Below are 222299 nucleotides of genomic sequence, written 5' to 3'. Positions count from 1 at the left end.
GAGGATCCCGCGCGGCCGCCCGGAGCGGCCGGTCAGCGCTCCCCGCGCACCCGCCGGATGGTGTCGCGGTACCAGTGCGCGCTGCGCTTCGGCGTGCGCCGCTGGGTGTCGTAGTCCACCCGGACGATGCCGAACCGCTTGTCGTAGCCGTACGCCCACTCGAAGTTGTCCAGCAGCGACCAGGCGAAGTAGCCGCGCACGTCCGCGCCGGCCTGCCGGGCCCGGGCCACCGCCCGCAGGTGCTCGGTCAGGTACGCCACCCGGTCGTCGTCGGCCACGAACCCGTCGGCGTCCGGCTTGTCGTCGAAGGCCGCCCCGTTCTCGGTGATCACCATGGGCACGCCCGGGTAGTCCCGGTGCAGCCGGACCAGCAGCTCGGTGAAGGACTCCGGCACGATCTCCCAGTCCATCGCGGTACGCGGCAGGTCCCGGCGGACGACCCGGCGCACCGGCCGGCCGTCGTCCTCCCGCTCCCGGCCCTGCTCGTCCACTCCCGAGTGCGCCTGCCCGAAGTAGTAGTTCACCCCGAGCACGTCGATCGGGGACGAGATGACCGCCAGGTCGCCGTCCTCGACCGGGATGCGCACCCCCTCGGCGGCCAGGTCTGCCACCACGTCCTCCGGGTAGCGGCCGTGGAAGAGCGGGTCCAGGTAGATCCGGTTGCCCAGGCCGTCCGCCGCCCGAGCGGCGTCCCGGTCGGCGGGGCTGTCGGTGGCCGGGTCGGCGGTGGCCATGTTGAGGGTGATGCCCAGCTCGATCGGGCTGCCCGCCGCGCGCAGCCGCTGCGTCGCCAACCCGTGCCCGAGCAGCAGGTGGTGCGCGGCCGCGATCCCGGCGCCGAGGTCTCGCCGGCCCGGGGCGTGCAGGCCGTACGCGTACCCGAGCATCGCCGAGCACCACGGCTCGTTCAGCGTGGTCCAGGTCTTCACCCGGTCGCCGAGGGCGCCGAAGACCAGCTCCGCGTAGTCGGCGAAGCGGTGGGCGGTGTCCCGGTTCGGCCAGCCGCCCGCGTCCTCCAGCTCCTGCGGCAGGTCCCAGTGGTAGAGCGTCACCCACGGGTCGATCCCGCGGCCCAGCAGCTCGTCCACCAGGCGGTCGTAGAAGGCCAGCCCGGCCGGGTTGGCCGGCCCGCGCCCGCCCGGCTGCACCCGCGGCCAGGCCACCGAGAACCGGTAGGTGTCCAGGCCCAGGTCGGCGATGAGTGCCACGTCCTGCGGCATCCGGTGGTAGTGGTCGCAGGCCACGTCGCCGTGGTCCCCGTTGGCCACCGCGCCCGGGACGTGGCAGAAGGTGTCCCAGATCGACGGCGTCCGGCCGTCCTCGGCCACCGCGCCCTCGATCTGGTACGACGAGGTCGCCACCCCCCACCGGAAGGCCGGCGGGAGGGTGTCGATCGGGTCGGCCTGCCCTTGCGACGACTCCAGCTCAGCGCGTCTGACGCCACGCGGCGACCTGGAGCCGTCGGTGGTCGGGCTGGTGAGGTGGGTGTCCATGGTTCTCCTCGCGGTAGCGGGTCGTTCTGTCGGACGGAGAGCGGGGGTCAGCGGGGTACCGGCGCGGCGACCGGGTGCAGCCAGCAGGCGACGTGCCGGCCCGGGTGGTCGTCGACGGGCGGGCCCAGCGCCGGCACCTTCTTGTCGCACGGGTCGAAGGCTTTCGGACAGCGCGGGTGGAACGCGCAACCCTCCGGCATGGCCCGCAGGTCCGGCGGCGAGCCGGGGATGCCGGTCAGCTCGCGGCGCGGGCCGCGCAGCGCCGGGAAGGACTGCAGCAACCCCTCGGTGTACGGGTGCAGGGCCCGCCGGTAGAGCTGCGCGGCGGGCGCCTCCTCCACGATCCGGCCGCCGTACATGATGGCGATCCGGTCGGAGAACTCGACCAGCAGCGACAGGTCGTGGGTGATGAACAGCACCGCGAAGCCCAGCCGCTCCCGCAGCTCGGCGAGCTGGCCGAGGATCTGCCTCTGCATCACCACGTCCAGCGCGGTGGTCGGCTCGTCCATGATGACCACCTGCGGTTCCAGCGCCAGCGCCATGGCGATCATCACGCGTTGCCGCATGCCGCCGGAGAGCTGGTGCGGGTAGCTGTCCAGCCGGTCGGCGGCGATGCCGACCAGGCGGAGCAGGTCCCGGGCCCGGGCCAGCCGGCCCGCCGCCGTGCTCGTCGGCTCGTGCGCCTTGATCACGTCGAGCAGCTGGGTGGAGACCTTGTGCACCGGGTTGAGCGAGTTCATCGCGCCCTGGAACACGATCGAGGTCTCCGCCCAGCGGAACTTCCGCAGCTGCGCCGGGCTGAGGGTCAGCACGTCCACCGGCGGGCCGTCGACCGGGTGGTAGACCACCTGGCCGCCGCTGACGACCCCGGGCGGCGGTAGCAGCCGGGTCAGCCCGTACGCCAGGGTGGACTTGCCGCTGCCGCTCTCCCCGGCCAGCCCCAGCACCTCGCCCCGGTGCAGGGTCAGGTCGACGTCGCGGACGGCGTGCACCGCCGCGTCGCCGAGCCCGTAGTCGACGCGCAGCCCGCGGATCTCCAGCACCGGATCGCTCATCGCACAACGTCCTCTCGGGTGGTGGCAGCCCGTGGCGTCGGGACGGACGGGGTAGGGGCCAGGACGGGGGTGAAGCCGACCCGCATCCGCACGGTGCGGCCGTCGGCGGTGCGGATCCGGGTCTTGCCGGCGCTGCGCAGCCGGGGGCTGACGAACTCGTCGATGCCGAAGTTGATCAGGGCGAGGGCGGTGCCGAGCAGCGCGATGGCCAGCCCGGCCGGGACGAACCACCACCAGGCGCCCTGCGCGAGGGCCTGCTGGCCCTGGGCCCAGAACAGGATGGTGCCCCAGTTCCAGGATGAGATCGACGAGATGCCGATGAAGGCCAGGGTGATCTCCGACATGACGGCGAAGATGACGGTGCCGACGAAGCCGGACGCGATGATGGCGGTGAGGTTGGGCAGGATCTCGAACAGGATGATGCGCCAGGTCCGCTCGCCGGTGGCCCGGGCCGCCTCGACGTAGTCGCGGCGCCGCAGGGACAATGTCTGGGCGCGTAGCACCCGGGCGCCCCACGCCCACGAGGTGCAGCCGATGATGAGCGCGACCAGCGTGTCGCTGGCCTGCTCGACGATCGACGTCACGATGATGATCAGCGGCAGCGCGGGGATGACCAGGAACACGTTGGACAGGGCCGACAGGCCCTCGTCGGCCGCGCCGCCGATGTAGCCGGCGGTCACGCCGATGAGGATGGACAGGATCGTCGCCAGCACACCGGCGACCAGTCCCACCAGCATGACGCTGCGCGCGCCGACCAGGATCTGGCTGAAGATGTCCTGCCCGAGGTGGGTCGTGCCGAACCAGTGCGTGGCCGACGGCGCCTGGAGCACGTCGCTGCTGCGCGCGTCCGGGTCGTACGGCGCCACCCACGGCCCGATCACCGCGAAGAGGCAGTAGATGCCCAGGATTACCAGCCCGGTGGCGGCCTTGGCGTTGGCGACGAACCGGAACCGGCGCCGCTTCGCTCGGCCCGGCGCGGCCGACGGCTGGGCCATCGCCCCCTGACCGGGGATGACCTGCTCGATGCTCGACGGTGAGATGGTCATCGCTCAGCTCTTTCGGGTCCGCGGGTCGAGAAGCAGGTACGCGACGTCGGCGAGCAGGTTCGCCACCAGCACGGAGATCGTGATGATCAGGAAGATGCCCTGCATCAGCGGGTAGTCCTTGGCGCCGACGGCCTGGAAGAGCTGGTAGCCGAGCCCGGGGTAGGAGAAGACGATCTCCACCAGCAGCGTGCCGCCGACGATGAACCCGAGCGACAGGGCGAAGCCCGACACGTTCGGCAGCAGCGCGTTGCGGGCCGCGTAGCTGAGGGCGACCCGGCGCTCGGACAGCCCCTTCGCGTGGGCGACCGTGATGTAGTCCTCTGAGGAGACGGTGACCATCATGTTGCGCATGCTGAGGATCCACCCGCTCATCGAGGAGACCAGGATGGTGGCGGCGGGCAGGATGCTGTGCTGGATCGCGCTCGGGATGAAGTACTGGTCGAACGCCGGCACGAGGCCCGGCTCGTAGCCGCCGGAGGACGGGAAGAAGCTTCCCGGGCCGGCGAACAGGGCGATGGCGACGAGGCCCAGCCAGAAGTACGGAATCGAGGACAGGAACGTGGTGGCCGGCAGGAGGCCGTCGACCCAGGAGCCGCGCCGCCAGCCGGCGCCGACGCCGAGCGCGGTGCCGAGGAGGAAGCTGATGATCGTGGTGATGCCGACCAGGCCGATCGTCCACGGCAGGCTGTCGCCGATCACCGTCGACACCGGCGCCGGGAAGAAGGTGAACGACAGCCCCAGGTCGCCGTGGAGGAGCTGTCCCCAGTAGTGCAGGTACTGCTCCCAGACGTTCTCGTTCGCGTCCAGCCCGAACAGCACGCGCAGCGACTCGATGGCGTCGGCGCTGATCCGGCCCTGGTTGCGCGAGATGAGGGACTGCACCGGGTCGCCCGGGACCAACCGCGGGATGAAGAAGTTGAGCGTGATGGCCGCCCATGCGGTGAACAGGTAGAAGGCCGTGCGCTGCAGGAGGAATCTCATCGGGTCTCCTCCAAGGTGGCGTTGTCGTCCCGCTCGACCGCTGCCGGGGGCGGTGGCACGGCCGGGTCGGCGTCCGGCGCGGCGGAGCCGGGAGTGTCGGCGGCGACGGTGGCCGGGTCGTAGAGCCAGCAGGCCGCCCAGTGGCCGGGCCGGTCGCCGATGGTCAGCCGTGGCGGCAGGTCCGCCGTGCAGCGCCGCATGGCGTGCGGGCACCGGGGGTGGAACCGGCAGCCGGCGGGCGGGGTAATCAGGCTCGGCGGCTCGCCCTGACCGCGGTCCTCCCCGGCGGCCGCGTCGACGCCGGCGCCGTCGCCGGTGATGCGCTCGGGGTCTGGCGCCGAATCGGTGAGCAGCCGGGTGTACGGGTGGGCCGGGTTCTGGGTGACGGTCTCGCTGTCGCCGCCCTCGACCATCCGGCCGGCGTACATCACGATCGTCTCGTCGGCGAAGTAGCGGGCCGAGGCGATGTCGTGCGTGATGTAGAGGATGGCGATGTTGAGCCGCTGCTTGAGGTCTTGGAGCAGGTTGAGCACGCCGAGGCGGATCGAGACGTCGAGCATGGAGACCGGCTCGTCGGCGAGGAGCACCTCCGGGTCGGCGCCGAGCGCCCGGGCGATGGCGACCCGCTGCCGCTGGCCGCCGGAGAGCTCGTGCGGGAAGGCGTCCAGGTAGCGCTCGGGCGGGGTGAGGCTGACCCGGGTGAGCAGCTTGCCGAGGGCCGCCTCCAGGTCCTCGGCGCTGCGCCCGGCGTTGCCGTGGATCCGCAGCGATCGGGTGAGGTGGTAGCGGACGGTGTGCACCGGATTCAACGACGCGAACGGGTCCTGCAGGATCAGCTGGACCCGTCGCACGTACGACCGGAACGGACGACCGCCGCGCACCCTGGTCGACGTGCCGTGCAGGCGGAGGTCGCCGGCGGTGCGGGGGTAGATCTGGGCCAGCAGCCGGGCCACCGTGGACTTGCCGGAGCCGGACTCCCCGACCAGCGCGGTCACCCGGCCGCGACGCAGCGCGAACGATACGTCGTCGACGGCGTGCACGACTGCCGGCGTCCGGGAGAAGAGGTCACGCAGCCGTCTGCGGACGGGGAAGTGCTTGGTCAGGCCGACGGCCTCCAGCACCACCTCGTCGGCGGGTGCCGCCGCGCTCTCGCTCAACGTCATGCCGAGTTCCTGTCTGGGATCGCGATGTCACGAATATCTGGTGCCGCCTCCCCGGTCGGCCGGGGCCGACCGGGGAGGCGGTGTCGGGGGTCAGCTACCGGCGGGCTTCAGGTGCAGGACCACGTCCAGCGCGTTGGGCTGGGTGGGCTGCATGGCGCCGTACGGGTTCGAGTCGTCGGGCCAGCCGGTCCAGTTCTTCGTGCTGTACGCGCCGCCGATGTTGTCCGCGCCGACCGGGATCATCGGCATCTGGTCGACGAAGATCTTCTGCAGCGTGCTCATCGCGGCGGTACGGGCCGCCTCGTCGGTGGCGTTCGCGTAGGCGACCAGGGCGTCGGTCGCCTGCTTGTTGTTGAAGCGGCCGAAGTTGCCCGCCGGGGAGGCGGTGCCGATCGGCTTGAGCTGCCGGCCGTCCATGATCGTCCGGTAGATGTCGTACGGCGTGGCACCGCCCTCGGTCCACCGGAAGGTCGCCTCGAAGTTGCCCTGCTCGACGTTGCGGAACCAGGCGTCCTGGTTGGCCTTGTCGACCGTCGCGGCGATGCCGATCTTCGACAGGTTGTCCTTCACGATCTCGAGGCTGGTCTGGTAGTCGGACCACCCGGCCGGGTCGGTCAGCTTGATCGTGACGGCCTTGCCGGTCTTGTCCTTGAGGGTGTTGCCGTCGAGCTTGTAGCCGGCGCCGGTGAGCAGCGCCTTGGCGCCCTCGACGTCGACCTTGTGCTCCTGGCCCTTGAACTCCGACGCGATGAACGCGTCACCGGCCGGGCTGGGCAGGCCGGTCACGCTCTTCACCAGCGGGTGGAAGTACCCGGCCTCGGCCGTGGTGAAGATGTCCTGGCGGTCGATGACCATGTTCATGGCCCGGCGCAGCGTCGGGTCGTCGAACGGCTTCTTCGTGGTGTTGAGGTAGAGGCCGTGGATGCCCAGGATCGCGGGCGCCCACATCTTGTGGTGCTCCTGGTCCTTGGCCACAAAGACGGTCTGGTAGTTGGGGATGAAGACGAAGCTCCACTCCGACTCGCCGTTGGCCAGCGCGGTGGTCTGCGCGCTGTTGTCGGTGTAGGAGGTGTAGCGCAGCTCCTTGACCTTCGGCAGGTCCTGCCAGTAGCCACTGTCGCGTACCGCCAGGGTCATGCTGGCCGGGGTGAACGACTTCAGGGTGTACGGGCCGCTGCCGACCGGCTGCTTGACGGTGTCGGTCGTCGGGTCGCTGATCTTCTCCCAGATGTGCTTGGGCACGATCGGCACCCGCCACAGCACCTTCTGCTGGTTCACGAACTGCGGGCTGGCCATCTTGATGGTGACCTCGTTGCCGCTGGCGGTCGCGTCCGTGTAGGGCACGCCCTGGTCGTTGAGCGCCGGGTACTTCTTGACCAGGTTGTAGGTGAAGGCGACGTCCTCGGCGGTGACCTTCTGCCCGTCTGACCAGGTGGCGTTGTCTCGGATAGTGACCTTGACCGAGGCGTAGTCTGACGACCACTCGGCCTTGGTCGCCAGCCACGGCTTGAACGGGTCGGCCGGCTTCACCGGGTTCCACATCATCAGCGGCTCGAAGATCTGCCAGCGGTAGCCCAGCGAGGCTGCGGCGGACGTGGTGAGGAACGGGTTGTTGTTCTCGGCCTGCGGGCCGTTCGGCATGCCGACGTTCAGCACCGTGGCCGCCTGGCCGTTCTTCTTGTTCGCGTTCGGGCTGTCGCCGCACGCGGCGACGCCGGTGGCCATCGCGCCGGCCAGCGCGACGGCGAGGAACTGCCTTCTTCTCATGGAGGTCTCCCTCGGTGCTCCCGCAATCCTCGAGCGGGATGTGGTGGATGGAGGGTGTGCGGTGTTGCCACCGGTGGGCGCGGTGCTCCCGCCGGTGTGGGTGGTGGATACAGCGGTGGAGAGGTCAGGTGGTGCCGGTCGAGGCGCGGACGGTGAAGCTGGTGGGAATGACGGTCGGGGTGTCGGGCAGCGGCGTGCCGGCAAGGTGGGCGATGAGGGTGCGGGCGGCGGCCGCCCCCATCTCCCGCAACGGCTGGCGGACCGAGCTCAGCGGGGGGTGGGTGTGCCCGGCCAGGGGCAGGTCGTCGAAGCCGACCACCGCCACGTCGTCCGGGACCCGCCGGCCGGCGTCGCGCAGCGCCTGGAGCGCCCCGGCGGCGGAGAGGTCGTTGTGCGCGAAGACGGCGTCGAACGGCACGCCGTCGGCGAGCAGGCGTTCCACCGCGACCCGCCCGCACTCGAAGGTGAAGTCACCCTCCACGACGAGGGCGGGGTCGATGGGCAGGCCGGCGTCGGCGTAGCCATCCGCGAAGCCGGCCAGCCGCTCCCGGGTGCAGCCGAAGCGGCTCAGGCCGGTGACGACCAGCGGCCGCTTCCGCCCGTGCGCCAGCAGGTGCACCGCTGCGGCTCGCGCGCCGGACTCGTTGGTGGTGCGCACCGACGGGAAGCCGGGCTGGTGGCCGCGGTCGTCGATGAGGATGACCGGCAGTCCGCGTTCGTGCAGCTCGGTGATGTAGTCGAGGGTGCCCTCCGGCTCGACCACGAGCAGGCCGTCGAAGGACTTCGCGGAGACCTGGGAGGCGAACCGCCGCATCGACTCGTCGCCGTGGGTGCAGGTGAACAGCAGCATGCCATACCCCTCGGCCTCGACCACGTCGGCCGCGCCCTGGAGCACCTCGCCCATCCAGGGCCAGGTCAGGGCGGGCACCAGCATGCCGACCACCCGGGTACGCCCGCGGGCCAGGCCGACCGCGCGGGCGCTCGGCACGTACCCAAGGGCGTTGATGACCGCGCGGACCCGGTCGGCGGTGCGGACGTGCACCTCGCCCTTGCCGTTGAGCACCCGGGAGACCGTCGTCTTGCTCACCCCCGCGCGGGTGGCGACGTCGGCGATGGTGATCGGCACGTGACGCTCCCGGGTCGAAGGGGTGAGGCCTTGTTTCGGAACCGGTTGCGGAAGCGGTTCCGTCGCAGTCAACCGAAGTGGCGGAGGTCACGTCAATAACGGGCGGGTAACGAAACATGGCTAAGTTCGAAACCTGAAAAAACTGCCTCTGGGCAGCGCGGCCGATCCAGGGTGTCACCAGCGTCGATGCGAGGAAACGGGGTCGTCCGCGGGGCGTGCCGGCGCCTACCGTGATCCGATGACCGAACCGGCCGGCCTGGACCGGCTCACCGCCTTCGCCGCTGCCTGACGTCCACCAGGCGGGTCAGGCGGGCCGGGCGCGGGCGTAGACGTCGCCCGAGTTGGCCTCGTGGGGCAGCGCCCGCACGTACGCCGCCACCTCGCCCGCCGGCCGCCAGCCATCAAGGGCGAACGCCATCTCGTCGCCGAGCGCCACGGTGGACCTGGTGAAGCCCAGCCGGGTGAGCCGGTCCAGGCAGTGCGCGGGCAGCGCGGGTCGAGCCGATCTTCTCCAGTCTCAAGCGCTACGACTGGCGACCCGATTCACGAACGACGAAGCGGCACATCCCCCGCGATGTCCGAGATGTTCAAAGCACTCAGTAGCGGCGAGCCGAACGGGCACGATTGACGGATGAAGGCCCGGACCACCCTCGGCCGAGGTCATGCCAGAACGAGGAGCCCCATGACCAGCAATCCGATGGACGAGGTGCTCGGCCGGTGGAAGGCAGCATTTGACGACCATGATGTCGAGGCCATGGCCGACCTGTTCCACCCGGATGCCCTCTTCCTCGGCTTCGGCCCCGAGGTGCTCGTCGGCCGGCAGATGGTACGTGCCTACTACGGCGCCGTACCCGACGATCGCAGCGCGGACGTGACCGTGTTGCACACCTACTCGATCGGCCAGGGGGCGGCTGGTGGTTTCGCCCACGTCGTTTTCCGCGATCCCACCGGCTGGGAAGCCCCGGTGTACCTGTCCCTGGCCCTCCAGTTCAGCGCGGGTTCCTGGCGGATCCGTCAATACCACGTGTGCAGGATCGGCCCACAACGCTGAAAACCGGAGGCGGGGCTTCAACGCCGGCGGCGTGCGTTCAGGAAAGCGCCTCGATGATGCGCAGGTCGCGTTCGGCTCCGTCGTCGAGCACCCGGAGCGCCTGCTGGTAGGCGGGGCTGTTGTAGGCCGCGACGGCGGCGTCGACACTGTCGAACTCGATCAGCGTGGTGCGCTCCATGATTCCGGACTCGAACGCTCGAGCCGGAAGTCCGCGCGCCAGGAACCTGCCACCCGCGGCGCGCATCGCCGGCCCGGCCAGCTCAACGTAGGCGACCAGCTTCTTCTCGTCTTTGATCGACCGGAAGGTGTTGATCCAGTATGCCTTCGCCATCTTCTCTGTCTCCTGCTCGAGTACGGGGCGGCCTTACTTGGCATGTAACACCAGGTCGGATCTGCTGCCTTCCCGGTTGCAGGTAACCGAACCGTAGGTTCGGCTGTGGGGACTGCGATTCGCCCGGCCGATCATGTCGCGGGCACCGGTGCTTCGGGCATGGGGCGAGGCGGCGCGTCACCCCGACGTCGGAGCACCGCCGTCAACTGGGAAGTCGCGTGTTCCAGCCACAGCGTCGCAAGCGCCTGGTGACCGCGATGACTCGGGTGTACGCCGTCGGGCGCGAGGCCGGCTGCGTCGCCGAGGGCGTTGAGGGCCGTGTCCGCCGGCACGAGCGCGGCGTCGTACTCCCGCGCGAGGCTCCGTACGATCGCGATCTTCGGTTCGAGGTCGTCGCGCCAGGCGATCTGCTCCGCCCGAACCGGGAGCAGGAATGGCTCGATGAGCACGAGTTCGACCCGGTCGGCGGCGAGTGGCTCGAGCAGCGCCCGACAGTTCGTCTCGAAGTCCGCCGCCGGGGTGGGGTCGTCGCTGTCGTAGCGTCGCCAGGTGTCGTTGACGCCGACGAGAATGCTCACGAGCGTCGGCCGCGCCGCCAGCACATCTCGGTCCCACCTTTCGCGGAGATCGCGGCTCCGATCGCCGCTGATGCCGCGGTTGAGCCAGTGCGCCTCGCTGCCCAGCGTCTCGGCGATCCGGCGCACGTATCCGTCGCCGAGCCCGGTGGGGTCTTCACGCCGCCCGCAGTCGGTGACGCTGTCGCCGGCGAAGAGGATGGTCGGCTTGTTCATGGGATCCTTTCGATGTCGATGAGCATCGCCTGCTGCGGGTTGAGCGTCGGCATGGGAACGCCGGCGCCCGCGAGCACGGCGCCGGAGAGTTCGATCGGGTGTTCGGCGGCGCGGGCCACCCACTCGGGGTCTCGCCCCTGGTGCCGGCTCGCCGCGCCGAGTTCCTCCCGGATGGCGACCCGGTAGCGGACGGTGCGGTCGAGTCCGGGGAAGCGGACCCGGCCGGATTGACCGGCCGCGGAGGTCTGGAACCGCACCCAGGTGAACAAGGCTCTCGAGCCGTCGCGGGCGACGGTGCCGTAGAGCGCGGTCGCGTCGTCAGCGAGGTCGGCGTTGACCACCCGTCCCGTCTGGAGGAGCGGCCGGATCTCCCGATACAGCCGCGACCACGCGGCGATCGTCGCGAGTTCGCTGTCGCTCGCGACGGTGAGGTCCTGCTCGATACCCGGGTGCGCCGTGAGCGACGCGATGAGCCGGAACGACAGGTCGGTCGTGCGGGAGGTGGTGTGGGCCCGGGCCGATCCGAGGTGCGAGCCGATCAGTTCCGGCGGCACGAGTGCCCGCGTCCACCGCTCGATCTGCACGCGTTCCACCGGGTCGTTGCAGTCCGAGGCCCACACCCGGTCGGTGCGGTCGAGGATGCCGAGATCGACCCGCCCGCCGCCGCCGGAACACGTCTCGATCTCCAGGCCCGGATGCCGTTCGCGCAGTTCGTCGAGGAGCCGGTAGAGCGCGAGCGTCTGCCGGCGGACGCTGGGCCGGTCGCCGCTCGCCTCGCGGCTGACCGCCTCGATCAGGTCGCGGTTGTGGTCCCACTTGAGGTAGTCGATCGAGTGCTCACGGACGAGAGCGTCGATGCGGGTGAGAAGGTGTTCGTACGCCTCGGGGCGGGCGATGTCGAGCACGTACTGCTGCCTGGAGCTCGGCCCGAGACCGGCGCTCGGCCCGAGGATCCAGTCCGGATGCCGTTCGGCGAGCTCCGAGTCCAGGTTGACCATCTCGGGCTCGAACCAGAGCCCGAACTGCATGCCGTGGGAACGCACGACCTCGACGAACGGGCCGAGGCCGTCCGGCCACACGTCGCGGTCGACGAACCAGTCGCCGAGGCCGGCGTCGGCCTGGCGGCGGCGGTGGAACCAGCCGTCGTCGAGCACGATCCGCTCGACGCCCACCTCGGCGGCTCGTTTCACGAGCTGGGTGAGCCGGTCGAGATCGTGGTCGAAGTAGACGGCCTCCCAGGTGTTCAGCACCAGCGGCCGGGGCGTCGAGGGGTGGTTCGGCCGGCTGCGCAGTCGGCGGTGCAAGCGGTCCGCGAGGCCGTCGGTGCCGGCATCGGACCAGATGAACAGCACCGTCGGCGCCTCGTAGCGGTCGCCGTCGGCGAGCAGGACCTCACCCGAGCGCAGGGACTCGCCCGCGCCGATGACGGCGGAGAACGCACCGGCTCCCTCGGGGAGGCGTTCGGCGAGGTAGCGCTGCTCGCCGCTCCACGCCAGGTGCATCGCCCAGACCTCGCCGTGGCCGAAGCCGAACGACGGCGTGCCGGCGACGAGGAGATAGGGCGAGTCGTGTCCGGGCTTGCCGCGACGGGTGGCGCGGGCGTGCGTACCGAACCCGAAAGGCGTGCGCTGCGGGGCGCGCTCACGGCACCACTTCCCGGTGAAGTCGAGCAGCTCGGTGGCCCGTTCGGGCACGGGCATGAGGGCGAGGAGGCCGTCGAGTGTGTACGGGGCGCCGCCGGTCGACGGGTGGAGAGCGGCGTCGCGTTCGATGCTCATCCGCACGGCGAGCACGCCGAAGCGGTCCAGTTCGTAGACGAGCGAGGACCGCAAGGCCGTCACCCGGTCGACGAATCCGAACTCGATCCTGCCGCCGACTCCGTCGTCGGGGACGTCGATGCGATGCGATTCGAGCCGGGGCCGCGGGGTCGTCGCGTACCCCGCCGCGTTCCCCGACTGCGCGGTCGTGCCCGACCAGCCGTCGTACTCGCTCGGCCACACGGACAGGACCCGGGGTTCGTCGGGTGAGTTGTTGAGGACCGCGGGTTCCGCGGTGAGCCGAAGATCGTCGCCGTGGACATCCGTCGGGTCTCCGAGATCCGCCCCCCAGTGCAGGACCCGGGGGGTGGGATGGCGCACCTCGACGACGAGAGCGGTGCCTCCGGCACGGAGGGCGAGTACCGCTTCAGCGCCGGAAAGCATGGGTCACGGCCTCCGTGGACGGTTACAAGAGAGTTACTTGACGCCGTAAATTAATCATGTTTAGTCTGGCCCGGCAAGCGCAGGACGAGATCGGGCACCTCGCCGCCGAGCCGGCACGACAGGTCGAACATGCGGGAGCAGGAAGACCAATGGCGCTCTTGGAATCAGCGGCTCGCGACACGCGGCCACCGCAACAGGCGGCGCGGCGCCGTAGGGCGCTCCGCCGCCCGATCAACGCGAACTCCCCGGCCCACCGGGGCGACGCACGGCTCGCGTGGGTGCTCATCGCGCCCTCGTTCATCGGATTCGCCGTCTTCGCGGTCTACCCGACGCTCCGCGGCCTCTACCTGAGCTTCACCGACTTCCAGGTCCTCACCCCGCCCACCTGGGTCGGCTTGGACAACTACGTGAAGCTCGCGGACGACGAGGTCTTCTGGTCCTCGCTCGGCGTCACCGTCTACTTCGTCCTGCTCTCGGTGACTCTCAGCATTGCCGTGTCGGTCGTCACCGCGGCGGTGCTGCACCGCCTCACGTCCTCGACCGTGGTCCGCGGCCTCATCATCCTGCCCTTCCTCATCTCCGGGGTCGTCGCCGCGACCGTGTGGTCGTGGCTGCTCGACACCCAGCTCGGGATCGTCAACATCCTCATCGAGGCGCTCGGCGGCGACGGCGTACAGTTCCTGACCTCCCGCGGATGGGCGATCCCGTCGATCGCGCTCATCAACGTGTGGAAGCAGATGGGCTACACCTCGATCATCATCTTCGCCGGCCTGCAGACCATTCCGGCCACGGTCTACGAGGCCGGACGCATCGACGGGGCGAGCGAGCTGCAGATGTTCCGCCGACTCACGCTCCCCCTGCTGCGTCCGATCCTCGCCCTCGTGCTCGTGCTCAACGTCATCGGTGCGTTCCAGGTCTTCGACATCGTCCAGGTCACGACGAAGGGCGGCCCGGCCAACGCCTCGAACGTCCTGCAGATGTACATCTACAGCAAGGCGTTCGGCCAGTTCGACTTCGGCTACGCCTCCGCGATGTCCTTCGCCCTCTTCGCGATCCTCATCGTCATCACCTTCCTGCAGATGCGCCTGCTGCGCGCGAGCGAATCGGACACCAGCGAATGAGCACCTCCGCCACCCGTCGACGCCGCTTCACCACCGGTCGCGCCCTCGCCTGGGCGTACCTCATCGGCATCCTCTTCGTGACGATCTTCCCGTTCTACTGGATCCTGCGCACCGCGCTCTCCGACAACTACGCGCTGATGGCCAACCCGGCCTCGATCCTGCCCGTCGGCTTCACCCTCGGACCCTTCAAGCGGGTGCTCGGGCTCGCGACGACCGAGGAGTCCATTGCCGAGGGCGGCTCGGGCGCATCGGTCGAGATCGGCCACTTCCTCGTCAACTCCCTCATCTACGCCACGGTCTCGACGGCGCTCATCGTGTTCTTCTCCACGATCGCCGCGTACGCCTTCGCGCGCCTGCAATGGCGGGGCCGCGACGTCATGTTCAGCCTCTTCCTCACCGCGCTCATGGTTCCCGGCATCCTCACCCTGCTGCCGAACTTCGTGCTCGTGAAGGAGCTCGGCCTGCTCAACACCTTCGCCGGGATGATCCTGCCCGGGGCGCTCTTCTCGGCCTTCAACATCTTCTTCCTCCGGCAGTTCATGCTCGGCCTGCCGATCGAGACCGAGGAGGCGGCCCTGCTCGACGGCGCCGGCCGCATCAGGATCCTCTTCGGCATCACCCTCCCGATGACGAGCGGGCCCATGATCACGCTGTCGATCCTCGGGTTCATCGGGATGTGGAACGACTACTTCTGGCCGCTGCTCGTGACGAGTGACGAGTCCGTGCAACCGCTCACCCTCGCGCTGGCCGTGTTCAAGCAGTCGTCGCCGCAGGCCCAACCCGACTGGGCGGGACTGATGGCGGCGACGCTCGTCGCGGCCCTGCCGATGCTCGGGCTGTTCATGGTCTTCGGCAGGCGCATCGTCAACTCCATCGGCTTCTCGGGGATCAAGTGACGGCCGGGACCCTCCGCGTCGCCTGGCGGCAACCCGCACGCGACTGGGTCGAGGCCACGCCGCTGGGCAACGGCCGCCTCGGCGCGATGGTCTTCGGCGGCGCCCGAACCCGCATCCAGGTCAACGACGCGACCATCTGGTCGGGTCACCCCGACGGGCCGGCCGACGCGCTCGCCGACCTCGTCGCGCGTGGAGCCGGACCCGAACGCCTCGCCGAGATCCGGTCGGCGATCGACGCCGGGGACCTCCGACGCGCCGAAGCGCTCCTGATGACTTTCGAGGGCCCGTACTCCCAGGAGTTCCTGCCCTTCGTCGACCTGGAACTCGCCACGCGCGGCGCGGCCGTCGCGGAAGGCCGGCCCGCCCGCGTCCTCGACCTCGACGAGGCGTACGTGACCGAACCGCTCGTGGTCGACGGCGCCGCCGTCACGCGCCGCACCTTCGCCTCCGCGCCCGCCGGCTGCCTCTTCGTCGAGTACCTCGCCGACCGGCCGGTGCTCGACGTCGACCTCCGCCTGTCGACGCGCCTGCGCGAGGCGGGCCGCGACACCGCCGCGACCGGCATCACCCTCGACGTGGTCGCGCCGATCGACGGTGCGCCCCTGCACGAGCCCGCGGTGGAGCCGGCTCATCGCTACCTGTCCCCGGACGCCGACGGCTTCGACCACTTCGCGGCCGCGGCGCTCGCGCTGCGAAGCGACGGAACCGTGGGTTCCGCCGGCGACACCCTGCGGATCCGCGGGGCGAGCCGGCTGCTGATCGCACTGTCGACGTCGAGCAGGGCCGGACTGTGGTGGGCCGACCCTGACGGCGCCGGCTGGCGGAGCTCCTCCCCGGAGGAGATCCGGGAGCGCGCCCGCTCGAACGTCACGGCCGCCCTGCGGCAGACGGCGCACGAGCGGTTCGCCGAGCATCTCGCCGACGTGCGGGAGCATGCCTCGGGGGCGCGCTTCGCGATCGGCGGTCGGCGCGCCGGCACCTGGGACGTCGAGCGCGACATCCTGCACGGCGACGACGAAGGCCTCCGGGCGACCGTGCTCGCCGAGTACGGCCGCTACCTGCTCGGCGCGTCGTCGCGCTCGGGCAGCCCCGCCGCGAACCTGCAGGGGATCTGGAACGACGAGCTCCGACCGCCGTGGTCGGCCAACTACACGATCAACATCAACACCCAGATGAACTACTGGGCCGCACCGATCGTGGGACTCGACGATTCGACCGAGCCGCTGGCCGCACTCGTACGGCGAATCGCGAACACCGGCTCCGACGTCGCGGCCCGCCTCTACGGCGCCCGTGGCTGGGTCGCCCACCACAACAGCGACCTCTGGGGCTGGAGCCTGCCGGTCGGGATGGGTCACGGCGCCCCGAGCTGGGCGATCTGGATGATGGGCGGCGTCTGGCTCACCCACAACCTCTGGGACCGCTACGAGTTCGCCGGCGACCGCGAGCTGCTGGAGCACACCGTGTGGCCGCTCATGCGCGGGGCGGCGCTGTTCTGCCTCGACTGGCTCGTCGACGACCCCGCGAGCGGCCGGCTGCGCACCATCCCCTCGACCTCGCCGGAGAACCTGTTCGTCGGCTCCGATGGACGGCCCGAAGCGCTCAGCGTCTCGACGACGACGGACATCGCCCTCATCCGAGCGCTGTTCGAGCGCGCCCGCTCGGCGATCGCCGTACTCGGCCTCGACGACCCGCTCGACCGCGACCTCACCGCCGCCCTCGAACGTCTTCCGGAGCTCAGGGTCGGCCCCGACGGCCGGCTGTGCGAATGGTCGACCGATGTCGCGGACGCGGATCCGCACCACCGGCACCTGTCTCCGCTCGTCGCGCTCTACCCGCTCGATCTCATCGACCCCGTCCGCACGCCTGAACTGGCCGAGGCGGCGCGCCGCTTCCTCGACGCCCGCGGACCCGGGGCGATGGGCTGGTCGTGGGCGTGGAAGATCGCGCTCCGAGCCCGGCTCGGCGACGCCGCCGAAGCCCGAGCGCTACTGCTCGAGGCCAGCACCGCGTTCGACCGCGACCACCGCCGGCTCGCCCCCGTCGACGGATCCGAATGGGGCGGGCTCCTGCCGAACCTGTTCAGCACGCACCCGCCCTTCCAGATCGACGGCAACTACGGGTTCACGGCGGCCATCGCCGAGCTGCTCGTGCAGAGCCACCACGGCCGCATCCGGCTGCTGCCCGCGCTGCCCGCGCAATGGCCGAGCGGCCGGGTAGCCGGGTTGCGGGCCCGCGACGGGCTCGAGGTCGACCTCGCCTGGACCGACGGCGCCGTCGACAGCGCCGTGATCCGCGACCTTCGCGGCGCCCCCCACCGGGTCGTCGTCGAGCACGACGACCGGCTGCTCGAACTCGAGGTCCCGGCACACGGCGAGGTCTCGCTACGGCCCGTCGACCTCCCGCGCCGACCTGACACCGCATCGAGGCCGGCGGCAGCAGCGCAGCCGCCGGCCTTCGCCGCCAGGCGCACGAACGCGCCGGCGCCGCAGACCCACCACACCCACACCCACCCAACCGGGCGTCAGTGACGGCGCCCCGCCACCCATAGTGAGGAACTCGTGAAACCGAAGCGGATCGCGGCGGTGCTGGCGCTCGTCGCCATGACCGTCACACTCACCGCCTGCTCGACCGGCGAAGACTCCGGCAGCAGCAGCGGCGGCACGGTCAACTGGTGGACCTGGGACGAGCGGCAGGCGGCCTCGTACCAGAAGTGCCTGCCCGGCTTCCAGCAGGCCAACCCCGGCATCACCGTCAAGATCTCCCAGTACGGCGTGGAGGACTACTTCACGAAGCTCACCGCCGGCTTCGTCTCGGGCGCGGCGCCCGACGCGTTCCAGAACAGCGTCCCCCTGCTGGGCGCCTACGCCGGGCAGAAGCAGATCCTGGCCCTCGACGACCAGATCAAGAAGACCGGGTACGACCTGTCGGTCTTCGACATCGGCGTCGACTCGTGGAAGTACACCGACGGCAAGCAGTACGGCATCCCGCTGGACTGGGCGGCCGCCGCGATCTACTTCAACAAGGACAAGGTCGCTGCGGCGGGCCTCACCGACGCCGACATCATGGGCATGACGTGGAACCCCGACGACGGCGGCACCTTCGACGACGTCGTCGCGCGCCTCACCGTCGACAAGAACGGCGTCCGCGGCGACCAGCCCGGATTCGACAAGACCAAGGTGGCCACGTACGGCATCGGCAGCCTCGCCGCCGCTGACTTCAACGGGCAGACCTCGTGGAACCCGTTCGTGTCGACCCTCGGCTGGCGGCTCGGTGACAAGCCGGCCTGGCCGACCCGGTTCCCGTACGACAACCCCGACTTCGTCAAGACCCTGGAGTACGTGCGCGGTCTCGGCGAGCGCGGCCTGATGCCCAAGTTCGGGCAGCTGACGGTCGCGGGCAGCCAGCAGATCGGCTCGGGGTCGGTCGCGATGGTGCAGGGCGGCACGTGGGACGCCACCTCGATCACGAAGATCCCGGGCGCCAAGGTGGGCATCGCGCCGACGGTCAAGGGCCCCAAGGGCCGCTCGATGATCAGCAACTCGAACGCCAACAACATCTACGCCGGCACGAAGAACCTCGACGCGACCTGGAAGTGGGTCACGTACATGGGCTCGGAGGCCTGCCAGTCGGCCGCCGGCGCGGACGCGACGTTCCTGCCGTCGATCGCCAAGTCGCTCCAGGTCGCGGTCGACGCCCAGAAGGCGCAGGGGCTCGACCTGTCGGGCTTCGTCGCCGCACTGAACAACGGCGAGCTGTACCCGGCGCCGCCGACGGCCAACGGCCAGGAGCTCTCCGACACGATCCAGCCGATGTTCGAGGCGTACTTCAGCGGCGAACGTGACAAGGATGTGTTCCCGGAGATGGCCACGAAGACGGAGAAGATCCTCGCCGAGTGACACCGGTGCCGGGGCGGAGTCGGCGCATGCCGGCTCCGCCCCGCTCGCTGACTACGATGGTGCCCGGACGACGCGCTACCACGCCCTGACCGGCGTCCAACCAAGAGGAATCCCGGAATGAACGACGCAGACGCCGCAGTCTCGCTGCTCCAAGGGGCGTCGGCGGCGGCGGCCGAGGTCTTCAGGAGCATCCTCACCCGGGGCCCGATCAGCCGCATCGACATCGCCCGGCTCACCGGACTCTCGCAGGCGGCGGTCACGAAGGCGGTCGCACCACTCATCGGGGCCGGGCTCGTCTCCGACCAGCTCGAGTCGCAACGCGACGGGCAGCCGGGGCGGCCGGCGAACCCCCTCATGGTCGTTGCCGACGCGCTGGTCTTCGTCGGGATCAAGGTCAATGCCGACGAGATCGTCGGCGTCGCGACCGATCTGACGACGAGCATCCTCGCCAGCGACCGGCGCCCGCTGCACTCCACCAAGCTCGACCTCGTCGTCGACGCCATCGAGGCGACCACGACCACACTCGTGGACACGCTCGGCGGGCGAGCCGAACGCATCTGCGCCGTCGCGGTCACCGTCTCCGGCGACGTCGACGCGCACAGCGGCGTCGTCCGCGAGTCCGCGATCATGGGCTGGACCGATGTGCCCCTCGCGAAGATCCTGACCGGCCGCCTCGACCGCGACGTCCTGGTCGAGAACGACGTCCGGGCCCTCACGATCGGCGAGCACTGGTTCGGCGTGGGCGTCGGCACCGCCTCGTTCGCGATCGTCACGATCGGCCGCGGCATCGGCAGCGGACTGCACGTCAACGGCGAGGTCGTCGAAGGCGCCTACGGCGTCGCGGGCGAGATCGGACACCTTCCGCTGACCTCACCTGACCGGATCTGCCCCTGCGGCCGCCGCGGCTGCGTCGAGGCTGTCGCCGGCACCCCCGCCATCGTCGCCGAGGTCTCGCGCGGACACGGCAGGGAACTGTCGATCGACGAGGTCCTCGACCTGGCGCACCGCGGTGACTCCGTCGCCGTGCGGACGTTCGAGCAGGCAGCGACCGTGATCGGCACCGCGATCGCGACACTGGTCAACCTCGCCGGGCCCGAACTCGTCATCATCGGTGGCGAGGCGGTGAGCGACTTCGACCTCTTCGAGGCGCACCTGCGTGCCGCCTTCGCCGAGCACGCCTTCGGCGCGGCGGGCCGCTGCCGGATCGTCACGCGCCCGCACACCTTCGAGGACTGGGCACGCGGCGCCGCAGCCTCGGCTGTCCGTCGGCTGGTGGAGAACCGGATCTGAAGCGCGGCCGGGTCCCGGTCGGTCGGTCCGGCGCCGCCGCCGGCGTCAGCGGCCGGTTGCGGTGGCGGCGTCGTCGGGGACCAGGACGACATCCAGTCGGCGGGGCCCGTGCACCCCCTCCACCCGGTTCAGCTCGATGTCGCTGGTCGCCGACGGGCCGGAGATCCAGGTCTGCGGTGCGCGTGGGTCGAGCCGGGCGATGGCCTCGGGCACCAGGCCCACGATCTGGCCGGTTCGGACCACACAGATGTGCCGGTCGGGGACGAGCGTCAGCATCCGGCGCCCCTGGGTGGATCCGGCGTCCAGCACGATGGTGCCGGTGTCGGCCACCGCCACCGCGCAGCCGGTCAGCACGGCCTCCATACCGTCGAGCTCGGCCGGCGACAGCGGGGGTGTGTCCCGGCGGACCTGCCCGGCGAAGCCGGTCAGCCAGTGCCCGGGGATGTCGTCGGGCACCGCGAGCCGGTCGACGCCGGCCAGCAGACGCGGAAGGGCATCGAGACCGTGGTGGACCACCGCGCGATAGTCCACCAGCCGGTCGACGAACAGCTCGATCAGATCGACGGACTCGGCGACGCGGCGATAGTGACGCGGCACGTCGACCGGCGCCGGGGCGTCGACCAGCGCCGCCCGCAGGCGGGCGAGGATCTCGTCTCGGGCGTTCACTGTTTCTCCCACCATTCCCGGAAGGTCTGCGGCGCGGGCAGCGGTGCGTCCCGCGACCGCGTCCACGCCGACGCCGGCCACGGCAGCCTGCGCAGGGTGCGGGCCCCGGCTCGCCGCTGCCGCCAGGTGCCCAGGGGGCCGGCGGCGCGGCGGGCAACCCGCAACGCGAGGGCCCACCGTCGTGGGCTGCGCATGAGCCACGAGAGGGTACGCATGGCCGTCCGCTCCGCCGCCGCGTGTGGCGCCTGTTGGCGCAGGTGGACGAGGATCTCCGGTATGTCGATCTTGACTGGGCAGACGTCGGCGCAGGCGCCGCAGAGCGTGGACGCGTACGGCAGCGAGGCGTTGTCGGCGACCCCGGTCAACTGCGGCGAGAGGATCGCCCCGATCGGCCCCGGATACACCGACCCGTACGCGTGCCCACCGGCCCGCTCGTAGACCGGGCAGACGTTGAGGCAGGCGGAGCAGCGGATGCAGGACAGCGCCGACCGGCCGACCGGATCCGCCAGCACCGCCGAACGTCCGTTGTCGACGAGCACCACGTGCACCTCCCGCGGGCCGTCGCCCGGCGTGACCCCCGTCCACATCGACGTGTAGGGGTTCATCCGCTCCCCGGTCGAGGAGCGCGGCAGCAGTTGCAGGAAGACCTCCAGGTCGGCGAAGCTCGGCACCAGCTTCTCGACCCCGAGGACGCTGATCAGGGTCTGCGGCAGGGTGAGGCACATCCGCCCGTTGCCTTCGGACTCCACCACCACCAGCGTGCCCGTGTCGGCGACCGCGAAGTTCGCCCCGGACACCGCGACCTTCGCCTCCAGGAACCGGCGCCGCAGGTGCTGGCGGGCCGCTTCGGCCAGCTCCCGCGGCTCCGCGCCGAGGTCGGCAGGGGCGTCGGCCATCCGGCGGCGGAAGATGTCCCGGATCTGCTCCCGGTTGTAGTGGATCGCGGGCACCAGGATGTGCGAGGGGGTGTCGTCGCCGAGCTGCACGATCAGCTCGGCGAGGTCGGTCTCGTGGGCGGCGATGCCGGCCGCCGCCAGGGCCTCGTTGAGCTCGATCTCCTGGGTGGCCATGGACTTGACCTTCACCACCTCGTCGGTGCCCGCCGCGCGGGTCAACTCGACCACGATCCGGCATGCCTCGGCCGCGTCCCGGGCCCAGTGCACCCGGGCGCCGGCGGCCGTGGCCGCCGCCTCGAACCGTTCCAGCAGCTCGGGCAGGCGCCGCTGGACATCCGCCTTGATCGCCGCCCCGGCGTCGCGCAACGCCGCCCAGTCCGGGACCTCGTCGACGACGCGGGCCCGTTTGCCGCGGATCGTGCGGGTGGCCAGGTGCAGGTTGGCGCGCAGCTGGTCGTCGGCGACCGCGCTTCGGGCGGCCGTCGGGAACGGCAGCGGGGTGCGGATGCGGCCACCGCCGGTGGCCGGAACTCCGGCGGGGGCGGCGTGCTGGCTCACGCGTCGTCTCCCGTCATGGCGAGGATCTCGGCGTAGTGCATCGCCCGTACGCCGGAGCGGGCCCGGTCCAGGCCGCCGCCGATGTGGGCCAGGCACGAGTTGTCCGCCGCCGCGAGCACCGCCGCGCCCGTCTCGCGTACGCGGGCGCACTTGTCGGCCAGCATCGCGGTGGACACCGCAGCGTTCTTCAGCGCGAAGGTGCCGCCGAAGCCGCAGCATTCGGTGGCGTCGTCGAGCTCGACGAGGCGGATCTGCCGGACGTGGCGCAACAGGGTGAGCGGCTTGTCGCCCAGCCGCAGCATCCGCAGGCCGTGGCAGGTCGGATGGTAGGTGACCGGCTGTGCGAACGCGGCGCCGACGTCGGTGAGGCCGAGGACGTCCACCAGCAGCTCGGACAGTTCGTAGGTGCGGCCGGCGACGGAGGCCGCGGCCGGGTGCAGGCGCGGGTACTGCTCGCGGATCATGGCGGTGCACGAGGCGGACGGCGCGACGACGGCGTCGTAGCCGTCGAAGGTGTCGGCGAAGCCGCGGACCAGCGGCACCGCCTCGTCCCGGTACCCGGTGTTGGCGTGCAGCTGACCGCAGCAGGTCTGCGTGACGGGGAACTCGACGGTGTGACCGAGCCGCCGCAGGATGCGGGTGACCGCGATGCCGGTCTGCGGATAGGCGAGGTCGTTGACGCAGGTGATGAAGAGGGCGATGCGCACGGCGGGTCCTCGGATGTTCGGGGGGGTCAGGGCGCGCTGCCCGCGCCCGACGCCGGCAGCCGGTGGAACGCGGGCAGGTGGCGGCGGCGGGCTGCGGTCAGGTGGGCCCGCATCGCCTCGGTGGCGCCCTCGGGGTTGCCAGCGGCGATGGCGGCGGCGATGTGCTGGTGCTCGGCGGCCGTCTCCGACGCGGTCGCGGCGGGGAAGTAGAGGCGGTGCAGATGCAGGTGCGCGTGCAGGCGGGTGATCGCGTCGCGCAGCAGGGGACTGCCGGCAGCCTCCGCGACGAGGTCGTGGAACCGTGCGTCGAGGGCGGTGAAGGCGGCGTGGCGGCGGTAGTCCTCGCCCGCCTCCACGCCGACCGTCGCCCCGGCCTCCGTGCCGATCCGCTCGCGGTCCGCGGTGCCCGCGTGCACCGCCGCCCGGGCGGCGGCCGCACCCTCGAGCAGGATGCGCATGTCGAACAGATCGTCGAACTCGGCCCTGCTCAACAGCGGGGTCGTGGTGTATCCGGACAGCGGCCGCTTGCGGACCAGCCCGTCGGACTCGAGGCGGGCCAGGGCCTCCCGGACGGGGGTGGGGGAGACGTCGAGCTGCCGGGCGAGCACGTCGATGGTCACCCGCGCGCCCGGAGGCAGCGTGTGGTCCATGATCAGCCCCTTGACGGCCTCGTAGACGTCCTCGGAGAGGGTGAGCCGCCGGGCGGGGCGGATGCGGCCTGCGGTCTGGTGCGTCATCGCTTCCTCGTGCCCCCTTGACTGGCTCGGTTCGGACAGAGTAGACACTCTATCCGGGCAATATCCTATAGGAAATAGCATCGCGGGAGGTCGGCGCGTGAAGGCCACCGAGAAGGTGCCCCTGGGGCGTACCGGCCTGACGGTGACCCGGTTGGGGCTCGGGCTGGCGCCGATCGGCGGGCTGTTCACCGCCGTCGGCGACGAGGTCGCCCGGGCCACCGTGGAGGCGGCCTGGGATCTCGGACTGCGCTACTTCGACACCGCCCCGCTGTACGGGTGCGGGCTGTCGGAGCGCCGGGCCGGGGCGGTGCTCGCCGGCCGACCGCGCGACGAGTTCACCCTCTCCACCAAGGTCGGTCGCCTGCTCGTGCCCGACGGCCGCGAGCGGCAGGAGTTCTGGGCGGAGTCGACCGACCTCGCCCCGGTCTTCGACTTCTCCGCCGCCGGGGTCCGCCGCTGTCATGCCGGGAGCCTGGAACGGCTGGGACTCGACCGGATCGACATCGCGCACCTCCACGACCCGGACGACCACCTCGCCGAGGCGATGACCGGCGCCTACCCGGCCCTCGCCGAGCTGCGCGCCGCCGGCGAGATCGGTGCGGTCAGCGCCGGCATGAATCACGCTCCTGGCCTCGTCACGCTGGTCCGGGAGGGCGACTTCGACTGCGTCATGCTCGCCGGTCGGTACACGCTTCTCGACCAGTCCGGCCTGGCCGAGCTGCTGCCGCTGTGCGCGCGGCGGGGCGTCGCCGTCCTCGCCGCGGGCGTCTACAACTCCGGTCTCCTGGCCGACCCACGCCCGGGCGCTCACTACGACTACGCCCCGGCCGACCGCACCGTCCTGGGCCGGGCCGCCGCCATCCGGGCGGTGTGCGACCGGCACGGGGTGCCGCTGCGGGCCGCGGCCATCCAGTTCCCGCTCGGACACCCGGCCGTCGCCAGCGTGGTGATCGGCGCCCGCGACCCGGGGCAGATCGCCGACAACGTCGCGATGTTCCAGTGGGACGTCCCGGGTGCGCTGTGGGCCGACCTGAAGGCCGAGGGACTGCTGGCAGAGGAGGTGCCGACGCCGTGATCGTCGATGCCCACCACCACGTGTGGACCGCCGACTACCCCTGGCTCGCGGCACCCGGGCTGGAGCCGCTGCGCCGCGACTACACCCTCGGCGACCTGACGCCCAGCCTGGCCGAGGCGGGCGTGACGGCGACGGTCCTGGTCGAGGCGGGCCGTTGCGACAGCGCCGAGACCGCCGAGTTCCTGGCCCTCGCCGCCGGCACGCCGCGGATCGCCGGCGTCGTCGGTTGGGCGTCCCTGACCGACCCCGACCTCGCCACCACCCTGGCCGGCTACCGCGCCCTGCCGGGCGGCGCAAAGCTGGTCGGCATCCGCGACCAGGTGCAGGCGGTCACCGACCCGGACCATCTGGCCCGCCCCGACGTCCGGGCCGCCCTCGCCGCCGCCGGCGCCGCCGGACTGACCGTCGACCTCATCGTCCACACCGGACAACTGCCCGCCTGCGCCGAGGCGGCCAGGGCCACCCCGGGCACCACGTTCGTCCTGGACCACCTCGGCAAGCCACCGATCGCCGCGGGCGCCCACGCCCGCTGGCGGGCGGCCATCGCCCGGCTGGCCGCCTGCCACAACGTCACCGCCAAGGTGTCCGGCCTGCTCACCGAGACCGGGCCCGGGTCCGGCCCGGACACCATCCGGCCCTACGTCGACACCGCGCTGGAGCTCTTCGGCCCCGAGCGGCTGATGCTCGGCTCCGACTGGCCGGTGTGCGAGCTGGTCACCACGTACGCGGGTGCCCTGGCGGCGCTCGACGCCTGCCTGGCGGAGCTGTCGCCGCACGAGCGATCGGCGGTCAGGGCCGGCACCGCGATTCGCACCTACGCACTGGAGGTTGGTTCGTGAGACTCATGCGCGTCGGGCCGGTGGGTCAGGAACGGCCCGTACGGTACGACGACGGGCACTACCTCGACCTGTCGGGGCTGACGGCCGACATCGACGCGACCTTTCTCGCCGGCGACGGACTGCGGCGAGCCCGCGAGGCCACTGACCTTCCAGAGATCGACGTCACCGGCCAGCGGATCGGCCCCCCGATCGCCCGCCCCGGCGCGATCCTCTGCGTCGGACAGAACTACGCGGCCCACGCCGCGGAATCCGGCTCGGTGCCGCCCGAGCTGCCGATCGTGTTCTACAAGGCCCCCAACACGGTGGTCGGCCCGTACGACGACGTGCTGATTCCACGCGGGTCGACGAAGACCGACTGGGAGGTCGAACTGGCCGTGGTGATCGGCCGTCAGGCCCGCTATCTGTCCTCGCCCGACGAGGCGCTGGCCCACGTCGCCGGGTACGTGCTCTCCAACGACGTCTCCGAACGCGACTTCCAGCTCACCGTCTCCGGCGGGCAGTGGTCCAAGGGCAAGTCGTGCGAGACGTTCCAGCCGCTCGGACCCTGGCTGGTCACCACCGACGAGGTGGCCGACCCGCAGGCGTTGCGCCTGCGCTCCTGGGTCAACGGCGAGCCCCGCCAGGACTCCACCACCAAAGACATGATCTTCGACGTCGCGTACCTGGTCTGGCACCTGTCCCAGTACACCGTGCTCGACCCGGGGGACGTGATCAACACCGGAACGCCGCAGGGGGTGGCGCTGTCCGGACGGTTCCCGTATCTGTCACCCGGGGACGTCATGGAGGTCGAGATCGACGGTCTCGGCCGGCAGCGCAGCACGATGAGGAGCGCCTGATGGCCCGGATCACCCGCGTCGACACGTACGACGTCCGGTTCCCCACCTCACGGGAGCTCGACGGATCCGACGCGATGAACCCCGATCCCGACTACTCGGCGGCGTACCTGGTGCTGCGCACCGACGACGGCCCGGACGGCCACGGCTTCACCTTCACCATCGGCCGCGGCAACGACATCTGCCGGACGGCGATCGACGCCCTCGTCCCGTTCGTGGTGGGCCTGGACCCGGACACCGTCGACCTGGGCGCGTTCGCCCGATCCCTCACCCACGACTCGCAGCTGCGCTGGCTGGGCCCCGAGAAGGGAGTGGTGCACCTCGCCGCCGGCGCGGTCATCAACGCCATGTGGGACCTGGTCGCCAAACGGGCCGGCAAGCCCGTCTGGCGGTACCTGGCCGAGCTCAGCCCCGAGCAGATCGTCGACCTGGTCGACTGGCGGTACCTCACCGACGCCCTGACCCCGGCGGAGGCCCTGCGGATGCTGCGCGCCGCCGAACCGGGCCGAGCCGGCCGCGCGGCGATCCTGACCGAGCGCGGCTACCCCGCGTACACCACCTCGCCGGGCTGGCTCGGCTACGACGACGACAAGGTGGTACGGCTGGCCAAGCAGGCCGTCGCCGACGGGTTCACCCAGATCAAGCTCAAGGTGGGCGCCGACCGGGCCGACGACCTCCGACGGCTCCGGGCGGCCCGGGCGGCGGTCGGGCCGGACATCCGCATCGCCGTGGACGCCAACCAGCGATGGGACGTGCCCGACGCGATCGCGTGGATGCGCGACCTGGCGCCCTACGACCCCTGGTGGATCGAGGAGCCCACGAGCCCCGACGACGTGCTCGGGCACGCCGCGATCCGGGCCGCGCTCGCCACCGCCGCGCCGTCGGGCGGGGCCATCCGGGTGGCCACCGGCGAGCACGTGCAGAACCGGGTGGTGTTCAAGCAACTGCTCCAGGCCGGGGCGGTGGACGTGGTGCAGATCGACGCCGCCCGGGTGGGCGGGGTGAACGAGAACGTGGCGATCCTGCTGCTGGCCGCGAAGTACGGCGTACCGGTCTGCCCGCACGCCGGGGGAGTCGGCCTGTGTGAACTGGTGCAGCACCTCTCGATGTTCGACTTCGTGGCCGTCTCCGGCAGCACCGACGACCGGGTCATCGAGCACGTCGGTCACCTGCACGAGCACTTCCGCACCCCGGTGGTGGTGCGCGACGGCCACTACCACGCGCCGACCGCACCCGGCTTCTCCGCCGAGATGCACGCCGACAGCCTCGCCCGGTACGCCTACCCGGACGGACCCGCGTGGGCCTGATCGACCTCGACCTCGCCACCGGCCGGCCGGCGGTGCAGCGGCTCCGACGACTGCCGGGATGAGAAGGAGACGTTCATGACCTGTGACGGACTGGTCGCCGTGGTGACCGGGGGTGGTTCGGGGATCGGCCGCGCCTGCACCGATGCGCTGCTCGCCGCGGGGGCCCGGGTGGTCGTGCTGGACCTGGACCCGTCAGGTGCGCCGTCCGGACCGGCGGTCCGCGCCGTGCGGGCCGACGTAGCGGACCGCGCCTCCCTGGCGGCCGGCATCGCCGCCGCCGTGGACGCCTTCGGCCGCCTGGACATCCTCGTCAACAACGCCGGCATCTCGGCGGTCGGCGCCGTCGAGGACAACGACGACGCCCAGTGGGCCCGCGTGCTGGACGTGAACGTCGCCGGTGTGGCCCGCACCAGCGCGGTCGCGCTGCCCCACCTCCGCCGGTCACCGGCGGCGGCCATCGTCAACGTGTCCTCCATCGCGGCGACCGCCGGCCTGCCCCGCCGGGCGCTGTACTCCGCGTCCAAGGGCGCCGTGCACGCCCTCACCCTGGCCATGGCCGCGGATCTGGTCGGCGACGGCGTACGGGTGAACTGCGTGGCGCCCGGCACGGTGGACACCCCCTGGGTCACCCGGCTGCTCGCCGGCGCCGACGACCCGGCCGCGGAGCGGCGGCTGCTCGCCGCGCGTCAGCCGACCGGCCGCCTGGTCAGCGCCACGGAGGTCGCCGCGGCAGTGGTGTACCTCGCCTCACCCGCCGCGGGAGCTGTCACCGGGACTTCACTCGCCGTCGACGGCGGCATTGCCGGTCTGCGGCTCCCGGCACGGCGCAGCTGAGCGGCCGGCGCCGCCGATCGGGGGCTCAGGCCGCCAACAGGTCGCGCAGCCAGCGCAGTTGGATCGGTGGCTGGAACGTCGCCCCGCCCTCGTGCCCGTTGTACGGCCAGATCTGCAGCTCCTTCGGGCCGGCGTAGTGGTTGTACGCGGCGAACACCGTGGACGGTGGACATACGTCGTCCATCAGCGCGACCGAGTAGAGCGCCGGTGCGGTGGCCCGCGCCGCGAAGTGCACGCCGTCGAAGTAGCTCAGCGTATGGAAGACCTGCTCGATCCGGTCGCGGTTCGTCGCGCAGAAGTCGGCCAGTTCCTGGTACGGGTGCGTGTCGGTGATCTCGGTGGCCCGCCGGAAGTGGGTCAGGAACGGCAGGTCGATGAGCGCGCCTCGTACCTGGGAGTGCAGGCCGGCCACCGCCTGCGCGATCCCGCCGCCCTGGCTGGCACCGGCGACGAGGATCCGGCTGTCGTCCACCTCGGGATGGCTGGCCGCCGCGTCCACCGCCCGCACCGCGTCGGTGAACAACCGGCGGTAGTAGTACTGCTCGGGGTCCAGCACGCCGCGGGTCAGGACGCCGCCGTGCTGCGGCGAGTCGCTGCCCGGCAGATCCACGGTGTCGCCGTCGCCCTGGCCGCGGGAGTCCATGACGAACACCGCGTACCCGGCCGCCGGCCACAGCAGCCACTCGTGGGGCCGGCCCCGGCCGCCGCCGTAGCCGATGAACTGCACGACGCACGGCAGTGGCCCGGCCGTGTCCGCCGGGGTGAGGAACCAGCCGGCCACCCGCTGCCCGCCGGAGCCGCTGAACCGTACGTCGTGGACGTGCACCCGGGGTAGCAGGGCGTCGTACGGGGTGAACTCCGTCGCCAGGTCGTGCTCGGCCGCGGCGGACAGCGTGGCATGCCAGAACGCCTCGAAGTCGTCCGGCTCGGCGCGTTGCGGGCGGTAGGCGCGCAGCTCGGCGAGGGGCAGATCGAACAGGGCCACGGCGACTGCCTTTCTTGCTGCTCGCTGCCGGGTACGTACGCTCGGCAACCGGCACCGCCCTGGTCAGCGCCGGCGCGACTCCCCAATGGACGTGCCGCAGGTGTCTCCGTGGGCGTGCGTGACGGGCTGGCTGAGCGTAGGACTCCCGGTCAGCCGGAATCAATACTTGACGAAGTTAATTATTGAACCTAGGTTTCGGCTATGTTTCCCGAGACCGGCTTGGGCTCGCTCGCCGTCGCCCCGGCGGCAACGGCGGTGTTCACCGCCGTACTGACCGAAGGTCCATTGAGCCGGGTCAGTCTCGCGCGCCGGCTCGGGCTGTCCTCCGCCGCCGTCACCAAGGCCGCGCGCCCGCTCATCGACACGGGTTACCTGCATGAGCTGGCCGCGACCGAACGCACCGGTCCGGGCGCCGGACGCCCGGCCAGTCCACTGGCCGTACGCGCGGACCGCGAGTTCTTCGTCGGGGTGAAGATCACCGCCGATGAACTCATCGGCGTCGTCTGCGACCTCCGTGCGGCGGTACGGGCCACGGCCCGCCGGCCGCTGACCGCCCCCGACGTCGAGGCCGTCCTCACCGACCTCGGCCAGCTCGTCGACGGGCTGCTCGACGGCCCCGGCGACTACCGGGTCCGCACCCGCCGGCTGGGGCTCGCCATCTCCGGCGACGTGGATCGCACCACCGGGCTGGTCCGGTACTCGCCGTTCCTGCGGTGGCGCAACGTCCCGCTCGGCCAGCGCGCGGCCCGGATCACCGGGCTCGCCGCCACGGTGGAGAACGACGTGAAGGCGCTCACCGCCGCTGAGCACTGGTTCGGCGAGGGGGTGGGCGCCGAGTCCTTCGCCCTCGTCACCGTGGGCACCGGCATCGGCTGCGGCCTGGTCGTCCACGGCCGGCTGGTCTCCGGCTCGCACGGCGTCGCCGGCGAGATCGGTCACCTCGCCGTCGACGCCGATGGCCCCAGTTGCCACTGCGGTGGTCGCGGCTGCGTGGAGGCCATCGCCGGCACCCAGGCCATCGTCCGGCAGGCCCGGGAACGCACCGGTCGGCCCGAACTCACCATTGACGCCGCGGTGGCCCTGGCCCGCGCCGGTGACGAGCAGGTCGGTGCCGTCTTCGCCCGTGCCGGCAACGCGATCGGCTCCGGCATCGCGGCCGTGGCGAACCTGGTCGGCCCCGCCCGGATCGTCGTGTCCGGCGAGGGGCTGGCCGCCTACGACCTGTTCGAGGCGCACATCCGCACCGGCTTCGAGCGCCAGGCGTTCGGTGCCGCCGCCCAGTGCCCGCTCTCCATCCGCCCGCTGCCCTTCGAGGAGTGGGCGCGCGGAGCGGCTGCCGTGAGCATCCAGTCGCTCGTCGTTCCCTGAACCATCGGCGTCAATCCGGCCCCCGGCCGGCCATATCGCAACAGGCACCACCCTCGGCCCCCCAAACCAGGAGGTGTGACTGTGAGGTCACCGTTACGCACCACCGCGCAGCGAGTCGAACCACCCACCCGGCGCGAGAGCCGGGTCCGCACCGGCGTGGCCCTCGCCGCCACCCTCGCGGTGGCCATCGGCGCGGGCGCGATCCCGGCGCAGGCTGCCGCACCCGGCGCGAAGACGCAGGCTGCCGCACCCGGTCCGAAACCGAGCCCAGCGCCGAACAGCGCGGGGGCCGGCGCCACCACGAAGGACCCGTCGCCCGCCGACCGGGCGGCCGCGCAGAAGGCGGCCGCCGGGGCGGCGGCGCAGGGCGTCGCGGCCCGCCCCTACCTGGGGTGGAGCAGTTGGAGCCTGCAGGCCACCAAGTACCCGGGGGTCAACCCGAACGGTCCCGCGAGCTGGCTGAACGAGGCCAACGTCCTCCAGCAGGCCGACGTGCTCGCCACGAAGCTCAAGCCCTACGGCTACGAGTACGTCAACATCGACGCGGGCTGGTCCACCAACTACCAATGGGAGATCAACTCCGACGGGTACGGGCGCGAGATCGCCTCGCCCGAACGGTTCCCGCGCGGCATGAAGTACGTCGCCGACGCCGTCCACGCCAAGGGCCTCAAGGCCGGCATCTACCTCACCGTCGGGCTGAACAAGCCCCTGTACGGCGGCGGCACGGTGTCGATCTGGAACGCCCCCGGCTGCACCACCGCCGACATCGTCTATCCGGACCTGCGTACGACGAACGGCTGGGACGGGGCGTACAAGATCGACTTCTCGAAGCCCTGCGCGCAGAAGTATGTCGACTCGCAGGCACAGCTGATCGCCGACTGGGGCTATGACTTCCTCAAGTTCGACGGCGTCGGCCCGGGCTCGTTCCGCAGCGGCGACAACTACAACAACGTCGCGGACGTCGCCGCCTGGCACGCGGCCATCGCCAGGACCGGACGCCCGATCGAGTTTCTCCTGTCCTGGTCGCTCGACCGTAACCACGCCGCCGACTGGAAGCGGTACTCCAACGGCTGGCGGATCGACACCGACGTGGAGTGCTACTGCGACACGCTGGTGACCTGGAACAACTCCGTGAAGGTCCGGTGGGACAACGTACCCGGCTGGACGCCCTGGGCCGGCCCCGGCGGCTGGAACAACCTCGACTCCCTCAACGTCGGCAACGGTGAGATGGACGGCATCACCGAGGATGAGCGGCAGAGCTACATGACGCTGTGGGCGATCTCGGCGGCCCCGCTCTACATCGGTGACGACCTCACCAAGCTCGACGCGTACGGCCTCTCCCTGCTCACCAACCGCGAGGTGATCGCGATCGACCAGCAGGGCATCCCGGCCCGGCCGGTTACCCCGACCGGCCCCACGCAGGTCTGGGGAATGAAGAACGCTGACAACTCGTACACCGTCGCGCTGTTCAACATGGGCAGCCTCCCCGCCCAGGTCACCGCCAACTGGAGCAGCTTCGGCTTCGGTGGCACCGCCACCGTCCGTGACGTGTGGCGGAGCGAAGAACTGGGCGTGCACAACGGCGCGATCTCGGCGACCCTGCCGTCGCACGGTTCCCGGCTGTTCAAGGTCACCCCGACGGGTGTTGCCCCCAAGGTGGCCAGCTACGAGGCGGAGGCCAGCACGAACACCCTCGTGCGGGGCGCCTCGGTCGGCGGCTGTGCCAACTGCTCCGGCGGCGCGAAGGTTGGCAACCTCTACAACGGCGGCGCCCTGCGCATCAACGGCGTCACCGTGCCGAAGACGGGCACCTACCAGGTGAACATCCGCTACACCACGAACGACCCGCGCTCGGCGACCGTCTCGGCCAACGGCCAGAATGCCGTCACCCTGGCCTTCCCGCCCAGCGGTGGTTGGGACATCCCGGCCACCGTGACCGTAGCGATGCAGCTGCGTGCCGGCGCCAACACGATCGAGATCGACAGCACGACGCCGGTCTACTCACCGGACGTCGACAAGGTCGAGGTGCCGCTGACCGTACGGTAGGCACGGCTCGTCGGGGGGCCGGAGCGGCACTGCCGCCCCGGCCCCCACGCCATCCGGACGCTACGCTCTGTGACCGCGGCCATACGGGTAATGCTTGCTCGATCAGGCAACCGAGGACTAATTTTGCTTCGTCAAGCAAGCAAAACTTGCTCACCGTTCCGCACATCCAGATGCCTACCGCGCCCCGTGTCGTTCAGGAGTCGGACATGATTTTTGGGCCAGTTCGTCGCAGCTACCGCGACGAGCAACATTGTCGATCGGCCCGGCGGCGGATCCGGGAGACGCTCGCGGTCCGCCGGGCCGCCGCAGCGGTCGGGCAGCAGAGCGTCGAACTACCTGACGAGGCGAAGTCGGCCGCATGACACGGCGCGACCGCCGGCGGAGGCGATGAGCCACGTCGTGTCGGGGTGCCGTCGGTGAGCGCGCACGACCAGGCGTGGCGGTATCTCATCGGATATGCCAGTTACGCGGCCGGTACCCGACTCGCACCGTCCGTCCGCTCCGCGTGACCCCGCGAGTTCCCGGGCCGGTCCCGGGGGCGTCATGCTGCCGGCGCCGGACCGGTCGAGCGGGCCGGCGGGCCGAACAGCGGCAGCAGCCGGTCCGCGTCGAGGTAGGTGGTGATGCCCCGCACCCGGTCGCCGGCGAGGTCCAGGATGACCAGCCCGAAGGGCCGGTGGACGCCGTCGGGCCCCGGCCGGGTCTGCCAGTACGCCGGTGCGCCGTTCGCCGCGGTGGGCACCAGCCGCGAGCCCGCGCACGAGGCCGCCGGGTCGGACAGCGCCTGCGCGATCCGGTCCCGGCCGCGCAGCCACCAGCGCAACGGCGGCATCGACATGGTGGCGTCGGCGTGCAGCAGAGCCACCAGGGCCGGTACGTCGTGGCGTTCGAACGCGGTGCAGTACCGGGTCAGCAGCTCGCGCTGGGCCGCGTCGGCGGGCCGGACCGGCTCCCCGGGGTCGGGGGCGACCGTGCGCAGGGTGGACCGGGCCCGCTGGAGCGCGCTGTTCACCGACGCGACGCTGGCCTCCAGCAGGTGTGCGACCTCGTCGGCCCGCCAGCAGAGCACGTCGCGCAGGATCAGCACGGCCCGCTGTCGGGGCGGCAGGTGTTGCAGGGCGGCCACGAACGCCAGCCGGATGCTCTCCCGCCGCAGCGCCTGCTCCGCCGGGTCGCCGTACCCGGGCAGCACCCGGTCGTCCGGGACCGGCTGGACCCACACGTGCTCCGGCGCCGGCGCCCCGAGCGCCGCACCGGCCTCGGCGGCGGGGCCGAGGTCCATCGCCCGGGCCCGGCGTTGCGCGCCGCGCAGCATGTCCAGGCAGACGTTCGTCGCGATCCGGTAGGCCCAGGTCCGCAGCGACCCGCGGGCCGGGTCGTAGCGGTCGGACGCCCGCCAGATGCGGGTCAACGTCTCCTGCACGGCGTCCTCGGCCTCGAACCCGGAGCCGAGCATCCGGTAGCAGAAGCCGGTCAGTTCGGTGCGCAGCAGCTCGACCGGGACGTCCTCGGCGACCGCTCTCTCCCGCACCCGGCGACCATACGCCCACCGACCGATGAGTTTCGCGGGTCCGGCCCGTATCAGTTGCGAGGGCCCCGCGAAGGGTGCCCCGCACTGGACGAAAGGAATCCGGATGACCGACGACGATGTCCGCGCCGCGGTGGTGGCGGAACGGGCGGAACTGGTCGACCTGCTGGCGGCGCTGCCCGCCGATCGGTGGGACGCGCCGACGCTGTGCGACGGGTGGCGGGTGCGGGAGGTCGTCGCGCACACCACGATGCCGTTCCGGACCTCGGTCGGGCGGGCCCTGATGGAGTTGGCCAGGGCGCGCGGGAACGTCAACCGGATGGCCGACCGGACCGCCCGCCGCGACGCCGCCGCGCTGTCGCCCGCGCAGTTGCTCGCGGCGCTGCGGGACAACGTCGAGCACCGGTGGACGCCGCCGGGCGGGGGCGTGCGCGGGGCGCTCTCCCATGACGTCATCCACGGCCTGGACGTCACCGTCGGCCTCGGGCTGGACCGCCGCGTCCCACCGGAGCGGGTCGCCATGGTGCTGACCGGGATGTCGCCGCGCAACGTGGCGTTCTTCGGCACCGACCTGAGCGGCGTCCAGCTCCGGGCGACCGACCTCGACTGGTGCCACGGCGAGGGCACACCCGTGCGCGGGCTCGCCCAGGATCTGCTGCTGGTGGTCTGCGGGCGCCGGCTCCCGTCCGGCCGGCTCGACGGCCCGGCGGCGACCCGGTTCAGTCGGCGGGACCCGTAGCGGGCGCGCGCCTCGCCCCGGGCCCGGGCGCGTCCGGGGCGAGGCGGTATCCCGTCGCCACCGCGTCCGGCCATGGTCGACAATGGTGCGATGGACGATCGGGCGCTGGTGCGGCTGAGCAAGCGGATGTCACTGGCACTGCGCCACCAGCCCGGGAAGTTCGGCCTGGCGCCGGACCGGGGCGGCTGGGTCACCGTGGACGACCTGCTCGCCGCCCTGCGGATCGACCGCGCCGACGTCGACGCCGTCGTGGCCGGTAACGACAAGCAGCGCTTCGCCGTCGAGCGGGGCGCCGACGGGGTGGAGCGGATCCGGGCCAGCCAGGGGCACTCCATCCCCGTCGACCTCCAGCTGGAGCCCACCGCGCCGCCGGAGCACCTGTACCACGGCACCGGCGCGGCCGCGCTCGACTCGATCCGGGCCACCGGCCTGCACCGGGGCGGGCGGCACCACGTACACCTGTCGCCGGACGTGGCGACGGCCCGGCGGGTCGGCGCCCGCCGCAGCGGGACGGTGGTGGTGCTCACCGTCGACGCGGCGGCGATGGCCCGCGACGGGCACGTCTTCTACCGCAGCGCGAACGGGGTGTGGCTGACCGACGCGGTGCCGCCGGCCTACCTCGTCGCCTGACGGCGCGTTCCGCGCCCGATCGGCCGCGACGCCGACCACGCCGGATTACCCTCGGACCACGACCCGGAGGGAGCGGCATGAGCGGTCAGACCAGCCCCGGCACGATGCCCGCCGCCTTCTTCGGCCACGGCAACCCGATGAACGCCCTGGCGGTCAACCGGTACACCTCGGCCTGGCGGGCGTTCGGGCGGGCGGTGCCACGGCCCCGGGCGATCCTGGTGATCTCGGCGCACTGGTACATCGGCGCGACCGCCGTCACCGCGATGCCCCGGCCGCGCACGATCCACGACTTCTACGGCTTCCCCCCGCAGCTCTTCGACGTCGAGTACCCGGCGCCGGGCCTGCCCGAGCTGGCCGAGGAGGTCAGCGACCTGGTGCATCCCACCTGGGTGGGCGCCGACGTGGACTCGTGGGGCATCGACCACGGCACCTGGTCGGTGCTGACCCACGCCTTCCCGGCGGCGGACATCCCGGTGGTGCAGCTGAGCATCAACGCCTTCAAGGGGCTGGACTACCACCTGGGGCTGGGCGCCCAGCTCGCGCCGCTGCGCGAGCGCGGGGTGCTCATCGTGGCCAGCGGCAACGTGGTGCACAACCTGGGCGGGGTGGATCCGCAGCTCGTCGACCAGGGCTTCGACTGGGCGCGGCGCTTCGACGACGCGGCCCGCGAGGTGATGCGGACCGAGCCCTCCGAGGCGGCCCGGCTGGACGCCCACCGCGACTTCGGGTCGGCGGTGCCGACGCCGGACCACTTCATCCCGCTGCTCTATCTCGCCGGCATCGCCGGTGCGACCAGGACCCGGCCCGAGGTGCTGGTGAACGGGTACGCGTACGGGTCGTTGTCGATGACGGCGTACACCCTGGGGTTGGCCTGCCCGGGTGGCGACCAGCCGGCGGGCGCGCCGTCGCTGCCGGCCGACGTGCCGGCCGACTCGGCGAACATCTGACCCCGGCCGGCGTCAGCCCCGCGCCGGGTCCCCGCTCGGCGCGGACTCGGCCGGGGCGCGCACGCCGTCGACGAACAGCGCGACGAGCTGGTGGCCGACCTCGGTGAAGGTCAGCGGCCCGTCCGGGTGGAACCAGGTGTGGATGTTGCCCAGGGCGCTGAGGAACGTGTGGGTGACCACGGTGGCGGAGACGTCGGCGCGGACCACGCCGGCCAACTGGGCCTCGTGCACCAGGTCGCGGAACAGGTCGTGGTAGCGCCGGCGCTCCCGGCGGGTGGCCTCGGCGTGCTCGTCGTCGAGCAGGTGCGCCGAGCGGGCCCAGACGGTCAGCTCGGCCAGGTGTTCGGCGGTGTGTTCGACCACGTCGAGGGCCGCGGCGCGCAGCCGCTCCCCGACCGGCCCGTCGCCGGCCGCGATCTCGGCCAGCCGCCGGGTCTGCTCCGCGAGCAGTTCCCGGTAGATGCTGGTCAGCAGCTCGGACTTCGACCCGAACCAGTGGTACAGCGCCCCCTTGGTCACCTCCGCCGCCGCCACGATCTCCTGGACGCTCGTCGCCTCGTAGCCGCGCCGGGCGAACAGCTCGGTGGCGGCCGCGACGATGCTCTGCCGGGCCGATCCGCGGGGTGCCCGCCGTCGCTCGGTGGTGACGGCGGCCTCGGTCACCACGGTCACCGCGACTCCAGCTGGCGGCGGATCTCCCGGCGGGCGACGTCGCGCACGTGCACCTCGTCGGGGCCGTCGGCGATGCGCAGGGTACGGACGCCCGCGTACATCGCCGCGAGCGGGAAGTCGTCGGACACGCCGGCCCCGCCGTGCACCTGGATGGCCCGGTCGAGCACCTCCAGCGCGACGCGGGGCGCGATCACCTTGATCGCGGCGATCTCGGTGCGGGCGGCCTTGGCACCGTACCGGTCGATCATCCAGGCCGCCTTGAGGGTGAGCAGCCGCGCCTGCTCGATCGCCATCCGCGACTCGGCGATCTGCTGCTGCACCACGCCCTGGCGGGCCAGCTCCTGACCGAAGGCGACCCGGGTGGTGGCGCGGCGCACCATCAGGCTCAGCGCCCGCTCGGCCAGGCCGATGGCGCGCATGCAGTGGTGGATGCGGCCGGGGCCGAGCCGGGCCTGGGCGAGGGCGAAGCCGCCGCCCTCCTCGCCGAGCAGGTGCGAGGCCGGGACCCGGACGTCGGTGAAGACGACCTCGCCGTGGCCGTGCTGGTCGTGGTAGCCGAAGACGGGCAGCGAGCGCACCACCTCGACGCCGGGGGTGTCCACCGGGACCAGGATCATCGACTGCTGGCGGTGGGTGTCCGCCGACGGGTCGGTCTTGCCCATCACGATCATGACAGCGCAGCGCGGGTCGGCGATGCCGGTGGTCCACCACTTGCGGCCGTTGATGACGTACGAGTCGCCGTCGCGCTCGATGCGGGTGCGGACGTTGGTGGCGTCGCTGGAGGCCACGTCCGGCTCGGTCATCGCGAAGGCCGACCGGATCTTGCCGTCGAGCAGCGGGCGCAGCCAGCGCTCCTTCTGCTCGTCCGTGCCGAACATGTGCAGGATCTCCATGTTGCCGGTGTCCGGGGCGGCGCAGTTGACGGCCTCCGGGGCCAGCTCGATGGAGCGGCCGGTCAGCTCCGCGAGGGGGGCGTACTCCAGGTTGGTCAGCCCGGAGACGTCGGGCAGGAACAGGTTCCACAGCCCCCGGCGGCGCGCCTCGGCCTTGAGTTCCTCGACGACCGCGGGCAGGTGGTGGCGGCGGCCGGCCTCGGTGAGTTCGGCGCGCTGGGCCGCGTAGACCGGTTCGGCGGGGTAGACGTGGTCGTCCATGAACTCCTGGAGCCGCTTGAGGTACTCGGCGGACCGTGCGCTCGGTTCGAAATCCATGGCTGGCTCCCCATTGACGGGTGTGTCGGCGGCTCGCTACCGTCGCCGGACGCCGAACATACCGGCTGGTCGGTATGGCGTCCAGAGCACCGTGACCGTGAGGAGCCCCAGGGTGAGCGTGATGGACCGGTTCCGCCTCGACGGGAAGGTCGCCGTCGTCACCGGCGCCTCCTCCGGCCTGGGGGTGTCGTTCGCCCGCGCGCTCGCCGAGGCCGGTGCCGACGTGGTGCTCGGCGCCCGCCGCGTCGAGCGCCTGGCGGAGACGGGCAAGCTGGTCGAGGCGGCCGGCCGGCGGTACGCGGCCCGCGCCACCGACGTCAGCCGGCCCGAGGACTGCCAGGCGCTGGTCGCCACCGCCATCGAGCAGTTCGGTCGGGTGGACGTGCTGGTCAACAACGCCGGGGTCGGCACCGCCGTGCCCGCCTCCCGGGAGACCCCGGAGCAGTTCCGCTCGGTCGTTGACGTCAACCTGATGGGCAGCTACTGGATGGCCCAGGCGTTCGCCCGGGCGGCGACCGGCGGCGGCGCCATCGTCAACATCTCCAGCGTCATCGGCCTGCGCCCGGGCGGCATTCCGCAGGCCGCGTACGCCGCCAGCAAGGCCGGTGTCATCGGCCTGACCCGCGACCTGGCGGCACAGTGGACCGGCCGCAAGGGCATCCGGGTCAACTGCCTCGCCCCCGGCTTCTTCGCCTCGGAGATGAGCGACCAGCTCGAGCCGGGCACCTTCGAGATGGTCAAGGCGCTCGCCCCGGCCGGGCGGCTCGGCGAGCACGAGGAGCTCGCCGCCACGCTGATCTGGCTGGCCAGCGACGCCTCGTCGTACGTGACCGGGGTGACCGTGCCGGTCGACGGCGGCCTCGTCATGCCTTGACGCCCGAGGGCGGAGGGCGTAGACCGGCTGTCACGTTGCTCGATGTCCCGCGACTCGCCGTACAGGAGGAGCACCGATGAGCTTCAACCTCGCGACCATCCTCCGGGAGCCCCGCCGGGCGCATCCCGACAAGCCGCTCTGCCACCTCGACCACCTGACCTTCAGCTATCGCCAGGTGGACGAGATCTCCGGGCGGGTCGCCGCCGGCCTGCTCGGGCTGGGCCTGCGCCGGGGCGACAAGGTGGCGGTGCAGCTGCCGAACGTGCCGCAGTTCCTCTTCGCCTACTTCGCCGTCCTCAAGGCGGGCCTGGTCATGGTGCCGCTCAACCCGCTGCTGCGCGCCGGTGAGGTCGCGTACCACCTGGCGGACTCCGACACCAAGGTCCTCATCACCTTCGAGCTGTTCGCGCAGGAGGCGGCCAAGGGGGCCGCCGAGGTCGACGGCGTGACGACGTACGTGGTCAACCTGCCGGGCAGCGACCGGCGGCCCGACGGCACCCGGCACTTCGACGAGCTGTACGCGGCCGAGGACACCGGCGAGATCGCGCCGACGGCCGCCGACGACACGGCCGTGCTGCTCTACACCAGCGGCACCACCGGTCGGCCCAAGGGCGCCGAGCTGACCCACTTCCAGCTCTACATGAACTGCACCGTGGGCGGCGAGCTGTTCGGCTTCCGCGACGACGACATCGGCCTGGCCGTCCTGCCGCTGTTCCACGTCTTCGGCCTCTCCAGCGTGCTCAACGTGGCGGTGCGCTACGGCGGCACCATCGTGCTCGTGCCGCGCTTCGAGGTGGGGCCGGTGGTCGACGCCATCGAGCGGCACCGGTGCACGATCTTCTCCGGCGTACCCACCATGTACTTCGCCCTGTTGCAGGCCGACCTCACCGGTCGGGACCTCTCCTCGCTGCGGGTCGGCGTCTCCGGTGGGGCGGCGATCCCCGGCGAGGTGATCCGGTCCTTCGAGGAGCGGTTCCCGGGCGTGGTGATCCTGGAGGGGTACGGGCTGTCGGAGACGGCCAGCACGACGACGTTCAACATCAGCGCCGAGCAGCGCAAGGTGCTCTCCATCGGCAAGCCGATCTGGGGCGTGGAGACGCGCATCGTCGACGACGCGGACCGGCCGCTACCGCCCGGGCCCGAGCACGTCGGCGAGATCGTCGTCCGCGGCCACAACGTGATGAAGGGCTACTACAAGAATCCCGAGGCGACCGCCGAGGCGTTCCGTGGCGGCTGGTTCCACACCGGAGACCTGGCGTACGCCGACTCAGACGGCTACCTGTTCATCGTCGACCGCAAGAAGGACATGATCATCCGGGGTGGCTACAACGTCTACCCCCGGGAGGTCGAGGAGGTCCTGTACGCCCACCCGGCGGTCGTCGAGGCGGCGGTGCTCGGCCGCCCCGACGCCAAGCTGGGGGAGGAGGTGGTGGCGGTGCTCAGCGTCACGCCGGACGCGGAGGTGACGCCCGACGACCTGGTGGCGTACTGCCGGGAGCGGCTCGCCGCGTACAAGTACCCGCGGCAGGTCCGCATCGTGGCCGAACTGCCGAAGGGCCCGACCGGCAAGCTGCTCAAGCGCGAGTTGAAGAAAGACCTGCTGGAAACGCCTGCACAGGAAGTGCAATAGCTCTCACGAATCCGGTCGATGGCGGCCCGGGTCGCCCTCATTGTCCTGGTAAGACCCGTCCACATCACAGCGTCGTAACAAGTCATTGACGGTCTCCGCTCGAAAAGTACACTCCCGGTGTAATAACCACCCCCTGATGCTTCGCCCGAGTCGCACCGCGTTTTCCCCCGTCGCCGCGTCCCGTAGAAGGTGAAGATGAGCCCACCACCCACCGACACTCCCGCCGACGGCACCGACCTGGTCCTGCGCGAGGTCGGCGTCCGGTTCGGCGGACTGGTCGCGCTGGACGGCGTCTCCCTGCGGGTGCCGCCCGGCCGGATCGTCGGCGTCATCGGCCCGAACGGCGCCGGGAAGACCACCCTGTTCAACGTGGTCTGCGGCTTCGTCCCGCCGACCAGCGGCTCGCTGACCCTCGACGGCCGGCCGTTCCGGCCGCGTCCGCACCGCCTCACCCGCCTGGGCATCGCCCGCACGTTGCAGGGCGTCGGACTCTTCCCCGGCCTCACCGTCGTCGAGAACGTCATGGCCGGCGCCAGCCACGCCGCCCGGGCCGGCTTCACCACCGCCCTGTTCGGCCTGCCCCGCAGCGACCGTGACGAACGGCGGCTGCGCGAACAGGCCCTCGACCTGCTCACCGAGCTGGGCGTCGGGCGGCACGCCGCCGCCGCGCCCGGCACCCTGCCGTACGCGGTGCGCAAGCGGGTCGCCCTCGCCCGCGCCCTGATCGCCCGACCCCGCCTGCTGCTGCTCGACGAGCCGGCCGGCGGGCTCGGCGCCGAGGACATCGGCGAGCTGGCCGAGCTGATCACCGGGCTGCCCGGCCGGGCCGACGCCGCCTGCTCGATCATGCTCGTCGAGCACCACATGGACCTGGTCATGTCCGTCTGCCACGAGATCGTGGTGCTGGACTTCGGCAAGGTCATCGCCGCCGGCACCCCGGAGCAGGTCCGCGACGACCCGCTGGTGACCGAGGCGTACCTCGGCGCCGACGTCCCGGCCGGCGCCACCGGCACCGCCGCCGGTCCGGTGGTCGCGCCGTGAGCGCCATCCTGGCGGTCGACGGGCTCAGCTCCGGCTACGGCCCGGTGCCGGTGCTGCGCGATGTCACCTTCGAGGTGCCGACCGGGACCATCGCCGCCGTCCTGGGCGCCAACGGCGCCGGCAAGACCACCCTGCTGCGTACCCTGTCCGGCCTGCTGCGTCCCACCACCGGCCAGGTCCGGTTCGACGGCGCGGACCTGCGCGGCGTCCGCGTCGAGGCGCTGGTGCACCGCGGCCTGGCGCACGTGCCCGAGGGCCGCGGCATCGTCGCCGAGCTGACCGTCGAGGAGAACCTGCGCCTCGGCGGGCTGTGGCGCCGCGACCGCGCCGACGCCCGGCGCGCCCAGGACGAGGTGTACGAGCTGTTCGAGCCGCTGGCCCGGCGGCGACGGCACGCCGGGCACCAGCTCTCCGGCGGGGAGCGGCAGATGCTCGCCCTCGGTCGGGCGCTGATCGCCCGGCCCCGGCTGCTGCTGCTCGACGAGCCGTCGCTCGGCCTCGCACCCCGGGTCACCGCGCAGATCATGGCGCTGCTGCGCCGGCTCTGCGACGACACCGGGTTGACCGTCCTGCTCGTTGAGCAGAACGTGCGCAGTGCCCTCTCCGTCGCCGACCAGGGCGTCGTCATGTCCCTGGGCCGCGTCGTCATGGCCACCCCGGCGGCGCAGCTTCGCGACGACGAGACGCTACGTCACGCGTACCTCGGGTTCTGACCACCCCACCCGTAGGAAGGATCCGTTCTTGGACCGGTTCTTGTTCCTCACCTTCGACGGACTGTCCACCGGCGCCGTCTACGCGGCGTTCGCCCTCGCCCTGGTGCTCATCTGGCGGGCGGCCCGTCTGGTCAACTTCGCGCAGGGCGCGATGGCGGTGGCGACGGCCTACGTCGGCTACGCCGTCGCCTCCGCCACCGGTTCGTACTGGCTGGGCCTGGGCGCGGCCGTCCTCGCCGGGCTGGCGATGGGTGCGCTCGTCGAGCGGGTGCTGATGCGCTTCGTCGGTCACGCCAACCCGCTCAACGACGTCATCGTCGCCCTCGGCCTGGTGCTGCTGATCCAGGCGGTGCTCGGCATGGTCTTCGGCAACGAGTACCGGCCGGCGGCCGCGCCGTTCGACACCGACGCCCTGTCGATCGGCGGGATCGCCGCACTGTCCCCGTACGACCTGTGGGTCCTCGGCGCCGTCCTGGTGGTCGTGGTGCTGCTCGCGCTGCTGTTCACCCGTACGCCGATCGGCCTGCGGATGCGGGCCTCCGCCTTCGCTCCCGAGGTGTCCCGGCTGCTCGGGGTGAACGTCAACCGGATGCTCACGGTCGGCTGGGCGCTGGCCGCCGCGGTCGGCGCCCTCGCCGGCATGCTGGTCATCCCCACCGGGCTGGGGCTGCACCCGCACGCGATGGACCTGGTCTTCGTCGTCGCGTTCACCGCCGCCGTCGTCGGCGGCCTGGACAGCCCCGCCGGGGCGGTGGTCGGCGGCCTGCTGGTCGGCCTGATCCTGTCCTACGTCACCGGCTACCTCGGCCCGGACACCACGCCGCTGGCCGTCCTCGTCCTGCTGCTGGCGGTCCTGCTGGTCCGCCCCGGCGGGCTCTTCTCCAGCGCGAGAGCGAGGCACGTGTGACCACCACCCAGCCCGACGTGTCCACGGCCGAACCGCCACCCGGCCGGCCGTCACCGCTGCGCCGGCTGCTGCCCGGCGCGCCGGACGCCGCCCCGGCGGGCGGCTCCACGCTGCTGCGCCACCTGGTCCCGGCCGTGCTCGCCGGCACCCTGGTCGTGCTGCTGACCAACCAGTTGCCGCCGTACCAGAACCTCCAGGTCGCCCGGGTCTGCGCGTTCCTCTGCGTCACCGCCGGCTACACCGTCCTGGTCGGGCTCAACGGCCAGCTCTCGCTCGGGCACGGGGCGCTGATGGCGACCGGCGCGTACACCGTCGCGCTGGTCCAGCGGGCCTTCGAGGCGCGCGCGGTGCAGGGCCGGTGGATCCTGCCGCTGTCCCTGCTGGCCGCCGTCGCGGTGACCGCGGCGGCCGGGCTGGTCATCGGGCTGGCCGCCGCCCGGCTGCGCGGGCCGTACCTGGCCGGCGTGACCCTGACCGTCGCCACCCTGGTCCCGGCGATCGCCACGATCTTCACCGGCGTCTTCAACGGCGAGCAGGGGCTGCGCTTCCCGGCGGAGACGCCGCCGGCGTTCCTGGGGTCGTACTTCCAGCCGGAACGGTGGCTGGCCTGGGTCGCGCTGCTCGCCGCGCTGCTGACCATGCTGCTCATGGCGAACCTGGTGCGCAGCCGGTTCGGCCGGTCCCTGCGCGCCGTCCGCGACGACGAGGTGGCCGCCCGGCTCGCCGGCATCCACGTCGCCCGCAACCAGGTGCTCGCCTTCGTGGTGAGCGCCGCCTGCGCCGGCCTGGGCGGTGGCGTGTACGCGATGTTGACCGCCACCGTGGCCCCCGGCAAGTTCGCCCTCGACCTGTCGCTGTTCCTGCTGATGGCCATCGTGATCGGTGGGCTGGGCAGCCTCGCCGGGGCGGTCTGGGGAGCGGTCCTGCTGGTGGCCCTGCAGGACCTGCCGAGCCTCGTCACCGACACCTTCACCCTGCCCGCGGGCCTCGCCCAGCGACTGGAGGGCAACCTGGCCCTCGCCGTGTTCGGTCTGATCCTCATCGTCGTCATGCTCGCGGCCCCGGGCGGCCTCCAGGGCGCCGCCCGCAGGCTCACCGCACGCCTCCGGCCGGGCCGCCGGACCCCGCACCCCTGACTCTCCCGGTTCCACCCCACCCCGTTTCGCACCTGCACTGGAATGGAGAACCATGCATCCCACCACACGCCGCGTACTCGCGGCCACAGCCGGCCTCGCGCTGTTGGTCGGCGCGTCGGCCTGCGCCAACGACGAGCAGCAGGCGGCCGAGAACGTCCCGGGCGTCACCGACACCGAGGTCGTGATCGGCACCCACCAGCCACTCACCGGCCCCGCCGCGGCCGGCTACTCGAAGATCTCCGCCGCCACCAAGGCGTACTTCGAGCACGTCAACAGCAAGGGCGGCGTCAACGGCCGGAAGATCGTCTACAAGGTGATGGACGACGGCTACAACCCGGCGAACACCGACAACGTCGTCCGCAAGCTCGTCCTCGACGACAAGGTCTTCGCGCTCCTCGGCGGCCTCGGCACCCCCACCCACACCAACGTGCTGGAGTTCGTCAAGACGCAGAAGGTGCCCGACCTCTTCGTCTCCTCCGGCAGCCGCAACTGGAACCAGCCCGAGAAGTACCCGACCACCTTCGGCTGGCAGCCCGACTACACCGTCGAGGGCAAGATCCTCGCCACCTTCGTCAAGCAGCAGTTCCCCGGCCAGAAGGTGTGCCACTTCGGGCAGAACGACGACTTCGGCCGCGACTCCCTCGCCGGGGTGGAGAAGATCCTCGGGCCGGTGGTCGCCAAGCAGACCTACACCCCCACCAACCCGCAGGTCGGCCCGGCGATCGGCGCGCTGAAGGCCGCCGGCTGCCAGGTGGTGATCTCGGCGAGCATCCCGGGCTTCACCGCGCTGGCCATGGGCCAGGCCGCCGGGCAGGGGTTCCGGGCGCAGTGGGTGGTGTCCAATGTCGGCGCCGACTACACCACGCTCTCCGGCCAGCTCGGCGACAAGAAGGTGATCCTTGAGGGGATGATCGCCGACAACTACCTGCCGATGGCGAACGACCCGAGCGACCCGTGGATCAAGGAGTACACCAAGATCCACCAGCAGTACAACGCTGCCAACCCGATCGACGGCAACGCCGTCTACGGCTACTCGATGGCGTACACCTTCGTGCAGGCGCTGCTCGCGGCCGGCAAGGACCTGACCCGCGAGAAGCTGGTCGAGGCGGTGCGCAAGGGCGGCTTCACCGGGCCGGGCCTGACCCCGTTCCGCTACAGCAAGGACGTCCACGCCGGCTACAGCGGCGTGCGGATGAACAAGGTGCAGAACGGCGTCCAGGCGTACTTCGGCCCGACCTACACCACCGACGACGGTGACGGCGCCGTCACCGAGCTGACCGGTGCGCCGGCCGCGCCGCCGGCGGAGGCGATCCCGACGAGCTGATCCGCGACCGCCGCCGGCCACCGCGCTGCGGCGCTCGGTCCCGGGCCGCCACCCGACGGGTGGCGGCCCGGTCTCGTTGTTGGCCAACGCGGCCAGCCGGGCCTGGCCGACCACGCGCCGGTCACGGTGGCCAACAGGTCGCACGTAGGGTGCGCATTGTCGAGCCAACTGGTCGCGGATCGGCGGAGCGGAAGCCCTCCGAACCCCGCTTGCCCTATGTCGATACACTGCCGGTGCAGATTTCTCGGTAGCCGCCGACGACAGGGGACCATCACATGATCGACGTGGACGCCGACGGGCCGGCACGGGTGGACGGGCGCTCGGCGCGCGCCGAGCGTACCCGCACCGCCATCGTCGACGCGCACCTCGCGCTGATCGACGAGGGGGACCTGCGGCCCACCGGGGAGCGCATCGCCGAACGCGCGGGGGTGTCGCTGCGTACCTTGTGGACCAACTTCAAGGACATGGAGACCCTGTTCGCCGCGACCGGCCGGCGGGTCAGCGAGCGGCAGGAGTCGATGGTCCGACCGATTTCGCCGGACTTGCCGCTCACCCGGCGGGTCGGGGAGTTCAGCGTCCAGCGCGCCCGGATGCTGGAGGTGCTGGCGCCCTCGGCCCGCGCCTCCGCGCTGCGCGAGCCCTTCTCGCCGCAGCTGCGCCGCAACCGCGAGGGCAACATCGCCCGGGTACGCGGCGAGATCGAGACCGTCTTCGGCCCGGAGCTGGCGCACGCCGGGCCGGGACGTGAGCAGCTGCTCGACGCGCTGACCGTGGCGAGCACCTGGTCGACCTGGTCGATGCTGCGCGACGCGATGGGCCTGGACGTCGAGGCGGCGCGGGCCACCCTGACGCGGATCCTGGGCGCGCTGCTCGTCGACGCCATCGCCGCCGGGCTGCGCTGACGGCCCGGCCGCCCGCCGGGTGACCCGGCGGGCGGCCGGGGCCGGTCAGCCGCTGACCGGGACCGCCTCGGTCGATCCGGCCAGCCGCTGGTGGGCGCGGATCAGCTCGGCGTAGCGCAGCCCGCTGGCCTTGACCGTGCGCCGCTGGGTGGCGTAGTCGACGTGCACCAGGCCGAAGCGCTTGTCGTAGCCGTAGGCCCACTCGAAGTTGTCCAGCAGGGACCAGACGAAGTAGCCGTCCAGCGGCACGCCACGCTCGCGCACCGCCGCGCAGGCCGCCAGGTGTCCCTCCAGGTACGCGGTCCGCTCCAGGTCATCGACCGTCCCCTCGGGGTGACCCGGGCGGTGGGGCGGGGAGCGAACGGAGACCGTCGATCCCGACGGGTTACATCACGCCTAATTAATGTCGTCATTGAAGTGGTTGTCCGAAGGGCCGCCAAGCATGGGGACGTACAGTCGCCCGGGCGGCCGAGGAGGATGCGAGGTGGCAAGTGGAGCTGGTGCGAGCGACGAACCGGGGGCTCCGGCTGCGCAACCGGTCCACCCTGCTGACGAAGGTCTTCCTCGACGGCCCGCTGACCCGGCAGGACCTGGTGCGCAGCAGCGGGCTGAGCCAGCCCGCGGTGAGCAACGTCGTCGGTGACCTGATCGACGAGGGGCTGGTGGTGGAGGCGGGCGCGGCCTCGTCCGACGGGGGGCGGCCGAGCATGATGCTCCGGGTCGCGCCGGGGTTCGCCGCCGTGATCGGCGTCGACGTGGGGGAGACCCGGGTCCGGGTCGAGCTGTTCGACCTGGCGATGACGCTGCTGGCCAGCGGCGAGTACCCGCTGGACCCGGCCCGCACCGAGCCCGCCGAGGTGGCCGGCCACGTGCTGGCCGGCATCGACGCGGTGACCGCCCGCGCGGGCGTCGCGGCGGCCGACGTGCTCGGCGTCGGCATCGGCGTCTCCGGGGTGGTCGAGCAGGGCGCCCAGGCGGTGGTGCACGCCCAGGCCCTCGGTTGGGACCGCGTTCCGCTGCAACGGCTGATCGCCGACGGGACCGACCTGCCGCTGCACCTCGACAACGGGGCCAAGACCCTCGGCCAGGCGGAGATGTGGTTCGGCGCCGGCCGGGGCGCCCGGCACGCCGTGTTCGCGCTGGTCGGCTCCGGCGTCGGCGCGGCCGTGGTGACCAACGGGATCACCTACCGGGGGGCGTCCAGCAGCGCCGGCGAGTGGGGGCACACCACCCTCATGTACGGCGGCCGGGCCTGTCGCTGCGGCGCCCGGGGCTGCCTGGAGGCGTACGTCGGGGCTGAGGCGATCATCGACCGCTACCGGGAGGCCCGCCGGGGCCGGCCGGTGCCCGGCGACGACGAGGAGTCCCAGCTCGCCGCGCTGGTCGACGCGGCGGCCACCTCGGCCACCGCCCGGCGGGTGCTCGACGAGACCGCCGGCTACCTCGGCGCCGGGGTGGCCAACCTGATCAACCTGTTCAATCCGGAGCGGGTGGTGCTCGGCGGCTGGGCCGCCATGGCCCTCGGCGACCTGCTGCCGGCCATCCGGGCGGCCACCGGCCGGCAGGCGCTGCGCCAGCCGTACGAGCAGGCGTCGATCCAGCTCGGCCGGCTGGGGGTGGACGCGGTGGCGTTGGGCGCGGCGACCCTGCCCATCGCTCGGCTGCTCGCCTCGGGCGGCGTACGCGACTGACCGTCACCGGGCCCGCTGGAAGGCGCGGCCGAGCTCAGGTGTGGCACCAGCCCGCGCCGGACTCGTTGCGGGCCATGGTGGACGGGCGGTCGGGCAGCGCCGGGTGCCCGGTCCGCCCAACGCCGTGGTCGCCGGGGCGCCCAGGTCACGACAGTGGGGCCTATGTCGCGACGGCGCTCGCGGAGCGACATCGCCGGCTCAATGAACGCCCCTGGACGAGGGTCACCGCGGGTCCGCCGAACGACGACGGGGGGCCGGGGCGGCCTCGGGGCCGCCCCGGTTCATCGATGCGCCCGGGACGGTGCGGTGGCGCCCGGTCACCTCGGGACCCACTCCCGCGCCCGGTTCTGCTCGGGTCGGGGTGGTCGCCCGGTCGGCCAGTGGGCGACGTTGGCGGCCCGTCGCCCCGGCCGCGGCGCCGGACGCCACATCGGGTGCACCAGCATCCCGTTCAGCAGGGGGAAGCTGTCGCGCTCCAGGTACCCGTGCCGACCGTGCAGGGCGCGGTGGCCGTCGCTGAAGGTCTCCGCGTACGTCGGCAGGCCGAGCGTGTCCATCCACCGCTGGCTGCCGGCGAGGACGGCGTCGGCCCGCGCGGCACGGTCCGGGCCGGACGGCACCGCCAGGATCGCCAGGTGGTGGTGCGCCTCGGTGGGGCGGTGCGCGGCCAGGGCCTGTTCGAGGAGGAGGAAGCGTTCGTGGTCCTCGCCGCAGGCCAGCGCGAGCCGTTCCTCGTAACGGGCGGGCGACGGGATGGGGCGGTAGCGGTGGAACCAGACGGTGGCGGCCGTGCCGGCGGGCAGCAGGAACACGTCGCCGACCAGCAGCGCGTGTTCGGTCCAGATCCGGGCCACCTCGGCCAGCACGAGCGGCCTGCGCTGCTCGTCGGGAACCAGCCAGGCACCGACCACGGTGGGGGCGAGGCTCGCGGTGACAAGGTCGACGATCCGGCCGACGTCGCACCAGCGGGCGCGGGCGACGGGCATGGGGTAGCTCATGGTGTGACTCCTGATCAAGATCATGATCGGGTACGGCAGGCGTGGTCGACCGGCCGGTGGCCCGGTGACACCAGGCGCCGGTGTGGTCGACGAAGCGGGGCCCGCGCAGGGCCGTCAGTCCGGCGGACGCCGGAGCGGTGGGCGACAGGGACGCGCGGCCGAGGGCGAGGCGGGAACTCCGGTGGCGACGGCCGTCGGGGTCGGACCCGATCCGACGCGACGGCGGCGCCGCCACGACGAGGTGGACCCCCACGTCGCGTCGGCGGACCGCCGTCAGGCGGGTCTGCTCCCCGGCCGGGGACAGCGGGACGGCAGCGGACTGGGAGCGTCCGGCCGGCAGAGCCGCAGCCCGGTGGCGGGCGGCGTCCAGGTGACCGTCGAGGCGTCGCCGGCGGGCTGGTGGACACCGCCGGCCGACGCCACGCCGCCGGTGTCGGTGGCGGGCCCACCGCGGTGCGGGATGACGTCGGGTCGGAGCGGGTGGCGGACCGGATCGGCGCCGGCTCCCGCCGGCGACCACGCGACCGCGCTCGTCTGTGCCGGGCCGGCCAGGGCCGCGCCGGTCCAGGGTTGCCCGGTGGGCGGCATCGCGGCGGATGGTGTCGGCGGGGCGGCCGCGGCGGATGGTAGCCCGGCCGCGCCGGTCACCCCGGGTGCCTGCTCGGCCGTGCCACCCGTCCCGGGTGCCCGCTCGGCGGGCGGGGCGGCCTCGGCCGGACGCAGCGCCCCCAGCACCGGCTCCAGCGGCCGAAGCACGGGCTCCAGCGGTTGGAGCGCGGGCTCCAGCGACTGGAGCACCGGCTCCAGCGGCCTGAGGACCGGGTGGAGGCTGCGCAGCAGCGGGTCGACCACGGGGGTCAGAGCGCCGACGATGGGACCGGCGACCGGGTCGACCACCGGGGGCAGGGCGCCGAGGACGGGACCGGCGACCGGGTCGAGCACGGGGGGCAGGGCGCCGAGGACGGGGCCGGCCACCGGGTCGAGTACGGCGGGCAGAGCGCCCACGACGGGGGTGGCCACCCGGTCGACGGCGTTGGCCGGCGGTGTCGCCACCCGGTCCCGCGGCGGCCGGCTCGCGCGCGCGGCCACGGTCTCCGGCGTCTCCAGGCGGGGCGGGACGGTTCGGGTCGGTCGGCCGGCGGGCGGGGTCGTCCGGCGTTTCGGTGCCGGCGTCGCCTCGCGGGTGTCAGTTGTCGGGGACGACCCGGCCCGGGACGGCGTCGTGCCGCCCGTGCCGCCGCCCACGTCGACGGACCCGGGCGGGCGCGGGGGATCCGGGGTGTCGGCCCCGACCGAGGGCAGGATCGCCACCGGGGAGAGGGTGGACTGGAGCAGGTCGGTCACGCCTCCGACGACCGTATCCACCGTGACGACGGGTAGCGCATCGGCGGCGCGCGCCGACTGGGCCTCGCCCGCCTCGTAACCGATCCAGGCGCAGGCGGCGGCGCCGAGCACGAGCCCGAGGCGCAGCGCGAGAGGCCCCAACGGCCCGCTCCGCACGCCCATCGCCGCACCCCCGACCTCAGCCGCCCCCGAGGGCCGGCACCGGGGACTCTACCGAAAGCGCCGGTGCGGTGACAGAGAGCGCGCGGCGCGGCGCTCAGGTTTCTGTGCCGCTGGTCAGGCCGGCACCTCCCGGCCGCGGGGCAGGGGCGGTCGACCGGCGCCCATCCCAGGGTGGGGCGTCGACAGGGCGCCGATGGCTCGCCTCGGCGGGCCGTGGTCGCCGGTGGCGGCCGGCCCGGCCGACGGCGCGTCGCCCGGGACCGGACCTTCGTCCACTCCGAACAGGTGTGCCGTCGCGGTGAGGTGCAGCAGGCGGGAGACGCAGCGGGACGGTCGTCGCAGCGCCAGGCCGCCCGCCGCCTCGCGCAGCAGGCGGTCCGCCTCGACGAGGGCGCGTACCGCGTGCAGGTCGACGAAGCGGACCCCGGAGAGGTCCAGGACGACCCGGGGGGCGGGGCGGCGGGCGAGCTCCGCCACGAGGTCGACGAGCAGGTGCGCGTTGCTCATGTCCACCTCACCGTGGACCGAGACCACCCTCAGCGGTCCCTCGTGCTCCCAGTCGAGTGACATCACCGGCGCGTCCGGCGCGGGGACGTCGCCGCCCGCGCGCCGGCTCGGACCGTACGGCAGTTCCGTGGACATCGCGCCCCCTTGCGGGATTGATCGGACTTCACGGCACCGCGGTGCGGTGCCGGTCCTGGGCGCGTGTCTCGACCCGGGCCCGACGCTACCCCTGTCGGCCGATTTCCACACGTCACGGTGGCGACCGCCTCCCGGTGCCTCCGGCTCGGGCGACGCGACCTCGGCGCGGCGGGTAGGGTGCGAGGTGCCACGCCGCCCCGGTGCGAGGCCGCCACCGCGGCCCCGGGCACGCGGCCGCCGCGCGCGGTCCGGGGACGGTCCGACCGAAGACCGACGCGGCACACGCCCGCCGCACCCGTGGGGTACGCCCCGTCGTGAAGGGCCCGTTCCATGGCACAGACTCCGCTGTCCCCGCAGGACGCCCTGGCCGAGCTCGGTCGGATCCGGCTCGACGAGGCCGGCGTCGACGAGGTGCTGCGCTCCGTCGCCGGGCTGGCCCGGCGCAGCATCCCCGGCGCCGCCGAGGTCTCCGTGACGCTGTTGCGGGACGCCACCGCGCAGAGTGTGGCCACCACGGGCGAACTCGCCCTCGAACTCGACGAGTTCCAGTACGAGCAGGGCCGGGGCCCGTGCCTGGACGCCTCGGTCAGCGGCGACGCGATCTCCGTGCCGGACACCGCCGACGAGGACCGGTGGCCGGTCTGGGCCGGCCGGGCCCGGGATGCCGGCGTCGGCAGCTCCCTGTCGATCGGGCTGCCCATCCAGGAGGCGGTGGTGGGCACCCTCAACGTCTACGGGCTGGCGACGCGCGCCTTCGACCGGGACGCGCAGGAGCTGGCGAAGACCTTCGCCGCGTACGCCGCCGTGGCCGTGGCCAACGCCCACCTGTACGAGAACGCCGCGACGCTGGCCGAGCAGATGCGCGCGGCGATGGAGAGCCGGGCGGTCATCGAGCAGGCCAAGGGCATCATCATGGGCGAACGGCGGTGCTCGGCCGACGAGGCGTTCGCGATCCTGTCAAAGCTGTCCCAGGACACCAACCGCAAGGTACGCGACGTCGCCGCGGCGCTCGTGGCGCGGGCCGAGGGGACGCCCGGCTGAGCGGTGACTCAGCCCTCCGGGCGGGTCGACTGCCGGGGCGCCGCGCCACCCGCGGTGACCTGACGCACCAGCGCCTCGGCCACGTCCCGCACCTTGCGGTTGGAGTTCTGCGACACCTTGGCCAGGATCGCGAACGCCTCGTCCGCCGAGCACCGCCGCTGCCCCATGATGATGCCCTTGGCCTGCTCGATGACCGCGCGGCTGTGCATCGCCGACTGCATCTGCTGGGCGAGGTTCGCGGTGCTGTCGTAGAGGTGGGCGTTGGCCAGGGCGACGGCGGCGTGGTCGGCGAAGGTCTGCGCGGCCTCGGCCACCTCGTCGAACGCGCCCGGCCGGGTGCCGTAGACGTTCAACGCCCCGACCACCGCCTCCTGGATGGGCAGGCCGATCGACATCGAGCTGCCCGCGCCGGCCTCGCGCGCCCGCCGCGCCCACTCCGGCCACCGGCTCTCCGTCGCCATGTCTGCCACGATCATCACGGTGCCGGTCGTCGCCGCGTCGAGGCACGGGCCCCGACCCTGCTCGTACTGCCACTCGTCGAGGCGCAGCGCCAGGTCGCCGGTGTAGGCGGCGGTGGTGGCCTCGGTGCCGTGCACCAGCGTCACCGACACCTCGGCGGCCCCCGGGATGCCGTCCCGGGCGACCTGGGCGATCCGGGTCAGGATGGCGTCCAGGCCGGTCTCGTCGTGGCGGATCGTGCCCAGCTGGATGAAGGCCTCGGTCAGGTCGAGGGGGGACTGCGGCATGGCGTCTGACGTCCTTGCGAACCGGCGCAATCGTTCCGGCGGAGCCGGGGCAGCGCATGATGGGAACGGCCCATTCCCGTCGGCCGCGGGTGCGGCTCCACGGGGCAGACCGGGGACCAGCGCCGCTGCTTGACGCTCGCTCGCGACGCCTGGCGGGGCGTCGGCTGCGGTGGTCCACTCTACCGTCCCCTCCGGTCGCGGCGGTCCCCGGACCGTCCGTGCGTCGCCAGCCGGGCCGGCCGCCCGGACGGGCCCGCCGGGCCCTACCGTGCGGGCGGTGGGACGACGTGATCCCGTTCGCCACGCGGTGCTGGCCCGGCACCGGCCGCGGGCGGTCACCCCCGGCACCCGAGCGCGCGGCCCCGGTCAGGCCAGCCGGATGCTGTTCCCCTCGACCGAGACGGCCGCCTCCGGCAGCGGCTGACCGGCCGGTCCGCCGCGCACCGAGCCGTCGGCGATGTCGAAGACGCTGTTGTGGCACGCGCAGACGATGGTGCGGTCGCGGACGGCGGTGACGGTGCAGCCCTGGTGGGTGCACTTCGCCGAGAACGCCTTGATGGTGCCCTCGGCGGGCTGGGTGACCACCACCCCCTGGGCGGCGAAGATCCGCCCGCCGCCGACGGGGATGTCCGCCACCGTGGCCAGCGGCTTCGCCGCTCCGCCCGCCGCGCCGGTCGCCTGGGGGGCCGGGGCCCCGGCCTCGCCGTACGTCTGGCAGCCGGTCAGCAGGGCGGTGAGGCCCGCCGCGCCGGCACCGGCCAGCATCGCCCGCCGGGACGGGCAGCCGGGATCGCGGTCGTCGACCATGTCCTCGCCTTCCTCTCGTACCTCAGATGCCGACGCCGACCGTGGTGAAGTACCACAGCGACGAGGTCAGCCAGATGCCCATCAGGACGGTGAAGACCACCCCGCCGATCACCGGCAGCACCCAGCCGGCCAGGCCCGGCCGGGGCAGGGCGAGCATCTTGGTGGTGAAGGCGCCGAAGAACAGGCAGCCGAGCAGCGAGTGCAGCAGGGTGCGCGGGTCGTGGTCGGCGAAGCCGAGCGCGTAGAGACAGTGCACCGCCACCGGCACGGTCAGCAGGAACGCGATCCGGCCCGACCAGCGGTGCGCGGTGCCCGCCCAGGACGGGGAGAAGCCGCCCAGCCGGCCCCACATGGCCAGCGCGGAGAGCAACTGGAGGACGGCGAAGAACGCCGCGCCGCTGCCCAGCCACACCTTCACCGCCTGCGGGCCGGAGAAGCCGGCCAGGTTGACGGCGATGCCGGTCGGGGTGTGGAGCCGACCGTAGACGCCCGTGGCCACCGCGACGGCCGCGCCGACGAGCAACGGAACGAGCAGCGACGCCCGGGGCGCGCCGAACGTGGCGGGCCGGTCCGGCGCGGGAGCCGGGTCGAACCGGACGTGCACGACCGGCGTGGTGTCGTCGACGGAGTCCGCGTCGACGCCGTGCCGGGGACCGAGCCTCACTCCGCCGTACCCGGTTCGGCGGCCACCGGCTCGGCGGCGACGGTGCTGCCGTCGACGATCGTCGTGCCGAACGCCGGGTCGAGCGGCGGGGCCGGCGCCGGGGAGCCGTCGCGGGTGAGCACGCCGATCTGGGAGCCGTCCGGCAGCATGATCCAGCCGCCGTCGACGCCGGCCCGGCGCGTCTGCGCGGTGGCCCGGTAGAGCACGGGCGCGGGCGTGGCGGCGGCCTTGGCGGTGAACCTCCACCGCTGGTCGCCGACGACCAGTTCGCCGGTGACGTCGCCGTCGCCGATCGTGGCGGTGAGGGTGGCGCCCTTCTTGCCGGTCAGCTTCAGCCGGCCGTCCGCGGCGGTGCCCCGCAGCCAGATCTCCAGGCGGCGGCCGTCGCAGACGTAGGCCACGGCCGTGCCCTTGGTGGCGGTGACGGCGATGGTGGCGCCGCTGTCGAGCCGGCCGGTCCAGTTCCCGGTGACCGGCGCGGCCGGGGCGGCCGGGGCGGTGGTGGGAGCGCCGGGGCGGCCGCGCTGCTCGGACGGCTGCGCGGGCGGTTGCCCGGTCGGGTCGACCGGTGGTGACGAGGGCGCGTCGGGTGGCGCCGTGGCGCTGGCCGAGGGGGTGACGGCGGCCGTCGGCTGGACCGTACGCGGCGCCGCCTGGGCGCTCATCGCGAACAGCACGGCGGCCGTCCCGGCCCCGGTCAGCAGGGTCAGCAACGGGGTGATGCGCTTCATGAGCAGCTCCCTTCACCCGGTCGTACGGTGCCGGGGCGCCGGTCGTTCAATCCGCGCGCCGATCCGTCCCGGCAATTTCGCGGGCACGGCCGGGAGCAGCCGCGGCGGCGCCGGGCCCACGGACCCGGGAGGGTGGGGCTCCGCTCAGGCCGGCCGGCGGGTGCTCTGCCGGACGATCAGCGGGGTGGCCAGCTCGATGCGGTGGCTGTCCAGTTCCTCGCCGGCGACCAGCGCGAGCAGCATCCGGGTCGCCATCCCGGCCATCTCGGTCAGCGGCTGGCGGACGGTGGTCAGCGGCGGGGCCGACCAGCGGGCGGCGTCCAGGTCGTCGAAGCCGACGATGCTCACGTCGTCGGGGACCCGCGCGCCGCGCTCGTAGAGCGCCTCGTAGGCGCCGAGGGCCATCTGGTCGGCGCAGGCGAAGACGGCGGTGGGCGGGCGGGAGAGGTCGAGCAGGGCGTTCATCTCCCGGTATCCGGACGGCGCGTTGAAGTCGCCGTGCCGGACGTACCCGGCGGGGATCTTGCGGCCCGCCGCGTTCATCGCGGCCCGGTAGCCGTCGACGCGGGCCCGGCTGCACGGCACGGTGGGCTGGCCGCCGATCACGGCGATCCGGTCGTGGCCGAGGGCGAGCAGGTGCTCGGTTGCGGCGACGCCACCGGCCCAGTTCGTCGCGCCGACGGACGGGATGCCCGCGCCGGGCTGCCCGGCCGGGTCGATGATGACCACCGGGATGCCCAGTTCGTCGAGTTGGCTCTGCTGGCTGGGGGAGAGGTCGGAGAGTACCAGCAGCACCCCGTCGCAGCGGCGGGCGGAGAGCTGCTCGATCCAGCGCCGGTCGGGGCGGGTGCGGTGCCGGCCGTGCACGGCGGAGACCACGACGCCCATGCCGGCCCGGTAGGCCAGCTCCTCGACGCCGTCGAGGATCTGCATCGCCCAGGGGCTGCCGAGGTCGCGGAAGACCAGGTCGATGAGGCCGGCGCCGCCGGAGGAGGTGGCCCGCCGGGCCGTGTAGCCGCGCCGGTCGAGCAGGTCCTGCACCTTCTGCCGGGTGGTGGGCGCGACGTCCGGCCGGCCGTTGAGCACCTTCGAGACGGTGGGCACGGACACGCCGGCGGCGGCCGCGATCTCCGACAGGGTCGCCCGCGTCTCCGGCATGCCACTCTCCTCGGCGATCGATGTGCCCTGCCCTCGATCGTATCCCGAAAGTTTCGAAAACTGCGCACCGGCGTGTCCGATCCGTTAGATTTCGCTGCCAATCCATCGACAGCGACCCCTTGACCCGATCTCGCGACGCTGCCTAGTCTGCCTCGAAATCGAAACTTTCCCGAAACTTATCGAGGCATCCGGTCGGCGCGGCCGGGTCGTGGAGAGGACGGTGATCGGCCATGCGTCGGCGCGATTTCCTGGGTGGTACGGCCGCAGCCCTGCTCAGCACCGGCGTGCTGGGCTCGCTCGCCGCGTGCGGCAACTCCGGACCGGGCGGGGGTGAGCAGCTTCAGCTCTGGGCTCTGCAGGACGCCGAATACCAGAAGGTCCTCAAGCCCGCCATCGACGCCTACAACTCCGGCGCCGAGAACAAGATCCAGTTCACCACGTACGTCAACGACGCCTACAAGCAGAAGCTCCAGGTGGCGATGGGGTCGCCGCAGGCGCCGGACGTCTTCTTCAACTGGGGTGGCGGCAACCTCGCCCAGTTCGTCAAGGCCGGCCAGGTGGTCGACCTGACCGACCGGACGGCCGACCTGTCCGCCGCGTTCCTGCCGAGCGTGCTGTCGGTGGGGCAGGTCGACGGCCGGCAGTACGCCCTGCCGATGAACGGGATCCAGCCGGTGATCCTCTATTACCACAAGGGCGTCTTCGCCGCCGCCGGGCTCCAGCCGCCGAAGACGTACGACCAGCTGCTCGCGGTGGTCGACGCGCTGAAGGCCAAGGGGGTCACCCCGATCGCGCTGCCCGGCTCGCAGGGCTGGACCGAACTGATGTACCTGGAGTACCTGCTGGACCGGGTCGGTGGCCCCGACAAGTTCGCCGCGATCGCCGCCGGCGGGGCCGGCGCCTGGTCGGACCCGGCGGTGGTGCGGGCCGCCACGATGTGCCAGGAGCTGGCGAAGCGGGGTGCGTTCGGCGGGAACTTCTCCTCGATCAACTACGACAACTCCGGCGCCTCCAAGCTCTTCGCCACCGGCAAGGCGGCCATGTTCCTCATGGGCAGCTGGGAGTACTCCACCCAGCTGACCAACAACCCGGCCTTCGTCAAGGACGGCAAGCTGGGCTGGCTGCCCTTCCCGACGGTCGCCGACGGCGCCGGCGACCCGACGGCGGTGGTCGGCAACCCGAGCAACTACTACTCGGTGTCGGCCAGCTCCAAGCACGCCGACACGGCGGTCGACTTCCTGAAGCGGACCCTGACCTCCGAGTCGTACGTCCAGGGGCTGATCGCCGCCGGGCAGGTGCCGGCGGTCAAGGGCGTGGAGACCAAGCTGGCCGGCACCCCGGGCGCCGAGTTCACCACCTTCACCTACCAGCTGGTGTCCGGCGCGTCCTCGTTCACCCAGTCCTGGGACCAGGCGCTGCCGCCCTCGGTCGGCAGCGAGCTGCTGACCAACCTGCAGAAGCTCTTCCTCTCCCAGCTCACCCCGGCCGAGTTCGTCGCCGCGATGGGCAAGGCGCGGTGACCGCGGCCGTGCCGGCCCTCGGCCGGGCCTCGGCGGACCGGCGCCGGCACGGCCGGCCGGGCGCGCTCTGGGCGGTCCCCGCCGGGCTGTTCTTCACCGTCTTCGGGCTGGCGCCGATCCTGGTCGTGGCCTACCTCAGCCTGACCCGCTGGAACGGGCTCGGCGATCCGGTGTGGACCGGCCTGGACAACTGGCGGGCACTGCGCGACGACGCCGACCTGACCCACGGCATCTGGACCACGCTGCTGCTGACCGCGCTGTGCTGGGTGGTGCAGACGCCGCTGGCGCTGCTGCTGGGCGTCTGGGCGGCGGCGCCGCAGCGCAACCGGGCGATCCTCTCGGCGGCCTTCTTCCTGCCCCTGCTGCTCTCCACCGCCGCGATCGCGCTGGCCTGGCTGTCCCTGCTGGACCCCAACTTCGGCGCCGCGGCGACGCTGGGGCCCTGGCTGGGCGCACCCGACGGCAACCTGATCGGCGACCCGGACCGCGCGCTGTACGTGGTCGCCCTCGTCATCGCCTGGCAGTTCGTCCCGTTCCACACGCTGATCTACCAGGCCGCCGTCCGGCAGATCCCGGCGAGCCTCTACGAGGCCGCGGCCATCGACGGCGCCGACCGGGTACGCCAGTTCCGGTCGATCACCCTGCCGCTGCTGCGCCACACGATCGTCGCCTCCTCGGTGCTGATGATCGTCGGATCGCTCACCTACTTCGAGACGATCCTGCTGCTCACCGGTGGCGGGCCGGGCACCGAGACCCGGGTGCTGCCGCTGCACATGTACATCAAGGGCTTCGTCGGCTTCGACATGGGCTACGCCAGCACGCTGTCGGTGCTGCTGGTGGCCGTCGGCACCGTGCTGTCGGTGCTGATCGTCCGGGCCACCGGCTACCACCGGATGGCCAGCGACCGGGAGGGCCTGTGAGACAACCGCAGTCCGTGCGGCCGGCGCCGCCGCCGACGCCCGGCACGCCCACGCCGGCCACCACGGGGGTACCCGCCGACGAGCCGCCCGCCGCGGGCCGGGCGCGGGCCCGCGGGCCGGTGAACCTGCCGGCCGGGGTCGGGGCGACACTCTGGCTGCTCGTGGTGGTGCTGCCGCTCTACTACATCCTGGTCAGCAGCCTGCGCACCCCCGACGGCTACCTCAACGACGGCGCGCTGGCCCTGCCCGGGACACTGACTCTCGACAACTACGGTCGGGTGCTCGGGCAGGGCTTCGCCCGGCTGCTGCTCAACAGCGCGGTGGTGACCGCCGCGACGATGGTGCTGGTGCTCGCGCTCGCGCTGCCCGCGGCGTACGCGATCGTGCGCGGCACGAGTCGGGCCGTGCGGGTCGGGTTCTCGCTCTTCCTGCTCGGCCTGGCCATCCCCGCCCAGGCCGTGGCCGTCCCGATCTACCTGATCATCACCCGGCTCCAGCTCTACGACTCGCTGCTGGCGATCATCCTGCCCACCGTGGCGTTCTCCCTGCCCATGTCGGTCGTCGTGCTCACCAGCACGCTGCGCGACATCCCCGACGAGCTGTACGAGGCGATGACGGTCGACGGGGCGGGCCCGGCGCGGACCTTCACCCGGCTCGTCGTGCCGCTGGCCCGGCCCGGCCTGGTCAGCATCGGCATCTTCAGCGGGCTGGGCGCCTGGAACGGCTTCCTCTTCCCGCTCGTGCTCACCCAGAGCCCCGAGCAGCGGGTGCTGCCGCTCGGGCTGTGGAACTTCCAGAACCAGTTCGGCACCGACGTGCCCGGCCTGATGGCGCTGGTGGTGTTCTCCGCCCTGCCGGTGCTCACCCTCTACCTGTTCGGCCGGCGTCACCTGCTCGGCGGCCTCACCGCCGGCTTCGGCAAGTGACCCGCCCCCCCACGAGGAGACCTCCCCATGACCAGCGGGGTAACCACGCCCACCACCACCCGTGTGATCCACAACCCGGTGCTGCCGGGCTTCCACCCCGACCCGTCGATCCTGCGGGTGGGGGAGGACTACTACCTGGCCACCTCGACGTTCGAGTGGTACCCGGGGGTGCGGCTGCACCACTCCCGGGACCTGGTCCACTGGCGACCGCTCGGCGGCATCCTCACCGAGCGCCGCCTGCTCGACCTCACCGGCGTCGGCGACTCGTGCGGCGTCTGGGCGCCCTGCCTGTCGTACGCGCACGGGCGGTTCCACCTCGTCTACACCGACGTGGCCAGCTTCGCCAGCGGCTACTGGGACCCGCAGAACTACGTGGTCACCGCGCCCGACGTCACCGGCCCCTGGTCGGACCCGGTGCCCGTGCACGCGCACGGCTTCGACCCGTCGCTCTTCCACGACGACGACGGCAGCACCTGGCTGCTGGCGATGCGCGCGGACTGGCGCCCCGGACGGGACTCGTTCGGCGGCATCGAGATCCAGCGGTACGACTCGGTGGCGGGGCGGCTCGTCGGCCCGCCCCGGCTGATCTTCGAGGGCACCACCGCCGGGGTCACCGAGGGGCCGCACCTCTACCGCCGCGACGGCTGGTACTACCTGCTCACCGCCGAGGGCGGCACCAGCTGGGAGCACCAGGCGACGGTGGCCCGCTCCCGGTCGCTGTTCGGCCCGTACCGGCCGGACCCGGCGGGCCCGCTGATCAGCTCGTACGGCCGGCCCGAGCTGCGGTTGCAGAAGGCCGGCCACGGCAGCCTGGTCGAGACCGGTGACGGCCGGTGGTACCTGGCCCACCTCACCGGCCGCCCCTACACCCCGCTGGGCAACTGCGTGCTGGGCCGGGAGACCGCCCTGCAGCCGGTCGAGTGGACCGCCGACGGGTGGCCCCGGGTACGCGGGGGCGTACCGGCCGACGTGGTGGCCGCCCCCGACCTGCCGCCCGCGCCGTGGCCGGCGGAGCCGGCGACCGACCACTTCGACGCCCCCACCCTCGGGCCGGCCTGGTCGACCCTGCGCCGCCCGGCCACCCCGGACTGGGTCGACCTCGCCGCCCGCCCCTCCCACCTGCGGATCGTCGGCGGCCAGTCACCGGTCGGGCGGCACCGGCCCAGCCTGGTCGCCCGCCGGGTCACCGACCCGCGCTGCGCCCTGTCCACCGTGCTGGAGTTCCGGCCGGAGACCTTCCGCCAGCTGGCCGGGATCACCGGCTACTACAACAGCCGGAACTGGCACTACGCCTACGTCAGCCTCGACGACGCGGGGGAGCCGGTGCTCGAGGTGCTCAGCTGCGACTCCGGCCGGCGCACGGCGTACCCGGAGGCGACCGTGCGGCTGGGGCGGCGCGCGCGGATCGGGCTGCGGGTGGTCTTCGACGGGCCGGCCCTGCGGTTCTCCTACGACCTCGGCGACGGGTGGCGGCCCCTGTCACCGGTGCTCGACGCCACCATCCTCTCCGACGAGCACGCCGCCCGCGCGGTGGACGGCGAGCCGACGGGCTGGGGCTTCACCGGGGCGTTCGCCGGCCTCTGGGTGCAGGACATCGGCGCCGACGGCGGGTACGCCGACTTCGACTCGGCGACCTGGCACACCGGCGCGGCCGTCGACTGAACGGCGGGCTCGGCGGATCGGTGGCTCAGCCGACGGGCACGGTGGCGGTGACGGTGGCCTGGTCGACGTCGCTGGTCCGGGCGGTGAACCGCAGCGTCCACTCGCCCCGGACCGGGAAGGTGACCTCCGCGCTGGCGTGGTGCGGTTCCGGCGTGTCGACCGGCACCCGGACCGGCTCCACGCCGGCCGCCGGCAGCGCCAGACTGACCGTCCACTCGACGACCGGCAGCGCCTGGCCCTGCGGGGTGTAGACGTAGGCGTGCAGCGAGTTCGGCGTCCCGACCCGCACCGGGTAGACGTCGAACTGCAAGGTGTACAGGCCGCTGGTCAGCGTCTGGGCGACCCCCTCCCGGCTGGCCCGGGCGGCCTCGGTGCCGGCCGTGCGGCCCGGCGGCGTCTGCACCAGCACGGCGCTGAAGGTCAGCACCAGCGCGGTGGCGACCAGTTCGACCCCCGCCGCCCGGCTGACCCGGCCCGGCCGCCCCGCCGCCAACCCCCGGCGCACCAGGCGTCGCTGGCCGGCGGCGACCGCCAGCACCACGGCGAGCAGGGCGGCCTTGCCGCAGAGCAGCCGCCCGTACGTGGTGTCGAGCAGCGCGGCGGGCCGGCCGAGCTCGACCGCGGCCTGGGCGACGCCGCTGGCGACCAGCCAGCACACCGCGAGGGTGGCCAGCCGGGACCAGGCGGGCAGGACGCGGGCGCGCAGCCGCTCGTGCAGGCCGGGCAGCAGGAACGCCACCAGGGTGAGCAGCCCGCCCGCCCAGACCGACATCGCGGCCAGGTGCACCACGCCGACGGCGACACTGACCGGCGGCAGCGGCCCGGCCACCGGGTGCCCGGCCAACGGCCAGGTGGTCAGCGCGGCAACGCCGACCACCGCCAGCGCGGCCCGCCGCCCCCGACCCGACCGGCCGGCCACGACGGCGGGCAGCAGCGCCGCGGCCACGCCGACCAGGGCCAGCCGGGCGCCCAGCACCGGGCCGACGGCGCTGGCGCCCACCGCCCGCAGGTCGGCCGGGGACAGCTCACCGACCGGCGCTCCCACCATGTCCGCGGCCTGTGCCACCCACTGCCCGGCGGTGGCCACCACGACCAGGCCGAGCCCCGCCCAGGCGGCGACCACGACCGGGCGGCGGGAGCGCCGGCGCGGCCACATCCCGACGGCCAGCAGCACCGGACCGACGGCCAGGACCAGCCCCAGGTAGCCGACGTACCGGGCGGCCGGCGCCAGCGCGCCGCTGGTCCGGGTCCGACCGTCGGGCGGCGGGGGAGTCGCCGACGGGGCGCCGGCGGAGTAGGTGAAGCTGCCCGCCACCGGATGGCTGTCGGCCGAGATCACCCGGTAGCTGACCAGGTAGGTGCCGAGCGGCCGGTCGGGCACCCGGACCGGGATGCGCAGGGTGCCGCCACGCACCACCGGCTCACCCGTGTGGACCTTCCGCCCGTCCGGGCCGAGGACCTGCACCCGCCCCGCGACGGGGGACACCGGCTCGCTGAAGGTCACCACCACCTCCCGTGGCGGGGAACCGATTACCGCGTCGCGTACCGGGCTGGTGGCGATCAGCAGGGCGTGGGCGGCGGCGGGAACGGGTGGCGTCAGCGGAACGGACAGCAGGGCGAGCAGCAGCCCCAGCAGCGCGGCGGTTCGGGTACGCACGACCAGTGGTTCGGATCGGACGGCCGTACGGTTCAACGCGGATGGGTTCCGGATCACCCCTGGCCACCGGCCGGCCGGCTCAGCCGGTGCCGGAGGGCGAGTTGCAGGGCGAGCCGGGCGTCGGGATCGTCCAGCGCCGGGCCGAACAGCTCACGTAGTCGGCGCATCCGGTACCGCACGGTCTGCGTGTGGGTGTGCAGCTCCTCGGCCACGGCGACCACCTGCCCCTGCCGGCGCAGCCAGCTGTGCAGCGTCTCGGCCAGCGCCTGCCGGGCGGCGGGCCGGACGCCGTCCAGCGCGGCGAGCCTGACGGCGGACAGCCGGTCGGCGAGGCCCGGCTCCCACGCCATCAGCAGGGTCAGCAGGTGCTCGTCGCAGCCGAGCGGCCCCGGTGGGAGCACGCCGTCGTGTTGCAGCGCCAGCGCGCGTCGGGAGAGCCGGTACGACAGCCGGGCCCGGCCCAGCTCGACGGTCGGCCCGAGCGCCGCCCGCCGGCCGGACAGCGCCTGCCGGGCGCGGGCCAGGCGTCCGGGCGTGCCCGGGTCGGGCAGGACGAGCCGTACGGCGTCGTCGATGACGGTGGCGATCGCGCCCCCGCCGATGGACCGCGCCAGGTGCTCGGCGTCGGTGCCGTCGACGCTGACCACGGCGACGCTGCGGGGCAGCGGCCAGCGGGCCGCGTCGGCCGCGGCGTGCAGCGCGCTCTCGGCCGGGGCTTCGGGCTGCACCAGCAGGGTGATCAGCCGGCGTCGGGTGGTCGCCCAGTCCTGCGCGACGTCGCGCTGCTCGTCGAGGAACCCCTCCGCCGCCGCGCCGGCGAGGGCGTCGGCGAAGCCGAAGAGCGCGCCGGCGATGACGTACAGGTCGCCCGGCGCCGGGCCGGCCGGGCCGGCGTTCTCCACGAGGAAGGCCCAGATGTCCCGGGCGCCGAGGGTGAGGACGATGCGCAGCGCGTCCACCCGGTGGCCCTCCCGGTACTCGGTGCGGCCGAGAGCGTGGAACACCGCCCGGGTGGCGGCGAGGTCGCGGCCCGGATCGGCGACCGCCTCGACGAACGCGTCGACGGCGGTTTCGACGCCGAGGGTGAGGCCCTGCCCCTGCCCACCGGTCAGCGACCGGCCCTGCGCCCGCATGGCCGCGCGGACGGTCGCGAGGATCCGCCCGTGCAGGGGTGCCCGCAGCCCGCGGAGGTGCTCGCCGACCGTCGGTGGGAGGGCGGCGAGCCCCGGCTCGATGTCGATGAGCGCGTCGGACACCCTTCCGCCCCTCACTTTGTCATCCGGGTTACAAAACCTACCTTGGATCTTGCGCGTGGACCGCCACCACCTTGGCAACCCCGTACGTAACGTCGGTGGCATGGATACGGATGTCATCGTGATCGGCGCCGGGCTGGCCGGGCTGGTCGCCGCCGCCGAGGCCGCCGACGCGGGTCGGCGGGTGCTGCTGCTCGACCAGGAGCCCGCGCAGAACCTCGGCGGGCAGGCGTTCTGGTCGTTCGGCGGCCTCTTCCTGGTGGACTCGCCCGAGCAGCGGCGGATGGGCGTCCGCGACTCGGTCGAGCTGGCCTGGCAGGACTGGACGGGCAGCGCGGCCTTCGACCGGCCCGAGGACCACTGGCCGCGCCGCTGGGCCGAGGCGTACGTGCACTTCGCGGCCGGGGAGAAGCGGGCCTGGCTGCGGGGGATGGGCCACCGGCTCTTCCCGGTGGCCAGCTGGGCCGAGCGGGGCGGGGGAGCGGCCGACGGCCACGGCAACTCCGTACCCCGGTTCCACGTCACCTGGGGCACCGGCCCGGGGCTGGTCGAGCCGTTCGCCCGGCGGGTCCAGAAGGCCGTCGACGAAGGCCGGGTGCGACTGCTGTTCCGGCACCGGGTCGACGAACTGGTCACCACCGGCGGCGTGGTCACCGGGGTACGCGGGACGGTCCTCGAACCCGACGACGCCCCGCGCGGCCGCAGCACCTCCCGGGTGGCCGTCGGTGACTTCACGTACGGCGCGCAGGCCGTGATCATCACCTCGGGCGGCATCGGCGGCAACCACGACCTCGTCCGGCGGGCCTGGCCGGCGCGGCTCGGCACGCCGCCGACCCGGATGGTCGCCGGGGTGCCCGCCCACGTCGACGGCCGGATGCTGGCCATCACCGAGGCCGCCGGCGGGCAGGTGATCAACCCGGACCGGATGTGGCACTACACCGAGGGGCTGCGCAACTGGGACCCGGTCTGGCCGGACCACGGCATCCGGATCCTGCCCGGCCCGTCGTCGCTGTGGCTCGACGCGACCGGCCGGCGCCTGCCCGCGCCGCTGTTCCCCGGCTTCGACACCCTCGCCACCCTGCGGCACCTGCGCGGCACGGGCCACGACTACAGCTGGTTCCTGCTCACTCAGAAGATCATCGAGAAGGAGTTCGCGCTGTCGGGCTCCGAGCAGAACCCGGACCTGACCAACCGCAGCGTCCGGCAGGTCCTGCAACGGGTCCGTCCCGGCGCGCCCGGCCCGGTCGAGGCGTTCAAGCGCCACGGCGCGGACTTCGTGGTCGCCGACACCCTGGAGGAGCTGGTCGACGGGATGAACGCGTTGGCCGCCGAGACGGGCGGCCCGCAGCTGGACGTCACGCCGCTGCGCCGGCTGGTCGAGGCGCGCGACCGCGACATCGCGCACCCGTTCGGCAAGGACGCCCAGCTGCACGCCGTCCGGGGCGCCCGCCGGTACCGGGGCGACCGGCTGATCCGGGTCGCCACGCCGCACCGCCTGCTCGACCCGGCGGCGGGCCCGCTGATCGCCGTCCAGCTGCACGTGCTGACCCGCAAGACCCTCGGCGGGCTGCACACCGACCTCTCCGGCCGGGTGCTGCGCCCCGACGGCGAGCCGCTCGGCGGGGTGTACGCCGCCGGCGAGGTCGCCGGGTTCGGTGGCGGCGGCATGCACGGCTACAACGCTCTGGAGGGCACCTTCCTCGGTGGCTGCCTCTTCTCCGGGCGCACGGCCGGGCGGGCCGCCGCGGCGGCCGTCGCCTGAGGGCCACGCCGGTCGCGGGGCGGCCCGCCCCGCGACCGGCCGGCCGGCCCGCCGCCGGGCGGGAACGGGCGGCGCCCGCCCCGACCGGGACGGGCGCCGTGCGGTGTCGCTCGGGTCAGCTGGTGGGGAAGTTGTCCGGGGTACGGATCCGGTTGCGCATGAAGACGCCGGACTCGGTGAGCACGCCGGTGCCGGCGTACGTGCCGCCGTAGCAGGTGCCCGGCTTGAAGGCGGCGCTGCCCTCGTCGGCGTCGGAGTAGGTCCAGTTGGCGTAGCTGATCTTCAGCCGGTCCAGCAGGTCCAGCCAGGCGGTGCTGCTGCCCGCGTCGACGGCACCGCCGCCGGTGTAGGTGACCGTGCCGAACTCGGTGACGAACAGCGGCAGCCGGGTGGCGGCCCGCTCGACCTCGGCCCGGTAGTTGTCCTTGTGCGACGCGGCGTAGAAGTGGAACGCGTACATGACGTTGCTGGCGTTCACCGGGTTGTTGATCACCTCGGTGGAGTTGCCGCCCTCCGACACGCCCAGCGAGGACCAGCCCCGGGTGCCGACGACGACGATCGCGTCCGGGTCGTTGGCCCGGATCACCGGGATGACCTGTTCGGCATAGTTCTTGATGGTCTGCCAGCTGACCCCGTTGGGCTCGTTGGCGATCTCGTAGACGACGTTGTTGCGGTTGGCGTTGCGAGCCGAGACGGCGGCGAAGAAGGTCTTGGCCCGGTCCAGGTTGTACATCGGGTCGCCGGGGGTCAGCGTGTGGAAGTCGATCAGCGCGTACAGGCCCCGCTCACCCGCCTCGTCGACCAGCGTGTTGACCCGGTCGGTGAAGCCGCTGGGGCTGGTCTCGTAGCCGCCCTCCTGCACGTACATCGAGATCCGCAGCAGGTCGGCGCGCCAGTCGGTGGCGAGCGCGTCGAGGGACGCGTCGTTGTAGCACCGGGCGAACCACTGCAGGCCGTGGGTGCTCATGCCGCGTAGCTGGATCGGCCGGCCGTACTGGTTGCACAGGTTCACCCCGCAGACCCGGAGCTGACCGTTGATCGCCACCGGCGTCTGGCCGGCGGGCGGCGGCGTCGTGGGCGGGGGCGTGGTGGGCGGCGGCGTGGTCGGGGGCGGGGTGGTCGGCGGCGGGGTGGTGGGGGTCGTCGCGCCGGTGCAGACCGTGCCGTTGAGGGTGAACGACGTGGGCGCCGGGTTGCTGCCGGCCCAGCTGCCGTTGAAGCCGATGGTGGTGGACGCGCCGCTGGCCAGGGAGCCGTTCCAGCTCAGGCTCTGCGCGGTGACGGACTGGCCGCTCTGCTGGTACGTCGCCGACCAGCCCTGTCCCACCCGCTGCCCGGCGTCCGGGAAGCTGAAGCCGAGGGTCCAGCCGTTGACCGCGTCCCCGAGGTTCTTGATCGTGATGTTGGCGGTGAACCCGCCGGTCCAGGAGCTGGTGGTGTAGGTGACGGCGCAGCCGGGTGCCGCCATCGCGTTGGCGACCGGCAGGAACGCCGACGCGCCGATGGTCAGGGCGGCCGCGGCACCGGCGGCGAGCAGGTGCCGCCGCGTCGGGCGGGGGATCTTCTGCATGGGACCGTCTCAATCTGTGCGGGGGGTCGGGTGCGAGGTGGTGCTCGGGCCGGCCGTGGACCGGATGGATGTGGTGCCCACACATCACCCACGGGTCGCAGGCGGTGCCCGGTGTCGCCTCGATGCCCGGACGAGGCCCGGGAGCGCTCCCATGGCAGCCTAGAGGCGTCCGCGACATCCTCGCAACATGTCGATGCGTCGAAGTGTCCGGCGCGGGGGGTCCGGCTGCCCGACCGCCGGGTGCGGGCGCGCGCCGGCCCCGCGCCCCGGTGAGCGGGGAGCGGGGCCGGGGGAGCCGATCTCAGCGGCCCTGCAGGGAGCGGACGTTGTCGCCGAAGGTCCAGCCCTTCGCGCCGTCCCAGTTCAGCGACCAGGTCATCAGCCCCTTCAGGCCGCCGCGGTAGGTGTTCCACGCCTGCGCCACCGACGCCGGCGGCAGGTGTCCGCCGCCGGCGCCGGGCTGCGCCGGCAGGCCGGGGACCTGCTTGTCGTACGGGACGCGGATGGTGGTGCCCTGGACGACCAGTCCGGTGTGGAGGCAGTCGGTCTGCGCGGTGAAGCCCTGCACGGTGCCCGCCGGGTAGGAGTCGCCGGAGCAGCCGTACATGCTGCCGTTGTAGTACTGCATGTTCAGCCACCAGAGCCGGCCGTTGTCGGCGTACCGCTTCACGATCGGCAGGTACGCGCCCCAGATGGAGCCGTAGGTGACGCTGCCGCCGGTGACGTACGCCGTCTCCGGGGCCATGGTGAGGCCGAAGCCGGCCGGCATCTGGGCCAGCACCCCGTCGATGATCCGGATCAGGTTCGCCTGGGAGGGGGAGAGCCGGTTGATGTCGCCGCTGCCGGTGAGACCGGTCTCGATGTCGATGTCGATGCCGTCGAAGTTGTGCTTCTTGAGGATCGGCACCACCGTGGCGACGAACCGGTCGGCGACCGCCGCCGAGCTGAGGTCGATGCCGGCGGTGGCGCCGCCGATCGACAGCAGGATGGTTAGGCCGGCCGCCTTCGCCTGGCACATCTCGGCCGGGGTGGGCACCTTGACGGTGGTGTCCATGCCGTCCTCCCAGAGCACCGTGCCGTCGGCGCGGATGACCGGGAAGGCGGCATTGACCACGTTGTAGCCGTGTCCGATGATCCGCGGGTCGGTGATCGGGATCCAGCCCAGCGGCGGGTGGACGCCGTTGGCGGCGCCGTCCCAGTTCTCCCAGTAGCCCTGCAGCACCTTGCCCGCCGGCCGGGGCTTGACCGCGCAGGTCGTCGTGCCGGGCGGCGGGGTGGCGGTCGGCGTTGCGGTCGGCGTCGGCGTCGGTGTGGGTGACGAGGTGCGGGTGGGCGACGGCGTCGGCGTGCCGCCGCCGTCACAGGCCCCGAGGTCCCGCCACAGCGCCGGCGTGGCGGCCGGGTTCCAGCCGGCGCCCGGCGGTGGCGTGTGGGTCACCAGGGCCTCGTAGCGCCGGCCCGCGTAGCTGACCTGGCTGCCCGCCGGATACGTGGTGCCCTCGGCCCAGGCGGGCGCGGTGCAGGCGACGGCCGCGACGTCGGTGATCGCCGCGGCGAGCCCCTGCGTGGTCGGCAGGGCGGCGGCGGCCGTGGCCAACGCCACGCCGGCGGCCAGGGCGGTGAGTGCGGGTCGGAGTCGCATGACATACCTCCTCGTCGATGCGCCGGAGGTTATCAGTTAACTTTGTTAAATGTAAATGTCGCGATGTCTCGGCCCGTCAGGCGCGGCTGCGGACGAAGGTCTCCTCGCCCCACGACCCGTCGTCGGCCGCGAGCCGGATCACCAGCCGGTCACCGGCGCAGCGGTACGAGCCCTCCGAGTCCGCCATCACCGAGCTGATGTCCAGCTCCCGGCCGTCGACCCGCAGCAGGTTCACGTCGCCCGCGGTCACCCCGTTACGCTGCCGGTACCGCCCGGCCCCGGCGCTCCACCGGTACGTCTGCGTGCCCCGCCGGACGTTGCGCACGGTGTGCCCGTTGAGGGAGCCCTCGGCCACGGTCAGGTCGAACAGGTCCGTCGCGGTGCCATCCACCCGGTACGCGCTGGCGAAGCCGGTCTCCGGGCCGCTGGCGAGATCCACGCTCGCGTCCTGTCGCAGCCCGGCCAGCGTGCCCAGCGGCGAGTCGGCGGCGACCTTGACGTGGTAGCGGCCGGCGGTGAGCCGCCACACCCCGACCAGGCAGCCGTCCTGTCCGGTCACCGCCGCACGCCCCGACCCTCGCTGCACGCCGGCGACCGCCCCGGACGCGCCGAGCAGCACCACGACGGCGGCACCGGCCAGCAGCCAGCGCCGGTGCCGGGCGCGTGCCGCCACGGCGAGTGCCGCCGTCACCGCGGCGCCGAGCGCCGCGGCGAGCGTCGCGAAGACCGGTGCGACGAGGAGGGCGTGACTGACCGCCCGGACGACGAGAACCTGCTCGGGAGGTCGGACACAGCCGAGGTCGGCGCCGGTGCCGAGGCAGGGCAGCGCCGCCGTCACGGCCACCAGCACCGGCGCCAGCAGCAGCCCCGCCGTGCCGGCGGCGAGCAGGGCGTGCCAGACCGACAGCCGCCGGCCGGCCACGGCCGCGACCGCCACGGTCATCTCCACCAGCGTCACCGGCAGCAGCGTGTGACCGTCGACCAGCCCCCGCAGCGCCGCCGGCCCGAGGCCCGGGTCCCGGACCGCGACCGCGACGCCGGCCACCACCAGCGGCAGCGCCGCCGCGCCGACGACCCCCGCCACCAGGCCGAGCCGGATCGCCCGCCGGGTGGCGTGCCGGTTCGCCAGGACCGGGTACAGCGCGGCGGCGAGCGGCAGCGCGAGCAGGTACGGCGCCTGGTCGGCCAGCACGCGGACGTACCAGCCGAGGGTGTCCAGCAGGGTGAGCGCGGTGACCTGGTCGGTGTGGCCCTCCCGCGCCGCGAGCACCCGCGGCATGCTCATCTCGGAGTCCGCCGACCACGCGTCCAGGACCAGGAACGACGCCACGAAGGCGGCGGTCAGCACGGTCGTGGCCACGGCGGCGCCGGCCCACGCCAGGCGGGTGCGGGTCGCGTCGTCCGCGGCGACCCGGCGCAGGTGCGCGCGAGCGCCGAGGGCGACCCAGCGGCCGAGCAGGACGCCACCGGCGATCCCGAGCACGGCCCAGGCCAGCTCGACCCACCAGGCCGGCCGGTCGCTGGCGTACCCGGTCGACCAGGCCAGCCGGCGGCCGACGAGCAGCCCGACGGCGAGCGCCGCGCCGAACAGGCCACCCCGGGACGCCGTGCCGCCGCCGTGCCGCGCCCACCAGGCCGACCGCCACAGGGCGCCGGTGGTGACCAGGGCCAGCGGCGCGCCGAGCAGCAGGCCGACGAGGAACGCGCCGCCGGTGAGCGGATCGGGGCCGCCCAGGGTGCGCGGCAGTTGCGACATCAGGTCCAGCAGCGGCGGTGCGGCGATCCCGGCCGCCAGCCCGGCGCCCAGCGCCTCGACCGGGCGGGCGGCGACCCGGCGCGCCGGCCGGGCCAGCTCGTCGGCGCGGGCCCCGGCCAGCGGCTGGAACCGGAACACCGCGGCGAGGCGGGACCAGCGTCCGGCGCGGGTGCGGTCGGCCGCGAGCATCGCCCGGGCGGTCGCCGCGTCCACCTTGCTCAGTCGGGCGTCAGCGGCGAACTCCCGGGCCCGCAGCACCGACCAGGCCGACACCTGCACCACCAGCGCGAACACCGCCAACCGCCAGGCGTCGCCGAGCAGGTGCGCGGCCGGTACGGCGCCGGCGTAGTTGACCGCGACGGGAGCGAGCACGCCCAGCGGGAAGGCCCACGCCAACGCGATCGTCAGCCGGGTCAGGTCCACGTCCGCGTTGCGCAGGTGAGCGAGTTCGTGCAGCACGACCGCCCGGAACACGCCGGGCGCCGTCCGGTGGGCGTGCACGAGCCCCAGGTCGAGCCGGACGTACCGGACGCCGAACGTGCCGAAGGTGTTGCCGCTGACCCGTGCCGACCTCGACACCACGAACGTCGGCGGCCGACGCAACCCCGCCTCGCGGACCAGGGCGGCCAGGTCCGCCCGCAACGCCTCGGTGCCCGGCATCCGGTCCAGCCGGCGCAGGTCACGCAACCGGCGTTCGCACCACGGCGCGGCCAGGTAGATCGCCGCCGTCACGGCCGCCAGCACCGCCAGCCCGACGAGCATCTGACGCACCACGTCGGCGTGCAGGGTGCCGAGGCACCGTTGCACCGCCGCGGCCGACTCCTCGTTGACCGTGCCGGCCCGCACGTCGATCGGCGGCGGAAACCGGCGCAGCCCGCTGACGCACTCGGCCCGTTCCCGGGTGAGCGCCGCGTCGATGAGCACCGTCTGCCAGCCGAACATGCTCGTCCCGACGACCGCGGTCACCACGGCGACGAAGCGGCCCAGGGCCGGCGAGGGCAGCGGCGGGGTCACCGCGGCGTGGCCGGCGCGGTGCGCCGTCGCCTCACTCACCGTCGGCGTTCCCGCCGTCCACTCCGAACCGCGCCACGAACGCGTCCCGCACCGCGGCGCGCAGCAGTGCCACCTGGTCCTCGGTGAGCGCCCAGCGCGGGTCGCGGGCGGCGGCGGTGACCGCCTCCTCGATGCGCAGCACCTGCCCGGGCCGCAGCCGCACCGCCGGCAGCGTCGGCGCCTCGGCACCCGAGCGGCGGGCCCGCCACCGCCGGCCGAGCCGGCGCAGGCCGCCGCGCACCGCCTCGGTGGCGTGGCCCTGCGCCGCGTCGCGCAGCGCGGTGAGCGCGACGCCGGTCAGCACCATGACGTACGGCAGCAGCGGCTCGACGGTCTCGTGGAACCCGCCGCCCCCGGCCTCACCGCCGCCGACCCGCACCAAGTCGCGCGGGTCGTCGCGCCAGCGGTCGGGGCGACGCCGGTACGCCGGTTGCAGGAACACCAGCAGCGGCTCCTCCTCGGGGGCCACCGCCCGGATCGCCAGCCGGACGAGGTCCTCCTCCGTCCCGCCGCCCGAGACCTGCCTGGTCGGGTTCATGGTGATCGTGCCTCCCGGCCTGTCGGGTCGCCGCGCGCTCCGGCGGTCACGTTAGGAGCCGTCCTCGACGAGCGCGATCAGCAATCAGACAGCCACCACCCGTCACCCCCCTCGGCCCGCCCGCCGTCCCCGCCGGTGATCAAGAGGTTTGCGTCGAAATCAGCCCCGGACCTGACGCAAACCTCTTGATCACCGAGGCGGGCAGGCGCCTCGGACCGCGCCGGCGCTGCGGCGGGGCCGGGCGGGGCCGCGGCGGGGCCGGGGGTGAGGCCGGCCACCCCGGCCCCGCGCCGCGTGGGGCGCGCACCCGGTGCCGGTACGGTCGTCCGGGCCTGTCGCCCGCCCGCTCCGGCGGCGGCGGTGCCGCCGATCACTGTCGATCCCCCGAAGGACGGTCACATGCGCGCCACCGTGATCCACGGCCCGAACGACATCCGCGTCGAGGAGGTCCCCGACGCCGCCGTACGCCACCGGACCGACGCGGTCGTCCGGGTGGTCACCGCCTGCATCTGCGGCAGCGACCTGTGGGCGTACCGGGGGGTGGCCAGCCGCCAGCCGGGGCAGCGCATCGGCCACGAGTTCCTGGGCGTGGTGGAGGCAGCCGGTGCCGAGGTGACCTCGGTGCGCGTCGGTGACCTGGTGGTGGCCCCGTTCGTCTGGTCCGACGGGGTCTGCGACTTCTGCCGCGAGGGGCTGCCCACCTCCTGCCCGCACGGCGGGTTCTGGGGCGAGCCCGGCTCCGACGGCGGGCAGGGCGAGGCCGTCCGCGTCCCGTACGCCGACGGCACGCTGGTGCGGCTCCCCGCCGAGGCCGCCGGTGACGAGCGGCTGCTCACCGCGCTGCTGGCGCTGTCGGACGTGATGTCCACCGGCCACCACGCGGCGCTCGCCGCCCGGGTCCGCCCCGGCGCCACCGTCGCGGTCGTCGGCGACGGCGCGGTGGGGCTCTGCGGGGTGCTGGCCGCCCGGCGGCTCGGTGCCGAGCAGATCATCGCGCTGGGCCGGCACACCGCCCGCACCGACATCGCCCGGGCGTTCGGCGCCACCGACGTGGTCGCCGAGCGCGGCGACGCGGCGGTCGCCGCCGTCCGGGAGCTGACCAAGGGCCAGGGCGCGCACGCCGTGCTGGAGGCCGTCGGCACCGAGGAGTCCATGCGTACGGCGATCTCGATCGCCCGCGACGGTGGCGCGGTCGGCTACGTCGGGGTGCCGCACGGGGGCAGCGCCGGCGTGGACATCCGCCAGCTGTTCGGCCGCAACGTCGCCCTCGGCGGCGGGGTCGCCCCGGCCCGCACCTACCTCCCGGAGCTGCTCGCCGACGTGCTCGACGGCACCATCGACCCGTCGCCGGTCTTCGACCGGACCGTCACCCTCGACGGGGTGCCCGACGGCTACCGGGCGATGGACGAGCGCACCGCGCTGAAGGTCCGCATCACCTTCTGACCGCCACTACCGCCGGTGACGACGCCGCCCCTGGTGGGCGGCGTCCGCCGTACCGTACGGTGCTCGCCGTGACCGCAGACGATCACTCCTCGACCGGCCCCGTGGCCGTGCTCGCCAACCCCACCGCGGGCCGGGGCCGGCACCGCGGCCTGCTGCCCGCACTGCTGGAGCAACTGGCCACCGCCGGCCGCCCGGTCGAGCTCCTGACCGCGGGTACCCCGGCCGAGGCGGAGGCGGCGTGCCACGCCGCGGTCGCCGACGGCGCGGGCGCGCTGATCGCTGTCGGTGGCGACGGCACGGTCCACCGGGCGGTGCAGGCGGTCGCCGGTACGGCGGTGCCGTTCGGCCCGGTCCCGGCCGGCACCGGCAACGACTTCGCGGCCGACAGCGGCTTCCCGGCCGACCCGCTGGGTGCCGTCGAGGTGATCGCCGCCGCGCTGCGCGAGGGGCGCACCCGGCCGGTCGACCTGGCCCGGATGACCGGGGCGGACGGCGGCGACCGCTGGTACGGGGCGGTGCTCGCGGCGGGCTTCGACGCGATCGTCAACGAGCGGGCCAACCGGATGCGCTGGCCGCGCGGTCCCCGCCGCTACGACCTGGCGATCCTGATCGAGCTGGCCCGGCTGCGCCCGCGCCGCTACACGCTGCGCCTGGACGGCGAGGTGCACGAGCTGGACGCGGTGCTGGTGGCGGTCGGCAACGGCGCCAGCTACGGCGGCGGGATGCGGATCTGCCCGGACGCCGATCCCACCGATGGGCTGCTGGACGTGGTGGTCGGCGGGCGGTTCGACCGGCGCACCCTGATGCGGGTCAAGCCGCGCATCTACCAGGGCACCCATGTGACGCACCCGCTGGTGCGCAGCTACCGGGCCCGCACGGTGGAGCTGGCCGCCGAGGGCATCACCACGTACGCCGACGGGGAACGCTCCCTCGACCTGCCGGTGCGGATCACCGCCGTACCGGGGGCGCTGCGGTTGCTGCGCTGAGCTGTTCGTCCGTGCCGGTGTCCACCGGGCCGGCCGGCGCGGCGTCGGGGTGCTCCGGTCGGTCGGCGGTGCGCGGCGTGCCGGCCCGCACGGCTCCGATGCTGGCGGCGACCACCAGGGCGATGGCCAGCACCTCCGTCAGGTGCAGGTCCTGCCCGAGGACCAGCCAGCCGGCGAGCGCGGCGAGCGCCGGGCCGAGGCTCATCAGCACCGCGAAGGTCGAGGTGGCCAGCCGGCGCAGCGCCAGCAGTTCGAGGGTGTAGGGCAGTACCGAGGCGAGCAGCGCCAGCCCGGCGCCGAGCGCCAGCACGGCCGGGTGCCACAGCCGCGTCCCGGCGTCGGCCAGCCCGAACGGCAGGGTGAGCAGGGCCGCCACCGTCATGGCCAGGGCCAGCCCGTCGGCCCGGGGGAACCGGCCGCCGACCCGGGCCGAGCAGACGATGTACGCCGCCCAGAGCGCCCCCGCGCCCAGCGCCAGGCCGGCGCCGACCGGGTTCAGCCGGTCGAACCCGCCCTGGCCGAGCAGCGCCACCCCGGCCAGCGCCAGACCGGCCCAGCACCACGCGGTCCACCGGTGGGCGGTCAGCACCGACAGGGTGAGCGGCCCGAGCACCTCCAGGGTCACCGCCGGCCCCAGCGGGATCCGCTCGATGGCCTGGTAGAACACCGAGTTCATGCCGGCCAGGGCGAGCCCGAACAGGACCACCGACGCCCAGTCGCCCCGGCTGTAGCCCCGCAGCCGGGGACGGCACACCAGCAGCATGAGCAGCGCGCCGATGGCCAGCCGCAGCGTGACCGTGCCGGCCACCCCGGCCCGGGGGAAGAGCAGCGCGGCGACCGCCGAGCCGAAGTGCACCGACAGCGCGCCGCCGAGCACCAGCCCGACCGCCCCCACCTGGCCGGTTCCCCAGCGGCGCAGGATGCGGGCGGGCGTCGACGGGCGGGCGTGGGAGTCCATTCCCGCGACGCTAGTGCGCCCACCGGGCCGGCCCGCAGCCGGTGGCCCGCCACGTGCAGGCCCACACACCAGCGGAGTGGGTCACGCTTGCCGGTCGGCGCCGGCGAGTCGGTCCAGCCACTCCGCGAGCAGCGCCCGCTCGGCCGGGGTGAGGTCGCCGGCCAGCCGCGGCAGCGCCGCGCGCAGGGCGACGGCGTGGCGGACCGGCCGGTCGGGTGGGCGGACGGCGCGGGCGGCGGGGCTGTCGGCGCAGATCGCGGTGACGACCGCCTCGCGGGTGGCGACCGACAGGCCCGGGTCGCCGCCCTGGATCAGGGTGAGGGTGACGCCGCAGCTGGCCGCGTGGACCATCTCGGCCGCCCGGTCCACGTCGACGCGCAGCCGCCCCGCCTCGGCCACCCGCACGACGAGCTGGCGGAAGATGTCGGCGGCCACCCGGGCGGCGGTGGGGCGCGCGCCGGGGCGCGGGTCGCCGTACATCAGGGTGTGAAATGCCGGGTTGGCGACGCCGAACCCGACGTGCATGTCCCAGCCCCGGCGCAGGTCGTCCACCGGGTCGTCGGCGGGCTCGCGGGCGGCCTGCGCGTGCAGGTGCGCGGCGAAGCCGTAGCTGGCGGCGGCGTCGAGCAGGCCGCGCAGGTCGCCGAACTGGCGGTAGATGGTCGGGGCCTGCACGCCGGCGGCGCGGCTCACCGCGCGGGTGGAGACCGCCTCCCGGCCGCCCTCGGCGAGCAGCGCGGCGGCGGCCCGCACGATCCGGTCCCGGGCCGGCGTCTCGGTCACGATAGCGACGATAACCCCTCGGTGTTAGCGGCCGGTCCTAACGCGATTATCAAGATCCTGTTAGCGCTGATGTATCGCCGCAGGTCAGTCGCGCAGCGCCAGGTCGAGCACGGCACCGAGGCCGTTCTCCCGGCCCGGATCGGCGCAGGGCAGCACCAGGACGGCACAGCCGGCGTTGACCGCGCCGGCGTCGGCCGGGGTGTCGCCCACCATCAGCGTCCGCTCCGGGTCCACGCCCAGCATCCCGCAGGCGCGCAGGAAGATCCCCGGGTCCGGCTTGCAGCGCCCCACCTCGTACGACAGGGCGTACGCGTCGACCAGCCCGTCGAGGCCCCAGGCGGCGAAGAGCGGCCGGATGTCGAAGCCGATGTTGCTCACCACCGCCACCTTCACTCCCGCCTTGTGCAGAGCGCCCAGGGTGGCCTCGACGCCCGGATAGGGCACCCAGCCCTCCGGGACCAGCAGCCGCTCGTAGAGCGCCTCGGCGAAGCCCTCGATGCCGGCGTCCACCGTCTCGGCCAGCCCGGTGTAGGCCCCCCGGTGCGCGTACGGGTAGAGGTCCCGGTCGGCCCAGAGCTCGGCCAGCCGCGGCGGCACCCGCGCCGGCAGCGGTCCGCCCGCCCGACCCGCGGTGAGCAGCCGGTCGGCCAGCGCGGTGGCCCGCATCCGCTCCAGCGTCACCCCGCAGGCGGCAGCCGCCTGGAGTACCCACTCGTGGGGCTCCTCCACCTGGGCCAGGGTGCCGTGGAAGTCGAACAGGACCGCCTCCACGGCGCGGCGGGGCGGACCCGGGCGGACGGCGTCGTCGGCGCCGCTCGGGACATGGGGCGGTTGGGCATGATCCGGCACGTCGTGCACCCTACCGACCCCCACCGATCACCCCGGCGAACGGCCTTGGCGGGTAGCCGTGCGGAGTACGCACTAATCTTGAGGACATGTCGAGCCCCGCCGAGCGGTACGCCGCGGCGCGCCGCCGGGCCGCGCAGGCCTCTCAGTTCCCGGCGCTGGACGAGTTCGCCCTCGATCTGGGGTTCGATCTCGACGACTTCCAGCGCGAGGCGTGCCAGGCCCTGGAACGGGGAAGCGGCGTCCTCGTCTGCGCTCCCACCGGCGCCGGCAAGACCGTGGTCGGCGAGTTCGCCGTACACCTGGCCCTGCGGGGGACGCCCGCGCGGCCGGCGGCGGCCGACGGCGGCGAGCCGCCGCCCGCCCGGCGCAAGTGCTTCTACACCACGCCGATCAAGGCGCTGTCCAATCAGAAGTACCACGACCTCGTCGACCGGTACGGCGCCGAGCAGGTCGGCCTGCTCACCGGCGACAACGCGATCAACGGCGACGCCCCCGTGGTGGTGATGACCACCGAGGTGCTGCGCAACATGCTCTACGCCGGCTCGGCCACCCTGGAAGGCCTGGCCTACGTGGTGATGGACGAGGTGCACTACCTCGCCGACCGGTTCCGCGGCGGGGTCTGGGAAGAGGTGATCATCCACCTGCCCGCCTCGGTCACCCTGGTCTCGCTGTCGGCCACCGTCTCCAACGCCGAGGAATTCGCCGACTGGCTGGTCACCGTGCGCGGCGAGACCGCGGTGGTGGTCAGCGAGCACCGGCCGGTGCCGCTGTGGCAGCACATGCTGGTCGGCAAGCGGATGTTCGACCTGTTCCACGACGCGGACGCGGCCCGCAAGCACGACGTGCACCCGGAGCTGCTGCGCTACACCCGCGACACGGTGCGCCGCCTGGAGCTGGGCGAGGGGCGCAGCGCCGGCCCCGGCGCCGGGCGGCGCGGTCCCCGCTGGCGCGGTCCGATGCGTCCGGACATCGTCGACCGGCTCGACCGCGAGGGGCTGCTCCCGGCGATCCTGTTCATCTTCAGCCGGGCCGGCTGCGCCGCCGCCGTGCAGCAGTGCCTCGCCGCCGGGCTGCGCCTCACCTCGCCCGAGGAGCGCGCCGAGATCCGCCGGGTGGTCGAGTCCCGGGTCACCGCCATCCCCGGCGAGGACCTGACGGTGCTGGGCTACTGGGAGTGGCTCGACGGGCTGGAGCGCGGCCTGGCCGCGCACCACGCCGGCATGCTGCCGGTGTTCAAGGAGGTCGTCGAGGAGCTGTTCGTCCGCGGCCTGGTCAAGGCGGTCTTCGCCACCGAGACCCTCGCGCTGGGCATCAACATGCCGGCCCGCTGCGTGGTGCTGGAACGGCTGGTCAAGTTCAACGGCGAGGCGCACGTCGACCTGACGCCGGGGGAGTACACGCAGCTCACCGGCCGGGCCGGCCGGCGCGGCATCGACGTCGAGGGGCACGCCGTCGTGGTGTGGTCCCCGGAGACCGACCCGCGGCACGTCGCCGGGCTCGCCTCCACCCGGACCTATCCGCTGCGCTCCAGCTTCCGGCCGTCGTACAACATGGCGGTCAACCTGGTCGGCACGGTGGGCGCGGAGCCCGCCCGGGCGCTGCTGGAGTCGTCGTTCGCGCAGTTCCAGGCGGACCGGTCGGTGGTCGGCCTGGCCCGGCAGGTGCAGCGCAACACCGAGACCATCGAGGCGTACGGCGTGGAGGCCGCCTGCCACCACGGTGACTTCGACGAGTACTTCGCGCTGCGGGTGGCGATCGCCGACCGCGAGCGGGCCATCGCCCGGCAGGGGCAGACCCAGCGCAAGGCGGCGGCGGTCGCCTCCCTGGAGCGGCTGCGGGTCGGCGACGTGATCCGGGTGCCGGCGGGCCGGCGGGCCGGGCTCGCCGTCGTCCTCGACCCGGCCACCGGCGGCTTCGGCGAGCCGCGCCCGCTGGTGCTCACCCAGGACCGCTGGGCCGGCCGGGTCAGCCCCGGCGACTTCACCACCCCGGCGGAGGTGCTCGCCCGCATCCGGGTGCCCAAGCACTTCAACCACCGCTCCCCGGCCGCCCGGCGTGACCTCGCCGCCGAGGTCAGCGGCACCGGCCTGGACCGGCACGGCGGTCGCCGCGGCGGCCGGTCCCGGCAGGCCGCCGGCGAGGACCACCGGCTCAGCCAGCTCCGCACCGAGCTGCGTAACCATCCCTGCCACGGCTGCCCGGACCGGGAGGAGCACGCCCGCTGGGCGGAGCGGAGCCGCCGGCTGGAGAAGGACACCGAGGAGCTGCGCCAGCGGGTGGCCGGCCGGACCGGCTCGCTGGCCCGGACGTTCGACCGGATCGTCGCGCTGCTCACCGCCCGGGGCTACCTCTCCGCCGACGGCGGGGTCACCGACGCCGGCCGGATGCTCGGCCGGATCTGGACCGAGGCCGACCTGCTGGTCGCCGAGTGCCTGCGCCGGGGCGTCTGGGACGGGCTCTCCCCGGCCGAGCTGGCCGCCGCCGTCTCGGTGGTGGTCTTCGAGGCCCGCCGCGACGTCGACGAGCGGGCCGGACTGCCCCGCGGTCCGGTCGCCGACGCGGTCGACGAGACGCTCAAGCTGTGGGGGGAGATCGAGGCCGACGAGGCCGGCCGAGGTCTCACCGTCACCCGCGAGCCGGACCTCGGCTTCGCCTGGCCGATCTACCGCTGGGCCCGGGGTGAGGCCCTGGCCAAGGTGCTGGCCAGTGGGCACGAGATCGACGGGGAGATGCCAGCCGGCGACTTCGTGCGCTGGTCCCGGCAGGTCGTCGACCTGCTCGGTCAGCTCGCCGACTCCGGTGGCGCCTCGGCCGACCTGCGGTCCACCGCGCGGCAGGCGATCGCCGCGGTCAACCGGGGCGTGCTGGCGTACCACTTCTCCACCTGAGACCCGCGGCGGTCGTTGCCCGTCCCGGCCCGCCCCGCCGGCCGCCCGGGCCGGTGGTCAGGGCCGGTCGGCGAGGGCGTCGACCAGTCGCCGGCAGGAGCCGGCCAGGTTCCACCGCTGCGCCAGCTCCAGCAGCCGCTCCGGCTGCGCGGGCGCCGTCGGCAACGCGGTGGGCAGCGCCGGCAGCGGTACGTCCCGCGCCACCTCCACCACCTTCGGCGCGACGGCCAGGTAGCCCCGGGCCGCGTCCAGCTTGGTGCGCAGCCCCGGCGCGAAGCCGGAACCGGGCTCGTCCAGCGCGGCGAGGATGCCGGCGAGACTGCCGTACCGGTCGATCAGCCGGGCGGCCGTCTTCTCACCCACCCCGGGCACGCCGGGCAGCCCGTCGCTCGGGTCGCCGCGCAGCGCGGCGAAGTCGGCGTACCGGTCGGCGGGCACCCCGTAGCGGCCGCGGACCGCCGCGTCGTCGCAGTCCTCCAGCTTGGCCACGCCCCGCCCGATGTAGAGCAGCCGCACCCCGCGCCCGTCGTCGACGAGCTGGAACAGGTCGCGGTCGCCGGAGACCACCTCCACCGGCGCGTCCTGGGTCACCGACAGCGTGCCCAGCACGTCGTCGGCCTCGTAGCCGGTCGCGCCGACCGCGGTGATGCCGATCGCCTCCAGCACATCCAGGATCATCGGCACCTGCGGGGAGAGGGTGTCCGGCACCACCTCGCCGCCCTGGGGCGCCACCCGGTGCGCCTTGTACGACGGCAGCAGCTCCACCCGCCAGGCCGGCCGCCAGTCGTGGTCCAGCGCGCAGACCATCCGGTCGGGGCGGCGGGTGCGCACCAGTTGGGCGAGCATGTCGAGGAAGCCGCGGACGGCGTTGACCGGCTGGCCGTCCTCGGTCTTCGCGACCGACTCGGGAATGCCGAAGTAGGCCCGGAAGTAGAGACTCGGCGCGTCGATCAGCAGGATCGGGGGTCGCTGTGCCACGCCCGACAGCCTGTCACAGCCCTACGACGGGATGGGAACGTGGCGTGCCGCGCCGGCCTGGTCGGCTCCGGTCCGGGCCCGCGCCGTCCCGCCGCGGCTCACCGCTCGTCGTGGCGGTAGAGCGTCTTGCGACGGGCCACGTACTGCAGGGCGTAGCTGGCCAGCAGCAGCACGATCGCCAGCACCACCTCGACGCCGGCGAGGACGCCGTCGGCGACGGTGAGGCCGAGCGCCAGCAGCGCCAGCCCGAGCACGGCGAGGATGGCGGCCGCGAACATCCGGCGACGCCGTCCCGCTGCGCGCTCCTGCGTCACCGTCCCCACCTTCCCGTCGGTCACCTCCGGTCCAGGTTATCGGCGGTGACCGGCAGGCGGGCTGGTATTCCGGTGGCGGCCCGCGCCCGCACCGGCAGACTGCCGGCATGGCGTTCGTACCCGGCCTGACGCTCTGCCGCAGATTCCACGACGAAGTCCTCGCGCCGCTGCTGGCGCGGCGCTGTCCCGGGTTGGCCTATGCCGCCGGCCTGCTCGACGGCGGCTCGGAACTGCTCGGGCTGGACACGCCCCGCTCCACCGACCACGACTGGGGTCCGCGGGCCCAGCTCTTCGTCGCCGACGCCGCAGACGTCGCGCCGGTCCGCGCCGCTCTGGACGTCGGCCTGCCGGCGCAGTTCCTGGGCTGGCCAACCCGGTTCGCCGGTGGCCCCGGCACCCGCCTCGGGGTGGTGGACGCGGCCGGTGACCGACACGGGGTCGGCGTGGACGAACTCGGCGGCTGGCTACGCGGCCGGCTCGGTCTCGACCCGGCCGCCGGGGTCACCAAGGAGGACTGGCTGTCGCTGCCGACCCAGCGACTGGCCGAGCTGACCGGCGGGGCGGTCTTCCATGACGGGCTCGGCGGGGCGCTGCGCGCTGCCCGGGACCGGCTGGCCTGGTACCCGGACGACGTGTGGCGCTACATTCTGAGCGCCGCCTGGACCCGGATCGGCCAGTGCGAGCACCTGGCCGGGCGGTGCGCCGAGGTCGGCGACGAGCTGGGCAGCCGGGTGGTCACCGCCGGGTTGGCCCGCGACCTGATGCGCCTCGGGCTGCTGCTGCACCGCCGCTGGCCCCCGTACGACAAGTGGCTCGGCACCGTCTTCGCCCGGCTGCCGCAGGCGCCGCCGGTGGTGGCCGCGTTGACCGACGCCCTAGGGTCGGGCGGCTGGACGGCGCGGGAGGCCGGGCTCGGCCGGGCCCTGGAGACCCTCGCGGACTGGACGAACGGCACGGGCCTCGCCGCGCCGGTCGACCCCCGGGTGCGGCCCTTCCACGGCCGGCCGTTCCTGGTGCTGGACGCCGGCCGGTTCGCCGCCGCGTTGCGCGCCGCGATCGGTGACCCGGCGCTGCGCGGGCGTCCGCCGATCGGCGCCGTCGACCAGTACGTCGACAACGTGGACGTGCTCACCCACCCGGAGCGGGTCCGCCGGCTCGCGGCGGCCCTGCCGCCGCGCTGACCCCCCGTCACCGGGCGCCGAGGACCTCCCGGCGATCGACGCCGTCCACCCGCAGGTCGGTGAAGTCCCGCAGCCGACGCACGGGCGACAGGAGCAGGGCCAGCGGCGCGCACACCGCGGCGGCGGCGAAGACGAACAGGGTGCCCCGCGCGCCGACGACACCGGCGAGGGCGCCGGCGACCAGCCCGCCGATGGGGATCGCGCCCCAGGAGACGAAGCGGACGGTGGCCATCACCCGGGAGAGCAGCTCGGGCGGGCTGGCCGTCTGCCGGTAGGTGCGGGTGGTCACGCTGAGCACCACCACGCTGCCGGCGAAGACCACGTTGCCGACGGCGAACGCCAGGTACGCCGCCCAGCCCACCCCGACCGGGACGACGAACGCGCCGGCGACGGAGACCAGGCAGGCGACCAGGACCGACCGGGCGGTGCCCCACCGGCCGGTGATCCACGGGGTCAGCGCGGCACCCACCAGCGACCCGACGCCCTCCACGGCGAGCAGCACGCCGACCAGCACGGCCGGGGCGTGCAGTTCGCGGACGAGGTAGAGCGGGTAGACCGCGAGCTGCGCCCCGCAGACGAAGTTCACCGCGGTGGCGGTCCACATGGTCGGGCCCATGACCGGGTGGCGGGTCACGTACCGCCAGCCCTCGCCGATCATCTGGCGGATCGGGGGCCACCGGTCGGGGGCGTCGGTGCGGCGGGCCGGCAGCGAGCGCAGCAGCGCCGCGGAGACGAGGTAACTGGCCGCGTCGACCAGCACCGTCGGCACCGCGCCGAGGGCCTGCACCGCGAGCCCGCCCAGCGCGGGACCGCTGAGCTGGGTGGCGGCGTGGGTGGCCGAGGTCAGGCTGTTGCGGGAGTGCAGCTGCTCGCGGCCGACGATGGCCGGCAGGAAGGTGGAGTTGGCGACGTCGAAGAGCACGTTGGCGAAGCTGACCACCAGCGCCACCACGACCAGTTGGGCGACGGTCAGCCACCCCCACCACCAGGCCAGCGGGATGGACGCCACCGCTACGGCGCGGGCCAGGTCGGCGCCGACCTGCGCGCCACGCAGCGGCAACCGCTGCACGATGACCCCGGCGGGCAGCCCGATCACCAGCCAGGCCACGTAGCCGGCGGCGGCGACCAGGCCCATCTCGAAGGCGGTCGCGTCCAGCACGGTCAGCGCGGTCAGCGGCAGCGCCACCCCGCCGACCGCCGACCCGACCAGGCTGGTCGTGCCGGCGGCCCACCAGCGCCAGAACACCCCGGCTCCCTGCTCGACGGTCATGACCGTCAACCCCCGTCCCCGAGCCAGTGAGTTCCAATCTGGAACGGACTATAGTCGACGGCGGACCGAGCGAGGGGGTGGGTGGATGAGGCGGGTGGACCTCGCCGACGCCGACTGCGGCATCGCCCAGGCGCTCGGCGTGCTGGGCGACTGGTGGACCTTCCTGATCGTGCGCGACGTCGCCGGCGGCACCACCCGCTTCGACGCGCTCCAGCGCGAGCTGGGGGTCAGCCGCCGGGCGCTGACCGAACGACTCGCCGCGCTGGTCGAGCACGGGGTGCTGCGCCGGGAGGCGTACTCGCACCACCCGCTCCGCTACGACTACCTGCTCACACCGAAGGGGGAGGCACTGCTGCCGGTGCTGGTCGCCCTGCAGGACTGGGGCAGCCGGCACGTGCTGGGCGACGGGGCCCTCACCGCGACCGCGCGCGCCGACTCCGCCGAGGCCCGCCGGGTACGCCAGCTCGTCGGCCGCCGGCTGCCGGCGGTCACGCTGCCCCGGCACGACGGCGGCGACGAGTCGCCGGCCGTGCCGGGCCGCTGGACGGTGCTCTACCTCTTCCCCGGCGCGTTCGCCCCCGGCGACCAGGGACTTCCGCCGGGCTGGGGGGACATCCCCGGCGCCGTCGGGTGCACGCTGGAGGCCCGCACGTACGCCGACCGGCACGAGCTCATCCGGGCCGCCGGCGCCGAGGTGCGGGGCGTGAGCACACAGCGCCCCGACCAGTTGCGGGCCTTCGCCGAGCACGCCCGGCTGCCGTACCCGCTCCTGTCCGACCAGGACGGGCGGCTCGCGGCGGGGCTGCTGCTGCCGACGTTCCGGGCCGGCGGGGTGGACCGGTTCAAGCGCCTCACCCTGCTGGTCGACCCCGACGCCGTGGTCCGCGCGGTGCAGTTCCCGGTGACCGACCCGGCCGGCTCGGTGGCGGAGATGGTGGAGCTGGTCCGTCAGTCGTGCGGGCGCCCGGCGACGCGCTGATCCGGGTTACGCCCGAGCGTCACCCGCCCACCTCCGTCCCCGCCACCCCGGCGCAGCTCACCCCGGTTCGCTCTCCCATGCGGGCCGCTCGCCCCATCGGCATACTTGCGCGGTTGATGTTGTCGCCGGGACGGCTCCAGCCGTTCCCGGCGGCTCGGCGATGGGGGCGAGTGGTGGTCGAACAGACGGTGCCGCGGCGACGCGAGACGGCGGGCAGCGCCGGCGGGCCGATGGCCGATCCGGGCCTGCGGCAGCTGCTGGCGGGCCTGACGGCGGTGCGGGACGGCGACTTCGGCACCCGACTGCCCGAGGACGCCGACGGGCTGCTCGGCGAGATCGCCACCGTCTTCAACGGCATGGTGGACCAGTTGTCGCTGTTCACCTCCGAGGTGACCCGGGTGGCCCGGGAGGTCGGCACCGAGGGCCAGCTCGGCGGCCAGGCCGAGGTGCCCGGCGTCTCCGGCACCTGGAAGGACCTCACCGACTCCGTCAACGCGATGGCCGGCAACCTCACCGACCAGGTCCGCGACATCGCCGAGGTCGCCACCGCGGTTGCCCGGGGCGACCTGTCGCAGAAGATCACGGTCGACGTGCGCGGCGAGATCCTGGAGCTGAAGATCACCATCAACACGATGGTGGACCAGTTGTCGTCGTTCGCCGACGAGGTCACCCGGGTCGCCCGGGAGGTGGGCAGCGAGGGCCGCCTCGGCGGCCAGGCCGAGGTGCCCGGCGTCGCCGGCACCTGGCGCGACCTCACCGACTCGGTGAACTTCATGGCCGGCAATCTGACCAGCCAGGTCCGCAACATCGCCCAGGTCACCACCGCCGTGGCCCGCGGCGACCTGTCGCAGAAGATCACCGTCGACGCCCGCGGCGAGATCCTGGAGCTCAAGAGCACCATCAACACGATGGTGGATCAGTTGTCGTCGTTCGCCGACGAGGTCACCCGGGTCGCCCGGGAGGTCGGCACCGACGGGCGCCTCGGCGGCCAGGCCCAGGTCAGCGGCGTCGCCGGCACCTGGCGCGACCTCACCGACTCGGTCAACTCGATGGCCGGCAACCTCACCGACCAGGTGCGCAGCATCGCCCAGGTGGCCACGGCGGTGGCCCGGGGCGACCTGTCGCAGAAGATCACCGTCACCGCGCACGGCGAGATCCTGGAGCTCAAGAGCACCATCAACACGATGGTGGATCAGTTGTCGTCGTTCGCCGACGAGGTCACCCGGGTCGCCCGCGAGGTGGGCACCGAGGGCCGCCTCGGCGGCCAGGCCGACGTGAAGGGCGTCTCCGGCACCTGGAAGGACCTCACCGAGTCGGTCAACGTCATGGCCGACAACCTCACCGCGCAGGTACGCAGCATCGCGGAGGTCACCACCGCGGTCGCCAAGGGCGACCTGACGCAGAAGATCCGGGTCGACGCGCGGGGGGAGATCCTGGCGCTGAAGGAGACCATCAACACGATGGTCGACCAGCTCTCCGCGTTCGCCGACGAGGTGACCCGGGTGGCGCGGGAGGTCGGCACCGAGGGGCGCCTCGGCGGTCAGGCCCGGGTCTCCAACGTGGGCGGCACCTGGAAGGACCTGACCGACAACGTCAACGAGATGGCCAACAACCTCACCAACCAGGTGCGCTCGATCGCGCTGGTCGCCACCGCCGTCGCCCAAGGCGACCTGAGCCGGCAGATCACCGTCGAGGCCAAGGGTGAGGTCGCGGTCCTGGCCCAGACCATCAACACGATGGTCGGCACGCTGAGCGCCTTCGCCGACGAGGTGACCCGGGTGGCGCGCGAGGTGGGCACCGAGGGACGCCTCGGCGGTCAGGCCCGGGTGCCCAACGTCGCGGGCACCTGGAAGGACCTCACCGACAACGTCAACTCGATGGCGAACAACCTCACCGGCCAGGTCCGCAACATCGCCCAGGTCACCACGGCGGTGGCGCAGGGCGACCTGACCAAGAAGATCGACGTCGACGCCCGCGGCGAGATCCTGGAACTGAAGACCACCATCAACACGATGGTCGACCAGCTCTCCAGCTTCGCCGCCGAGGTCACCCGGGTGGCCCGGGAGGTGGGCAGCGAGGGCCGCCTCGGCGGTCAGGCCGAGGTCGAGGGCGTCTCCGGCACCTGGAAGCGGCTCACCGAGAACGTCAACGAGCTGGCCGGCAACCTGACCCGCCAGGTGCGGGCGATCGCCGAGGTGACCAGCGCCGTCGCCACCGGCGACCTGACCCGGTCCATCACGGTGGACGCCCCGGGCGAGGTCGGCGAGCTGAAGGACAACATCAACTCGATGGTGGAGTCGCTGCGCGAGACCACCCGCACCAACCAGGAACAGGACTGGCTCAAGACCAACCTGGCCCGCATCTCCGGGCTCATGCAGGGCCACCGCGACCTCGAGGTGGTCGCCGGTCTGGTGATGAACGAGCTGGCACCCCTGGTCTCCGCGCAGCTCGGCACGTTCCTGCTGGTCGACGATCTCGCCGAGGGCAAGGCGCTGCGGGTCGTCGGCGGCTACGGGCACGACGCCACCCGGCGCCGCTACGCCCTCGGCGACTCCCTCGTCGGCCAGGCGGCGGTGAGCAAGCGGGCCATCGTGGTCGACGCGGTGCCGGCCGACTACGTGACCGTCTCGTCCAGCCTGGGGGCCGCCGCCCCGCTGCACCTCGTGGTGTTGCCGGTGCTCTTCGAGGACCAGGTGCTCGGCGTCATCGAGCTGGCCAGCATGAGCCGGTTCACCGACATCCAGCGCGACTTCCTCGACCAGCTCACCGAGACCATCGGGGTGAACGTCAACACCATCGTCGCCAACGCCCGTACCGACATCCTGCTCACCGAGTCCCAGCGCCTCGCGGCCGAGCTGCGGACCCGGTCGGAGGAACTGCAGGCCCGCTCCGAGGAGCTGCAGCGCTCCAACGCCGAGCTGGAGGACAAGGCGGCGCTGCTGGCCCGGCAGAACCACGACATCGAGACGAAGAACTCCGAGATCGAGCAGGCCCGCCAGGAGCTGGAGGCGCGCGCCCAGCAGCTCGCGCTCGCCTCGAAGTACAAGTCCGAGTTTCTGGCCAACATGAGCCACGAGCTGCGCACCCCGCTGAACTCGCTGCTCATCCTGGCCCAACTGCTCGCGCAGAACCCCAACCGCAACCTGACCAGCAAGCAGGTCGAGTACGCGACGGTCATCCACTCCGCCGGCACCGACCTGTTGCAGCTCATCAACGACATCCTCGACCTGTCGAAGGTCGAGGCCGGCAAGATGGACATCAACCCGGAGACCTTCGACCTGTCGGTCCTGCGCGACTACGTCGACGCCACCTTCCGCCCGCTGACCACGCCGCGTGGGCTGGAGCTGGACATCGTCACCGGCCCGGACGTGCCCACCACCCTGCACACCGACGAGCAGCGGCTGCGTCAGGTGCTGCGCAACCTGGTCTCCAACGCGGTCAAGTTCACCGAGCAGGGCAGGGTGCAGCTGCGCATCGAGCGGGCCCGGCCGGACGAGCTGCCCGGCGGCGTCGAGCCGGCGGAGACCGTCATCGCGTTCCGCGTGATCGACACCGGCATCGGCATCGCCGAGCAGCACCTGACCGCCATCTTCGACGCCTTCCAACAGGCCGACGGCACCACCAGCCGCCGGTACGGGGGCACCGGCCTCGGGCTCTCCATCAGCCGCGAGATCGCCCACCTGCTGGGCGGTCGGATCACCGCGCAGAGCGTCCTGGGTCAGGGCAGCACCTTCACCCTCTACCTGCCCGCCACCGTCGTCGGACCGTACGGCGCCGACTCCGCCGGCCCGCTCAGCGGTCACCTGGTCGGGACGGCGGAGCCGGACACCTACCGGCGTACCGAGCAGCGGCGCCTGCTGGTGCTCGAGGGACACGACAAGGGCCTGCTCACCATGCTGGCCCAGGGCGTCGCGGCGGGGCCGGCAGAGCACGCGGTCGACGTGTCCACGGCGGTGGACACGGCCTCGGCGATCGAGGCGCTCACCGCGCACCGGCACCACCTGCTGGTGCTGCACCTCGACATGTCCGTCGAGGGCGGGACGGCCCTGCTCAAGGCGCTCGACGACCACCCGGACCTGCACCGCCTGCCGGTGCTGGCCTACCACGGGCAGCCGTTGACCGCCGGCCAGGAGACGCTGCTCCAGGCCATCGCCAAGGACCGGCCGCTGGAGGTGCTGCGCAGCCTGGACGACCTGCGCGAGCGCATCGCCCTGCACCTGTCGGCGGAGAGCCCCGAGCGGGTCGTGCCGCTCACGCCCGCCACCGCCGACGCCGCGCCGGCCGGGGACGCGTTCGCCGCGGCGCTGACCGGGCGCAAGGTCCTGGTCGTCGACGACGACGCCCGCAACGTCTTCGCGCTGACCAACATCCTGGAACTGCACGGCATCGACGTCGTCTACGCCGAGAACGGCCGCACGGGCGTCGAGACGCTGATGCGCCACGACGACATCGACCTGGTGCTGATGGACGTGATGATGCCGGAGATGGACGGATACGCCGCCACGGCGGCGATTCGGGCCATGCCCCGCTACGCCGAGCTGCCGATCATCGCCGTCACCGCCAAGGCGATGCACGGCGACCGGGAGAAGAGCATCTCCTCGGGCGCCAGCGACTACGTCACCAAGCCGGTCGACGCCGACGACCTGCTGCACTGCATCCACCGCTGGCTGAGCAACTGAGTCCGGGCCGCAGGTGCGCCAGCCCGGCTGCCGGTGGCGTACCTGCGGCGGGGCCGGCGCGGCCGCCTCCGCCCGCCGGCGAACGGGTCGGCACGGCGGGGAACGCCGCCGGTCGGCGGATCGTCGGCGGATCGTCGCGGGGGTGTCAGCGGACGGCCACCCTCTGGTGAGGACGACCTGCGGGAATCATCCGATGCGATGGACCCGCCTTCCGGCCCTTGCCCTCGTCTCCACGATCGTCGCCGCGCTGCCGGCCGCATCGGCCACCGCCGCGCCCGACCACGGCGCCGCCGCCAACCCGGTCACCTTCGCCCTGCTCGGCGACACGCCGTACTCCGACGCCCAACGGGCCCAGTTCCCCGCCCTGGTCGACGACGTCAACGCCGACCCGCGGGTGAGCTTCGTGCTGCACGCCGGTGACGTGAAGAGCGGCTCGTCGACCTGCGACGACGCCCGCTTCGCCGACCTGCGCCGGCTCTACGACACCTTCGCCGACCCGTTCGTGCTGACACCCGGCGACAACGAGTGGACCGACTGCCACCGCACGGCCGCCGGCGGCTACCTGCCGACCGAACGCCTCGACGCGGTCCGCCGGGTCTTCTACCCGCAGGCCGGCAGCACCATCGGCGGCCGGCCGACGCCGGTGCTGTCGCAGGCCGCCGACCCCCGCCACCGCGACTACCGGGAGAACGTGCTCTTCGTCCGCAGCCGGATCGTCTTCGCCACCGTCCACGTGGTGGGCAGCGAGAACGACCTCGCGCCGTGGTCGCAGCTGCCCGGCGGCGACCGCCCCGACCTGCGGCTGGCCGAGTTCGAGGCCCGCAAGGCCGCCGCACTGGACTGGATCGACGCCACGTTCGCCGCGGCCCGGCTGACCGCCGCGCCCGGCGTGCTGCTGATGATGCAGGCCGAGCCGCTGGCCACGCCGGGCTACGCCGACATCCGGGCCCGCATCGCCGAGCGGGCCGCGGCGTACGGCAGGCCGGTGCTGCTCGTGCACGGCGACGAGCACGTCTACGAGGTCGAGCCGGCCTACGCCGGCGTGGCCAACCTGACCCGGCTCGAGACGTACGGCGACACCGCCTCGAACTGGCTGCGGGTCACCGCCGACCCGCGGGCGGCGGCGGTGTTCTCCTGGCAGTCGGAGACCGTCACGGGCTGACCCGCGACCGGGCGGGGCGCGTCAGGGAGCGCCCCGCCCGGCGGGTCACGCCGGCAGGTCGCGGGCGCGCTGCCGGACGCCCGGCCCGCCGTACGGGTAGTCGGCCACCGCCGGGGCGCTCGCCTCGTCCAGCAACCGGGTCTGCTCCTCGTCCAGGCTCAGGTCGGCGGCGGTGAGGTTGTCGTCGAGCTGGTCGGTGGTCCGGGCACCGAGGATCACCGAGGTGACCGCGGGCCGGTCGGCCAGCCAGGCCAGCGCCACCGCCGACATGGAGACCCCGCGCTGCCCGGCGACCTTCCGCACCGCGTCGATCACCCGCCAGGTCCGCTCCTGGGCGTTGCGCCCCGCGTACGCCTCGACCCCCCGCTCCGGGTCCTCGCCCAGGCGGGTGGCGCCGGTCGGCGCGGTGTCCCGCCGGTACTTGCCGGTCAGCCAGCCCCCGCCCAGCGGGGACCACGGGAGGATGCCGATGCCCTCGTTTCGCAGACCGGCACCAGTTCGAACTCGATCTCCCGGACCAGCAGGTTGTACTGCGGCTGCAGGGTGACGATTGGGGCCAGCTGGAGGTGCTGGGTCAGCAGGGCGGCCTTCTGCAGTTGCCAGCCGGTGAAGTTGCTGACCCCGGCGTAGCGGATCTTCCCCGCGCGCACAGCGTCGTCGAAGAACCGCAGCGTCTCCGGCAGCGGCGTCAGCGGATCCCAGGCGTGCGCCTGGTAGAGGTCGACCGCCTCCACGCCGAGTCGCCGCAGGCTGGCGTCCAGGGCGCGGGTGAGGTGCACCCGGGACAGGCCGGCGTCGTTCGGCCCGGCTCCCGTCGGGAACCGCCCCTTGGTGGCGATCACCACCCGGTCCCGCATTCCCGGCCGATCGCGCAGCCAGCGCCCGACCATCTCCTCCGAGGCCCCCGGCGGAGTAGACGTCGGCGGTGTCGATGAAGGTGCCGCCGGCCTCGACGAACCGGTCCAGTTGGGCGAAGCTGCCCGCCTCGTCGGTCTCCGCGCCGAAGGTCATGGTGCCCAGGCAGAGGTTCGACACCACCGTTCCGGTGGAGCCGAGGGTGCGGTATCGCATGGTGTCCTTCCGGTCGTCGACTCCGGCGATCCTCGCACCGCGTCGCGCCGTCCGCCCGCGGCCCCCGAGCCCGCGCTGCAGGTCATGCCGGCATGAGGCAGAGTGGCATCCGCGTCGGGACGGTCCGGCGCCACCGACGGAAGGGGCAGCGGCCGTGGCGGGACCGACCGGGGTGGTGTTCCCCCGTACCGGCGAGGGGCGCAGCACGAGCGCGCTCGGGCGGGCTGTCGTCGCCGACGCGCTGCGCGCTGTCGATCCGGTCGGTGGGCGCTCGGCGGAGCACGAGACCAACTGGCGGCACGGCTACCTGGGGCACTTCCGCCGGCTGGTCGAGGCGGGGCTGCTCTCCCGCGAGGCGGCCCTGAGCATCGCCCGGGACGGGCTCGCCTCGCTGCACGCCCGGATGACCGTGATCGGTGCCGACGGCCGGGAGACCGGGCTCGACGAGGCCTTCACGACAGCCGCCGACGAGCCCCTGGAGACGGCGACGGTCACCGGCGGTGGGCCGGTCGAGCGGGACCTGTCGCTGCCCTACCGGGGCCAGCGGCTGCGCGGCGACGAGCTGCGCCGCCGACTCGACGCCTGGGTCACCGCCGGGGTCATCGAGCCGTCCTGCGCCGAGGCGGTCGGCGCGGTCCTCGCCAACCCGGACTGGCTCGACCTGCGCGACCAGCGGGTCGTCGTGCTCGGCGCGGGCGCCGAGATGGGCCCGCTGCCGTCCCTGCTCCGCTGGGGCGGCGACGTGGTGGCGGTCGACCTGCCGCGACCGGAGCTCTGGCGGCGGGTGCTGCAGACCGCCCGTCGGCACGGCGGTCGCCTCCGGCTGCCGGTACGCCCCGGCGACGCCGCCGACGACCAGGCGCTGGCCGCCCGGGCCGGCGCCGACCTGCTGCACCGCCTGCCGCAGGTCGCCGACTGGCTGCGCGGCATCGACGGCCGGCTGGTGCTCGGCAACTACGTGTACGCCGACGGGGCCACCAACGTGCGTGTCGCCATGGCGGTCGATGCGCTAACCGGCCACCTCCAGCAGCACCGCGACGACGTCGCACTCGCCTTCCTCGCCACCCCCACCGACGTCTTCGCCGTCCCGGCCGAGGCGGTGCGGCACGCCGAGCGGGGCTACGCGGCCCGCGGCTGGGCGCGCCGATCGCTGCGCGTCGTCTCCGGGGGGCGGCTGCTGCACCGCAACTATCCGCCGGGCGCCGATCCCGGCATCAACGACAGCCTGGTCCCGCAGCAGGGCCCGAACTACGCCCTCGCGAAGCGGCTCCAGCGGTGGCGGGCCACGGTGGCGCGGGACGCCGGCTCGACGGTGTCGTTCACCGTCGCCCCGCCCACCCGCACCCGTTCGGTGCTGCGCAACCGGGCGCTCGCCGCCGCGTACGCCGGCGCCCACCGGTTCGGCATCGAGGTGTTCGAGCCGGCGACCAGCAACACCCTGATGGCCGCGCTCCTGGTGCACGACCTGCGCACCGGCGGCGGTCCGGCGCTGGCCCACCCCTGGCAGGACGAGGCGTACGGCGCGGCACACGGCGGGCTCTGGCGGGTGCCGTACGCGCCGCGCAGCGCGCTGGGGCTGGCCGTCCTGCTCGGCCTCGGCGGCGCCCGGGCCTGACCGGGGGCGCGCGAGCCGGAGTAGGTTGCCGCCCAAACGAGCGTTAAGCTGGCCGGGTGGGAACCGAGGAGCTGTACCCCGCCGACCGGCTGGCCGCCGCGCGCCGCGCCACCGCCGCCGCCGGCCTGGACGCGCTGCTGCTCACGCCCGGTTCCGACCTGCGCTACCTGACCGGCTACGACGCGCACGCGGGGGAGCGGCTGACCTGCCTGGTGCTGCCGGCCGAGGGCGAGCCGACCCTGATCGTCCCCACCCTGGAACGTCCGGCCGCCGAGGCGTCCCCGGCGCCGGCCACCGGCGTGCGCATCGTCGACCACGCCGACGGCACCGACCCGTACCCGCTGGTCACCGCCGCCCTCGGCGGACCGGTCGCGGCGGTCGGGCTGGCCGACCGGATGTGGGCCGAGCAGGTCCTCGCGCTGCGCGCCGCGCTGCCCGGGGCGACCCAGCGGCTGGCCGGCGAGGTGCTGAGCGAGTTGCGGGTGCGCAAGTCGCCCGCCGAGGTCGCCGCCCTGGCGGAGGCGGGCGCCGCGATCGACGCGGTGCACGCCCGGATGGGTGAGTGGCTGCGGCCGGGGCGGACCGAGACCGAGGTCGCCACCGACATCGCCGCGGCGGTCCGCGCCGCCGGCCACGCGACCGTGGACTTCGTCATCGTCGCCGCCGGCCCGAACGGCGCCAGCCCGCACCACGGCACCTCGGACCGCCCGATCCAGGCCGGCGAACCGGTCGTCGTCGACATCGGCGGCACCATGCCCTCGGGTTACTGCTCCGACTCCACCCGCACCTACCTCGCCGGCGGGCGCGCCCCGGCCGAGTTCACCGACTACTACCAGGTGCTGCACGCGGCGCAGCGCGCCGCCGTGGCCGCGGTCCGGCCCGGCGTGACCGCCGAGGCGGTCGACGCGGCCGCCCGCGAGCCGATCACCGCCGCCGGGTACGGCGACGCCTTCCTGCACCGCACCGGCCACGGCATCGGCCTGGACGGGCACGAGGAGCCGTACGTCGTCGCCGGCAACTCCCGGCCGTTGGAGCCCGGCATGGCGTTCTCCATCGAACCCGGCATCTACCTCGCGGGCCGACACGGCGCCCGCATCGAGGACATCGTCGTCTGCACGACGGACGGCGTACACCGGCTCAACACCACCCCCACGGAGCTCATCGCGCTATGACTGTCGACCGGATCCTCCCCACCGACGAGGCCCACGACCTGCTCGACCTCGCCACCGAACTCGCCGACCGCGAGCTGGCCCCCCGGGCCGCCGGGTTCGAGGAGCGCGCCGAGTTCCCCCGGGAGGTGCTGCGCACCCTGGGCCGGGCCGGCCTGCTCGGCCTGCCCTACGCCGAGGAGTACGGCGGCGCCGCTCAGCCGTACGAGGTCTATCTCCAGGTGCTGGAGATCCTGGCCAGCCGCTGGCTCGCCGTGGCCGAGGCGGTCAGCGTGCACACCCTGTCCTGTTACCCGGTGGCCCAGTTCGGCAACGACGCCCAGCGCAAGCTGCTGCCCGACATGATCGGCGGGGAGCTGCTCGGGGCGTACTGCCTCTCCGAGCCGCAGGGTGGCTCGGACGCGGCGGCGATGACCACGAAGGCCGTCCGCGACCGTGACTCGTACGTCGTCTCCGGCACCAAGGCGTGGATCACGCACGCCCGGGTCGCGGACTTCTACAACATCTTCTGCCGCACCGGCGGCTCCGGCCCGAAGGGCATCTCCTGCCTGTTGGCCGACCGGAACACCGCGGGCCTGCACCCGCAGGCCGCCGAACGGACCATGGGCCTGCACGCCTCCCCGGTCGCGCAGATCGCCTTCGACGACGCCCGGGTGCCCGCCGACCGGCTGATCGGCGGCGAGGGCATGGGCTTCACCATCGCCATGTCGGCCCTGGACTCCGGCCGGCTCGGCATCGCCGCCTGTGCGGTCGGGCTGGCCCAGGCCGCCCTCGACTACGCGGTCGGGTACGCGAAGGAACGGCGGCAGTTCGGCCAGGCGATCATCGACTTCCAGGGGCTCGGCTTCAACCTCGCCGACCTGGCCACGCAGATCTCCGCCGCCCGGGCCCTGACGCTCGCCGCGGCCCGGCTGCGCGACGCCGGCCGGCCGTACTCGATCGAGGCGGCGAAGGCGAAGCTCTTCGCCACCGACGTGGCGATGCGGGTGACCACCGACGCGGTGCAGGTGCTCGGCGGCGCCGGATACGTCGCCGACCACCCGGTGGAGCGGTACATGCGGGAGGCGAAGGTGCTCCAGATCGTCGAGGGCACCAACCAGATCCAGCGGCTGGTGATCTCCCGGGCGCTGGCGAAGGGCTAACCTGTGCCGGTGACCTTCCCCCGGATCACCGTCGACCCCGAGGTGATGGGCGGCGCGCCCTGCGTGCGGCAGTCCCGGATCCCGGTGGCCACCCTGCTGGCGATGATGGCGGAGGGGATGTCCGTCACCGACATCCTCACCGACCTGCCCTTCCTCGACGAGGAGGACATGGCCGAGGTGCTGAACTACGCGGCCGATGCGGTGCGCGACCGGACGGCCCGCCCAGCGTGACCGCGGCCGGCCGGTCGTCGCACCCCGGGCTTCCACCCGGTAGGTTGCACGCCGTGGAGGAGATCGACCGCGCCATCGTCGCCGCGCTGACCGTTGACGGTCGGCTGTCGTACACGGATCTGGCGGAGAAGGTGGGGCTGTCGGTCTCCGCGGTGCACCAGCGGGTCCGCCGGCTGGAGCAGCGCGGGGTGATCAACGGCTACGTCGCCCGGGTCTCGTTCGAGGCGCTGGACCTGCCGCTGACCGCCTTCGTGGCGATCCGCCCGTTCGACCCGTCGCAGCCGGACGACGCGCCGGAGCGGCTGGCCCACCTGCCCGAGATCGACTCCTGCTACTCGGTGGCGGGGGAGGACTTCTACCTGCTGCTGGTGCGGGTGGCCGGCCCGGCCGACCTGGAGCGGGTGCTCCAGGAGATCCGCACCGCGGCCAACGTCACCACCCGCACCACGGTGGTGCTCTCGACCCCGTACGAGGGGCGGCCGCCGAAGATCGACCTCGATCCGCGGACCCGGGTGCGGCCCCGCGCCAACGGCGAGGCCGGCTGAGCGGGCTGGTCAGCCGCCGTTCCAGCGGAGGATGACGCGGCGCCCGTGCTCGTGTCCGAGCACGCTGACCGTGGCGGTGTCCAGCCGGAGCTTTCCGCCGCCGGACGGGGGCAGCCCGATCCAGCGCGCGCCCACGACGCGCAGGTTGTGCGCGTGCCCGACGAGGGCGACGCTGCCCTGGTCGAGCAGGGGAGTGACCCGGTCGAGCAACCGGTCGACCCGCTCGCCGATCTGTTCGGGCGTCTCGCCGCCGGGACAGCCGTCGGTCCAGATGTTCCACCGCGGATCGTCCTTGTGGATGTCCACCGTGGTCCGGCCCTCGTACTCGCCGTAGTTCCACTCGGTCAGGTCGTCGTCCACCTCGTCCACGGTGAGGCCGGCCAGCTGCGCGGTGGCCCGGGCGCGCTGGCGGGGACTGGACAGCACCCGGGCGAACCGCCGGCCGACCAGCACCGCGCCGAGGGCGCGGGCCTGCCGCTCGCCGTCGGGAGTCAGTGCCAGATCGGTGTACGAAGTGTGTTGGCGGCTGGCGCTCCAGGTGGTCTCGCCGTGCCGGACCAGGAGGATCTCGCTCATGCCTCCAGTCAACCAGTACCGGACGCCGTCGGCCGGACAGTGACGAACCACCTATTGTCCTAGGACGGCGCAGCGGGTGTGACGTGACTGCCCCGGGGCCGCCCTGACGCCGGCTCTGGCGCCCATGCCTTGTCGTCGGGCCGCTGCCGGCGGTCGAGTCGGTAGGGCAGGAGGCGGCCGAACCAGTACGGCACGGTGCCGCCTCCTGGCCGACGCTGCGCGGCTCGCCCCCGTTCTCCTGGGGGGACCGCCGTTCCCGGTGTTCCTTCCCTGGCCGGGCTGACCCGGCATGCCGTGCACGCCACGTTCATCGCGCCCTTCACGTCGCAGGCCAGGGATGGCGCTTCCCGGTATGACTCACAGACCAGCATCCTAGGACGGACTACGCGGCGCGAGCCAAGTCACGCCGGAGGAAGACCGCAACAGCGCGGGCACCGTTTCGGGCCATGGTGACCGGGGACGCACCGGGGGAGGCGGGGCGGAGCGCCTCGCACACCGCCGGAGCAGCAGGAGGCGACATGAGCTTCACGGAGAAGGCGAAGAACAAGGCCCAGCAGCTCACCGGCGTCGCAAAGGAGCGGATCGGCGACGTCACCGACAACGAGCGGATGCGGGGCGAGGGCGCCACCGAGCAGAGCACCGCCCGGGCCAGGCAGGGTGTCGAGGACGCAGGTCGCCGGGCGCGGGACGCGTTCCGCTGATCCAGACGAGTGCCGAGCGGTCCCCGGGGCGTCCCCGGGGACCGCTCGGTTAGCGTGGCGGGCGTGACGGTCGCCCGGTCCCTGCTGCTGTTCGGTCTGGCCGCGCTCGCCGAGATCGGCGGGGCGTGGCTGGTCTGGCAGGGCTGGCGGGAGCACCGCGGCCTGTGGTGGATCGCGGCCGGGGTGATCGCGCTGGGCTGCTACGGCTTCGTGGCCACCTTCCAGCCGGACCCGCACTTCGGTCGGATCCTGGCCGCGTACGGCGGTGTGTTCGTGGCGGGGTCGCTGGCCTGGGGGGTGCTCGTGGACGGCTTCCGGCCGGACCGGTGGGACCTGGCCGGCGCGGCCATCTGCCTGGTCGGCGTCGCGGTCATCATGTACGCGCCGCGCGGCTGACCGGTCGCCCCTGGCCGCCGGCGTGGTGGCCGTCGACGACCAGCATCGCGGTCACCGAGGCGATCACGATGACCAGGTGCAGGGTGGCGTTGACGTAGGCGCCGATCGGGACGGTGACCAGGACCAGGGCCGCGGTGACCAGGCGGCTGGCCGGGCGGCCGTGGTGGACGACGCGGCGGATGTCGGCGATGCCGACCAGGAAGAGGGCCACTCCACCGGAGAGGGCGAGCGCGGCCGGCCAACCGGTCGGGGCGTCGGGATGGGCGACGGTGGCGTGCAGGCCGGTGGCGGTGGCGATGATGCCGAGCAGCAGGACGAAGTGGCTGAGGATGTAGACGCGGGCGGACAGTCGGCTCCGGGCGCCGGGTTCGGCGCGGTCGAGGATTGCCTCGCCGGCGCCGGCCTCGGTGAAGTAGGTCCACCAGAGGGCGGCGGGGAGCGCGAGGGCCAGCACGATGGCGCCCGCGGTGCTGGGAGTGAGGTGGTTCAGGGGCGCGCCCATGCCGATGGTGACCACGGTTTCGCCGAGGGCGACGATGACGAGCAGGCCGTGCCGTTCGACGAAGTGGGTCGGGACGATGCGGAAACTGGCGGCGACGCCGAGCCACGAGTGGCCGGGAAGCAGGTAGGGCAGCGCGGTCTGGACGAAGACGGCGGCGGCCCAGAGGGCATACACGGCGGGTCCGGAGAGCAGGCCGGCGGCGAGGACAAGCAGGGCGGCGCCGAGGTTGTAGGGGGCAAGCCGGCGTACGCCGGCGCGGGCGGTGCTCTGGCTGAACAGCGTCAGGTGGACGGTGACCACGACGAGGTAGCCGATGCCGAAGAGCAGGCCGCTGCCGGTGAAGGCGTCGGGGATGGCGACGGCGGTGAGCAGGAAGCCGGCCATCCCGCCGAAGAGGAGGAGTTTGCGGGCGGGCCGGCGCGGTGGCACGTGGTTGGTGAGCCAGGCGTAGCCGCTGTAGAGGTACCAGAGCAGGCCGAGGATCAGGACGGTGCTGCCGAGGCCGGTCCAGTCGAGGTGGTCCTCGAGCAGGTGGGCGAGTTGGGTGATGGTGAGGACGAAGACGACGTCGAAGAAGACCTCGACGGGGGTGGCCCGGTCGGCGGTGTCGGCGTCGTCTCGCGCGGGTCCCATGGGTGCAGGGTAGTCAGCGCGTCGTGCCGGGGTTTCCCGGATCGGCTACGCCGCACCCTCGGTCGCCGGCGGGGCGGCGACCGAGGGTGGTGCGGGTGCCGTTCAGTCGTCGCGGTGCGCGACCCACCACTGCTGCCCGCCCTCGGGCAGCGTGTCGATCGGGTCGTAGTAGGCGTAGCGCTTGTTGAGCGCCTCCAGGTCGGCGGACTCGATGGAGGTGCGGTAGTTCTTGGTCCAGTACGAGATGCCGCGTTCGCGGTCGTACTCGGTGAGCATGTGCACCCAGCGCTTGCCGACGAACGGGACGTCGCAGACGATCCGCGGGGTGGCGTAGCCGGGCAGGTAGCCCATGATGTCGTGCTGGAGTTGCTGGGCGTGCCAGACGGGGACCCGCCAGTGCTCGGCGTTGGGGATCATGTCGCACATGTAGAAGTAGTACGGCAGGATGCCCGCCTCACCCTGCAGGGCGAAGCAGAGGTCGAGCAGGTCGGGGGTGGTGGCGTTGACGCCGCGCATGAGCACGCCCTGGTTGCGTACGTCGCGGACGCCGACGTCGAGGGCGGTCTGGGCGGCCTTGGCGACCAGTGGGGTCAGCGACTGGGCGTGGTTGACGTGGGTGTGGATGGCCAGGTTGACGCCGCGTCGGGCGGCGGTGCGGGCGACCCGCTCCAGGCCCTCGACGACGTCGTGCTGGAGCCAGTGCTGCGGCAGGCCCATGAGGGCCTTGGTGGCGAGCCGGATGTCGCGGACGGTCTCCAGTTCCAGCAGCCGCATCAGGTACGACTCGAGGTTGCGCCACGGCACGTTGGCCACGTCGCCGCCGGAGACGACGACGTCGCGGACGCCGGGGTGGGCCTTGAGGTAGGCGATGTGGGCGTCGTAGCGGTCGACGGGCTTGAGGGTGAGCTTGAGCTTGTCGACGGCGGGGGTGGAGTTGCCGACCAGGTCCATCCGGGTGCAGTGCCCGCAGTACTGCGGGCAGGTGGAGAGCAGTTCGGCGAGGACCTTGGTGGGGTAGCGGTGGGTGAGGCCCTCGGCGACCCACATGTCGTGCTCGTGCAGGGAGTCGCGGCTGGCGTAGGGGTGTGAGGGCCAGTCGGTGCGCCGGTCGGAGGCGACGGGGATCATGTAGCGCCGCACGGGGTCGGCGAGGAACGCCTCGGTGGTCATCGGGGCGAACGGGACCATGGTGTTGAGCATCTGCGGCGGCACCAGCATGGACATGGTGGCCAGGGCCTTCTGGTCGGCCTCCAGGTCGGCGTAGAAGGTCTCGTCGACGAGGTCGCCGAGCACGGTGCGCAGCTGCTTGATGTTCTTGACGCAGTTGACGCGCTGCCACTGGGCGTTCTCCCACTGCTCGCGGGTGACGTGGCGCCAGCCGGGGAAGCGGGTCCAGTCGGGCTCGACCAGGGGGCTGCGGCGGTATTCGTACGGCTGCCCGGCGGTCGGCGTCGCGACCGGGGCGTGACGGGGTTGAGGGATGGTCTCAACCGGTTGGGTCTGGGTCACGGCCCCTCCTCGGTGCGTAGTGGTGCAGATGATCGGCGGCCCGTAGGCTACTGGAAAATATCCGGTGAAGAAATTAGTCTGCCGGAAGTTTTCCCGCGATGCGAGCCCAAGCCGGGGCTTCACGCGGCTGACAGGGGAGGTCGGCGTGACGTCACCGGTGGGTCTGCACCGCGTTGTGGAACCGGCGGGGGTGCTGCCGCAGGCGGCGTGGCGGCTGGACGCCGACCCGCGGATCGCACCGAACGAGGTGCGGATCCGGGTCGAGCGGCTGAACCTGGACGCGGCGAGCTTCCGGCAGTTGTCGGAGAAGCACGGCGGCGACGGGGCGAAGGTCCGCGCCGAGGTGCTGGAGATCATCGCCAGCCGGGGCAAGATGCAGAACCCGGTGACCGGGTCGGGCGGCATGCTGATCGGCACCGTGGAGGAGGTCGGCCGGCGCTCGCCGCTGGAGCTGACGGCCGGTGACCGGGTGGCGACGCTGGTGTCGCTGACCCTGACCCCGCTGACCATCCTCGACGGGCTGGCCCGCTGGGACGGGCGCAGCGAGCAGGTGCCGTGCGACGGGTACGCGATCCTGTTCGCCCGGTCGATCGCGGCGGTCCTCCCGGCCGACCTGCACCCGGAGCTGTCCCTGGCGGTGCTGGACGTGTGCGGGGCGCCGGCGCTGACCGGCCGGGTCGTCGCGGAGCACGTGGCGCGCAGGCAGCGCGAGAACGACCCGACGCCGGTGACCGTGGCGGTGATCGGTGGGGCCGGCAAGAGCGGGTCGCTGTCCCTTGCTGCGGCGCGGCGGGCGGGCGCGGGTCGTACCGTCGGGGTGGTGCCGGTGGCGGCGGAGCGCGACGCGCTGACCGAGGCCGGGCTGGCCTCGATGGTCGCGTTGGCCGACGCCCGGGATCCGGTGGCGTTGTCGACGGCGGTGACGTCGGCGCTGGGGGTGCCGGCGGACGTGACGGTGGTCTGCGTGGACGTGCCGGGTTGCGAGCACGGGGCGGTGCTGGCCACGGCGGACGGCGGCACGGTGATCTTCTTCTCGATGGCGACGAGCTTCGCGGCGGCGGCGTTGGGCGCGGAGGGTCTGGCGGCGGACGTGACGATGCTGGTGGGCAACGGCTACGTGCCGGGTCACGCGGAGCTGGCGCTGGGTCTGCTGCGGTCGGAGCCGGGGGTCCGCGCTCTGTTCGAGTCCCGGCTGGCGGCAGACTGAGTGTCATGACGAACCCCTCGACTCTGTACCGCGGCGGCGTGCTGCACTGTCCGGCCGATCCGCGCGCGACGGCCCTGCTGGTGACCGACGGCCGGATCGCCTGGTTGGGTGCGGACCGGGACGCGCCGGTCGCCGACCGGGTGGTGGAGCTGGACGGTGCGCTGGTGACGCCGGCGTTCGTGGACGCGCACGTGCACGCCACGGACACGGGGTTGGCGTTGTCGGGGTTGGACCTGTCCGGGGTGCCGTCGGCGGCGGGGCTGCTGGAGGCGGTGGCGGCGTTCGCGGCGGGGTTGCCGTCGGACGCGGTGGTGCTGGGGCACGGTTGGGACGAGTCGAACTGGCCGGTGCCGCAGTTGCCGGACGCGGCGGCGCTGGACCGGGCGGCCGGGGGTCGGCGGGTGTACCTGTCGCAGGCGTCGATCCATTCGGCGCTGGTGTCGGCGGCGCTGCTGGCGGCGTGTCCGCAGGCGGCGCAGGCGGCCGGGTACGACGCGTCGGGCTGGTTGCGTCGGGACGCGCACCACGTGGTGCGGGCGGCGGCGTTCGCGTCGGTGACGCGCCCGCAGCGGGTGGCGGCGCAGCGGGCGGCCCTCGAACACGCGGCGTCGTTGGGCATCGCGGCGGTGCACGAGTGCGGTGGTCCGGAGATCTCCGACGAGGAGGACTTCACCGGTCTGCTGGCGGTGTCGGGCGACGGCGTGCCGGAGGTGTACGGCTACTGGGGTGAGCTGCTGGGTGCGGCGCGGGCCCGGGAGCTGGGCGCGGTGGGGGCCGGTGGTGACCTGTTCGCCGACGGCGCGTTGGGGTCGCGGACGGCGCACGTGTCGGCGGCGTACCTGGACGGTGACACGGGGTCGTGCGGGCACGGGTACGTCTCCGCGGACGAGGTGCGCGATCACCTGCTGGACTGTGCGGCGCACGGGATGCAGGGCGGTTTCCACGCGATCGGGGACGCGGCGATCTCGACGGTGCTGCAGGGGTTCGCGGCGGCGGCGGAGAAGCTGGGCACGGACCGGGTGCGGGCGGCGCGGCACCGGGTGGAGCACGCGGAGATCATGAACAAGCGGCTGATCGCCGGGTTCGTGGAGTACGGGATCGTGGCGAGCATGCAGCCGGCGTTCGACCGGTTGTGGGGTGGCGCGGGTCGGATGTACGAGTCGCGGTTGGGGTTGGACCGGTCGTTGGAGTCGAACCCGATGGGGGCGATGCACGCGGTCGGGGTGGCGTTGGCGTTCGGGTCGGATTCGCCGGTGACGCCGCTGGACCCGTGGGGTTCGGTGCGGGCGGCGGCGGCGCACCACAACCCGGTGCAGCGGATGAGTGCGCGGGCGGCGTTCGCGGCGCACACCCGGGGTGGCTGGCGGGCGGTGCACCTGGACAACGAGGGTGTGCTGGCGTTGGGGGCGCCGGCGACGTTCGCGGTGTGGTCGACGCCGGCGGGGGTGGAGCGGGGTCTGCCGGTGTTGCAGGCCGAGGATCCGGAGCTGCGGGGTCCGCAGGATCCGACGCCGTTGCCGGTGTGCCGGCGCACGGTGCTGCGCGGTGAGGTCATCTATGAGGAAGGGTCTGCGTGAGCGAGCGAAGGATCGAGGCAGCACGGGCGCGGGTCGCGCCGGCGGCGAGCGGGGCCGGGGTGCCGGCGTGACGGGCAAGCTCGACCTGGATCCGGTGCTGGTGGCGCGGGCGCGGGAGTTGGCGCGCCGCGCCGGGCAGCCGGTGGTGGATCTGGCGCGTAGCCACACGACGGTGTCGGTGGAGCGGGCGGTGTTGCGGCTGGCCGGGGTGACCGGCGCGGACCCGGACGGCATTCCGTGGGTGAACCGGCTGGTGGACGCGGTGGTGGCCGACGTCGGGTTGGGGCACGGGGTGGCGGTGCCGGTGTTCGACGCCCTCGCGCGGGAGCAGATCAGCGACGTGACGTTGCTGGCGCAGAAGGCGGCGGCCGGGTCGGTGCGCTTCACGCAGCCGGCCGGGAAGGCGGCCACCGCCGCCCGGAAGGCGGCCCGCAAGGCGGTCGGGGCGGGTGTCCGGTTGATCGACCGGCGGCGCGCGGAGCGGGACCGGCTGGTGAAGCGGTACGGGGATCCGGCGCAGCGGCCGTGGATCTACCTGATCGTGGCCACCGGTGACATCTACGAGGACATCCCGCAGGCGCAGGCCGCGGCGCGGGCCGGCGCGGACGTCATCGCGGTGATCCGGTCGACGGGGCAGTCGCTGCTGGACTACGTGCCGGAGGGGGCGACCCGGGAGGGTTTCGCCGGCACGTACGCCACGCAGGAGAACTTCCGGTTGATGCGGGCGGCGTTGGACGAGACGTCGAAGGAGTTGGGCCGGTACGTGCGGCTGACGAACTACGCGTCGGGGCTGTGCATGCCGGAGATGGCGACCCTGGCCGGCCTGGAGCGGCTGGACATGATGCTCAACGACTCGATGTACGGGATCCTGTTCCGCGACATCAACCCGATCCGCACGTTCGTGGACCAGCGGTTCTCCCGGCAGGTGCACGCCCGGGCGGGGATCATCATCAACACCGGTGAGGACAACTACCTGACCACCGCCGACGCGGTGGACGAGGCGCACACGGTGACGGTGTCGCAGTTGCTCAACGAGTTCTTCGCGCACGAGGCGGGGTTGGCCGACTGGCAGTTGGGGCTGGGGCACGCGTTCGAGATCAACCCGGATCTGCCGGAGTCGTTCCGGTTGGAGTTGGCGCACGCGCTGTTGGCGCGGGAGTTGTTCCCGGACGCGCCGTTGAAGTGGATGCCGCCGACGAAGCACATGACCGGGGACGTGTTCCGCGGCAATCTGCTCGACGGGTTCTTCAACCTGGTGGGCACCATGACCGGGCAGGGCATCCTGCTGGTGGGGATGATGACCGAGGCGGTGGTGACGCCGTGGCTGTCGGATCGGGACATCGCCCTGCAGAACGTGCGGTACGTGCTGGGCGCGGCCGGTGGGTTGCACGAGGACTTCGTGCCGGCGCCGGGCGGGTTCATCCAGCAGCGCGCCAACCGGGTGCTGGGTGAGGCGCTGGATCTGCTGGAGCGCATCGGTGACCAGTCGCTGTTGACGGCGATCGCCGAGGGCACGTTCGGGATCATGAAGCGGCCCGCGGACCGGGGCAAGGGCCTGGCCGGGGTGGCCGCGCACGACGCCGACTACTACAACCCGGCCACCGAGATCCTGGAAGGGGACTGCGCGTGACGGCCGCGGCGGAGAAGAAGATCGTCCGGCCGTACGGGGACACCACCGGTGACGGCATGGTGCAGGTGTCGTTCACGTTGCCGGTGCCGCACGACAAGCGGGCCGAGGGCGCGGCGATCCAGCTGGCCAACAAGATGGGCATCGACCCGGCGATGCTGGTGCACGCCAAGCCGATGAGCGACGGGTTCACCTTCTTCGTGGTGTACGGGCGGGTGAACCATCTGGTGGACCTTTCCGCGGTGCAGGTGGTGGAGCGGGACTTCCCGCTGCTGAGCGCCAAGGAGGTCAACGCGGTGGTGAAGCAGCGGTTGCGGCGCAAGCTGTCGGTGGTGGGGGCGTGCATCGGCACGGATGCGCACACCGTGGGCATCGACGCGATCCTCAACGTCAAGGGCATCGCGGGGGAGAAGGGCCTGGAGTACTACCGGGAGCTGAAGGTCACCAACCTCGGCGCGCAGGTCAGCGTGCCGGAGCTGGTGGAGGCGGCCCGGGTGGAGAAGGCCGACGCGGTGCTGGTGTCGCAGGTGGTGACGCAGCGCGACGCGCACCTGCACAACACGCGGGAGATGTCCGCGGCGTTCCGGGAGGCGATGCCGGCGGGGAAGCGGCCGCTGCTGATCGTGGGCGGGCCACGGTTCGACGAGACGATGACCGGCGAGCTGGGCGTGGACCGGATCTTCGGCCGGGGCACCACCCCGGGTGAGGTGGCCAGCTACCTGGTGCACGCGCTGATCACGAACAAGAAGGCGAAGGCATGAGTGATTCCCGGGTCGGGCTGACCGTCACCCACCGGCGGTATGTGCCGTACTCGCACGCCCACTACGCGGGGAACCTGGTCGACGGGGCGTACGCGCTGGGGTTGTTCGGGGACGTGGCGACGGAGGTGTGCATCCGCACCGACGGCGACGAGGGGTTGTTCGCGTCGTACTCGGATGTGCAGTTCCGCAGCGCCATGCGGGCGGGTGACGTGTTGGAGGTGACGGCGACGGTGACCCGGGTGGGTACCCGCAGCCGCACCATCGACTTCGAGGCGCGGGTGGTGTGCCGGGGTCGTCCGGACCGGTCGGAGTCGGCGGCGGAGGTGCTCGAGACGCCGATCGTGGCGGTCACCGCGACCGGCACCGTGGTCGTCCCGCCGCCGGCGTGAGCCTCGCCGTCTGCGCCGACGTCGGGTCCACGTACACGAAGGTCGCGGTGGTGGACCTCGACGCCGCCGCGCTGGTCGCGGCGGCGTCCGCGCCGACCACGGTCGGCACGGACGTGCTGCACGGCCTGGACGCCGCGGTCGGCGCGGCCACCGCCGGGCTCAATGCCCGGGACCTGCCGTGGTACGTGTGCTCGTCGGCCGGTGGTGGGCTGCGCCTGGCGGTGGTGGGCTACGAGCCGCTGGTCACCGCGCAGGCGGGCCGGCGGGTGGGGTTGTCGGCGGGCGCGAACGTGGTGCACGTGGCCGCCGGCCGGCTCGGCGCGACCGACCTGGCGGCGTTGCGGGCGGCCCGCCCGGACGTGGTGCTGCTGGTCGGTGGCACCGACGGTGGGGACGCCGAGGTGTTGACGCACAACGCGACCCGGTTGGCGAAGGCCCGCTGGCGGGTGCCGGTGGTGCTGGCCGGCAACGTCGCGGTCCGCGACGAGCTGTCCGCCCTGCTGGCCGGGGCGGGGGTGCCGGTGACGGCGGCCGACAACGTGCTGCCGCGCATCGGGGTGCTGGCCCCGGCGTCGGCGCGGGCGGCGATCCGGGAGGTGTTCCTGCGGCACGTCATCGGCGGCAAGCGGTTGTCGCGGGGTACCCGGTTCGCGCGGCTGGTGCGCGCGGCCACCCCGGACGCGGTGCTGACCGGCGTGGAGGTACTCGCCGACACCCTCGGCGGTGACCTGGCGGTGGTGGACGTCGGTGGGGCCACCACCGACGTGTACTCGGTGCTCACTCCGGACGAGCGGGCCGACGGGCCGGGCCGGGAGGTCGCCGGGACGCTGTGGCGGGCCCGCACCGTCGAGGGGGACCTCGGCATGCGGTGGAGCGCGCCGGGGGTGGTCCGCGCCGCCGCCGAGGAACGCCTGCTCGCGGTGGGGGAGCAGGACGTTCTGGCGCGGGCGGCGGCGGTGCGGGCCGCCGCCCCGGGGTTCCTGGCCGAATCCGGCGCAGAGCGGGCCGCCGACCGGCGGATCGCGGCGCTGGCCGCGACGGTGGCGGTGCGCCGGCACGCCCGGGGCGCGGCCACCGGGGAACGCGCCGGCCGGGACCTGCGGGACGTGCGGCTGATGGTGGGTTCCGGTGGGGTGCTGCGGCATGCCCCCGCCGACCACGCCGCCGGGGTCCTCGCCGCGGTGCTGGCCGACCACGCCGGCGGGTGGCCGCTGCCCCGGGAGGCGCGCGCGGTGGTCGATGTGGACTACGTGCTGGCCGCCGGCGGGCTGCTCGCCGACGAGCATCCGGGGGCGGCGCGGGCGTTGCTGCGCCGGCATCTCGGCACGGATTGAGACGCGCCGACGCGACACGCCGTGTCGCAACACACGACTGGCCGGGGGTGGGTTGACAGCGGCGGGGGTGCAAGCCGTACCGTCTTTGAGTCCTACTACGGGAAGCGGCTGTTGTTCGCTTCGTCCCTTCGTCCGCTGGCCGAGCGACACGGTGCAACTCGTCGCGGCGGCCAGGTCCAGCGGGCGGGGGTCGGCGGGGCGGCGCGAACCGGCCGCGGTTACCGGTGTACGGGCAGGGTGAGAGGCACGGCCAGTAGACAACGGCCCGGCGGGGGCAGCCAGTCCGCGTCCGGTCGGTCCGAAGGTCGGCGCACCTCACTCTCGCCCCACCGGCCGGGAAGGGCCTGGGAGCATCGGGGCGCGGCGTATGCCGCGCCCCGATTTCTGTTCCCGCCCGCCCGTTCAGATGTCCCGGGCGTAGGACTCCAGCAGGTCGGCCAGCCGGCGTGGCTGGCTCAACGCCAGCAGGTGCCCGCCGGGCAACTCGTCGGGGCGCACGCCGAGGCGCTCCACGGCCAGGCGGCGCTGGAAGTCCGCCGGGAAGAACCGGTCGTCGCGGCCGGTCACCACCCGGGTCGGCACGTCCGGCCAGCGGCGCAGCGGGTTCGGCCGGACGAACACCGCCTCCGACTCCGGCTCGCCCGCGCCGTCGAGCAGCCGGGCGGTCACCTCGGCGGGCACGTCGTGGAAGAAGTCCACCGCCAGGTCGACGTCGGCGTGCGGGTCGCGGCCCTGCGCGGCGGCGTACGCGGCGCGCGCCGGGCGGTGGCCGGTGGCCGCCCACCAGTCGCCGGCCGTCTCACCCGGCGCCGGCACCATCGGGTTGACCAGCACCAGCAGCCGCACCGCCGGATGGTCGGCCACCAGCGGGGCGGTGAAGGCGCCCAGCGACTGCGCCACCAGCACCACCCGCGGGTGCGGGTCGACGGCGGCGCGGACCACAGCCGCGTACTCGGGCAGCGCGGCGTGCGGGTCGGCGGCGGGCAGCGCCACCGCCACCGCCTCCCGGCCCCGCCGGCGCAGCTCGTCGACCAGCAGGTGCCAGTAGTCGGCGCTGCCGCCGGCGCCGGGTATCAGCACGGACGTCACGGTCGGGGGCGCTGTCATGCCGGTCACCCTGCCAGCCGGGTACGACACGACCCGGTCCGGCCGGCGGCACCGGCCACCGCCGGCCGGGTAGCCTTCGGCGCGTGATCGTGGTGAGGTGCCGGTGACGACGCTCGACCGGGATGAGACCCGGGCCGCCGAGGTGGTTGGCCGCGCGGACGCCCCGCGCGCGCTGCCGCTGCGGCTGGCCGTGCCCGCCGCCGTGCTCGCCGGGCTGGCGATGCTGCTGGCGTTCCCCCCGTACGGGGCGTGGCCGCTGGCCCCGGTGGGGGTGGCGCTGCTGGGCGCGGCGGCGCACCGGCGGCGGCTGCGCGCCGGCGCCGGGCTGGGCTTCCTGACCGGGGTGGCGCTGTTCGCGCCGATGCTGGAGTGGACCAACCTGCACACCGGCTACCTGCCGTGGGTGCTGCTGTCGCTGCTGCAGGCCGGCTACCTGGCGCTGCTCGGCGTCGCCACCGCGTGGGTGTCGCCGCTGGTCGACCGGCGCCGCTGGGCGTGGCCGGTGGTGACCGGGCTGCTCTGGGTGGCGCAGGAGGCGCTGCGCGACCGCACCCCGTTCGGCGGGTTCCCCTGGGGGCGGCTGGCGTTCAGCCAGGACACCTCCCCGCTGCTGCGGCTGGCCTGGCTCGGTGGCGCGCCGCTGGTGACGTTCGCCGTGGCGCTGACCGGTGGGCTGCTGCTCGCCGCCGGGTGGCGGCGCTGGCCGGGCCGCGACCGGCGCGGCTGGGCGCCGGTGGCGCTGCTGGTGGCGTCGGCCCTGGCGCTCACCGGCGGGGCGCTGCTGGTGCCCACCGGCGCCGCCGGCACCGGCCGCACCGTCACCGTGGCGGTCGTGCAGGGCAACGTGCCCCGGCTCGGGTTGGACTTCAACGCCCAACGTCAGGCGGTGCTCAACAACCACGTCGACGCCACCCTGGAGCTGGCCGCCGGGGTCGACGCCGGCACCCGCCCCCGTCCCGACCTGGTGGTGTGGCCGGAGAACTCCTCCGACATCGATCCGCTGCGCAACGCCGCCGCCGGGGAGCGGATCTCCCAGGCCGCCGACGCGATCGGCGCGCCGATCCTGGTCGGCGCGGTGCTGCTCGGCCCCGACCGGGGGCAGGTGCGCAACGCGGGGATCCTGTGGCGCCCGGGCACCGGGGCGGACCTGTCGCAGCTGTACACCAAACGGCACCCCGTCCCGTTCGCCGAGTACGTGCCGTTGCGCACGATCGCCCGGATGGTCAGCAAGCAGGTCGACCTCGTCCGCAACGACTTCGTGGCCGGTGAGCGGCCCGGCGTGGTCCGGTCCGGACCGGCGGTGCTCGGCGACGTGATCTGCTTCGAGGTCGCCTACGACGGCCTGGTGCGCGACACCGTCGACGGTGGGGCGCAGCTGCTGGTGGTGCAGACCAACAACGCCACCTTCGACGTCGCCGAGGCCCGCCAGCAGCTGGCGATGGTGCGGCTGCGGGCCGTCGAGCACGGCCGGGGCGCGTTGATGGCCTCCACGGTCGGGGTGTCCGGGTTCGTGACCCCCGACGGGCGGGTAAGCGGCGCCACCGGGTTCAACACCCGCGCGGTGGTGCTGCGTCAGGTGGCGCTCGCCGACGGGCGTACCCCCGCCACCCGGGCGGGCGTGTGGCCGGAGCTGGCCCTGGCCGGGCTCGCGGTGGCGGTCCTGGTGGCCGCCGGGGGGCTGCGCCGCCGCCGGGAGGTCGACGCCGGCCGGTGAGGCCGGGGGCGGATGCGCGGAAGGGGTGCGGTGAGCGAGCCAGTGCCGGTGGGCCACCCCGGGGTGGGGCGCGTGCTGGTGGTGATCCCCACCTACAACGAGGCGGAGAACCTCCCCGACGTCGTCGCCCGGGTCCGCGCCGCCGCGCCGGCGGTGGACATCCTCGTCGCCGACGACAACAGCCCCGACGGCACCGGCGCGCTCGCTCAGGCGATGGCGGCCACCGACCCGCACGTCAACGTGCTGCGCCGCCCCGGCAAGGAGGGGCTCGGCGCGGCGTACCTGGCCGGGTTCGGCTGGGCGCGGCGGCGCGGCTACGACGCGGTGGTGGAGATGGACGCCGACGGCTCGCACGCCCCGGAGGACCTGCCCACCCTGCTGGCCGCCGCCCGCGACGCCGACGTGGTCATCGGCTCCCGGTGGACCCGCGGGGCGCGGGTGCTGAACTGGCCGCTGCGGCGGCTGCTGCTGTCGCGCTGCGGCAACCTGTACGCGCGGTTGGCGCTGGGTATGCCGGTCTCCGACGCCACCGGCGGCTACCGGGTGTACCGGTCGACGGCGCTGACGGCGATGGAGCTGGAGTCGGTCTGCTCGCAGGGCTACTCGTTCCAGGTGGAGCTGTCGCGGCTGGCGCACCGGGCGGGGGTGCGGATCGTGGAGGTGCCGATCACCTTCGCCGAACGGGAGCGCGGCGCGAGCAAGATGAGCCCGCTGATCGTGGCGGAGGCGCTGTGGCGGATCACGACGTGGGGGCTGCGGGACCGGCGGGCGGCGGCGTGGCCCGGCCGGCGGGTAGCGGGCCGGTGGCCGTGACGCCCGGGCGTGTCATGCTGGAGGGGCGGGGTTTCCGCCCCGTGTCCGGTTCACGGCGGCGTCGTCGACCGGGCGCCGCGCGACGCGGATGAGGTGAGATGCGCCGATACCTGAGGTTCGTGCCGCCGGCCCTGCTGCTGGCGGTGGTGCTGGAGCTGGCGGTCTTCGTCGGGGTGGGCCAGGTGATCGGGTTCGGCTCGGCGGTGCTGCTGGTGTTCGCGGCGTCGCTGCTGGGGCTGGTGCTGCTGCGCCGGGAGGGGATGCGCGCCTGGCGCGGGTTCCGCTCGTCGGTGGAGGCCCGGCAGCCGCCCGGTCGGCAGGTCACCGACGGGCTGGTGGGGCTGCTGGGGGCGCTGCTGCTGGCCACCCCGGGCCTGGTCAGCGGCGTGGTGGGTCTGTTGCTGCTGGTGCCGCCGGTGCGCCGGCTGGCCCGCGCCGGGGTGCAACGTGCCGCCGAGCGCCGAGTGTCGTCGATGGTCGCCGGTGACCTGTTCGGGCCGCGCACCGTGCGGGTGCGCCGCGGCGCCAGCCGGCCCGCGTCGGAGCCGACGGTCGACGGGCAGGTCGTCGATGCGGGCCCGCCGCAGGTCGTCGACGGGGGCCGGGCCATCGAGGGTGAGATCGTCGAGCCGCGCCGCCCCTGACACGCACACGACGGCGCCCCGGGAGGTAATCTCCCGGGGCGCCATCGTCCGTCAGGTGGGGCCGCTCAGGCGCGGCCGCGGCGGGTACGGACCTCCTGCAGCCGCTCGGCGAGGATGTCCTCCAGCTCGGCGATGGAGCGCCGCTCCAGCAGCATGTCCCAGTGGGTACGCGGCGGCTTGGCCTTCTTCTGCTCCGGCTCGGTGCCGTCGACCAGCCGGGCGACGCTGCCGTCGAACTTGCACTCCCAGGTCGTGGGGACCTCGGCGTCGACGGCGAACGGCACCTCGAACTGGTGACCCTTGGCGCACAGGTACTCGCGGGTCTGACGCGGCGCGAGCTCCGTGTTGCGGTCGGATTCGTAGCTGACCGCGCCCAGCCGGCTACCGCGCAGCATACGCTCGCCCATGATCGACTTCCCCTCGTTCGTGGTGCTGGTCTTCTCGGTGTAACGGCCCGTCGCCCCCGCGGCATTCCCGCCCGGCTGGGTGATCCGGCCGGTGGCCCCTGCAAGGGTAACCGGCCACGGGCGAGACCCGGCGGGGTCGTCCCCGGCCGGGTCGAATCGGTGGAGTGTTTCGGCGCTCACCGGGGATGTTAGCCGCCCCAGATCGGGAGGAGGTGACGATGACCAGTGACACGCCGGTCGACGCCCGACCGCCGGGCGGGAAGACCTTCTTCGGTCATCCCCGGGCGCTGTCGACGCTGTTCCTCACCGAGATGTGGGAGCGGTTCAGCTTCTACGGCATGCGCGCCATCCTGGTGCTCTACCTGACCGCCGCGGTCGCCGAGGACGGCCTGGGCATGCGGGAGTCCACCGCCAACGCGGTCTACGGCACCTACAACGCCATGGTCTACCTGATGGCGCTGCCCGGCGGCTGGGTCGCCGACCGACTGATCGGCGCTCGCCGCAGCGTGCTGTGGGGCGGCGTGATCATCGCCGTCGGGCACTACGTGATGGCGATCCCCGCCCGGTGGAGCGTGTTCGCCGGGATGACCCTGATCGTGCTCGGCACCGGGCTGCTCAAGCCCAACATCTCGACCATGGTCGGCTCGCTCTACGACCGCGACTCGCCCCGCCGCGACGCCGGCTTCTCCATCTTCTACATGGGCATCAACCTGGGCGCGTTCATCGCCCCGCTGGTCACCGGCTTCCTCGGCGAGAAGATCAACTGGCACCTGGGGTTCGGGGCCGCCGCGATCGGCATGACCTTCGGCGTGCTCCAGTACGTCCTGGGCCGGCGCAACCTCGGCGACGCCGGCGAGCGCCCCGCCGACCCGCTGCTGGGCGCCGACCGTCGCCGGGCGCTGACCCGCATCGGCGTCGGCGTGCTGGTGCTGCTGGTGGTGCTCGCCGCGCTCGCCGTGGCCGACCTGTTCACCGTCAACACCGTGGTCAACTCCCTGACCATCGCCACCGTGCTGATCACCATCGGCTACTTCGCGCGGATCATCACCGACCAGGAGATCAGCAACACCGAACGCAGCCGGATGAAGGCGTACCTGTGGCTGTTCGTCTTCGCCGCCGCCTTCTGGCTGATCTACGACCAGGCCGGGTCGGTGCTGAACATCTTCGCCGCCGACCGGACCGACCGGGACGTGCTCGGCTTCACCTTCCCCGCCTCCTGGCTCCAGTCGGTCAACCCGATCCTGATCATCATCGGGGCGCCGCTGTTCGCCTGGCTCTGGCTGCGCCTGGGCCACCGGGTGTCCACGCCGGTGAAGTTCGCCGTCGGCCTGGTCCTCAACGGCCTGTCGTTCGTGCTGATGGCCGCCGCCGCGCAGGCCGCCGTCGGCGGGGACCTGGTCTCCCCGTGGTGGCTGGTGGCCGTGTACGCCATCCAGGTCGCCGGTGAGCTGTCGCTGAGCCCGGTGGGCCTGTCCGCCACCACCAAGCTCGCCCCGGTCAAGTACGCCAGCCAGATGATGGGCCTGTGGTTCCTCGCCACCGCCGTCGGCGACGCCATCGGCGGGCAGGTCGCCCGGCTCGCCGAGACCTGGCCCGAACCGACCTACTTCCTCACCTTCGGCCTGGCCTCGGTCCTGCTCGGCCTCGGCGCGGTGATGTTCACCCGGCACATCTCCCGGCTGATGGCCGGCATCCACTGACCCCGGTCCGGCCCGCGCCCGGCGCGCGCGGGGCCGCCCCGCCCGGCGTGGTGGGGATACGATCCGCGCCATGGCCCGCACCACGATCCACCCCGGCGCCTGCCCGCTGGACTGCCCGGACACCTGCACCTGGCAGCTCACCGTCACCGACGGCAGGGCGGTGGCGCTGCGCGGCGACCGGGACCACCCGTTCACCCGGGGCGCGCTGTGCGGCAAGGTCAACCGTTACCTCGACGCGGTCAACGGAGCCGACCGGCTCACCCGGCCGCTGGTGCGGGTCGGGCCCAAGGGCGTCGGGCCGGTGTCGTACCGGCCGGCGAGCTGGGACGAGGCGCTGCAACGGGTGGCGGCCGGGCTGCGCGCCACCATCGACGCCGACGGGCCGCAGGCGATCCTGCCGTACTACTTCGCCGGCACGATGGGCCTGGTGCAGGGCTGGACGATGGGGCCTCGGCTCTTCGCCCACCTGGGCGCGTCGCGGCTGCGGACCACCATCTGCACCGCCGCCGCCCGCGCCGCCCTCCAGTCGATCTACGGCGGGTCGGTCGGCTTCGAACCGGAGTCGATCGTGGACGCCCGGCTGATCGTGCTGTGGGGCGCGAACCTGCTCTCGACGAACCTGCACCACTGGCCGTTCGTGCAGGAGGCGCAGCGGCGCGGCGCGTACGTGGTGACGATCGACCCGCTGCGCACCGACACCGCCGCGCGCAGCGACGAGCACGTCGCGCCGCTGCCCGGCACCGACGCCGCCCTCGCGCTGGGGTTGATGCGCCACATCCGCGACCTCGGTGGTGTCGACCGGGAATGGCGGGACGCGCACACCACCGGCGGGGAACGGCTCGACGCCCGCCTCGACGAGTGGCCGGTGGAACGCGCCGCCGCCGAGTGCGGTCTCGACGCCGACGTGCTGCGCCGGCTCGGCGCGCGGATCGCCGGCACCCGGCCCACCGCCATCCGGGTCGGGCTGGGCCTGCAACGGCACGCCGGCGCCGGCCAGGCCGTCCGGGCCATCGCGGCGATCCCGCTGCTGACCGGGGACTTCCGCTACCCGGGCGGCGGGGCGCTGGTGACCACCTCCGGGCACCACCGGATCGACCCCGACCGGGTGGCCCGCCCGGCCGACCTGCCCACCCCGCCGGCCCGCTCGATCAACATGAGCCGGCTCGCCGCCGCGCTGACCGGCGAGGCCGACCCGCCGGTCACCTCGCTGGTGGTGTTCGACGCCAACCCGGCCGCCACCGTCCCGGACCAGAACCGGCTGCGCGCCGGGCTGGGCCGGGCCGACCTGTTCACCGTGGTGCTGGAGCAGCGCTGGACGGACACCTGCGACTGGGCAGACGTGGTGCTGCCAGCCACCATGCAGCCCGAACACCTCGACCTGCACACCTCCTACGGGCACCACTACGCGACGCTGAACCTGCCGGCGAGCACCCCGCCGGGGGAGGCGCTGCCGAACACGGAGATCTTCCGCCGCATCGCCGCCGCCCTCGGCCTGACCCATCCCCGGCTGCGCGACACCGACGAGGACCTGGCCCGGCAGCTGCTCGACGGCGCCGGGGTCAGCTTCGAGGAGCTGCGCGAGCACACCTACGCGCGGGCCACCGGTGTGGACGTCGGCGCCGCCCCGTACGCCAAGGGCGGCTTCCCCACCCGCGACGGGCGGGCCCGGTTGTACGACCCGCAGCTCACCGGGCAGGGCGTCGACCCGCTGATCGGCTACACCCCGCCGGTGGAGGCCGCCGACCCGCAGCTGGCGCGGCGGTTCCCGCTGGCGCTGATCTCCCCGGCGGGCCGGTTCCTGATGAATTCCACCTTCGCGTCGCTGCCCTGGCACCTCGACCGCACCGGCCCGCCCCGCATCCACCTGCACCCCGTCGACGCGGCCGCCCGGGGGCTGGCCGACGGCGACGCGGCGCGGGTGCACAACGACCGGGGCGCGTTCCTGGCCACCGTCGCGGTGGACGAGGCCACCCGGCCGGGGCTGGCGTTCACCTACAAGGCGTACTGGGCGCGGTTGAGCCCCGGCGGCAGCACCGTCAACGCCGTCACCGCCGTCCGTGACACCGACCTGGGTGGCGGGCCGACGTTCCACGACACGAGGGTGCAGGTCGAGGCCGCACCGGCCGAGGTGCCCGCTCAGCCCGCCTGAGGCGGCGCGCCGAGCCGGGCCAGCGCGGCGGCCAGGTCGCTGACCTGGTCGGCGAGCTGCGCGGCCCGCCGCTGGGCGGCGTCGCGGTCGGCTTCGGCGGCGCGCAGCCGTACCTCGGTCTCGGTCAGCCGGGCCTGCGCGGCGTCGCCGCCGCGGCGGGCCTCGGCGAGCTCGGCCGCGAGCGCGTCGCGCTGCGTGGCGGCCCCGGCGGCCTCCTCGCGGGCGCGGGCCGACACCGCGGCGGCCTCCTCGCGGGCGGCGTCGGCCGCCGCCCGCGCGGCGTCCCGGTCAGCGGTCGCGGCGGCGGCCTCCGCGTGCGCCCGCCGGGCCTGCTCGGCGTGCCGGTCGGCCTCGGTACGCGCCCGCGCGGCCTCGGCCTCGGCCCGCTCGGCCTGCCGCACCGCCTCTGCGGCGGCGGCGGTGGCCCGCTGGGCGTCGGCGCGGGCGGCGTCGCGTTCGACGGTCAGGTCGGCGGCGCGCCGCCGGTCGGTGTCCCGCTCGGTGCGCAGGCCGCGCAGCTCGTGGCGGGCGGCGTCGCGGTCCCGTTCGGCCTGGGCGCGCAGCGCCTCGGCGGCGCTGGCCTCGCGGCGGGCGACGTCCCGGTCCGCCGCGGCGCGCTCGGCGTGGTCCCGCGCGGCGGCGGCCCGCGCGTCGGCCTGCTCGGCGCGGGCCAGGGCGGTGTCGCGGTCGGCGGCGGCGGCGCGGGCCTCCTGCCGGGCGCGGGTGGCCTCGGCGGCGGCGGTCTCGGCGTCGGTGCGGGCCTCGTCGCGCTCGGTGTGCGCCCGGGCGATGTCGGCGGCGGTCTCGGCGCGCAGCTGGGCGAGCTGGCGTTCCACCCCGGCCGGGGAGAGCTCGGCGTGCAGCGCCTCGGTAAGCGTCTCGACGATCTGGTCGAGCCGGTCCACCGCCTCCCAGGTGCGGGCCACCTGCCCCGGCAGGCCGGGGGCGTTGCGGTGCCGCATCCGGGAGTTGCGGGAGGCCCGCTGGCAGGCGCCGTCGTTGTCCCGGCAGTAGCGGAACGGCCGGCCGGCGCCGACGCGCTGCGGCACGTCCCGTCCACAGTGGGCGCAGGGGCGGGTGTCGGCGGGGGCGGGCTGGGCGTCCATCGAGGCGGAAGTCTAGTGCCGGCGTCGGGACGGTCAGTCCCCGGCGCGGGCGGCGCGGTCCAGGGTGTAGCGGCGTTGCAGCAGCAGCGCCGCGAGCATCGCCGCGGCGGGCAGCAGCCCGAAGCCCCAGCGGATCGCGTCCAGCGCCGCGTCGGGCTGGGTGACGCTCTGCCCGGCGGTGGAGGCGACGAACCCGCCGGCGGCGAGGCAGAGCGCGTACGCCCAGGGGCCCGGCGCCGTCGCCGGCCGGATCGCCGCCGGTGACCTCGACGCGGCGCCGCTGGCCGCCGGGATGGTCCGCCGGCACCGCGACGCCACCGGCTAGCGTGTGCCGGTGCCCGTCCCCTCGTACGTGACCAGGCTGCGCGCCCACATCGGCCACGACCTGCTCCTGCTGCCCGGCGTCAGCGGCGTGGTACGCGACGACGCCGGGCGGGTGCTGCTGGCCCGACGCGGCGACAACGGCCGCTGGTCGGTGCCCGCCGGCATCGTCGACCCGGGCGAGCAGCCGGCCGACGCCGTGGTGCGGGAGGTCTTCGAGGAGACCGGCGTGCGGGTCCGGGTCGAGCGGGTCGGCGGCGTCGCCACCCACCCGGTGGTCTATCCCAACGGCGACGTCTGCGAGTACCTCAACGTGTGGTTCCGCTGCGCGCCGGTAAGCGGCGAGCCGCGCGCCGACGGTGACGAGTCGACCGAGGTGGGCTGGTTCGCCCCGGACGACGTGCCGGAGCTGGACGAGTGGGCGCGGCTGCGCATCGACACCACGCTGCGCGAGGACGCCCCGACCTGGCACGCACGGCTCGGCGAGCGGCACCCGGCGCTGCGCCGACCGGACGCCCTCTGAGGGTCAGCGCCGACCCTGGCGGCCGGGACGGGTCAGCCGGTGGCGACGGCGGCCCGGGAGCGGTCGGCGGCGATGCGCACCGCGAGGCCGGCCAGCACGGTGCCCATCACGTACCGCTGCGCCCGCGCCCAACCCGGCCGGCGGAGCAGGAACGCCGACACCGAACCGGCGGTCAGCACGATCAGGGCGTTGACCGTCAGCGCGATCACGATCTGGGTCAGCCCGAGCAGCAGGCTCTGCACCGCCACGTGGCCGCGCGCCGGGTCGACGAACTGCGGCAGCAGCGACACGTACAGGATGGCGATCTTCGGGTTGAGCAGGTTGGTGACCAGGCCCATGGTGAACAGCCGGCGCGGTCGGTCCGGCGGCAGCGCCGTCGGGGTGAACGCCGATTGCCCGCCTGGGCGCAGCGTCCGCCAGGCCAGCCACAGCAGGTAGGCCGCGCCGGCCAGCTTCACCGCCGTGTACAGCGGCGGCACCAGCACAAAGACCGTGGCGATGCCGGCCACCGCGGCGGCCAGGTAGACCAGGAAGCCGACCGCCACCCCGAGCAGGGAGACCAGCCCGGCGCGGCGGCCCTGGGTCACCGACCGGGACACCAGGTAGACCATGTTCGGCCCGGGCGTCAGCACCAGGCCGAGCGCCACCAGACCGATCCCGACCAGCGCGCCCACCGTCACCATCGCCGCACCGCCCCTCCCGTGTCCGCCCCGACCCTACGCCGGGAACCGCTGCGCCGTGCGCACCGCATCTTTGCGCCGGCCCGTTCAGCGGTGACACTGCTGTGATGTCCGTCGTCCTGCGGGTGCCCGCCACCACGTCCACCGCCGAGTTGGTCCTGCGCCCGTGGCGCGACGACGACGTCGACGCGCTGCTGGAGATCTACCGCGATCCGGAACTGCGGGCGCGCACCCGGCGCCCGGTGCGCACCGCCGCCGACGCCCGCCGCTGGGTGGCGCGGCACCGGCAGGGCTGGGCGGCCGGCCGCCGCTTCTGCTTTGCCGTCTGCGAGACGGAGCCGGTCGACGGCGGGCAGCGGCTCGTCGCCTGCGTGCTGCTCAAGGACGTCACGCCGGGACGGCCGGACGCTGAGGTGGGCTACTGGACGGCCGCGGCGGCGCGGGGCCGCGGGGTGGCCCCGCGTGCGGTGGACGCGGTGAGCCGGTGGGCGTTCACCCGCTTCGCCGCCACCGGACTGGCCAGGCTGGAGCTGCTGCACGAGGTCGACAACCCGGCGTCCTGCCGGGTGGCGGAGAAGAGCGGGTACCCGTTCGTGGAGGTGCTGCCCGCCCGGCCGCCGTACCCGGGTGACGGGCACCGCCACGTGCGCCGGCGGGACTGATCGTCTCCGGCGGGGATCAGGCCGGTGGCGTGGCGGGCGGGCCGAGCAGCCGCAGCAGCAGGCGCGGCTCCCCGGGCCAGGCGGCGAGCAGCACCTCACGCGGCACCTGCCGGCCCGCGTAGCGCAGCGCGAGCGCGACCACCACGATGTCGTCCAGCGGGCCGATCACCGGCAGGAACTCCGGGATCAGGTCGATCGGGCTGGCCAGCCAGAGGCCCGCCACCACGATGGCGATCTTCGCCTTGCGGGGGACCCGGGGGTCGGCGCGCAGCCGGCGGACCGTGGTCAGACAGTCGGGGATGAACGCGGCCAGATCGCGCAGGATGCCCGGCGGCAGCCGCCGGGCCAGCAGCACCAGCAGCGCCCAACTGGCCAGCAGGCAGGCCACCGCCACACCGAGCCCGATCAGCCAGTCCCGCACGCTGCCCTCCTCCGCCCCGCGTCGACCCTGCCGGGAATCTACGCTCCGGCCGCCACCACCCGCCGGCGGGGAATGCCCGGCCGCGCCGGGGCGCTGAACCTCGGCGGTACGGCGGATACGGTGGTTCGGGGAGGTGGGTGACGTGAGCAACGCGTGGGAAGCGGCGGTCGAGGCGCAGATCCGCACCGCAGTGGAGCGCGGCGACTTCGACAACCTGCCCGGCATGGGCAAGCCGATCCCGGGCCGCGGCGCCCCCTACGACGAGTCGTGGTGGATCAAGAGTTTCCTGGAGCGGGAGGCCCTGCCCAGCGATCTGCTGCTGCCGACGCCGCTGCAACTGCGCCGCCGGGTCGAGCAGGTCCCCGACGAGGTCCGTGACCTGCCCACCGAGGAGTCCGTCCGGGCGTACGTGGCCGCGCTGAACACCGAGATCGTGGCCTGGCTGCGTACCCCGACCGGCCCCCGGGTGGTGGTCCGGCCGGTCAACGTCGACGAGACGGTACGACGCTGGCGGGCCGACCGGGAACAGCGCTCGGCGGCTGTCCTGGCCGCTGCCACCGAGCCGGCGACCACCGCCGGCCGCCCGGCCCGGCGCCGCCGCTGGCGTTTTCCGTGGCGGCGCTCGCGCTGACCGCACCCCGTCACGGGCGCCGGCCGTACGGTTGGCCTCCTCCGACCGGGAGTGGCGGATGGCCCACTGGCTGGTTCATCCACTCATCCACCGGGCATAGGTCACCGTGCCGGACCCCGAAACCGTGAAGTACCGCGTGCACCTCGATCTCGCCACCACCTCTGCGGCCCATCAGGCGGAGTTGGTCGCGCGCCTGATGGATCTCGGTGCGACGCCCGCGGATGTGGGCCAGGGCGATGTCCCGTGGACGGTTCTGGCCGACCCGGAGGGCAACGTGTTCTGCGTGTTGGAGCCTCGGGAGATCTACCGGGATACCGGGCCGATCGCCGCGGTGGTGGTCGACTGTGCGGATCCGCGGGCCATGGCCCGGTTCTGGGGCGAGGCGATGGACTGGACCCTGCACGAGGTGACCGATGATCATGCGGTGCTGCGCTCGGCCAAGGGTGTCGGGCCGTATCTGGAGTTCCTTCGCACGCCCGTGAAGACCGTGTGGAACCGCGTCCATCTCGACCTGAAGCCGTATCCCGGTGATGATCAGGCGGCGGAGGTGGCCCGGCTGGAGGCTCTCGGTGCCACCGGCGCCGACGTCGGCCAGGGCGATGTGTCCTGGCGGTGCCTCGCCGACCCCGAGGGCAACGAGTTCTGCGTCCTCTCCCCGGGCTGACGAAGTCTCGGTCGAAAACCGTTTGAGCCCTCCTTCCGCGTTCCCATAGGGTGCCTGCGGCCCGTCGCTGTGAGGACAGAGGACAAAACGCGTGACCCCGCCTGCTCTGTAGACCTGACACCTTTTTCCGCTCACCTGTAGCCGACGCTCTCCGTCGGTTCTGCCGGGCTGCCCTTGTGCGCCCGGTCGTACAGCGTCTGAGGCCGCGCGCGTAATCGGCCTCGTGTCAGGTCCAGAGAGAGATCATGTCTTCACAACCTCATATCGTGCTGCCCTGGGTCGTTCGTCGGACCAGGCTGCCTCTGCTGTCGTTGCGGTGCGTGGACTGCCGGTCGGAGTCGGCCACCACCGGCGAGGGCAAATTCCGCGTCAACGCCAACGGCAAGTTGCTGGACGTGTGGCTGCTGGTCCGCTGCGTGTCCTGCGACCGGACGAGCAAGCTCACCGTCCACGGGCGAGCGCCGGTCAGATCCTTCGATCCGGCCGAGCTCCACGGCTACGGCGTCAACGATCCGGAACTGGTGGCGTCCCGGCTGTTGGATCCGCTGCTCGCCCGGCGCAACCGCTTCACCCTGGACTGGACGGGGGCCTGGCGGTTGGACACCCCGCCGGCCTGGCCGGACGAGGCGTGGCCGGTCCAGGTGGAGGTCGTCTTCGAGGATCCGGTACCGGTGCGCCCGGAACGACTCATCGCGCAAGGGCTGGGCCTCAGCAGGAACGAGGTACTGCGCCGGATCAAGTGCGACATTTCGCTGCGCCGTCCGACGAGCGCCGGATTCACCTTCACGGTGGTGGCCGGGGACTAGCGGGGATGTAGCCGCGGCGGGCCACCCGGCCCGCCCGGCTTCATCCCCGAACCATGCCGGATACCGGAGGCGCAAGCCACACCCGTCATAGAACGTCGTGCCCGACGGCGCGCAGTTGGGTCAGGGCTTGGCCTTTGTTGGGCTGGCGCTGCCAGGAACCTCTACAGCCCGCCAGTCAGCAGGGCTTTCGGTTTATTGAATAACCGGTAACGATATTCCAGTATTCAGGCTGGACATAACGGGCAAAGCGGCGATGCATCATAATGTCTGTTCTGTTGCTTCCTATCGCCGTGCACACCTACGACGCCCAGGTCGCCGTGGGCGCCCCGCAGCCGCTGCCGGACGAGGTGGCCCTCGACGGTGTCGACCAGTTCCTGACCACCTGCGTCGCGACGACGGCCGCGTGGCCGCACAAGCCCGCGGTCATCGACTACCACGCCACCGAGGGCCGTTCCTGGCGGCTCTGGTTCTCCGCCGATGGCGCCCGGACCGCCCGCCTCCCCACGCCGGTCGCCGGCGAGGGCCCGGAGGCGGCCTATGTCTCCGCCCGGGGCACGGCCAATGAGCTGGTCATGTTCTGCTACGGCCGCATTCCGATGGACTCGCTGCGGCTCGACGGCGACCGGCGCGTCCTCGACCAGCTGATCGCCTGGGAGCCGGAGGAATAGGACGCGACGACGGACCCACCGCCCTGCGCCGACCTCGGCCTCAGCGCACGGCGGTGGGTCCGCGGCCCGTCACTCGTAGCGGTATTTCAGCGAGTCCGCCTCCACCTGTTCGATGTCGGCGATCGTCAGCGCCGGCATCCGCAGCTGGGCCAGCGTCACCTCGGCCGAGGTCGGCTGGGCGTCCGCCGGCAGCCACTGCTCCGGCTTCCAGGCCCCGCCGCGCAGCAGCGCCTTGGGGCAGTGCGGGTAGACCTCCTCGATGCCCAGCACCAGCGCACTGGCCGGTGGCTTGCCCACGGCGGTCAGCTGCGACAGCAGCTCGGGGCGAGTGGAGACGCAGGCCCGGCCGTTCACCCTGAGTGTCGTGGTGGGCCCCGGGATGACGAACAGCAGCCCGGCCCCAGGGTTGGTTCGACCGTCGGTGTTGGCCACGAGGTAGCGCAGCGACGCCCTGCTGGCCGGCCCACCAGCTGCACAGGACAGGCAGATGAGCCACGACGGCGGAACGGGCGGTCGTTGTTGGGCAGTTCAGCTCGTTCTCGACCACGATCAAGTCGCTGCGGCGACCGCCTGATTCTGACGGCTTGCGGTGGCCCGGCTCGGACGGTCTGTGGTGGCCCCATCGCGGTGGAGGCGTGCGATGGTGTGACGGCCCGATTTGGCCCCACCCCGGCCTGCCGCAGGAACTCAGATCAGTGACTGTGCGTTAGGTATGTAGGCGCTCGGCTTCGGGCCGAAGCTGCCATCCGACCTGTTCGATGACTTCGCGAGCTGCCTCCGCAACAGGCCTTGCGTGGGTCGACACTTGAAAGTCTCGGATCCTCGCAAGATCGCTCCGCTGCTGGTAGAGATCGACGAAGTTGCGTAGCCGGCTGCGCCAGTACTCGTTCGGTTCCCGTGCGGTGACCCGTTCCTTCAAGACCGTCTCAGGGGCGGTCAGCTCGCAGACGACGAACCGTGAGCCCGGCACGGCAGCGCGAAGCTGCACCCGTTCGTCCTCGTCCGCGATGACACTGGGAATGATGAGCCGCAGGTCCGCAATAGTCGCGCAATTGGGCCACATTGCCCTGAGATTGTTGAGCGCGAAAGACCGCTCGGGGTGCGGGTAGACCATGGTGAGGTCATCGAGGTCGATCACCGCGTTCGCCAAACCGGACTCACGCAGCAGGTCCGCTATGGCGCCCGACAGGGTGGACTTTCCCGAGCCTGGCGATCCGTGCAGGACGAGCACATCAACGTTGTTCACGAGCGTAGCCACCCGAGCCGGATACCTGCGACTTCGCTGCGGCCTCGGCCTCGGGGCGCAGGAGATGGCGTGTCGTCGGTTGTCACACGGACGGGTCCCAGGCTACGAGCTGATCGAAGATACGACGGTCGCCTTCGAACTTCAGCGAATCCAGCGGTATGCGGCCGTAGAAGAACAGGACCAGGTCACTGGCCGTGCCCCGGGCGGAGGCATCGGCCGTGTCGGAGTCCTCGCCGGCAGCGGGCGTGAGGTGGGCGACCTGTGCGCCGTCGTGGGACAGCCGAAGGCGCCAGGAGTGGCCCTCGGTGGCGTGGTAATCGACGACGGCGGGTTCGTGTGGCCAGGCGACCGTCGTTGCGCAGAGGGTGAACTGGCAGTCGTCGAAACCGTCGAGGGCGATCTCCTCCGGTATCGGCTGCGGGGCACCCCCGGTGAGCTGGACGTCGTAGGTGTGCACCGCGATCTCGTGGAGCTGGCGCCGCGCCCAGGCCCCGGAGGTCTGCGGTGACGGCGAGTCCCACCACCATGTCCAGCAACCGCGATCCGGGCCCGCCTCGCGCAGCACGCTCGCCAGGTGCTCGACGGACTCGACCCACCAGGCCAGGAGAGCCTCGCGCTCCCGAGGTGCACCCGTGCCGCCTCCCCATGCGGACTCCTCCGGCGGAGCGTCCGCGGGCCCGGCGGTGACGATGGCGGCTGCCTTGCGGCGACCCATGCCCACGTGTTGCACGTGATCGAACAGCGTCCGCTCGGGATGGGTCGGCATCTGAACGTCGAGGCTGGGTGCCGCGGCGACCGCAGCGCGGAAGGCGGCCGACCGTTCGTTGATCAGCCGCAGCTGATCAGGGAACGTGAGAATTTTGTGCACCCCGGCTTTCTATCACTGTGCTCCGACGACCGGACAGCGATTTTGGCAGCCGACGCGGCGGCCGCCCCGGCACTGATACGTGCCCTTGGATGACGCGCGGGCGCCCCTTCCTCAGATCGGTGATCCTCAGAAGGCAACAGCATCGCTCACGCTGGGGTGCGCGGGGGGTGGCTGCTCTGTTGCGGGTGCCATTCGTCGATGTCGTCGGGCCAGGGTGCGGGGCGGCCGGTGTCGTCCCAGAAACCGGTCTCAGTGCCGGTGGCGAGCAGGGCGGCGTTGAGCGCGGCCCGTTCGGCAGGTGTGGGGATGGTCGGGTCGCTCATGGCGTGGGTCAGTCCGCGGCCATGGCCAGGTTCTTCTGGTGAGCGTGGGCGAGGCGGTAGGAGCCGGTGCCGGTCTCGATGATGTTGCCGCCGAAGGTGAGCCGGTCGACGATCGCCGCGCAGAGGCGAGGGTCGGTGAAGGTTTTCGTCCAGCCGGAGAACGACTCGTTGGACGCGATCGCCACCGAGTTGGTTTCCTCGCGTTCAGTCAGTACCTGGAACAGCAACTCGGCGCCGTGCCGGTCGAGCTCCATGTAGCCGAGTTCGTCGATGCAGAGCAGATCGACGCGGCCGTAGCGGGCGATGGTCTTGTTGAGGATCTTGTCGTCGGCGGCTTCGACGAGTTCGTTGACCAGTTTCGCGGCCAGCACGTAACGGACCCGGAACCCGGCCATCGCGGCGGCGGCGCCCAGGCCGATGATCAGGTGGGACTTGCCGGTGCCGGAGTCGCCGACGAGGCAGAGCGGTTCGCCGTTGCGGACCCAGCCGCAGGTGGCCAAGGTATTGATCATCGCTGAGCTGATGTTTGGGTTGGCGTCGAAGTCGAAGTCGCTCAGCCACTTCTGCCGGGGGAAGCCGGCGGCCTTGATGCGTCGTTCGGAGCGGCGCCGGTCGCGGTCGTCACACTCGGCGATGAGCAGTTCGGCGAGGAACCCGCGGTAGGACAGTTGTTCCTTCTCGGCAGCGGTGGCCAGGTCGTTGACGCGGGTGCGCATGGTGGGCAGCCGCAGTGCTCGGCAGGCTTGGTCGATCGCGGCTTCGGCGGCGGGTTCGGTCATGGGGCGGCGGGCTCGGCTCACGAGACGGCTCCTTGCGACGGTGGTGGCTGTCCTGCTCGCCGGAGGCGCAGCAGCTGGTCGTAGTGGGCGACCGAGGGCAGCGGGCGGCTGTCTTTCGGCAGCGCGGCCAGGCGCCGTTCGGTGAGGCTGACGACCCGCCGTTGTTCACTGCTGCCCGCGGCAGCGTCGGCGTCGCCAGAGGGAACGGACTGGCTGACCTGCCGGGCCCGCCGCGCTTCGACGGCCACCACGTCGGCGCTGGTGGCCCCGGCTGACAGGGCCAGGGTGATGCCGGCGATGACGTCCGCAGCGGGCAGCCGGCGATGCAGCAGCAACACGTCGATCAAAGCGCGGTCCCGTCGGCGTCGCCGTGGGCCTTCTTCGCCGCCGCCCAGAACGCCTCGTGGGCCATCGTGAACACGCCAGTCTCGCGGGCCTGCGCTAGTGCGGTGGAGCCCGACAGGGCACCGGGCTTGCGCAGCAGCACCTCCAGATAGTGGTCCAACACCAAGGTCTGCGAACTCTTCGTCACCGACCGCTCGTGACGGGCGATCTCGGTGCGTCCGTCGAACACGACCACCTCGCTGGCGTGCAACATCACCCGCACCGTCTGGCTGATAAACCGCGCCGGAACCGAGTAGAACGACGAGCGCACCCCAATCAACCCGTAACGGTTGACCTTCGGAGTCAGCTGCCGGCCAGCCCCGAACGGCTCGACAGGTAGCGGCGCCAGCAGTGGCTGCTCGACGCCGAAGTCCTGCCCGATGGTGCGCACTCGGTGCTCCAGCCGCCGCTCGTCCTCGGCGCGGTCGATGAGTGCGATCCGCTCGTTGAGCTCGGCCAGGGTGGCGACTTCCGGCACCGGGACCAGGTGGTTTACGTCGAAGACGTCATGGGCGGGCAACCGCCGCCGGTACTCGTGCTCGATCTGAGCGGGGTGAGCTTCTTCTCCGCCGCCGGGATATCCGCGCTGCTGACCGTACGGCGGAGGGCCGCCTCGGACGGCTGTGCGTTGCTCGTACGCAACCCGTCCCGGATCACCGCCACCGTCCTCGGCCTGGTCGGCCTGGCCGACGAGTTCCCGACGGCGTGGATCGGTGATCGGCCGGGATGAGCGGGTGCCCGCCTGGCACTCCCATGTGCCAGCAGCGACCGCTGCCCGGAAGGACGAGCATCCTGCCGGGGCCTGGCGCGGGCGCCGGAAGGACTTGAACCCCGAGGCTCTGTCGAGACCGAAGGGGTTCGAGCCTCCCGGCGAACCCAACCAGAAACAGTGACGTGGTCACCCGGTATCAACCCCCGGTGCGGGCCGAGCTGATGCGTCCGCGGGCGTCAGCCGACCCCGGCTCCCGCCGGTGCGGTCTCGGCCGGCGGACAACGGGGCAGCGGCTCGGCGATCGGGTGCAGCACCGGCCGTGCCAGGCGGACGTAGTCGTCGGTGTGCAGGGCGACCGAGCGGTCCAGTGTGGCGGCGTTGAAGAACAGCTCCGGGTGCCGAAGCAGGTCGGGGTCGACGACCAACTCCAGCCCGGGGTCGAAGCTGAACGGGATGATCGCGCCGCTGACCGCATCTGCCAGCCGCTCCGCGGTCTGCCGGTCGGCGAAGACGGCCTCCCGGGCCTGGCGCAGTCGGCAGACCCGCTCCAGGTCGACCCGCCGGTCCCCCGGTACGACGGCCAGCACGTACCGGGACACCTTCTTGGTCATCCTGGTCCGCACCACGATGCACTTGGCGGCCTGCTCCACCGGGTGCCCCCGCAACCTGCTGGCCAGGTCGGTACGCCCCTCCGGCGGGTGCGTGATCAGCCGGTACCGGGCACCGCCGCAGTCCAGCAGCGCCAGCAGCCGGTCCGCGGCCGACGCGTGGGCGCGGGTCGCGTCGTCAATGGGCCGGGTCATCCCCACACCACCGCCGAGTCGAGGGCGTCGTCGGCGAAGCCGATGAAGAAGCCCATGGTCAGCCGGTCGGTGCCGGAAACCCGCTCGATGGCGTGGTAACGGGTCGGGTTGATGAGGTACACGTCGCCGGTGCGGGGCTTGAACTCGTGTGCCGGCACGCCGGCCACCACCTGCTCGTCGTACCCCAGGTGGCCCGGGATCTTGTGCTGCTCGTCGGTCGCCTCCCACGGCTTGCGGTACATCCACAGCTCGCCACCGCTGGTGCACTCCTGAAGGCAAACCACGCAGCTGAGCTGGTAGGCGAGGTCCCGGAGGACGATGTCGACGTTGCGGGCATCACGCATGATGTTGTCGTTGTGCAGCGGGTTGCGTACACCGTCGGCGTGAATGCGCACCACCGAGCCGGCGTACTCGCGTCCGTCAGGCTCGCGCGCCGGCTCCAGGCTCTGCAGGCCGAACTGCTCCCGGAGTTCCTGCCGGGTTCGTGCCGCCAGGTCGAAGGAGGCCTCGGCCAGCATCGTCTCGGACTCCTTGGCGGCCTGGAAGTAGCCGTCCAGGTCATCCAGGTACTTGTTCAGGTAGGGGCCGATGGTGGTGAGGGTGCCGTTGACGTACTGCGTCGTCGAGGCGCTGCCGAACAGCTCCCGGACGCGGGCCAGGTTGCGGGTGAACGCGTCCTCCCGCAAAAGTCCCCGCAGGACGACGACGGCGGCGCGGCCATCGACCAGGTCACGGAGCAGTGCCGGGTCCGGCCGCTGCTCACGGACGTCGACGACAACGCGGTCCCAGGTGTCAGACGTGGGCATGGTGGGTGTCCTTTCCGAGGTGCGCGACACGAGCGGTCGGGGCGAAGGGGATCCCGAGAACGTGGTCGGCGGGGAGTGGACGCCAGTCCGCGGCCGACGCGAACTGCGGCAGGATCTCCGAGGAGACGAACGTCGCCGCCGCCGTGTCCAGGCGGGACATGCCGAAGTAGCGCGGCCGCGCCTCCTGCGGCGGCGTCCAGTGGATGACGTAGGCGGCGTACGGGTTCACCGCGAAGGCGTTGCCGGAGCTGCCGCCGACGGGGATGTCCCGAAGCAGGGCGAGCGTGGCGACAGGGTCCAGCGCTCGGGCCTCCGCCGGCACGATGTAGTCGAAGTACTCCCGCGAGTCGAAGACGGAGTCGCTCAGTCCCAGCCGCAGGTGCACGGTGGGCAGGAAGCCGTTGTGCATGAAGTACCAGGGCACCACGTCGACCCGCTCCAACGGATGGGTGAACTCCAGCCCGAGCTTGGTGGGGATGGTGGCGTGCCGGGTGTGGATGGCCAGCACGTCAGTCCGCAGGTCCACCAGGGGTGAGTCCTGGAAGCTCTCCTCGATGGGCCGGACGTCACGGTGGACCCGCAACCGCCCGGAACCGTCGGGGTCGCGCCAGACCGCGCCCCAGCCGTTGGGGTGACGAAAGATCGGCCCTTCGTGGTCGGCGGTCCGGCCGCAGGCCATGTCGACGGCGGCCTCCAGCACCTGACCGGCGTCGAAGCGACCGGTGGCGAGCAGCAGACGGCACACGTTGATCAACCTCGCAATCGATGACGGACCAGGGACTCCAAGGCGGCCCGGACCTCGTCGACGTGGTCCCCGGTTACGACGACGCGACCCAGTGCCCCGGTGTGTCGCAGCAGGTCCGAGCCGAGAGCGGCCCGGTCCGCGGCGGCCGGTGCATCCGCGGCGGGCACCGGTGCCGGCCTCAGGTCCACGCCGAGCCGCGCGGTGTCCAGGGCCCGCGCGGCGTCCCACTCGGCCGGCGCGGTGACGGCGACCTGCCCGGCAACGCCGCGCCGGCCGGCTGGTGGTGCGGGCAGACGCGGCGGCCGACCGTCCAGGTGCGCCTGGAACACCACGGACGGCCAGGACACCCCGGTCGCCCGCTCGACGAGTGCGACCAGCCCGCCGCCGGAGAGCCGGAAGCCCATCTCCAGGAAGACCGGCCCGGCGGTGCCGCGGATCGCGTCCACGTGGAACGGCCCCTCCCGGTACCCGACCGCGTCGATCGCGGCCTGGGTGAGTCTCCGCAGCTCGGGATCGGCCAGGCCGCCATGGCGCGCGACGTGCCCGACCTCCCGGAAGCTGACCAGCTCGGCGCCACCCGGACCGGGATGCCGCTCGATCGTGGTGATCTTGTCGCAGACGCTCACCAGCACGGCCCGCCCGTCGTGGGCGACGGCTTGGACCGACACCTCCGGGCCCTTGACGAACTCCTCGGCCACAACTGCGCCGAAGGCCCCCCCGCCGTAGTTGCTCAGCGCGCCGATGGCGGCCAGAGCCCGGCCGCGTTCCTCGGCGCCGTCAACCAGCAGGACGCCGAGCCCGCCGCCGCCGTCCACCGGCTTGACCACCTGCGGATAGCACAGCTCCGGCCCGTCGCAGCGGCCGTGCCGGTCGAGGAGGGCGATACCGGGTTGCGGCAGGTGGGGCGCCTGCCGGGCGAGGGCCTCGCGCTGGCGGAGCTTGTCGAGCGGGTGGAACGTCTCCCCGACCCGCGGCCACGGCGGCACCCGCAACCGGCGCGCCGCCGCGAAGGCGGACCCGACGTAGCGCTCGAAGCCGCACAGCAGCAGGGCCGGCGCGACGTCGTGGCCGCGCAGCGCCGCGATCACCCGCTCGACGTCCTGCGGCTGGTCGACCGCCATTTCGACGTCGAACGGCCGCCGCCCGAGTGCGCGGCGCCACCGCAGGTAGGCCGGCGTCTCGACAAGTACCGCCCGCATCCCCCGCTGCCGGGCCTGGTCGAGATACGGATCCAGCCCGTCCCTGGTGGCGCCGACCTGCACGAAGTCGGTGCCGCTCCGGTCGCCCATCGGGTTCATCGCCCGGAAAGCAGTTCGGGAACCAGATCGCCGCCCGCCTCGCGCCTGGTCATGATGACGTCCTTGTGCGGGTCGCCGGACAGGATGGCGTCGATGAGCTCTCCCTCGGCGGGTTGCAGCGACGGCAACCGCAGGGAACTGCGGTAGAGCACTCGCAGCTGGGCCAGGGTCAGCCCACTGAGCCGCTCCAGGCGGGCGGTCAGTGCCACCTCGTCGTCGGCCGCGGCCAGCAGCTCGTGGATCCGCGAGGCCTCACCGACCAGGTCGGGCTGCTCGGCGGCCAGGTACCGGGCCAGGCCCACGCCCTTCTCCGCGAACGGCGCCTGCACCATCGCCACCAACTGCTCTTCGGTCAGGCCGTACGCCTCCGAGGCGTACGCGTCCATCGCCGCGCGCATCCGCTCGACCGCGCCGGGCATGGTGTAGCGCTCCTGCATGATGGTCACCAGGCGCTCGGGGAACTCCTTGCGCCGCATCAGGGACACGGCAAACTCGACGTATTCCAGCAGGCCCTCGGCGTACGAGCGGCCGTGGCACCGCTCGGCCTTCAGCGCCCGCAGGTGCGCCATGAGGGAGGGGTTGCCGCAGTCGGACTCGGTGAAGCTGAAGGCGATGTCGTCGAAGACGAAGCCGAGGAACTCGGTGAGCAGTTCCCAGTGCTCGCCCGCGGCGTAGGCGGTGTCGTCGTAGATCGAGAAAAACTGCAGGTCCGGGTGGACGTCCGTGGTGATCGCGTGCTCGGCCACGGTCTGCTGAGCCTCCGCACCGTGGATGTCGGTGAAGTAGGCCCCGGCGATGCGGTTGAGTGAGCCCAGGAATCCCTTGAAGCCCTGCCGCTCCCCGGGCGGCGGCTGCAGGCCGAAACGGCGGGCGAGTCGGTTGACCCAGAGGACGTAGTCGCGCTGCTCCCGGCGCGAGTCGCCGGTGATGATCAGATCCACGCCGTCGCCGTACGCCGCCGCCAGGCCGAATGAGTTCACCATGCTCAGGTTGCAGGCATTGCAGAAGGTGGGACGGGCATCCCCGGCCGTACGGTGCCCGGTCATCAGGATGTCGACCCGGTTGCGTTCGATCACTGCGGGGCTCTGGGGCAGGTCCACGTCGAAGACCGAGACGGTGGTGCCGTCGATGAGCAGCAGTTCGCAGTCCGGGTCGGCGGAGAGCGAGAGCGCCCGGTACGCGCGGTCGATGTTCTCCATCACCGCGCGCGGCATGCCGGCGTGCCGGTTGGTGGCCACCCGCATCCGGAAGGTGGCGCCGTGGATCTGAAACAGGATGAGCTGCATCGCCCGCACGAAGGTGAGGGTGTAGGAGCTGTCCTTGCCGCCGCCGTACGCCACCAGCACGACGTTTCGCTCCAATGTGGACTGATGGGGCAGGGCGGCATGCAGGCGTACGGCGCACCGCGCGGCCCCGGCGAAGTCGGCGGCGGAGAGCACCGACCTGAGTTCGGCGAGGGCGTCCCGACGGAGCGTGTCCACGGCGGACCGCTGCGGGGTCTCGATGACCATCTTGTCGTTTCCTCTCTACAGGATGAGGACGCGCGTCATCGCCTGCGCGTGCCCGGCGGACACGGGCGCGCGCAGGAACGCGCTCCAGGTGGTTGCGAGTGGTGGTAGGGCTCGGGCGGGCCACCGGGCAGGAGAAGCGGAAGGTGGCGCGATGAAGGGATTCTGCGGCCGCACTCCACCGAGCGGCACAATCAGAAAGTCAGAAATCGTTTACCCGAACCACGCCGCGCTTTACATCGCGCACGGTCTCGTCCAGACAACACCCCCGTTGGCTATCCGGCTCGGGATCACCTTGGGGCACGGTCCGGGAAACGTCAACCCGTCGTCTCACGATTTGAGCCGGCGCAACCGCATTGAATGACGCCGCAGTGTATTGAGGGCAGGTGAACGGGAAATTGTGTGCTCGGACATTCGGTGCCCGGGCTTGGCCGGCAGCGCCGTCACATATCTGACTCGCCGCCGCCGGCTCGCGCGCGGCCGTTCAGCGGGCGGCCCGGGTCAGGTCGGCGCCCGGCCGCGGCGAAGGGTCGGGCCACCGCCGACGCAGCGCCGCCAGCGCCGCGGCGACGGCGGGGCGGAGGGTGCTCTGCGGCCGCCAGATGGCGATGATCCGCCGAGAGGTGGCCGGGTGCAGCGGCACCACCCGCACCCCCGGCGGCACAGCCCCCCGGCCGAGTCTCGGCACCAGCGCGACCCCCACACCGGCCGCCACCACCGCCATCTGGGACTGGTACTCGTCGACCTGGTAGGCGACGTCCGGCCGCCGCCCCTGCTCGGCGAAGGAGCGCAGCAGCCAGTCGTGGCACATCGAGCCCGGGTGCTGGCTGACCCACCGCTCGTCGGTCAGGTCGGCCACGCCCAGCGCGGCACGAGCGGCCAGCGGGTGGCCGGCCGGCAGCACCGCGTCCGCCACGTCGACGCCGACGGTCTCCGCGCGGAGCGTCCCCGGCAGGATCAGCGGGGTGTTGTCCCAGTCGTGCACGACCGCGACGTCGACCTCACCCTCCACGACGAGGTCAACCGCCCGGTACGGGTCGATCTCCCATAGTCGGATGTCCAGTTCGGCGTGCTGTTCGGCCAACTCCGCGACGACCTCCGGCAGCAGGCCCCGACAGGCGGTCGGGAAGGCCGCCAGCACCAGGCGGCCGGCGGGAACGCCCCGCTGCCCCTCCAACCGGGCCTCCGCCTGCTCGAGCGCCGCCAGCACGTCTCGGGCCGCCTCGGCAAGCAGCCGTCCCGCCGGGGTCAGGGCCGCCCGCCGGCCCTGGCGGTCGAGCAGCTCGGTGCGTACCTCCCGCTCCAGCTTGGCGATCTGCTGGGAGACGGCCGACGGGGTGTAGCCGAGGGCCGTGGCGGCGGCGGCGATTGAGCCGTAGGTGGCCACAGCGTGCAGGGCCCGGAGCCGGCCGAGATCGAGCATTAAGCCATGCTAATGGCATTCGTTTAGCAGGTCTCGCTGGCGGACGGGGACGTTCTGTGGTTTTGTTCACCCTCAGGTGACCACCGTGAAAGAGACAGCAGAATGAAGCCCGCTCACGTCTTACTTGCCGTTCTCGTCGCGGCCATCTGGGGAGTCAACTTCGTCGTCATCGACGTGGGGCTCGACGATTTCCCGCCCTTGCTGTTTTCCGCGTTGCGTTTCCTCCTGGCGGCCGTTCCCGCAGTTTTCTTCGTCGGTCCGCCACGGGTGGCATGGCGGTGGGTGGTCATCGTCGGGATCGTGCTCGGCGTGCTCAAGTTCAGCTTCCTCTTCATCGGGATGCACATCGGCATGCCGCCCGGGCTGGCGTCGCTGGTGCTGCAGAGTCAGGCCGCCTTCACTGTCCTCTTCGCCGCAGTCCTGCTGCGCGAGCAGCCTCGAGTGGCGCAGTTGGGCGGCATGGCGATCGCGGCCGCCGGCATCGTCCTGGTCGGGCTGCGCCTCGGCGCCACCGCACCGGTCGTCGGCTTCCTACTCGTCATTGTCGCCGCCGTCTGTTGGGGGTTGTCCAACGTCGCCACCCGACGGGCGAGCCCTCCGGACATGTTCCGGTTCATGGTCTGGGTGAGTCTGGTCCCTCCGGTGCCGCTGCTGGTGCTTTCGCTGCTGTTCGAGGGAGCCGGGAAGGACCTGGCCGCGTTGCGGTCGATGACGCCGTCCGGCGCCGCGGCCACCGTGTACGTCGCCTGGGTGGCCACCCTGCTCGGGTACGCCGTGTGGGGTCACCTCATCAAGGTCCACGGGGCCACCCCGGTGGCCCCGTACGCACTGCTGATCCCGGTCTTCGGCCTGGCGGCCGCCGCGCTCTTCCGCGACGAGCCGGTCACCATGGTCACCGTCGTCGCGGCCGTTCTCGTGATCGCCGGCATCGCGATCGGCGCGGTGCGCCCGGGCCGCCCCCGACTCCTGCCCGTCGCGTCGGTGACCGGGCAGGACCGCGTGCCGGCCGAAACGAACTGAGGCGCGGCTCGTCAGAGCAGACCCGCAGCGAGACGGCATCGACTCCCCGGGCCGAGGTGGGTCACGAGCCGGGACCGTCGAGACGAACGTCGGTCGGGCCGCCACGTTGTCGGGAGGGCCGCGGTGCGGGACTCGGATCATCCCGGGCGGGACCGGCGCTCCAAGCTCGCCACAGCGCCGCATACGGACCATCCGCCTCGACCAGGGCGTCATGGTGTCCCAATTCAACGATCCGGCCATTCAGCAGGACGGCCACCCGGTCGGCCCGTCGAGCGGTGTCGAGTCGGTGCGCGATGACGACGACCGTGCGGCCAGTGATCAGCGCCGCGAGCGACCGTTCGAGGTCCCGGGCGGCGCGGGGATCGAGCATGGCGGTGGCCTCGTCCAGCACCACGACGGCCGGATCGGTGAGGACGACGCGGGACAGTGACACCTGCTGCGCCTGAGCCGGGGAAAGGTCGACGCCTCCGGCGCCGACCCGTGTGTCGATCCCGATCCGTTGCGCCCAGTCCCAGGCGCCCACGGCGCGCAACGCGTTCTCGATCTCGTGATCCGCGGCATCGGGCCGGGTCAGGTTGACGTTCTCCCGCAGCGTACCGGCGAACACATGGACTCCTGCCGGACGAGGACGACTCGCCTGCGCAGCTCGTCCGGGGGCAGCGCGGTCAGCGCCACGCCGCCGACGGTGACCGCACCGGCGCGGGGCGCTTCAAGTCCGGCGATCAGCCGCCCCAGCGTGCTCTTTCCAGCACCGGACGGACCGACGACGGCCAACGTCTCACCCGGCCGTATCTCCAGGTCCACCCCGTGCAGAACGTCGCGGCCCGGCTGGTACGCGTGCCGGACCCCGCGGAGCTGGATCACCCACTCTTCGCCCGGCGGCGTGGCCGCCGACCCGCCATCGCGGCGTCCGGGTCGGACCCCGAGCAGCCGGGCCATCGAAGCGCCGCCGAGCTGAAGGTCCTCCAGCCGGCCCAGCAGCAGGTTGACCGGCTGGATGAGCTGGTGGGCGTAGAGCGTCGCCGTGGTCACGGTCGACACCCCCACCAGACCGGCGGCGTGCAGGTAGCCTCCGATCAGCAGGGTGAGCACCACGGGCACCATGGTCGCGGTGTCGAGACAGGGCAGAAACGCCGTGCGTAGCCGCAGGGTGTACCGCTCGGCGGCGGACGCCTCCGCGACGTCGCGACGCGCCCGCCGCACGCGGCGGTCGGCGAGGCCGAACGCCTCGACCGTGCGCGCACCGTCGACTGTCTCGGCGAGGCCGTCAGTGATCCGGGAGTACGCCGAGCTCTCCCGTAGGTACGCGCCGCCCGCCCGTGCGAGGTAACGGCGCGCCACCAGCCACACCAGCGGCACACCGACCAGGCCGGGAACGGCCACGCGCGGGTCCAGCAGCAGCATCGCGCCCAGCCCGACGAGGATCGCCGTTCCGGCGGTCATCGCGTCCGGCACGGCCGTGCGGACCTCGGTGGAGAGCAGCGCGACGTCCCGCGTGGTCCGGGTGACCAGGTGATGTGCGAGCTACCGCTGCCCGCCGCCGCCTCGGTCTATAAGCGGCGCATCACGACCGACCCGATCTGCCCGGACTGCCACGCCGTCCGGAAGCAAGCGCTGAAAGAACTCCGCGAACTCGACCGCCTACTGCCGCCCCCGGCACGGACGGCGATGCGGCAACCACCCCGTCCGCAGATCGTCCGCGGCGGTCTGCCCACGCTTGGACGAGACCGTTGAAAGATCCAGTTAGTTCACCGTCCGCCCCGTACCCGGCGGACGTGGACGCCTACACCACCTGCGCGGCCAACCATGACCAGCGATCGATCACTGAAGATCGGCGTCGTACCGACTGAAGACCACATGTCGTTCAACAGCGACGTTGCCAGGCGGTCACGGGAGTTGGGACGGCACGAGCCGGGTCACGCTTGCTTCGCTGCGGTGGCAGACTGCACCGATGATCGACGAGGCAGGTGACGAGGACGCCCTGGACCGCAGCGATTTCGTTCCGGCCGAGGGCGGTGAGTGGCGGGGGCTGTTGTTCGAGAACCGGACGCTAGGACTGCCACCGCAGCTGACCTGGAGCTTCCACTTTCCCTTCCAGCCGGTGTCCCGCGATCATGGGAGCAGCCCACTCACCCTCGACCTCGAGTGGCTGCCGATCCAGGCGGACGGGTGGCGCAGCATGGCAGGCCGGAGTGCCAGCAGCTCACGATTCGCCGAGCCGGGCGAGGCCAGTGTCTACTACTTCGCGCACCACCGCTACGACGCGATCCAGCTGCAGATACTGGAGCAGCGCGATCTGGCCATCCAGGTCCGGGTGAACGTGTCCGGTGACCTGGACAGGCTGGGACTCGAATCGGTCGCCGCAGACGCGTGGTTGCACTTCGCCGGCATCACCGTGTCGCTGAGCGACACCCTGACCGCCGACGTGGCCCTCGCTCGGCTCAGCGAATTCAGCGACATCACCGGGCTGACGCATGACGCCCTTCCCAACGGGATCCACTTCCGGTTTGCTCCCGCTGGCCCCGTGGGATAGGTGCGGCGGTGCGCAATGCGGAGTTCACCGATCCCCGTCTCGTCGCGGTCTACGACGTCGAATGCCCGTGGGGCCCCGACGACGACTTCTTCCTCGCCGAGGTCGGCGTCGACCCGGCCCGGGTGCTGGACTTCGGCTGCGGCACCGGCCGGCTGGCGCTGGCCCTGGCCGCCGCCGGGCACACCGTCACCGGCGTCGACCCGGCCCGCGCCTCACTGGACGCGGCCCGCGCCAAGCCCGGCGCGGACCGGGTCACCTGGATCGAGGGTGGCGCGGAGGTGCTGCCCGGCGGGGCGTACGACGTGGCGGTGATGACCAGCCACGTGGCGCAGTTCGTGGTGGACGACGACGAGTGGCGGCGGGTCCTCGCCGCGCTGCGTCGGGCGCTGCGTACGGGTGGCCGGCTGCTCTTCGACTCCCGGGATCCGGCCGACCGGCGTTGGGAGCGGTGGAACCGGGTCGACTCGCGCCGGTCGGTCCGTCTGCCGGACGGCTCCGTCGTGGTCACCTGGACCGAGGTGACCGACGCGCGGGACGGCGTCGTGCGGTTCACCCGGCACTTCGGCTTCGCCGACGGTGAGCTGCGCGGCGACGCGGTGCTGCGGTTCCGTACCGAGGGGGAGTTGCGGGGCTCGCTCGCGCAGGCGGGTTTCCGGGTGCAGCGGATCCACGGCGGCTGGCAGGGAGAACCGGTGGGCGCGGGGGACGACGGCGAGTTCGTGGTGGTGGCGACGGCGGTCTGACGATTTCCGGCGGTACCCCGCTCAGCCGGCGTGGCGTACCTCCTGCTCCCAGATCTGGTCCCACGGGCGCCGCAGGCCCTGACAGAGCCAGATCGGGCCGCCGTTCTCGTCGTTGTCCACGTCGACGCGCTGGTCGACCCGACCGGCGAGGGTGACCTGCCGGAACCAGCCGCGCAGCTGGTCGGGGCGGTCCCAGCCGACCGCGATCACGGTGTCGGCGTCGGCGGGCGGCCGGCCGAACTCGGCCATGCTGTTGTGCCCGGAGTAGGCGCGGGGCAGGTCGCGTGCGGGACCGTAGCGGGCGACGGCGCCGGCCTCGCCGTAGTTGCCGGTGAGGATCACCGCGCGCTGCCGCTGCTCCGGCGGCAGGCCCCGGTGCACGGCGGCGAGCGAGTCGGCGAACGCCGGCCAGCCGATGGTCTCCCCGGCGTCGTAGTTGACCTCGACGACGAAGCCGGCCAGCCGGTCGGCGGGCAGCGTGGGCAGCAGCAGCACCGCGCTGCCGGCGACCGCGACGACAGCGACGGCGGCCAGCAGGACCCGACGCGGCACGGTACGAGCCCAGTCGACGGTGACGACCGCGCCGGCGGCGGTGAGCACCAGCAGCAGCAACGCGTCGTAGTAGCCCTTGCCGCCGGCCACCAGCACGATGCCGAACACCACCAGCCACGCCCAGCCCAGCGCCCGGAAGGCTCGCCACCGGGGGTGGCGCAGCAGCGCGATCAGCCCGGCGACCCAGATCGGCACCGCCATCGGGCTGATGATGAGCAGTTGCAGCACGACCGAGTCGAGGCGGCCGCTGTAGGAGCTGTCCCCGTCGGCGATCGACGAGGCGACCGCGAGCTGCGGGAAGTCGTGCGCGGCCTGCCAGGCAAGGTTCGGCGCGGCGAGCAGCGCGGCCAGCGCCACGCCGGCGAGCACCCACCGGTCGCGTAGCAGCCGGCGCGGCCCGGCGATCGCCACCCCGGCGAGCAGGCCCACGCCGAGCAGCGCGGGCAGCAGCTTGTTGAGCATCCCGACGCCGAGTACCGCGCCGAGGCCGAGCGTCCAGCGCGGGTCGCCGCGCAGCACCCGGACCGCGCAGTACGCCGCGGCCAGCCAGACCAGCAGGTCCACGGTGGTGGTGCTGAGCAGGTGCCCGGTGGCGAGGACGACCCCGGCCACCGCGGCGGTGCCGGCGGCGAGGAGCTGCCCGCCGCGTCCGGCGCCGAACTGGCGGGCCAGCGCCGCCACCAGCAGCACCGCGGCGCCGGCGATCAGCGCCGACGGGGTACGCAGCACGACGAGGTTGCCCGGGGCGAGGGTGTCCATCGCCCGGGCCAGCGCCGGGACGAGCGGCCCCTGGTCGACGTAGCCCCAGTCCAGGTGCCGACCGCAGAGCAGGAAGTACAGCTCGTCGCGGTGGTAGCCGTACCGGTGGGCGAGCGCCAGCAGCACGACGGTGACCACGCCGGCGACCAGCCATGGCCCCTTCGTGCGGGGTCCGGGTGGCGGCGGCCCGGCGGGAGCTGCCGCGTCCGGGCCGTCGGTGACGGGTACGGCCACGCTCCGATGGTGACCGCTCGGGTGCGTGCCGCGCTGTCCCGTACCGGTCACGGTTCGGCACCGTCGAACCCGGTTGGCGTGGCGGCCACGCTGCGGTTAGCTTTGCTCCGATGCTGATCAGAGAGTTCGCCGACGCCGACTGGCCGCAGGTGTGGTCGATCGTGCGGGAAGTCGTCGTCGCGGCCGACACCTTCGTCTACGACCCGGGGCTGACCGAGGAGTCGGCACGCGCCATGTGGGTGGAGGCGCCGCCGGGCGTCACCGTGGTCGCCCTCGACGGTGACCGGGTCCTCGGCACGGCGAAGATCGGCCCGAACAAGCCCGGGCCCGGCGCGCACGTCGCCACCGCCAGTTTCATGGTGTCCGCCGACGCGCGGGGCCGCGGCGTCGGCCGGGCGATGGTCGAGTACGCCCTGGACTGGGCCCGCCGGCAGGGGTACGCGGCGATGCAGTTCAACGCGGTGGCCGAGTCCAACACGTGGGCGGTGGAGCTGTACCGGCGGCTCGGGTTCACGGTGATCGGCACCGTGCCGGAGGCGTTCGCGCTGCCGGACGGCAAGCGGGTCGGCCTGCACATCATGCACCGCTTCCTCTGAGCCCTGCGGGAACACCCGCGCGCCCTGCGGGGGACACCCGCGCGAGCGCGGCGGTGCCAGGATGGGCCGATGAGCGATGAGCCGATCGACCTGGCGGTGGCGCTGGCCGGTTTCGACCAGCTGTGGAGCCCGCGGATCGTCACCCGGGTCAACGACTACGACGTCCGGATCGCCAAGGTGGCCGGGGAGCACGTCTGGCACGTCCACGACCACACCGACGAGTTCTTCCTGGTCCTCGACGGCGAGCTGCGCATCGCGCTGCGCGACGGCGAGGACGGGCGGACGGTGGTGCTGTCCCGCGGCGCGGTGTACGTGGTGCCGCGGGGGACGTCGCACCGGCCGTCCTCGGTGGACGGGGCGTCCATCCTGATGTTCGAGCCGTCCGGCACGTCCAGTGTCGGGGACCGGCACGACGAGGTCCCCGAGCACGTGGACGCCACCACCGGTCACGCGCTCTGACCGGTCAGCCCACCGCCGCCCCGGCCCGCTCCGGCGCCGGGGCGGCGGGCCAGGTCAGCCGCCGTACGCCGGGCACGGCGGCGGTGCCGGCGCAGGCGAGCGCGACCAGCAGCGCCGCCCCGGCCAGCGGCGCGGACGCGCCCCAGGCTCCGGCGGCGAGCGGGGCGACCGCGTAGCCGATCGGCATCGCGCCCAGCGACATCAGCCAGTCGTACGAGGTGACCCGGGCGAGCACCTCGGGCGCGAACTGCCCCTGCACGACGGTCTCCCAGATCGGGTTGAGGAAGCCCAGCGCGGTCAGCGCGAGGCAGTACGCGGCGATCACCGCCGGGGCGGGCGCCGCGGCGGCCAGCAACACCAGCGGGACCGCGTACGTGGCCAGGGCCAGGTTGCCGACCAGGACGGGCCGGCGGGGCCGGAACCGGCCGGCCGCCAGCGAACCGGCCAGCATGCCGACGGCCCCGCCCTGGAGCATGAGCACCCACACGCCCTCGCCGCCGAGGCGGTCGACGGCGACCGCGGGGCCGAGGGTCATCAGCACGGCCGCGGCGCCGTTCCACACGCCGTGCCCGACCAGGCTGGTCCAGTACCAGTCCCGGGCGCGCACCTCCCGCCAGCCGCGCACCAGGTCGGTGCCGAGGGAGCGGTGCGGCACCGGCACGTGCCGGACCCGGATCGCGGCCACCAGCAGGGCGCTGACGGCGAAGGAGATCCCGTCGAGGACGAACGCCCAGCCGGGGCCGGCGGCCCAGATCAGCAGGCCGGCCAGGGCGGGACCGGCGAGCCGGCTGGCGTTGGCGGTCACCCCCAGCAGGGCGTTGGCGCGTTGCCGCCCGTCGGCCTCGACGGTGCCGGCGACCAGCGGCGCGGCGGTGGGGATGGCGAAGGCGGAGGCGGCGCCGCCGACCGCGGCGGCCACCGCCACGAGGGTCAGCGACGGGGCGTCGGCGAGCAGTTGCACCCCGACCACCAGTTGGGCGGCGCAGCGCACCAGGTCGGTGGTCACGGCGACCCGTTGGGCGTGGAACCGGTCGGCCACCACGCCGCCCAGGGGCAGCAGGAGCAGCCGGGGGACCAGCGCGCAGGCCAGCACCAGGGCCAGCGAGCCGGTGGAGCCGGTCGCGCGGAGCACCGCCAGGGCGAGGGCGACCGGTACGACCGCGTCGCCCAGGCCGGAGACGGTACGGCTGAGGAACAGCAGCCGGAAGGAGCGTACGCGGAGGGGATGAGTCACCCCGACAACTTATTTCGACGCCGAACATTTCGTCAACGAATATTTAGCTGTCGACGTACAGTGGCCGGCATGACGGCACGCGACCGCACCGATCGGCACATCGAGCGCTGGCTGCCCGTGCTGCCGGAACTCGACCCCGATGTCGAGGGGGCGGTCACCCGGATGTCCGTTCTCACCCGGCACCTGCGCACGGTGAAGGACCGCTCCCTGGCCGAGCTCGGCCTGCCCGCCCACGAGTACGACACCCTGCACGCCCTCGCCGGGCGGCGCGGCCGGGCCACCCCCGGCGAGCTGGCCGACGACATGGCGATGGCCCCCGCCTCGGTGACCGCCCGGCTCGACGCCCTGGAGCGACGCGGCTTCGTGCGGCGCATCCCGTCGACGGTGGACCGGCGCCGGGTCGACGTGGAGCTGACCGAGGCCGGGCACGCGGCCTGGCACGCGGCGATCGAGGTGATCGGCCAGGAGGAGCATCGCCTGCTCGGCGTGCTCACCCCGGACGAGCGCCGACTCCTGGCCGACCTGCTGCGGCGGGTCTCCCTGCACGCGGAACGCACCACCGGCTGAACCGGCCGGGAAAACGCCTGGCGTCGCCGGTGAGCCGGCTGGCAGGGTGGCCGGCATGACGGCCCAGGCTCTGGCGGGCGCCCTCGCCGACGACGTACGGCGACAGGTCTTCGCGGCGATCGTGCTCGGCGCCGCCGACGCGACGGTGGTGGCGGACCGCACCGGTCTGCCGACCCGGCAGGTGGTCACCGCGCTGCGGCGGCTGGTCGAGGCCGAGGTGATCGCCGACGCGGGCGGTGACCTGCGGGTCGACGTCGACCGGTTCCGCGAGGCCGCGCGGACGCCGGCGCCGGACGCCGCCGCGGAGGAACCGGCGGACCGGGTGCTGCGCACCTTCCTGCGCGACGGGGTGGTGGTGCGGCTGCCGGCGCAGCGCGGCCGGCGGCGGGTGCTGCTGGCCCACGTCGTGGCCGCGTTCGAGCCGGGCGTGCGCTACCCGGAACAGGCGGTCGACGAGATCCTGCGGCGCTGGTGCGACGGCGGCGGCTCGGACCACGTGACCCTGCGTCGCCACCTGGTGGACGAGCAGTTGCTCGCCCGTGAGCAGGGGATCTACTGGCGCATCGGGCCGTGACCGTCCGGGGCGCAAACCATCTGGTGCCGGACGGTGTTGTTAGCCTCGGGGCATGACCTCGCGCTCGCCCGGTGGCTCACCCGACCTGATGTTCCTGCTCTCCTGGGCGAGTCACGCGCTGATGGCGGAGCACGCCGCCGGCCTGGCCCGGCTGGGCATCTCCCCGCGCGCGCACTGCGTGCTGCTCAAGGCGCGGCCCGGGGGCCTCGCCCAGCGGCAGATCGGCGAGCTGTGCGGGATCGACAAGACCACCATGGTGGTGACCCTGGACCAGTTGGAGGGCGCGGGCCTGGCCCGACGCCTGCCCTCGCCGAGCGACCGGCGGGCGCGGCTGGTCGAGGTGACCCCGGAGGGGGAGAAGGTCCTCGACGAGGCGCAGGAGATCGCCGGCCGGATCCAGCAGGACGTGCTGGCCACCCTGCCCGAGGCCGACCGCGCGGTGTTCCTGCGCTCGATCAGCGCCCTGGTCGGCGGTCGACTCGCCGGCGGCGGAGCCTGCGGCGTCCGCCCCGCCTACTAGTCCCGAGCAGGATAGTTCCGGACGGAACTATCTGATACGGTCGCACCTGTCTGGTTCCCTGACCGAGGAGCACGCATGACCGCGACCGCGCATCCCACCGCCACGACCCCGTCCCTGCGCCGCCGCGCTCTGGGCGTGGCCGCCACCGTCCTGACCTGCGTCGTGCTCTGGATCGTGGGCGCGGTCGCCGGGGTCGACTACACCGTCGAGAATCCCGGGCAGCCGGCGTTCGTCGTCGGCGTCGTGCCGGTCATCATCTTCTCCCTCGGCTCGGCGCTGGTGGGTTGGGCCGGGCTGGTCCTGCTGGAGCGCTTCGCCGGCCGGCGGGCCACCGTCATCTGGATCGCGCTCGCGGTGCTGATCGCCCTGCTGTCCCTCGTGCCCGTCGTCGCCACCGAGGCGACCACCGGCGCCAAGGTGATGCTGGGGGCGATGCACCTGGCGGTCGCCGCGGTGCTGATCGCCTTCCTGCCCCGACGCGCCCGCTGACGATCGACGCATGACGGCGGCGTCCCCACTACGGGGACGCCGCCGCCGCGTCCCCGGCCAGGTCCCGTCGACGGAATTGCGTTGACCTTGGCGCGAGGATCGACGGGTGCGCACCACTGACCCCACCACCTGGACGCTGATGCCGGCCAGGCCCGCCGACCCCGACGCGGCGGAGCTGCTGTGGCGGTACTTCGAGGAGATCGTCCGCCGCTACCACCGCCGGCCCGTCCGGCCCGGCGAGGTCGAGGCGGCGATGGTCGACTCACCCAGCGATGACCTCGTCCCGCCGACCGGGCTGCTGCTGGTGGCGTACCACGCCGGCCGGCCCGCCGGCTGCGCCGGGCTGCGGCGGCGGCCCGGCTGGGCGGAACTGACCCGGGTCTTCGTCCACCCCGCCCACCGGGGTCACGGCGGCGGCGCCGCGCTGCTGGCCGGCGCCGAGCGGCACGCCCGGACGTTCGGCGCCGACCGGATCCGGCTGGACACCCGCGCCGACCTCGTCGAGGCCCGCGCCCTGTACGCCCGGCACGGCTACCGCGAGATCCCCGCCTACAACGACGACGTGTACGCCGAGCACTGGTTCGAGAAGGTCCTCTCGCGAGTTGACGCCGGGCGCGCGGCGCGCTAAATAGAGAAGAGGAAGTTGAGTCGTATGGACTCAACTACGACACCTTCGGCCAGGAGAACCGAGGAGGCACGACAATGCTGATGCGTACCGACCCGTTCCGTGAGATCGACCGGCTCGCCGAGCAGCTGTTCGGCAGCACCAGCCGCCCCGCCGTCATGCACATGGACGCCTACCGCGACGGCGACCACTTCTACGCCGCGTTCGACCTGCCCGGCGTCGACCCCGACAGCATCGACTGCACCGTCGAGCGCAACGTGCTGACCGTCCGCGCCGAGCGGCGCCGCCCCACCGGCGACAACGTCGAGCTGGTCGCCGCCGAACGTCCGATGGGCACCTTCACCCGGCAGCTGTTCCTCGGCGACACCCTCGACGCCGACCGCCTCGAGGCCGGGTACGACAACGGCGTGCTGACGCTGCGCATCCCGATCGCGGAGCGCGCCAAGCCGCGCCGGGTCACCGTCACCGCCGGCAGCAGCGGCAACGGGCACAAGCAGCTCACCTCGTGACGGTGGATCCGCCGGTGGACGCGTGCGGCGCATCCGCCGGCGGCGGATAGATGGCGGCCATCGCGTGGGCGCTGGCCGCCATCAGCTCCCGCAGCTCCGCCGGGGCGAGCACCTCCACCTGCGCGCCCAGCTTCAGCAGCTCGGTGTGCCCGTGCCGCACCGACTCGATCGGCACCGTCGTGTGCAGCCAGCCCTGCGCGTCCGGCGCTTCGGCCGCCGCCCGGGCCGCCCGGCTCATCGCCGGCGGGAAGACGTACGCCATGAACTCCAGCGCCGCGGCCGTGACCCGCACCCGCGCCTCGTCGCGGTAGACGCCGCGCTCGTACCGGTCGGTCCACTCACGCCAGAACGCGACCAGGTCGAAGTCGGCGGGCCGGTCGAACCGCTCGTCGCGCACGGTCAGCGCCAGGACGGCCGCGACCCGGTAGGTGCGGACCTGCTCCCCGGCCCGGGCCACCAGGTACCAGCGGCCGGCCTTGAGCACCACGCCCAGCGGCGCCAGCACTCGGCTCACCTCGCGAGGCCGCTTCCAGCGCTGGTAGCGGAGATCGACCAGGCGCTCCTCCCAGATCGCCTCGGCCAGCGCGGTCAGGTGCGGGGTGGGCTCCGGGTCCCGGAACCAGCCGGGCGCGTCCAGATGGAACCGCTGCCGGATCCGGTCACCCTGCTCCGCCAGGTCCGGCGGCAGGGCGGCGCGCAGCTTCAACTCGGCCGCGGTGAGGACCGCGCCCAGGCCCAGCTCCGCGGCCGGCCCGGGGACCCCGGCCAGGAACAGCGCCGCCGCCTCGTCGGAGGTCATCCCGGTCAGCCGGGTGCGGTAGCCGCCGAGCAGCCGGTAACCGCCGGCCGGACCCCGGTCGGCGTACACCGGCACGCCGGAGGCGCCGAGGGCCTCGACGTCGCGGTAGACGGTACGCACCGAGACCTCCAGCGCCTCGGCGAGTTCCTGGGCGGTCATCCGCCCCCGGGCCTGCAGGAGCAGCAGCAGGGAGACCAGCCGGCTGGCGCGCACCCGACGACGGTAGCGCGCGGCGCGGATCCGCTCGGGCGCGCCTCGTGGTCATTGGCCGCCGAGGCTGAGAGCCTTTTTCACATGCTGCGTTCTGACGTCCCGGTCCTGCCCCGAGCCTCGGCCCGGCCCGCCCTGCCGACCGGGCCGGTCGACTTCACCGAGGCGTGGCTGCGCAACCGGCGGCTGTCGGAGCACACCCGCGCCGCGTACCGGCGGGACATCGCCGGCTGGCTGGCCTGGTGCGCCGCCCGTGAACTGGACCCGCTGCACGCCAACTTCCTCGACGTCAACGCCTACGGCCGCGACCTGGAGGCCACCCTGGGCGCGCGGACCGGCCGGCCGCTGACCCCGGCGACCGTGGCCCGCAAGCTCTCCGCGCTCTCGAGCTGGTACGAGTTCCTGGTCAAGCTGCGGGCGGTGGAGGCGAACCCGGTCTCCGGCGCCGACCGGCCGCGTGTCGACCGGGACCACTCGGCAACCATCGGGCTCACCCCCGAGGAGGTGGACGCGTTGCTGGCCGCCGCCGACACCGACACCGGCCCGACCGCCGCCCGCAACCGGGCCGCCATCGCCCTGCTCGCCGACCTCGGGCTGCGGGTGGGGGAGCTGGTCTCGCTCAACCTCGACGACCTGGGTGCCGAGCGGGGGCACCGCAGCGTGCGGTTCGTCGGCAAGGGCGGCAAGCCACGCCGTCGGGCGCTGACCCCCGGCACCGCGTACGCCGTGGACGCGTACCTGGCCGAGCGGGCGGCGGCGCAGGGGGTGGGCGTGGAGCAGCTCACCGGCCCGCTGCTGGCCACCGCCACCGGCGGTCGACTCGACCGGCACTCGGTGTTCCGGCTGGTCCGCCGGCTGGCCCTGGCCGCCGGCATTCCGGCGGCGGCGAAGTTGTCGCCGCACTCGCTGCGGCACGCCTTCGCCACCACGGCCCGCGCCGAGGGCGTGCCGCTGGAGGACGTGCAGGACGCCATGGGTCACGCCGATCCGCGCACCACCCGCCGCTACGACCGGGACCGGCACAACCTCGACCGGGACCCGGCGTACGCGATCTGGGCGGCGCGGGCCCGCCGCCGCGGCTGACCCGCACCAGGGAGACGACGACGTCGCCCCCGAGCCGGCCCCCCGGTCCGGCCGGGGGTGACGGCCGTCAGCCGCGCGGGCGGGGGCAGATGCAGAACGGCTGGCCCACCGGGTCGAGCAGCACCACCCAGCGCCCGTCGCCGGGCTGGAACTCGGGCTTCGTCGCGCCCGCCGCCACGAACTCCTTCTCCGCGACGGTCAGGTCGTCGACGTACAGGTCGAGGTGGTAGCGCTTGGCGGAGGTCTCGTCGGGCCAGCGCGGCGGCTGGTAGCCGTCGACCCGGCCGAATCCGATCGAGACGCCGTCGGGCCTGCTGATCATGGCGTAGTCGGCTTCGCTGTGGGTGATCTCCCAGCCGAGGACACGGTGGTAGAAGTCGGCGTGCGCGGCCGGGTCGGAGCTGTCCAGGTTGACCATGGCGAGGTCGGCGGTGACTGTCATGCCCGGCAGCCTGCCGCAGATACCTGACACCTTCTGGCAGGTTCAGTCGACGTGCCGGCGGCGGCGCTGGTTGGCGTGCTTGCGCACGGCGAAGTCGTACGCGTCGGCGAGCAGTTCCGAGACCAGTTCCTGGGTCGCCGGGCCGGGGTCGACCACGCACACCCAGTGCTGCGGGGCGTAGACCGGGTGCGGCAGCAGCGTGTCGGCGCGGGTGTGGTCGACGGCGGCCGGCGGTGCCGGGAACAACGACAGGTACCGCGCCCGGGTCAGCCCGATGTTGAGCCGCCACGCCCCCGGCCGGTCCAACGCCGAGGCGGTGTCGTAGTGGTCGCCGGTCACGATAGTGGCGAACGGCAGCCACCGGTCGGCGGGCAGGTCACCGAGCGGGTCGTAGACGAGGAACGTGTCGCCGCCGCCGTCGACGGCGGTGACCCCCTCGAACGAGTCGCAGATGTGTCGTTTCATGTCGTCGGCGTCCATGGCTTCAATTTTTTCATTGAAGTTCCTTGTGAGAGTTGAGCCGGATTTCGCGCTCGAAGCCCGGCTCAACCCTCAACTGCGGCGGTAACCCGTCAGCGGAGCAGGTCGAGGTGGTGGCGGGCGTCGGCGGCGATGTCCTCGTGCCGCAGTAGACGATGCCGTGGCGAATGCGACAGAGGGCGATGTTCCTGCGCGGACCGGACGGTGCGCATACGGTCGCAGGTGATGGGCGGTGAGCAGGCGTGGACCCGACCGGCCCGGCCCCGCCGGCCGGTACGCACCGGTCTGCTGCTGGGTGGCCTGACGATGGCGCTGTGCCTGGTCGGGGTGGCCGGGCTGGGCGCCTGGAACGTGCAGGTGGTGATGCAGGCCGGCGGCCCGGTGCGGGAGACCGCCGACGGGTTCTTCCGGGAGCTGTCCGCCGGCGAGGTCGACCGGGCGTACGACCGGCTCTGCGACCAGGCGCGCGGGCGGTGGAGCGAGGTCGGCTTCGCCGGCTGGGTGAAGACCCCGCCGGTGGTCAGCGGCTACGAGATCCTCGACGTGTCGGTGCGCACCAAGGCCGGCCGCCCGATCGGTGAGGTGACCGTCCGCGTCACCCGCGAGGGTGGGGCCGCCGAGGAGCGCCGGCTGCCGGTGGTGAAGGAGGACGGCGAGTGGCGGGTCTGCGGGGACCCCTTCTAGGAGCGCGGGCCCAGGTCGCCGGAGCGGTAGTGCCGCCGGCAGAGCACCTGGTAGCGCACCTCGGCGGTGTCCGCGGTGTCGCCGATGACGACCTGCGCGCCCTCGCGGACCACCCGCCCGTCGACCACTCGGGCGTTGAGCAGCCCCTCCCGGCCGCACCAGCAGAGCACCTCGATCTGGATCCGGGCCACCTCGTCGGCCAGCTCGAACAGCCGCTGCGCGGCGGGGAAGAGGCAGGACCGGAAGTCGGTGGCCAGGCCGAAGGCGTAGACGTCGACGTCGTAGCCGTCGACCAGCTCGGCCATCTGCTCGACGTGCTCGACGTTGTAGAAGGACGCCTCGTCGCAGATCAGGTAGTCGACGCGTACCCCCTCGGCCCAGGTGTCGCGGACCAGCGTCCGCAGGTCGAGGGAGTCGGTGACCTCGACGGCGGAGTGGGCCAGGCCGATGCGGCTGGTGACCTGCGGGCCCAGCGACCGGTCGATGCGGGTGGTGACCAGGCCGCGGCGGCCCTGCCGGGCGTGGTTGTAGTTCATCTGCAACGCCATGGTGGACTTGCCGCAGTCCATCGGCCCCCAGAAGAACTTCAGCGCGGCGGCGTGCAACGGCCGCCCGTCGACACCGCGGGCGGCGGCACAGCCGATGCCGTTCTCGTCCGGGCCCGGCAGCGGTCGGGCCAGGCAGTTGGGGGCGGCAGCGGCGTCGTCGGTCACGTCGGGGCAGCCTAGTCCATCGAGGCGCCCCGATCGGCTCGGCTCAGAGCACCTTCGGTGGGGTGTTGCCGGCCGCGAGGATGGCCCGGCGGATCGGCACGGCGGCCAGCAGCGCGAAGCCCAGCACGAAGAAGATCAGCAGGGAGACCAGGCCCACCCGGTAGGAGGCGGTGAGCTGGAACACCAGCCCGAAGGCGAGCGGCCCGAGCCAGCTGGTGCCCTTGTCGCTGATCTCGTAGAAGCCGTAGTACTCGCCCTCCTTGCCGGTGGGGATGAGCTGGCTGAACAGCGACCGGCTCAGCGCCTGGCTACCGCCGAGGACCAGGCCGATCGCCGCGCCGAGGGCCATGAACGGCAGCGGCGCCTCGGCGGGCAGCCGGAACGCCGCGATGATCACGCCAATCCACAGCACCAGCGACAGCAGCACCGTCTTCCACGCGCCGATGCGCCGGGCCAGCGCGCCGAGGGCGAGCGCCCCGCCGAAGGCGAGGAACTGCACCAGCAGGATCGTCACGATCAGGGTGTCCTGCTCCAGCTTCAGCTCCTTGGTGCCGTACTGGCTGGCCAGGGTGATCACGGTCTGGATGCCGTCGTTGTAGACCAGGAAGGCGAGCAGGAAGAACAGCGTCAGCGGGTACGCCTTGATCTCGCGCAGCGTGCGGCCGAGCTGCCGGAAGCCGTCGGTGAGCACGTTGCCGCCGCCGGCCAGCGCCGCGGCGGTGGGGCGTTCGCGCAGCCAGCGCAGCGGCACCAGGGTGAACACCGCCCACCACACGCCGGCGGACACGATGGACCAGCGGGCCAGGTCCAGGGTGCGCTGCGGGTTGCCCTCCTCGCCGAGTGACCTCACCGCGAGCAGGTTCAGCGCGAGCAGCACGCCGCCGCCGAGGTAGCCGATGGCCCAGCCACGGCTGGAGATGCCGTCGCGTTCGTCGGGGCCGCCGAGCTGCGGTAGGAACGAGTTGTAGACGACCACCGCCGCGCCGAAGGCGATGTTGGCGATCAGGAACAGCGCGCCGCCGAGCAGGTACCGCTCGCCGGTGACGAAGGCCATCGCGATGGTCGCCCCCGCGCCGGTGAACGCCGCGCCGGCCAGCAGCCGCTTCTTATGCACCGACCGGTCGGCGATCGCCCCGACCACCGGCAGCACGAAGACGGTGAGGAACACCGACAGCGAGATCAGGTACGGGTAGTAGGAGCCGGCGGCGACCCGGATGCCCAGCGGGTGCACGTACCCGTCGCAGCTGTCCGCGCCGAGTTCGCAGCCGGCCGCCAGCTCGGTGACGGTGGTGAGGAACGGGCCGAGGAAGACCGTGATGACGGTGGTCTGGAACGCCGAGTTGGCCCAGTCGTAGAGGTACCAGCCGCGGCGTTCCCGGCGGGTGCTCGCCGGCGGTGGGTCCTGCACCGCGGGGGTGACGGTCTCGGCCATGGGGTTCCTCGGTGTTCAGGCGGCCCAGTGGCCGCGGCTGCGGTAGACGTCGCGCAGCACGCCGACGTGATCGGTCATGATGCCATCCACCCCAAGATCAAGTAAGTCGTGCATCTCGGCAGGTTCGTCGATCGTCCAGACGTGCACCTGCAGCCCCAACCGGTGGCAGTAGGCGAGGAAACGCCGGTCCACCACCGGCACCCGCCCGTAGCGCGGCGGCACCTGCGCGGCCACCACCGACGGCGGCAGGCGCAGCCGCCACCCGTGCAGCGACGCCACCCGCAGCCGGGCCACGCCGCGCATGCCGAGGCTGGTCGCGATCCGACCCTCGGTCAGGGCCCGCAGCCGGATCAGCCGGGCGTCGCTGAACGACGCCAGCAGCACCCGGTCGGCCGCGCCCGCCCGGGTCACCGTCTCGACCGTCGGCGCGACCCCGCCGTCGGCCTTCACGTCGATGTTGAACCGCACCCGCGGCCACGCCGCCAGGACCTCCTCGAGCCGGGGTACGACCGCGGCCCCGCCGACGCGTACCGACGCCAGGTCCGCCCAGCGCAGCTCGGCGATGCGCCCCCGCTCACCGGTGATCCGTTCCAGGGTGGCGTCGTGGAAGACCACGGCCACCCCGTCGGCGGTGCCGTGCACGTCGGTTTCGACGTACCGGTAGCCCAGGCCGACGGCCCGGGCGAACGCCTCGACGGTGTTCTCGTCGCCCTCGGCGGCCCCGCCGCGATGGGCGAACGCCAGCGGCGCGGGCGCGTCGAGATAGCCGTATCGGGTCAGCACGCAGCGCAGTATGCCTCGCCCCGGTGGCCCACGGACGACCGGCCGGCGAGCACCCCGTGTCGCCGGTCCGGCCACCCGGTACGGTGCCCTGCGACCTCGCGGCGCGCCCGCCGCGACCGGCGTGAGGCGGGGGAGACGCGTGCGGCCCAGCATCCTGTTCGTCACCGACCTGGCCTACCCGGCGCAGGGCCGCCGCTACGGCGACGAGGACGTCTTCCTGACCTCCCGGCTGCGCGATGACTTCGACCTGGCGCTGTGCCATCCCCGCGACGCGGCCGCCCTGATGGACCGCTTCGACGCGGTCGTGGTCCGCAACAGCGGCCCGGTCCTGGCCTACCGGGAGGCGTACGAGGTGTTCCGCGCCGCCGCGCTGGCCGGGGGCGTGCGGGTGTACAACCCGCTGACCGGCCGGGGCGACATGGCGGGCAAGCGGTACCTGGTGGAACTCACCGCCGCCGGCGAGCCGGTGATCCCGACCGTCGACCGGCTCGCCGACGTCGACCGGCTGCCGCCGACCGACGAGTACGTGGTCAAGCCGGTCGTCGGCGCGGACTCCGTCGGCCTGCGGTTCGTTTCCCGCGATGGGCTCGCCGAGGCGGTCGACGGGCAGTCGCTGATCCAGCCGCGGGTGCCCTTCCGGTACGAGGTGTCCTTCTACTTCGTCGACGACGCCTTCCAGTACGCCCTGCACGCCCCCGACCCGCGGCGGCGCTGGGCCCTGGCCCCGTACGCGCCGACCGGGGCGGACCTGGACTTCGCCCGCCGCTTCGTGCGCTGGAACACCCTCGCCCACGGCGTGCAGCGGGTGGACGCCTGCCGCACCGTCGACGGGACGCTGCTGCTGGTGGAGCTGGAGGACCTCAACCCGTACCTGTCGCTGGACCTGGTCGCCGCCGACGTGCGGGAGGGGTTCGTGGCGGCGCTGACCACTTCCCTGCGCCGCTTCCTGGCCGCCGGCCAGTGGCTTTGACGCAGGCCCTGAGGCGGCTCAGCGCAGCCAGCCGGAGGTCAGGTCGGTGACCGCCGTCCCCGCGAGGTCGGCCAGTTTCACCCGGACGAACTCCCGCGCCGTCGTCGAGGTCTGCGTGCGCGGCGACGGGGTCGGGCCGGTGACGGCCGCGACGACGACGGTGGCGGCGTCCGCCGGGGACTGCGCCGCCGCGAAGACCCCCGCCGCGCTGCGGTCGAGGTACGCGCGCAGCGCCGGCCCGTACACCCCGGCCCGCTCGATCGCGCGGTCCCGGTCGACGCCGACGTTGGCGACGAACTCGCTGGCCACCGCGCCCGGTTCGATCACGGCGACGGTCACCCCGACACTCGCCGCGACCGGCGCGAGGGACTCCATGAACCCCTCCACGGCGAACTTCGCCGCGCAGTACGCCTCGTTGAACGGCTGACCGACCACCCCACCGACGCTGGTGACGGTGACCAGCCGGCCCCGACAGGCCCGCAGGTGCGGCAGCGCGGCCCGGCTGACGTGCAGCACCCCGAAGAAGTTGACCTCCATGACGGCCCGTACGTCGTCGACGGTCTCCTGTTCCAGGGTGCCGACGTGCCCGGCGCCGGCGTTGTTGACCACCGCGTCGAGCCGCCCGTACGCGGCCACCGTCTCGGCCACGGCGGCGGCGGCCGCGTCGGCGTCGGTGACGTCGAGCGGGCGTACGTCGATCAGGTCGGCCACCCCGGCGGCGTCGGCGGCCTCGCGCAGCCGGTCGGCGCGCCCGAGGTCGCGCATGGTGGCCACGGTGCGCCAGCCGGCGCGCGCGCAGCCCAGCGCGATCTCCAGCCCGATCCCGGTGGAGGTGCCGGTGACCAGCACCGTCTGCTCGCTCATGTCTGCCCTGCCTCTCCTGGTGGAACGCCTGCGGGCAGGGTCTCACCGTTCGGGGCCGCGCGAGGGCAACTCCGGGTTGCCCGGCGCGGGGAGCGGACACTAGGGTCGATGTCGTGACTGCCGGGTCGGCCATGGGCCACGAGCGGACAGGGCACCCGGCCGGCGCGTGAGCCCCGGGTGGGCCCGAGGCCCGCCACGCGTGTGCTCCGCCCGTCGCCCTCGCCGCGACGCCTCCGCGATCCTCACGCACCACGGCTCGGGCCGTCGGTGCCGCCTGCTGCGCGTGCCGTCCGTCGACGTCCGCGTTCCCCGCTCTTCGCACCCACCGCGCCGCCGCGCGGCGCGCCCATCTGCCCGGAGTAGCCACACCGCATGCCGAACGACGTCAACACCCAGGTCATCGAAGAGTTCCGCGCCAACGCCGGCCGTGTCGGCGGCTGGTTCGAGGGCGCCCGACTGCTGTTGCTCACCACCACCGGGGCGCGTACCGGCGCCCCGCACACCACCCCGCTGGGCTATCTGCCCGACGGGGACCGGGTCCTGGTGATCGCCTCCGCCGGGGGCGCGCCGCGGCACCCGCAGTGGTTCCGCAACCTGGTGGCCGACCCGCTGGTCACCGTGGAGGACGGGGTCTTCACCTACCGGGCCCGCGCCGAGGTGCTCCCCGACGCCGACCGGGACCGCGCCTTCGCCCGGGCCGCCGAGGCCGACCCGGGGTGGGCCGACTACCAGGACCGGGCGGGCCGTCGGCTGCCGGTGGTGGCGTTGGAGCCGCTGCCCGGCCCGCCGAGCCCGCCGCCCGGCCCCCCGGGCGCGGCGCTGATCGCCGTGCACGACGCGTTTCGCCGCGAACTCGCCCTGATCCGGCAGGAGGTGGCGGCGGCGGGGCCGACGATCGGCGCGCAGCTGCGGGTGAACTGCCTGACCCTCTGCGAGGGGCTGCACGGGCACCACCAGCGCGAGGACGGGGGCCTCTTCGCCTGGCTGGCCGACGAGCGGCCGGATCTCGCCCCGGTGCTCGACCGCCTCGCCGCCGAGCACCGGGCGATGGCGGCGTTGCTGGACGAGTTGCGTGCCGTCCTGGCCACTCCCGCCGCCGACCGCGACGCGCTGGGCCAGGAGGTGGACCGCCTGACCGACCAGGTGCGGGCGCACCTGGCGTACGAGGAGGAGCAGCTGGCGCCGGTCCTGAACGCCGCCGTCGGGTGACGTCGTCGCCGCCCGGCGGGGGTCAGGCCGCCGGGCGGCGGCGGTGGGCGCGGCTGGTGTCGACGGGGCGGCCCGGGTCGACGTGGCGGGGGCGGTCCGGCTCGTCGCGGCGCAGCGGCACCAGGGTGTCGGTGATCGCGTCGATGATCCGGTCGGTGCCCCGGCGGGCGGCGCCGGGCGTGCCGTGGGTCAGATCGTGCAGGTCCAGCGGGTCGCCGAAGCGCACCCGGATCACCGGTCGGCGCAGCAGCGACCGGGCGATGCCGGGCAGCATGCCCTCAGGTGTCCGGTAGGGCAGCACCTCGTGCGAGCCCCACTGGGCGACGGGGATGATCGGGGCGCCGCAGGCCAGGGCGAGCCGGGCGGCGCCGGTCTTGCCGCGCTCGGGCCACAGGCCCGGATCGAGGCCGATGCGGCCCTCCGGGTAGACCAGCACCACCGAGCCGCGCGCCACGGCCGCGGCGGCGTCGTCGAGGGCCCGGTGCACCCCGGCGGTGCCCCGGTCGACGCGCAGGTGCCCGGCGTGGCGCATCAGGGCCCCGATCACCGGGGCGCGGAAGAGTCCGCCGGTGGCCATGATCCGGGGGGCGATGCCGCGGGTCTGGCAGGCCGCGGCGAGGACGGCCGGGTCGAACGGGCTGATGTGGTTGGCGGCCAGGATCAGCGGGCCGCGGCGCAGGTGCTCGGGCACGTCGCCGCTGACCTCCAGCCGGGCCAGTAGGGCGACGAGGAGGCGGGCGAGGACCTGTACGGCGCGCCAGAACAGCGGCGGCCGCCAGGTGGCGGTCGGGGTGTCCATCAGTGCTGGATGGTCGCACGCCGCCGGGTGAGGGCGGGCACCGATCCCGGGCCGTGCGGCAGAGGTGATCAGGGTCATTGGTCCCGGGGCGGGTCGGGACCCCCGGCCCTGCCCCCATCTCTACGACGCGCAGTAGTATTTACTACGTCTCGTAGTATGAACAGCTGGGGGTTACTGGTGGACGCGTTGGACGTCGCCCGCTGGCAGTTCGGTGTCACCACCGTCTACCACTTCCTATTCGTGCCGCTGACCATCGGCCTGTCGATGCTGGTGGCCATCCTTCAGACGCTGTGGCACCGCACCGGCAACGAGCGCTACCTCAAGCTCACCAAGTTCTACGGCAAGCTCTTCCTGATCAACTTCGCCATGGGCGTGGTCACCGGCATCGTGCAGGAGTTCCAGTTCGGCATGAACTGGAGCGACTACTCCCGCTTCGTCGGCGACATCTTCGGCGCCCCCCTCGCGATCGAGGCGCTGGTCGCGTTCTTCCTGGAGTCGACCTTCATCGGCCTGTGGATCTTCGGCTGGGACCGGCTGCCCAAGCGGGCGCACCTGGCCAGCATCTGGGTCGCCGCGATCGGCACCAACCTCAGCGCCTACTTCATCCTCGCCGCGAACTCGTTCATGCAGAACCCGGTCGGCTACCGGATCAACCCCGACACCGGCCGGGCCGAACTCACCGACTTCGTCGCCGTGCTCACCAACAAGGTCGCGCTGATCACTTTCCCGCACACCCTGGCCGGCTCGTTCCTGGTCGCCGGCTCGCTGGTGGTCACCGTCGGGCTGTGGCACATGATGCGCAACCGCGACAGCGCCGACACCGGGGCGTACCGGTTCGCCACGAAGTTCGGCTCGTGGGTGGTGCTGGTCTCCGCCACCCTGGTCGTGATCACCGGCGACATCCAGGGCAAGATCATGACGCAGGTGCAGCCGATGAAGATGGCCGCCGCCGAGGGCCTCTACACCACCGAGAGCCCCGCCTCGTTCTCCGTGCTCACCGTCGGCAGCCTTGACGGCAGCCGGGAACTCTTCGCCATCAAGATCCCGTACCTGCTGTCGTACCTGGGCACCGGCGACCCCAACGGCACCGTGCACGGCATCAACGATCTGCAGGCCCAGTACGCCAGCCAGTACGGCGCCGGCAGCTACACCCCGATCATCCCGGTCACCTACTGGAGCTTCCGCTTCATGATCGCCTTCGGGCTGGCCGCCGCCGCGATCGCCCTGCTGGTGCTCTGGTCGCAGCGCAAGGGCCGCACCCCCACCAGCCGCTGGCTGCTGCGCGCCGGCCTGGTCATGCCGGTGCTGCCCCTGCTCGCCAACTCCTTCGGCTGGATCTTCACCGAGATGGGCCGCCAGCCCTGGATCGTCTTCGGCGAGATGCTCACCCGCGACGGCGTGTCCCGCAGCGTCTCGCTGACCGAGGTGCTCACCTCGTTCACCGCCTTCACCCTGATCTACGCCACCCTCGCCGTCATCGAGTTCAAGCTGCTCGTCCGCTACGCCCGCGCCGGCGTGCCCGACCTCACCCCCGATCCCGCGATCGACGACAGCCACGACGACGCCGAGCGCCCGCTCGCCTTCGCCTACTGACCCGGAGCCCACCGTGGAACTGACGACCGTCTGGTTTCTCCTCGTCGCCGTGCTCTTCACCGGCTACTTCATCCTCGAAGGCTTCGACTTCGGCGTCGGCATGCTACTGCCCGTCCTCGGCCGCGACGACCGGGAACGCCGCGTCCTGATCAACACCATCGGCCCGGTCTGGGACGGCAACGAGGTCTGGCTGATCACCGCCGGCGGCGCCATGTTCGCCGCCTTTCCCGAGTGGTACGCCACCCTCTTCTCCGGCTTCTACCTGCCGCTGCTGCTGATCCTGCTCGCCCTGATCGCCCGGGGCGTGGCCTTCGAGTACCGGCACAAGCGCCCCGAGGCGTCCTGGAAGCGCCGCTGGGACACGGCGATCTTCGTCGGCTCCGTCGTACCGGCGGTGCTGTGGGGCGTCGCCTTCGCCAACATCCTGCGCGGCGTGCCACTGGACGCCGACCACGAGTACGTCGGCGGCCTGGTCGACCTGCTGCACCCGTACGCGCTGCTCGGCGGGGTGACCACCGCGGCGCTGTTCCTCACCCACGGCGCGGTGTTCCTCGCCCTGAAGACCACCGGTGAGATCCGGGAGCGGGCCGGCGCGCTCGCCGTGCGCCTGGGCGTGGGCACCGCGGTCGCCGCGGTGGCGTTCCTGACCTGGACGCTGAGCATCCGCTCCAGCACCGCCGCCGTCGTGTTCGCCGTCGGCGCGGCCCTGGCCCTGCTCGGCGCGCTCGCCGCCGCCCGGGTACGCCGGGAGGGCTGGGCGTTCACCGGCACCGCCGTGGCGATCGGCCTGGCCGTGGCGACCCTGTTCGCGGCGCTGTTCCCGAACGTACTGCCCTCCACCCTGGACGCCGCCGGCACGCTCACCGCCACCAACGCCGCCTCCACCCCCTACACCCTCAAGATCATGACCTGGGTGGCGGTGATCTTCACCCCGATCGTGCTGGCCTACCAGGGTTGGACGTACTGGGTGTTCCGCAAGCGGATCGGGGTAGTGAACATCCCGCAGCACTGAGAACCTGCGGGGGCGCGGGACGCGGGGCCGGGCGAGGGGGTCGCACCGGCCCCGCGGGCTGTTCCCCGCCGGAAAATCCGTCCACCCTCAAGATCCGCGCCGCTATGGTGGGCCGATGGCCAGCCCCCCGCACGTGCGTGAACTCACCGTCGACGACCTCACCGACGCCAGGCACCTCGGTCGGCGCGCCTTCGGCTCCGACCCGCAACCGGCGCCGCACGCCACCGTCGCGGTGCCCGGCCTGACCCGCTACGGCGCCTTCGACGACACCGGCAGGCTCCTCGGCAAGGCCGTCGACCTGCACCACGAGCAGTGGTGGTCCGGGCGGGCCGTGCCCGCCGCCGACGTCGCCGGGGTCGCAGTCGCCCCCGAGGCCCGCGGCCGTGGCGTGGCCCGCGCCCTGCTCACCGGCCTGCTGCGCGGCGCCCACGACCGTGGCGCCGCCGTCAGCGCGCTGTTTCCCACCGTCACCGCCCCCTACCGCGCCTGCGGCTGGGACGTCGCCGGGGTGATGCGCACCGTCGACGTGCCCACGGTGGCGCTGCCCCGGCACCGCCCGGCGGCGCACCTGAGCGTCCGCGCGGGCACGCCCGACGACATGCCGGCCGTCGTCGCCCTCTACGAACGCCTCGCCCGGGACCGGCGCGGGCTGCTCACCCGCCGCGGTGACCTCTTCGACCCGCACACCACCGCCGACACCCTGCCCTTCGACGGGCTCACCCTGGTCGAGGACGACGGGCACCTGGTCGGCTACGCCAGCTGGGACCGCGGCCGCGGCTACGGCGACGACGCCGTGCTCACCGTCCACGACGTCCTGGCCACCACCGCCGACGCCGCCCGGGAACTCGTCGGCGTCCTCGCCAGCTGGCACAGCGTTACCCCCACGGTGCGGCTGCGCCTGCTCGACGGCGACGCCGTCAGCGCCCACCTGCCGCTGGAAGCCGTCCGCGAACACGAGCAGGAGCCGTGGATGCACCGGCCCGTCGACGTCACCCGCGCCGTCGCTGCCCGCGGCTGGCCCGCCCATGCCCGCGGCACCGTCGAGTTCACCCTCACCGACCCACTCGCCGACTGGAACACCGGCACCTGGCGGCTGGCGGTCGCCGACGGCGCCGCCGAACTCATCCGCGTCACCGCCGACGATGTCGACCTGCACCTGTCCGTACGCGGCTTCGCCCTGCTCTACAGCGGCGCCAGCACCGCGGCGTCCGTCGCCGACGCCGGCCTGCTGCACGCCACCGGCACCGACCCGCGCGCGCTGGACCTGCTGGCGGCCGGGGGAGCGGCGCACCTGCTCGACTACTTCTGAGTGGTGCACACCCGCGGCGCCTCGCCCGCCGACCTGCCGCCTCCCGGCGGCGATGGTGCCATCCCCGGGCGGGCCGTGGAGCCCGCCCGGGCGGCGGCCGGGCCGCCCGCCCCGCAGGGTGGTGGCCCGGCCGCCGGGGGTGGCGCGTCAGTGCGCGTGGTGGTAGGCGTGCACGACGGCGTGGCCCTTGCCGCGCGAGATCAGCCACCGGTTGATCGGCGTGGTGAGCACGAACGCCACCAGCAGCGCGAACGCCAGCGACGCCCAGAACACCCAGCTGGTCAGCCCGGCCTCCATCGCGCCGGGTACGGCGAGCATGACGGCGTTGTCGAGGAACTCCATCACGGCGATCGACACGGTGTCGGCGGCCAGCGCCACCTTCAGCGCGGTACGCACGTCCACGCCGGCGCGCAGCACCCCGCGCATCGTCAGCGCGTAGCCGAAGACGAACGCCAACGCGACCGCGAGCACGACGGTGGGCAGCGCGGACCAGCCCAGCGCGGTGCCGATGACCATGCCGAGCACCTCACCGATCGCGCAGCCGGTCAGGCAGTGCAGGGTGGCCTGCGCGGCCACGGCCCATGACGTCGCCGTGGCCGCCGCCGAGGCGGGCGGGTGGTGACCGTGATCGGTGTGCGCGGCGCCGCCGGGGTGGTGATGGATGCTGTGGTTCATGAACGGGCCTCCCTTCAACACCACCGACTATACCCCCCGGGGGTATAGATGGGAAGTGGTCGCCGGGGGAGGGCGGTGCTACGAGGCAGCGGGTGGGCCGGGCAACACCTGGCGGCGGCGGCCGTAGCCGGTCACGCCGCGTGGCTTGTAGATGGCCAGCACGGTGGTGGTCAGCAGCACCAGCAGCCCGCCCGCGGCGTGCACGACCAGCGACATCCGCGCCTCCCGCCACCGTCCGCCCGCCAGGCCCGAACCGACCGCGGCGTCGGCGAGCGCGCCGATCGAGCCCAACTGCAGCAGCAGCACCACCGTGGCCACCACGATCAACCCGAACTTGATCAGTACCCACCAGTGCCGGAGCAGGCCCCACGCGGTGCCCAGCGACGACACCAGGCCGCTGGCCAGCGCCGCGAGCGCGAGCGGGACGATCACGAGCCGGGCGGTCAGGTCCATCGCGACGTACCCGGCCCGGATCACGGCGGTGTCGGTGCTGCGTAGCGCCGCCACCGCGAGGACGAGGAACACCACGACCGCGCCGAGCCAACCCACCGAGGTGGTGACGTGCACGGTCAGCGCCGCCCTGCGCGCGGCCGGCGGCAGCGTCACCGCTGACCCGCCGGCGCCGAGGCGCCGGCCGGGGAGTGCCGGCCCGGGCCGTGCTCGCCGGCGATGCCGGTGAGCTGCACGATCGCGAACAGCGCCAGGAGCGCCACCACGATGATCCCGAAGAGCTTCACCCAGCGCGGCACACCCGACGATCCGGGCTCCTGCGGCTGCCCCGTCATCCACGTCTCCCGTCAAGCTGGCCTGCTACCCGTACGCCCGGCCAGCTTTATCGAGACAGTGTGTAAGTGTCAAGTCATCCTGTCGTGGACGTGTCGGTATGTATGATGCCGAGGTGCCGAAGCTGTGGACCGACACGATCGAGGCGCACCGGGCCGCGGTGCGTGACGCGACCCTCGACGCCACCGCGGCGTTGGTGGCCGAGCACGGGCCGACCGGGGTGACCATGTCGCGCATCGCCGAGGTCACCGGCATCGGCCGAGCCACCCTCTACAAGTACTTTCCCGACGTCCAGGCGATCCTGATCGCCTGGCACGAACGGCAGGTCACCCGACACCTGACCCACCTCGTCGAGGTCGTCGACAGCACCGCCGACCCGGTGACGCGACTGCACACCGTCCTGCACACCTACGCCCGGATGTCGCGACACCGCCACGGCGGCGACCTCGCCGCGATGCTGCACCGCGCCCCACACGTCGACAGCGCGCACCAGCAGCTGTCCACCTTCGTCGCCGACCTGCTCGCCGCCGCCGCTGACGCCGGCGCCGTCCGCGACGACATCCCCACCGGGGAACTGGCCGCCTACTGCCTGCACGCCCTCGCCGCCGCGAGCACGCTGGACGCCGACGACGCGGTGACCCGCCTGGTCACACTGACCCTCGCCGGCCTGCGCCCCGGCGCCTGACCCGCGCCGGGCCACGGCCGTCAGGTCCGCCGCCCGGGGTGCCGGCGCCGTGCCGCACCCCCGCCCGAGAGAGGGCCAGGGTGCGGCACGCGCGCGGACATGCCGTCAGCGCGCCTCGCGCAACTCCGCCAGCCGCGCCTCGATCTCCGCCAGCTCCGCGCGCAGCTTCTCCGCCTGCTGCTCCGCCTCCGCCCGCTCCGCGGCCATGATCTGCTCCACCGCCTCGTGCACCCCCGGCACGTCCACCAGCGCCACCATCCTCAACGCCTCCGCCGGCTTCACCACGTACGGCTTCGCCAGCGCCTTGGCGCCCTGCTGCGCCGCCACCGTCCACTCACCGTCGGCGTACGCCAGGGTCACCGTCAGGCCCGCCGGGCCCTTCGGCTTCGCCGCCTTCACCGCCCGCCGGGCCGGCTTCGCCTCCACCTGCTGCTCCACCTTCGACTCCTCCCGACGCGGCGCCGGCACCCGGTCCAACACGAACTCCGGCTCCGCCGGCGCGGCCGGCGGCTGCTCCACCTGCGGCTCCGGCTCCGGCTTCGGCTCGGCCACCTTGCGCCCCGTGCCCCGGGGCGCCACCGCCACGTCGGCGGGGGAGAAGGGCAACTCGTCGCGGCCGAAGCGCACCACGACGAACTCCTCGGACACCTCGGGGTCGGTCAGCGCGACCACCTGGCCCACCTGGCCGGCGATCTGCCCCGCCGACGCCGTGAACACCACCTTGGGCTTCCGCCCGGCGGCCAACGCCTCCCGGATGCCGTGCACCTCGTCCTCGGACAAACCCTGGCCCGCCATCACAGCCCTCTTCCGTACATGTGTTTGACAGCTGTCTTGATACCAGCCGGCCCCGACAACCGGAAGATCAACCCCCCAGCGCCCGCAACGCCCCGTCCGCGTGCTCGTGCATCCCCAACTCGTTGTGGATCACCGCGAGCACCCGCCGGTCCGGTCCGATCACGAACGTCATCCGGCGCATGCTCAACGGCCCCAACGGCAACCGCCGCCGCACCCCGAATTGCTGCGCCACCGCACCGTCGACATCCGACAGCAGCGGATAGTCGAACCCGTGCCGCCGGGCGAACTCCGCCTGCTTCTCCACCGGATCCCGGCTGATACCCACCCGCTGCGCGCCCACCGCCGCGAACTCCGCCGCCAGATCACGGAAGTGGCAGCTCTCCGCCGTGCAGCCCCGCGTCATCGCCGCCGGGTAGAAGAACAGCACCACCGGCCCCGCCGCGACCAGCTCCGACAGCCGCCGCGGCGTACCCGTCTGGTCCGGCAGCTCGAAATCCTCCACCAGGTCACCGACACCCACACCCACCGCGCACCTCCACCGATCGACCGACGACGCGCGGTGAGCCTAAGCGATCAGCCCCACACCCCGGCCACGTCGGCGGCAACCGCCTCGGCCTGCGCGAACCCCGCCCGCGCCGCGGCCGCCCGCCGCGCCGGATCCAGCACGTTACGGCCGATCGCCGCCCGCGCCGCCCGATCCGGTGACACCACCGCGACCCGCGCCACCGACCGCAACGCCGCCACCTGCGCCGACAACCGCGGCATCGGCCCGAACCCCGACGTCATCGGCGCCAGCACCACCACCCGCTCCGCGTCCGCCGCCAGATCCGCGTTCACCACCGACCGCACCCCACCGTCGACGTACCGGCGATCCCCGATCGTCACCGGCGGCCACACCCCCGGCACCGCGCAACTGGCCCCCACCGCGTCCACCAACGACACCCCACTGGCCGCGTCGAACACCACGAACTCGCCCGAGATCGCGTCCACCGCCGTCACCAGCAACCGCCGCGCCGGCCACTGCCGCGCCGGCAACCGGGCCTCGATCACCGCCCGTCGCGACTCCTCCGACGGGGTACGCGCCGCCACCGCCATCGCCCCCACCCGTGCCCGGGCCCGCACCGCGTCCCGGGTACGACCACCCGCCCACACCAGCCGCGCCACCGCCGACCACCCGAACCGCGCCGCCACCTCACCCGTCGGCGCCGCCAACTGCGCCTCGTACGACTCGCGCACCGGCCGCCCCGAACACAACTGCGCGCCCACCACCGACCCGGCCGACGTCCCCACCACCAGGTCCGCGTCCGCCAGCACCACCCCTCGCTGCGCCAGCCCCGCCAGCAGCCCCCACTCCCAGGCCACCCCGGTCACCCCGCCGCCACCCAGCACCAACGCCCGCGTCATGTGTGACCACCCTCTCCGTGACCGGCCCGTGTCCAAAACGGTAGCGTCGCCACCACACGGGGGCAGGGGAGCGGTCCATTGAATCCGGTCACGGTCATCACCGGCGGCAGCCGCGGCATCGGCGCCGCCGTGGCCCGCCGCCTCGCCCACGACGGCCACCACATCGCCATCGGCTACCGACGCGACCACGACGCCGCCGCCGCGGTGCTGGCCGACGTCCGTGCCCTCGGCCGCCAGGCCGTCGCCGTACCCGCCGACACCACCGACCCCGACCAGGTCGCCCGGCTCTTCGCCGCCGCCGCCGACCTCGGCCCGCTCACCGGCCTGGTCAACAACGCCGGCGTCACCAGCCCCATCGGCGCCTTCACCGACCTGCGCCCCGACGACCTGCGCCACGTCGTCGACGTCAACCTCATCGGCTACGTCCTCTGCGCGCAGCAGGCCGCCCGCCGCCTCGGCACCGGCGGCGCCATCGTCAACATCTCCTCCGCCGCCGCCACCATCGGCAGCCCGGGGGAGTACATCCACTACGCCGCCGTCAAGGCTGCCACCGACACCCTCACCATCGGCCTGGCCAAGGAACTCGCCCCGCACGGCATCCGGGTCAACGCCGTCGCCCCCGGCCTCATCCGCACCGACATCCACGCCCTCTCCGGCATGCCGGACCGCCCCGACCGCAACGCCGGCCGGGTGCCGATGGGCCGACCGGGCGAGCCCGACGAGGTCGCCGGGGCCGTCGCCTGGCTTTTGGGCCCCGACGCCTCCTACACCACCGGCGCGGTGCTGCGGGTCGCCGGCGGCATGTGAGCCGGCCTCGGGGCCCGACCCGTCAACTGGTGAGCAACGTCGCCGCCGTGACCAGGGTGCGCGCCACCCCGTAACCGTCACGGACGAAATCCCCCAGCGGATGATCACGACAGGGGGACCGGCTCGGCTGATTCTCCTGTCTCCCGCACGGCCCGTTGCTACCCTCGACACAGCATCTGACCAGGCATAACGCGGTGGAGAGTTCCGAAACAGACCGCACGAAAGCGGCGCGGGCAGGCACCTGTCGCCCGCTCGTCGAGTGGCGGGAAGGCGTGATCAATGAGCGGTCACCAACAGGCGCGGGTCCAGGGAATCCGGTCGACGCAGGCTGCCAATCTCCCCGCGTTGAGACTGGTGTCCCTGACGCGCCTCATGGCGTTGACCACCGGTCGCCCGGAGACCGTGCTCGGGATCATCGACGGCCCCGTCAGGACGGATCACCCCGAGCTCGCTTCCGCGTCCATCCGACAGTTGACCGCACCGCCCATCCCGGCCCAGACGGGGCAGGGCGCCGCATCCGACCACGCGACCGCCATCGCCGGGATCCTGATGGCCGGCCGCGACACGTCCCACCCCGGCATCTGCCCCGACGCCACCCTGCTCGTCCGTCCGATCTTCACGGCGGCGCACCGCGTCGGCGCGGTGCCACCGGCGGAGCTGGCATCAGCGATCGTGGAGACCGTCGACGCCGGGGCGCGGGTGGTGAACCTCAGCCTCGGCCTGGTGCCCCTCGCCACGCCGGCCGCCGACAAGGGGCTGTCACAGGCGCTGGACCACGCGTTCCAGCGAGGGGCCATAGTCGTCGCGGCCGCCGGAAACCAGGCGACGATCGGCAGCACGGAGATCACCCGCCATCATGCGGTGATCCCCGTTGTCGCCTACGACCTGCAAGGACGCCCCCTGCCGGGCTCGAACTTCGCGCACTCGACGGGCCGTCGCGGCGTCGGCGCCCCGGGCGAGGGCGTCACCGGCCTCGCCGCCGACGGCAGGCGCGCGTTCGGCGGCACGAGCGCCGCCGCAGCGTTCGTGACGGGCGCGGTGGGACTGCTGTGGTCGCTGTTCCCCACGGCCGGCCCAGCCGAACTGCTGTTCGCCGTGACCCGGTCGACGGCCCGGCGAACATCCGTCGTTCCACCGCTGCTCAACGCGGCAGCGGCGTTCGAGCTGCTGCGGACCATGCGGCAGTAGGAAGGGGGTTGCCATGACCGAGGACTCGCCGAAAGCCGGTTCCCCGGACACACCGGGTCGAAAGCCTTCCCGGCTGCGCATACCGGGATTCGTCAACGATCAAGACGTCGGACTCGGTGACGTGGTGAAGCGCGTGACCAGCATGGCCGGCGTGAAGACGTGCCGCGGATGCGAGGGGCGGGCCGCGGCCCTGAACAGGTGGGTGACCTTCTCCGGCCGGAACAGCCCGGGGCGATGAGTCAGCGGCCGACCCCGGCAGTGACTCGATTGAGCAGATCTTCGTACACAGGAGCGCGCATGCAAGATCCGACAAGCGGCATCGACCAGATGGAGCAAGCGGTGGTCCCGCAGCAGGCAGGTGAACCCCTGCCCGCATCACCCGGTCATGCACATCTCACGCCGCCGATGGAGCAGCGCGGCATGACCGCCGAGCCGCCGTCCCGGCCGCCGACAGGCCACGGCTGCACCTCGTGCGGCGGGGGCGAGGCCGCGTACGAGCGCCCGGGCGGCCGCGGTCGCATCCCGGCGCCGTACGTGTACGCCCTGGGCCGCATCGAGGCCCGCTTCCCGAGTCTCGCCATCGAGAAGGAGTTCGCGCAGGCCACCGGACGTGCTGAGACGGCAAACCTGACGGACCGGCAGGCGCTGGGCGCGGTGCTGTCCGACCCGCACAACCGCTATCTGAGCCGCCAGCTGTGTTACGTGCTCACCATCCAGGGGCTGGAGACGTACGTCCTGCAGCCCCGAGACCCCGCCGACTTCGACCTGCTCGTCGAGGTTCTCGGCTCGCCGCCGAGGCCGTCGGACCTGCACGTGGTGATCGGCGTCAGGGGGCCGGTGGCCCCGCAGGAGCTGTGCAACGGGTTGATGCTGCCCATGGTCGCCTTCGACCAGATCTACGCGTTCACCACCGATTCGCTGCTGCGCGCCCTGCCCAAGCCGGACCACATCGAGGAACAGCCGTTCCGGTCCGCGTCGGAGGAGATGCTGGACCGGCTGACCCAGCTCACCGACAACGCCGGCGCCACCGACGAGCACCGCGCGCTCAACTACCTGGCGGTGCGCTATCCGGCGATCTACGCCAAGAGCGCCGAGGCGTTCGCCACCGGCTCGTCACTGACCGCCATCGAGACGCGCCCGTCACGACTGAGCGGGGCCCGCCGCATCCTCGACGTCCTCTTCTCCTACACCAACCGGCAGACCGACGTCACGGAGAAGTTCTTCGTCCGTGTCGACGTCACCGAGGAGTTCCCGTTCCTCGTGACCAAACTGTCGCCCTACTACGACCGGTAGCCACGGCCGAAGGAGGAAGCGGCGATGCCAGTACCCGGACTTACCGCGGAGTGCTCGTTGTACCGGACCCGCCAGCAGTACCGGGTCGGGATCGCCTGGGTGCCGCCGGAGTCCGGCGTGCAGCCGGCGAGTGACTGCGTCGAGGACTGCATCGCCGACTGTGTCGCCGCCAGCGCGGACTCGGGCCTGCCGACGCAGCTGCTGCGCGCAGAGTGCCTGCCGGTGTGCCGGGCCCAATGCCAGCAGGGTCCATGGCCGTGTGAGCCCGGAACCAAGTTGTGCTTCCGAACCGGGTTCACACCACACTGCTGCCCGGAGGACAACGAGTGCTGCGAGGTGCTGAACGCCACTCGCGACGGTTACGTACTGCAGTGCTGCCCACCCGGTCAGAAGTGCTGCTTCAAGTACGGCTGCTACGTGCCGGGCGAGCAGCAGTGCACCGATCAGGGTTTCTGCCCGCCCGGTAATCCGATCTGCGACGGCAGGTGCTGCGACGTCGGCGATGTCTGCACCCTGGACGGCTGCACCAAGCCGGAGCTCGTCTGCAACAACCGGCGGTGCAGTCCGGGACAGACGTGCACCCCGCAGGGCTGCTGCCGCAGCGACCGGGTGGCCGAGGGCAACTGTTGCCCGGACGGTCAGGCCATCAGCAACGGCAAGTGCTGTGCGCCCGGCTGGAGTGCCACGAGCCAGGGCTGCTGTCCACCGAACCTGTGCTGCGAGACCGTGCCGTGTCCGCCGGGCCGATCCTGCTGCGGCGGCAAGATCTGCTGCCCACCCGACCGGGACTGCCGGCCGGTGGCCGATACCAGCGAGGTCGGGTGCTTCAAACGGGGGTGAGTAGGCAATGAAGGTTCCTGGACTCACGGCTGAACTGTCGGTGTACCGCACGTCCAACTCGTACCGGGCGGGGAGCGGCGCAGCGGGACCGCCGGCCGACGACGCCATGGTCGTGCCCCAGCAGTACGCCGCGTGCGAGACGCGCACCTGGTGCGTCCCGCCGACACTGTGGCACCGCGACTACTGCTGCCGGTGGGACCGGACCGTGTTCCGGAGTCTGTGGTACATAGCCGGTATCTGCGGGCCCATCCCGTGGTTCGACGACGAACCCGACCCGTGCATCCCTCAGTGGTAGGCGACCGTTCGCCGGACGCTTGGCCAGGTCCAGACGCGGCAGCCGTGCCGCCGGGGGACGGCGACGTCAACGCCGGCCCGGCACGCCGGTGAGCCGAGCCCCGGGGCGCCGCCTCGGGGCTCCGACCCGTCAACTCGTGAACAGCTTCGCCGCCGTGATCACGGTCTGCGCCACCCCGTAACCCAGCAGCGCCGACACCAATCCCCGCCGCCGATCACGCTGTCAGCAGCCTGCCGTGGGATCGACCCCACCTCGAACGTGCCGAACTGACCAGCAGCCCGTACCCGAGGTGGAGCAGCCAGAACTGCCGCGTCGCGATGCCGAGCGCCCCGACCAGGAAGCCGGCAGTGCCTTCACGCGCATCCCGGCCGGTCAGGCGGCTCGGTGAGCGCTCCTCGTTGACTTAGGCAGGCATATGCCTGCATGATGGCCGGGTGAGTACCGACGCGAGCGGGATGGACTCCGCCTTCAAGGCACTGGCCGACCCCACCCGACGGCTCCTGCTCGACCGGCTGCGGGAGCAGAACGGCCAGACACTGCGCGAGCTGTGCGAACACCTCGACATGGCGCGTCAGTCGGCGACGCAGCACCTGGACATCCTGCAGCGGGCCAACCTCGTCACCGTCGTCCGACGCGGACGCGAACGGCTGCACTACCTCAACCCCACCCCGATCCACGAGATCGAGCAGCGCTGGATCTCCTCGTTCGACAAGCCCCGCCTGCAAGCGATCAGCGCCATCAAGAACCAGGCAGAGGAGTACGCCATGACCACCGAATCCACGCCGGTGCCGACCTACGTCTACACCACCTACATCCGCGCCAGCGCCGAGCAGGTGTGGCAGGCCCTGACCGACGCAGACCTGACGGCCCGCTACTGGGGGCACGCCAACGTCTCGGACTGGCAGCCGGGCTCGGCCTGGGAGCACCGACGCGTCGACGGCTCAGGCGCCGTCGACGTCGTCGGTCAAGTGCTCAAGGTCGAGCCCCCGACCCGCCTCGTCATCACCTTCGACGACGCCCCGGACGCCGAGGCGCCACGAGAACCGTCGGTCGTCACCTTCCTGGTCGAACCGCACCACGACATCGTCCGCCTCACCGTGACCCACGAGAACCTCGCCAACCTGGAGATGCTCGGCGGGATCTCCCGCGGCTGGCCGGCCGTGCTGGCGAACCTCAAATCGCTGCTCGAGACCGGCGACGTCCTGCCACAGGCGCCGTGGGAGATGTCCCCGGCGCACACCTGAGCCGGCAGCCCAGCCAAGCCAAGTAAGGAGACACATGGACACCACGCCGCTCCGGGACGCCTACCGCACGCTGCTGGACGCCGCTGCGACAGTGGCCGGCTCCGACGGTACGAGCCCCGCCCCGCCCGCCGGCGAGTGGAACGCCGACCAGATCCTGGCGCACGTCGCCCTCGTCAACGCCGCCACCATCGCCGCCGCCTCCGCCGTCGCGGCGGGAGCGAACACGACGTACGACAACCGCCTGGCGCTCGACACCTGGACCATCGAGCGCGTCATCACCCTCGCCCGCGGCAACGCAGGGCTCCGCGAGCGCATCCGCTGCCAAGGGGACGCCCTCTGCGCACTCGGCGGGCCGGGGCTGAGCGAGGCCGAACTCGACACCCCGGTGCCCACCCTGCTCCTGTCCAACGGCACCGTCCTGGTCGATCAGCCCCTACCGCTGAGGGACCTCATCACCGGGCTCGCCGACCTGGAGCTCCCCGGCCACACGCAACAGCTCCTGGCCCTCCTGCCGGCCGGCGTCGGGGCCGACGTCACGACGTAACGTTCCCGCCGGACAGCCCAGCCACCGACCGGCGTCACGCCAACCCTCTGTCGCTCGTGACGGAACGGCACGCCGACATCGGGGACTGTCCGGCTGTCATCTCTGACCGGGCGATCAGACGAACTGTGGCGCGCGAGACTCGTGGGTCGGTTCGAGCGAGATGTGCGCGGACAGCGCGCGGAGGAAGTCGGGCGCGTCGAAGATCTCGCCGGCGGAGGCGACGCCGCTCGTCCTCGTCTGACCGCCGAGAATGCGGCGGACCGCTTCGACCGCCAGCGGTGCGCTGATGGCGTAGATGTCCTGGCCGCTGGCGACGACGCGTCGTTGCGTGTCGCCGGAGCGCACGATGACGTCGACGGTGAACGTCTGCGCGGACCGGCCGAGCTCGTCGACAGCGGTCGGTGCGGGTGTGCCCGGAGCGGCCAGGTCCCGGGCCGCGTCGGTGGTCATGTACGTGCGCACCTCGGGGATCGACAGGTGACTGGGGACGGTGACGACGTCGGCCATCGTGAACCCGCCGAGGACCCTCCGTCGGCCCACCGGAGCGGGAAAGTCCCACTCCAGGGTCGGCAGGTCGCGCTCGTCGACGTAATACTCCAGCCGGCCACCGGTGTAGCGGACACGTTGGCCAGCGCGCCGTTCCCGGGAGACGGTGCCGGAGACGAGGGTCCCGGCCGTCGGGTGCCAACTGCTCAGTCCGTACGCGACGTGCGCCTCGTCGGCCGCCACCCAATCGCCCATCGCCGTCGTGACCAGCAGATCGCCGAGTCCGCCGAAGAAGGCCATCGCCGGGACCACCGCGACGCCCGCGGTCCGAGCGCGGTCGGTGAAGTGCGTGAACGTGTCGAGGTTGGCCTCGATCTCGGCCGCCACATCCACGTACGGGACCCCGGCACGCAGGGCGGCCTCGATCACGGGGGCCGCGGTCGAGGCGAACGGGCCGGCGCAGTTGACGACCGCGGCCGCACCCTCCAACGCCCGGTCGAGCGAGGCCGGATCGTCGACCGACGCCACCCGGTACTCAAGCCCCGGATGCGACGCCGCCAGCGCCTGGAGCTTGCCCGCGTCGCGACCGAGGAGAAGCGGGACGAACCCGCGATCGCGCAACTCCGTCACCACGAACCGCCCGGTGTGTCCGTACGCCCCGAACACCGCCACGATCTGATTCGAACCCATCTGCAGTTCCTCCTCGAAAGATCGACTGAGGAGATCCTCCAGCAACGGCCAGCCCCGAAGTAGTGTCTGGAACGCCATCCCCCATACAATTTCGGACATGACCACTGTCGCGCTCGCCGCCACCGACGCGATGCTGCACTTCGAACTCGCCATGGCCTGCGAGGTCTTCGTCCGCGACCCCTCCGGCCTGGCGGACCCGTGGTACGACCTCGTGGTCTGCGGCCCGGGCCCGGTCCGGATCGGCCGATTCCACCTGGAACCCGACGACGGGTTGGACCGACTCGCCCGCGCCGACACCGTGATCATCCCGGCCGTGGAAGACATCGACGCGGACGTGCCACCCGACCTGCTCGACGCCGTCCGCGCGGCCCACGAGGCGGGCGCTCGGATGGTCTCGCTGTGCACCGGTGCGTTCGTGCTGGCCGCCGCCGGAGTGCTGGACGGGCTGCGCGCGACCACCCACTGGGCCCACACCGAGGCGCTGGCCGCCCGCTATCCCCGGGTTGAGGTCGACCCGGACGTGCTCTACGTCGACAACGGTAACGTGCTCGCCTCCGCCGGCAAAGCCGCCGCGATCGACCTGTGCCTGCACCTGATCCGCCGCGACCACGGCTCGACGGTCGCCAACGCCGTCGCCCGCCGCCTGGTCGTGCCGCCGCATCGCGCCGGCGGCCAGGCCCAGTTCGTCACCACCCCGGTGCCCGCCCGCGACGACCATCCGCTTGCCAACCTGTTCCCCTGGGCGATGGAACGGCTGAACCGTCCGCTGACCGTGGAGGACCTGGCACGCCAGGCGAACATGAGCTCGCGCAACCTGGCCCGCCACTTCAAGTCGGTAACCGGCACCACCCCGCTGCAGTGGCTGGCTACGCAGCGGATCCGCCGGGCCCAGGAGCTACTGGAGAACACCGACAACAGCATCGACGCCATCGCCGAGGCGGCTGGCATGGGAACCGCCACGACGCTGCGCCGGCACTTCCACCGCACCGTCGGTGTACCTCCGGACGCCTACCGTCGCACCTTCCGCAATGCCGGGCCCTCGCCAAGATCGTGATCGCCACTTGTCGGCGGCCTGGCAGGGGGAGCGGTGCCCTCCTGCGCGTTCACCGGTGTGGGAGCGGTAAGAGCCCTGTATGTGGACGCAGACGACTCGCGGTCATGCTTCAGTCATCTGTTGCCTCGCGGGTCATCTGCCTCGCGCCACCCCGCTCGGGTCGGTAAGAGCGCTGGCGATCTGCGATCTCTGTCGACATGGCTACTCGGCGCCAGAACGGTGAAGGCAGCCCGATTGTCACTTCTCCCACCCATGATCGCGCTCGAAGCAGAACGCGTCGACCTCACAGTCAACCAGCTCATCAAGTCCGAGCTACTGGAATCGCAGGGCGAGAGCGCGGTCCCGGCGAGCAGCACGAGATCCGGCTCTGCGCGCGACGCTGAGACCGGGGCCGGTCCCGCGCCCGGTGGCGCGCGGGACCGGCCCCGGCGGTCAGCCCTCGGTGACGGTCAGGGTGAGCGGGCCGCCCGGCATGGCCTCGCCCTCCGGGCCGTACGTGGTGCTCAGCCGGCTGGCGTCGCCGAGCCTGAAACCGTACGTGTACACGCCGGGAGCGATGCCCCACGGCAGGTACCCGTAGATGGTGAGCCGCCCGTCCGGGCCGGCACCGCAGCCGCCGCCCTGCTGGGCCACCACCTGGCCGTCGGCCCCGTACAGGTAGAGCGAGCAGCTGCTCAACGGTGCGACAGGGGCGGTGACGGTCATGGTGACGACCGGCGTGGTGTTCGCCGCCGCGCTGCTGGCCACAGTGGTTGGGGTCAGCGCCACGTCGCTGGCGGTCGGTGGGGTCGTGTTCACCAGCTGGGTGATGGTGAGCTTCGGGTCCGGTGCGTCGTACCGGCTGCCGTAAAGGGCGAGGGCACCAGCGCCGTCGCGGAGCGCGATGCCGGTCACGGTGCACCTCTTCGTGGTGCTGTACACCCGTACCGGCACGCTCACCTTGCCGTCGGTCCGGATCGTCGGCGTCGTCGAGGTCTGCAGGCAGCCGTGGTTGTCGAAGTCGAGCAGGATCTCCCGAACGCCGTCCCGCGCACCGGTGACGGCCATGCCCACCTGGACCTCGACCGTGCTCCGCCAGTTGTCGACCGGGTTCGGGTTGGCCGCGAAGTCCCCGGCGCTCAGCGTCTCGTTGGAGGTGACTGTGATCGACTCCAGGCCGTGCTCGGTGACGACGCCCCGGTTGCCGGCGTTGTCGGTCAGCGCCAGCTCCGTGACCCGCCAGGTCCCGGACGCCGCGTCCGCCGGGATGCGCACCTCGACGTTGCAGCTGGGGTAGTTGGGGTCGTTGGCCGTGTACGACCCGCAGTGCGGGTCCGGCCGGTAGAAGCCCGCCTCGAACCGGCCCACGGCGGTGCGACCGTCCGGGCCGGTGAGCGTCAGGCTGCCCTTCCAGAAGCCTGACTCGGTGTCGATGAGTGAGAGGTCGTAGCGCAGCACCGCCTCGTGGCCACGTACGTATGCGTACGGCCGGGCGCCGCTGATCGGCTCCAGGTAGCCCCAACTCAGGGACGGGGCGGTCGAGTCGACCAGGGTCTTGGCGGTCAGCTTGCCGCCGTACTCCTCCTGCAGTGCGGCCGAGCCGAGGACGAGCGAGCCCCCGCGCTCGTCGTGCGCTTCGAAGCGGGTCACCAGCCAGCGGGCGGAGGTGGTGGCCGCGTACCGCGGCACCACGAAGTCGTACTGGTAGGTCGACTTCTGCGGGGTGCCGGACAACCAGCGGGCCTTGGCGTACCAGGCCTCGTTGAATCGGAAGTCGACCTCGTACGTCTGGCCGACGTAGCTGCCGGGGGTGGGGCCGACCTGCTGGAGCAGGAGAGTGCCGTACATGTCCTGGGCGGCGTCGTCGCCGTTGCGCACGCTGAACGTCAGCGGCACGACGGCGCCGTCGCCGCTGGCGTCCACCCCGGCGGGGGAGAACTGGAGGGTCTGAAGGCTGAGCGTGCTGGCCGCGGCGGCGGCCGGTGGCGCGGCGGCGGCCAGCGCGGCCACCGAGGTGACGACGGCGAGCGCCGCACGGGCCAGCATGCCGAGGGAGGCGTTTGACATGAAGGGGTGTATAGCAGCCGGCCTCAGGTTTCGTTGCCCCGTCGAGCCGCGGCCGGCGGAGAGCCCGGTCAGTAGGCGGCGAAAGACCGGATCGGGGGCGCGCGGGCCGTACTTCGGCGCCTGGATGCCGGCGGCCTCAGATGAGTGAGAGCGGACAACACGAGCCGAGGCCGGCGAGGTCGCTGCCGCCGAGTGTCCTGATTCGATAATCTACATTATGTCAAGTAGCGCTGGTGGAGCCCTCCTCCGGGAGGGGTGGGCGGCGCTGTCGTGGGGCCGGCGACGAACCAGGATCGGGTAGCAATTCTCCGACTTGCCACCTCGGCGCGTCGCCTCGGAAACTGCTACCCGATCCTGGGAGCGGCGAAGGCCGGCCGGCGCGGCCCCGACGGAGAACCCCTGCACGTGCGCCAGGCGTCCCGAATGACGGCCGCGTTGGGCACGACATCATCGGCACCGCGCGCGGCGGTGAGCCGAATGGGCCGTCCCCAAAGTGCGCCACCCCCTCGGCTGGGACGCCACCTCGCGCCCATCTTCATGGACGGCGCCGCTGCACCCCCAGTTCGCCATTCCTCGTGAACCGCTCGCCGACACCACCGCTCACGGGCGATCCGGAAAGCGAGTCCCCGCCTGCGCCGCTCCCCTCTCTCGCGGGCTGGCCCGAAACCCGAAAAACCTGCATAATATCCCTTATGCATCACAAACGGGACGAATCGGTAGGGCGGTTCATCGACGAGTTCCTGACGGCGCGGGCCACCCGCAAGCCCTCCCCGCACACCCTGGAGGCGTACCGGCGGGACCTGCGGGCGGTCGCCGCCCTGGTCGGCGAGGACGCCACTCCCCTCCCCCTCGACCAGGTGATGATCTCGGACCTCTCCCCCCGGGTCATGCGTGCCGCGTTCGCCCGGTTCGCCGCTCCCCGGGCGGCGTCCTCCGTGCACCGCGCCTGGTCCAGTTGGAACAGCTTCTTCACGTTCCTGGTGGCCGAGGGGGTGGTGGCGGGCAATCCGATGCCGGCGGTGGGCCGGCCGCGCGCTCCGCTCCCCCAGCCCAAGCCGTTGCGGGGCGAGGACACCCCGGAGCAGTTGCTCGCCTCGGTTGCCCGGGAGGACGGCCGGCAGCGTGACCCGTGGCGGGAGCGGGACGTGGCGGTGCTGGCCCTGGCGCTCTGCGCCGGGCTGCGCCTGTCGGAGCTGCTGGCGCTGCGGGTGTCGTCGCTGACCGGTCGGCCCGACGAGCGGCGGGTGGACGTGGCCGGCAAGGGCGGCCGGCCGCGGGTGGTGCCGGTCGAGCCGGAGCTGGACCGGGTGCTGGCGGCCTACCTGGACAGTCGGGCGCGGCGGTTCGGGTCGCGCAGCGTACGGCCGGACTCGCCGTTGCTGGTGGACCGGCGGGGTGAGCCGCTGCGTCGGGGTGGGCTGCAGTACCTGGTGGACTCCTGCTACCGGCGGGCGGGCATCGGTGACCGGGTGCCGCGCGGCGCGCGGCTGCACGCGTTGCGGCACACGTTCGCGACGCGGTTGGCCGAGGACGGGGCGAGCGCCGCGGAGATCATGCGGTTGCTGGGGCACGCGTCGTTGGCGTCGTCGCAGACGTACATCGAGGTGACGGCGGGTCAGCAGCGGGCGGCGGTGCGGTCGAACCGCACCAACCGCGCGCTGGCGGGGCTGGTGCCGTCGTTCGATCCCGTGGGTTGACCGGGGCGTCGGGTCACAGGCCGGTGCAGGGGGTGCCGTCGATCGTGCAGCCCTCGGGTGCCTTGGTGCGCGGGTCCGGGTTGCGGACGTCGAAGGTGATGGTCTGCGACTGTCCGGCCGGGACGGGTGCGCCGGTGAAGGTGACGGCCTGACCGTCCTGCTGCCAGTTGGCTCCCTGGGCGTTGGTGATGGTGCCGTCCTCGGCGAGGGTGACGACGAGGGTCCAGCTCTTCGCCGCGGGGCCGTCCGGGTTGTCGAGCACCACCTGCCCTGTGTAGCCGAAGAGCCGGGTGGCGGTGGTCTCGTAGCGGGCGGTCATGGTGGCGGCGCTCGGGGCGGCGGAGGTGAGTGTGCGCGACGGGGTGGCGGTGGGGGTCCGGCTGGGGCGCGGGGTGCTGCGAGCGGCGGCGGACGAGGGCCGGGAGCTGCGGGTGGTCCGGGGCGGGGCACTGTCGTTGGTGGCGCCGGCGGTGGGTGGTGGGGGCAGCGGGGCCGGTGCGGCGGTCTGGTCCGCGTCGCCGGGCAGCAGGGCCCAGAGGGCCGCGCTGGTGGCGAGGGTCGCCGCGGTGACTGCCGCGATGATCGCCAGCCGGCGTCGGCGGTCGGCCGGTGCGGGTACGCGGCCGGACAGGGCGATGGCGGGCAGCTCGGCGGTTGGCGGGTCCTCGCCGCGGCGCAGGTCGACCTGCTGGAAGGCGAGCCAGTCGAGGATGGCGGGGAGCCGTCCGGTCAGGGTCTGCTGGTAGTACCGCTCGCGGTGGTCGCGGTCCTCGGCGGGCCAGGTGCCGTGTTCCATGGTTTCCTGCACCGACAGTCGGCAGCCTTCGGCGGTGCGGGTGATGGTGCAGGTGAGCTGGGTGCGGCGGTCGCCTTCCTGGCACTGCAGGACGAGCAGCTCGGGTGCCCGCTGGTCGGTCACCTCGGCGTCGACGGCGGCGTGGAAGCCGGGCAGCCCCGCGGTGTGCAGCAGCAGCCGCTGCGGTGCCTGGGTGACCGTCTCGGTCTCGGTGAACCAGCGGCTGAGCAGCTGCGGCTTGGTCAATGCCTGCCAGACCCGGTCGCTTGGGTGCGACAGGTCAACCTGGGCGCTGATCTCGATCACGGCGAGACTGTACGGGTTGTGGCGAGTGGCCGTTGGGGCGCGGGTGCCTGTCCTGACAGGATCATCGCCGTGCGGGTGGGTGCGGCGCGGGCGGGCGGACGCGGTGCTGGTCTGGCTGCCGGGGTGGTGGGCGGTGGCGGATGCGGTCCGCGCCGGTGGTGTGGCAGGCTGAGGGTGGACGCGACTGGCGGCACGGGGATGGGGAACCATCGGGGAGCTCGTCGCGGGGGTCGACCGCCTGGGCCTCCGCGGACGAGGTGAGCTATGTCTGTTTCCGCTTCCCCTGTGACTGCGACGGCCCGGCTGCTGCCCGGTAAGCCGGTGGTGGAGAAGATCCTGACCGAGGTGGCCGAGCAGGTGGCGGCGTTGCGCGCGGCGGGGGTGACGCCGGCGTTGGCGACGGTGCTGGTGGGTGACGACGACGCGAGCGCCGGCTACATCCGGATCAAGCAGCGTCAGGCGGCGGAGTTGGGTTTCGCGTCGCCGCACGTGCACCTGCCGGCGTCGGCCTCTCAGCAGGATCTGCACCGGGTGCTGGCGGATTTCAACGCCGACGCGGGGGTGCACGGGGTGCTGGTGCAGCATCCGATCCCCGGTCATCTGGACTACGACCGGGCGTTGGACGTCCTCGACCCGGACAAGGACGTCGACGGCATGCACCCGGTGAACATGGGCCGGTTGGCGTTGGGTCTGCCGGGGCCGTTGCCGTGCACGCCGGCGGGGATCGAGGCGTTGCTGGCGTACCACGGGGTGCCGGTGTCGGGTCGTGAGGTGGTGGTCCTGGGTCGGGGGGCGACGCTGGGGCGGCCGTTGGCGATGCTGCTGGCGCAGAAGCGGCCGACGGCGAACGCGGCGGTGACGGTGGTGCACACCGGGGTGGCGGACTGGCCGCGGTACACGCGGCGGGCGGAGATTCTGGTGGCGGCGGCGGGGGTGCCGGGGATCGTGCGGCCGGAGCATGTGCGCCCGGGTGCGGTGGTCGTCGGTGGTGGGGTGCGCTACGAGGGGCGGCGGTTGCTGCCGGACGTGGACGAGTCGTGTGCCGAGGTGGCGGGGGCGATTACGCCGCGGGTCGGCGGGGTGGGTCCGACGACGGTGGCGATGTTGTTCCGCAACGCGGTGCGGGCGGCGCAGCGGGCTGTCGGGCAGGGCTGAGGCTGCGACGGCGGCCGGGCCGGGGTCGGGTCGTCGCCGGGTCAGCCGAGGTCGACGACGAGGGGCCGGTGGTCGGAGATCGTCGACAGGGGTGTGTCGACGGCGGTGACCGGGGGTAGCCGGTCCAGGCCGTGCCGGTCGGCGAGGATGTGGTCGAGTTGCACGCGGGGCGCGGCGGCCGGGTAGGTGGGGCGGCGGCCCAGCGGCCGCCAGCCGCTGAGCAGTCGGGCCGCGCCGGCGGGGAGGTTGAGGTCGCCGAGCAGGATCCGCGGGGCGGGCAGGGTGCGCAGCGCGCGTACGACGCGGCGCAGCTGGTGGGCGTTCCAGCCGGGGACGAACGACAGGTGGGTGGCGGCGACGGTGAGTGGGCCGTGCGGGGTGTCGAGGATCGCGGCGAGCACGACGCGGGGTTCGTCGCGCAGCAGGATGAGGCCGCCGCGGGGGCCGGGGACGTAGATCGGGGACCGTACCGGGGCGGGGCGCAGCCGGGTGACCTGCCAGGAGCGGACGGGGTGTCGGCTGACCAGGCCGACGCCGTAGCAGGGTTCGCCGTGGCCGTCGTCGTCGTGGCGCAGGGGGCGGAACTGTTCGCCGGGGGTGCCGACGACGGCGGCGGCGAAGCGGTGTTCGGGGGCGTCGAGGGCGCGGGCGGCGATGGCGGTGAGGTCGAGGTTGCCGCTGCGGGACTGGTCCCGGTCGACCTCCTGCAGGGCGAGGATGTCGGCGTCGAGGGTCTGCACCGCGGCGGTGAGCCGGTCGGGGTCGACCAGGCCGTCGGTCAGGGAGCGGCCGTGCAGCAGGTTGAACGTCGCCAGGCGCACTCCTGCACCCTACGTCGCCGTGGCACAGTTGCCCGATGGTCAAGGCGTTGCTCTGTTCGATGCTGGTGTTTGTGGCGGTGGCCTCGGTGGGGCTGTGGCTGCGCCGTCGGCGCGGTCGGTGAGGGGGTTGCCGGCCGGTGAGGTCGGCCACAGGGTGGCGCGGCGGGTCGGGGCGGGTGGGCAGAATGGCCGGCCGTGGATTCCCTGTCGCTGACCACCCTGCTCGCCGCGGCCGCGATGGCCGGTTGGGTCGACGCGGTGGTCGGTGGTGGTGGTCTGTTGCTGCTGCCGGCGCTGCTGGTGGCCGCGCCGGGGGTGCCGGTGGCGACGGCGTTGGGCACGAACAAGCTGGCCGCGATCTTCGGTACGTCGACGGCGGCGGTGACGTACGCCCGGCGTACGAAGATCGACTGGATGGTGGCGGGGCCGTCGGCGGGGCTGGCGGTGTGCTGCGCGGGTGTCGGGGCGGCGCTGGCGGGGGCGGTGCCGGCGGGGGCGTACCGGCCGGTGGTGCTGGCGGTGCTGGTGTCGGTGGCGTTGTTCGTGGTGTTCCGTCCCCGGTTGGGGGTGGTGGCGGTGCCGGCGCGGCGGACCCGGCTGCGGGTGGTCGCGGCGGTGGCGGTGGCCGGGGTGGGTATCGCCCTGTACGACGGTCTGATCGGCCCGGGTACGGGCACGTTCCTGGTGGTGGCGTTCACCGCGCTGGTGGGTGCGGACTTCGTGCACGGTTCGGCGATGGCGAAGGTGGTCAACGCGGGCACGAACCTGGGGGCGCTGGTGGTGTTCGCGGCCACGGGTCACGTGTGGTGGCTGCTGGGGGCGGCGATGGCGGTGTGCAACGTCGCCGGGGCGGCGGTGGGGGCGCGGATGGCGTTGCGCCGGGGCGCCGGGTTCGTGCGGATCGTGCTGCTGGTGGTGGTGTTGGCGCTGGTGGCGAAGCTCGGCTACGACCAGTGGCGGGCGGGTTGAGCGCCGTGACGGGAGGTGGCTGACCCGATGCCGGTACGGGCCGAACACGACCGCGTCGCCCTGGCGGAGCTGCTGCGCCGCGATCCGGTGCTGCACGCCTACCAGCTGGGCGATCTGGACGACTTCTTCTGGCCGTACACGTCGTGGTTCCGTCGTGGCGACCAGGTGGCGCTGCTCTACCACGGGGTGACACCGCCGGTGCTGCTCGCGTTCGCCGGGCCGGACGGCCTGCCGGAGCTGGCGGCGCTGCTGGCCGACCTGGCGCCGATGCTGCCCGCCCGCCTGTACGCGCACCTGTCCCCCGGCCTGGAGGAGGTGCTGGGCGGCTGGTTCGCCGTCGACCCGGCCGGGGCGCACCTGCGGATGGCGCTGACCGGCCCGGCCCGGCTGGCCACGGTCACCCCGGCGGGCGAGGTGCTCGGTGAGGCCGACCTGTCGGCCCTGCGCGCACTCTACGAGGTGGCGTATCCGGGCAACTGGTTCGATCCGCGGATGCTCGCCACCGGCCAGTACGTGGGGATCCGGCAGGCGGGTGAGCTGGTCGCGGTGGCCGGGGTGCACGTCTGGTCGCCCAGCTACCGGGTGGCCGCGCTGGGCAACGTCACCACCCATCCCCGGGTACGCGGGCAGGGCCTGGCCGCCGCCGTGGTCGCCGCGCTGTGCGGGCGGCTGCGCGGCGAGGTCGACCACGTCGCCCTCAACGTCAGGGCCGACAACGTCGCCGCGGTGCGGCTCTACCGACGGCTCGGCTTCAGCCGGGTCGCCGACTTCGGCGAGTACACGCTGACTGCGGTGACAGACAGCATGTCCAGCCGCCACGCCGGGTCAATAACCCGACCCTGACCTGGGCATGTGTCGGACGGGCGGCTGCCCGTCGGACCCCTAGCGTCTCCTGGCAGAGGCCGTGTCGTGACGCGGCGGAGCCGAAGGAGCACAGATGGCAGTGACATCAGTACGGGGTCGAAGTCGGTTGGCGGTCCTCACCGCCGCCGTGGCGGCCCTGGTGACCGTGGCGGGCGGGCCGGCGCTCGCGGCGCCGGGCGTCGACCCGGCGGTCGTGGACCGCGACGCCGATCCGGGCACGAGCATCGACATCGCCAAGGTGGTCGCCACCCCGCCGATCCCGCCGAAGCCGGACGTGGTCCTGCTGGTCGACACGACCGGCAGTATGGGCACCGTCATCGGTGACGTGCAGGCCAACCTCCAGCAGGTCATCAACAACGTGCGGTCGGTGCAGCCGAGCGCGCAGTTCGCGGTGGCCTCCTACCGGGACGAGGGCGACGGCGCGGAGCTGTTCCGGGTCCGGCAGAACCTCACCGACGACGCGACGGCGCTGCAGAACGCGGTCAACGGGCTGTCGGCCGGCGGCGGCGGGGACACCCCCGAGGCGTGGGTGAACGGGCTGTTCCAGGTCTCCGACGGCGGGATCGCGTACCGCTCCGGCAGTAGCCGGATCGTGGTGCTCGTCGGCGACGCCCCCAGCCACGACCCGAGCGCCGGGCACACCCTGGCGCAGGCCACCGCGGCCCTGCAGGCCGACGAGGCGAAGGTGCTGGCGGTCAGCGTCAGCGGTGGCGGTGGTGGCCTGGACGTCAGTGGGCAGGCCAGCGCGGTGGTCGCCGCGACCGGCGGCCAGTTGGTCGGCAGCGCCCCGGAGACGGTCACCGACGCCATCCTCAGCGGGCTGCGGGACCTCGACGTCACCGTCACCCCGACGGTGACGTCCTGCGATCCGGGGCTGACCGTCACCTTCGACGCGGCCTCGCGTACCCAGCAGAGCGGCACGAACGTGCCGTTCGCCGAGACCATCGCGGTGGCCGGGAACGCCCCGCAGGGCGCCACCCTGCACTGCACGGTGGACTTCCTGCTCAACGGGCTCTCCGGTGGGCCGGCGTTCGTCGAGCAGATCAGCGTCACGGTCAACGACGTCACCCCGCCGGTGGTGGTCGTGGACGACCGGACCGTCGAGGCGACCAGCCCCGCCGGCGCGGTCATCACCTACCCGGCCTCGGCGACCGACAACGTCGACGGGCCGCTCACGCCGACGTGCGTGCCGCCGTCGGGCAGCACCTTCCCGCTCGGCGCCACCACGGTGACCTGCACCGCCACCGACGCGGCCGGCAACACCGGCAGTGACACCGCGACGATGCGGGTGGTCGACACCACCGCGCCGGCCACGGCGTGCGTGCCGACGAACAACCCGAGCGGGGACAACATCCCCGGCTCGTACAACCCGGACGGGTTCTACCAGCTCACCTCGACCGACATCGTCGACACGGCGGTGGACGTCTACATCGGTGACAGTGCCGACCCGACGGTGAAGTTCGGTCCGTTCCCCGCCGGCACCAAGATCAAGCTGGTGCAGGCGCCGGGTGCCCAGTCCCGGGTCAAGGACGGCACCGGCGACGTCGACTACAAGGTGACGCTGCGCGGCGACGCGGTGATCACCGGCGTGGACAACGTCGGCAACAGTTCCACGGCGATCTGCCTGGTGGCTCCGCCGCCGAAGTGACCTGCGGCTGATCGGGTGCGGGGGCGGCCGTCGGCCGCCCCCGCGTCGTCAGCGGTGCCGGCTGGGCGAGTCGAACCGGCCGGCGCGGATCTCCCGCAGCGCCCGGCGGCGGACGTCCCCGGACAGGGTGTCGACGTAGAGGCGGCCGCGCAGGTGGTCGGTCTCGTGCTGCAACGCGCGGGCCAGGAAGCCGCTGCCGGAGATGGTCAGCGGTTCGCCGTGCCGGTCGAAGCCGTGCACGGTGGCGTGCATCGCCCGCCGGGTCGGGAAGTACAGCCCGGGGATGGACAGGCAGCCCTCGTCGTCGTCCTGCGACTCGTCGGACAGCTCGATGCGCGGGTTGATCATGTGCCCGCGGTGGCCGTCGGCGTCGTAGACGAACACCTGCGCGCTCACCCCGATCTGCGGCGCGGCCACGCCGGCCCGGCCGGGCGCGCCCAGCAGGGTGTCCATCAGGTCGTCGACCAGTTGCTGCAACTCGGCGTCGAAGCTGGTCACCGGCTCGCAGGCGGTGCGCAGGACGGGATCACCGATGATCCTGATGGGGCGTACGGTCATGCCGGAAAGGCTATCGGTGCGTCACGGCCGGCGGTGGCGCACCCCGGTCAGCGCTCGCCGACCAGGACGGCGACGCCGTCGAGGATGCGCGCCAGGCCGAACTCGAAGGCCCGTACGGGGTCGCCTGCCGCCTGGTACTCCTGTCCGGCGGCGGTGCCCACCCGGGCGGCGGTGGGGAACCGTCGCGGGTCCATCACCTTCTCCAGGTACGGCGCGTGCGCCCGCCACCACTGCTCGTCGGTCATGCCGGTGCGCTGCGCCGCCTGGGCGGCCTCCACCGCGCCGCGCACCGCGCCGTGGACGTACCCGTCGACGAGGGTGACCACGGCGTCCATCTCCAGGTCGGTCAGGCCGATGCCCTCGACCGCGCGCAGTTCGTACTCGTACTTGGCGGTGACGTTGGGGCCCAGGGGTGGGCGGGTGGTGGCGACCTGCAGCAGCCAGGGGTGGCGCAGGTAGAGCGCCCAGTTCTCCCGGGCGATCTGCTCCAGCCGGCCGCGCCAGCCGCCGGGGACCTCGGCGGGGCGGGCGGTCTCGCCGTAGACGGTGTCGAGCATGACGTCGAGCAGTTCGCCCTTGCCGGGCACGTGGGTGTAGAGCGACATGGTGCCCACTCCCAGGCGCTCGGCGACCCGGCGCATGGAGAGCGCGGCCAGTCCCTCGGTGTCGGCCACCTCGATGGCGGCCCGCACGATCCGGTCCACGCTCAGGTCGCCGCCGCGGCGGCTGGCCTTCTCGCTGGTGCGCCAGAGCAGGGCGAGGCTGCGCGCGGGGTCCCCGGTGCCGCTGTACTCGACGCTCATGCCGCCACCCTACCGACCCTCGTACCGTATGGTGTACGGTACGCTGCACGGTAACGGGGAGAGGGGCGTGCCCATGCGACGCGACGGACCGGTCATCGAGGCCGAAGGACTCCACAAGCGCTATGGCGACACCGCGGCCCTCGCCGGGGTCGACCTGACCGTGGCCGGCGGCACGATCTGCGCGGTCCTCGGGCCCAACGGCGCCGGCAAGACCACCCTGGTGCGGATCCTGACCACCCTGCTGCGCGCCGACGCCGGCACCGCCCGGGTCGCCGGCCACGACGTGCGCCACCACCCCGACCGGGTCCGCGCCCACATCGGCCTGGTCGGCCAGCAGACCGCCGTCGACGAGGTGCTCGGCGGCCGGCAGAACCTGGTGCTCTTCGGCCGGCTGCACCACCTCTCCCCCGCCCGGGCCCGCGCCCGCGCCGACGAGCTGCTGGCCCGCTTCGGCCTCACCGACGCCGGCGACAAGCCGGTCGCGGCGTACTCCGGGGGGATGCGCCGCCGGCTGGACCTGGCCGCCGCGCTGATCCTCGACCCGCCCGTGCTGTTCCTCGACGAACCCACCACCGGCCTCGACCCGCGCGCCCGTGGCGCCGTCCGCGACGCCGTCCGCGCGCTCGTCGCCGCCGGCACCACCGTCCTGCTCACCACCCAGTACCTGGAGGAGGCCGACCAGTTGGCCGACACGATCGGGGTCGTCGACCACGGCCGGGTCATCGCCGCCGGCAGCCCCGACAAACTCAAGTCCGCCCTCGGCGGCGACCGGGTCGACGTGGTGCTGCACCACCCCGGCGACCTGGCCCGCGCCGCCCAGGTCATCGGCGCGGCCGCCGCCACCGCACCGCGCGTCGCCCCGGACGAGCTGCGGGTCAGCGTCACCACCACCGACCGGGTGAGCACCCTCGCGGCCGTGCTGCGCGCCCTGGCCGACGGGCGGCTGGAGGCGGCCGACGTGGCCGTGCGCCGACCCACCCTCGACGAGGTGTTCCTGCACCTCACCGCCGACCGGAACGAGGTGAGCGCGTGAGCACGCCGACCCTGGCGCTGCGCCGGGCCCGCTGGGCGGTCACCGACTCGGCCACCCTGACCGGTCGGGCCCTGGCCCACTGGGCGCGGCAACCCGGCCCGGTGATCGTCGCCCTGCTCTTCCCGGTGCTGCTGGTGCTGATGTTCGGCTACCTGCTCGGCGGGGCGATGGTGGTGCCCGGCGGCGGTGACTACAAGGAGTTCCTGCTGCCCGGCATGTTCGCCATGACCATGCTCTTCGGGGTGGAGGCCACCTACACGGCGGTGGCCACCGACGCCGCCCGCGGCGTCACCGACCGGTTCCGCTCCCTGCCGATGGCCCGCTCCGCGGTGGTCACCGGGCGGGCCGTCGCCGACCTGCTGCACGCCGTCGTCGCGCTGGCCGTCATGCTCGGCTGTGGCGCGCTGGTCGGCTGGCAGTGGCACCTCGGCGCCGGCCGCGCCCTCGCCGCCGTCGGGCTCCTGCTGCTGCTGCGCGCCGCGATGATCGTCCTCGGCATCCACCTGGCGCTGCTGCTGCGCGCGCCGGAGTCGGTGGCGGTCCTGCAGATCCTGGTCTGGCCGCTGGGCTTCGCCTCCAACGTCTTCGTCGCCCCGGACACCATGCCTGGCTGGCTGGCCGCCGTCGCCCGGTGGAACCCGCTCTCGGCCACCGCGGCGGCCTGCCGGGAACTGTTCGGCAACCCCGGCTGGGGCGGCGAGTCCTTCGCCGCGCAGCACGCCGTCGCCCTGGCGGTCGCCTGGCCGCTGCTGCTGATCATCGTCTGCGCACCGCTGGCCGTGCGCCGCTACCGGAACCTGAGCCGGTGAGCGCCGCCGTGACCGGGACCGACCATCCCCCTCCCGCTCCGCGTGGACCTCGCCTCATCCACCGCCACTGCCGCTCCGGCCCGTACCGCCGCGCCGGGCGCTGTCGACCATGCGGGTCCGCTGCCGGGCACGCCGGACGGCCCGGTGGCCCAGGTCCTGACAGAGCACGCCGGTGTGGGCCCCGCGAGGTGTGAGGAGCCGTGCGGGACGCTGTCGAGCTGATGACGCCAACGGATCACCCTGGTCGGGACGTCGGCGTGAGTCGCTTACGTCATCAGGTCCACAGCGTGCGGAATGCCCCCTTGGCCGGCGACGGCAGCCGTGTCCGCGGGCGCGCGCAACGGAGTGCGGTCAGCCGGTGGCGAGCAGGGCGCGTACCGGGGCGGCCTTCGCCGCCGCCTCGGCGACCTCGGCGTCCGGGTCGCTGTCCCAGGTGATGCCCCCGCCGGCCCAGACGTGCAGCCGGTCGGCGTCGGCGGCCACGGTGCGGATGGTCAGGCCCAGGTCGAGGCGGCCCGGGCCGACCCAGCCCAGCGCGCCCATGCTGGCGCCGCGCCCGACGGGTTCCAGGGCGGCGATCCGGGCCAGGGCGGCGAGCTTCGGCGCGCCGGTGACCGACCCGCCGGGGCAGGTCGCGCGCAGCAGGTCGGCCAGGCCCAGCCCGTCGGCCACCGCCGCGGACACGGTCGACTCGGCCTGCCACAGGTCGCACCAGCGGCGCACCGCGAAGAGCTCGTCCACCCGCACCGACCCGGTGCGCGCCACCCGGGCCAGGTCGTTGCGTTCCAGGTCGACGATCATGACGTGTTCGGCGCGTTCCTTGGCCGAGGCGAGCAGTTCGCGGCGTCCGGCGGCGGTGGCCGGGCGGGTGCCCTTGATCGGTCGGGTGATCACCCGACCGTCGGTCACCTCGACCAGGGTCTCCGGGGAGGCGCAGCCGATCGCCCAGCCGTCGCCGTGCAGGGTGCCGCCGTAGCGGGCGCCGGGCAGCGCGCCGAGGCGGGACAGGGCCGGGCGCGGGTCGCCGAGGTAGCGGGCGGCGGCGTGCCCGACGACGTTGACCTGGTACACGTCGCCGTGGGCGATGGCGGAGCGGACCGCGGTGACGGCGTCGGCGTGCTGCCCGGGGGTCCAGCTCTCCCGCCAGTCGCCCAGCCACCAGCCGGGGCCGGGCCGGCCGGCGCGCGCCGGGGTGGGCGGTGCGGTCGGGGACGGGTGGTGACCGTAAACGACCACGGCCAGCTCCGGCAGGGCCGGCGCGGGGGTGGGCGCACCGGCTGCGGCGCCGATCATGCGGGCGCCGCCGGCGGCGGAGACGTACAGGGCGGCGCCGCAGACGCCGGTCGGCTGGTGGGTGGCGGGCCGGGCCAGGTCGGTCAGGTCGAGCCCGTGCGCGGCGAGGAACTGCTCGGCCAGCGCCGCCGGGTCGCCGCCGTCGGCAGGGCGCCACTCGTACCGGGCGCGCTCGACGAGCACGCCGCGGCACGAGGGCGGCGCGCCGGGTACGTCGATCAGCGGTCGTGGGAGCGTTTCCACACCGGTCGGCCCATTCTTCCTCATCCGTTCAGTGGATTTCCGGGGAACATGACGGATGCCTGCTCGATTCCGCGCGCTCGACCTTGGTACTGTGCGTCACTGGTCATGTGAACCATGACACAGTGCCCCCACAGTCCGGAGAACCCGATGTGCCAGCACCAACCCACATGCCCCTCCGCCGAGGCGACCGACCGCGAAGCCGCCCGCGTCATCGCCTGCTTCCGTGAGCAGGGCTGGAGCCTGCTCTGCAACGGTGTCATCGTCTTCGAGGACACCGGCGAACTGCTCCCCGACGGCAGCACCATCGCCCCGCACCGCGGGCCCGCCCGCCACGCTCTCGTCGCCTGAGTCGACCACGCTCCGTCACAGGAGCAGGTCAACAGCACCAGGCTAGTCCCCGGCCCGGGACCGCCCTCCCCAGGACCCGCCGGCCGGGGCGGCACGACGTCCGCCCCGGCGCAGCGTACGGGTCACTCCTCGAAGGCCTCCGGCGACGGGCACGAGCAGACCAGGTTCCGGTCGCCGTACGCCCCGTCGATCCGCCGCACCGGCGGCCAGTACTTGCCCGCCCGGTCCACCCCGGCCGGGTACGCCCCCACCGACCGCGGATACGGGTGCGGCCACGAGTCCCCGGCGACCATCGCCGCAGTGTGCGGGGCGTTGGCGAGCGGGTTGTCCCCCGCCGGCCACTCCCCGGCGCCCACCTTGTCGATCTCCGCGCGGATGGCGATCATCGCCTCGCAGAACCGGTCCAGCTCGGCCAGGTCCTCGCTCTCGGTCGGCTCCACCATCAGCGTCCCCGCCACCGGGAACGACATCGTCGGCGCGTGGAAGCCGTAGTCGATCAGCCGCTTGGCCACGTCGTCCACGCTCACCCCGGTCGTCTTCGTCAGCGGCCGCAGGTCCAGGATGCACTCGTGCGCCACCAGGCCCTTGTTACCGGCGTACAGCACCGGGAAGTGGTTCCGCAGCCGCGCCGCCACGTAGTTCGCCGCCAGCACCGCCACCCCGGTCGCCCGGGTCAGCCCCTCGGCGCCCATCATCCGCAGGTACGCCCACGGGATCGGCAGGATGCCCGCCGAGCCGTACCGGGCCGCCGAGATCGCCGGCCGGCCCTCGCTGTGCGCGCCCAGCGGGTCGCCGGGCAGGAACGGCGCCAGGTGCGCCCGCACCGCCACCGGACCCACCCCCGGGCCGCCACCGCCGTGCGGGATGCAGAACGTCTTGTGCAGGTTCAGGTGTGACACGTCCGCCCCGAACTTGCCGGGCTTGGCGAACCCGACCAGGGCGTTGAGGTTCGCCCCGTCGACGTACACCTGGCCGCCGGCGTCGTGCACCTTCGCGCACAGCGACGCGATGCCCGTCTCGTACACGCCGTGCGTCGACGGGTACGTCACCATGATCGCCGCCAGGGCGTCCCGGTGCTTGTCGATCTTCGCGTCGAGGTCGACCAGGTCGACGTTGCCGTCCGCGTCGCAGGCCACCACGACCACCCGCATGCCGGCCATCACCGCGCTCGCCGCGTTGGTGCCGTGCGCCGACGACGGGATCAGGCACACGTCGCGGTGCCCCGCGCCCCGGGAGGCGTGGTAGGACCGGATGGCCAGCAGCCCCGCCAGCTCACCCTGCGAGCCGGCGTTGGGCTGCACGCTGACCGCGTCGTAGCCGGTCACCTCCGCCAGCCACGACTCCAGCTGGCCGATCATGTCCCGGTACCCGGCGGTCTGCTCATCCGGCGCGAACGGGTGCACGTGCGCGAACTCCGGCCAGGTGATCGCCTCCATCTCGGTGGTGGCGTTCAGCTTCATCGTGCACGAGCCCAGCGGGATCATGCCCCGGTCCAGGGCGTAGTCGAAGTCCGACAGCCGCCGCAGGTAGCGCAGCATCGCCGTCTCGGAGTGGTGGGTGCGGAACACCGGGTGGGTGAGGAAGTCCGACGTGCGCGACAGGGTCTCCGGCAGCGCCGCGTCGACGTCACCGTCGACCTTGTCCACGCCGAACGCCGCCCACACCGCCGCGAGGTGCTCGGCGGTGGTGGTCTCGTCGCAGGAGATCCCCACCCGGTCGGCGTCGACCAGCCGCAGGTTGACCCGCCGCTCGGCGGCCGCCGCGACCACCTCCGCCGCCCGGCCCGGCACGGTCGCGGTGACGGTGTCGAAGAACGCGACGTCCGCGACCGGCACCCCGCCGGCGCGCAGTCCGGCCGCGAGCCGCGCCGCCATGTCGTGGGTACGCCGGGCGATCGCCCGCAGTCCGTCCGGGCCGTGGTACACGGCGTACATGCCGGCCATCACCGCCAGCAGCACCTGCGCGGTGCAGATGTTGCTGGTCGCCTTCTCCCGCCGGATGTGCTGCTCGCGGGTCTGCAACGCCAGCCGGTACGCCGGGTTGCCGTCGGCGTCGCGGGACACCCCGACCAGCCGGCCGGGCAGCATCCGCTCCAGACCCGAGCGGACGGCCAGGTAGCCGGCGTGCGGCCCGCCGAAGCCCATCGGCACCCCGAACCGCTGGGTGGTGCCCGCGGCGATGTCCACGCCGATCTCACCCGGCGGGCGCAGCAGCGTCAACGCCAGCAGGTCCGCCGCGACGGTGACCAGCGCCCCCACCGCGTGCGCCGCCGCCACCAGGGCAGCGTGGTCGCGGACCGCGCCGGACGCGCCCGGGTACTGCAGGTGCAGGCCGAAGAACTCCCCCGGCAGCTCGTCGTGCTCGACGTCGAGCACGCGCACCTCGATGTCCAGCGGCTCGGCCCGGCTGGTGATCACCGCGATGGTCTGCGGCAGGGTGTCGGCGTCGACGACGTACACCGGGCTCTTGCTCTTCGACGCGCGGCGGGCGAGGGTCATCGCCTCGGCCGCGGCGGTGCCCTCGTCGAGCATCGAGGCGTTCGCGGTGGCCAGGCCGGTCAGGTCGGTGACCATGGTCTGGAAGTTCAGCAGTGCCTCCAGCCGGCCCTGGCTGATCTCCGGCTGGTACGGCGTGTACGCCGTGTACCAGGCCGGGTCCTCCAGCACGTTGCGGCGGATCACCGCGGGGGTGTGGGTGCCGTGGTAGCCCAGGCCGATCATCGACACCGCGACGGTGTTGCGGGCGGCCAGGGCGCGCAGCTCGGCGATCGCCTCCCGCTCGCTGGCCGGGTCGGGCAGGTTCAGGGTGCCGTGCCAGCGGATCACCTCGGGGATCGCCGCGTCCATCAGCTCGTCGATCGAGCCGTAGCCGACGGCCTCCAACATCCGGCGCTCGTCACCCGGATCGGGGCCGATGTGCCGGTCGGCGAACTTCTCTACGGTCATGCGCGGCGCTCCTGCGGGGGCGAGGTCGACAGGTCGGCCTCCCCCTGAGTCGCACCCGAAGACGCTCCACAGTGCCTGCCCCCGCGGTCCTTTTGCCTGAGAGGTTCCGGGGAGGATATGCCCCTTCGGCGCCGCCCAAGTGCCGTTTGGGCGGTCTCTCCCGCGTGGGTGGTACCGGCATGGTCAACGCTACCAGCGTCGGTGTTTCCGGCAGATGGCGTACCCCCGCCGGCCGCGTCACCGCTCCGGCCGGGGGTCAGAGCGTGGCGGGGGCCACCGCCGCCGGCACCCGCGCCGACGGCGCGCCGGTGACCCGGTCGGCCAGGGCGGGCAGCAGCCGCCCCAGCGGCGCGTCGACGGTCATCGCCGCGTACCCGTCGCCCCGGGTCGGGCCCTGGTTGGCGATCACCACCGGGATGCCCAGCTTCGCCGCCCGCAGCACGAACCGCCGCCCCGACATCACCGTCAACGAGGAGCCGAGCACCAGCAGCAGCCGGGCCGTGCCCACCATCGCGAAGCAGTGTGACACCCGCGGCGCCGGGACCGTCTCCCCGAAGAACACCACGTCCGGTTTCAGCATCCCGGTGGCGCAGAACGTGCAGTCGACCGTGTGGAACCCGGCCACCTGCTCGTCGGCGAGCTCCACGTCACCGTCGGGGTTGACCGCCCCGACCGCCGCGTCGAACCCCGGGTTCGCCTCCCGCAGCCGGCGGTCCAGCTCCTCCCGCGAGGTGCGGTTGCCGCAGTCCAGGCACACCACCTCGTCGAGGCGGCCGTGCAGCTCCACCACCTGCGGGCTGCCCGCCGCCGTGTGCAGCCCGTCGACGTTCTGGGTGATCACCCCGTCGACCAGCCCGGCGTCCTGCAACCGGGCCACCGCCCGGTGCCCGTCGTTCGGCGCCGCCCGGGCGATCATCCGCCACCCCAGGTGGCTGCGCGCCCAGTACCGCCGCCGCGCCAGCGGGTCCCGGGTGAACGTCTGATAGGTCATCGGGCTGTGCCGGCGGGCCGCGCCGCTGGGCCCCCGGTAGTCGGGGATGCCCGACTCGGTGGACAGCCCCGCCCCGCTCAGCACCACGACACCACCACCGGCGACCAGGCCGGCCAGCGCGTCGATCGTCTCCGTCACCCGTCCATGCTGCCTCAGCGCCACCCCGGGCGGCGAGCGTAAGCCGGTGACCCTCGTCGCCGGCGGCTAGGTTGGCAGGTATGCGCGTCGTCATCGCCGGAGGCCACGGCAAGATCGCCCTCCTGCTGGAACGGGAACTGGCCGGCCGGGGCGACAACGCCGTCGGGCTGATCCGCAACCCCGACCACGCCGCCGCGCTCCGCGCCGTCGGCGCCCACCCCGTCCTGGCGGACCTGGAACACGCCGGCGTCGACGAGATCGCCGGGCACCTCACCGCCGCCGACGCCGTGGTCTTCGCCGCCGGCGCCGGCCCCGGCAGCGGCGCCGCCCGCAAGGACACCGTCGACCGGGCCGCCGCCGTGCTGCTCGCCGACGCCGCCCAGGCCGCCGGGGTACGCCGTTACCTGCTCGTCTCCTCCATGGGCGTGGAGGACCCGCCGGCGCCCGGCAGGGACGAGGTGTGGGCGGCGTACCTGCGCGCCAAGAAGGCCGCCGAGGACGACCTGACCCGCCGTGACCTGGACTGGACGGTGCTGCGACCCGGCCGGCTCACCGACGACGCGCCCACCGGCCGCATCCACCTCGACCGGCGCGTCCCGCGCGGCGCGGTCACCCGCACCGACGTGGCCCGGGTCCTGGTCGCGCTGCTCTACCACCCGGGCAGCGCCGGCCGGATCCTGGAACTCGTCGACGGGGAAACCCCGATCGGCGAGGCCGTCGCCGCCGCATCACCCCCTGCGTGACCGCCCGGCGCGGGCCGTGTCGCCGGCGCCGCCGCGCGGCTGATCAGTCGAGGCAGAACTCGTTGCCCTCGGGGTCGGCCATCACGATGTGACCGGTGCCGAGCGGGGGCGCCGGCTCGTGGCGCCTGAGCCGGGTGGCGCCGTGGGAGACGAGCCGCTCGGCCTCCGCCTCCAGGGCCGCCATCCGCGCGTCGCCCTCGAGCCCGGGGGCGGCGCGCACATCGAGGTGCACGCGGTTCTTGGCCTGCTTCCCTTCCGGCACCCGTTGGAAGAACAGCCGCGGCCGGGAGCCCTCGGGGTCGACCAGCCCCGAGGCGTCGTTGCGGTTCTCGGGCGGCACGCCCATCGCCTCCAGGGCCTGCTCCCACGACTCGAAGCCCCCGGGTGGGGCCTGCAACCGGTAACCCAGGGCCTCGGCCCAGAACGCCGCCAACCCGGCCGGGTCGGCGCAGTCGAAAGTGATCTGTACGTCGCGGGCCATCTCAGCTCGCCTCCTGTCGGATCTGCTGACGAGTGTGCAGGTGCAGGTCGCGCAGCAGGCACACTTCGGCCAGATGGTGGATCAGCTCGCGGTTGATGTGCAGGACCAGCGCCGCCAGCGGACGCTCGGCGTACGGTCCCTCCGCCTCCCCGCACGGGCGGGCGAGGCCAGTTTCGCCGAGGGACTCGACCCCGGCCAGCCACGTGGCGTACTCCGTGTCGAGCTGGGCCAGCGCCGCGCCCGCGGTCGGGGCGTACGCGAACGACTGGTAGTCGGTGGGCGCGCGACCGAAGTGCGCGGCGTTGCGCACCGCGAGCACGCCGACGATGACGTGCCCGAGTCGCCAGGCGATCGTCGTGAACGGCGGCGGGTCGGGCTCCGGCATCGCGAAGTCGATGGTCATCGCCCCGGACCCGGCCCGCACCGGCGCGGCGCCGGAGCCGCGCCGGCGCACGCTCCAGCAGTCGGCTGTCGGCTCCCAGAGGTACTCGTCGTCGGTGAGCCCGTCGAGGCGATCGCGCAGCTGGGTGGTCCAGTGCCAGGCGAGCTGGTCCCGGAGCAGGGGATTCCAGTTCTGGTCGGTCATGGCTCCAGCCTCCCGCAGATAGCGGACAGGGACGTTCCGTGATTCGTGCGACGATGGGCGGGTGACCGTTGAGGCGACCACCGAGCGGGTGCTGCGGTTGCTGGCGATGCTGCAGCGGCGAACGTCCTGGACCGCCCCCGAACTCGCCGCCGAGCTGAAGGTCACCGACCGCTCGGTGCGCCGCGACGTGCAGCGACTGCGCGCCCTCGGCTACCCCGTGCACGCGACGGCGGGCGTCGGCGGTGGCTACCAGCTCGGCGCGGGCACCCGGCTGCCGCCGCTGCTCCTCGACGACGAGGAGGCGATCGCCACGGCGGTCTCCCTGCGGATGGCGTCGGGCGGCACGGTCGCCGGGGCGGGCGAGGCGGCACTGCGGGCGCTCGCGAAGCTCGACCAGGTGATGCCGGCCCGGCTGCGCGCCGAGGTGCGGGCGGTGCACGGCGCCACCGAGACCCTCGTCGGCCCCGGTGTGGAGATCGACGCGGAGCTGCTGGTGACGCTCGCGCGGGCCTGTCGCGACGCCGTGCGGGTGCGGTTCCGGTACGCCGGCCGCGACGGCGGGGAACGCGAGCGCACGGTCGAGCCGGTACGGATGGTCACCACCGGCCGCCGCTGGTACCTGATGGCCCGGGACGTCGACCGCGACGACTGGCGCACCTTCCGGCTGGACCGGATGCACGAGCCGGTGGCGACGACCTGGCGCTTCCGGGCGAGGGAGCATCCGGACCCGGTCGCCTACGTGCAGCGGTCCGTGACCGAGGCGCCGTACCGGTATCTCGCCCGGGTGCGGGTGCACGCCCGGCCCGACCGGGTGCGGGAGCTGGTGCCGCCCCAGGTGGGGCGCGTCGAGGACGACCGCGACGGGTGGTGCGTGCTCGTCGTCGGCGGGGACAACCTCGACTGGCTCGCCGCGCAGGTGGCCCGGCTGGGCTTCGAGGCGCAGGTGCTGGAGCCACCGGAGCTGCGGGAAGCCGCCGCCCTGCTCGCCCGCCGCCTCGCGGCGATGGCCGGGACCGGCTGACCGACCCGGTCAGTCCCTGCGCGACACCCCCCCGACAGCTAGCCGCCGAGGACGGCGCGCAGCTGGGCGCTCGCCCCGCCGGCCGCCGCCGCGTCGGCCCGCAACTGCTCCGACTGCGCCGACAGGTGCGCCTGCCACCGGTCCAGCTGCTGCTGCGCCGCCGCCACCGCCGCCAGCGCCGCGGCGTGCCGCTCCTCCAGCTCCTGCAACCGGCGCTGCACCTCCGGCGACGGCACACCCGCCGGCCCGACCGGCCCCACCGGCCCGACCGGCCCCGACGTGCTCAGGTCACCGGCGCGCCGGTGCGCCTCGGCGAGGATCTCGTCGGCCTGCCGGCGCGCGTCGGCGATGATCTCCGCCCCCTCGGCGCTGGCCTCACCGATCGTGCGGTTCGCCTCGTCCTGCGCCCGCATCGCCAGCTCCACCGCCATCGGATCCGGACCCTGCGGGGCGTTGCTCGGCAACGTGCCGTGCCGCAGCATCTCCACCTGGCTGAGCAGCCCGTGGTTCTCCCGCCGCTGCCGCTCCAACTCGTTGACCAGCAACGCGATCCGGTCGTCCGCCGTACGGATCACCACGGCGACCTCGTCGGCCGACAGCCAGTGACTGCCCCGGAACCGTCGCGCCTCCAACATGGACAACTGGCGGGCCAGCTCCCCCTGGTCGGGCATGCCGGGCAAGGCGAGACGGTCGGAGTGGTCGATGCTCATCGGGCACCTGTCCAGCTGAAGTCGCGCGGGGCAGCGTCATCGGCCTCGGCGAGGGGCGGGTAGAGGGAGTGATCGTAACTCTCGGTCAGGATCTGCTCGGGCTGGACACCCGAGCGGGCCAGAATCGTGATCGTGTCCCGGGTCATCTCCGGGCTCCCGCAGACCAGCACCTCCGTGTCGGTCCACGGCCCCAACCGCACCGCCGTGTCGGCGGCCTTGCCGATCGCCCCCTGCCAACCCCACCCGATCTCCACCGTCGGCACGTACCGCAACCAGCTCGAGCCGCCGTTCTGCCACGCCGCCGCCGGGGGCATCGACGCCAACTGCGCCAACGCCTTGTCGTCGTACAGGTCGTCCGGGGTGCGACCCCCCACCACCAGCGTGGTACGCCGCCCCTTACCCTGCTGCAACGCCTCCACCACCGCCCGCAGCGGCGCCAGACCGGTGCCGCCCGCGATCAGCAGCAACGGCAGGTGCGGCGAACGGTCGTACGACGACAACGCCGTACCCGTGGGATGCCCCAGCAGCAGCCGGTCCCCCGTGCGCAGCTTGCGCACCAGGTGGGTGGAGAACCGACCGGCGGCCCGCACGTGGAACTCGATCGTCCCGTCCGCCCGCGGCGCGTTCGCCGGCGACAGGTACCGCCAGGTCCGCAACTGCGGCACCTGCACCGGCAGCGACTGCCCCGGTAGGTAGTTGCACAGGTAGTTCGGACGGACCGTGAACACCGCGATGTCCGAGCGGCGCCGCTCCGCGCCCAGCACCTCCGCCTCCCAGTACGGCGGGGACGTCCGCTCCGCCTCCGCCGCCCCGGCGAGCATCAGCTTCGCCACCAGCTCGTACGCCGCCGCCCACTCCGCCTGCAACGCCGGCGTCCAGTACGGCCCGAGGAACCGCTCCAACGTCGCCAGCAGCGCCTGACCCACCCAGATGTAGTGCCGCTCCCCCAGCCCCACCGGGTTGCCCCGCTGGTCCTGGCCGTGGAACCGCCGGTGGTCGGCGCCCAACCGCTGCGCGAACGCCGTCAACGCCGTCGGGTCGTCCAGGTTGGTGATGATGTGGCCCAGCGCCTTGAGGAGCTTGTCCTCCTGGTACTGCATGTTCGTGGGGAACATCGACCGCGCCTCCGGCGCCACCACGAACAGCGTCGCGTAGAAGTACTTCGCCGCCTCCACACCGGCGGCCGAGAACTGCGTCCAACTCTGGCGCAGCGCCACGTTGTCCATGTTCGTCAGGCCTCCTGCGCGCGGGCCGTGTCGTGACGCTCCCGCAGCGTCGTCTTCACCACGCCACTGGGGTCGTACACCCGGTCAGTCGGCCAGATGTTCGGGTTCGGCACCGCCGTGTCGTAGTAGCGGTGGTGCACCGCGTGCAACGCCGCCCACCCGACACTGCCGTTGAGCCACGACCAGTCACCGTGCACCGGCCGCCCCGCCCGCTCCTCCTGCGCACAGAACTTCATGAACAGCTCCGACTCGGTGTGCGGGTCCGACACCCGCACCCCCGCCAGCTTGAACGAGTGCAGCACCGCCTGGTTGATCACCAGCACGGCGTGCTCCCGCCACAGGGTGTCCTCGCGGCTGGTGTCCAAACCCAACCCGGCCGCCACCGCCCGCAGCTGGTCGTACCGGTCCCGGTCGCCCATGTTGCGGGTGCCGATCTCGTCGCTCAGATAGTGGCCGTTGAACGGGGCGCAGCTGTAGTCCACCCCACCGATGCGCAGCCGCATGTTGCTGATCACCGGCAGGGCGTGCCACCGCAACATCAGATCCGCGAACCACGGATGCTCCGGATGCGTCAGCGCGACCTCCCGGACCAGCTCCCGGGGCACGCCCACCACCGTCGGCTGCTCCTGCGCCGTCTCGATCACCCACGGCAGCAGGTCGAACCGGCCCGGCACCGGCGGCGGCCGCCAACCCAGCCGCCGCGCCGCCTCCGTCATCCCCACCTGCGCCGGGTCGCCCAGCACCGAACCGTCGTCGCGCTGGTGTCCGCAGTAGCGGATCAACTGGTCGTTCCAGATCCGTGCCCGCGGCCCCACCCCCGGCAGGTCCGGTGCGAACACCGTGACCACCGACTGGATCCGGCCGCCGTTGTCCCCCGCCGCCAGGTGCGCCGCCAACTCCTGCGCGATCCCCGCCACCGACGTCACGTGCCGCCGGTCGCGGACCTTCAACCCCGCCCACCGGATCCGGCCCACACAGCGCACCGACTGCCGCCACGCCACCTTCGCCCCGTACACCAGCTCGTCGCGGGTGTGCCGGTACGACCCGGTCAACGCGATCTCCTCGCGGACCTCCGCCAACCGCGCCGCCAGCCCCGGCAGCCGCCGCTCACCGTGGTACAGCTCCAGGAACTCCGCCGCCTCCGCGGCGACGTCCTCCGCGCGCTCCACGGCGGCCCCGGCGCCCCTCGGCGCGCGCTGCGCCGGCGCTCCGGTGACCGGACAGGAGGGTGCGGCATGGTCGGCGACAGCACTGCCGGCCCGTACGGAGCGGAGGCCGACATGGTGGTCAGTGTGCACTTCGGTTCGTTTCCCCGTCCTCTGGCAGGCCACGACGCGACTCTCGCGCCGCCCCCCACACATCAGCTCGGCACCACCCACCGGCGGTCACTCACAGTGACGAGCCGGTGCCCTTGGTGATTGCCCTGGACAGGATTCCTGGGAACACCACAACTGTCAACAACACGACTCCAGGCGCGAGCGTGCACATCGGACAGTCGCCACCGCCCGGCCTTACCCGCCAACGAAACCGGCCCGCCGGCACCGGACGATCAGAGTCGATACGCCGTGCCGCAGGCGCGCAGCGGCGCACCGCCACCGGCCGCGACACCACCTGACGAAGACAGACTCAGCCCGCCCGACGACGCGCCCGACGCGCCGCCAACTCGTCGCCCACCACATCCGACGCCGGCTCCGCGGGCTCCCCGCCACCAGGCGTCGCCGGCTCCGCCGGCAGGTGCGACAACGATCCCTGGATCTCCTTGAACGCGCCACCGATCGCGATACCGAACACGCCCTGGCCGCCCTGCAACAGGTCGACCACCTCCTCCGGCGACCGGCACTCGTACACCGTCGTGCCGTCCGAGATCAGCGTGATCCCCGCCAGATCCTCCACGCCGCGCGACCGCAACGCCTCGATCGCCTTGCGGATGTTCTGCAGGGACACCCCGGCGTCCAGCAACCGCTTCACGACCTTCAACACCACCAGGTCGCGGAACGAGTACAACCGCTGCGTCCCCGACCCCGACGCGTCCCGCACACTCGGCACCACCAGCGCCGTCCGCGCCCAGTAGTCCAACTGCCGGTAGCTGATCCCCACCGCGTGGCAGGCCGTCACACCCCGGTAACCAACCGAACCGTCACCGTCCGTGCCCACCGGCGACGACACCACACCCGGCTCGCTCCGCTCCACACCTGGCTCAGGATCCCGCGGCTCGTGCATCCCGACAACCTCCCCGTCAGTGCGGTGACACGTCGTTTCCGGGACGTGCACCCCTCGACACGGCAACCCTAGCGCCGCGCGCAGGGGTTACCGCGGAGGAACGGTCGCGACACGCCGCGCAGCGACCCGACGCACCACCACACACACCCGGAACGTCACCCACAGTGACGCCCGACAGAAGATGACCGGGGCGCGACCCTCAGCCGGCGAAATCCTCCGGACGCACCTGCTCCAGGAACTCGCGGAACTTCTCCACCTCGTCCTCCTGCTCGTCGGGAATCACGATCCCCGCCTCGCTGAGGACCTGCTCGGCACAACGAATCGGAGCACCCACCCGCAACGCCAACGCGATCGAATCGCTCGGCCGGGCCGACACCCGCACGCCGTCCCCGATCAGCAGATCGGCGTAGAAGACGTTCTCCTTCAACTCAATGATCTCCACCGCCCGCAACGGCGCCTTCAACGCCGCCAGCACGTCCCGCAACAGATCATGCGTCAACGGCCGGGCCGGCTTGACCCCCTGCTGCTCGTAAGCGATCGCCGTCGCCTCCACCGCACCGATCCAGATCGGCAGGTAGCGGTCCCCCTCGACCTCCCTGAGCAGGACGATCGGCTGGTTGCTGGGCAGCTCCACCCGAACTCCGACCACGCTCAGCTCGCGCACCGCCGCCTCCGTGTCGTTGTCAACTACGCCCGCACCGCGCCCTTCCCTGCACGGTACACGGACCGCGACACGGTCGTCCCATGCGCACCAGCACCACGCCCCGCGCCAGAAAAGGGTTACCCCGGCAAGCCTACGACACGCTTCCCGGGGCAGATCTTTCCGCACGACACCTCGACGACCGGCTCACCGACCCAACGTCGACCGCAACCCCACCCGTACCAACGCGGCATGCAACTGCTGCGACAACGCCATCAACTCCCGCGCCGTCTCCGCCGCCCGCGCCCGCGCCGCCGGCTCACTCTGCCGCGCCAACGGCGCCACCAACTGAGCGAACAGACCGACCTCACGATCCGCCGCCGACCGATACGCCCGCAGGTGCCGCGGCTCCAACCCGTACGCTGCCAGACCCGCCACCGCCCGCGCGATGATCAACGCGTCCGCGTCGTACCAGCCCGGCGGATCCGACACCAGCACACCGAGGCGCTCCAACTCGGCCAACGTCGACTCGTCGACCCCGCTGTGCGCCACCAGATCCGCCCGCCCGAGCCGCACCTGCGACGACTCGGGCTCCTCCACCGCACGGCCCGGCACCTCACCACCCGGACCCACCGCCACCAACGTCGGCCGCTGCCGACCCGGGCCGTCACCACCGGCGTCCCACTCGGCCAACTGATCACGGATCACCCGCAACGGCAGATACTGATCCCGCTGCGCGGTCAACACGAACCGCAGCCGGGACACGTCGTCCCAGCTGTACTTCCGGTAACCCGCCGCCGTCCGCTGCGGCTCCACCAGACCCTCGGCCTCGAGGAACCGCAACTTCGAGATGGTGACGTCCGGGAACTCCGCCCGCAACTGCCCCAGCACCTCGCCGATGCTCATCAGCGGATGCGCACGGGCCGCACCGGGCGGCGAGGAAGCCGCAGGCTCGTTCACCCCCGGCCGGCCTCCTCCTCCGGGCGCGGACCGGCGATGAACACCACCCGGAACTTACCGATCTGCACCTCGTCACCATTGCTCAACGTGGCCGCCTCGACCCGCTCCCGGTTCACGTACGTGCCGTTGAGGCTGCCCACATCCCGCACCGTGAACGTGCCACCGTCACGGTGGAACTCCGCGTGCCGCCGCGACACCGTCACGTCGTCGAGGAAGATGTCACTGTCCGGGTGCCGGCCACTCGTGGTCACGTCATGGTCCAGCAGGAACCGGGCACCCGCGTTCGGGCCACGACGAACCACCAGCAGCGCCATCCCCGGCGGCAACGAGCCGGACATCCGGCTCGGCACCACGTCGGTGTCCGGGCCCTCCAGCACTTCGTCCAACGAACCGAGATTGAGCGTCGAAGTGACGTCGAGCGGGGGGAACTCGTCGCCTGGGCGCGTCATGGGACCACCTCACGGATCTGTTCGGTCAGCGTCGGGGTAATGGCGGGTCTGGCCGCCGGGCAGTCGCACACCCGGCGGCTGGCTCCCCGTGCCCGGGAAGGCAATTACACAACGCTCAACTATTGGGGTTCTCGGTCGACTGGGCGAGCCTAGCCAGCGCCGAAATGCAGGGCAACCGGACGCGCGGACAACACCCCCGCGCCCGGGCAGGGCAACACTCAGCTCTCGGTCAGCTCTCGGTACGCACCGGCGGTCAGCAAGCCGTCCAGCGCCGACGGATCATCCGGCGTGATCTCCAACAGCCAACCCGCACCGTACGGGTCCGTGTTGATCACCTCGGGGGTGTCGCCCAGCGCCTCGTTCCGCGCCGCCACCGTCCCGCTCACCGGGGCGTAGATCTCCGACACGCTCTTGGTCGACTCGATCTCACCCAGCGGCTCACCGGCCGCCACCACCGCACCCTCGTCGGGCAACTGCACGAACACGATGTCACCCAACGCGTCCTGCGCGAAGTGGGTGATGCCGACGCGGAGCGTGCCGCCGTCGGCGCCGACCACCCACTCGTGCTCGGCGGTGTAACGCAGATCCTCAGGAATCACCAGACGCGTCCTTCATCCATCGATGCGCCGGAGGTGATCCGACGCGGCCGCGCCGGTCAGGAGACCGGACGGGCGTGTTCCAGCTTCATCGGCGCGTGCAGCGCCGAAACCTCGGCAACCCCACGCTCATCAACGTTCACGGTACCGCCGTCACCCGCGACCGATGCGGCCACCCCGCCCGGAATCTTCAGCGCCGTCTCCATCGTCTTCGGATCACCGATCACCGTGATCGTGAACGGACCCGACAACGACCGCCCGTCCACCACCAACGAGCCGCCCGACCCGTCCAGGAAGTACGTCGACGCGATGATCCGCACCGGCGACCCGCCACTGCCGGAGATCTGCATCGCCTCCGCGCCCGCGCCCCGCAACTCCTGCACCGCGTCCAGGATCCGGTCCGCCCGGATCGGCTTGCCCGCACCCGGCCGGAACTCCACACTCAGCCCCGGACCCCGCGCCGGCAACGTCCCCGCCAGGATCCCCAGCTCGTCCGCCCGCCGCCGCGCCTCGTCCAACGCCGCCTGCCGACCCTGCTCACCCGAACGCAACTGCCGCTGGCTCTCCTCCAGCGCCTCGATGTCCTGCTGGAGCCGCTTCTCCCGGGAATCCAGATCCGAGAAGATCCGGACCAGGTCCTCCTGCCGGGTCGCCGCCAGCGTCGGATCCGTCGACGTCGTCTTGAACTGGACCACCAGGGTGAACCCGAGCAACGCCAGCAACACCGTGATCATCACGCCCGCGGACGTCCACCGGCGACCCGCCGGCACCGCGGCCACGACCACCCGCTCGGGGTCGACGCGTTCCGGGTCGGCCGCCGGCCGTTCCGGATCCACCTCGGCGGGCGCCGGCTCGGCCTCGATGCGCTGCGTCTCGGCCTCCTCCGCCGGCGGCGACGCCGGCGGCTCCTGCCGCGCCGGTTCCTCCGCCGGCGGCACCAACGGGCTCAACTCGTCCGGATCCGGGGCGTCCGGCCGAGGATCCGGCTCACCCGCCGGCCCCGCCGGCCGGCGCGGCTCCGCCGGCTGCGGCCATCCCGTCCCGGTGTCCCGCTGCTCGTCGCTCATCGCCACAAACCTACGCCCGGAACAGGTGACGACGGATGGCCGCCACGTTGCCGAAGATCCGCACCCCGAGCACGACCACCACACCGGTGGAGAGCTGACCGCCCACCCCCAGCTGGTCACCCAGATACACGATCAGACCCGCCACCAGCACGTTGGAGATGAACGACACCACGAACTGCTTGTCGTCGAAGATCCGGTCCAGCTTCGCCCGCACCCCACCGAACACCGCGTCCAGCGCCGCCACCACCGCGATCGGCAGATACGGCTGCAACGCGGCGGGCACCGTCGGGTCCAGGTAGATCCCGAGAACCACACCGGCGAGCAGCGCCAGCACCGCGATCATCGGACACCTCCGGAGGGGCGGGGGGACGTACCCGAACCGGACGGCCCGGGACTCGACGAACGGTCGGCCGAACCCGACGGCGACGGGCTCGGACTGACCGAAGGCTGCGCGTAGCGTAGCCGCGGCTCCGGCGCCGCCGGCAGCGTGAGGTCGTCCGCGTCCCGGACCTGGAAAGACAGGCCGGTCTCCTTCGCCACCCGCCGCATCAGATACGCCGCCCGGCTCTCCTCGAACTTGTCGCGCATCGACCTCGGCCCGATCGCCGTCACCTCGTACGGGCTCGTCACCGGGCGGAAGTCCACCAGGATCGCCGCACCCGCCGAACGGATGGTCGACGTCGCCGTCAACCGCTGACCGTTGATCGCCACCGCCTCCGCCCCGGAGGCCCACAGGTCGTTGGCCACCTTCTGCAGGTCGGTGTAGATCACCCGGGGCGGACCCGCGTCCGCGTCACCGGAGACCGCGTCGTCGTCCTTCGGCGCCGCGTCGGCCAGCCGGACCACCACCCCGTCGCCCCGTACCCGGCCCAGACCGGTCCCCGCCTCCAGGTTGCGCAACCGGGCCGCCTGCGAACCGCTCAGCGCGGCGTCGCGCTGCCGACCCACCTCCTCGCGCAGCCGGTCCGCGCGGGCGGTCATCTCGTCGGTCTCGCTCTCCCGCTGCTTGATCTGCGCGATCAGGCCGGCGCGGGCCTGACTGCGGCTCGGCTCCTCCGCCATCGTCTCCCGGTAGGCCACCGCGAACAGGAAACCGACCACCGCGATCACCACGACGCTCACCGCGCGCGCGGAGGCGCCCCGCCACCCCGCCGGGGCCGGCGACTCCCGGCGCCGGGCGGCCGCGTCGGCGTAGCCAGGATCCAGCGGATTGCGGAACAGTTCGGTGAGGAAGTCAGGGGTGAACGCCCGGGTGGTACGCCCACCGGAGTCCGGCGGCGCGCTCATGCCGCCGCTCCCCCGGAGCGGGCCCGCACGGACCGGACCAGCCGGACCGCCTGCACCACGTACATGGCGCCGGCCACCCAGTAGAGCACCAGGCCCCACCAGGCCAGGCCCCAGCCGATCGCCCCGGCGGCGGTGGCCGCCGACTCCGACGCGGTGCCCACCAGCAGGATCGGGAAGGCGGCCAGCAGCAGGAAGGTGGCCGTCTTACCCACGTAGTGCACCGGCGGCGGGCCGTACCCGTGCCGGCGCAGCACCGCCAGCGAACCGACCAGCAGCAGCTCCCGGGCCAGCAGCGCGGCCGTGAACTGCCACGGCACCACCTCGCGGGCGGTGAAGGCGAGCAACGTCGCGAGGATGTAGAGCCGGTCGGCGAACGGGTCGAGCAGCTCGCCGAGGCGGCTGACCTGGCCGAGGCGCCGGGCGATCCACCCGTCGACCCAGTCGGTGGTGCCGCCGACCGCCAGCACCACGATCGCCGCCACGTCGGCCTCCACCACCAGGAACAGGTAGAGGAACAGCGGGACGCCGAGCAGCCGGACGAAGCTGATCAGGTTCGGCAGGGTCAGCACCCGGTCGCCGACCGCGGTGCCGTCCGTGCCCTGCGGGTGCTCTGCCCGAGCCGGCCGACGCGACACCGAACCTCCTCCGCAGCACTGACCGGACGCCTCCTGGGCGCCTCGGCGGGACGTGCGCGCTGACGGGCCGGCCAGCGCCGGCGCCTCGGCGGCCCCGGGCTGGGGCCTCCCCTGATGCCGTCCCGGACGTGGTGATCGCGGGCCGGCGAGTTGCCACTATATCGGGCTCACGTATCGGCCCTCGGGGGCCGCGCTTCCGTCGTTTCCGGGTGTTCGGTGTGTGGTGCGTCACCACGCGTAAGGCATCCTAGGACACTAGTGGAGTGTCGCTGTGCCCGTGCCTGGGTGAAGCGGGTCAGGCGGTGCGCGCGGCGGCGGTGTCCGGCTGCGTCGCCTCGCTGGCCTCCACGGCCTGCGCGAAGGCCAGCAACGACAGCAGCAGGTCGTGCTGCGCCCGCGCCGGCATCCGGTCGAGGATCGCCTGCACGGCCTGGTGGCGCCGCTCCTTCAGCTCGCGCAGCAGGGTCTGGGCCGCGGCGGTGGGGACCAGCCGGACCTCCCGCCGGTCACGCGGGTCGGCCACCCGGCGCAGCAGCCCGGTGGCCTCCAGCCGGTCGCAGAGCCGGCTGGCCGAGGAGGGTACGACGTCGAGCAGCTCCGCCAGCCGGTTGACGTTGGTGTCCGGCCGCGCGCTGATCAGGGCGAGCACCCGCAACTGCGTCGGCGGGACGGTGACGTGGTGCCGCGAGGTGGCGGAGTCGAGCACACCGATCAGCGCCTCGGCGGCTGCATCGATCGCCGCGGCGAGGTTCGGAGGTCGCTCCACCCGGTGCCCCCTGCGATTGTTCCGCTCGTACCCGGCTGCCGGTCTGCTACCGCTCGCCCTGACCGCTGACACCGACCCAGTCCAGACAGACGACGACGGCGTCGTCGCGCAGGTCCGCTTCGGCGTGGTAGGCGAACAGTTCGCGCATCACGGTACCAACCGCCTCGGTCGCCGGCTGCAACCGCGTGGACCGCATCGACCGCGCCATCGCCCGCTCCCCGTACGCCTCCTGGCCGCCCGGCTGCGCGTCGTAGACGCCGTCGCTGACCACGAAGAGGCGGTCCCCCGGCTCCAGGTCGAACTCCTGCACGTCGTAGCGCGTCTCGGCGAACATGCCCAGCGGCAGTTGGCGGTCCAGCTCGATCGGCGTCACCGTGGCGCCGCGGACCCGCAGCAGGTGCGGGGAACCCGCGTCCACCGCGCGTACCCGACCGGTGACGGTGTCGACCGTGAGCAGCAACGTCGCCACGTGCCGCCGGCCGCGGTGCTGGTAGTGGATGGTGTCCGAGGCCAGCTCGGCCTGCTCCACCAGCCCGCCGCCGGAGCGCCGGGCGTTGCGCATCGCGTTGACGGTCAACGCGGTCAGCAGGGCGGCGGACATGCCCGTGCCGGTCCCGTTGAGCACGGTGACGGTGAGGCGGTCGGAGTCGACGGACCAGTCGAAGTGGTCCCCGCCCACGCCGTACGCCGGCTCCAACTGGCCGGCCAACAGGAAAGCGTGGTGCCGCACGCTGCGTCCGGGCAGCAGGTCCCACTGCATCTCGGCGGCCATGCTGAGCCGTTCCCGGCGGCGGGCCCGGCGGTACCGGTCGGTCTCCCGGTCGGCGGCGCGCAGTGCGGTGGCCAGCTCGTCGGCGACCTCGCCGATCGACGCCACCGTCGGCCCGTCCGCCGGCCCGGTCAGCTCGACCAGCAGCACCCCGAGCCGCTCCCCCCAGGCGGTCAGCGGCACCCAGACGCGGCAGTGCCCGTCGTCCCGGGCGTCGAGCACCGGCTGCTGGCTGCTGAAGCAGCGCTGCGCGACCCCCTGGCAGGCGAGGAAGCCGGCGTCCGGCAGGTCGGGGTCCAGCACCGGCCAGAGCCCGGTGATCCGGTAGTCGGCCAGGAACACGTCGGTGCGCGAGGCGCCGAGGCGCGCCCGGACGACCCGGTCCGCGGCCTCCACCAGCTGGTCCGGCGGGGCTGCGCGCAGCGCACGGGACACCGCTGCGGGCACGTCCGGCATGTTCGTCCTCCAGAATTCTTGCTGTAGGGCAAGCATCATACGGACGCGCGGCCGGGCACCGCACCGGCCGGGTCAGTCGGTGGGTTTGCCGGCCAGCCCGCCGTGGAACGCGTCCGGCACTGCGGCCGGCTCGCCGCGGGGCCGCCACCGGGCCACCGGCACGATGCCCTCGGCCGTCGGCACCCACCGCCCCAGCAGCGGGGCGAACGACGCCGGGGTCCGCATCCGGAACTGCGGCCCCATCATGGCCAGCGCCTGCGGGTGTCCGGCCAGCTCCTCGCTGTCGAAGTCGAACGCCAGGAAGCTGCCCGGGGCCACCGCGTCGTAGAGCTCGTCGAGGGTCCGGGCCAGCGTCTCGTCGTCCAGGAAGGCGGCCAGGCCGAGGAAGACCACGCCGACCGGTCTCCTCCCCCAGCCGGGCACGAAGCGGTGCAGCTGGGCCGGGTCGACGGTGCCGATGTCGGTGGCGTCGCCGTAGCCGTAACCGGCGCGGTCGCTGCCGGCCAGGATCCGCTGCCCGAGCCGGATGGTGACCGGGTCGACGTCGGTGTAGAGGACGGTGGCGGAGGTGGCCACCTCGTGCACGTTGCCCCGGGTGGGCAGGCCGGCCCCGAAGACGAGGAAGCCGTCCACCCCGGCCTCGGCGACCGCCCCGACCGCCCGGCCGAGGAAGTCCCGCAGGTCCCGGAAGATCGCCGCGCACGGCCCGTACGCCTCCTCGAAGGCACGGGCCGCCGCCACGTCCACCGGGAAGTGGTGCTCACCGCCCAACCAGAAGTCGATCATGCGGGCGGTGCTCGGCTGCTCCGGCTCGGCCATCGACGGCACTCCCTTCCGACGGGTGGGCGACAGCGTAGCGAGGCGACCGCCCTCGCGGTATCGCCCCGGCGACAGTCCCCGGGCCGCGATACTGGCCGCGGGCAGGAGGTGCGCGGCGGTGAACTCGGCGAACGGCGCGGCGGTGGTGGTGGGCGTGGACGGCTCGGAGCAGGCGCTGCGCGCCGTCCGGCTCGCCGCGGCGGAGGCGGCCCGCCGGCACCGGCCGCTGCGGGTGGTGCACGGGTTCATCTGGCCGTTGCTGCGGGTGCCCGTGGACCCGGTCGCCGACGCCCCGCCCGGCGGCGGCCTGCGCCACCAGGCGGAGGAACTCGTCGCGCGGGCGGTCGCCGAGGCGGAGGCGGCCGTACCGGGGATCCGGGTGACCGGCGAGATCATCGACGGCGAGGCGGCGGCGGTGCTGCTCGGCGAGACGCCCACCGCCGCACTGGTCGTGCTCGGTGACCGCGGGCTGGGTGGCTTCGGCGCGCTGATCCTCGGCTCGGTGGCGGTGCAGGTCGCCACGTACGCGCAGTGCCCGGTGCTGGTGGCGCGCGGCGAGGAACACGGCGGCGGTCCGGTGGTGGTCGGGGTGGACGGCTCCCCGGCGGCCCGGGAGGCCGTGGAGTTCGCCGCCGAGCAGGCGGACATCCGGGGCGCCACGTTGCACGCCCTGCACGCCTACCGCCACCCGGCCTCCGGCGGCCCCGGCGACATGCAGCCGCTGGTCTACGACGAGTCCGAACTGCGCGCCGAGGAGGACCGGGTGCTCGTCGAGGCCCTCGCCGGCATCGGCGAGCGGTACCCCGACCTGCCGATCACCCGCGAGGTGGTGCGGGACCGGGCGGTCGCCGCGCTCACCGCCGCGTCCCGCCGGGCGCTGCTGGTGGTGGTCGGCGGCCGGGGACGCGGCGAGCTGGCCGGGCTGCTGCTCGGCTCGGTGAGCCACGGGGTGCTGCACCACAGCGCCTGCCCGGTGGCCGTGGTGCGTACCCCGGACTGAGCGGTTGACCCGCCGGCAGACGGGTAGACGGCCCGGGTACGGCACGCGGTGACAGCTACCGAGGAGGCGGCTATGCCAGGACCACGGCCGGGAAGCAACGCGTACGACAAGCAACGCGCACGCCTGCGCGACCTGATCGAGCAGTCGGGGCGGGCGGCGGACCAGGAGGCCAACCAGGTCGCCAACCGGATCATGCAGGAGGATCGCGGCCAACGGGGCGTGGTCCGGGGGGAACGGACGTTCGGCCCGAAGGGTGAGCGCGAACCGGGCGATCCGAAGTGAGGGCTTCCGGTGTGGTCGACGGGGCGATCGCCGGCGCGGTCGGCAGCGCCGCGTTGAACGTGGTCGGCTACCTGGACATCGCAGTCCGGGCCAGACCGGCGAGCAGCACCCCGGAGGAGAGCATCGGCCGGTTGGCCGGTCTCGCGCACGTGGACCTGGGCCCCGAGGACCGAGCGGCGAACCGCCGCACGGGCCTCGGGGCCGTCCTCGGGTACGCCCTGGGGATCAGTACCGGCGCCGCCTTCGGGGTGCTCGCGAGCGGTCGCCGGCTACCGCCGGCGGTCGCGACCGCGCTGCTCGGCGGCGGGGTGATGGCCACCACTATCGGCTCGCTCGCGACGCTGCGGATCAGCGACCCGCGCACCTGGAGCCGGTCCGACTGGCTAGCCGACATCGTGCCCCACCTGGCATACGGAATGGCGGCCGCTGCCACCTTGAACCGGCTGCGGCCGCCCTCCGCACGGTGCGGTTAGCCCCGGTCACTCTCGTCGTCGGCGATCGGCTCACCGGCCGGGCCGTACGGCGAGACCTGCCCCTTCGGCACCGGCCGTCCGACGTCCGCGTTGGACGTGCCCTTGTGCTGCGGATGCCCGCCCGCGTCCGTGGCGGTCTTCCGGCTGTCCGTACTGGTCGCGCCCTTGGCGTTGCGGCGGAACTCCATCTGCTGCGGGTTCACCACGGGTCTCTCCTTCCGACGGGGTGCACGACCAGCGGGCCGCGCACCCCATTGGCTTACCCGCCGCCGTGGCGCACATTCGACCGGCGGCGGCCCGGCTGATCCGCGACAGGGCGGGTACTGCACGGTGATGGGGGACGACCGACGGGTGGCCCGGGCCCTGCTGGACCGGCAGGGACGCACCTACGCCGAGGAGGCCGGCATCCGACTGACCGACCGGCCGGGGCCGCTGTACCAGCTGCTGGTGCTGGCCACCCTGCTGAGCACCCGGATCCGGGCCGGGGTGGCGCTCGCCGCCGCGCGGGAACTCTTCGCCGCCGGCTGGCGCACCCCGCAGGCGATGGAGACGGCGAGCTGGCAGGAGCGGGTCGACGCGCTGGGGCGCGGGCACTACCGCCGCTACGACGAGCGGACCGCCACGATGCTCGGCACCGGTGCCCGGCTCTGCCTGGACCGCTGGCACGGTGACCTGCGCCGGCTGCACCGGGAGGCCGACGGGCAGCCGACCGCGCTGCGCCGGCTGCTCACCGAGTTCCCCGGCATCGGTCCGACCGGCGCGGACATCTTCCTGCGGGAGGCGCAGGAGGTCTGGCCGGACGTGCGCCCGTACGCCGACCGGCGGACCCTGACCGGGGCGAAGCGGCTCGGGCTGCCGGCGAATCCGCGCGGGCTGGCGGGCCTGGTCGGCGAGGCGGACTTCGGCCGGCTCGCCTCGGCGCTGGTCCGGGTGGCCCTGGGCGAGGAGTCCGCGGGCGAGGTCAACCGGACTGCGGCGGCGCGGTGAGCGTCACTTGACCGGCTTGTCCCCGGGCTTGGTCAGGTTCCACACCAGCAGCGCGGCGGCCAGGGCGAGCAGCACCACCCCGCCGGAGATCCCGCCGCCCTCATCGGCGCTGCGCCCGGTGGCGCCGAAGTAGATCACCGCCAGTCCGGCGAGCACCGCCAGGAACGTCCGCATTCCTCGGTCCTTCACGTTCCGCACGGTACGGCGGGTTCCGCCCCGGTACGGCGGTTTTCGCGGCCGGTAACCCGTCCGGGTCACTCGGCCCGGCCGCCGGCCGCCGGGCCGCGCAGCCGGACCCGCCGTACCGCCCGGTCGGCCACCTCGACCACCTCGACGGTGAGCCCGGGCAGCCGCACCGACTCCCCCGGCCCGTCGGGCAGCCGGCCCAGCCCGGCCAGGACCAGCCCGGCGACGGTGGTGTAGTCGCGCGGCAGCGGGAAGGCCAGCCGCACCCCCACGTCGGCCAGGTCGTGCAGTGGGAAGTCACCGGGGAGCAGCAGTGCCCCGTCCGCCTCCCGCAGCACCCCGGAGACGTCCCGGTCGGTCTCGTCGTACAGTTCGCCGACGACCTCCTCCAGCAGGTCCTCCATAGTGATCAGACCGTCGATGCCGCCGTACTCGTCGACCACCAGGGCGAGCTGTTCGTGGCGTTGCCGCAGCTGGCGCATGGCGTCGGCGACCGGCAGCGTGCCGGGCAGCAGCAGCAGCTCGCGGGCCCGCTGACCGGCGGTGTCGCCGTGGCCGTCGACCAGGTCGCGGATGTGCACCAGGCCCCGGACGTCGTCCAGCCCGCCCGGCCCCACGACCGGGGCGCGGGAGCGCCCGGTGGCGGCCATCCGGCGCATCGCCTCGGCCGCCGACAGCGAGGCGGGCAGCACCGTCACGTCCCGTCGGGGGACCAGGATCTCCCGCAGGGTACGGCCGGCGATGTCGAACGCCCCGGACAGGATCTCCCGCTGCTGCGCCGACAGCCCCCGCTGGCTGACCAGCATCTCCCGCAGCTCCTCCTCGGTCACCTCCTGCCGCTGTGCCCGCGGGTCCCCGCCGGCGAGCCGGACCAGCAGGTCGGTGGCGCGGCTGAGCAACCAGATCGCCGGCCGGGACAGCCGGGCGAGCACGTCCAGCGGGGGTGCGCTCAACAACGCCCACCGCTCCGCCCACTGCATCGCCAGCCGTTTCGGGGCAAGCTCCCCGACGACCAGGGTGACGAAGGTCAGCACCACGGTCACCAGCACCACGGCCACCGGCCGGGCCGCGCCGCCGAGGAAGCCGAGCGGGCCGATCAGCGGCTGGGCCAGCGACACGGCGGCGGCCGCCGAGGCGAGGAACCCGGCGAGGGTGATGCCGAGCTGGATGGTGGCCAGGTAGCGGTTCGGTTCCCGGGCCAGCCGGGCCAGCCGCGCCCCGGCCCGACCGGAGCGGCCCAGCTGGCGCAGCTGCGCCTCCCGCAGCGTCACCAGCGCCATCTCGCTGCCGGACAGGGCGGCGTTGATCAGCACCAGCACGGCCACCAGCGCGAGCTGCCCGAGCATGCCACCCCCTCCCCCGCCACCTTGGCCCCTACTCAACCGCAGCGGCGTCACCGGAGAGGCCGGGTCAGTCGTTTTCCAGGTCGTCGAGGGAGATGGCGTGGGTCATCAGCCAGCGGGCCAGCGCCGACATGCCGAACAGCCACAGCGGGGCCGACTCGGTGGTGCCGTTGGTGGCGAAGATCGCGAACCGCAGGTCCGGCGCCCGGTACGCCTCGATCCGCCAGCGGTGGTTCTTGTCCCGCCAGACCGCCGATGGGTCCATGGCGTCACGGTAGGCGACGCGGCGCCCGTCGCGGTGCGGCTTCGGGCCAGCCCGCGGCACCGCCCCTGCCCGCCGGGCCCGGCGGTGGTCAGGACGGCCGGCCGACCACCTCGCGGGCGTCGTCGGGCAGCCGGCGGGTGGCGCCGCGCCGGTCCAGCAGCTCCAGCAGCGGCACGGCGACCCGGCGGGTGGTGTCCAGCGCCTGCCGGGCGGCGCTGAGCGTGAACGGCTGCGGCAGCCCGGCCAGCACCCGGACCGCGTCGTCGAGCGCGCCGGGCAGCAGCACCACGTTCTCCGCCAGCCGCAGCAGCGCCCCGGCGCGCACGGCAGCACCGATCTCCCGGGGACCCAGGCCGAGGGTGGCGAGGCGGTCCGCCTCGGGGGCGCGGAACGGCTGGGCGGCGTACTCGGCGCGGACCCGCTGCACGGCCCGGGCCACCGGTGCGGGCAGCGCGTCGACCTCGGCGGCGGTGACCCGCCCGGCGCGCAGCGCCAGCGGCGGGCGGACCAGGGCCTCGACCAGCGCGCGGTCGGGCAGGTCGAGACGCCGGCGCAGCACCTCCACCGGGACGCCCGGGTCGAGGGGATGCTCGCGCGCGTACCGGGTGGTCTCCTCGGCCAGCCGGGTGGCCAGCCGCCGCCAGTGCTCGGGGTCGGCGAGCCAGTCGCCGGCGACCGGGGCGACGGTGGCCGGCACCCCCATCCGGGTCAGCTCCCCGGCGCGGACCAGGGCCCGCCGGCGCAGCTCCCCGGCGAGGTCGGGCCGCCCGTCGAGGTCGGCGAGGACGGCCGCCCGGGCCGCGGCGGCGCCGCGCCGGCGCAGGGGCGGTGGGGCCACGTCCAGCACCGTCACCCCGCCGCTGACGTGGTGCCGTCCGGGGTCGCGCAGCAGCGCCCGGTCGCCGACGAGCAGCGGCAGCGGCCGGGCCAGCCGCAGCCGGACGGTGTCGTGTCCGAGCGGGCGGACCCGGGCCGGCACGGCAGCCGAGCCCACGTGCAGGGTGAGGGTGGCGGGCAGGTCGGCGGCCGGGTCGCCGGCCAGCCGCACGTCGAGCAGGTCGGTGAGCCGGAACCGGCCGGGGGTGAGCAGCGCGTCGCCCCGGCCCAGCCGGTCCTTCGGCACGCCCCGCAGGTTGACCGCGACCCGGGCCACCGCGTCCACCCGGTCGTGGGCGGCGCCGAGGGAGTGCAGGCCGCGTACCCGGACCGGCTCGCCGGTGGCGGCCAGCTCCAGCTGGTCGCCGACCCGTAGCCGGCCGCCGCCGAGGGTGCCGGTCACCACGGTGCCGCTGCCCCGGATGGTGAAGGACCGGTCCACCCAGAGCCGCACCGGCAGGTCCGGCGCGGGCGCCGGCAGGCGGGCGACCAGCCGGTCCAGGGCGGCGCGCAGCTCGGGCAGGCCCGTGCCGGTGACCGCGCTGACCGGTACCGCCTCCACCTCGCCGAGGCTGGTGGCGGCGAGCTCCGCCCGGGCCCGGGCCAACGCCGGTCCCGGGTCGGCCAGGTCCGCGCGGGTCACCGCCAGCAGCCCGTACGACACCCCGAGCGCGTGCAGCGCGGCCAGGTGCTCGGCGGACTGCGGCATCCAGCCCTCGTCGGCGGCGACGACGACCAGCGCGGCCGGGACGGGTCCGACGCCGGCGAGCATGTTCGGCACGAAGCGCTCGTGGCCGGGGACGTCGACGAAGGCGATGGTGCCGCCGGCGGGCAGCGTGGTCCAGGCGAAGCCGAGGTCGATGGTCATGCCCCGGCGGCGTTCCTCGGCCCACCGGTCGGGTTCCATCCCGGTCAACGCCCGGACCAGTGTCGACTTGCCGTGGTCGACGTGGCCGGCGGTGGCGACGACGTACATGTCAGCCGGCCGCCGGGACCCGCAGCACCGCGGCGCGCAGGGTGTCGTCGGCGGCCGGGGGGACGCAGCGCAAGTCCAGCAGGAGCCGGCCCCGCAGCACCCGGCCGAGCACCGGCGGCGCGCCGAGGCGTAGCGGCCCGGCGTACGCCTCGGGCAGGCTCAGCGCCCACGAGTCCAGCACGACGCCGGGTGCGCCGCCACCGCCGACCACGGCGCTGCTCGGCACCACCTCGGCCTTGCAGCCGTCGGCGCCGAGCGCGTCGCGCAGCCGTTCGGCCCGCTCCCGCAGCCCGGCGGGGTCGGCGTGCAGGGCGGACCGGGTGGGGGTGTCCGGGCCGTGCAGGGTGGCCGCCAGGGCGGCCAGGGTCAGCTTGTCGACCCGCAACGCGCGGGCGAGGGGGTGCCGGCGCAGCCGCTCGACCAGCGCGGCGTCGCCGAGCAGCAGCCCGGCCTGCGGCCCGCCGAGGAGCTTGTCGCCGCTGGCGGTGACCAGCGCCGCGCCGGCCCGCAGGGTGCTGGCGGCGTCCGGCTCGTCGGGCAGCAGCGGGTCCGGTGCGAGCAGCCCGGAGCCGATGTCGGCCACCACCGGCACGCCGAGGGTGGCCAGCGCCCGGACCGGCACGGCCGAGGTGAAGCCGGTGACCAGGAAGTTCGACGGGTGCACCTTCAGCACGAAGCCGGTTGCCGGGCCGATCGCCGCCGCGTAGTCGGCCAGGGTGGTGCGGTTGGTGGTGCCGACCTCCCGCAGCCGGGCGCCGGTGCTCTCCAGCAGGTCTGGCAGGCGGAACCCGTCGCCGATCTCCACCAGTTCGCCCCGGCTCACCACGATCTCCGCGCCGGCGGCCAGGGCGGTGGCGGCGAGCACCAGCGCGGCCGCGCCGTTGTTCACCACGTGCACGGCCGCCGCGTCCGGCACCGCGGCGGCGAGCGCGTCCAGGGCGTCGCGTCCCCGCCGGGCGCGCCGCCCGGTGCGCAGGTCCAGCTCCACGTCCGTGTGCCCGGCGGCGGCGACGACCGCCTCGACGGCGGCAGCCGACAGTGGCGCCCGGCCGAGGTTGGTGTGCAGCACGACGCCGGTGGCGTTGAGCACCGCGCGCGGCGCTGGCGCGGGCAGCGCGGCGAGGGCGTCGTCGGGTACCTGTTCGGGGGTGATGTCGCCGCGGCGGGCGCGCTCCTGGGCGTGGCCCACGGCTGCCTTGACCCGGTCGCGGCCGAGGGTGGCGACCGCCGCGGCCAGGCGCGGGTCGGCCAGCAGGGTGTCGGTGCGCGGCACCCGCCGTCGTGGGTCGGCCGGCGCCTCGCCCATGCGCGTCATCTCTCCCGAGCGGTTTGGCGGAGACGGACGGGAATCGAACCCGCCTGACCCGGGTCCCGGGCCACACCGGTTTTGAAGACCGGGAGGGGCACCAGCCTCCTGAACGCCTCCGCCCAGGAGTCAACCACAGCCCCCGGCCCGTCGCGCGGCGAGCCTCAGCCTTCGCCGGCCTCCCGGCGGCGCACCCGCTCCCGCTGCGGCACGACCGTGTACTTCGGATCGCGCGCCGAGGCGACGCCGCCGTGGAAGATGCCGAACCGGGTGGCCACCGACGCGGCGAGCAGCGCCCCGCCGGAGAGCGCGGAGATCACCCGGCTGCGCCGGCCGACCAGCGCCCCGGCCACCCCGGCGGCGGTCAGCGCCCGCCCGGCGCGCAGCAGCCGGCCGGCCCGGCCCGTCCGGTACGGCTCGCTGAGCAACCCGAGCCGGGTCTCCACCGAGTGCGACCCGAGCAGCTCCAGCGCCGCGCCGGCCACGGCCATCCGCCGCGCCGGGCCGGCCTGCGCGCACGGCGCGGCGATCAGGCCCACGCCGGCGCCGCTGGCCAGCGCGCTGCCCGCGAAGATGGTCGGCAGTTCCGGGTACGCCTCGTGCCACGACGGCACCGCCGTTCCGGCCAGCAGCACCCCGGTGTACGTGGCCAGGGCCGGCGCGGTGGCGGCGGCGGCCAGCCCGGCGGCCTGCCCGACCGGGGGCAGCACCCGGCGGGCCAGCCCGAGCACGCCCCGCTCGGGGAGCCAGGGCGCCGCCTCGGCGATCGCGGCCACGCCGGCGGCCGGCCCGAAGGCGCTCAGGATCCAGGTGCCCACCGACATCGGCGAGGTCGGCTTCGCGACCCGCAGCATGTGGTGGAAGCGGGACGGCCGCCCCAGGTCGTGGATCAGGAAGTACGCGCTGGCGGTGACCGCGCCCAGCGCGGTGACCCGGCCGGCGCGGCGCAACGCCGGGCGGCCGGTGAGCTGTCCGCCGGCGGCCAGCAGCGACGAGCCGGCGGCCAGGCCCCCGGTGAACAGGTACGCGGCGATGTCCCACCGCCACACCGGCGCCTTGAGGATCGGCCGGCCGTAGTACGAGGTGAACTCGGCCTCCGGCACGCGCAGCTCCTCGCCACCGCGCCCGGTCCGCCTGCGGCGACCCCGGCGATCGACCGGCGCGACGTCGCGGGGCGGGTCCGGGGCGAGGCGCACCTCCGCGGCTTCCGAGTCGGTCCGGGCCGCACCGACGCCGGTACCGCGTGCACGGCCTTCACGGCCGGTGGCCCGGGCGCCGTTCACCGCGCCCCGGTCGGGCTCCGTTGTCCGGGCCGCGTCCACGGCGGCCGGGCCAGGCCCTGTTGTCCGGGCGGTTTTCGCCGGGGCCTGGTCAGGCCCTGCTGCCCGGCGGGCGTCCACGGCGGCCTGGTCCGGTGCGGGGGCGGGTCCGGACGTCATGGCGCCCGCACCGACCCGCCGCTGGTCGTCGCCCGGACCGCCGGGTTCTCCGCCGAACGCCGCCGACGGCTCGGAGCCGGCGGGCCCCACGCCGATCTTCGGCCCGTGGCCGCCCCGGTGGCCGGGGCCGCCGAGGCGGCCGGGTCCCTGCGTCTCCAGCCGGTCGCGGAAGCGACGGAACAGTGAGCCGACGGGCGCGCGGTCCGGACTCACGACGAACCTCCGACGAACGCGGCGACGGCGGCCGCCGTCATGGCCAGCGCGGCCAGCCCGGCCCGCTTCCACATCTTCGGCAGGTCGCGGGTGGTCACCACCGGGTCCGGCGGCAGGCCGTACACCTCGGGCTCGTCGAGCAGCAGGAAGAACGCGCCGTCACCGCCGACGCCGTCGGTGGGGTCGTTGCCGTAGAGCCGGGCCTCGGGCACCCCCCGCTGGTGCAGCTGGGCCACCCGCCGCGCCGCCCGCTCCCGCAGCTCGTCCAGCGGTCCGAACTGGATCGACTCGGTGGGGCAGGCCTGCGCGCAGGCGGGCGTCATGCCCGCGCCGAGGCGGTCGTAGCAGAGCGTGCACTTCCACGCCCGGCCGTCCCCCTTGCGCTGGTCGATCACCCCGTACGGGCAGGCCGAGATGCAGTAGCCGCAGCCGTTGCAGATGTCCTCCTGGACCACCACCGTGCCGAACTCGGTGCGGAACAGCGAGCCGGTCGGGCAGACGTCCAGGCAGGCGGCGTGGGTGCAGTGCTTGCAGACGTCCGACATCATCAGCCAGCGGAAGTCGGTGCGCTCCTCGACGCCGGTGGACCGGCCGGGCGGCTGCGAACCGGGCATGCCGAGGAACTGGCCGCCCGTACCTGTGCCGTTGCCCCGATCGGGGACGGTGGCCGGTGCCGCGGCGCCGTCGGCGCCCATCCGGGCCGCGGGGGAGGCCGAGCCCGGCGGCACGCCCGGGTCGGTGCCGGTCGGGTTGCCGGTGCCGGCGGCGACGGCCGCCGAGGACGCGCTGACCGACCCGTCGGTCGGGGTGCCGGCGAACGGCGGCGTGCGGTGCCCGGCCGGGACGGGCTGCTCGATGAAGGCCACGTGCCGCCAGGAGTTGGCGGTCAGCGCGCCGGTGTTGTCGTACGACATGCCGAGCAGGTCGAACCCGGAGTCCGGTACCCCGTTCCACTCCTTGCAGGCCACCTCGCACGCCTTGCAGCCGATGCAGACGCTGGTGTCGGTGAAGAAACCCACCCGCGGGCCGGCGTCGACCCAGCCGGCGTCCGGGGCGGGGTCGAGGGGGCCGTAGAGGCTGTTGGCGTCAGGCATCGTCGACATCCTCCCCCTCGGCGGGCCCCGGCGCAGGAGGGTGGACCCCGTCGGTCACGGTGGGCGCCGACCGTCCCGGCACGATCCCGGCCCGCCGCTGGTAGTCGGCGACCAGGTCCCGCAGGGCCGGCCCGGTCGGCCGCCGCCCGGGCCGCACGTCGCAGGTGCCGACCTTGCTCTCCTGGATCAGTACGTTCGGGTCGAGGGTGATGCCGAACAGGTCGTTGGCCGAGTCGCCGGTCACCAGGCCCTCGTAGCCGAAGTGGTACGGCAGCCAGATCTGGTGGATCACCCGGCCGTCCACCCGCAGCGGCGTGAGCCGGTCGGTGACCAGCACTTTCGCCTCGATCACCGCCCGGCCGCTGACCAGGTGTGCCCAGCCGAGGTGGGTCACCCCGACCTCGGCGGCCAGCTCCGGCGACACCTCGACGAACATCTCCGGCTGCAACTCGGCCAGCGGCCGCACCGTCCGGCTCATCGCGCCGGCCGTGTGGTGCTCGGTCAGCCGGCTCACCGTGAACACGTACGGGAAGACCTGGCTGTGCTCCTCGGGCGGGCTCGGGTTCACCGAGTTCACCGGGTGGGCGTAGACCTTCCGGGTCGGGTTGGCCTGCTGACCGTAGAGCGGGTTGCGCAGCGGCGACTCGGCCGGCTCGAAGTGCGTCGGCAGCGGGCCGTCGAGCACCCCGCTCGGCGCGTACAGCCAGCCCTTGCCGTCGGGCTGCATGACGAACGGGTCGTCGCCGGCGATCCCCGCCGGCCCGGACGCGCCCTCCGGCGGCCGGTACGTCGGCGGTTTGGTCTTCTCGAAGTCCGGCACGTCGTGGCCGGTCCACTCGCCGGCGTCCGGGTCCCACCAGACGTAGCGCTTGCGTTCGCTCCACGGGCGGCCCTGCGGGTCGGCCGAGGCACGGTTGTACAGGGTGCGGCGGTTCGCCGGCCAGGCCCACCCCCACTCGGCGGCCACCCAGTCCTGCTCGTGCCGGGACTTCCGCCGGGCCGCCTGGTTGACCCCGTCGGCGTAGACGCCGGTGTAGATCCAGCAGCCGATGGCGGTGGACCCGTCGTCCCTGGCCTCGGCGAACGCGGACAGCGGGCGGCCGGTCGCCACGTCGTACCCGTTGATCTCGCGCAGCACCGCCTCGGCGCTGGGCTCGGCGTGCGGACCGTGCGTGGGATAGTCCCAGGTCAGGTCGAGCAGTGCCCGGTCCCGCGGCTGGTCCGAGTCGGCCAGCTTCTCCCGTAGCCGGCGGCCCAGGTGGTAGAAGAACCACAGCTCGGAGCGGGCGTCGGCCGGCGGGTCGAGGGCCTTCTCCCGCCACTGCAACAGTCGCTGGGTCTGGGTGAAGGTGCCCTCCTTCTCCACGTGCGAGGCGGCGGGCAGGAAGAACACCTCGGTGCGGCACTCCTTCGGCACGATCTCGCCGGTGGCGACCTCCGGGCCGTTCTTCCAGAAGGTCGCGCTCTCGATCATGAACAGGTCGCGGACGACCAGCCAGTCGAGGTTGGCCATGCCCAGGCGCTGGGCCCGGCCGTGCGCGGAGCCGACCGCCGGGTTCTGGCCGAGCAGGAAGTAGCCCTTGACCTTGCCGTCGATCATGTTCAGCACCTGCTGGTAGGTGCCGTGGTCGCCCGTCATCCGGGGCAGGTACCCGTAGCAGAAGTCGTTCTCCGGGGTCGCCGCGTCACCCCAGTACGCCTTGAGCAGGCTCGCCCCGAAGGCGCGCGCGTTGCCCCAGAAACCCTTCTGGCCGGGGTGCCGGATGCTGTCCACCCACTGGTCGAAGGTCGGGTGGTCGGCGTGGTGGGGCATCGGCAGGTAGCCGGGGAGCAGGTTGAACAGCGTCGGGATGTCGGTGGACCCCTGGATGCTGGCGTGCCCGCGCAGCGCCAGGATCCCGCCGCCGGGCCGACCCATGTTGCCCAGCAGGAGCTGGATGATCGCGCCGGTGCGGATGTACTGCACGCCGACGCTGTGCTGGGTCCAGCCCACCGAGTAGATGAGCACCCCGGTGCGCTCCCGGCCGGAGTTCTCCGTCCAGGCGCGGGCCAGCTCCAGGAACTTGTCCCGCGGGATGCCGCAGACCCGCTCCACCATCTCCGGCGTGTAGCGGGCGAAGTGCCGCTTGAGGATCTGGTAGACGCAGCGCGGGTGCTGCAACGTCTCGTCCCGCGGCACCTGACCGGCGACCTGCGCGCCGTGCGACTCGTGCCGCAGCCCGGCCGCGCTGTCCCGCTCCTTGGCGGTGTGCCCGCTGCCGGAGTCGCGCTCGTGCCCCGCGTACTGCCAGCTGTCCTGCACGTAGCTGCTGGTCTCCGGATCGAACCCGGAGAAGAAGCCGTCACCGTCCTCGGCGTCGACGTACCGCTCGCTGACGATGGTGGCGGCGTTCGTGTACGCCAGCACGTACTCCCGGAAGTCGAGCTCGTTCTCCAGGATGTAGCGCACCACCCCGCCGAGCAGCGCGATGTCGGTGCCCGCGCGGATCGGCAGGTACGTGTCGGCCACGGCGCTGGTCCGGGTGAACCGGGGATCGACGTGGAACACCTTGGCGCCGCGTCGCTTGGCCTCCATCACCCACTGGAAGCCCACCGGGTGGGCCTCGGCCATGTTCGAGCCCTGGATGACGATGACGTCAGCGTTGGCGACGTCCTGCTGGAAGTCCGTCGCGCCACCGCGACCGAAGCTGGTCCCCAGACCGGGGACGGTGGCGGAGTGTCAAATCCGCGCCTGGTTCTCGATCTGGAGCGCCCCCATCGCCGTGAACAACTTCTTGATGAGGTAGTTCTCCTCGTTGTCCAGCGTCGCCCCGCCCAGGCTGGAGATGCCGAGCGTCCGGTTCAGCGGCCGGCCCTCGCTGTCGACGTCCTCCCAGGTCTCCTCGCGGGCGGCGAGGATCCGGTCGGCGATCATGTCGAGCGCGGTGTCGAGCTCCAGGTCCTCCCACTCGGTGGCGTACGGCCGGCGGTAGCGGACCTTGGTCTGCCGCAGCGGGCTGGTCACCAGGCTCTTGCTGGCCGAACCCTTCGGGCAGAGCCGGCCGCGCGAGATCGGACTGTCCGGGTCGCCCTCGATCTGGGTGACCCGACCGTCGGTGACGAACACCCGCTGCCCGCAGCCCACCGCGCAGTACGGGCAGACCGAGCGGGCCATGCTGTCCGCCGTCTCGGTGCGCGCGGTCAGCTCGGCGGAGCGGCCGGACTGCGCGGCGGCGCCCCGACCCAGCGGGTCGGTGCCGGTGAGCTGCCGGTAGACCGGCCAGCCCTCGAGGAAGGTACGCAGTCCCATGCTCCCGCACCCCCTCCCCGACGCCGTCGACCCTCTGAAGATAGGGCAGCGCGGCGGCCTCCGCGAGCGGAGCGAAGGGATCGCTTCCGCCGGTGCAGACAGCGCCGCCCCCGGCCCTGGTGGGTCGGGGGCGGCGCTGGGGTGTCGGTGTGCAGGTCGCCTCTCGGCGAGTGGC

At 73.3% G+C, this 222299-nt stretch carries 216 protein-coding genes, 1 tRNA gene, 3 pseudogenes and 2 riboswitches; of the genes and pseudogenes, 102 read left to right on the top strand and 118 right to left on the bottom strand.

The features are described from left to right. Window positions 1-32: 32 nt before the first annotated feature. From ACTMS9_RS23785 to ACTMS9_RS23750, 8 genes are all read right to left on the bottom strand, one after another. Window positions 33-1493: a GH1 family beta-glucosidase gene (locus tag ACTMS9_RS23785; RefSeq protein WP_441166047.1), complete on the bottom strand. Its 1461-nt coding sequence runs from the start codon at window positions 1491-1493 to the stop codon at window positions 33-35. Between the two features lie 47 nt (window positions 1494-1540). Continuing rightward, complete coding sequence (locus tag ACTMS9_RS23780) at window positions 1541-2548, bottom strand: ABC transporter ATP-binding protein (RefSeq protein WP_441148957.1); 1008 nt, start codon at window positions 2546-2548, stop codon at window positions 1541-1543. Then, window positions 2545-3594: an ABC transporter permease gene (locus ACTMS9_RS23775; RefSeq protein WP_441148956.1), complete on the bottom strand. Its 1050-nt coding sequence runs from the start codon at window positions 3592-3594 to the stop codon at window positions 2545-2547. The genes ACTMS9_RS23780 and ACTMS9_RS23775 overlap by 4 nt, the downstream gene beginning before the upstream one ends. Before the next feature lie 3 nt (window positions 3595-3597). Further along, window positions 3598-4575 carry an ABC transporter permease gene (locus ACTMS9_RS23770; protein ID WP_280839617.1) on the bottom strand — a complete coding sequence of 326 codons (978 nt, stop codon included), beginning with the start codon at window positions 4573-4575 and terminating at the stop codon, window positions 3598-3600. Further along, the gene (locus tag ACTMS9_RS23765; RefSeq protein WP_441148955.1) at window positions 4572-5738 is read right to left on the bottom strand and encodes an ABC transporter ATP-binding protein; all 1167 of its coding nucleotides are present in this window, start codon (window positions 5736-5738) and stop codon (window positions 4572-4574) included. Before ACTMS9_RS23765 ends, ACTMS9_RS23770 begins: the two co-directional genes overlap by 4 nt. Before the next feature lie 90 nt (window positions 5739-5828). Then, a complete protein-coding gene (locus tag ACTMS9_RS23760; protein ID WP_441148954.1) occupies window positions 5829-7505 on the bottom strand; it encodes an ABC transporter substrate-binding protein in 1677 nt (558 codons plus the stop codon). Window positions 7506-7629: 124 nt separating this feature from the next. After that, window positions 7630-8631, bottom strand: a complete 1002-nt coding sequence (locus tag ACTMS9_RS23755) for a LacI family DNA-binding transcriptional regulator (protein ID WP_441148953.1) — start codon at window positions 8629-8631, stop codon at window positions 7630-7632. Window positions 8632-8935: 304 nt separating this feature from the next. Continuing rightward, window positions 8936-9067, bottom strand: coding sequence for a hypothetical protein (locus tag ACTMS9_RS23750; RefSeq protein WP_441166046.1), 132 nt, complete (start codon window positions 9065-9067; stop codon window positions 8936-8938). Between the two features lie 246 nt (window positions 9068-9313). On the opposite strand from ACTMS9_RS23750, the gene ACTMS9_RS23745 reads away from it, so the two are divergent. Beyond that, entirely contained in the window at window positions 9314-9682 is a 369-nt protein-coding gene (locus ACTMS9_RS23745) for an SgcJ/EcaC family oxidoreductase (protein WP_441166045.1), read from the top strand. Window positions 9683-9719: 37 nt separating this feature from the next. Here the strand turns inward: ACTMS9_RS23745 and ACTMS9_RS23740 are convergent, their stop codons facing one another. The 3 genes from ACTMS9_RS23740 to ACTMS9_RS23730 form a co-directional block, all read right to left on the bottom strand. After that, a complete protein-coding gene (locus tag ACTMS9_RS23740) occupies window positions 9720-10013 on the bottom strand; it encodes a DUF1330 domain-containing protein (RefSeq protein ID WP_441148950.1) in 294 nt (97 codons plus the stop codon). Window positions 10014-10144: 131 nt separating this feature from the next. Beyond that, window positions 10145-10804, bottom strand: a complete 660-nt coding sequence (locus ACTMS9_RS23735) for an SGNH/GDSL hydrolase family protein (RefSeq protein ID WP_441166044.1) — start codon at window positions 10802-10804, stop codon at window positions 10145-10147. Then, the gene (locus tag ACTMS9_RS23730) at window positions 10801-12942 is read right to left on the bottom strand and encodes an alpha-galactosidase (RefSeq protein ID WP_441166043.1); all 2142 of its coding nucleotides are present in this window, start codon (window positions 12940-12942) and stop codon (window positions 10801-10803) included. Before ACTMS9_RS23730 ends, ACTMS9_RS23735 begins: the two co-directional genes overlap by 4 nt. A 341-nt stretch (window positions 12943-13283) precedes the next feature. Between ACTMS9_RS23730 and ACTMS9_RS23725 the strand changes: the two genes are divergently transcribed. From ACTMS9_RS23725 to ACTMS9_RS23705, 5 genes are all read left to right on the top strand, one after another. Further along, window positions 13284-14126, top strand: a complete 843-nt coding sequence (locus ACTMS9_RS23725; RefSeq protein WP_441148947.1) for a carbohydrate ABC transporter permease — start codon at window positions 13284-13286, stop codon at window positions 14124-14126. Beyond that, window positions 14123-15022: a carbohydrate ABC transporter permease gene (locus ACTMS9_RS23720; RefSeq protein ID WP_441166042.1), complete on the top strand. Its 900-nt coding sequence runs from the start codon at window positions 14123-14125 to the stop codon at window positions 15020-15022. Before ACTMS9_RS23725 ends, ACTMS9_RS23720 begins: the two co-directional genes overlap by 4 nt. After that, the gene (locus ACTMS9_RS23715; RefSeq protein ID WP_441166041.1) at window positions 15019-17550 is read left to right on the top strand and encodes a glycosyl hydrolase family 95 catalytic domain-containing protein; all 2532 of its coding nucleotides are present in this window, start codon (window positions 15019-15021) and stop codon (window positions 17548-17550) included. The genes ACTMS9_RS23720 and ACTMS9_RS23715 overlap by 4 nt, the downstream gene beginning before the upstream one ends. A 30-nt stretch (window positions 17551-17580) precedes the next feature. Beyond that, on the top strand, window positions 17581-18918 hold the full coding sequence (locus ACTMS9_RS23710) for an ABC transporter substrate-binding protein (RefSeq protein ID WP_441166040.1): 1338 nt from the start codon (window positions 17581-17583) through the stop codon (window positions 18916-18918). A 117-nt stretch (window positions 18919-19035) separates the two neighbouring features. Beyond that, the gene (locus ACTMS9_RS23705) at window positions 19036-20208 is read left to right on the top strand and encodes an ROK family transcriptional regulator (protein ID WP_441166039.1); all 1173 of its coding nucleotides are present in this window, start codon (window positions 19036-19038) and stop codon (window positions 20206-20208) included. Between the two features lie 45 nt (window positions 20209-20253). Here ACTMS9_RS23705 and ACTMS9_RS23700 read toward each other — a convergent pair whose 3' ends face one another. Genes ACTMS9_RS23700 through ACTMS9_RS23685 form a run of 4 tightly spaced genes read right to left on the bottom strand, consistent with a single transcriptional unit; the run spans window position 20254 to window position 23772 of the window. Continuing rightward, window positions 20254-20874 (bottom strand): LutC/YkgG family protein, encoded by a 621-nt coding sequence (locus tag ACTMS9_RS23700; protein ID WP_441166038.1) that lies wholly within the window; start codon window positions 20872-20874, stop codon window positions 20254-20256. Beyond that, window positions 20871-22328, bottom strand: coding sequence for a LutB/LldF family L-lactate oxidation iron-sulfur protein (locus ACTMS9_RS23695; RefSeq protein ID WP_441166037.1), 1458 nt, complete (start codon window positions 22326-22328; stop codon window positions 20871-20873). The genes ACTMS9_RS23700 and ACTMS9_RS23695 overlap by 4 nt, the downstream gene beginning before the upstream one ends. After that, window positions 22325-23035 carry a (Fe-S)-binding protein gene (locus ACTMS9_RS23690; RefSeq protein ID WP_441148940.1) on the bottom strand — a complete coding sequence of 237 codons (711 nt, stop codon included), beginning with the start codon at window positions 23033-23035 and terminating at the stop codon, window positions 22325-22327. Before ACTMS9_RS23690 ends, ACTMS9_RS23695 begins: the two co-directional genes overlap by 4 nt. Window positions 23036-23061: 26 nt before the next feature. Beyond that, complete coding sequence (locus ACTMS9_RS23685) at window positions 23062-23772, bottom strand: GntR family transcriptional regulator (protein ID WP_441148939.1); 711 nt, start codon at window positions 23770-23772, stop codon at window positions 23062-23064. 97 nt (window positions 23773-23869) lie between these two features. Here ACTMS9_RS23685 and ACTMS9_RS23680 point away from each other — a divergent pair, with 97 nt between their 5' ends. From ACTMS9_RS23680 to ACTMS9_RS23660, 5 genes are all read left to right on the top strand, one after another. Continuing rightward, on the top strand, window positions 23870-24847 hold the full coding sequence (locus ACTMS9_RS23680; RefSeq protein ID WP_441148938.1) for an aldo/keto reductase: 978 nt from the start codon (window positions 23870-23872) through the stop codon (window positions 24845-24847). Next, on the top strand, window positions 24844-25686 hold the full coding sequence (locus tag ACTMS9_RS23675; protein WP_441148937.1) for an amidohydrolase family protein: 843 nt from the start codon (window positions 24844-24846) through the stop codon (window positions 25684-25686). The genes ACTMS9_RS23680 and ACTMS9_RS23675 overlap by 4 nt, the downstream gene beginning before the upstream one ends. Beyond that, a complete protein-coding gene (locus ACTMS9_RS23670) occupies window positions 25683-26522 on the top strand; it encodes a fumarylacetoacetate hydrolase family protein (protein WP_441148936.1) in 840 nt (279 codons plus the stop codon). Before ACTMS9_RS23675 ends, ACTMS9_RS23670 begins: the two co-directional genes overlap by 4 nt. After that, the gene (locus ACTMS9_RS23665; RefSeq protein WP_441166036.1) at window positions 26522-27826 is read left to right on the top strand and encodes an enolase C-terminal domain-like protein; all 1305 of its coding nucleotides are present in this window, start codon (window positions 26522-26524) and stop codon (window positions 27824-27826) included. The genes ACTMS9_RS23670 and ACTMS9_RS23665 overlap by 1 nt, the downstream gene beginning before the upstream one ends. Window positions 27827-27901: 75 nt before the next feature. Further along, window positions 27902-28660 (top strand): SDR family NAD(P)-dependent oxidoreductase, encoded by a 759-nt coding sequence (locus tag ACTMS9_RS23660; RefSeq protein WP_441166035.1) that lies wholly within the window; start codon window positions 27902-27904, stop codon window positions 28658-28660. 25 nt (window positions 28661-28685) lie between these two features. On the opposite strand, the gene ACTMS9_RS23655 is transcribed toward ACTMS9_RS23660, so the two are convergent. Then, window positions 28686-29645 carry an acetylxylan esterase gene (locus tag ACTMS9_RS23655; RefSeq protein WP_441148933.1) on the bottom strand — a complete coding sequence of 320 codons (960 nt, stop codon included), beginning with the start codon at window positions 29643-29645 and terminating at the stop codon, window positions 28686-28688. Between the two features lie 201 nt (window positions 29646-29846). On the opposite strand from ACTMS9_RS23655, the gene ACTMS9_RS23650 reads away from it, so the two are divergent. Beyond that, the gene (locus tag ACTMS9_RS23650; RefSeq protein ID WP_441148932.1) at window positions 29847-31013 is read left to right on the top strand and encodes an ROK family transcriptional regulator; all 1167 of its coding nucleotides are present in this window, start codon (window positions 29847-29849) and stop codon (window positions 31011-31013) included. Between the two features lie 81 nt (window positions 31014-31094). Continuing rightward, on the top strand, window positions 31095-33059 hold the full coding sequence (locus ACTMS9_RS23645; RefSeq protein WP_441166034.1) for an alpha-galactosidase D: 1965 nt from the start codon (window positions 31095-31097) through the stop codon (window positions 33057-33059). A gap of 541 nt (window positions 33060-33600) precedes the next feature. Here ACTMS9_RS23645 and ACTMS9_RS23640 read toward each other — a convergent pair. Continuing rightward, entirely contained in the window at window positions 33601-34590 is a 990-nt protein-coding gene (locus tag ACTMS9_RS23640; protein WP_441166033.1) for a sigma-70 family RNA polymerase sigma factor, read from the bottom strand. A 103-nt stretch (window positions 34591-34693) separates the two neighbouring features. Between ACTMS9_RS23640 and ACTMS9_RS23635 the strand changes: the two genes are divergently transcribed. From ACTMS9_RS23635 to ygiD, 3 genes are all read left to right on the top strand, one after another. Further along, window positions 34694-35326, top strand: a complete 633-nt coding sequence (locus ACTMS9_RS23635; RefSeq protein WP_441148929.1) for a maleylpyruvate isomerase family mycothiol-dependent enzyme — start codon at window positions 34694-34696, stop codon at window positions 35324-35326. Between the two features lie 90 nt (window positions 35327-35416). Then, window positions 35417-35956, top strand: coding sequence for an RNA 2'-phosphotransferase (locus ACTMS9_RS23630; RefSeq protein ID WP_441166032.1), 540 nt, complete (start codon window positions 35417-35419; stop codon window positions 35954-35956). A gap of 77 nt (window positions 35957-36033) precedes the next feature. Further along, window positions 36034-36903: a 4,5-DOPA dioxygenase extradiol gene (gene ygiD / locus ACTMS9_RS23625; protein WP_441148927.1), complete on the top strand. Its 870-nt coding sequence runs from the start codon at window positions 36034-36036 to the stop codon at window positions 36901-36903. A 12-nt stretch (window positions 36904-36915) separates the two neighbouring features. Here ygiD and ACTMS9_RS23620 read toward each other — a convergent pair whose 3' ends face one another. Then, window positions 36916-37575 (bottom strand): TetR/AcrR family transcriptional regulator, encoded by a 660-nt coding sequence (locus ACTMS9_RS23620; protein WP_441166031.1) that lies wholly within the window; start codon window positions 37573-37575, stop codon window positions 36916-36918. Then, a complete protein-coding gene (locus ACTMS9_RS23615) occupies window positions 37572-38786 on the bottom strand; it encodes an acyl-CoA dehydrogenase family protein (protein WP_441166030.1) in 1215 nt (404 codons plus the stop codon). The genes ACTMS9_RS23620 and ACTMS9_RS23615 overlap by 4 nt, the downstream gene beginning before the upstream one ends. A 121-nt stretch (window positions 38787-38907) precedes the next feature. Between ACTMS9_RS23615 and ACTMS9_RS23610 the strand changes: the two genes are divergently transcribed. The 8 genes from ACTMS9_RS23610 (at window position 38908) to ACTMS9_RS23575 (ending at window position 47313) form a co-directional block, all read left to right on the top strand. After that, window positions 38908-39660 (top strand): SDR family NAD(P)-dependent oxidoreductase, encoded by a 753-nt coding sequence (locus ACTMS9_RS23610; RefSeq protein WP_441166067.1) that lies wholly within the window; start codon window positions 38908-38910, stop codon window positions 39658-39660. Between the two features lie 76 nt (window positions 39661-39736). Continuing rightward, the gene (locus ACTMS9_RS23605) at window positions 39737-41290 is read left to right on the top strand and encodes a long-chain-fatty-acid--CoA ligase (RefSeq protein WP_441148924.1); all 1554 of its coding nucleotides are present in this window, start codon (window positions 39737-39739) and stop codon (window positions 41288-41290) included. Window positions 41291-41485: 195 nt separating this feature from the next. Continuing rightward, window positions 41486-42331, top strand: a complete 846-nt coding sequence (locus tag ACTMS9_RS23600; protein WP_441148923.1) for an ABC transporter ATP-binding protein — start codon at window positions 41486-41488, stop codon at window positions 42329-42331. After that, window positions 42328-43044: an ABC transporter ATP-binding protein gene (locus tag ACTMS9_RS23595; RefSeq protein ID WP_441148922.1), complete on the top strand. Its 717-nt coding sequence runs from the start codon at window positions 42328-42330 to the stop codon at window positions 43042-43044. Before ACTMS9_RS23600 ends, ACTMS9_RS23595 begins: the two co-directional genes overlap by 4 nt. 28 nt (window positions 43045-43072) lie before the next feature. Continuing rightward, window positions 43073-43951 carry a branched-chain amino acid ABC transporter permease gene (locus ACTMS9_RS23590; protein WP_357616097.1) on the top strand — a complete coding sequence of 293 codons (879 nt, stop codon included), beginning with the start codon at window positions 43073-43075 and terminating at the stop codon, window positions 43949-43951. After that, on the top strand, window positions 43948-45087 hold the full coding sequence (locus ACTMS9_RS23585; RefSeq protein ID WP_441148921.1) for a branched-chain amino acid ABC transporter permease: 1140 nt from the start codon (window positions 43948-43950) through the stop codon (window positions 45085-45087). Before ACTMS9_RS23590 ends, ACTMS9_RS23585 begins: the two co-directional genes overlap by 4 nt. Window positions 45088-45139: 52 nt before the next feature. After that, complete coding sequence (locus ACTMS9_RS23580) at window positions 45140-46411, top strand: ABC transporter substrate-binding protein (RefSeq protein ID WP_441148920.1); 1272 nt, start codon at window positions 45140-45142, stop codon at window positions 46409-46411. Between the two features lie 275 nt (window positions 46412-46686). Beyond that, on the top strand, window positions 46687-47313 hold the full coding sequence (locus ACTMS9_RS23575) for a TetR/AcrR family transcriptional regulator (protein ID WP_441148919.1): 627 nt from the start codon (window positions 46687-46689) through the stop codon (window positions 47311-47313). 45 nt (window positions 47314-47358) lie between these two features. Here ACTMS9_RS23575 and ACTMS9_RS23570 read toward each other — a convergent pair. Further along, window positions 47359-47643: pseudogene (locus tag ACTMS9_RS23570) on the bottom strand (family 1 glycosylhydrolase); the annotation flags it as partial. 161 nt (window positions 47644-47804) lie between these two features. Here ACTMS9_RS23570 and ACTMS9_RS23565 point away from each other — a divergent pair. Then, a complete protein-coding gene (locus ACTMS9_RS23565; RefSeq protein WP_441148918.1) occupies window positions 47805-49004 on the top strand; it encodes an ROK family transcriptional regulator in 1200 nt (399 codons plus the stop codon). Between the two features lie 317 nt (window positions 49005-49321). Here the strand turns inward: ACTMS9_RS23565 and ACTMS9_RS23560 are convergent, their stop codons facing one another. The 3 genes from ACTMS9_RS23560 to ACTMS9_RS23550 form a co-directional block, all read right to left on the bottom strand. After that, window positions 49322-50002, bottom strand: a complete 681-nt coding sequence (locus ACTMS9_RS23560; protein ID WP_441148917.1) for a hypothetical protein — start codon at window positions 50000-50002, stop codon at window positions 49322-49324. A gap of 273 nt (window positions 50003-50275) precedes the next feature. After that, entirely contained in the window at window positions 50276-51487 is a 1212-nt protein-coding gene (locus ACTMS9_RS23555) for a hypothetical protein (RefSeq protein WP_441166029.1), read from the bottom strand. Window positions 51488-51622: 135 nt separating this feature from the next. Next, window positions 51623-52150, bottom strand: a complete 528-nt coding sequence (locus ACTMS9_RS23550) for an STAS domain-containing protein (protein WP_441148915.1) — start codon at window positions 52148-52150, stop codon at window positions 51623-51625. Window positions 52151-52480: 330 nt separating this feature from the next. Between ACTMS9_RS23550 and ACTMS9_RS23545 the strand changes: the two genes are divergently transcribed. After that, window positions 52481-53191 (top strand): GAF and ANTAR domain-containing protein, encoded by a 711-nt coding sequence (locus ACTMS9_RS23545; RefSeq protein WP_441148914.1) that lies wholly within the window; start codon window positions 52481-52483, stop codon window positions 53189-53191. 8 nt (window positions 53192-53199) lie between these two features. On the opposite strand, the gene ACTMS9_RS23540 is transcribed toward ACTMS9_RS23545, so the two are convergent. The 5 genes from ACTMS9_RS23540 to ACTMS9_RS23520 all read right to left on the bottom strand — a co-directional run bounded on the left by ACTMS9_RS23540 (window position 53200) and on the right by ACTMS9_RS23520 (window position 57297). Further along, window positions 53200-53937, bottom strand: coding sequence for a GAF and ANTAR domain-containing protein (locus tag ACTMS9_RS23540; protein WP_357619059.1), 738 nt, complete (start codon window positions 53935-53937; stop codon window positions 53200-53202). Between the two features lie 366 nt (window positions 53938-54303). Then, the gene (locus tag ACTMS9_RS23535) at window positions 54304-54744 is read right to left on the bottom strand and encodes a Rieske (2Fe-2S) protein (RefSeq protein WP_441148913.1); all 441 of its coding nucleotides are present in this window, start codon (window positions 54742-54744) and stop codon (window positions 54304-54306) included. A 22-nt stretch (window positions 54745-54766) separates the two neighbouring features. Further along, window positions 54767-55279 (bottom strand): DUF6529 family protein, encoded by a 513-nt coding sequence (locus ACTMS9_RS23530; protein WP_441148988.1) that lies wholly within the window; start codon window positions 55277-55279, stop codon window positions 54767-54769. 125 nt (window positions 55280-55404) lie between these two features. Further along, window positions 55405-56139 carry a hypothetical protein gene (locus ACTMS9_RS23525; RefSeq protein WP_441148912.1) on the bottom strand — a complete coding sequence of 245 codons (735 nt, stop codon included), beginning with the start codon at window positions 56137-56139 and terminating at the stop codon, window positions 55405-55407. Window positions 56140-56283: 144 nt separating this feature from the next. Next, window positions 56284-57297 carry a LacI family DNA-binding transcriptional regulator gene (locus ACTMS9_RS23520; protein ID WP_280838644.1) on the bottom strand — a complete coding sequence of 338 codons (1014 nt, stop codon included), beginning with the start codon at window positions 57295-57297 and terminating at the stop codon, window positions 56284-56286. Window positions 57298-57527: 230 nt separating this feature from the next. Here ACTMS9_RS23520 and ACTMS9_RS23515 point away from each other — a divergent pair, with 230 nt between their 5' ends. The 4 genes from ACTMS9_RS23515 to ACTMS9_RS23500 are packed head-to-tail and all read left to right on the top strand — an operon-like array spanning window position 57528 to window position 62325. Continuing rightward, window positions 57528-58817, top strand: coding sequence for an ABC transporter substrate-binding protein (locus ACTMS9_RS23515; RefSeq protein WP_441148911.1), 1290 nt, complete (start codon window positions 57528-57530; stop codon window positions 58815-58817). Continuing rightward, the gene (locus tag ACTMS9_RS23510; RefSeq protein WP_441148910.1) at window positions 58814-59737 is read left to right on the top strand and encodes a carbohydrate ABC transporter permease; all 924 of its coding nucleotides are present in this window, start codon (window positions 58814-58816) and stop codon (window positions 59735-59737) included. Before ACTMS9_RS23515 ends, ACTMS9_RS23510 begins: the two co-directional genes overlap by 4 nt. Further along, window positions 59734-60663, top strand: coding sequence for a carbohydrate ABC transporter permease (locus tag ACTMS9_RS23505; protein ID WP_441166028.1), 930 nt, complete (start codon window positions 59734-59736; stop codon window positions 60661-60663). Before ACTMS9_RS23510 ends, ACTMS9_RS23505 begins: the two co-directional genes overlap by 4 nt. Before the next feature lie 27 nt (window positions 60664-60690). Then, window positions 60691-62325 (top strand): glycoside hydrolase family 43 protein, encoded by a 1635-nt coding sequence (locus ACTMS9_RS23500; protein WP_441148908.1) that lies wholly within the window; start codon window positions 60691-60693, stop codon window positions 62323-62325. A 25-nt stretch (window positions 62326-62350) separates the two neighbouring features. On the opposite strand, the gene ACTMS9_RS23495 is transcribed toward ACTMS9_RS23500, so the two are convergent. Beyond that, window positions 62351-63982, bottom strand: a complete 1632-nt coding sequence (locus tag ACTMS9_RS23495) for a copper resistance CopC/CopD family protein (protein WP_441148907.1) — start codon at window positions 63980-63982, stop codon at window positions 62351-62353. 53 nt (window positions 63983-64035) lie between these two features. Continuing rightward, complete coding sequence (locus tag ACTMS9_RS23490) at window positions 64036-65238, bottom strand: PucR family transcriptional regulator (protein ID WP_441148906.1); 1203 nt, start codon at window positions 65236-65238, stop codon at window positions 64036-64038. 100 nt (window positions 65239-65338) lie between these two features. Between ACTMS9_RS23490 and ACTMS9_RS23485 the strand changes: the two genes are divergently transcribed. Continuing rightward, window positions 65339-66997: an FAD-binding dehydrogenase gene (locus ACTMS9_RS23485; RefSeq protein ID WP_441148905.1), complete on the top strand. Its 1659-nt coding sequence runs from the start codon at window positions 65339-65341 to the stop codon at window positions 66995-66997. Between the two features lie 115 nt (window positions 66998-67112). On the opposite strand, the gene ACTMS9_RS23480 is transcribed toward ACTMS9_RS23485, so the two are convergent. From ACTMS9_RS23480 to ACTMS9_RS23465, 4 genes are all read right to left on the bottom strand, one after another. Further along, a complete protein-coding gene (locus ACTMS9_RS23480) occupies window positions 67113-68567 on the bottom strand; it encodes a cellulase family glycosylhydrolase (protein ID WP_441148904.1) in 1455 nt (484 codons plus the stop codon). A gap of 301 nt (window positions 68568-68868) precedes the next feature. Then, complete coding sequence (locus ACTMS9_RS23475) at window positions 68869-70209, bottom strand: carbohydrate-binding protein (RefSeq protein ID WP_441148903.1); 1341 nt, start codon at window positions 70207-70209, stop codon at window positions 68869-68871. 76 nt (window positions 70210-70285) lie between these two features. Next, window positions 70286-73018 carry a hypothetical protein gene (locus ACTMS9_RS23470; protein WP_441148902.1) on the bottom strand — a complete coding sequence of 911 codons (2733 nt, stop codon included), beginning with the start codon at window positions 73016-73018 and terminating at the stop codon, window positions 70286-70288. Further along, window positions 73011-73556: a hypothetical protein gene (locus tag ACTMS9_RS23465; protein WP_441148901.1), complete on the bottom strand. Its 546-nt coding sequence runs from the start codon at window positions 73554-73556 to the stop codon at window positions 73011-73013. The genes ACTMS9_RS23470 and ACTMS9_RS23465 overlap by 8 nt, the downstream gene beginning before the upstream one ends. 399 nt (window positions 73557-73955) lie before the next feature. Between ACTMS9_RS23465 and ACTMS9_RS23460 the strand changes: the two genes are divergently transcribed. Both ACTMS9_RS23460 and ACTMS9_RS23455 read left to right on the top strand, forming a co-directional pair. Then, the gene (locus ACTMS9_RS23460) at window positions 73956-74999 is read left to right on the top strand and encodes a zinc-dependent alcohol dehydrogenase family protein (RefSeq protein WP_441166027.1); all 1044 of its coding nucleotides are present in this window, start codon (window positions 73956-73958) and stop codon (window positions 74997-74999) included. Between the two features lie 59 nt (window positions 75000-75058). Next, window positions 75059-75985, top strand: coding sequence for a diacylglycerol kinase family protein (locus ACTMS9_RS23455; RefSeq protein WP_441148898.1), 927 nt, complete (start codon window positions 75059-75061; stop codon window positions 75983-75985). Here ACTMS9_RS23455 and ACTMS9_RS23450 read toward each other — a convergent pair. From ACTMS9_RS23450 to ACTMS9_RS23440, 3 genes are all read right to left on the bottom strand, one after another. Further along, window positions 75948-76943 carry an EamA family transporter gene (locus tag ACTMS9_RS23450; protein ID WP_441166026.1) on the bottom strand — a complete coding sequence of 332 codons (996 nt, stop codon included), beginning with the start codon at window positions 76941-76943 and terminating at the stop codon, window positions 75948-75950. The genes ACTMS9_RS23455 and ACTMS9_RS23450 overlap by 38 nt on opposite strands. 81 nt (window positions 76944-77024) lie before the next feature. Continuing rightward, entirely contained in the window at window positions 77025-77726 is a 702-nt protein-coding gene (locus ACTMS9_RS23445; protein ID WP_441148896.1) for a TetR/AcrR family transcriptional regulator, read from the bottom strand. A gap of 84 nt (window positions 77727-77810) precedes the next feature. After that, window positions 77811-78497 carry an HAD family hydrolase gene (locus tag ACTMS9_RS23440; RefSeq protein ID WP_441148987.1) on the bottom strand — a complete coding sequence of 229 codons (687 nt, stop codon included), beginning with the start codon at window positions 78495-78497 and terminating at the stop codon, window positions 77811-77813. 164 nt (window positions 78498-78661) lie between these two features. Between ACTMS9_RS23440 and ACTMS9_RS23435 the strand changes: the two genes are divergently transcribed. Beyond that, window positions 78662-81463 (top strand): DEAD/DEAH box helicase, encoded by a 2802-nt coding sequence (locus tag ACTMS9_RS23435; protein ID WP_441148895.1) that lies wholly within the window; start codon window positions 78662-78664, stop codon window positions 81461-81463. 57 nt (window positions 81464-81520) lie between these two features. On the opposite strand, the gene ACTMS9_RS23430 is transcribed toward ACTMS9_RS23435, so the two are convergent. Beyond that, window positions 81521-82441, bottom strand: coding sequence for a 5'-3' exonuclease (locus tag ACTMS9_RS23430; RefSeq protein ID WP_441148894.1), 921 nt, complete (start codon window positions 82439-82441; stop codon window positions 81521-81523). A 98-nt stretch (window positions 82442-82539) separates the two neighbouring features. Then, window positions 82540-82755, bottom strand: coding sequence for a hypothetical protein (locus ACTMS9_RS23425; protein WP_441148893.1), 216 nt, complete (start codon window positions 82753-82755; stop codon window positions 82540-82542). 107 nt (window positions 82756-82862) lie between these two features. Here ACTMS9_RS23425 and ACTMS9_RS23420 point away from each other — a divergent pair, with 107 nt between their 5' ends. Then, entirely contained in the window at window positions 82863-83936 is a 1074-nt protein-coding gene (locus ACTMS9_RS23420) for a DUF4037 domain-containing protein (RefSeq protein ID WP_441166025.1), read from the top strand. A gap of 7 nt (window positions 83937-83943) precedes the next feature. On the opposite strand, the gene ACTMS9_RS23415 is transcribed toward ACTMS9_RS23420, so the two are convergent. After that, entirely contained in the window at window positions 83944-85206 is a 1263-nt protein-coding gene (locus tag ACTMS9_RS23415) for an MFS transporter (protein WP_441148891.1), read from the bottom strand. Window positions 85207-85291: 85 nt separating this feature from the next. Between ACTMS9_RS23415 and ACTMS9_RS23410 the strand changes: the two genes are divergently transcribed. From ACTMS9_RS23410 to ACTMS9_RS23400, 3 genes are all read left to right on the top strand, one after another. Then, window positions 85292-86185 (top strand): winged helix-turn-helix transcriptional regulator, encoded by an 894-nt coding sequence (locus tag ACTMS9_RS23410; protein ID WP_441148890.1) that lies wholly within the window; start codon window positions 85292-85294, stop codon window positions 86183-86185. Between the two features lie 230 nt (window positions 86186-86415). Beyond that, a complete protein-coding gene (locus ACTMS9_RS23405) occupies window positions 86416-90864 on the top strand; it encodes a HAMP domain-containing protein (RefSeq protein WP_441166066.1) in 4449 nt (1482 codons plus the stop codon). 193 nt (window positions 90865-91057) lie between these two features. Further along, window positions 91058-92026: a metallophosphoesterase gene (locus tag ACTMS9_RS23400; RefSeq protein ID WP_441148889.1), complete on the top strand. Its 969-nt coding sequence runs from the start codon at window positions 91058-91060 to the stop codon at window positions 92024-92026. Window positions 92027-92071: 45 nt separating this feature from the next. Here the strand turns inward: ACTMS9_RS23400 and ACTMS9_RS23395 are convergent. Beyond that, window positions 92072-93037: pseudogene (locus ACTMS9_RS23395) on the bottom strand (aldo/keto reductase). 214 nt (window positions 93038-93251) lie between these two features. Here ACTMS9_RS23395 and ACTMS9_RS23390 point away from each other — a divergent pair. Genes ACTMS9_RS23390 through ACTMS9_RS23370 form a run of 5 tightly spaced genes read left to right on the top strand, consistent with a single transcriptional unit; the run spans window position 93252 to window position 97799 of the window. Continuing rightward, the gene (locus ACTMS9_RS23390; RefSeq protein ID WP_441166024.1) at window positions 93252-94712 is read left to right on the top strand and encodes a hypothetical protein; all 1461 of its coding nucleotides are present in this window, start codon (window positions 93252-93254) and stop codon (window positions 94710-94712) included. Between the two features lie 56 nt (window positions 94713-94768). Further along, entirely contained in the window at window positions 94769-95884 is a 1116-nt protein-coding gene (locus ACTMS9_RS23385; RefSeq protein WP_441166023.1) for a M24 family metallopeptidase, read from the top strand. Next, a complete protein-coding gene (locus tag ACTMS9_RS23380; protein WP_441148885.1) occupies window positions 95881-97023 on the top strand; it encodes an acyl-CoA dehydrogenase family protein in 1143 nt (380 codons plus the stop codon). Before ACTMS9_RS23385 ends, ACTMS9_RS23380 begins: the two co-directional genes overlap by 4 nt. 9 nt (window positions 97024-97032) lie before the next feature. After that, complete coding sequence (locus tag ACTMS9_RS23375) at window positions 97033-97254, top strand: DUF433 domain-containing protein (RefSeq protein ID WP_154936964.1); 222 nt, start codon at window positions 97033-97035, stop codon at window positions 97252-97254. A gap of 53 nt (window positions 97255-97307) precedes the next feature. Beyond that, window positions 97308-97799, top strand: coding sequence for an Lrp/AsnC family transcriptional regulator (locus ACTMS9_RS23370; protein WP_280838668.1), 492 nt, complete (start codon window positions 97308-97310; stop codon window positions 97797-97799). Window positions 97800-97808: 9 nt separating this feature from the next. Here the strand turns inward: ACTMS9_RS23370 and ACTMS9_RS23365 are convergent, their stop codons facing one another. Then, on the bottom strand, window positions 97809-98375 hold the full coding sequence (locus ACTMS9_RS23365) for a histidine phosphatase family protein (RefSeq protein WP_441148884.1): 567 nt from the start codon (window positions 98373-98375) through the stop codon (window positions 97809-97811). Between the two features lie 518 nt (window positions 98376-98893). On the opposite strand from ACTMS9_RS23365, the gene ACTMS9_RS23360 reads away from it, so the two are divergent. Together ACTMS9_RS23360 and ACTMS9_RS23355 are read left to right on the top strand one after the other, a co-directional pair. Further along, entirely contained in the window at window positions 98894-99076 is a 183-nt protein-coding gene (locus tag ACTMS9_RS23360; RefSeq protein WP_441148883.1) for a CsbD family protein, read from the top strand. A gap of 63 nt (window positions 99077-99139) precedes the next feature. Next, the gene (locus ACTMS9_RS23355; RefSeq protein WP_350795493.1) at window positions 99140-99472 is read left to right on the top strand and encodes a YnfA family protein; all 333 of its coding nucleotides are present in this window, start codon (window positions 99140-99142) and stop codon (window positions 99470-99472) included. Here ACTMS9_RS23355 and ACTMS9_RS23350 read toward each other — a convergent pair. Together ACTMS9_RS23350 and ACTMS9_RS23345 are read right to left on the bottom strand one after the other, a co-directional pair. Then, window positions 99450-100607: a low temperature requirement protein A gene (locus tag ACTMS9_RS23350; protein ID WP_441148882.1), complete on the bottom strand. Its 1158-nt coding sequence runs from the start codon at window positions 100605-100607 to the stop codon at window positions 99450-99452. The genes ACTMS9_RS23355 and ACTMS9_RS23350 overlap by 23 nt on opposite strands. A 102-nt stretch (window positions 100608-100709) precedes the next feature. Next, on the bottom strand, window positions 100710-102116 hold the full coding sequence (locus tag ACTMS9_RS23345) for a KamA family radical SAM protein (RefSeq protein ID WP_441148881.1): 1407 nt from the start codon (window positions 102114-102116) through the stop codon (window positions 100710-100712). Window positions 102117-102273: 157 nt separating this feature from the next. On the opposite strand from ACTMS9_RS23345, the gene ACTMS9_RS23340 reads away from it, so the two are divergent. The 6 genes from ACTMS9_RS23340 (at window position 102274) to ACTMS9_RS23315 (ending at window position 109011) form a co-directional block, all read left to right on the top strand. Then, window positions 102274-103323: a zinc-binding alcohol dehydrogenase gene (locus tag ACTMS9_RS23340; RefSeq protein WP_441166065.1), complete on the top strand. Its 1050-nt coding sequence runs from the start codon at window positions 102274-102276 to the stop codon at window positions 103321-103323. A 5-nt stretch (window positions 103324-103328) separates the two neighbouring features. Continuing rightward, the gene (locus ACTMS9_RS23335; protein WP_441166022.1) at window positions 103329-104900 is read left to right on the top strand and encodes an amidohydrolase; all 1572 of its coding nucleotides are present in this window, start codon (window positions 103329-103331) and stop codon (window positions 104898-104900) included. A 67-nt stretch (window positions 104901-104967) separates the two neighbouring features. Continuing rightward, window positions 104968-106530 carry a lysine 5,6-aminomutase subunit alpha gene (locus ACTMS9_RS23330; protein ID WP_441166021.1) on the top strand — a complete coding sequence of 521 codons (1563 nt, stop codon included), beginning with the start codon at window positions 104968-104970 and terminating at the stop codon, window positions 106528-106530. Next, entirely contained in the window at window positions 106527-107288 is a 762-nt protein-coding gene (locus ACTMS9_RS23325; protein ID WP_334573002.1) for an OAM dimerization domain-containing protein, read from the top strand. Before ACTMS9_RS23330 ends, ACTMS9_RS23325 begins: the two co-directional genes overlap by 4 nt. Beyond that, window positions 107285-107677 (top strand): hotdog domain-containing protein, encoded by a 393-nt coding sequence (locus tag ACTMS9_RS23320; protein ID WP_441148879.1) that lies wholly within the window; start codon window positions 107285-107287, stop codon window positions 107675-107677. The genes ACTMS9_RS23325 and ACTMS9_RS23320 overlap by 4 nt, the downstream gene beginning before the upstream one ends. Beyond that, on the top strand, window positions 107674-109011 hold the full coding sequence (locus ACTMS9_RS23315; RefSeq protein WP_441166020.1) for a glutamate mutase L: 1338 nt from the start codon (window positions 107674-107676) through the stop codon (window positions 109009-109011). Before ACTMS9_RS23320 ends, ACTMS9_RS23315 begins: the two co-directional genes overlap by 4 nt. A gap of 402 nt (window positions 109012-109413) precedes the next feature. Here ACTMS9_RS23315 and ACTMS9_RS23310 read toward each other — a convergent pair whose 3' ends face one another. Then, window positions 109414-110118: an alpha/beta fold hydrolase gene (locus ACTMS9_RS23310; RefSeq protein ID WP_441166019.1), complete on the bottom strand. Its 705-nt coding sequence runs from the start codon at window positions 110116-110118 to the stop codon at window positions 109414-109416. Between the two features lie 142 nt (window positions 110119-110260). Between ACTMS9_RS23310 and lnt the strand changes: the two genes are divergently transcribed. The 3 genes from lnt to ACTMS9_RS23295 all read left to right on the top strand — a co-directional run bounded on the left by lnt (window position 110261) and on the right by ACTMS9_RS23295 (window position 113289). Then, window positions 110261-111832 carry an apolipoprotein N-acyltransferase gene (gene lnt / locus ACTMS9_RS23305; RefSeq protein WP_441166064.1) on the top strand — a complete coding sequence of 524 codons (1572 nt, stop codon included), beginning with the start codon at window positions 110261-110263 and terminating at the stop codon, window positions 111830-111832. A 12-nt stretch (window positions 111833-111844) separates the two neighbouring features. Further along, complete coding sequence (locus tag ACTMS9_RS23300; RefSeq protein ID WP_441148876.1) at window positions 111845-112645, top strand: polyprenol monophosphomannose synthase; 801 nt, start codon at window positions 111845-111847, stop codon at window positions 112643-112645. Window positions 112646-112743: 98 nt separating this feature from the next. Beyond that, window positions 112744-113289 carry an FxsA family protein gene (locus ACTMS9_RS23295; RefSeq protein ID WP_441166018.1) on the top strand — a complete coding sequence of 182 codons (546 nt, stop codon included), beginning with the start codon at window positions 112744-112746 and terminating at the stop codon, window positions 113287-113289. A 65-nt stretch (window positions 113290-113354) separates the two neighbouring features. Here ACTMS9_RS23295 and ACTMS9_RS23290 read toward each other — a convergent pair whose 3' ends face one another. Continuing rightward, window positions 113355-113696, bottom strand: coding sequence for an RNA polymerase-binding protein RbpA (locus ACTMS9_RS23290; protein ID WP_007070998.1), 342 nt, complete (start codon window positions 113694-113696; stop codon window positions 113355-113357). Between the two features lie 218 nt (window positions 113697-113914). On the opposite strand from ACTMS9_RS23290, the gene ACTMS9_RS23285 reads away from it, so the two are divergent. Next, window positions 113915-115396, top strand: coding sequence for a peptide MFS transporter (locus ACTMS9_RS23285; protein WP_441148874.1), 1482 nt, complete (start codon window positions 113915-113917; stop codon window positions 115394-115396). 70 nt (window positions 115397-115466) lie between these two features. Next, window positions 115467-117545: a molybdopterin-containing oxidoreductase family protein gene (locus ACTMS9_RS23280; protein WP_441148873.1), complete on the top strand. Its 2079-nt coding sequence runs from the start codon at window positions 115467-115469 to the stop codon at window positions 117543-117545. Here the strand turns inward: ACTMS9_RS23280 and ACTMS9_RS23275 are convergent. Together ACTMS9_RS23275 and ACTMS9_RS23270 are read right to left on the bottom strand one after the other, a co-directional pair. Continuing rightward, window positions 117533-118651, bottom strand: a complete 1119-nt coding sequence (locus ACTMS9_RS23275; protein ID WP_441148872.1) for a hypothetical protein — start codon at window positions 118649-118651, stop codon at window positions 117533-117535. The two genes, ACTMS9_RS23280 and ACTMS9_RS23275, sit on opposite strands and share 13 nt — an antisense overlap. Before the next feature lie 33 nt (window positions 118652-118684). Next, on the bottom strand, window positions 118685-118969 hold the full coding sequence (locus ACTMS9_RS23270; protein ID WP_441148871.1) for a hypothetical protein: 285 nt from the start codon (window positions 118967-118969) through the stop codon (window positions 118685-118687). Window positions 118970-118985: 16 nt separating this feature from the next. On the opposite strand from ACTMS9_RS23270, the gene ACTMS9_RS23265 reads away from it, so the two are divergent. Then, a complete protein-coding gene (locus ACTMS9_RS23265) occupies window positions 118986-119495 on the top strand; it encodes an NUDIX hydrolase (RefSeq protein WP_441166017.1) in 510 nt (169 codons plus the stop codon). Window positions 119496-119527: 32 nt separating this feature from the next. Here the strand turns inward: ACTMS9_RS23265 and ACTMS9_RS23260 are convergent, their stop codons facing one another. After that, window positions 119528-120178, bottom strand: a complete 651-nt coding sequence (locus ACTMS9_RS23260) for a LysE family translocator (protein WP_441166016.1) — start codon at window positions 120176-120178, stop codon at window positions 119528-119530. A gap of 104 nt (window positions 120179-120282) precedes the next feature. Between ACTMS9_RS23260 and ACTMS9_RS23255 the strand changes: the two genes are divergently transcribed. Beyond that, the gene (locus ACTMS9_RS23255) at window positions 120283-120837 is read left to right on the top strand and encodes a GNAT family N-acetyltransferase (RefSeq protein WP_441166015.1); all 555 of its coding nucleotides are present in this window, start codon (window positions 120283-120285) and stop codon (window positions 120835-120837) included. Window positions 120838-120853: 16 nt separating this feature from the next. Here ACTMS9_RS23255 and ACTMS9_RS23250 read toward each other — a convergent pair whose 3' ends face one another. Further along, window positions 120854-121258 carry a YkvA family protein gene (locus ACTMS9_RS23250; protein ID WP_280838691.1) on the bottom strand — a complete coding sequence of 135 codons (405 nt, stop codon included), beginning with the start codon at window positions 121256-121258 and terminating at the stop codon, window positions 120854-120856. Window positions 121259-121400: 142 nt separating this feature from the next. Between ACTMS9_RS23250 and ACTMS9_RS23245 the strand changes: the two genes are divergently transcribed. The 4 genes and pseudogenes from ACTMS9_RS23245 (at window position 121401) to ACTMS9_RS23230 (ending at window position 124027) form a co-directional block, all read left to right on the top strand. After that, window positions 121401-121889: a DUF1992 domain-containing protein gene (locus ACTMS9_RS23245; protein ID WP_441148867.1), complete on the top strand. Its 489-nt coding sequence runs from the start codon at window positions 121401-121403 to the stop codon at window positions 121887-121889. Between the two features lie 112 nt (window positions 121890-122001). After that, window positions 122002-122553, top strand: a pseudogene (locus ACTMS9_RS23240) (VOC family protein); the annotation flags it as partial. Between the two features lie 320 nt (window positions 122554-122873). Continuing rightward, window positions 122874-123359, top strand: a complete 486-nt coding sequence (locus tag ACTMS9_RS23235) for a DUF1062 domain-containing protein (RefSeq protein ID WP_441166014.1) — start codon at window positions 122874-122876, stop codon at window positions 123357-123359. 263 nt (window positions 123360-123622) lie between these two features. After that, a complete protein-coding gene (locus ACTMS9_RS23230; RefSeq protein WP_441148865.1) occupies window positions 123623-124027 on the top strand; it encodes a hypothetical protein in 405 nt (134 codons plus the stop codon). A gap of 69 nt (window positions 124028-124096) precedes the next feature. On the opposite strand, the gene ACTMS9_RS23225 is transcribed toward ACTMS9_RS23230, so the two are convergent. From ACTMS9_RS23225 to ACTMS9_RS23195, 7 genes are all read right to left on the bottom strand, one after another. After that, window positions 124097-124381 (bottom strand): hypothetical protein, encoded by a 285-nt coding sequence (locus tag ACTMS9_RS23225; RefSeq protein ID WP_319462039.1) that lies wholly within the window; start codon window positions 124379-124381, stop codon window positions 124097-124099. Window positions 124382-124733: 352 nt separating this feature from the next. Further along, complete coding sequence (locus ACTMS9_RS23220) at window positions 124734-125285, bottom strand: AAA family ATPase (RefSeq protein WP_441148864.1); 552 nt, start codon at window positions 125283-125285, stop codon at window positions 124734-124736. Window positions 125286-125355: 70 nt separating this feature from the next. After that, entirely contained in the window at window positions 125356-126141 is a 786-nt protein-coding gene (locus tag ACTMS9_RS23215; protein ID WP_441166013.1) for a maleylpyruvate isomerase N-terminal domain-containing protein, read from the bottom strand. 146 nt (window positions 126142-126287) lie between these two features. Further along, window positions 126288-126464, bottom strand: a complete 177-nt coding sequence (locus tag ACTMS9_RS23210; RefSeq protein WP_441166012.1) for a hypothetical protein — start codon at window positions 126462-126464, stop codon at window positions 126288-126290. Between the two features lie 8 nt (window positions 126465-126472). Then, window positions 126473-127264, bottom strand: a complete 792-nt coding sequence (gene istB / locus ACTMS9_RS23205; RefSeq protein WP_441166011.1) for an IS21-like element helper ATPase IstB — start codon at window positions 127262-127264, stop codon at window positions 126473-126475. Next, window positions 127261-127590 (bottom strand): transposase, encoded by a 330-nt coding sequence (locus ACTMS9_RS23200; protein ID WP_441148860.1) that lies wholly within the window; start codon window positions 127588-127590, stop codon window positions 127261-127263. Before ACTMS9_RS23200 ends, istB begins: the two co-directional genes overlap by 4 nt. Beyond that, window positions 127587-128105: a Mu transposase domain-containing protein gene (locus tag ACTMS9_RS23195; RefSeq protein WP_441166010.1), complete on the bottom strand. Its 519-nt coding sequence runs from the start codon at window positions 128103-128105 to the stop codon at window positions 127587-127589. The genes ACTMS9_RS23200 and ACTMS9_RS23195 overlap by 4 nt, the downstream gene beginning before the upstream one ends. 9 nt (window positions 128106-128114) lie before the next feature. On the opposite strand from ACTMS9_RS23195, the gene ACTMS9_RS23190 reads away from it, so the two are divergent. Then, window positions 128115-128357 (top strand): STAS domain-containing protein, encoded by a 243-nt coding sequence (locus tag ACTMS9_RS23190; RefSeq protein WP_441166009.1) that lies wholly within the window; start codon window positions 128115-128117, stop codon window positions 128355-128357. Window positions 128358-128575: 218 nt separating this feature from the next. Here ACTMS9_RS23190 and ACTMS9_RS23185 read toward each other — a convergent pair whose 3' ends face one another. The 6 genes from ACTMS9_RS23185 to ACTMS9_RS23160 form a co-directional block, all read right to left on the bottom strand. Further along, window positions 128576-129142, bottom strand: coding sequence for a YbaK/EbsC family protein (locus ACTMS9_RS23185; RefSeq protein WP_441148857.1), 567 nt, complete (start codon window positions 129140-129142; stop codon window positions 128576-128578). Next, entirely contained in the window at window positions 129139-129948 is an 810-nt protein-coding gene (locus tag ACTMS9_RS23180) for a 2OG-Fe(II)-dependent halogenase WelO5 family protein (protein WP_441166008.1), read from the bottom strand. The genes ACTMS9_RS23185 and ACTMS9_RS23180 overlap by 4 nt, the downstream gene beginning before the upstream one ends. Further along, window positions 129935-130693 carry a class II glutamine amidotransferase gene (locus tag ACTMS9_RS23175; protein ID WP_441166007.1) on the bottom strand — a complete coding sequence of 253 codons (759 nt, stop codon included), beginning with the start codon at window positions 130691-130693 and terminating at the stop codon, window positions 129935-129937. The genes ACTMS9_RS23180 and ACTMS9_RS23175 overlap by 14 nt, the downstream gene beginning before the upstream one ends. Before the next feature lie 5 nt (window positions 130694-130698). Continuing rightward, complete coding sequence (locus ACTMS9_RS23170) at window positions 130699-131982, bottom strand: ATP-grasp domain-containing protein (protein WP_441148855.1); 1284 nt, start codon at window positions 131980-131982, stop codon at window positions 130699-130701. A 5-nt stretch (window positions 131983-131987) separates the two neighbouring features. Further along, entirely contained in the window at window positions 131988-133502 is a 1515-nt protein-coding gene (locus tag ACTMS9_RS23165; RefSeq protein WP_441166006.1) for a hypothetical protein, read from the bottom strand. 481 nt (window positions 133503-133983) lie between these two features. Beyond that, on the bottom strand, window positions 133984-134922 hold the full coding sequence (locus ACTMS9_RS23160) for a LysR family transcriptional regulator (RefSeq protein WP_357611686.1): 939 nt from the start codon (window positions 134920-134922) through the stop codon (window positions 133984-133986). Window positions 134923-135024: 102 nt separating this feature from the next. Here ACTMS9_RS23160 and ACTMS9_RS23155 point away from each other — a divergent pair, with 102 nt between their 5' ends. Continuing rightward, window positions 135025-135942 (top strand): EamA family transporter, encoded by a 918-nt coding sequence (locus tag ACTMS9_RS23155; RefSeq protein ID WP_357611683.1) that lies wholly within the window; start codon window positions 135025-135027, stop codon window positions 135940-135942. A gap of 61 nt (window positions 135943-136003) precedes the next feature. Here ACTMS9_RS23155 and ACTMS9_RS23150 read toward each other — a convergent pair whose 3' ends face one another. Together ACTMS9_RS23150 and ACTMS9_RS23145 are read right to left on the bottom strand one after the other, a co-directional pair. Beyond that, window positions 136004-136549: an ATP-binding cassette domain-containing protein gene (locus ACTMS9_RS23150; RefSeq protein WP_441166005.1), complete on the bottom strand. Its 546-nt coding sequence runs from the start codon at window positions 136547-136549 to the stop codon at window positions 136004-136006. Next, a complete protein-coding gene (locus ACTMS9_RS23145) occupies window positions 136513-137454 on the bottom strand; it encodes an ABC transporter transmembrane domain-containing protein (RefSeq protein ID WP_441166063.1) in 942 nt (313 codons plus the stop codon). The genes ACTMS9_RS23150 and ACTMS9_RS23145 overlap by 37 nt, the downstream gene beginning before the upstream one ends. A 439-nt stretch (window positions 137455-137893) precedes the next feature. On the opposite strand from ACTMS9_RS23145, the gene ACTMS9_RS23140 reads away from it, so the two are divergent. Continuing rightward, window positions 137894-138475: a hypothetical protein gene (locus ACTMS9_RS23140; RefSeq protein WP_441148850.1), complete on the top strand. Its 582-nt coding sequence runs from the start codon at window positions 137894-137896 to the stop codon at window positions 138473-138475. An 8-nt stretch (window positions 138476-138483) separates the two neighbouring features. Further along, window positions 138484-139218: a class I SAM-dependent methyltransferase gene (locus ACTMS9_RS23135; RefSeq protein WP_441148849.1), complete on the top strand. Its 735-nt coding sequence runs from the start codon at window positions 138484-138486 to the stop codon at window positions 139216-139218. A 21-nt stretch (window positions 139219-139239) separates the two neighbouring features. Here ACTMS9_RS23135 and ACTMS9_RS23130 read toward each other — a convergent pair whose 3' ends face one another. Beyond that, on the bottom strand, window positions 139240-140763 hold the full coding sequence (locus tag ACTMS9_RS23130; RefSeq protein ID WP_441166004.1) for a glycosyltransferase family 39 protein: 1524 nt from the start codon (window positions 140761-140763) through the stop codon (window positions 139240-139242). A 110-nt stretch (window positions 140764-140873) separates the two neighbouring features. Here ACTMS9_RS23130 and ACTMS9_RS23125 point away from each other — a divergent pair, with 110 nt between their 5' ends. Then, window positions 140874-141359, top strand: a complete 486-nt coding sequence (locus ACTMS9_RS23125) for an N-acetyltransferase family protein (protein ID WP_441148847.1) — start codon at window positions 140874-140876, stop codon at window positions 141357-141359. Between the two features lie 69 nt (window positions 141360-141428). Further along, entirely contained in the window at window positions 141429-141818 is a 390-nt protein-coding gene (locus ACTMS9_RS23120; protein ID WP_441166003.1) for a cupin domain-containing protein, read from the top strand. Window positions 141819-141822: 4 nt separating this feature from the next. Here ACTMS9_RS23120 and ACTMS9_RS23115 read toward each other — a convergent pair whose 3' ends face one another. Next, window positions 141823-143052, bottom strand: a complete 1230-nt coding sequence (locus ACTMS9_RS23115) for an MFS transporter (RefSeq protein WP_441166002.1) — start codon at window positions 143050-143052, stop codon at window positions 141823-141825. A gap of 69 nt (window positions 143053-143121) precedes the next feature. Here ACTMS9_RS23115 and ACTMS9_RS23110 point away from each other — a divergent pair, with 69 nt between their 5' ends. The 6 genes from ACTMS9_RS23110 (at window position 143122) to ACTMS9_RS23085 (ending at window position 146336) form a co-directional block, all read left to right on the top strand. Then, window positions 143122-143619, top strand: a complete 498-nt coding sequence (locus tag ACTMS9_RS23110; RefSeq protein WP_154936932.1) for a MarR family winged helix-turn-helix transcriptional regulator — start codon at window positions 143122-143124, stop codon at window positions 143617-143619. A gap of 55 nt (window positions 143620-143674) precedes the next feature. Further along, window positions 143675-144193, top strand: coding sequence for a DUF2087 domain-containing protein (locus ACTMS9_RS23105; RefSeq protein ID WP_441166001.1), 519 nt, complete (start codon window positions 143675-143677; stop codon window positions 144191-144193). 52 nt (window positions 144194-144245) lie between these two features. Further along, window positions 144246-144713, top strand: coding sequence for a MarR family winged helix-turn-helix transcriptional regulator (locus ACTMS9_RS23100; protein ID WP_441166000.1), 468 nt, complete (start codon window positions 144246-144248; stop codon window positions 144711-144713). 75 nt (window positions 144714-144788) lie between these two features. Then, the gene (locus ACTMS9_RS23095; RefSeq protein WP_441148841.1) at window positions 144789-145202 is read left to right on the top strand and encodes a DUF6069 family protein; all 414 of its coding nucleotides are present in this window, start codon (window positions 144789-144791) and stop codon (window positions 145200-145202) included. Window positions 145203-145308: 106 nt separating this feature from the next. Then, window positions 145309-145830: a GNAT family N-acetyltransferase gene (locus ACTMS9_RS23090; protein ID WP_441165999.1), complete on the top strand. Its 522-nt coding sequence runs from the start codon at window positions 145309-145311 to the stop codon at window positions 145828-145830. 74 nt (window positions 145831-145904) lie between these two features. Beyond that, window positions 145905-146336, top strand: a complete 432-nt coding sequence (locus ACTMS9_RS23085) for an Hsp20/alpha crystallin family protein (protein ID WP_441165998.1) — start codon at window positions 145905-145907, stop codon at window positions 146334-146336. Here the strand turns inward: ACTMS9_RS23085 and ACTMS9_RS23080 are convergent. Beyond that, entirely contained in the window at window positions 146326-147348 is a 1023-nt protein-coding gene (locus ACTMS9_RS23080; protein ID WP_441165997.1) for a helix-turn-helix transcriptional regulator, read from the bottom strand. The two genes, ACTMS9_RS23085 and ACTMS9_RS23080, sit on opposite strands and share 11 nt — an antisense overlap. Before the next feature lie 81 nt (window positions 147349-147429). Between ACTMS9_RS23080 and ACTMS9_RS23075 the strand changes: the two genes are divergently transcribed. Beyond that, a complete protein-coding gene (locus tag ACTMS9_RS23075) occupies window positions 147430-148428 on the top strand; it encodes a tyrosine-type recombinase/integrase (RefSeq protein ID WP_210775518.1) in 999 nt (332 codons plus the stop codon). Between the two features lie 67 nt (window positions 148429-148495). On the opposite strand, the gene ACTMS9_RS23070 is transcribed toward ACTMS9_RS23075, so the two are convergent. Both ACTMS9_RS23070 and ACTMS9_RS23065 read right to left on the bottom strand, forming a co-directional pair. Then, on the bottom strand, window positions 148496-148870 hold the full coding sequence (locus ACTMS9_RS23070; RefSeq protein WP_357611638.1) for a VOC family protein: 375 nt from the start codon (window positions 148868-148870) through the stop codon (window positions 148496-148498). Between the two features lie 42 nt (window positions 148871-148912). Then, window positions 148913-149350, bottom strand: coding sequence for a DUF6194 family protein (locus tag ACTMS9_RS23065; RefSeq protein ID WP_441165996.1), 438 nt, complete (start codon window positions 149348-149350; stop codon window positions 148913-148915). Between the two features lie 225 nt (window positions 149351-149575). Here ACTMS9_RS23065 and ACTMS9_RS23060 point away from each other — a divergent pair, with 225 nt between their 5' ends. After that, the gene (locus ACTMS9_RS23060; protein WP_154936922.1) at window positions 149576-150034 is read left to right on the top strand and encodes an Rv0361 family membrane protein; all 459 of its coding nucleotides are present in this window, start codon (window positions 149576-149578) and stop codon (window positions 150032-150034) included. Here ACTMS9_RS23060 and ACTMS9_RS23055 read toward each other — a convergent pair. The 3 genes from ACTMS9_RS23055 to ACTMS9_RS23045 are packed head-to-tail and all read right to left on the bottom strand — an operon-like array spanning window position 150031 to window position 152962. Then, entirely contained in the window at window positions 150031-150747 is a 717-nt protein-coding gene (locus tag ACTMS9_RS23055; protein ID WP_441165995.1) for a thymidine kinase, read from the bottom strand. The genes ACTMS9_RS23060 and ACTMS9_RS23055 overlap by 4 nt on opposite strands. A 43-nt stretch (window positions 150748-150790) precedes the next feature. After that, complete coding sequence (locus ACTMS9_RS23050) at window positions 150791-152179, bottom strand: MFS transporter (RefSeq protein ID WP_441165994.1); 1389 nt, start codon at window positions 152177-152179, stop codon at window positions 150791-150793. A 15-nt stretch (window positions 152180-152194) separates the two neighbouring features. Next, window positions 152195-152962 carry a glycerophosphodiester phosphodiesterase gene (locus tag ACTMS9_RS23045; protein WP_441165993.1) on the bottom strand — a complete coding sequence of 256 codons (768 nt, stop codon included), beginning with the start codon at window positions 152960-152962 and terminating at the stop codon, window positions 152195-152197. A 139-nt stretch (window positions 152963-153101) separates the two neighbouring features. Between ACTMS9_RS23045 and ACTMS9_RS23040 the strand changes: the two genes are divergently transcribed. Then, window positions 153102-153932 (top strand): hypothetical protein, encoded by an 831-nt coding sequence (locus tag ACTMS9_RS23040; RefSeq protein WP_441165992.1) that lies wholly within the window; start codon window positions 153102-153104, stop codon window positions 153930-153932. A gap of 18 nt (window positions 153933-153950) precedes the next feature. Here the strand turns inward: ACTMS9_RS23040 and ACTMS9_RS23035 are convergent, their stop codons facing one another. Then, window positions 153951-154796: an SDR family NAD(P)-dependent oxidoreductase gene (locus ACTMS9_RS23035; protein WP_441148831.1), complete on the bottom strand. Its 846-nt coding sequence runs from the start codon at window positions 154794-154796 to the stop codon at window positions 153951-153953. A 372-nt stretch (window positions 154797-155168) separates the two neighbouring features. Here ACTMS9_RS23035 and ACTMS9_RS23030 point away from each other — a divergent pair, with 372 nt between their 5' ends. After that, the gene (locus ACTMS9_RS23030) at window positions 155169-156005 is read left to right on the top strand and encodes a nitroreductase/quinone reductase family protein (RefSeq protein ID WP_441165991.1); all 837 of its coding nucleotides are present in this window, start codon (window positions 155169-155171) and stop codon (window positions 156003-156005) included. A 22-nt stretch (window positions 156006-156027) separates the two neighbouring features. Here the strand turns inward: ACTMS9_RS23030 and ACTMS9_RS23025 are convergent, their stop codons facing one another. Further along, on the bottom strand, window positions 156028-156804 hold the full coding sequence (locus tag ACTMS9_RS23025; protein WP_441165990.1) for a lysophospholipid acyltransferase family protein: 777 nt from the start codon (window positions 156802-156804) through the stop codon (window positions 156028-156030). A 177-nt stretch (window positions 156805-156981) separates the two neighbouring features. Here ACTMS9_RS23025 and ACTMS9_RS23020 point away from each other — a divergent pair, with 177 nt between their 5' ends. The 3 genes from ACTMS9_RS23020 (at window position 156982) to ACTMS9_RS23010 (ending at window position 160718) form a co-directional block, all read left to right on the top strand. Continuing rightward, window positions 156982-158397, top strand: a complete 1416-nt coding sequence (locus tag ACTMS9_RS23020; RefSeq protein WP_441166062.1) for a cytochrome ubiquinol oxidase subunit I — start codon at window positions 156982-156984, stop codon at window positions 158395-158397. 13 nt (window positions 158398-158410) lie between these two features. Next, entirely contained in the window at window positions 158411-159409 is a 999-nt protein-coding gene (gene cydB, locus ACTMS9_RS23015; protein WP_441148828.1) for a cytochrome d ubiquinol oxidase subunit II, read from the top strand. A gap of 115 nt (window positions 159410-159524) precedes the next feature. Further along, the gene (locus ACTMS9_RS23010) at window positions 159525-160718 is read left to right on the top strand and encodes a GNAT family N-acetyltransferase (protein WP_441165989.1); all 1194 of its coding nucleotides are present in this window, start codon (window positions 159525-159527) and stop codon (window positions 160716-160718) included. 147 nt (window positions 160719-160865) lie between these two features. Here ACTMS9_RS23010 and ACTMS9_RS23005 read toward each other — a convergent pair whose 3' ends face one another. The 3 genes from ACTMS9_RS23005 to ACTMS9_RS22995 all read right to left on the bottom strand — a co-directional run bounded on the left by ACTMS9_RS23005 (window position 160866) and on the right by ACTMS9_RS22995 (window position 162178). Beyond that, the gene (locus tag ACTMS9_RS23005; protein ID WP_441148826.1) at window positions 160866-161393 is read right to left on the bottom strand and encodes a DUF4396 domain-containing protein; all 528 of its coding nucleotides are present in this window, start codon (window positions 161391-161393) and stop codon (window positions 160866-160868) included. Between the two features lie 78 nt (window positions 161394-161471). Further along, entirely contained in the window at window positions 161472-161999 is a 528-nt protein-coding gene (locus tag ACTMS9_RS23000) for a DUF2269 domain-containing protein (RefSeq protein WP_441148825.1), read from the bottom strand. Beyond that, window positions 161996-162178 carry a hypothetical protein gene (locus tag ACTMS9_RS22995; RefSeq protein WP_441148824.1) on the bottom strand — a complete coding sequence of 61 codons (183 nt, stop codon included), beginning with the start codon at window positions 162176-162178 and terminating at the stop codon, window positions 161996-161998. The genes ACTMS9_RS23000 and ACTMS9_RS22995 overlap by 4 nt, the downstream gene beginning before the upstream one ends. A 113-nt stretch (window positions 162179-162291) precedes the next feature. Here ACTMS9_RS22995 and ACTMS9_RS22990 point away from each other — a divergent pair, with 113 nt between their 5' ends. After that, the gene (locus tag ACTMS9_RS22990) at window positions 162292-162861 is read left to right on the top strand and encodes a TetR/AcrR family transcriptional regulator (RefSeq protein WP_441165988.1); all 570 of its coding nucleotides are present in this window, start codon (window positions 162292-162294) and stop codon (window positions 162859-162861) included. 105 nt (window positions 162862-162966) lie between these two features. Here the strand turns inward: ACTMS9_RS22990 and ACTMS9_RS22985 are convergent, their stop codons facing one another. The 3 genes from ACTMS9_RS22985 to ACTMS9_RS22975 form a co-directional block, all read right to left on the bottom strand. Then, window positions 162967-163656 (bottom strand): hypothetical protein, encoded by a 690-nt coding sequence (locus ACTMS9_RS22985; protein WP_441165987.1) that lies wholly within the window; start codon window positions 163654-163656, stop codon window positions 162967-162969. A gap of 67 nt (window positions 163657-163723) precedes the next feature. Further along, complete coding sequence (locus tag ACTMS9_RS22980; protein WP_441165986.1) at window positions 163724-164182, bottom strand: peroxiredoxin; 459 nt, start codon at window positions 164180-164182, stop codon at window positions 163724-163726. Window positions 164183-164229: 47 nt separating this feature from the next. After that, window positions 164230-165060 (bottom strand): patatin-like phospholipase family protein, encoded by an 831-nt coding sequence (locus tag ACTMS9_RS22975; RefSeq protein WP_441165985.1) that lies wholly within the window; start codon window positions 165058-165060, stop codon window positions 164230-164232. A gap of 78 nt (window positions 165061-165138) precedes the next feature. On the opposite strand from ACTMS9_RS22975, the gene ACTMS9_RS22970 reads away from it, so the two are divergent. The 3 genes from ACTMS9_RS22970 (at window position 165139) to ACTMS9_RS22960 (ending at window position 168348) form a co-directional block, all read left to right on the top strand. Beyond that, the gene (locus ACTMS9_RS22970) at window positions 165139-165867 is read left to right on the top strand and encodes an SDR family NAD(P)-dependent oxidoreductase (RefSeq protein WP_441165984.1); all 729 of its coding nucleotides are present in this window, start codon (window positions 165139-165141) and stop codon (window positions 165865-165867) included. A gap of 279 nt (window positions 165868-166146) precedes the next feature. After that, window positions 166147-167055 (top strand): S8 family peptidase, encoded by a 909-nt coding sequence (locus tag ACTMS9_RS22965; RefSeq protein ID WP_441148818.1) that lies wholly within the window; start codon window positions 166147-166149, stop codon window positions 167053-167055. Window positions 167056-167475: 420 nt separating this feature from the next. Continuing rightward, on the top strand, window positions 167476-168348 hold the full coding sequence (locus tag ACTMS9_RS22960) for a hypothetical protein (protein ID WP_441148817.1): 873 nt from the start codon (window positions 167476-167478) through the stop codon (window positions 168346-168348). A 1264-nt stretch (window positions 168349-169612) separates the two neighbouring features. Here the strand turns inward: ACTMS9_RS22960 and ACTMS9_RS22955 are convergent. Continuing rightward, window positions 169613-169681, bottom strand: coding sequence for an MFS transporter small subunit (locus ACTMS9_RS22955; protein WP_441148981.1), 69 nt, complete (start codon window positions 169679-169681; stop codon window positions 169613-169615). Between the two features lie 236 nt (window positions 169682-169917). Here ACTMS9_RS22955 and ACTMS9_RS22950 point away from each other — a divergent pair, with 236 nt between their 5' ends. Further along, the gene (locus tag ACTMS9_RS22950; protein ID WP_441148815.1) at window positions 169918-170727 is read left to right on the top strand and encodes an ArsR/SmtB family transcription factor; all 810 of its coding nucleotides are present in this window, start codon (window positions 169918-169920) and stop codon (window positions 170725-170727) included. 34 nt (window positions 170728-170761) lie between these two features. Further along, window positions 170762-171271: a hypothetical protein gene (locus ACTMS9_RS22945; RefSeq protein WP_441165983.1), complete on the top strand. Its 510-nt coding sequence runs from the start codon at window positions 170762-170764 to the stop codon at window positions 171269-171271. Between the two features lie 114 nt (window positions 171272-171385). On the opposite strand, the gene ACTMS9_RS22940 is transcribed toward ACTMS9_RS22945, so the two are convergent. Continuing rightward, on the bottom strand, window positions 171386-172570 hold the full coding sequence (locus ACTMS9_RS22940) for a saccharopine dehydrogenase family protein (RefSeq protein ID WP_441165982.1): 1185 nt from the start codon (window positions 172568-172570) through the stop codon (window positions 171386-171388). Between ACTMS9_RS22940 and ACTMS9_RS22935 the strand changes: the two genes are divergently transcribed. Next, window positions 172545-173501 carry a helix-turn-helix domain-containing protein gene (locus ACTMS9_RS22935; protein ID WP_441165981.1) on the top strand — a complete coding sequence of 319 codons (957 nt, stop codon included), beginning with the start codon at window positions 172545-172547 and terminating at the stop codon, window positions 173499-173501. The genes ACTMS9_RS22940 and ACTMS9_RS22935 overlap by 26 nt on opposite strands. A gap of 432 nt (window positions 173502-173933) precedes the next feature. Here the strand turns inward: ACTMS9_RS22935 and ACTMS9_RS22930 are convergent, their stop codons facing one another. Beyond that, entirely contained in the window at window positions 173934-175547 is a 1614-nt protein-coding gene (locus tag ACTMS9_RS22930; protein ID WP_441165980.1) for a hypothetical protein, read from the bottom strand. 692 nt (window positions 175548-176239) lie between these two features. On the opposite strand from ACTMS9_RS22930, the gene ACTMS9_RS22925 reads away from it, so the two are divergent. Further along, a complete protein-coding gene (locus ACTMS9_RS22925; RefSeq protein WP_441165979.1) occupies window positions 176240-177244 on the top strand; it encodes a tyrosine-type recombinase/integrase in 1005 nt (334 codons plus the stop codon). Window positions 177245-177257: 13 nt separating this feature from the next. Here ACTMS9_RS22925 and ACTMS9_RS22920 read toward each other — a convergent pair whose 3' ends face one another. Continuing rightward, a complete protein-coding gene (locus ACTMS9_RS22920) occupies window positions 177258-178346 on the bottom strand; it encodes a cellulose binding domain-containing protein (RefSeq protein ID WP_441165978.1) in 1089 nt (362 codons plus the stop codon). Window positions 178347-178521: 175 nt separating this feature from the next. Further along, window positions 178522-178597, top strand: a riboswitch (ZMP/ZTP riboswitch). Between the two features lie 34 nt (window positions 178598-178631). On the opposite strand from ACTMS9_RS22920, the gene ACTMS9_RS22915 reads away from it, so the two are divergent. Continuing rightward, window positions 178632-179501, top strand: coding sequence for a bifunctional 5,10-methylenetetrahydrofolate dehydrogenase/5,10-methenyltetrahydrofolate cyclohydrolase (locus ACTMS9_RS22915; RefSeq protein ID WP_441165977.1), 870 nt, complete (start codon window positions 178632-178634; stop codon window positions 179499-179501). 41 nt (window positions 179502-179542) lie between these two features. Here the strand turns inward: ACTMS9_RS22915 and ACTMS9_RS22910 are convergent, their stop codons facing one another. Continuing rightward, window positions 179543-180322 (bottom strand): endonuclease/exonuclease/phosphatase family protein, encoded by a 780-nt coding sequence (locus ACTMS9_RS22910; RefSeq protein WP_357921452.1) that lies wholly within the window; start codon window positions 180320-180322, stop codon window positions 179543-179545. Between the two features lie 195 nt (window positions 180323-180517). Here ACTMS9_RS22910 and ACTMS9_RS22905 point away from each other — a divergent pair, with 195 nt between their 5' ends. The 3 genes from ACTMS9_RS22905 (at window position 180518) to ACTMS9_RS22895 (ending at window position 183803) form a co-directional block, all read left to right on the top strand. After that, window positions 180518-181291: a sulfite exporter TauE/SafE family protein gene (locus ACTMS9_RS22905; RefSeq protein WP_441148806.1), complete on the top strand. Its 774-nt coding sequence runs from the start codon at window positions 180518-180520 to the stop codon at window positions 181289-181291. A gap of 27 nt (window positions 181292-181318) precedes the next feature. Then, window positions 181319-182134 (top strand): GNAT family N-acetyltransferase, encoded by an 816-nt coding sequence (locus tag ACTMS9_RS22900; RefSeq protein ID WP_441165976.1) that lies wholly within the window; start codon window positions 181319-181321, stop codon window positions 182132-182134. Window positions 182135-182228: 94 nt separating this feature from the next. After that, window positions 182229-183803, top strand: a complete 1575-nt coding sequence (locus tag ACTMS9_RS22895) for a VWA domain-containing protein (protein ID WP_441165975.1) — start codon at window positions 182229-182231, stop codon at window positions 183801-183803. A 48-nt stretch (window positions 183804-183851) separates the two neighbouring features. Here ACTMS9_RS22895 and def read toward each other — a convergent pair whose 3' ends face one another. Further along, the gene (def, locus tag ACTMS9_RS22890; RefSeq protein ID WP_441165974.1) at window positions 183852-184361 is read right to left on the bottom strand and encodes a peptide deformylase; all 510 of its coding nucleotides are present in this window, start codon (window positions 184359-184361) and stop codon (window positions 183852-183854) included. A 47-nt stretch (window positions 184362-184408) separates the two neighbouring features. Next, entirely contained in the window at window positions 184409-185164 is a 756-nt protein-coding gene (locus tag ACTMS9_RS22885; protein WP_154936893.1) for a TetR/AcrR family transcriptional regulator, read from the bottom strand. Between the two features lie 73 nt (window positions 185165-185237). Here ACTMS9_RS22885 and ACTMS9_RS22880 point away from each other — a divergent pair, with 73 nt between their 5' ends. Then, entirely contained in the window at window positions 185238-186197 is a 960-nt protein-coding gene (locus tag ACTMS9_RS22880; RefSeq protein WP_441166061.1) for an ATP-binding cassette domain-containing protein, read from the top strand. Next, on the top strand, window positions 186194-187006 hold the full coding sequence (locus tag ACTMS9_RS22875; RefSeq protein ID WP_441165973.1) for an ABC transporter permease: 813 nt from the start codon (window positions 186194-186196) through the stop codon (window positions 187004-187006). The genes ACTMS9_RS22880 and ACTMS9_RS22875 overlap by 4 nt, the downstream gene beginning before the upstream one ends. 351 nt (window positions 187007-187357) lie before the next feature. Here ACTMS9_RS22875 and ACTMS9_RS22870 read toward each other — a convergent pair whose 3' ends face one another. Beyond that, complete coding sequence (locus ACTMS9_RS22870; protein WP_441165972.1) at window positions 187358-188566, bottom strand: chorismate-binding protein; 1209 nt, start codon at window positions 188564-188566, stop codon at window positions 187358-187360. Between the two features lie 123 nt (window positions 188567-188689). On the opposite strand from ACTMS9_RS22870, the gene ACTMS9_RS22865 reads away from it, so the two are divergent. Further along, on the top strand, window positions 188690-188890 hold the full coding sequence (locus ACTMS9_RS22865; protein ID WP_088962150.1) for a DUF5999 family protein: 201 nt from the start codon (window positions 188690-188692) through the stop codon (window positions 188888-188890). Between the two features lie 122 nt (window positions 188891-189012). Here the strand turns inward: ACTMS9_RS22865 and gcvP are convergent, their stop codons facing one another. Further along, on the bottom strand, window positions 189013-191835 hold the full coding sequence (gene gcvP / locus ACTMS9_RS22860) for an aminomethyl-transferring glycine dehydrogenase (RefSeq protein ID WP_441165971.1): 2823 nt from the start codon (window positions 191833-191835) through the stop codon (window positions 189013-189015). Window positions 191836-191909: 74 nt separating this feature from the next. Then, window positions 191910-192008, bottom strand: a riboswitch (glycine riboswitch). An 83-nt stretch (window positions 192009-192091) separates the two neighbouring features. Beyond that, window positions 192092-192964, bottom strand: a complete 873-nt coding sequence (locus ACTMS9_RS22855) for a Sir2 family NAD-dependent protein deacetylase (RefSeq protein WP_441148798.1) — start codon at window positions 192962-192964, stop codon at window positions 192092-192094. 80 nt (window positions 192965-193044) lie between these two features. Here ACTMS9_RS22855 and ACTMS9_RS22850 point away from each other — a divergent pair, with 80 nt between their 5' ends. Continuing rightward, complete coding sequence (locus ACTMS9_RS22850; protein ID WP_441165970.1) at window positions 193045-193707, top strand: NAD(P)H-binding protein; 663 nt, start codon at window positions 193045-193047, stop codon at window positions 193705-193707. 43 nt (window positions 193708-193750) lie between these two features. Here ACTMS9_RS22850 and ACTMS9_RS22845 read toward each other — a convergent pair whose 3' ends face one another. After that, window positions 193751-194188 carry a VOC family protein gene (locus ACTMS9_RS22845; protein WP_441165969.1) on the bottom strand — a complete coding sequence of 146 codons (438 nt, stop codon included), beginning with the start codon at window positions 194186-194188 and terminating at the stop codon, window positions 193751-193753. A 1-nt stretch (window position 194189) separates the two neighbouring features. Further along, entirely contained in the window at window positions 194190-194774 is a 585-nt protein-coding gene (locus ACTMS9_RS22840; RefSeq protein WP_441165968.1) for a DinB family protein, read from the bottom strand. Between the two features lie 61 nt (window positions 194775-194835). Here ACTMS9_RS22840 and ACTMS9_RS22835 point away from each other — a divergent pair, with 61 nt between their 5' ends. Beyond that, window positions 194836-195795, top strand: coding sequence for a helix-turn-helix transcriptional regulator (locus ACTMS9_RS22835; protein WP_441165967.1), 960 nt, complete (start codon window positions 194836-194838; stop codon window positions 195793-195795). A 38-nt stretch (window positions 195796-195833) separates the two neighbouring features. Here ACTMS9_RS22835 and ACTMS9_RS22830 read toward each other — a convergent pair whose 3' ends face one another. From ACTMS9_RS22830 to ACTMS9_RS22760, 15 genes are all read right to left on the bottom strand, one after another. Continuing rightward, window positions 195834-196505, bottom strand: coding sequence for a hypothetical protein (locus tag ACTMS9_RS22830; RefSeq protein WP_441165966.1), 672 nt, complete (start codon window positions 196503-196505; stop codon window positions 195834-195836). After that, window positions 196502-197731 carry a globin domain-containing protein gene (locus tag ACTMS9_RS22825; RefSeq protein WP_441165965.1) on the bottom strand — a complete coding sequence of 410 codons (1230 nt, stop codon included), beginning with the start codon at window positions 197729-197731 and terminating at the stop codon, window positions 196502-196504. Before ACTMS9_RS22825 ends, ACTMS9_RS22830 begins: the two co-directional genes overlap by 4 nt. Before the next feature lie 5 nt (window positions 197732-197736). Further along, complete coding sequence (locus tag ACTMS9_RS22820; protein WP_441148790.1) at window positions 197737-198900, bottom strand: nitric oxide synthase oxygenase; 1164 nt, start codon at window positions 198898-198900, stop codon at window positions 197737-197739. Window positions 198901-199357: 457 nt separating this feature from the next. After that, entirely contained in the window at window positions 199358-199951 is a 594-nt protein-coding gene (locus ACTMS9_RS22815; protein WP_441165964.1) for a MerR family transcriptional regulator, read from the bottom strand. A gap of 199 nt (window positions 199952-200150) precedes the next feature. Next, a complete protein-coding gene (locus tag ACTMS9_RS22810) occupies window positions 200151-200615 on the bottom strand; it encodes a bifunctional nuclease family protein (RefSeq protein WP_210778061.1) in 465 nt (154 codons plus the stop codon). 183 nt (window positions 200616-200798) lie between these two features. Beyond that, window positions 200799-201497 (bottom strand): transcriptional regulator FtsR, encoded by a 699-nt coding sequence (gene ftsR / locus ACTMS9_RS22805; protein ID WP_441148979.1) that lies wholly within the window; start codon window positions 201495-201497, stop codon window positions 200799-200801. Between the two features lie 50 nt (window positions 201498-201547). After that, window positions 201548-202000, bottom strand: a complete 453-nt coding sequence (gene odhI, locus ACTMS9_RS22800; RefSeq protein WP_088962138.1) for an oxoglutarate dehydrogenase inhibitor Odhl — start codon at window positions 201998-202000, stop codon at window positions 201548-201550. A 218-nt stretch (window positions 202001-202218) separates the two neighbouring features. Then, window positions 202219-202599, bottom strand: coding sequence for a glycine cleavage system protein GcvH (gcvH, locus tag ACTMS9_RS22795; RefSeq protein ID WP_088962137.1), 381 nt, complete (start codon window positions 202597-202599; stop codon window positions 202219-202221). A gap of 56 nt (window positions 202600-202655) precedes the next feature. Beyond that, entirely contained in the window at window positions 202656-203663 is a 1008-nt protein-coding gene (locus ACTMS9_RS22790) for a DUF881 domain-containing protein (RefSeq protein WP_441165963.1), read from the bottom strand. 10 nt (window positions 203664-203673) lie between these two features. Beyond that, window positions 203674-204006: a small basic family protein gene (locus tag ACTMS9_RS22785; protein WP_067311500.1), complete on the bottom strand. Its 333-nt coding sequence runs from the start codon at window positions 204004-204006 to the stop codon at window positions 203674-203676. Continuing rightward, on the bottom strand, window positions 204003-204950 hold the full coding sequence (locus ACTMS9_RS22780; RefSeq protein WP_441148788.1) for a DUF881 domain-containing protein: 948 nt from the start codon (window positions 204948-204950) through the stop codon (window positions 204003-204005). Before ACTMS9_RS22780 ends, ACTMS9_RS22785 begins: the two co-directional genes overlap by 4 nt. After that, a complete protein-coding gene (locus tag ACTMS9_RS22775) occupies window positions 204947-205585 on the bottom strand; it encodes a CDP-alcohol phosphatidyltransferase family protein (protein WP_441148787.1) in 639 nt (212 codons plus the stop codon). The genes ACTMS9_RS22780 and ACTMS9_RS22775 overlap by 4 nt, the downstream gene beginning before the upstream one ends. A 295-nt stretch (window positions 205586-205880) precedes the next feature. Continuing rightward, window positions 205881-206351 (bottom strand): MarR family transcriptional regulator, encoded by a 471-nt coding sequence (locus ACTMS9_RS22770; protein ID WP_441165962.1) that lies wholly within the window; start codon window positions 206349-206351, stop codon window positions 205881-205883. Between the two features lie 46 nt (window positions 206352-206397). Then, the gene (locus ACTMS9_RS22765) at window positions 206398-207576 is read right to left on the bottom strand and encodes a PP2C family protein-serine/threonine phosphatase (protein ID WP_441148785.1); all 1179 of its coding nucleotides are present in this window, start codon (window positions 207574-207576) and stop codon (window positions 206398-206400) included. Between the two features lie 72 nt (window positions 207577-207648). Continuing rightward, window positions 207649-208395 carry an SAM-dependent methyltransferase gene (locus ACTMS9_RS22760; RefSeq protein WP_441148784.1) on the bottom strand — a complete coding sequence of 249 codons (747 nt, stop codon included), beginning with the start codon at window positions 208393-208395 and terminating at the stop codon, window positions 207649-207651. Between the two features lie 118 nt (window positions 208396-208513). Between ACTMS9_RS22760 and ACTMS9_RS22755 the strand changes: the two genes are divergently transcribed. The 3 genes from ACTMS9_RS22755 to ACTMS9_RS22745 all read left to right on the top strand — a co-directional run bounded on the left by ACTMS9_RS22755 (window position 208514) and on the right by ACTMS9_RS22745 (window position 210150). Beyond that, window positions 208514-209395 (top strand): universal stress protein, encoded by an 882-nt coding sequence (locus tag ACTMS9_RS22755; RefSeq protein ID WP_441148783.1) that lies wholly within the window; start codon window positions 208514-208516, stop codon window positions 209393-209395. A 72-nt stretch (window positions 209396-209467) separates the two neighbouring features. Further along, entirely contained in the window at window positions 209468-209677 is a 210-nt protein-coding gene (locus tag ACTMS9_RS22750) for a phosphatidylethanolamine-binding protein (RefSeq protein WP_210778069.1), read from the top strand. Continuing rightward, window positions 209674-210150 carry a hypothetical protein gene (locus ACTMS9_RS22745; protein WP_441165961.1) on the top strand — a complete coding sequence of 159 codons (477 nt, stop codon included), beginning with the start codon at window positions 209674-209676 and terminating at the stop codon, window positions 210148-210150. Before ACTMS9_RS22750 ends, ACTMS9_RS22745 begins: the two co-directional genes overlap by 4 nt. On the opposite strand, the gene ACTMS9_RS22740 is transcribed toward ACTMS9_RS22745, so the two are convergent. Next, a complete protein-coding gene (locus ACTMS9_RS22740; protein ID WP_441148781.1) occupies window positions 210147-210356 on the bottom strand; it encodes a hypothetical protein in 210 nt (69 codons plus the stop codon). The genes ACTMS9_RS22745 and ACTMS9_RS22740 overlap by 4 nt on opposite strands. A gap of 127 nt (window positions 210357-210483) precedes the next feature. On the opposite strand from ACTMS9_RS22740, the gene ACTMS9_RS22735 reads away from it, so the two are divergent. Beyond that, window positions 210484-211137 carry a hypothetical protein gene (locus ACTMS9_RS22735; RefSeq protein ID WP_441148780.1) on the top strand — a complete coding sequence of 218 codons (654 nt, stop codon included), beginning with the start codon at window positions 210484-210486 and terminating at the stop codon, window positions 211135-211137. A 3-nt stretch (window positions 211138-211140) separates the two neighbouring features. On the opposite strand, the gene ACTMS9_RS22730 is transcribed toward ACTMS9_RS22735, so the two are convergent. From ACTMS9_RS22730 to fdh, 9 genes are all read right to left on the bottom strand, one after another. Further along, on the bottom strand, window positions 211141-211326 hold the full coding sequence (locus ACTMS9_RS22730) for a hypothetical protein (RefSeq protein WP_154936871.1): 186 nt from the start codon (window positions 211324-211326) through the stop codon (window positions 211141-211143). 65 nt (window positions 211327-211391) lie between these two features. Next, on the bottom strand, window positions 211392-212669 hold the full coding sequence (locus ACTMS9_RS22725; protein WP_441148779.1) for a hemolysin family protein: 1278 nt from the start codon (window positions 212667-212669) through the stop codon (window positions 211392-211394). Between the two features lie 64 nt (window positions 212670-212733). Continuing rightward, a complete protein-coding gene (locus ACTMS9_RS22720) occupies window positions 212734-212931 on the bottom strand; it encodes a hypothetical protein (protein ID WP_088962125.1) in 198 nt (65 codons plus the stop codon). A gap of 88 nt (window positions 212932-213019) precedes the next feature. Further along, window positions 213020-214783, bottom strand: coding sequence for a selenocysteine-specific translation elongation factor (selB, locus tag ACTMS9_RS22715; RefSeq protein WP_441148778.1), 1764 nt, complete (start codon window positions 214781-214783; stop codon window positions 213020-213022). A 1-nt stretch (window position 214784) separates the two neighbouring features. Then, window positions 214785-216089 carry an L-seryl-tRNA(Sec) selenium transferase gene (gene selA, locus ACTMS9_RS22710; RefSeq protein WP_441148777.1) on the bottom strand — a complete coding sequence of 435 codons (1305 nt, stop codon included), beginning with the start codon at window positions 216087-216089 and terminating at the stop codon, window positions 214785-214787. A 24-nt stretch (window positions 216090-216113) separates the two neighbouring features. Continuing rightward, window positions 216114-216209 (bottom strand) — tRNA-Sec (locus tag ACTMS9_RS22705). Window positions 216210-216253: 44 nt separating this feature from the next. Next, a complete protein-coding gene (gene nrfD / locus ACTMS9_RS22700) occupies window positions 216254-217285 on the bottom strand; it encodes an NrfD/PsrC family molybdoenzyme membrane anchor subunit (RefSeq protein ID WP_441148776.1) in 1032 nt (343 codons plus the stop codon). A gap of 452 nt (window positions 217286-217737) precedes the next feature. Then, a complete protein-coding gene (locus tag ACTMS9_RS22695; RefSeq protein ID WP_441148775.1) occupies window positions 217738-218835 on the bottom strand; it encodes a 4Fe-4S dicluster domain-containing protein in 1098 nt (365 codons plus the stop codon). Next, complete coding sequence (gene fdh / locus ACTMS9_RS22690) at window positions 218828-222124, bottom strand: formate dehydrogenase (RefSeq protein ID WP_441165960.1); 3297 nt, start codon at window positions 222122-222124, stop codon at window positions 218828-218830. Before fdh ends, ACTMS9_RS22695 begins: the two co-directional genes overlap by 8 nt. Window positions 222125-222299: the final 175 nt, after the last annotated feature.

The sequence above is a fragment of the Micromonospora sp. L31 genome (genome assembly GCF_052068075.1).
Lineage (GTDB): Bacteria > Actinomycetota > Actinomycetes > Mycobacteriales > Micromonosporaceae > Micromonospora > Micromonospora purpureochromogenes.
Note: the sequence above shows the minus strand (reverse complement) of the source record. Positions and strands in the feature narration are given on the sequence as shown.

What these genes read in the sequence shown, in the direction of transcription:
- ACTMS9_RS23785 (WP_441166047.1), bottom strand. Translation starts at nt 1,493, where the DNA reads ATGGACACCCACCTCACCAGCCCGACCACCGACGGCTCCAGGTCGCCG.
- ACTMS9_RS23780 (WP_441148957.1), bottom strand. Translation starts at nt 2,548, where the DNA reads ATGAGCGATCCGGTGCTGGAGATCCGCGGGCTGCGCGTCGACTACGGG.
- ACTMS9_RS23775 (WP_441148956.1), bottom strand. Translation starts at nt 3,594, where the DNA reads ATGACCATCTCACCGTCGAGCATCGAGCAGGTCATCCCCGGTCAGGGG.
- ACTMS9_RS23770 (WP_280839617.1), bottom strand. Translation starts at nt 4,575, where the DNA reads ATGAGATTCCTCCTGCAGCGCACGGCCTTCTACCTGTTCACCGCATGG.
- ACTMS9_RS23765 (WP_441148955.1), bottom strand. Translation starts at nt 5,738, where the DNA reads ATGACGTTGAGCGAGAGCGCGGCGGCACCCGCCGACGAGGTGGTGCTG.
- ACTMS9_RS23760 (WP_441148954.1), bottom strand. Translation starts at nt 7,505, where the DNA reads ATGAGAAGAAGGCAGTTCCTCGCCGTCGCGCTGGCCGGCGCGATGGCC.
- ACTMS9_RS23745 (WP_441166045.1), top strand. Translation starts at nt 9,314, where the DNA reads ATGACCAGCAATCCGATGGACGAGGTGCTCGGCCGGTGGAAGGCAGCA.
- ACTMS9_RS23740 (WP_441148950.1), bottom strand. Translation starts at nt 10,013, where the DNA reads ATGGCGAAGGCATACTGGATCAACACCTTCCGGTCGATCAAAGACGAG.
- ACTMS9_RS23735 (WP_441166044.1), bottom strand. Translation starts at nt 10,804, where the DNA reads ATGAACAAGCCGACCATCCTCTTCGCCGGCGACAGCGTCACCGACTGC.
- ACTMS9_RS23720 (WP_441166042.1), top strand. Translation starts at nt 14,123, where the DNA reads ATGAGCACCTCCGCCACCCGTCGACGCCGCTTCACCACCGGTCGCGCC.
- ACTMS9_RS23705 (WP_441166039.1), top strand. Translation starts at nt 19,036, where the DNA reads ATGAACGACGCAGACGCCGCAGTCTCGCTGCTCCAAGGGGCGTCGGCG.
- ACTMS9_RS23685 (WP_441148939.1), bottom strand. Translation starts at nt 23,772, where the DNA reads ATGACGCACCAGACCGCAGGCCGCATCCGCCCCGCCCGGCGGCTCACC.
- ACTMS9_RS23665 (WP_441166036.1), top strand. Translation starts at nt 26,522, where the DNA reads ATGGCCCGGATCACCCGCGTCGACACGTACGACGTCCGGTTCCCCACC.
- ACTMS9_RS23660 (WP_441166035.1), top strand. Translation starts at nt 27,902, where the DNA reads ATGACCTGTGACGGACTGGTCGCCGTGGTGACCGGGGGTGGTTCGGGG.
- ACTMS9_RS23650 (WP_441148932.1), top strand. Translation starts at nt 29,847, where the DNA reads ATGTTTCCCGAGACCGGCTTGGGCTCGCTCGCCGTCGCCCCGGCGGCA.
- ACTMS9_RS23635 (WP_441148929.1), top strand. Translation starts at nt 34,694, where the DNA reads ATGACCGACGACGATGTCCGCGCCGCGGTGGTGGCGGAACGGGCGGAA.
- ACTMS9_RS23630 (WP_441166032.1), top strand. Translation starts at nt 35,417, where the DNA reads ATGGACGATCGGGCGCTGGTGCGGCTGAGCAAGCGGATGTCACTGGCA.
- ygiD (WP_441148927.1), top strand. Translation starts at nt 36,034, where the DNA reads ATGAGCGGTCAGACCAGCCCCGGCACGATGCCCGCCGCCTTCTTCGGC.
- ACTMS9_RS23615 (WP_441166030.1), bottom strand. Translation starts at nt 38,786, where the DNA reads ATGGATTTCGAACCGAGCGCACGGTCCGCCGAGTACCTCAAGCGGCTC.
- ACTMS9_RS23610 (WP_441166067.1), top strand. Translation starts at nt 38,908, where the DNA reads ATGGACCGGTTCCGCCTCGACGGGAAGGTCGCCGTCGTCACCGGCGCC.
- ACTMS9_RS23605 (WP_441148924.1), top strand. Translation starts at nt 39,737, where the DNA reads ATGAGCTTCAACCTCGCGACCATCCTCCGGGAGCCCCGCCGGGCGCAT.
- ACTMS9_RS23600 (WP_441148923.1), top strand. Translation starts at nt 41,486, where the DNA reads ATGAGCCCACCACCCACCGACACTCCCGCCGACGGCACCGACCTGGTC.
- ACTMS9_RS23580 (WP_441148920.1), top strand. Translation starts at nt 45,140, where the DNA reads ATGCATCCCACCACACGCCGCGTACTCGCGGCCACAGCCGGCCTCGCG.
- ACTMS9_RS23575 (WP_441148919.1), top strand. Translation starts at nt 46,687, where the DNA reads ATGATCGACGTGGACGCCGACGGGCCGGCACGGGTGGACGGGCGCTCG.
- ACTMS9_RS23560 (WP_441148917.1), bottom strand. Translation starts at nt 50,002, where the DNA reads ATGAGCTACCCCATGCCCGTCGCCCGCGCCCGCTGGTGCGACGTCGGC.
- ACTMS9_RS23550 (WP_441148915.1), bottom strand. Translation starts at nt 52,150, where the DNA reads ATGTCCACGGAACTGCCGTACGGTCCGAGCCGGCGCGCGGGCGGCGAC.
- ACTMS9_RS23545 (WP_441148914.1), top strand. Translation starts at nt 52,481, where the DNA reads ATGGCACAGACTCCGCTGTCCCCGCAGGACGCCCTGGCCGAGCTCGGT.
- ACTMS9_RS23540 (WP_357619059.1), bottom strand. Translation starts at nt 53,937, where the DNA reads ATGCCGCAGTCCCCCCTCGACCTGACCGAGGCCTTCATCCAGCTGGGC.
- ACTMS9_RS23535 (WP_441148913.1), bottom strand. Translation starts at nt 54,744, where the DNA reads ATGGTCGACGACCGCGATCCCGGCTGCCCGTCCCGGCGGGCGATGCTG.
- ACTMS9_RS23525 (WP_441148912.1), bottom strand. Translation starts at nt 56,139, where the DNA reads ATGAAGCGCATCACCCCGTTGCTGACCCTGCTGACCGGGGCCGGGACG.
- ACTMS9_RS23520 (WP_280838644.1), bottom strand. Translation starts at nt 57,297, where the DNA reads ATGCCGGAGACGCGGGCGACCCTGTCGGAGATCGCGGCCGCCGCCGGC.
- ACTMS9_RS23515 (WP_441148911.1), top strand. Translation starts at nt 57,528, where the DNA reads ATGCGTCGGCGCGATTTCCTGGGTGGTACGGCCGCAGCCCTGCTCAGC.
- ACTMS9_RS23500 (WP_441148908.1), top strand. Translation starts at nt 60,691, where the DNA reads ATGACCAGCGGGGTAACCACGCCCACCACCACCCGTGTGATCCACAAC.
- ACTMS9_RS23485 (WP_441148905.1), top strand. Translation starts at nt 65,339, where the DNA reads ATGGATACGGATGTCATCGTGATCGGCGCCGGGCTGGCCGGGCTGGTC.
- ACTMS9_RS23480 (WP_441148904.1), bottom strand. Translation starts at nt 68,567, where the DNA reads ATGCAGAAGATCCCCCGCCCGACGCGGCGGCACCTGCTCGCCGCCGGT.
- ACTMS9_RS23475 (WP_441148903.1), bottom strand. Translation starts at nt 70,209, where the DNA reads ATGCGACTCCGACCCGCACTCACCGCCCTGGCCGCCGGCGTGGCGTTG.
- ACTMS9_RS23465 (WP_441148901.1), bottom strand. Translation starts at nt 73,556, where the DNA reads ATGAACCCGACCAGGCAGGTCTCGGGCGGCGGGACGGAGGAGGACCTC.
- ACTMS9_RS23460 (WP_441166027.1), top strand. Translation starts at nt 73,956, where the DNA reads ATGCGCGCCACCGTGATCCACGGCCCGAACGACATCCGCGTCGAGGAG.
- ACTMS9_RS23450 (WP_441166026.1), bottom strand. Translation starts at nt 76,943, where the DNA reads ATGGACTCCCACGCCCGCCCGTCGACGCCCGCCCGCATCCTGCGCCGC.
- ACTMS9_RS23435 (WP_441148895.1), top strand. Translation starts at nt 78,662, where the DNA reads ATGTCGAGCCCCGCCGAGCGGTACGCCGCGGCGCGCCGCCGGGCCGCG.
- ACTMS9_RS23420 (WP_441166025.1), top strand. Translation starts at nt 82,863, where the DNA reads ATGGCGTTCGTACCCGGCCTGACGCTCTGCCGCAGATTCCACGACGAA.
- ACTMS9_RS23415 (WP_441148891.1), bottom strand. Translation starts at nt 85,206, where the DNA reads ATGACCGTCGAGCAGGGAGCCGGGGTGTTCTGGCGCTGGTGGGCCGCC.
- ACTMS9_RS23410 (WP_441148890.1), top strand. Translation starts at nt 85,292, where the DNA reads ATGAGGCGGGTGGACCTCGCCGACGCCGACTGCGGCATCGCCCAGGCG.
- ACTMS9_RS23405 (WP_441166066.1), top strand. Translation starts at nt 86,416, where the DNA reads ATGGCCGATCCGGGCCTGCGGCAGCTGCTGGCGGGCCTGACGGCGGTG.
- ACTMS9_RS23400 (WP_441148889.1), top strand. Translation starts at nt 91,058, where the DNA reads ATGCGATGGACCCGCCTTCCGGCCCTTGCCCTCGTCTCCACGATCGTC.
- ACTMS9_RS23380 (WP_441148885.1), top strand. Translation starts at nt 95,881, where the DNA reads ATGACTGTCGACCGGATCCTCCCCACCGACGAGGCCCACGACCTGCTC.
- ACTMS9_RS23365 (WP_441148884.1), bottom strand. Translation starts at nt 98,375, where the DNA reads ATGAGCGAGATCCTCCTGGTCCGGCACGGCGAGACCACCTGGAGCGCC.
- ACTMS9_RS23360 (WP_441148883.1), top strand. Translation starts at nt 98,894, where the DNA reads ATGAGCTTCACGGAGAAGGCGAAGAACAAGGCCCAGCAGCTCACCGGC.
- ACTMS9_RS23350 (WP_441148882.1), bottom strand. Translation starts at nt 100,607, where the DNA reads ATGGGACCCGCGCGAGACGACGCCGACACCGCCGACCGGGCCACCCCC.
- ACTMS9_RS23335 (WP_441166022.1), top strand. Translation starts at nt 103,329, where the DNA reads ATGACGAACCCCTCGACTCTGTACCGCGGCGGCGTGCTGCACTGTCCG.
- ACTMS9_RS23320 (WP_441148879.1), top strand. Translation starts at nt 107,285, where the DNA reads ATGAGTGATTCCCGGGTCGGGCTGACCGTCACCCACCGGCGGTATGTG.
- ACTMS9_RS23310 (WP_441166019.1), bottom strand. Translation starts at nt 110,118, where the DNA reads ATGACAGCGCCCCCGACCGTGACGTCCGTGCTGATACCCGGCGCCGGC.
- ACTMS9_RS23300 (WP_441148876.1), top strand. Translation starts at nt 111,845, where the DNA reads ATGCGCGGAAGGGGTGCGGTGAGCGAGCCAGTGCCGGTGGGCCACCCC.
- ACTMS9_RS23295 (WP_441166018.1), top strand. Translation starts at nt 112,744, where the DNA reads ATGCGCCGATACCTGAGGTTCGTGCCGCCGGCCCTGCTGCTGGCGGTG.
- ACTMS9_RS23290 (WP_007070998.1), bottom strand. Translation starts at nt 113,696, where the DNA reads ATGGGCGAGCGTATGCTGCGCGGTAGCCGGCTGGGCGCGGTCAGCTAC.
- ACTMS9_RS23285 (WP_441148874.1), top strand. Translation starts at nt 113,915, where the DNA reads ATGACCAGTGACACGCCGGTCGACGCCCGACCGCCGGGCGGGAAGACC.
- ACTMS9_RS23280 (WP_441148873.1), top strand. Translation starts at nt 115,467, where the DNA reads ATGGCCCGCACCACGATCCACCCCGGCGCCTGCCCGCTGGACTGCCCG.
- ACTMS9_RS23275 (WP_441148872.1), bottom strand. Translation starts at nt 118,651, where the DNA reads ATGGACGCCCAGCCCGCCCCCGCCGACACCCGCCCCTGCGCCCACTGT.
- ACTMS9_RS23260 (WP_441166016.1), bottom strand. Translation starts at nt 120,178, where the DNA reads ATGGTGACGGTGGGCGCGCTGGTCGGGATCGGTCTGGTGGCGCTCGGC.
- ACTMS9_RS23255 (WP_441166015.1), top strand. Translation starts at nt 120,283, where the DNA reads ATGTCCGTCGTCCTGCGGGTGCCCGCCACCACGTCCACCGCCGAGTTG.
- ACTMS9_RS23230 (WP_441148865.1), top strand. Translation starts at nt 123,623, where the DNA reads ATGTCTGTTCTGTTGCTTCCTATCGCCGTGCACACCTACGACGCCCAG.
- ACTMS9_RS23210 (WP_441166012.1), bottom strand. Translation starts at nt 126,464, where the DNA reads ATGAGCGACCCGACCATCCCCACACCTGCCGAACGGGCCGCGCTCAAC.
- ACTMS9_RS23185 (WP_441148857.1), bottom strand. Translation starts at nt 129,142, where the DNA reads ATGACCCGGCCCATTGACGACGCGACCCGCGCCCACGCGTCGGCCGCG.
- ACTMS9_RS23180 (WP_441166008.1), bottom strand. Translation starts at nt 129,948, where the DNA reads ATGCCCACGTCTGACACCTGGGACCGCGTTGTCGTCGACGTCCGTGAG.
- ACTMS9_RS23170 (WP_441148855.1), bottom strand. Translation starts at nt 131,982, where the DNA reads ATGGGCGACCGGAGCGGCACCGACTTCGTGCAGGTCGGCGCCACCAGG.
- ACTMS9_RS23165 (WP_441166006.1), bottom strand. Translation starts at nt 133,502, where the DNA reads ATGGTCATCGAGACCCCGCAGCGGTCCGCCGTGGACACGCTCCGTCGG.
- ACTMS9_RS23160 (WP_357611686.1), bottom strand. Translation starts at nt 134,922, where the DNA reads ATGCTCGATCTCGGCCGGCTCCGGGCCCTGCACGCTGTGGCCACCTAC.
- ACTMS9_RS23155 (WP_357611683.1), top strand. Translation starts at nt 135,025, where the DNA reads ATGAAGCCCGCTCACGTCTTACTTGCCGTTCTCGTCGCGGCCATCTGG.
- ACTMS9_RS23140 (WP_441148850.1), top strand. Translation starts at nt 137,894, where the DNA reads ATGATCGACGAGGCAGGTGACGAGGACGCCCTGGACCGCAGCGATTTC.
- ACTMS9_RS23125 (WP_441148847.1), top strand. Translation starts at nt 140,874, where the DNA reads ATGCTGATCAGAGAGTTCGCCGACGCCGACTGGCCGCAGGTGTGGTCG.
- ACTMS9_RS23120 (WP_441166003.1), top strand. Translation starts at nt 141,429, where the DNA reads ATGAGCGATGAGCCGATCGACCTGGCGGTGGCGCTGGCCGGTTTCGAC.
- ACTMS9_RS23110 (WP_154936932.1), top strand. Translation starts at nt 143,122, where the DNA reads ATGACGGCACGCGACCGCACCGATCGGCACATCGAGCGCTGGCTGCCC.
- ACTMS9_RS23105 (WP_441166001.1), top strand. Translation starts at nt 143,675, where the DNA reads ATGACGGCCCAGGCTCTGGCGGGCGCCCTCGCCGACGACGTACGGCGA.
- ACTMS9_RS23100 (WP_441166000.1), top strand. Translation starts at nt 144,246, where the DNA reads ATGACCTCGCGCTCGCCCGGTGGCTCACCCGACCTGATGTTCCTGCTC.
- ACTMS9_RS23095 (WP_441148841.1), top strand. Translation starts at nt 144,789, where the DNA reads ATGACCGCGACCGCGCATCCCACCGCCACGACCCCGTCCCTGCGCCGC.
- ACTMS9_RS23085 (WP_441165998.1), top strand. Translation starts at nt 145,905, where the DNA reads ATGCTGATGCGTACCGACCCGTTCCGTGAGATCGACCGGCTCGCCGAG.
- ACTMS9_RS23075 (WP_210775518.1), top strand. Translation starts at nt 147,430, where the DNA reads ATGCTGCGTTCTGACGTCCCGGTCCTGCCCCGAGCCTCGGCCCGGCCC.
- ACTMS9_RS23070 (WP_357611638.1), bottom strand. Translation starts at nt 148,870, where the DNA reads ATGACAGTCACCGCCGACCTCGCCATGGTCAACCTGGACAGCTCCGAC.
- ACTMS9_RS23065 (WP_441165996.1), bottom strand. Translation starts at nt 149,350, where the DNA reads ATGGACGCCGACGACATGAAACGACACATCTGCGACTCGTTCGAGGGG.
- ACTMS9_RS23060 (WP_154936922.1), top strand. Translation starts at nt 149,576, where the DNA reads ATGGGCGGTGAGCAGGCGTGGACCCGACCGGCCCGGCCCCGCCGGCCG.
- ACTMS9_RS23050 (WP_441165994.1), bottom strand. Translation starts at nt 152,179, where the DNA reads ATGGCCGAGACCGTCACCCCCGCGGTGCAGGACCCACCGCCGGCGAGC.
- ACTMS9_RS23035 (WP_441148831.1), bottom strand. Translation starts at nt 154,796, where the DNA reads ATGAGCGAGCAGACGGTGCTGGTCACCGGCACCTCCACCGGGATCGGG.
- ACTMS9_RS23030 (WP_441165991.1), top strand. Translation starts at nt 155,169, where the DNA reads ATGCCGAACGACGTCAACACCCAGGTCATCGAAGAGTTCCGCGCCAAC.
- ACTMS9_RS23025 (WP_441165990.1), bottom strand. Translation starts at nt 156,804, where the DNA reads ATGGACACCCCGACCGCCACCTGGCGGCCGCCGCTGTTCTGGCGCGCC.
- ACTMS9_RS23010 (WP_441165989.1), top strand. Translation starts at nt 159,525, where the DNA reads ATGGCCAGCCCCCCGCACGTGCGTGAACTCACCGTCGACGACCTCACC.
- ACTMS9_RS23005 (WP_441148826.1), bottom strand. Translation starts at nt 161,393, where the DNA reads ATGAACCACAGCATCCATCACCACCCCGGCGGCGCCGCGCACACCGAT.
- ACTMS9_RS22995 (WP_441148824.1), bottom strand. Translation starts at nt 162,178, where the DNA reads ATGACGGGGCAGCCGCAGGAGCCCGGATCGTCGGGTGTGCCGCGCTGG.
- ACTMS9_RS22985 (WP_441165987.1), bottom strand. Translation starts at nt 163,656, where the DNA reads ATGGCGGGCCAGGGTTTGTCCGAGGACGAGGTGCACGGCATCCGGGAG.
- ACTMS9_RS22975 (WP_441165985.1), bottom strand. Translation starts at nt 165,060, where the DNA reads ATGACGCGGGCGTTGGTGCTGGGTGGCGGCGGGGTGACCGGGGTGGCC.
- ACTMS9_RS22965 (WP_441148818.1), top strand. Translation starts at nt 166,147, where the DNA reads ATGAGCGGTCACCAACAGGCGCGGGTCCAGGGAATCCGGTCGACGCAG.
- ACTMS9_RS22960 (WP_441148817.1), top strand. Translation starts at nt 167,476, where the DNA reads ATGACCGCCGAGCCGCCGTCCCGGCCGCCGACAGGCCACGGCTGCACC.
- ACTMS9_RS22945 (WP_441165983.1), top strand. Translation starts at nt 170,762, where the DNA reads ATGGACACCACGCCGCTCCGGGACGCCTACCGCACGCTGCTGGACGCC.
- ACTMS9_RS22935 (WP_441165981.1), top strand. Translation starts at nt 172,545, where the DNA reads ATGACCACTGTCGCGCTCGCCGCCACCGACGCGATGCTGCACTTCGAA.
- ACTMS9_RS22930 (WP_441165980.1), bottom strand. Translation starts at nt 175,547, where the DNA reads ATGTCAAACGCCTCCCTCGGCATGCTGGCCCGTGCGGCGCTCGCCGTC.
- ACTMS9_RS22925 (WP_441165979.1), top strand. Translation starts at nt 176,240, where the DNA reads ATGCATCACAAACGGGACGAATCGGTAGGGCGGTTCATCGACGAGTTC.
- ACTMS9_RS22900 (WP_441165976.1), top strand. Translation starts at nt 181,319, where the DNA reads ATGCCGGTACGGGCCGAACACGACCGCGTCGCCCTGGCGGAGCTGCTG.
- ACTMS9_RS22895 (WP_441165975.1), top strand. Translation starts at nt 182,229, where the DNA reads ATGGCAGTGACATCAGTACGGGGTCGAAGTCGGTTGGCGGTCCTCACC.
- def (WP_441165974.1), bottom strand. Translation starts at nt 184,361, where the DNA reads ATGACCGTACGCCCCATCAGGATCATCGGTGATCCCGTCCTGCGCACC.
- ACTMS9_RS22885 (WP_154936893.1), bottom strand. Translation starts at nt 185,164, where the DNA reads ATGAGCGTCGAGTACAGCGGCACCGGGGACCCCGCGCGCAGCCTCGCC.
- ACTMS9_RS22880 (WP_441166061.1), top strand. Translation starts at nt 185,238, where the DNA reads ATGCGACGCGACGGACCGGTCATCGAGGCCGAAGGACTCCACAAGCGC.
- ACTMS9_RS22870 (WP_441165972.1), bottom strand. Translation starts at nt 188,566, where the DNA reads ATGAGGAAGAATGGGCCGACCGGTGTGGAAACGCTCCCACGACCGCTG.
- ACTMS9_RS22865 (WP_088962150.1), top strand. Translation starts at nt 188,690, where the DNA reads ATGTGCCAGCACCAACCCACATGCCCCTCCGCCGAGGCGACCGACCGC.
- gcvP (WP_441165971.1), bottom strand. Translation starts at nt 191,835, where the DNA reads ATGACCGTAGAGAAGTTCGCCGACCGGCACATCGGCCCCGATCCGGGT.
- ACTMS9_RS22850 (WP_441165970.1), top strand. Translation starts at nt 193,045, where the DNA reads ATGCGCGTCGTCATCGCCGGAGGCCACGGCAAGATCGCCCTCCTGCTG.
- ACTMS9_RS22845 (WP_441165969.1), bottom strand. Translation starts at nt 194,188, where the DNA reads ATGGCCCGCGACGTACAGATCACTTTCGACTGCGCCGACCCGGCCGGG.
- ACTMS9_RS22840 (WP_441165968.1), bottom strand. Translation starts at nt 194,774, where the DNA reads ATGACCGACCAGAACTGGAATCCCCTGCTCCGGGACCAGCTCGCCTGG.
- ACTMS9_RS22830 (WP_441165966.1), bottom strand. Translation starts at nt 196,505, where the DNA reads ATGAGCATCGACCACTCCGACCGTCTCGCCTTGCCCGGCATGCCCGAC.
- ACTMS9_RS22825 (WP_441165965.1), bottom strand. Translation starts at nt 197,731, where the DNA reads ATGGACAACGTGGCGCTGCGCCAGAGTTGGACGCAGTTCTCGGCCGCC.
- ACTMS9_RS22815 (WP_441165964.1), bottom strand. Translation starts at nt 199,951, where the DNA reads ATGCACGAGCCGCGGGATCCTGAGCCAGGTGTGGAGCGGAGCGAGCCG.
- ftsR (WP_441148979.1), bottom strand. Translation starts at nt 201,497, where the DNA reads ATGAGCATCGGCGAGGTGCTGGGGCAGTTGCGGGCGGAGTTCCCGGAC.
- odhI (WP_088962138.1), bottom strand. Translation starts at nt 202,000, where the DNA reads ATGACGCGCCCAGGCGACGAGTTCCCCCCGCTCGACGTCACTTCGACG.
- ACTMS9_RS22790 (WP_441165963.1), bottom strand. Translation starts at nt 203,663, where the DNA reads ATGAGCGACGAGCAGCGGGACACCGGGACGGGATGGCCGCAGCCGGCG.
- ACTMS9_RS22785 (WP_067311500.1), bottom strand. Translation starts at nt 204,006, where the DNA reads ATGATCGCGGTGCTGGCGCTGCTCGCCGGTGTGGTTCTCGGGATCTAC.
- ACTMS9_RS22780 (WP_441148788.1), bottom strand. Translation starts at nt 204,950, where the DNA reads ATGAGCGCGCCGCCGGACTCCGGTGGGCGTACCACCCGGGCGTTCACC.
- ACTMS9_RS22765 (WP_441148785.1), bottom strand. Translation starts at nt 207,576, where the DNA reads ATGCCGGACGTGCCCGCAGCGGTGTCCCGTGCGCTGCGCGCAGCCCCG.
- ACTMS9_RS22760 (WP_441148784.1), bottom strand. Translation starts at nt 208,395, where the DNA reads ATGGCCGAGCCGGAGCAGCCGAGCACCGCCCGCATGATCGACTTCTGG.
- ACTMS9_RS22750 (WP_210778069.1), top strand. Translation starts at nt 209,468, where the DNA reads ATGCCAGGACCACGGCCGGGAAGCAACGCGTACGACAAGCAACGCGCA.
- ACTMS9_RS22735 (WP_441148780.1), top strand. Translation starts at nt 210,484, where the DNA reads ATGGGGGACGACCGACGGGTGGCCCGGGCCCTGCTGGACCGGCAGGGA.
- ACTMS9_RS22725 (WP_441148779.1), bottom strand. Translation starts at nt 212,669, where the DNA reads ATGCTCGGGCAGCTCGCGCTGGTGGCCGTGCTGGTGCTGATCAACGCC.
- ACTMS9_RS22720 (WP_088962125.1), bottom strand. Translation starts at nt 212,931, where the DNA reads ATGGACCCATCGGCGGTCTGGCGGGACAAGAACCACCGCTGGCGGATC.
- selB (WP_441148778.1), bottom strand. Translation starts at nt 214,783, where the DNA reads ATGTACGTCGTCGCCACCGCCGGCCACGTCGACCACGGCAAGTCGACA.
- selA (WP_441148777.1), bottom strand. Translation starts at nt 216,089, where the DNA reads ATGGGCGAGGCGCCGGCCGACCCACGACGGCGGGTGCCGCGCACCGAC.
- ACTMS9_RS22695 (WP_441148775.1), bottom strand. Translation starts at nt 218,835, where the DNA reads ATGCCTGACGCCAACAGCCTCTACGGCCCCCTCGACCCCGCCCCGGAC.